This is a genomic window from Acinetobacter haemolyticus (genome assembly GCF_003323815.1).
Taxonomy (GTDB): Bacteria; Pseudomonadota; Gammaproteobacteria; order Pseudomonadales; family Moraxellaceae; genus Acinetobacter; species Acinetobacter haemolyticus.
The window spans coordinates 2,595,210-2,825,895 of sequence record NZ_CP030880.1 but is presented as its reverse complement, the minus strand read 5'-3'; the positions used below and the strand labels follow the sequence as shown (position 1 = coordinate 2,825,895).

The following is a 230,686-nucleotide window of genomic DNA, read 5'->3' as shown; positions in this document are numbered from 1 at the left end:
AAGAGAACCAAAGGTTCTCTTTTTTATAATCTATAAATAGATTATTGAGCAGCAGAAGCTGGAGCAGCTTCAGATGCAGCAACAGCAACTTCAGATGCAGCAGCAGCAACTTCAGATGCAGCAGCAGCAACTTCAGTTTGAGCTTCAGAAGCAGCAGCTACAGCTTCAGAAGCAGCAGCAGTTGCGTCAGTAGCAGGTGCTTCTTCTTTCTTAGAGCAACCAACGAAAGCTAAAGTAGTTGCAACAGCAGCAATAACAGCAAATTTTTTGAATAACATGGCATCACTCTCATAAAATTGTGAGATTAAAAAGAACCTGAGTTAGTCTGTTTGTGCTTTTATTTTTCCTAAAATTTTTAGGAAATAACGCAGGGAGCAGCCTAACTAGTCAGTTGCTATCCTATCAAAGCGCATCATGAATTACTACTATTCTGTCTGGCAAAACGTCAAAAATGGACAAAAATTGGTTATTTTTTGATAGAAAATAACTATGGATTAGTGTTTATAAATCGGAGATATTGAATAGAATGCTTTTGAGGGTATATTTATTTATATTTAAATCAATTGGATAGTGATTTTTGATAAAAACAAGGTGAATTGTAACCATTATGTAACCATGTCAACCAAATAACAACAGCCACCATAAAGGTGGCTGCTTTGGGTCGCACAGTAGATTAGTTTGCTGCTTTGCGTTTCATCTGATCAAAAAAGTCATCATTGGTTTTGGTTTCTTTCATGCGATCTAGTAAGAACTCCATTGCTGCTAACTCATCCATTGGGTGAAGCAGTTTACGGAGAATCCATACTTTACGAAGGTTATCTTCGTCCATGAGGCGTTCTTCACGACGTGTTCCTGATTTTTTGATATTCATCGCAGGGAAAACGCGTTTTTCAGCAATACGGCGATCAAGTGTGATCTCTTGGTTACCTGTACCTTTGAATTCCTCATAGATCACATCATCCATTTTACTGCCAGTTTCGATCAAAGCAGTAGAGATGATGGTGAGTGAACCGCCTTCTTCGATATTACGGGCTGCACCAAAGAAACGTTTTGGTCGTTCTAATGCGTGTGCATCTACACCACCCGTCAAGACTTTACCTGAAGATGGAATCACGGTGTTGTATGCACGAGCTAGACGTGTAATCGAGTCAAGCAGAATCACGACATCTTTTTTATGCTCGACTAAACGTTTTGCTTTTTCGATGACCATTTCTGCAACTTGTACGTGACGAGCAGGTGCTTCATCAAATGTAGATGCAACCACTTCACCACGGACAGTACGTTCCATTTCTGTTACTTCTTCAGGACGTTCGTCGATTAAAAGTACGATAAGAAAAACTTCTGGATTATTACGGACGATCGATTGAGCGATGTTCTGTAATAACATGGTTTTACCCGCTTTAGGCGGTGCAACAATGATTGAACGTTGACCTTTACCAATCGGCGCAACTAAATCCACAACACGTGCTGTTAAATCTTCAGTTGTACCATTCCCCAACTCCATAACAAGTTGTTCGGTTGGGAATAGAGGCGTTAAGTTTTCGAATAAAATTTTATTACGTGAGTTTTCAGGTGTGTCGTAATTAATTTGGTTGACTTTTAATAAGGCAAAGTAACGCTCACCTTCTTTTGGTGGGCGAATCGTACCAGTGATCGTGTCACCTGTACGTAAGTTAAAACGACGAATTTGGGATGGACTGACATAAATGTCATCTGGTCCAGCTAAATATGAACCAGCAGCGGAGCGTAAAAAACCAAAACCATCAGAAAGGATTTCGAGAACGCCATCACCAAAAATTTCTTCGCCATTCATCGCATGGCGTTTTAAAATAGCAAAAATAATATCTTGTTTGCGGTTACGTGCCATGCCTTCAAGGCCCATAAACTCCGCAATTTTAATGAGTTCGCCAATGGGTTTTTTCTTGAGTTCAGTTAAGTTCATAAGTGGTCAGACAGAATGGAATAAGTGGAGGACTACGTTAAGGGAAGAATAAAAAATCGACCGCGTACATACATGCTGAGGTAATTGTATTTAAACAACCACGATTCAGTAGTCTGGTTCATTGTTTCAGAGAGAAATGTGAAAACAATTGTTATTGCCGAGCGGCGATCTTATGTTTTGTGTCTTGTAAGAAGCGCAATGAAGTAGATTCCATTCAAAGCTTCTTGATCGAGAAATATAGACCTAATTGGCTGTGTTGTCAATGTTTACCGCGGACTACGCTGTTCAATAAAAACGTAGTTCCGCAGATAGACATAAAAACATCTATAAATTAGATGTTTTGATCGATAAATGCTGCAAGTTTAGAACGCGGTGCTGCACCAACTTGTTGAGCAACGACTTCACCGTTTTTAAACATAAGTAATGCTGGGATATTACGGATGTTGTATTTCACAGCTGTTTCTTCGCAAGCAGTAACATCAACTTTGACGATTTTGACTTTGCCTTCGTACTCATTTGATAGATCTTCAAGTACAGGTGCGATTGCTTTACAAGGCGCACACCAGCCAGCCCAGAAATCAACAAGAACGGGAGTTTCAGCATCTAAAACATCTGCTTGGAAGTTTTCATCAGATGTATTAACAATAGTCGCAGACATGGGATTGCTCCAAATTTTTTAAAAAAAGTATCAATTCAATTTCAGAGTGAATATTACATTGCTACGTGAGGGTCTGTCGATATTTCATGGATGCATGCGACAGTAGATATTTTTTAGCTGATACAAGGCAGGTTTTGCGAAGTTTAGTGATCTAAATAAGCAAGACATAACACAGTAGCAGCAAAAAATATCCTTGTCCCGAAGGGTTATGGCTAAAACTGCCACTAAAATCGTTATGAAAATTGACAAGGGGACGCCATTGTCTGCATTTCATGCCTCATTAGTGTTGTTTTAGCCTATAACGCAAAGCATACCTGAAGTATCAACAGACCCTATTTATGTAAGGGTTGATTACGATTATTCAAGTTTCGAAGTAAAAAGTCTAATGGTTGCTCACGATGCCGATCATCGACTTATACAATGATTTATGCAAGAAAAGTGAAATACCTGGTTTTTATTGATGAAAATGACTTTAAAATTCTAAGCGTGTGAATTACTCTAATGCGTGAATTGAGCATGGGTTTATATAAATAATGTCTGATTTTCTGATTGATGAGGAATTACTTGCTGCGATTGATATGGGATCAAATAGTTTCCATCTCGCAATAGCTCGTGTTGATCACGGTGAAGTGAAAAAAGTTGCTTCAATGTCAGAAAAAGTACAGTTAGCTGCTGGACTCGATGAAAATAAAAATTTAACTGAAGCTGCACAGCAAAGAGGCTTAGCTTGTTTGGCGCGTTTTGTTGGGCGTTTGAGTTCAGTTCAGCCGAATCGTTTGAGGATCGTAGCAACGAATGCACTTAGACAAGCGAAAAATGGACATGAATTTATCCAGAAGGCTGCTGAAATTTTACCTAAACCCATTGAAATCATTGCAGGTCGTGAAGAAGCGCGTCTGATCTATCTTGGGGTTTCCCATACCATGGCCAATGGTGGACGTCGTTTGGTGGTCGATATTGGTGGTGGTTCAACTGAGTTTATCATCGGTGAGAAATTTGAACCGCTACATACTGAGTCCTTGCAAATGGGCTGTGTGGCATATAGCAAAGCCTACTTCGCTGATGGTGAGATTTCAACCAAAGCTTTTGACAAGGCAGTAGTTGCTGCACGCAAAGAAATGTCAGGTATTGCCAATACTTATAAATCCGTCGGTTGGGATACCGTGGTCGGTTCGAGTGGTACCATTAAAGCTTGTCGCCAGATTTTAGTGCATCTTGGATGGAGTGATGAGCAAGAAAATCTCACCCGAGAAGGACTTTATAAATTAAAAGATCGTTTACTCAAATTTAAGCATACATCTGAAATTGACTTTGAAGGTCTACGCGAAGATCGTCGAGCAGTTTTGCCAGCTGGGGTGGCGATTTTGTATGCAATTTTTGATGTATTAGATATTGATAAACTTGCTTATTCGGATGGTGCATTACGCGAAGGTGTCATGTATGACTTACTGGGTCGTTTCCAACATGAAGATATTCGTGATCGTAGTGTTCAAGCATTGATGGGACGTTACAACGCTGATCCTAAGCAAGCAGAACGTGTCGTCAAAACTGCGCAACATTTATTTGATCGTGTTGCTGATGCCTTAAATTTAACGACTGAAGACAGTGACTTACTGCGTCGTGCCGCTTATTTACATGAAATTGGTTTAGCAATTAGTCATGGCGGATATCATCGACATGGAGCATATTTATTGCAACATTCGGATATTCCAGGCTTCTCTCAAATTGATCAAAATCATCTTTCACATCTCGTTTCGCATCATCGACGTAAGTTACGTGCTGATGCAAAAAATGATGTTTTTAAGGTGGGGGGAAAGCATTTAGTCTATCTTTGTCTATTACTTCGCCTAGCTGTTTTACTTAACCATAGTCGTAGCGATCAGATGCTTCCTGCCATTGAACTGAGTGTGGTAAATGATCAACAATGGCAATTGAGCGTATCTGGCGATGCTAAACAATGGCCTTTGTTAGTTGCTGACTTGCATGATGAGCAAGTGCAATTTAAAAATTGGGACATTGAGTTAAATATTCAGTCAGACAAATTTGTTGATTAACATAAGGATTGTTGACCTTTGAGTTAATTATACGCGGCTTATAAAGTGTCAATATACCTTATATCCTTGTTAGGGATTTTCTACGACGTATGAAAAATAAAGCGACTCAGTCCAAGGCTTGGACTACGGTTCAAATTGCACGCCATCCTGAGCGTCCGCAATTTCTTGATTATGTAAGTGAAATTTTTACCGAGTTTGATGCACTACATGGTGATCGTTTATTTGGTGATGATGGTGCAATGATTGGTGGCTTAGCTCGTTTTGACGGTCGTCCAGTCATGGTGGTTGGTCAACATCGTGGACGAAGTACTCGTGAAAAGTTACAGCACAACTTCGGTATGTGTAATCCTGAAGGATACCGTAAATCGCAACGTTTACTGGATATGGCTGAACGGTTTAATTTACCAGTATTTACCTTTGTTGATACTATGGGTGCTTATCCTGGCGTAGGTGCTGAGGAGCGTGGTCAAGCAGAAGCGATCGCGACCAGTTTGGCACAACTTTCTAGTTTAAAAGTTCCTGTAATTGCCACTGTATTGGGTGAAGGTGGTTCGGGTGGTGCGCTTGGTATTGGTGTTGCTGATCGTGTGATTATGTTGTCACATAGTATTTATTCAGTGATTTCTCCTGAAGGTTGTGCGTCTATTTTATGGAAGACAGCTGAAAAGGCAGCACAAGCTAGTGAAGCATTAGCATTAACTGCTGATAAATTAAAGGCTTTAGGTATTGTTGAATACGTTGTGGATGAAGGTGAAGGTGCTCATTTAAATCCTGAAAAAGTCATGCATGACCTAAAAGATGTGTTAAAACAAGCTTTAGATGAATTGCAACCAATGGATGCACAAGCACGATGCGACGCACGTTATCAACGTTTAATGAAGTTTGGCAGCAGCAATTTAGGCATCGCGTCTTAACTCAAGCACAGCATTTTACAGAAAAAACTCAATTCTTAATTGGGTGTAGCGGCGGCATGGATTCCATGCTGTTGCTGTATCTAATGTCTGAAATTTTCCCCAAGCAAATCCGTGCGATTTATATTGATCATCAGCTACAGCAGATGAGTGCTGAATGGGGAATACTTGTACAACAGCAGTCTGAAGCTTTGAATATCCCTTGTATTATTCAAAAAGTATCTGTTGATGCAGGCAATTTAGAACAACAAGCACGGCATGTCCGTTATCAAGCGTATCAACAACATTTAGATTGCCATGAAATTCTTGTGCTGGCACATCATCAACAGGATCAAGCTGAAACTTTATTACTTCGGTTATTTTCTGGGGCTGGTGTCAATGGGTTGGCTGCAATGCAGCAAATTGACAATCGAAAAGATTTTACCATTTGGCGACCTTTCTTAGATTTAAGCCGAGAACAGATTGAACAATGGTCAAATCAACTCGGCTTTGAATATGTGATTGATCCGACCAATTCGGATATTCATTATGATCGAGCGTGGTGTAGAGAGGAGTTATGGGGCGTTTTAGAGAAACGCTTTCCCAAGATGCAGTCGGCTGTGGCACGGACAAGTTATTTAATGCAGGATGCTGCTGAAATCTTGGATGATGTGTTAAAGGCAGATTATCAGCAATGTGTTGTAGATCATCAGCTTGATTTAGAGCAGTTAGCTCAGCTTTCCACTGCACGGCAACGTCAATTACTTTCAGCTTGGATTAAGGGTGATGAGCAATATCGTCCAAGTTATGAGATGGTCAAGCGTCTACAAAATGAAGTTATTTTTTCTAAGCCAGACGCACAGGCTAGTTTGCATATTCATCCATATTATTACCTGCGCTATCAGAAAAGATTATATCGACTTACGCATGATGAGCTTTATGCTGAAAAAGTATCGACGATCCCCAATATATCCCCCCTCTGTTTTTTTGCAGGGCAATCTATACAGGTTGCTGCTGGAAAATTTGAAATTATTTCTAAAACAGTTGGGCTTGCGCCAGAATTACTTGGACGAGAATTAAAGTTGCTCAAGCGACAAGGTGGGGAAAAAATTCATCTCTATGGTCGAGTGGGGCATTGGCCGCTAAAAAAAGCGATACAAGAAGCACAGATTTTGCCTTGGTTACGTCATACAATTCAAATATTAGTCGTAGATAATGTTATGCTTGGGGTTTTTAGCCCAAAGGGTTTTTGGTTGGCGCAATCTGAGTATGTGGTACAGGACGGTTGGCAACCAAGTTTAATTTCTGACTGTAATGATTTTTCTGATCAGTCTTTTTCATATCACGAGTAGGACATGGCGACTTCATTGAATCAAAATATCTGTTTTATTGGCGGCGGTAACATGGCGCAGGCCTTGATTGGTGGGCTACTTTCACGCGGTTTACCCGTAACACGCATTACAGTTTCAGATCCTGTTGAGCAGATTCGTCAAATATTAGAAGAAAAAGGTGTTCAGACCACCACAGATAATCTCGAAGCGATTAAAAATGCGGATGTGGTCGTTCTGGCAGTTAAACCACAAGTGTTGGCAACGGTATTACAACCATTAAAAGGGCTGTTGTCAGATAAACTTGTGATCTCAATTATTGCTGGTGCAGAGATTCAAACCATTTCAGACTTAATTGGTGGAAGTCAACGAGTTGTTCGGGTGATGCCAAATACACCAGCATTGGTTCAAACGGGTGCGCATGGGATCTATGCTCCAGCGGCAGTAGGGACGCAAGACCGTGAATTAACCAGTCAAATTTTAGCGGCGACTGGTTTGACGATTTGGGTGGATAATGAGGCCCAAATAGATGCAGTGACAGCGGTATCCGGTTCTGGCCCAGCTTACTTTTTCTATTTAATGGAAAGTATGATTCGCGCAGGAAAGAATCTTGGTTTGGATGAAAAAGTAGCAACAGCATTGACTTTGCAGACAGCTTTAGGCGCGGCGCAAATGGCAATAACCAGCTCTAATTCTCCAGCAGAGTTACGTAAAAATGTGACTTCTCCAAATGGTACGACGCAGGCAGCATTAGAGGTGTTTGATCGTGCCCAGATTTCACAGAATATTCAAGCAGCACTTGCAGCGGCTCAAAAGCGTAGCCAAGAGCTAGCGCAAGAGTTGAGTGACAAGACTAAATCGGTTTAAGTAGGATAAGACAATTATGGGTGCAAGTTCTGCGCTAATTTTTGGTGTTTTGATCAATGTTGCAATTTTATTGGTCTTTTTCCGTTTTTTAATGCAATTGGCGGCAGTCAGTCCTTATAATCCTGTGGTGCTTTCCACTGCGAAAGCAACCAAGATTGTAGATATATTTGGTCGTATTTTCCCAACCGTTGGCAAAGGGCGAGTAAATTTAGCAGCATTAATTTTGGTGGTTTTGCTTTATTTCTTGAAAATGTGGGGAGAAAAGCATTTATCGGGTATTGGCACAGGAAGCACCATTTACTTTATCGTTTCGACGATCAAAGAAATGTTATTGTCTTTGGTGACCTTACTTAAATATATGATTTTTGCTTTTATTATTTGTAGCTGGATTATGATGCTTTCACAATTCAGATCGCCATATATTGAGGTTATTCAGGAACTGGTTGAGCCAATTCTTGCGCCATTCCGTAAAGTAATGCCGAATATGGGGATGATTGATTTATCACCGATTCTTGCATTTTTGGTATTGTTTGTTGCTGAAACCATGCTCAGAGCGATTATCTAAGCTTGATTTTAGAATATGAGTCAATAAAAAAGAGATGCTGAGCATCTCTTTTTTATTACAAAGGATTAGTGTGCAGCGTCCCAATTTTGACCTTGGCCCACCTCTACCACGAAAGGAACTGAAATATCTAAGACAGATTGCATCACCTCCGCAATTTGTTTAGATAGCTCATCTGCAATCGTTTCATCTGCTTCAAATACCAATTCATCATGTACTTGAAGTAAAAGTTTTGCTTGGTCTTTTGGTAAAATTTTATCGACTGCGATCATGGCAAGTTTAATGATGTCGGCGGCACTACCTTGCAGTGGTGCATTAATCGCAGCACGTTCAGCAGCTTGTTTGATCATTTTATTGTTTGCCAAAATATCAGGTGTATACAGACGACGACCTAGAATGGTTTCTACAAAGCCTTGTTCACGAGCAATTTGACGGGTGCGTTCCATATAATCCAAAACGCCCGGATAACGCTGGAAATAACGTGCAATATAGCTACGAGATTCTTCCCGTGTAAACCCTAATTGGCGGGTTAAACCAAATTCAGACATCCCATAAAGCAAACCGAAATTGACGGCTTTCGCTTGACGGCGTTGGTCATTGGTAACATCTTCAATATCAATGCCAAGTACTTCAGCAGCAGTACGACGATGCACATCCTGACCTTGTTGGAACGCATGGACTAGCGCATCATCTTGAGAAAAATGCGCCATGAGACGAAGTTCAATTTGTGAATAATCGGCTGCCAACAAGACGCGACCTTCGGGTGCAATAAAAGCTCTGCGGATTTGACGACCAATCGGTGTACGAATTGGGATATTTTGTAGGTTTGGATCGGTTGAAGATAAGCGTCCAGTCGCTGTCAAAGCTTGATGATAGCTTGTGTGTACACGGTGTGTAGAATCATGCGATTGTTCAACCAAGCGATCTGTATAAGTATTTTTAAGTTTAGCTAAACCACGATGCTCTAAAATTACTTCTGCTAACGGATGCTCGATTTTTTCTAGAATACTTTCACTGGTGCTGTATTGACCAGTAGCTGTTTTTTTACCACCTTTGAGGCCTAAACGATCAAATAGCACCTCACCAACTTGTTTTGGAGAGGCAATGTTAAATGCTTCGCCTGCTAATTCGGTGGCTTGATTCTCTAAAGTTTGCATAGTTTCAGAGAATTCAACGCTGAGTTGATCTAGGAATGCGTGGTCAAGCTTAATCCCATCTTCTTCCATACCTGTTAGTACGCGTGCAACAGGCATTTCGATATTATGCAGAATATTGACAAGTTCAGGATGATGCTTAAGTTTAGCGGATAACACTTCATATAGACGGTAGGTTACATGAGCATCTTCAGCAGCATAGTGCGCAGCAACTTCGAGTTCAATTTGGTTAAAGGTTTTTTGTTTCGCACCTTTGCCTGCGATTTGTTCAAAAGTGGTTGTTAAATGGCTGAGATAAACACGTGCTACATCATCCATACCATGTCGTGTCGCTGCTGCATTCAATACATAAGAAGCGAGCATGGTGTCGAAGTACCAACCTTGGATCGTAATACCATGATTGGCAAAGATATGAGCATCATATTTTAAATGGTGTCCGATTTTCTTTACTTGTTCATTTTCGAGAATCGGTTTGATCTGTTCCAGAACATGTTCACGATTGAGTTGTTCAGGTGCTCCTTCATAATCATGAGCAACAGGAACATAATAGGCATCATGTGCATCAAATGCGACTGAGAAACCAACAAGTTCAGCAATACGATAATCTAAATTGGTTGTTTCTGTATCAATCGCAAAATGATCTGCTTGTTGCATGCGTTGCAACAATGTCGCCCAATCTGCTTGCGTGAGCACCGTATGATAAGTTGCATCACCTAATTGATCATCTTGACTAGAGAGATTGGCATGATCCTCAGCGATGACTTGCTCAGTTTTCTGTTCTGATTTGACAATACTTTGCGAGGTCTGTTGATATGCAGGCGTATTTGGGTTGTTAGGATGATCCAAAGACTGTAATTGATTACGAAATTCTAATTCAGTATAGAGATCACGTAATTGATTAATATTCGGATTGCTGAGTTTAAGATCATGCCAATCTAAGGCTAAATCAAGATCACAGACTATACTCGCAAGCTGATGGTCAATTTTAATATTGTCCAAATTATCTTTGATATTCTGGCTAATTTTGCCTTTGAGTTGATCTACATTGGCAATGATATTGTCGAGTGAACCATATTCGGTGAGTAGCTTTGCTGCTGTTTTAGCACCGACGCCAGGAACTCCCATGATGCCATCAGATGCATCACCCATCAAAGTAAGATAATCAATAATTTGATGTGGATGTACACCGAACTTTTCTAAAACACCTGCTTCATCAAGCACACGCTCTTTGAAACTATCCTCTAGCTTTACATGTGGATTTACAAGTTGCGCCATATCTTTATCTCCTGTTGAGATAAGAACATGGTGACCTTCTGAAAGCGCACGTTTGGTTAATGTGCCAATAATGTCATCGGCCTCAGCACCAGGAAGGCTGTAAAGGGGAATGCCTAGTGCTTTGATCAGTGCATGTAAATAAGGAATTTGTTGTGATAACTCCTCAGGCATGCTTGGGCGATCACCTTTATAAATTGGTGATAATTTATGCCTAAAGGTGGGCTCTGGTGTATCAAAAATAACTGCCATGTGCGTCGGTTGAGTGCGACGCATAAGTTTTTGAATCGCAGAACTTGCACCACGTATTGCATTGGTATGTAAGCCAGTAGATGTGGTTAATGGTGGTAATGCGTGAAAAGCACGAAATAAAAAATAAGACCCGTCAACCAAGACAAAAGGTGGCATTGTGCAAATCCTTATTATGAACTGACGGGTATTTTACGTGAAAAAGTCTGGGTTGTCCCTGTTGTGGTGTGATCAGGCGGCGGCTGGTGTCGTTTAAAAATTGCAGAATTTTGTATGTAAAAATAGCTGCTTACCCAGTGATCCAGTAAGATAGATTTAATAAATTTGTCATTATTGATCTAAGCCTATGTATAAAAAAGATAAACAGGGAATTATTATTGTTTTAATTGCATTGACTGTTTTGTTGGGTTTTGCTGTTGCTTTTCAGTGGCAAGCAACAATTGTTGCCACGGCAATTGGTCTAACTGTCGTTATTGTGCACATTCTTTCTGAGATCCATCTACGTTTGCGCCAATTGGAACAAGCTGCACCGAGTTATTTTGCGCAAACTTCGAGTATCACTGTACAACGAATCATTGTATATAGCGCTTCATTGATAGCGCTTTTTGCTTATGCCAATACGTGGATGTGGTTGGCTGGTGGGGCGCTATTGGTACTCATCCTGTGTCTGATTCAAACCATGAGTGCATTTCAAACGCGACTTTTACATTTAGAGCAATATCATCAGGATCTGTCTAAAACTGACAATCTTACGAAGGTGTCCCCACGACTCCAAAATCCAGATTCCTTGACTCAAGCCCCATTACCACAATCGTCATTATCCGCTTCCGGTTCACAATCAGAGCAGCCAGCATGGATGCGTGCTGATCAACCACCTGTGCATGATCAAACCACACCATCTTCTATAGATGAGATGAGTTCAAAACAAATCGAACAACCAACATGGTGGCGACCTGCTATTGATTGGATGATGCATGGCAATCCTATTTTGCGTGTTGCCGTGGCTGTACTTATGGTTGGGGTTGTCTTATTGCTTCGATTTGCAAGCGAACATTGGCAGTTAAGTTTGAGTGCTAAGCTTGGCTTTATTGCCGCTGCTGGAGGTATAACGACATTTGTAGGATATATATTACAAAAGAAAAATCAGTTATTTGCAGTTGCTTTACAAGGCCTAGGATTGGCAGTCGTTTTTCTGACATTGATCTTCTCACATCATTTTAGTGTGATTGCAAGTCTAACGAGTGCAAGCATTTTATTTGTGATTTTGCTCTCGCTGACTGTTTATCTCAGTCTAAAGCAACAAGCGTTGTATTTGGCATTGTTGGCATTGACCATGGCTTATCTTGCGCCGTTGGTGATTCCGCAACACCATCCAGATGTAATTTTTCTGTTTTCTTATTACTTCCTTATTAACCTAGCCGTTGCTGTTGTTAATTTTATTCAGCCTTGGAAAATTCTGCATCAAATTGCTTTTTTTGCCACGATGTTAATCGGCGGTGCTGTGATTGGCATTTATGCTGATCGTCAACAGTTTAATACGCTGGATATCATCCTCTGGTTGCATATTGCACTATTTATTTGGTTGAGTGTTCGCTATAGCCAGTTGATGTTACGTGCTCAAAAGCAGCATGATGATGTAAAACTAGATATGCCTCGTTTACAGCCGATTTTAGATATCGGATTGATTTTTAGTGTGCCCGTATTGGGTTTTTCTCTGCATGCTTATCTGATGCATAACTCGACTCAAGCATTGACTTGGGGAGCTGTTGCGCTTGCCTTAATTTATTTAGTTTTAAATATCTGGATTAAGCGCCAATATCCACAGCTTTCGATTTTGGCAAAAAGCTTTTTTATTCTTGCAGTCGTATTTTTGGCACTGATTTTTCCATTGGCCAAAGGTGCACATTGGACTTCAACGGGGTGGGTAATTCAAGGAACTGCTTTAATTGTTTGGGGGGTAACGGAACGTTATCGTCTTAGCCGTTATATTGGGGTTGCCTTAGTGTTGTTAAGCTCAGTGGCATTGATTTTTCAGGTTTGGTCAACTGAGCAATTTCCAATTTTGAGTACTATGATTTATGCATTGGCTCAATTCATTTCAGCATTTTATTTACTACATTATCAGGATGTGGAGAAATATTTCAGTGCACGTATGCTAAGTGGCATATTTGTCATTTTGGGTATGTATGCAGGAGCGATTGCAGGTGTGGAATTCATGCAATGGCAACAACATGGTTTGAGTCCATATTTAGCGATTGCAACTGGATTACTCGTAATTTATAGCTTGCTTGTTGATTACAAAGGCCAAGTCCGTTGGGATCGTATTCAGTTGATCTTATTGGCGGGTCTGTTATTTTTACTTTATGCAGCAAGTTTTGCAGCAAACGTATATGCAGTATGGCATTGGCCAAGTGCTTTAAGTCAGGCCACTTTTGCGCTGGCGGCAGTGCTTCTCAGTCTGATGCTACTTCGTCTTAAATTTTCTAATTCCAAAGTATATACAGATATTTGGTCAACCTTGTTGTGGTTAAGTCTGGCGATTATTGGTTTAGCTCTATTTCCAGCGATGCCGATTGTCGCACTTGCAATTGTTCCACTTCTCTATGGGATGTTGTCATTTAGCTCAAAACGAATGCAGTTACTTCAACAATTACCTGTTTGGTGCTTAACCTTGTTTTGGTTATTGTTGATTAGTTTAGATCCTTATTCTGCTGAGCAATATTACTTTTTCCCACTGTTAAATTTTACTGATATTTTCTCATTGTTGATGTTTGCTGGTCTGATTTGGATTATTTATCACCATGACTTCAGTACTGAACGTTCAATTGAATGGAGCTTCAAAGTCTCGACGATTTTGATGGGATTATTGGTTTTGAGTAGTGTGGTGGTGCGAGCAATGCATCATTATTTCAACACACCACTATGGAGTGTTGAAATTTGGTCGAATGGTGATGTGCAATTAAGCTTAACGTTGCTTTGGGTTATTTTGGCATTTATTTTGATGACTTTTTCTAGTCGCCGCCATCTTCGTCAGATTTGGTTTGTTGGGGCGGCATTATTGGCAATCGTAGTTGCTAAGCTGTTATTACTGGATTTATCTCAAAGTGGTACGTTGACGCGTGTTATTTCATTTATTGGTTCAGGGGCAATTATGTTGGTGATTGCTTATTTAGCGCCATTGCCACCTGCACTTGATCAGACTGAGAAAGAGAGCTGATTAACTCTCTTTCGGTTCTTTTTTGAGTGCTTTCTGGTTTGCGTATTGATCGATTTCATCATTTTCTAATGGTAGAGGTCGGTCAATTAAGCCCATTTTAGGCACTGGGATTTCGATTGAGTTTTCCAAGAATCCATTGCGGACACGTTCTTGCATTTCATCGCGTACTTTCAATGCATTTTCTTGACGACACCACACAGAAAATAAAAGTTCAATGGTTGATTCTCTAAATGCTGTAACAGCGACTGCGGGTTTTGGATCATCCATGACTAGTGGATATTTTGTAGCAACTTCCAATAGAACTTGTCTGACTTTAATAATATCTTCATGGAAATTAATCGCCAATGTGATGGGAATCCTTCGTATCGGATACTTTGATAAATTCATTACTGGAGTTCGAATCAGTTGTTCATTGGGGAGGCGAATATAGACATTATCCAAAGTCAGGAGTTTGACTGATAAGAGGTCGATTGAGATGACTTCACCTTCAATAGTCTGACCACGAATGAGCGTGATTTGAATGGTATCACCGACTTCAAATGAGCCTTCACCAATCAAGAATAGACCGCTAATCAAGTTGGTGGCAGAAGTCTGTGAAGCAAAACCCAAAGCTACAGTTAAGATACCCGCTGCACCTAAGAAGACACTAAGTTTAAAGCCAGCTTCTCTCAAGCTGGTCATAATGAATAACAAGAAAATAAAGTAAAAAATACCCCGACGCCACAGTAAGCGTTGGTGTGCATTGAAACGGCTGCCAATCGTGCGGATAAAAGCATTGGATACTAATCGAGCGATCACAAACCCGATAAAACACAAAATAATCGCGACTGCGATTTCACTGAGCCGTTCAAAATTAATATTGGTGAAAATACTGGTGAGGTTGCTAGCAACATCTTTTGGAATATTCGTATCTGGCATAGCAACCTCTTAAAAGAATGAATCAAACATATTTAAAAAAGTACTATTGGGTGAGCGTGGAGGATGAATATAAGTGACTTCACCTGCCTGATGTGGTGTTCGATTTTCAATTCGAATACGAACTAACTCTTCACCATCATAATAAACTTTAATTTTCGAGGTCCATAGTCGTCCAGTGCCTTCACTATAGAATAGCGGCAGTGCAGGAACGGGGACATTCATTCGATCAAAACGTAATTGGTGATGACTGGTGTTGTGAAATTCAATCGGTGTAACGGCTCGAAAGGCACGGGGTGGTAATAAGTTGAGATCAGTTCGACCATCAACAGAAGTGGCATAACAAACTTCACCTTGTTGAGGGCTTTTACCAAACCAAGTGTCTTTAGGTTGAATGACAGGAATGTCGAATAACGGTTCGGTTAAGCCATCCACCAAGCCTGCAATCCATAACGGTGTGCTGATATAGAGCGTACCACGTTGACCTGCGGGGATATAAATCGGATCGACGGGCTTAATTACCACAGATCGATCTGCTAAGCGAGGCATTAAATGAAAGCTATCATTGGTTTTGTGAAACATATAGCGTTCAATTTTTGCAGGGTGTGGCATTGCAAACTCTGTATCCAGCAACGCTTGCCATTGCTGCTCATAGTCATGCTGAGATTGAGGGCGATGATACTCTAGACGCCATTCTTTGATTCCACGGGTAAGGCGGAATAGCAATGAACCGAATTGCCAAGCTTTGGCTTGCTGAATATCGAATTTTTGTTCGCCCCACCACTTCAAACTGTTTGAATGTGGAGTTTCGTATTGATTATTTTGAGACAAGATGCAAAATTCCTTTGTGAGTATGCTAAACAGACTTCACGCTGTAATCTGCTTAGAGTACACTCAATACTTTCTCTTATCATTATTTGTGTGATGCAAATACTTAAACAAATACAAATTCCTTATAGTTTTGCCAAACGTCATGGTGTTTTGTTCCGTTACGAAGGCGATCAAGTTTTTATTGTGCGGCGTAAGGATACTGCGCGAATTGCTTTGCAGGAAGCTCGACGAATTTTGGGGAAGTCGGGGCATGATCAATTGTGTACCGATCAAGAGTTTCATGCCTTATTAAGTTCGAGCTATGCAGGCGATACAGGTGAGTCGCAGCAAGTTGCGGCGGGCTTGGAAGATCATCCTGATTTATTGAGTCTCGCTGATCAAGTACCTGAGGCTGAAGATTTAATGGATCAAGAAGATGATGCGCCAATCGTCAGGTTGATCAATGCCTTATTGTCCGAAGCGATTCGAGTAAGCGCATCTGATATTCATATCGAAGCTTTCGAGAAAAAACTTTCAGTACGTTTACGAGTGGATGGTCAGCTTCGAGAAATCGTACAACCACGCCGTGAATTAGCACCGTTATTGGTTTCACGTATCAAAGTCATGGCAAAATTGGATATTGCTGAAAAGCGTATCCCTCAGGATGGCCGTATTTCATTACGTCTTGCTGGGCGTGAAGTCGATGTGCGTGTTTCAACATTGCCATCATCGCATGGTGAACGTGTGGTGATGCGTTTGTTGGATAAGCAAGCTGGGCGTTTAAATATGACCCATTTAGGCTTAATGCAAAATGATTATGATCGTTTGACTCAGTTGGTGCATCGTCCTCATGGCATTATCTTGGTAACTGGACCAACAGGTTCGGGTAAAACCACTACTCTATATGCAGCCCTCTCTGATCTGAATGACAATACGCGCAATATTCTGACGGCTGAAGACCCAATCGAATATCAATTGGAAGGCATTGGGCAGACCCAAGTAAATACCAAGGTGGATATGACCTTTGCTCGTGCACTCAAAGCGATGTTGCGTCAAGATCCTGATGTGGTGATGGTGGGGGAGATCCGTGATTTAGAAACTGCGGAAATTGCAGTACAAGCCTCTTTAACGGGTCACTTGGTGCTATCAACACTGCATACCAATACCGCAATTGGTGCGGTGACACGCTTAAAAGATATGGGAATTGAACCCTTCTTGCTGGCAAGCTCATTGATTGGTGTGATTGCACAGCGTCTTGTGCGTACCTTATGTCCACATTGTGTGACTTGGCGTAAAGCAGATGCTTTTGAGCGGCAAGTCTTTCAACATCTAAAAGTAGATGAGCATATGGAGTTGCCAGAACCTCATGGTTGCGATAAATGCTCACATGTAGGTTTTAGTGGGCGAACCGCGATTTATGAAATTGTTCCTGTCGATGAGTCAATGCGCCGTTTGATTCATGGTAATGCTGCTGAATACGAGTTGGAAAATCATGCACGTCGTCAAGCTGCGTCTATTCGTGATGATGGCTTATTAAAGGTATTAGCAGGTAAGACCACTTTAGAGGAAGTCTTACGAGTTACCAATGAAGCTGCTGAAGAGTAAGCTTTAATTAAGATTATAAAAAAACAGCATGCTAATGCATGCTGTTTTTTTATTCATGTAGTTAAGCAGTTACGACATTAAAATTCACATCGATATTATTGCGTGTCGCATTTGAGTAAGGGCAAACGATATGCGCTGCTGCTACAAGTTGTTCAGCCTCAGCCTGTTCCAAGCCAATTAGATACACATTCAATGTGACTTCGATCCCAAAACCATTCGGAATGGGGCCAATCCCAACTTCACCTTCGACATAAGCATCTTGGGTAATTTTCAATTTATCTCGGTTTGCGACAAACTTCATAGCACCTAAGAAACATGCTGAATAACCAGCAGCGAAAAGCTGTTCAGGATTGGTCACTTCACCACCAGCACCGCCCATTTCTTTTGGTACACCTAATTTGACATCCAATACACCATCAGAAGAGGTGGCACGACCATCACGACCACCAGTCGCTTTTGCTTTTGCGCGATAAACAACTTGTTCAAGAGACATAATTCTTATTCCTAATAATACTATTCAATGCCATTTGATCGTACTTGATCTAAATTAAAATACAAGTCAGCAAACGTTGCTATACCCTTAAAATAAAAAAGCATAAGTGCTGAGACTTATGCGAAAACTGAAAGAAAGATTACAAGAAAAAATTACCATAAGTCTGCAATTTTTTTCATCAGGCGAGCACGATAGCGTGCTGTTGGATTGTTGGCATTATTCTGGACTTCGTTTTCATAATATTGTTGCCATGCACGAATCATTTCCAGTGTTGTGCCTTTTTGTTTAATAATCACCACATCTTCACGTTGAATATAATCTAGACGCTGTCTCGCACCTTCTGGACCTGTACCCCAGCCAATAACCCACTGACCAAATGCATTTAAAGATAAATTTTGTGGTGTCATTGAATGAGTGGATGTTGGTGTTGACTCGTGTGTATTTTCATCTACTGATGTTGCGTATAGCTGTGTAGTAGCCCCAAGAAGTAAAAATGCTGCAATCAATCTAAACATGAATTAAAGCTTAAAATAAAAATGGTCGTGAGTGGTGATTAAATCAAAGCACAATTTTGCTTTGGTTTTAAGTCATTTAATCATTTGTATTAAATCACGATTTAATCCCAGCATATAGCTGAAAATTGACCAGTTCAGTCAGATTTAAATTTTTCAATTATGCTGATCACAAGTATTTGGGATAAAAATTAATAGTTCAATAATCGACGATGTTGCATCAATGGCATTGAGAGACGAATGGTCTTTTGTTCTGTTAGATCAATTGCACTGGTAATTAAAGCATGACCTTCAGTGTTCAACATTTGCAGGAGCTGTCCACGGCTATCTGTTATAGCTGCATGTCCCCATGTTTGGCGTTGTTGCCCATGCCATCCTTGTTGTGCTGCACCAAGAACATAGCATTGGCTGTCCATCGCACGTGCTTGAAGCAGTAGTTGCCAATGCAACTGACCTGTCGTGTAAGTAAATGCTGCAGGTGCTGTTAAAATATTGGCTCCTTGTTGGCGCAGTGTTAGAGCCAGCTCAGGGAAGCGCAGATCATAGCAGACCATAAGACCAATATTGCCAAAAGGCGTTTTGGCAATAACGGTTTCATCGCCAGGTTCAAAAAACTTTGATTCTTGATAACCGCCTACAGCATCACCGACTTGAACATCAAATAAGTGAATTTTGTCATAACGTGCTTCAGTACCTTCAGGACTAATGCATAAACTTACCGTACGAACCCGACCGTCAGAAATGATTGAACCATTAGGGCGGTATGGACAAGGAAGTGTGCCAGCGATAATCCAGATCTGATGACGATGTGCTAAATCTTCTAAACGTTTTTTAATACTTTCAAATTGTTCTGCAGTCTGACGTTGTTTACCTGCGGCAAAACAAACAAAGTTTTCAGGAAAAACGATTAGCTCAGCAGCTTGATCCTTACTTTGTTGAATCAATGATTCGATAATAGAGAAATTTAATTCAATATCATCTTGGGAGTTCATTTGTACAACGGAAAGTAAGGTCATAAGCTAGCCGAAATATATAATTTAATGATTAAGCATTTTGCTTGTGATCATCATTACTCAAGCAGTCTTGTTCTTTTTGCAACTGTTTAACCAGTGGTTCAAACATATTCTGGTTGTTTTCATTTAAGCGCATCAGCGTTTTGTGCGCATCAAGTACAGTATTTAACATAGCACTATGTGTGACATGTTCTTCTGTAAGCTCTAAAGTGCATACATTTGGATCGCCACAATAATTTAAAATCACAAATACTTGCCCTAAGCCCATACTATTGGCCAAGGTTGTAATATCTGGATTCGTTGAAAGCATGACAGCTTGTATGTTGTGAGCTTGCTTAAGCTTTAAACCTAATTTTGCCAGTATGCCTAAAACAGTACTGTCAATAAATGTGGTTTGGGTTAAGTCAACGATTGCACCAACAACATTTTGCTGCTGTTCAATTCGGTTGAGTAGTTTGTCTAGACTTATACAAGAGTGAGCACGCACTTCGCCAATAAGCTTGAAAATATGCGTTCCGTTCAAACTTGCATATTCAACATGACCTGTTGACATATAAATGCCATTTTCAGAGAAAGGATATAAAATTATCCCATAGTGATATTCTAGACACAAGTACTTGGATGGTGTGACTTGGTTAAAATATTGATTTTAAAGTTAATTCAATCGACAGAGACTTAGGATTGCTATATCGTCAGCAACATGTTCAGGAGCTTGGAAAGCATTGTTCTGAAGATGTTCAACTAATTGGTTGAACTGATCATTGAGCCTGCCATCAAAAGGTTCTAATGCGCCATCTGAGCATAAAATAAACCGTGCTTGAGGGTTGAGGATGCAATGATGTTCTTCCACGTCTAGTTCTTCTGTAAGACCTAAAGGAAAACTACTTGTGGTTAAAATTTGTGGTGGTTGGTTTGGTTCGAAAATAATTGGAGGGGGGTAGTGCCCCGCACTAGACCAACGTACTTCATTGGTTTCTAAATTTAGAATAGCAGCAACCATTGTAATATGTTTTTCAATATTTTCTTGCATCAACATGGCATTCAGTTTTTTTATCAATTGACTTGGTGTTTTTGAACGACCATGAAAGGCAGCCATCCATGAAGTCAATAAACTACTCGTCACACCATGCCCAGAAACATCCGCAAGATAAAATAAGACTTCTTTATCATTCAAACGCCAATAATCATACCAGTCACCTGACAAATAGGCAGAGGGTTGGAAAAAAGATTCAAATTGATAATTTGGCAGTGTGATTGGGTTTGGCAATAAGCGTTTTTGTAGTTCAGCTGCTGAAGGCAAATCTCGACTATCTTGATTGCGTTTGTATTGGGCATCAATTTTAAATAAAGCGTGTTTAGGATTTTTAGGCAAATTGTCCCACATCCAACCAGCTAAAGCTCCCATTTCCCAAGCTTGAGCCAAGGCAGCGCCTTCATGCTCGAAAGCGAGCACAATTGTTGGGAGTTTCCACTGATATTTTAAAAAATCTTGTACATCAGCAATCGCAATAATCGTTTGATCGTATAAATCCAAATCATGAACTTGAATGATTTGTAGAGTCGGTAACTCTGTTAAAGCTTGATCTAAGAAAGGTATTGAGCGCGTAGGTTGGATGAAATACATAGACGAATAGTCAATCCTTTGGGTGATCATTTTTTAATTCATCATAGATGAAAGATGACCTAAAACATAGTGTTACTATAGTCGAAATGACATAGTAACACTGAAGTTTGTAAGACAATATTATTAATCAATTATTCAGTATCATTATCGAGTGAAGTATCGTCATCAAAATCATCTTCACCATTTACAAAGGAAATATCATTCGCATCGCCTCGTTTCTCAGCGATTTGGAATGCTTTACGCTGTAAATAAAAATCACGAATCATGGAATATTTATCGCCTCTAAGCGTTTCTTCAATATCTAGAATTTGTGATCGTGTATCAATGGCTTGTAATACATTAGTTGACCAATAAATGCCGTCTTGATCATCAAGTAGATATTTTTGGGGGCGACCAAAACTATCAGCTGCTAGGCCAGCGCCATCACGAAAAGTACTTGGACCAAAAAAAGGCAACATGACATAAGGACCAGAAGGGACTCCATAATAGCCTAATGTCACACCAAAACTTTCTTCTTCAGTTTGTAAACCTAAGCGGCGTGCCGGATCGGCAAAGCCTAAAGTTGTTAATGTGTTGATGGTAAAGCGACCTAATGTTTTTGCAGCACGACTAGGTTTGCCTTGAATAATTTGGTTTACAGCATTCCAAGGTTCGCCTAAATTTTTTCTAAATTGGCGATAAGGGCTGCGAACAGGTTCTGGAACTTTAGCTGCGTATTGTATAGCGACAGGTTTGAGTAAATTACGATCTAGAGCATCGTTAAAAGTAAAAATTTTTCGATTTAATCCCTGCAAAGGATCTTTTACCTCATCTGGTTGGGCTGCATTTGCATTTACTTTTAGATCATCTTTGGTTAAGTGTTTTAAATCTTTGATTGCTTGAATTGTGGTTATTCTTTGAGTTGTTGGGCTTGCAGTTGCTTCTGTAGCTGAGCTCGTTGCGTTTGCTACTTCATTTTGAGCAAATACGGATGAACATGCTCCAGCAGTTAACAACCCAAGCAAGATAAAATTGGAGTAATGCATATAAATCCTTAATCGCTTTGAGCGAAATACTGTCATAAAGTGATTGCGTCACTCAACGCAATAGCTATGTAAAAAGGAATACGATTTAATTATTCACTCTTTATTAAAGCAAATTCACTAACAAAATATAAGAAGAAATGTAAATTTGATCTAAAAACGTTCACTTGATAATAAAAATTAGAGAAGGGTGTTGCATTGGGTGGGAAATGCTGTAGAATGCACATCCATCGGCGGTGATGCAGATAAAAACTTGTTGATAAACAAGGATTTGGCTTTAGTGGTTAGATTTTTGGGTTGTTTGATAAGTTTTAAAAATATCTAAATTACCTGTTGACTTTTAAGAGATTGAGAGTAATATAGCCGACCTAGCTTGATGATGACGAATCATCGAGAAGATCATTAAGAGAATAGAAGAACAACTTGTGTGGATTTTTACTGGTTGATCAATCGAAAATATTTCATTGATTAGATGGTAGAAATTACTCGAAGTTTATTTGAGAAATTAATGTCAGAAAATTGATGAGCCAAGATTTGTAGCCATAAGCTACTAATGATTTTAAACTGAAGAGTTTGATCATGGCTCAGATTGAACGCTGGCGGCAGGCTTAACACATGCAAGTCGAGCGGGGAAGTGTAGCTTGCTACATTACCTAGCGGCGGACGGGTGAGTAATGCTTAGGAATCTGCCTATTAGTGGGGGACAACATTCCGAAAGGAATGCTAATACCGCATACGTCCTACGGGAGAAAGCAGGGGATCTTCGGACCTTGCGCTAATAGATGAGCCTAAGTCGGATTAGCTAGTTGGTGGGGTAAAGGCCTACCAAGGCGACGATCTGTAGCGGGTCTGAGAGGATGATCCGCCACACTGGGACTGAGACACGGCCCAGACTCCTACGGGAGGCAGCAGTGGGGAATATTGGACAATGGGCGGAAGCCTGATCCAGCCATGCCGCGTGTGTGAAGAAGGCCTTTTGGTTGTAAAGCACTTTAAGCGAGGAGGAGGCTACTCTAGTTAATACCTAGAGATAGTGGACGTTACTCGCAGAATAAGCACCGGCTAACTCTGTGCCAGCAGCCGCGGTAATACAGAGGGTGCGAGCGTTAATCGGATTTACTGGGCGTAAAGCGTGCGTAGGCGGCTGATTAAGTCGGATGTGAAATCCCTGAGCTTAACTTAGGAATTGCATTCGATACTGGTCAGCTAGAGTATGGGAGAGGATGGTAGAATTCCAGGTGTAGCGGTGAAATGCGTAGAGATCTGGAGGAATACCGATGGCGAAGGCAGCCATCTGGCCTAATACTGACGCTGAGGTACGAAAGCATGGGGAGCAAACAGGATTAGATACCCTGGTAGTCCATGCCGTAAACGATGTCTACTAGCCGTTGGGGCCTTTGAGGCTTTAGTGGCGCAGCTAACGCGATAAGTAGACCGCCTGGGGAGTACGGTCGCAAGACTAAAACTCAAATGAATTGACGGGGGCCCGCACAAGCGGTGGAGCATGTGGTTTAATTCGATGCAACGCGAAGAACCTTACCTGGTCTTGACATAGTAAGAACTTTCCAGAGATGGATTGGTGCCTTCGGGAACTTACATACAGGTGCTGCATGGCTGTCGTCAGCTCGTGTCGTGAGATGTTGGGTTAAGTCCCGCAACGAGCGCAACCCTTTTCCTTATTTGCCAGCGGGTTAAGCCGGGAACTTTAAGGATACTGCCAGTGACAAACTGGAGGAAGGCGGGGACGACGTCAAGTCATCATGGCCCTTACGACCAGGGCTACACACGTGCTACAATGGTCGGTACAAAGGGTTGCTACCTAGCGATAGGATGCTAATCTCAAAAAGCCGATCGTAGTCCGGATTGGAGTCTGCAACTCGACTCCATGAAGTCGGAATCGCTAGTAATCGCGGATCAGAATGCCGCGGTGAATACGTTCCCGGGCCTTGTACACACCGCCCGTCACACCATGGGAGTTTGTTGCACCAGAAGTAGGTAGTCTAACCGTAAGGAGGACGCTTACCACGGTGTGGCCGATGACTGGGGTGAAGTCGTAACAAGGTAGCCGTAGGGGAACCTGCGGCTGGATCACCTCCTTAACGAAAGATTGATGGCCGGTAAGAATCCACAACAAGTTGTTCTTCGAAGATGTATCTGAGGGTCTGTAGCTCAGTTGGTTAGAGCACACGCTTGATAAGCGTGGGGTCACAAGTTCAAGTCTTGTCAGACCCACCACTACTGACGAAGTGATGAATAATCACAAGCTGCTAGATGAGAAGATATATCGTTCATTATGATTAAAGCTGGGGACTTAGCTTAGTTGGTAGAGCGCCTGCTTTGCACGCAGGAGGTCAGGAGTTCGACTCTCCTAGTCTCCACCACGTACTTTACGAAGTACGAGCTAAAGTAAATTATAGAAATTAATAAATATCTAAATAAATCAAAAGAGATTTTGATTTGAGTTTATTAACTTCTGTGATTTATCACAGTTTACTGCAAGCTGACGAGGCTGTAGTTAATCATTAACAGATTAGTAGAATTGAGTCTGAAATAAATTGTTCACTCAATTCATTCGAAAGAATGAAATTGAGAACTAGCAAAAACACTGAATCAAGCGTTTTGGTATATGAATTTAGATTGAAGCTGTACGGTGCTTAAGTGCACGAGGCAACAAACTGGATGAGAGCGATGTGAGTTGAAAAACAAACATAGCAATCTGTCCTAACCTTACTTGTAAGGGTTAGCGACTGTTTGGGGTTGTATAGTCAAGTAATTAAGTGCATGTGGTGGATGCCTTGGCAGTCAGAGGCGATGAAAGACGTGATAGCCTGCGAAAAGCTCCGGGGAGGCGGCAAATATCCTTTGATCCGGAGATATCTGAATGGGGGAACCCACCCGCTATAAGGCGGGTATCATAAGCTGAATACATAGGCTTATGAAGCGAACGAGGGGAAGTGAAACATCTCAGTACCCTTAGGAAAAGAAATCAATTGAGATTCCCTTAGTAGCGGCGAGCGAACGGGGATCAGCCCATTAAGTTGTGTGTGTTCTAGTGGAACGCTCTGGGAAGTGCGAACGTAGAGGGTGATATTCCCGTACACGAAAGGGCACACACAATGATGACGAGTAGGGCGAGGCACGTGAAACCTTGTCTGAATATGGGGGGACCATCCTCCAAGGCTAAATACTCCTGACTGACCGATAGTGAACCAGTACCGTGAGGGAAAGGCGAAAAGAACCCCTGTGAGGGGAGTGAAATAGATCCTGAAACCGCATGCATACAAGCAGTGGGAGCACCTTCGTGGTGTGACTGCGTACCTTTTGTATAATGGGTCAGCGACTTATATTCAGTAGCGAGGTTAACCGCATAGGGGAGCCGTAGAGAAATCGAGTCTTAATAGGGCGTATAGTTGCTGGGTATAGACCCGAAACCAGGCGATCTATCCATGAGCAGGTTGAAGGTTGGGTAACACTAACTGGAGGACCGAACCCACTGTCGTTGAAAAGCCAGGGGATGACTTGTGGATAGGGGTGAAAGGCTAATCAAGCCTGGTGATAGCTGGTTCTCCCCGAAAGCTATTTAGGTAGCGCCTCGGACGAATACCATTGGGGGTAGAGCACTGTTTCGGCTAGGGGGTCATCCCGACTTACCAAACCGATGCAAACTCCGAATACCAATGAGTACTATCCGGGAGACAGACTGCGGGTGCTAACGTCCGTAGTCAAGAGGAAAACAATCCAGACCGCCAGCTAAGGCCCCAAAATCATAGTTAAGTGGGAAACGATGTGGGAAGGCATAGACAGCTAGGAGGTTGGCTTAGAAGCAGCCACCCTTTAAAGAAAGCGTAATAGCTCACTAGTCGAGTCGGCCTGCGCGGAAGATGTAACGGGGCTAAAACTATGTGCCGAAGCTGCGGATTTGACATTAGTCAAGTGGTAGGGGAGCGTTCTGTAAGCCGATGAAGGTGTATTGAGAAGTATGCTGGAGGTATCAGAAGTGCGAATGCTGACGTGAGTAACGACAAAACGGGTGAAAAACCCGTTCGCTGAAAGACCAAGGGTTCCAGTCCAACGTTAATCGGGGCTGGGTGAGTCGACCCCTAAGGCGAGGCCGAGAGGCGTAGTCGATGGGAAATTGGTTAATATTCCAATACTTCTGTGTAATGCGATGAGAGGACGGAGAAGGTTAAGTCAGCCTGGCGTTGGTTGTCCAGGTGGAAGACAGTAGGCATGCATCTTAGGCAAATCCGGGGTGCTCTATGCTGAGAGTCGATAGCAAGCTGTACTTGTACAGTGAAGTGGCTGATACCATGCTTCCAGGAAAAGTCTCTAAGCTTCAGTTACACAGGAATCGTACCCGAAACCGACACAGGTGGTCAGGTCGAGTAGACCAAAGCGCTTGAGAGAACTCTGCTGAAGGAACTAGGCAAAATGGTACCGTAACTTCGGGAGAAGGTACGCTGCTGACGGTGATGGGACTTGCTCCCTGAGCTATTGGCAGCCACAGAAACCAGGCCGCTGCAACTGTTTATTAAAAACATAGCACTCTGCAAACACGAAAGTGGACGTATAGGGTGTGATGCCTGCCCGGTGCTGGAAGGTTAATTGATGGGGTTAGCGTAAGCGAAGCTCTTGATCGAAGCCCCAGTAAACGGCGGCCGTAACTATAACGGTCCTAAGGTAGCGAAATTCCTTGTCGGGTAAGTTCCGACCTGCACGAATGGCATAATGATGGCGGCGCTGTCTCCAGCAGAGGCTCAGTGAAATCGAAATCGCTGTGAAGATGCAGTGTACCCGCGGCTAGACGGAAAGACCCCGTGAACCTTTACTGCAGCTTGACATTGAACTTTGACCTTACTTGTGTAGGATAGGTGGGAGGCTTTGAAGTTGGAACGCTAGTTCCAATGGAGCCGTCCTTGAAATACCACCCTGGTAATGTTGAGGTTCTAACTCTGTCCCGTTATCCGGGACGAGGACCATGTCTGGTGGGTAGTTTGACTGGGGCGGTCTCCTCCTAAAGAGTAACGGAGGAGTACGAAGGTGCGCTCAGCGTGGTCGGAAATCACGCGTAGAGTATAAAGGCAAAAGCGCGCTTAACTGCGAGACCCACAAGTCGAGCAGGTACGAAAGTAGGTCTTAGTGATCCGGTGGTTCTGTATGGAAGGGCCATCGCTCAACGGATAAAAGGTACTCTGGGGATAACAGGCTGATACCGCCCAAGAGTTCATATCGACGGCGGTGTTTGGCACCTCGATGTCGGCTCATCTCATCCTGGGGCTGAAGCAGGTCCCAAGGGTATGGCTGTTCGCCATTTAAAGAGGTACGCGAGCTGGGTTTAGAACGTCGTGAGACAGTTCGGTCCCTATCTACCGTGGGCGCTGGAAATTTGAGAGGATCTGCTCCTAGTACGAGAGGACCAGAGTGGACGAACCTCTGGTGTACCGGTTGTGACGCCAGTCGCATCGCCGGGTAGCTATGTTCGGAAGGGATAACCGCTGAAAGCATCTAAGCGGGAAGCCTACCTCAAGATAAGATTTCCCTAGGAATTTATTCCTCTAAAGAGCCGTTCGAGACTAGGACGTTGATAGGTTGGGTGTGGAAGCACGGTGACGTGTGAAGCTGACCAATACTAATTGCTCGTGAGGCTTGACTATACAACACCCAAACAGTTGTTGTATTCAAGATAAATTCAATACATAACTTGATTTAGTGTCAAAACTAGTTACAATACGACTCGATTAACTAATCCGTTAATAACTCTTTCGGTACTAAGTGGCATGAACTTAATAATAAGTTCAAAAGTAAGACCACCCAAAGCCAAAACAGTTTGCTGGCGACAATAGCAAGAGTGAACCACCTGATCCCTTCCCGAACTCAGAAGTGAAACCTCTTCGCGCTGATGGTAGTGTGGCACTTGCCATGTGAGAGTAAGTCATCGCCAGCTTTTAAATTCAAACACCCCTAACCTAACGGTTAGGGGTGTTTTTTATTGCAACGAGAAAAGGGAAATAAGAGATTCATGGTTAAAAAGTTAAGGCCCAATTGGTGTTATATAGTTAAAATAAGGTAAGGAATCTAATTGAATATATTATTTTTAAATTTTAATTATAGAATTATAGGCTGCTAAAATGATATCTATAGACAAAGTTCATGAATTATTGCCAAATTTCGGTATTACTCATCCGAGTGATCTTTACGAACGAAGAGTCAAAAGTGATGGGTTTGAGGAAGATGATGTAATAGAGCTTCTCGGAGAAAGTCCATTTTATTTTATTATAGATTGGCGATTTTGGTTGGAAGATGAGTTAGAGGTTATTTCAAGAGCGCTTTATAGACTTGATGTAAATCTTGAGTTTAATTTGAATGAGGATCGAACAAAAGGGATGTTGAAAGTTAATACAAATGAGGTTGAGATAAGCTGTGATTCAACTGAAAATGAAGGTGGTTTTGATTTAACAATGTTGGCTATATCTAAGATATTGCCTTCAAATATTGAAATTAGAGCTTCGGTATACAATCAAGGAAATGATACTTGTTGTTATATAATTCTTCCAAAGAATCATTGGGAGGAAGTAGATGATATCGCTGGTGATCTAATTTCATCAAATTTTTATAAGTTTGGTATATAAGACTATATTATTGAATAGTTTTTAGGTGCTACTACATTGATTGATTTTTGCTAAATATGAATGTTTAGTTGAAAAATTTATCTTTAAACTTGTTTAGTTTGATGTGTTTTGTATAACTAGATATTCTCAAATATTTATACTTTCGTTATTTTTTTGAACAAATCAGTCAGTAGAAAAGAATTTTCCGTGTATGCGTAAACATTACTTTATGTTATAAATATTTTTATGGGCATGTTTTTTGCTTGTTTAATTAAAAGGAAGGCTCTATGAAATTATCTGTTGGATTGAAAGTTGCGAATAGCTTGTCGTTAACTCCTCAATTACAGCAGGCGATTCGCCTTCTACAGTTATCAAGCTTAGAGTTGGAACAAGAAATTCAAATTCAGCTTGATAGTAACCCTTTACTGGAAAAAATAGAAGAATCAGGAACAATAGAAAGTCTTTCTACATTGGAAAGTAAAGAAAATGCTGATTTGACGACGGAGTTAAATGCTGATCATTTGCCAAATGATTTGCCTGTTGATACAGAGTGGGATGATGTTTATACACACCAATCAACAGCATTGGGATCTCCTGAATATGAAGAACGAGAAGATAATCGACAGGTTCAACATAATTTAAAGGAACATATTTTAGAACAAGTTAATTTATTGCATTTTTCCTCTATTGATAAGTTAATCGCTTATTGCATTGTTGACTCTCTTGATGAAAAAGGTTTTTTAGATGCTGAACTTGAAGATATTCAATTGGCAACTACACGCTTTTTAGAAGAGATGGACAGCGATGAAGAGGTTGAATTGGATGAAATTATCGTTGTTCTTAAACATATTCAACACTTAGATCCGATTGGGGTAGGTTCGAGAAATTTGGCCGAATGCTTAAGAATTCAACTTGAAGCATTGAATGAGCATGCGCCTTATGTGGGTGAGGCGAAGAATCTTCTTAAATATTACGAGTTACTTATTTCAAATGATTTGAATAAATTATTGAAACAAACTGGCTTGTCAAAAGAACAATTAAAGTCGGCAGTTGATTTATTAAGAACATTAAAGCCTTATCCAGGGCTGGAATTTAATCAACAAGAATCTGAGTATCAAGTTCCCGATGTGGTTGTTGCGAAAAAAGATCAACATTGGCAGGTGCAGCTCAATCCTGATGTTATGCCAAAACTGCGTATTAACTCCTTTTATTCTGGAATGATTCGTCGTGCGGATCAAAGTGATGATAATGTCTATTTGCGTAATCAAATGCTTGAGGCCAAGAATTTTATAAAAAGCATCGATGAGCGCCATAAAACGTTATTAAAGGTTGCGACCTGTATTGTTGAACATCAACGAGCATTTTTAGAGCAAGGTCCTGAAGCGATGAAACCTTTGGTGTTGCGTGATGTTGCTGAAGAAGTTGAGCTACATGAATCGACTGTATCTCGTGTGACAACCAATAAATATATGCTTACGCCACGTGGTCTATTCGAACTGAAATACTTTTTTTCTAGTCATGTGGGAACGACAACAGGTGGGGAAGCATCTTCTACTGCAATCCGCGCTATGATCAAAAAGCTAGTTTCAAATGAGAATCCATGTAAGCCGTTGTCAGATAACGCAATTGCTGAAATGTTGAAAGTGGAAGGGATTGAGGTCGCACGACGCACGGTCGCAAAATATCGTGAATCGTTACATATTCCATCATCTTCTGAAAGAAAAGTCTTGATCTGAATTTCAAGGTGTGACTATTCTAGGGGTTCATTATTACGAAATAATGAATCTTTTAATGATCACTAGAGGAGTCGCTGAAAATGATTTAATGGATATTGAACCACAAAATGTGCATTAAATTTGCTTAAGCGACGTTCTTGTATCCTGAGAAAAAGGTGAGGGATAGAATTATGCAAATAACAATTCGTGGACACCATTTAACCATTACACCAGCAATTGAAGAAAATATAAAAGAGAAGTTTAGTCAAATGACCAAGCATCTGGATCAGGTGAACAGTATGCAAATCAAGTTGGCTAAGGATCATCAAGTCGATAAACGGTCACATAAGGGGAGTGCAAACCATATTGCAGAGGCGATTATTCGTCTTCCAGGGGTAGAATTGTTTGCACAAGCAACAGCTGATGATATGTATACTTCGATTAAAAAATTAACAGAAAAATTAAAAAGACAACTTGCAAAACATAGAAAAATACAATGTTCTTATCAACATGAGCTGGCTCTTATAAGTTGATTTTTATTTTATAAAAGAGGCTTTTTGTTGAGCCTCTTTTTTTTATTGATAAAAAAGAAGCTGTATACTGAATTATGTGAAAAAGTTATAGTAAAATAACGCGTTTTACACCAATGGTTGTATAAGAGGTCTTGGTAATGAATAGTGAGCAGCTCACGCAAATTTTAAAAGAAGCTTTCCCTGAAGCAGAAGTAGCAGTGAGTGGACAAGCTGGAAAATTTGACCTACGTATTGTTGATGATCAGTTTGAAGGTAAACGTACCGTTAGTCGTCAACAAGCGGTTTATGCACCTTTAAATTCTTATATTGCGAGCGGTGCAGTCCATGCTGTAACGATTCGTGCAATGACAAAAGACGAATGGCGCAAAGCAAGCCTTTTCGGAGCTTAAATATTAATGGATAAATTTTTAATTACGGGCGGTGTTAAGCTCGAGGGTGAAGTGCGCATTTCTGGTGCTAAAAATGCAGCTTTACCTTTACTTGCAGCGATGATTCTAGCTGATTCTCCGATTACGCTTACCAATGTTCCAAATCTAAAAGATGTAAATACATTAGTAAAATTAATTGCTGGTCTCGGTGTGACCATGAGTTATGAAGGTGAAACGGTGTGTGCTGATGCTTCGACATTAGACAATCAGTTTGCACCTTATGAACTGGTAAAAACCATGCGTGCATCTATTTTGGTGCTTGGACCATTATTGGCGCGCTATGGAAATGCAAAAGTATCATTACCAGGTGGTTGTGCAATCGGCTCACGTCCAGTTGATCAGCATTTAAAAGCGTTAGAGGCTTTAGGTGCACAGATTGAAGTTGAAAATGGTTATGTGCATGCATCAGTTGATGGTCGCTTAAAAGGTGGTGAAGTCATTTTTGATATGGTGACTGTGGGTGGTACCGAAAATATCTTGATGGCAGCAGCATTAGCAGAGGGTGTAACCACGATTCGTAATGCAGCACGTGAGCCTGAAATTACTGATCTTGCGCAAATGTTGATTAAGATGGGTGCCAAGATTGAAGGTCTGGATACTGATACGCTTGTGGTAACGGGCGTCGAAAGCTTACATGGTTGTGAATATGCGGTAGTTGCTGATCGTATTGAAACGGGTTCATATTTGGCTGCAGCTGCGATTACGGGGGGGCGAGTCAAAACGACACATACTGATCCTAGCTTGCTTGAAGCAGTCTTGGATAAGTTTGAGGAAATGGGTGCAGAAGTCACACGTGGTGATGACTGGATCGAATTAGATATGCAGGGCAAGCGTCCTAAAGCTGTGAGTTTTAGAACCTTACCACACCCTGAATTTCCGACCGATATGCAAGCACAAATTATGGCTGTCAATGCGATTGGTCGCGGTTTTGCAACGATTTCAGAAACGATTTTCGAAAACCGTTTTATGCATGTCCCTGAACTTTCACGTATGGGTGCTAATATTCAAGTCGAAGGACATGATGCGGTTGTAACAGGCGTCGAAAAACTTCAAGCAGCACCTGTAATGGCAACTGATTTACGAGCTTCTTTCTCTTTAGTTCTTGCTGCATTGGTTGCAGAGGGGGAAACACTAGTTGATCGTATCTATCATATAGATCGTGGTTATGAACACGTGGAAGAAAAGTTGCAAAGTTTAGGTGCTCAGATTAAGCGAGTAAAAGGATGAATGACTTAAGAAACGATGATCCAAATTTTGATGTGATGGGCAATTTTGATCATGGTTTAACTTTAGCACTCAGTAAAGGTCGTATCTTAAAGGAAACATTACCGTTACTAGAAAATGCAGGTATCAATTTACTTGAAGATCCTGATAAATCTCGTAAATTAATTTTTCCAACCACCCATAAAAAAGTTCGTATTTTAATTTTACGTGCTTCTGATGTGCCGACTTATGTTGAAAATGGCGCAGCAGATTTTGGTGTGGCGGGCAAAGATGTATTGATGGAACATGGTGCACAACATGTTTATGAGTTGCTTGATCTAAAAATTGCAAACTGTAAGTTAATGACTGCAGGTAAAGTAGGTATGGAACGTCCGAAAGGTCGTTTAAAGATCGCGACTAAATATGTCAATCTAACCCGTCAATACTATGCAAGCTTAGGTGAGCAGGTTGATGTGATTAAACTTTACGGATCAATGGAGCTTGCACCTTTGGTTGGTTTAGGTGATTACATTGTTGACGTGGTAGATACAGGTAATACTTTACGTGCCAATGGTTTGGAGCCTTTGGAAGAAATTTGCAAAGTATCATCTCGCTTGATCGTCAACAAAGCAAGTTTTAAGCGTAAACAAGCTTTACTCAATCCGATTCTGACGCAACTTGAGCAGGCGATTAATAATCGCTAAAATCTCGAATAAATATTGAAGGTCAACTAAGGTTGGCCTTTTTTATTAGAGTTTTTCAGGGTTGCGCAAAACATAAATGTCGGAGATGTGCTGTTGATCAAAATGAAAAGTTAGTACGATCACACAATGATGTTGCTGATCAAATAGTTTGAAACCGATATTGCCATTCAAATAACACATTTCCCAAGATAACTCAGTCCATGCTTGAAAGAGTAAACGTTCAAAAAAGCGTAATACACTGTTCAGATCTGTAAAGGGTTGCCGAATTGCGGAAACTTTACCACCGCCATCGGCTGCAAATAAAATATCTTCACTTAAAAGTGCTTTAAGTTGCTCTAGATTGTGTGAATGAATCGCAACTTTGAATGCATTCAGCAAAGTTATCTGATGAGAAGTCGGTATGGTCGAAAGTACTTTGGGCTGCTCTGCAATCCGTTTCTTACTGCGAGTCACCAATTGGCGACAATAATTTTGCTGTTCTAAAAGTATGTCTGCAATTTCAGCGTAATCAAGATTGAATATCTCATGCAATATATAAGCGGCACGCTCTTTGACAGACAGTTTTTCTAAGATGAGCAGAAAGGCAGTGGAAAGGGTGTAATCTGATTCGACCAATAACTCTTCAGTATGATGATAGGGTTCAGGCAACCATGTTCCGATATAATCTGTCCGAGATTTGTGATGAGAGCGCAATAGATCAATACAATGTCTTGTGCATATGGTGGTAAGCCAAGCTTGTGGATGGATAATTTCATGTTTGGGTTGCTGTTGCCATTTGATAAAAACATCTTGTAAAGCATCTTCAGCATCACTTGTTGAACCTAAAAGTCGATAGGCAAGACCAAACAAAAATGTTCGGCTTGCCTGAAATAGGTTTAAGTCGTCTTGACTGATACTTGTTGGTCTATTCATTTAATTTTAGTGTTGCGAAATGCCGATACGATTCCACAAATTAATCATGCCAATCAATAAAGTTAAAGCAGATATTTGCTGTTCATTGAAGTATTTAAGTAACTCGACACGAAGTGGTTGGTAATCTGTTTGTGGTTGTAAATGGGTGAGTGCTTCTACCCAAGCAAATGCAGCTTTTTCTTGTGCACTAAAATCCGAACAGTGACGCCAAACAATCAAGCGATCTAAACGTGTTTGGGTTTCCCCGTCGGCTAGCGCTTCAGCAATGTGCATCTTGACACAGAAAGCACATTGGTTGATTTGCGAGGCTTGTAGCAGAACAAGATGATAGAGCGATCGTTCCAGTAAAGCAGAGTCGTCAATATTTTGATGTACTTGATAGAGAGACCGAATTGCTTCTGGTAAATGTGTTTTCGGATGAGTATTTAGCGTTGCCATTTTTAATGTTCCTCGTTTAAATCAATAGCGCTACTAAATTGACGATTCAGAAAGTGAAGTTGTGACAGAAAGTTAAAAAATATTTTATAAGATATTGTTTTTAATTAATAAATTCTATTATTGTTTATTGGGGTTTTGTCTTGATGAAGCGGTGTTTAAGGTTTATCGAAGAATTCGCTCTTTACTATTGATTTTTTAAGCAGATATTGCCCCCACAAATCTGATTAAAAAGAGTAAACTTAGCGTTCTCTTTTTCACCTTGTAGGTAAATTGATGCGACGTTTATCGACTCAGGATCAGAATTTTAAACAAACATTTGCTGAGCTTTTGGCATTTGAAACTGTGAATGATCCTCAACTAATTCAAACTGTAGACCAGATTATTGCCGATGTTCGTCAGCATGGCGATGATCATGTACTTAAGTTAACGCAGCAGTTCGATCGACATCCAGCGCATCAATTTTCTGATTTAGAACTGACACAAGCACAACTTAAGACTGCCTTTGACGGTTTAAGTACTGAAATCCGTGAAGCCTTAGAGTTGGCAGCAAAACGTATTCGTTCATTCCATCAGGCGCAGAAGCAAGAGGGTTGGACGTACGTAGATGAACTAGGTAATACCTTAGGACAGAAGGTTACTCCGCTTGATCGAGTGGGAATCTATGTGCCAGGTGGGTTAGCTTCTTACCCATCCTCTGTGCTGATGAATGCTTTACCTGCACATGTAGCGGGTGTACCTGAAATTATTATGGTGGTTCCTGCACCGAATGGTGAACTGAATCCATTGGTTTTAGCCGCAGCATATTTGGCTGGTGTTAGTCGAGTTTTTACCATTGGTGGTGCACAGGCTGTTGCTGCGTTGGCGTATGGCACACAGACCATTCCTCCTGTAGACAAAATTACTGGACCAGGCAATCGATTTGTAGCAGCAGCGAAACGTGCCGTATTTGGTCAAGTCGGTATTGATATGATCGCAGGGCCTTCTGAAATTTTGGTCTATGCTGAAGGTGAAAATAATGCCGATTGGTTAGCAATGGATGTGTTATCTCAAGCCGAACACGATACAGTTGCTCAAGCGATTTTCATTACACCTGATGAAGCGCTTCTCAATGCCGTTGAAGCTGCGATTGAAAAACATTTAAATGAATTGCCGAAAGCAGAAATTGCGCGAACTTCAATTCAAAATCGTGGTGCATTGGTACTGGTCAAAGACCGAGCAGAAGCGGTTGAGTTGATCAACCAAGTGGCCCCTGAGCATTTGGAACTTTGTTTGGATGATGCTGAATTGATGAGTCAAGACATTCGTCATGCTGGTGCGATCTTTATGGGACGTTATACACCAGAAGCAATCGGAGACTATTGTGCAGGACCAAACCACGTCTTGCCAACATCGGGCACTGCACGTTTCTCATCGCCATTAGGTGTATATGATTTTCAAAAGCGCTCAAGTTTGATTATGTGCTCAAAAGATGGGGTTAAAACCCTAGCGAAAACTGCTGATGTACTCGCAGTGCAAGAAAATCTTGATGCTCACGCACGTTCAGCACGTTACCGTTATGAAGTTTGAACTAGAAGTGAGTGCTGTAGCCTAGCACTATAAAAAATATAAACCTCTCCCTGACCCTCTCCTAAAATGAGAGGGGACTTGTCACGATACATGTGAAATAGGTTTGAAGACTCCTCTCCCTTGGGGCGAGGTTAGGAGGGGGTAACAAGAGAATAGAAAATGATGTTTACAACAGAACAAATGCGTTTTTGGAGTCCTGAGGTTCGTGAACTAGAGCCGTATGTGCCTGGCGAACAACCAAAAATTCAGAATTTACTTAAACTTAATACCAATGAAAATCCCTATCCGCCTTCACCAAAGGTGGTGGAAGCCGTGCAAGCTGTATTATCCAATCAAGCCGATGCGTTACGTCTATATCCTGATCCAGATGCAACTGCCTTAAAACAAGCGATTGCAAAACAGCAAAATGTGGATGTTGAGCAAGTTTTTGTTGGTAATGGTTCTGATGAAGTGTTGGCTCATATCTTTAAAGCCTTCTTTATTCAAAAAGAGCCGATTCTTTATCCTGATATCACCTATAGTTTTTATCCGGTTTATAGCCAGTTCTTTGGGATCGAAACGAAGCAAATTCCATTGAACGAAAATTTTGAAATTGAGATTTCAGACTATCAGCAAGAAAATGGTGGCATCATTATCACCAACCCGAACGCGCCAACCAGTATGGCTTTGGGATTAAATCAGATTGAAAGCATCTTAAAAGCGAATCCAAATCGTGTGGTTGTGATAGATGAAGCTTATGTTGACTTTGGTGCTGAGACAGCTGTTCAATTAGTCAGTCGTTATGACAATCTCGTTGTTTGCCAAACGACATCTAAGTCACGTTCGCTTGCAGGTCTGCGTGTGGGTTTTGCGATTGCACAAAGTCATTTAATTGCTGCACTTGAAGCGGTAAAAAATAGTTTTAACTCTTATCCAATTGATCGTTTCGCGATTGCAGCAGCAGTAGCCTCATTTGAAGATCAAGGTTATTTTGAAGCACAATGCCAAAAAGTGATTCAAAGTCGAGAGAAATTGGTCAGTGATTTAAATGCGCTTGGCTTCAATATTTTACCATCAAAGGCAAATTTTATTTTTGCTACGCACCCTCAACATGATGCAGCACAGCTTGCTCAGCAGCTTCGTGAACAGGGAATTATTGTTCGATATTTCAATAAACCAAGAATTAATCAATTCTTGCGTATCACGATCGGTGCGGATGAGCAAAATCAACGTTTGGTTGAGACGCTCAAAACAAAGATATTATAAACCGATATTTATTTTTCGTATTGCTGCCATGTATTGAGTAAATCAATCATGGCAGAAATTTTATCAAAACATTCTTGATACTCTGCTTCCGCATCTGATGCGATCGTAATACCGCCTCCAGCCCACATTGATAATTCATTTTGATATTTTTGAATACTGCGGATCAAAATATTCCAACGGCCCGTCCCATCAAAATTAAAATAACCGAGACTACCGCAATATGCACCACGTGGAGCGCCTTCTAACTGCTCAATGATTTGCATAGCACGGATTTTCGGTGCACCCGTAATTGATCCACCAGGAAGGGCGGACAACAACACTTGCATTGGGTTAATTTCCTCTTGTAGTGTTGCTGTAATTTCACTGACCATATGGTGAACTTGGTTAAAGCTTTCTATTTCAAACAGTTTTGTTGTTTCTACAGATCCTATTTCTGCATAAACGCTTAAATCATTTCGCAGCAAATCTACGATCATCACATTTTCAGCTTGATCTTTTTCAGATTGACTTAGCTTGTTCTTAGAAATTTGATCCTGTTCAGGATCATTAAAGCGCGGCATGGTGCCTTTGATTGGACGTGTTTTGATTTTTCGTTCGGCCTGAAACTCAATAAATAGTTCAGGAGAGCAGCTTAGTAACTCAAAATTACTAATATTAAGATACCCTGCATAAGGTGCATGTGTGAGATCCCACAAAGCTTGGGCCTGACTCAACAATGATCCCTCGACTTTCGCTTTAAATTCTTGCGTTAGATTGATTTGATAGCAGTCCCCAGCTTTAATATATTCTTGGACCTCATCAAAAGCATCCATATATTGTTGTTTTGACCAGCGCGGATGGCATTTTGAAACTAAGTTAAGTTTCACATTTTTTTTGGGCTGTTCTAATCGATGACAGATTTGATCATAAATGTATTGCGCTTCGTCTTCATCGCTATGGAAATACCAAGCATTATTTTGGAACTTTAAGAACGTTTGATATTTGCCTAAGAAAAAACAAGGTTGTGAGCGGATAGTATGGTCAATATTGAGTTGTGCTGCATAGTCATAACTAAAAAATCCAATATAGCCACCTTGGAAACTGACATTGTTTGCCTTTGGAGGCGAGGTTGGGTCTAAATTGGTGAATTCTAAAATTGATGTCGTGGTGCTCTTCTGATATTGATCAAATTCAATACGATCAAATTGTTGTAGTGTCGAACGCTCTATAATTAAGAATGCTTTAGGTGTAAATGCGATAATTGGATTGTTTTGATCATACAAATAGGTTAAACCAGTCAAACCATCTAATTGCAATAGCAGGTCAAATGCAGATGTGAGTTGCGTATTAAGCTTGCGATTAAAATAAGACATAAAACAACAATGACTTCATCTGTATTTGAGGTATCAAATTGTACTACAACCAATAAAAATCTACTGATACGTCAGATTAAAAAAACATCGAATATTTGTTTGAATGAATATCGAAAAATAAATTTTAATCAAACTGATTTTTTCTGCATATTGTTGATACTCATTTGTATTTTGTTACATCCCTGATATTGAGCTTCTGTTAGTTGAATAAAGCGGCATCTCTTTAAAATACACACTTAAAAACAAGCATATATTTCTTTAAATTATTATATATTTTATATGTTTACTGTTTGTCTGTGATTTTTAGCCAACTTTTTCATGATTCAGCCGTTTATCGGTTTGTTGGTAAAAAACATTTAACAGGAGTTGAACATAAAATAACAAACGAGTAATTTAGTACTTGCTAAGCGAACTACTCAAGGATTGGAAGTTCAGGTTGTCATTAAAGAAAAACGACAGTGGACAGTTTAGAGTAGTGAAAGTCAAAAAAATAAATGCTCTTGGGAGAGTGCTCAATGAAAATGTTTACTAAACTAGTTTTAGTTTCTTCAATGGCGATTAGCGCAAATGCAATGGCTATGCAGTCAATGGATGATGCTGCACTAAGCGCGACCACAGGTCAAGACGGCATTACGCTTAACATTAAAACAACTTCTGGTATTTCTATCGATAACTTATATATCCATGATAATGATGGTTATAATAGTAGTAATAAAGCCGGTGCGATTGTAATTAGTGGTAATGGCGTAGCTGGTCATGTAAATGAGACAGCGGGTGTGGTGTTATCTGATGTAAATCTTGATTTGGTTATTGATTCTGATGGTGGTGCATCAGCTGGTGGGGCTTTCTTAAATGTTCTAGCTACTGTTGGGGCGATGGATATTGATATCGGTTCAATTGGTGTGGGTACATCAGGTACATTGAATACTACAACGGCAGTGCGTGGTGCGACTGATGTAAACGAAATCTTAACTGGTTTAAGTTTGTCTTTAGGTGAAGTGACTGCAAATGTTCAGTTAGGTGCAACACCTCAGGGCGCAATGATTAAAATCGATTCTGAATTACAAGGCGGTTTAACGATTTCTAATCTTGGCCTTAAAGATAATGGTGCTAATGGCGGCGGTGTGATTCATTTAGATAATATCTATGTTCGTGGTACAGGTGGCTCTAGTGCAGGTGACTTGGTTATTGATGCAGATATTAACGTCACAACGAATGGTTTAGAGATTACAAACAACGATAATAATGCAATGAATGTTTATATTCAGGGTGTTCGTTTAGGCTCTAATAGTGCTGCTTCAATTGGTGATGTTGAGGTAAATGGTTTGAGAACAGGTGGTTCGACCATTACCATTTCTGGTCACTAATCAGTTTTTAAACAAAAAAAGCGCATTTTGCGCTTTTTTTGTTTATGAAGAACTAAATTCTATGCGCTAATAGTGTGTCAAAGATGTTGTTGTAGATACATAAAGTTAGTCTTATTAAAAAAAATATACATTTCGTCAAAAAAATTAAAAAAAAGCTGTATTTTTTCATAAAAAAAGGTATCTTCAACATGCAGGGACGTAGTGTTTTAATGATTGAAACACTAAAAATAAAATGAATAAGGCAAGTGCTGCCACGGTTAGAAAAAGAGACTTATGTTAGAGATCGCTTTAGGCTCGGCATTGATGTATTACTTTACAACGCAAGCCTTTGAAATAGAAAAAAAACCGGATGGGGCTGTGTATTACACAGAAACTTTGGATTCTCGTAACCCTTCGTTTACACGGAATCACCGTGAAGCCGTCACCATTAAACCAGCTGTGGAAGATCAATTTCGTGGTATTGTACGTCAAGCTTACGACTACAGCTGTGGTTCAGCAGCATTAACTACATTATTGAATGGTTACGCTGGTTTGAGTTTAACAGAACAGCAAACAATGTCTGGTTTACTACAATATGGTGAATATCAGCGAATTATTGAGCGTCGTAGCTTTTCTCTATTAGATATGAAGCGTTTCGTGACTGCGTTAGGGTTAAACAGCGGGGGGTATCGAGGGCAGTTCTCAGATCTTATCGCATTAAAGCAACCTGCAATTGTCCCAATTACTTATGCCGGTTTTAAGCACTTTGTGGTTTATAAGGCATATAAAGATGGACGTGTATATGTCGCTGATCCTGCTTTAGGTAATATTAGTTTTGATGAAACACGCTTCAAAGAGGTGTGGGACAACAATACGCTTTTCTTAATTGATGTGCCTGAGCCGTATCGTAAAGATCTTTTAGCCTTGCAGGATGCCGATATGCGACATGTTGAGGATGCGACAATTAATAAATATGCACTTGCTGATGTTCAATTTCAAACACCGCGTTTTGAACGTTTAGCAGATCGCGCTTCCACAATGCGTCGTGTTTTAGACAGAAACTCGAATTCAATGAACTATAACCAACCAGTTACAACTTATATGCGGATGTACTATAAACGCAAATAGTTCTTAAGTTTTAGTAAATTAAATGCATAAGTAGGATGTTAGAATGAATAATCAATGGATGAATATGAGTGTGCTTGCCTTAAGTTTAAGTGCAATCACAACAACTCTTTATGCGGAAGAACAACCTCAAGTAGATTATGCTGAGCAAGTGCAAGCTGAGCAAGAAACTTCAGCGGGTGATGTGGTTGAGTCGGTTGCGGTTCAAGATAATAGTGCAAATCAAGCTGCAACCGCATTGCAACAACAAGAAGGTGATGCATCACAAGAGACCAATTTACAGGAAGTTTTTACTTCTAGTGAGCGTCAGTATTCGTTGATTAAAAAAGGTGTCATTTCTTCATATTATGATATTGATTATACCTACTATCGAGATAGTCGTATTGATGCAGCGATGGAGAATGGAGACTTAAAAAATCTCCGTGTTGAAGAGGATGCAAACCATACACTCACCAATACATTTACCTTACAATATGGTCTATTAGACAATCTTACCTTATCGGCATCCTTACCCTTTATGGCGAAGAAACAGCTGCTAGATGATAAAACTGCAGCGGGTTTAGGGGATATTTCATTTGGAGCGCGTTGGGAACCATTTCCTCTTAAACAGGGGCGCCTTCCTTTGATTATTTTTGGTAGTGCATCAACCAAAACAGGCGATAGTCCATATGAAATTGCAATCGATGAATTATCTACAGGTAAAGGCTACTACTCTGTTGGTGGTGGTGTTAGTACTCGAAAATATATTGATCCAGTGGTTTTATTTAGCTCTGTTTCTGCCAGTTATGGTTTTAAAGAAAGTGGCTTAAATCAATTACGTGGTGGTGGAGTAAATGGGCCACGTATATTAGAGAGTTTTGATCCTGGTTTAAGTGGTGGTTTTGCTTTTGGTTTTGCCTATTCATTTAACTATGATGTTTCACTGACGATGTCCTATCAACAGAGTTTTAATACAGGTGCAAAGTTTTATTTTAAAAATGGGGAAAGTTATAAGTCTGCAGACCAAAGTAGCTCGATGTTATCATTTGCTTTAGGTGTCCGAATTTCCCCAGCAACCATTGTTAATGGGACAGTTGGTATTGGATTAACAGAAGATGCACCAGATGTTTCATTGGGTTTATCATTCCCTCTTGATATTATAGGTTTCGGCAAGAAATTACGTTAAGGAGACTTGAAGGTGAAATATCCTAAATTATGTCCCTTAACGATTAGTGTTTTAATTGCGGGACTATCCAATATTACTCATGCCCAACTAGGGCAAGATTTGTCGGTCGATTTAAGATCTTTAGCTTTGGGGAATGCTGTAACTGCTGATCCTCCAGGGATTAGTGCGGTACATTTCAATCCAGCGGCATTAGCAAAATTAGATGGTTTACAAACTGATGTCCAAGGGATTTTAGCCAATTTTTCGATAAAAAGGGACTATACAGCACCTGCAGGTTATAACGTTTTTGGCTATTCTGATGACCCCTTGGTTTGTAATGATGGTCCTGAAGTCAGTTCTCGGATATGTACTGATTTTAAGGGGACCGTGTCGGGGGATGTCGAGTATGCCAGTATTTATATTCCGATCCTAAAAAAAATTGTTGATTTAGGTCCTAATATGCCCATAGCAGCTCCAACTGCTGGGATATCTTATAAGCCACCAGGTTCAAAAGTTACTTATGCGACAGCCGTGTATGCACCGTTGGTTGCTGGTTTCGGTGCGGAAGATGGTAATCCAAGTAACTATATGGGACAACAAGTAGCATTAGAGCGTATAACCTATTTGTCCCCTTCTTTTGGCTATCAAGTCAATGATCATCTAGCGATTGGTGCCTCGTTTGGAATGTCTTATCAAGCGATTGCATTGAAAACAGATTTGCGGTTCCCCAATGAAATGATTGGTGTGCTGCGGATGGTTGATGAAGTTGTTTGTGCTCCTTTTAAAGGTAAGGGCGATATTATCACCGATTTACTGCTTTTTGGTATGTGTAATGCTAAAGAGGGAATGGATCCGTTTAATAAAATGGGTGCATTAGATATTGCCATGGAGCAATCACTAAGTCCGAGTTATAACCTAGGTGTTCTTTGGGAACCAACAGATGATTTTAGTTTTGGCATGGTTTATCAAAGCGAAGCAAAAATGCGTTTGCGAGGTAAATATTTAATTAATAATGCGACTGCCCCACAGCAATTGGTTGCTGGTCTTAATTCTTCAGCTACAGGACAAATTTTAGCAGCAATTTTGGGATTACCAGGCTATGTGCCTGATATTGAATCTGGCTTAGTGGCGATGGATTTTAAATATCCGCAGCATTTTAAAGCTGGGATTAAATATAAAATATTCCCAGATTTACAAATGAACTTCGATGTTGGCTGGACGGACTTCTCGGCATGGGATAAATTCAAATTTGAATTTGATCGACAAATTTCTTTGTTAAAAGTTGCAAAGTTATTGTCAGCTGATGTAACAGATCGATCACTTGCATTACCATTACGCTTCCAGTCTGCTTGGCGATGGGGGATAGGTTTTGAGTATTCTGCAACGGATCGTTTAAAGTTGCGTATGGGGTATGAACCTCGAACAAGTTCTATTCCAGATGATAAGCGGAATACAATGGTTCCGATTAATAATGCTCAATTATTCGGTTTGGGTTTAGGGTATCGATTTGATCAGGACACGGATCTAGATTTATCGATTGGTTTCTTACGTAGTCGTGATGATATTCCTGCGAATACGAGTAGTCTAGCCAACAAAACGGGGGTTGATAATATCTTACTCAATCCATATGCAGGGCTTGATATTAAAACCAATACTAAAGTGACTCTACTTGGTATTAACTATAGAACAAGATGGTAATGCAAAAGATAATCAATCAAGGGTCTAAATTTGCGATTTTAATATTGACTATCGCATGTGCAAATGGCTCAAATAGTTACGCTGATGGTTTTTATACAATCATTGGGCCAGATGGTCGTCCAATGATTGTTCCTACACGTAATGCAAAACAGAGTGTTGTTGAAAAAAAACAAGTAGATAAAGAGGTTTCTAGTCAAACAAAAGTAAAAAGTATTGATACAGTACAATCATTACCATCTCAATCAATAGAAATAAACCCAAGTACAATTAAACAGATGAGATTCCCACAAACTTTTTCTGTAGAGCCTCCCTTATCTAAGATTGATAATATTAGCTCAAAGCCACTAGAAACCTCGAATCAGATTGAGCGAATAAATCCTGTTATACAGCAAAAAGATACTTCGCCTTCAAAAGTTGAAAAAGAAGTTAAAGCTTCTATCGTACAAGAAAATAAAACGTCTTCTGCATTAGGTGCAGCAAATGCTGCCATAGTGCAAAATAAATCAACTTCTCAAGAAAAGCCTTCTCGTAATTTTGAGAAAATTGATGGTGTTGAATATGTAAACAGTGATTATTTAGAAGATCAAGAGTTTAATTTAGACGGGAAAAAACGATTTTATATGATGCCAGACGGAAGTGGTCGTCTAGAAACGGTCGAACGTAAAAAAGGTGTGAGCCGTTCGGTTTTAGATAAATTATTGAATCGTTCTGTACAATCTACCGCGCCTATTGTGTTGTCTGAAAATTATATACGTTTATCAGCACAAGATCTTGCGCTTGCTTTTGAAGATGATCAATGCTTTTTAAAAGATTATTCAAAATCAATTAAAACGGTGAGTTCTCAAAAAGATATTGGATTATGGCCACGAAAGCCACTAAAAGAAAAATTTGAATATGATTTAGTAAAACTAGATCAGCCAGCCCAATATTTACAAATTGATTCTTATGCCTCAAGTGCTGAAAAACCAGCATATTATTGGCCTTTAGTCGTTTTTTTAGATGAGAAAGGATGTATCAAAGAAGGTGTTAGTGGTTTTAAAAGTGGAAACACTAACGCAAACTTTTCACGACACGCTGCAATATATGGAGTGATTAGGGTTCCGATAGATGCTCAATATGTCATGATGACACCTTTAGCATCTGCTGTAGATGTTCCTGAACAAGAACTTTCTAATCAAGGTCAAATCAAGATATCAGTAATACAGTAATAATTTAGGATAGAGGAATTATGAAAAGAAGGATTTTTGTACCATTTGCACTTTCTGCTTTAACTTTATTGTTGACTGGATGTGGTGGTGAAAGTGCTAAAATTAACGAAGATCCCAATAAAGGGGTGTCTGGCATTACATCAAATACCAGTTGTGATGTTAAAGCAGAAAATTGTTTACAGTTTGCTTTTGATTATCCTATTGCTGGAGTTAATTTTGATTGTAGCACTGAGCTAGTTCATCGTTTCGCTACGAAATTAGTAAGTAATGCTGTAACAGGTGCATGTAAAATAGGTGATACAGCAACTTTTTATATTCAGGGGGAGGAGTCTCCTAAAATTAATCTAGGTGCTGTGAATCTAGATAATATTAGTAAAACAAAATTGCCAGGCATCGCTCGTATTCGTGTTATTGATTTAGCAACAGGATTAACAGGCAAATCACCAACAACTTTGGACATGAGCGATGAAACTATCCGAGTGGCAGTAGCACTAATTAGAATTTTCCAAAGTTTAGGTGCAGAGAACAATCATAATGTGATTGGTGATATCCAGCCAACTGAGATAACACAACAAAAGAAAAATAAACTTTCTGATCTTAGTCAAAATATAGATGTGTCTGAATTGATAAGTGGTAAATATGTAGAGCTTATAAAGCCTTGGACCAATGTTGATTTAATGACAGATATTGAAGCATTAACTGTATTAAAGCAGTTGTTGAATATGTCAAATACTGCAATATGGGAAGCAAACTTGCCAATTTATAAGCAGCTAGGAGACGGTTCAAAAACTGTAGCACCTCAGGGTTTTTTTGCTTGTAATAATGAATATGCTAAATGTTTTGATTCAGGATCTGAGAATTTAGTACACTCGATGGGGCGTTTTTTATTATTAACGGATCGACAGGGCTATATTTTGGGTTATGGGCAGCAATGGATTGGTTCTGCAGTAAAAATAGGTGATAAGGTTCAGCTTCCTTTTATTTTGGTTAATAAGGTGAAACCACGCAAAATCCAATTAAATACCCAGAGTGATTGGATTAATCCTTTTTCATATTATTTAAATACAGAGAAACCTTTAACCTTCTCTTCAGCTATTGGAGGTGGTGGAGATTTAGTTATTCGACAGGGGCGATTTATAAATCAAACAGCTCTAGCTGGTACTGAGGGATACTATCGTGTTACATCGGCTAAGAAAGAAAGTGATCCTATTGATAATCAAGACCTAGGAAAATGGAGACAACAGGTCTCAGGTCAGATTTTTGATGGGACTATTGATATTACAAAATTAAATCCTGCAACTTTCTTATCAAAAGATGTTTTTAAAACTGAATTAAATGTAGCATCAGGACAGACATATCTATTTCCTCTTTATGCAACTTTAACCTTTAGATTCGATGCGGAAGCAAACCTACTACCAGTTGATTTGGGTGTTGTGATTGATGAGCATGGTGATATTCGCACAGATATACGGAAAAATGCGACAGCAACAGATATGTCAGGTGAATGTGCCAATGCTACTGCAAATCCCGATGGTACATATACTGATGAATATGGAGAAACACAATATCGTATTGGTACAACAGGAACCACTAATTTTTCAGAGAAGGATAAATCCATCTCGGTTCGTTTTATGTTATCAAATCCGAAGTTCGATAAGTTAAACGGCGCGACTTTTGGACTAAACTTTAGTACAGTGTCTGGTGCTAAAATCAATATTCATGGTCTTCTTGATGGGCAATCACAGGGGATTAATTTAACCAACTTTGACAATCAGCAACTCTCCTGGTCAAATTTTGATGCTTCTGCTCATGCCTCATATGTCTTCATATATGACAACTTAGAAGGTAATAAGAATGAATACATCCCACCAACAGAAGAAGAGCGAGAGTTAGCAAAACGTTGGACAGGTACAGTAACGATCAAAATTGCAGATCAAAATAATCCTGCATGTAAAGCAATAAAAACTAAAGCTTAAATACTATAAAAAAGACCGCAATTTGCGGTCTTTTTTATTTAGCCTGTATGGTCTAAACGTGTGCCTAGTGTTTCTAGGTGAGTTGGAAATAAACCTTGCTTTCGATCCGAAAAATAATGTTTTAATGTTTGTTCTACACTTGGAAACGCGAGTTCGGTCCAAGGTATTTCATGTTCTTCAAATAAACGACATTCGAGGCTTTCTTCGCCTGCACCAAATAAACCTTGTTTTAATTGTGCTTTGAACAGTACGTAGATTTGTCCAATACGTGGAATATTGTACATACAATAGAGTTGTTCAATTTCGACTTCTGCTTCAGCTTCTTCACGTGTTTCTCTGGCGGCACCTTGTTCCATGGTCTCAAAAAGTTCCATATAACCCGCTGGTAATGTCCACAATCCATAGCGCGGTTCAATCGCTCTGCGGCATAATAAAACCTTGTCATCCCAAATGGCTAAAGCCCCACAAATCACTTTGGGATTTTCGTAATGAATATTGCCACAATTTGTGCAGACCCATCTTAATTTATGATCACCTACAGGAATTTTTTGTTCGGTTTGATGCCCACACGCAACGCAAAAGCTCATAATTATCATCAGCGGTAGAGATAGCTCAGCATAACTGAATTTTGATGACTTCGCATCATCATCTATGATTGCAGTCAAAAATTCAGCTATGATGATGAACAATCAAAAATGAAAAAAAGAGATGAGTCCTATGGAAGAGGCATCGTTAATACAGCTTTTAGAACAACGGTTGCGTTTTTCCAAACGAATACAACAAGCAGATGCAGCTGTATTGATCGCAATTACACAGGAGCTACAACCTCGTGTGTTGTTGACACGCCGTTCTATGCAGTTATCACAACATGCGGGTGAGGTATCGTTTCCTGGTGGTAAGCGTGATCCGAGTGATACCAGTAACATTGTGGTTGCACTACGTGAAGCACAAGAAGAAACGGCTTTGAATCCATTTGATGTAAAACTTTTAGGTGATCTTCCGATTCAGCGCGCACGGAGCGGCCTATCTGTGAAGCCGATTGTTGGTTTGATTCCTGCACATGTGGATCTAATAGCTCAGCCTTCTGAAATTGATCGTATTTTCTTTGCGGATCTGAAAGCATTGATCGAAGCACCACCACTACCTTATGAGGTGCGTTTAGCTCGACAATCGATTTATTTTCCGAGTATGCAAGTGGAAAGTGAAATTGTATGGGGACTGACCGCTCGGATGTTGATTTCTTTATTTCAATATGGATTGGGATATCAAAAGAATTGGCCTTTTCTTGTTAATCCACCAGATTTTGGTTTATCTAAGTTCTAACTTTTCTATTTAAACGAGTTTTTATTATGATGTATAAATATCAGGGATTGAGTCCAAAAGCATTATATGAACCTTGGGATGGTTGGGCTGCGCCTAATGCAACTGTAATTGGACAGGTTGAGCTCGGGCGACAAGTCAGTATTTGGTTTGGCGCTGTTGTACGCGCAGATAATAGTGTGATCCGTATTGGTCATTTTTCTAATATTCAAGAGAATGCTGTTTTACATACCGATGCAGGTATTGAACTCAATATCGGTGAATACGTGACAGTTGGGCATCAGGCAATGTTACACGGTTGTACGATCGGGGATAATTCACTGATTGGTATAAATGCAGTTGTTTTAAATAATGCCGTTATTGGTAAGAATTGTATTATCGGGGCAAATGCATTGATCCCAGAAGGCAAAGTCATTCCTGATAATTCTGTCGTAATGGGGTCACCTGGGAAAGTGGTAAAGACCATAGATGAACAAGGCGCAGCTCGTTTACGGTTGAGTGCATTGCATTATGCAGAGCATTATAAAAACTTTTTAGATTTGGAGCCATTTAGCTTTTAATTGATATTTTTCTTCAATGAAAATGTGCCAAACAGAAGTTTGGCTTTTTTGTATCTATAGAGAGAACAACTCGAATATGAGAATGGAGTGAGTTATGATATCGCTCGTTTTTCATCATACTTCTCTTAAGGTTTTGCATGAAGTTGCTTGCGTTGGAAACTGCAAATGAGCAGTGTTCCGTATCATTGGTTGATATGACTCAAGAACTCTATTTTCAATTAGATGGGCGTGCCAAAGCACAAACCCAAACGATCTTACCGTTAATTGAAGATGCGTTATTACAAACAAATACACAGTTAAAAGATATTACAGCAATTGCATTTAGCCGTGGGCCAGGTTCTTTTAGCGGAGTAAGAATTAATGCTGCCGTGACACAAGCTTTGGCATGGTCACAAGACTTACCTGTAATTCCTGTTTCTAGTTTACAGGCTTTAGCACAAGCAGCTTTTCGTCATACGGGGCTTCAGCAAGTTACGGCTGTACTCGATGCGCGTATGCAAGAAGTTTATATTGCCAATTTTAGCCTTGATGAACATGGTGTCATGCAGGCAATCGATGATGAGAAACTATTAAATTACGAGCAAGCGACGGCGTATTGTAAATTTATAGCGGTTGGTTCTGGTGCTGCACTTATCCAAACTGGTCAGGAAAGTTTGCAAACAATTGTGGCAACCGCACAAGAGATCGCCAGTATTGCAAAAGTTTATGCAACACAGCAGAAATGGGTCGATGCAGAATACGCACTCCCTGTTTATTTACGTGATGATGCATGGAAAAAGATTCCAGAACAAGGTAAAGCGGGTTAGGTATGGATTTGTTACTGCTGCTTAAAGCAGCGATCATGGGTATTGTCGAAGGTATTACTGAGTTCTTACCAATTTCAAGTACAGGTCACTTGATTTTGGCATCGGAATTGATGGATTTCTGGACAACTGAGAAAAGTGCGGTTTTCGTTGTCGCAATTCAGATTGGTGCAATTGCAGCCGTGATTTATGAATACTGGTCACGTTTGTGGAATGCCGCGACAGGGATGGTGACTGGTGAGGAAAAAGGTCGTCGTTTAGGGCTGAGTCTTATTTTTGCGTCGATTCCAATTGTGTTGGTTGGTTTAACCTTCGGGCAATTCATTAAAGAAGTACTTTTTAATGATGTTATTGTCGCTTTAGGCTTAATTATTGGTGGTTTAATTATTATTTGGGTTGAGAAGAATCCACCTAAAATTAATGCAGTAGAAGTTGAGAATATTACCTTTAAGCAAGCTGTTTGGATTGGTCTTATTCAAGTGCTCGCTTTAATTCCGGGAACTTCACGTTCTGGTGCAACGATTATCGGTGCAATGTATTTAGGGGTGTCTCGTAAAGCGGCAACAGAGTTTTCATTCTTCTTGGGTATTCCTGTGATTATTGGTGCAGGTTTATTAGATTTATATCAGAGTTATCATGTCTTTGATGGTCTAGAGGATTGGACTGTCATTGCGGTAGGTCTGGTTGTTTCCTTTATCTCTGCTTTACTTCTGATCCGTGCATTGGTTGCCTATGTGGCTAAGCGTGACTTTATGATTTTCGCGTGGTACCGCATTGCTTCAGGTTTATTGATTTTATTATTGTTCTTTACTGGTTGGAAATTATGGTAAGCGGGTTTCGCTTATTTTACCAAGCCACAGATATTGAAAAAGCACAGCATTATCATGCTGTGCTTTCTTTACGTGGCGTTCAGGTCGAACTTTGTGTGACTGAGCAATTAAATGCTCGTTTTTTACGTTTGAATCCTGAATTAGGTCTGTGTGTTGATGCATCTGGATTATGGTTATGTGCCAATGGCATGAAAATGCGACCAGATTGGCAGGCAGAAATTCCTCGTTTAAAGCGTGCTAGTTTGAAGTCGGAAATGCTTGCACGAGCATGTCAGTTGTCTGAAAAACCAAGTTTGCTTGATGCAACAGCTGGGTTAGGGCATGACAGTTTGTTGATGGCGCACTTAGGTGCGACGGTGCAACTGGTCGAACGAAATCCAATTTTATTTAGTTTGTTGGAAGATGCGCATCGTCAGGCGCAGCAAGATACATATTTGCAAGCAACAGCGTCAAGGATTCAACTGGTATTTTCAGATTCAGCTTGTTATTTACAACAGCTCAAACAGCAGGATCAATCTATTGATGTTGTGTATTTAGATCCAATGTTTCCACAACGAGATCAAAACCAACAGGCAATCAAAAAACAAGCCCAAGTTAAAAAGCAAATGCAGCTTTTACATTTATTGTTACCTGAAGACGGAGAAATGGATTTAGGTGATGAGTTACTTGCTTTGGCTCGCCAAGTCGCTAAACGTGTTGTTGTGAAGCGTCCGCGACATGCAATTTTTCTAGCTGACCAAATGCCAGATCATCAATGGTTAGGTGATGCTTGTCGTTTTGATGCTTATTTTTCAAAAGATTAGTTTTAAATTTTGTTCAAATGATTGTGTGGCTTACGTCAATGCTCCGTAAAGATTTGTGATATAGTGCCAAAGCATAATTGCTAAAAAAATCTGCCCCAGCATACACTAGCATTGCACATTATATCTTTCTGAAAAATGAGATTCATTCTATAAAAAGAATGACATATTTTGAGTTTAGTCCCGAAGAATTCTATGATAGACCTCAAACCATCAATAAATATCTGGCATGATTTTAAAAGTAACCAAATTGCTGGAATGTGGTTATTTCTAGGTTCGCGCCGTTCTTTACAAGTGGTTCATCCATCCATTGCTCAGTTGATTCTATGGGGAATATTGGGGGCTTGTACCAACTCACTCTATAGCTGGTTAGTGGCAGGACAGGTTGGAGACTTTAATTCTCAAGGTTTAATTGGTTACGCGCTTTGGCCTTTTATTGCATTGATCGTTGGGATTTTCTTATCTCAACGGATGAATCAACCTCGTTTAATGTTGGTGCCTGCATTGTTGTGGTTAGTGCTTGATACCAATATTTTACTTTTACAGTGCCTCGTTCAGTATCTTGGTTCAAACGGCTATCTCAACTTTATTCCAGATAGTATATATAACGGCTTTTTACCTCCGTTATTTGCCGCTCTTTTTGTTTGGCAAAGTTTAGCCGTGATTTGGGTGATTTCTCGGGCATTGAATTGGCCATGGTGGGAACGCGCCTTAGTTTTTGTGGCAACGATTGCAACCTTGGTTGTTTGGCAGCTTTCCGTAAAAGACCAACCGATTTGGAAAGTTGAAGAGAGACCAGCAAGTTTTGCTGAAGATGCTTTTTACGCTCAAAGCCATTTGTTAAATAATGCATTGGACCAAATTCAGTTTAGTGATCTTGCGACAAGCCATTGGTATTTTTTAGGCGTAGCAGGGGATAGTTATGCTGATGTTTTCCGTTCTGAAATTGAACGAATAAAAGAACAGTTTGATACTCGTTTTGGGACTTTTGGTCGTTCGATTATGCTGGTGAATAATCCAGCGACACGCTTAGATATCCCGATTGCTTCAAAAACCAGTATTGAGTTGGCCTTGCGCCGTATTGGTCAGCAGATGAATCGTGATAGTGATGTTTTATTTTTATATATGACGTCACATGGGGAACGTAACCATTTTGAGCTTGAAAATGCACCATTGGATTTAGGGCAGATCGATCCGAAATGGTTGCGTGAGACGCTAGATAAGGCTGGTATTCGCTGGCGTGTTATTGTGATCTCGGCTTGTTATTCTGGCAGTTTTATTCCTGCGTTACAGTCACCTGATACCTTAATCATTACCGCATCTGCTGCGGACAAGACTTCTTTTGGTTGTAATAGCGAAGCGGATTATACTTATTTTGGTCGTGCATTTTTTGATTTAGCCATGCGTGAACAAGACTCAATGAAAATGGCATTTGAGCAAGCTAAGCAAACAGTGACTAAATGGGAAATCGCACAGGGCGTTGAACCTTCTGAGCCACAATGGTCAATTGGTCGGAATATGGAGTTAATGTTACCGCAATTAGAGCCATATTTATTTCCTAACCAGCGGTTAGCATCTGAACCAGTAAAAACACAGGATAATGAACATGCAACTACTGCAAAAAAATCGTTGTTTTGAGGGTGAACAACAAATTTATCAGCTTCAGTCCCAATACCTTAAAGGTTTGACAAAAGTTGGGGTTTACCTACCGCCAGCAGCGTTGGAAGGGAAACCATGTTCAGCAATATTTTATCTTGCGGGGTTGACCTGTACTGAAGAAACTTTTGCAATTAAAGCTCATGCGCAACGTATGGCAGCTCGCTTAAGTTTGATTTTGATCATGCCTGATACCTCTCCTAGAGGTGACCAAGTTGCACAAGGCGATCATTGGGATATTGGCCAGGGGGCTGGCTTTTATATCAATGCAACACAACAACCTTGGGCGGAACATTACCAAATGGAGTCCTATTTGGTGGATGAGTTATATGCACAGGTATTGCAAAAGTTTCCAATTATCGAAAATCAAGTGGGAATTTTCGGGCATTCGATGGGTGGTCATGGCGCATTGACTTTAGCATTTAAGTATCCTGAAAAATTTAAATCCGTGTCTGCTTTTGCACCGATTTGTGCTCCAAGCGTATGTGCTTGGGGAGAAAAGGCTTTTAGTCAATATTTAGGTGATGATCGAAACTCTTGGTTGGCACATGATGCGACGGCATTAGTACAGCAAAAAGGGAAATTGTTTGATGAAATATTAATTGATCAGGGTAAAGATGATCAGTTCTATGCTCAACTCAACCCTGAAAAATTTAAACAAACATGTTTGGATGTAGGGCAACCGCTGACTTTACGGTTACACCAAGGTTATGATCACGGTTATTACTTTATCCAAAGTTTTATTGATGATCATTTGCAGTTTCATGCAATACAGCTAGAAAAAGCGTAGGGTTAAAAGGAACGTTTTGGGCGTTCCTTTTTAGTTATGTTTCCATTCAACAATAAATTCTTGTTGAGCCATGCGGTTTAAATGGTCAATCACCACTTGCTCTAAATGTGTAACATCATCTTGTTGATTTTCAATCAGTACATCTAAATGCTGTTCTTGAGGTGTTAATGTCACCGTTGCAGTTGGCATAAATATTTTCGAATATGCTTCGGTTTCAGATACCTCAAATTTATGTTTCCAATGATTTATTAAACGTTTGCTGATACGTTTACCTTCGTTTGTTGTCAATTGTGTTGAACTATTCATGATCTAAAATCTTTTGATGACAGACAAATAAAAATAACAAATCGATTTCGCTTTAGAAATAGTATTCCTGCAACGGGATGTTGCATCTTTGCAATGCTATCTTGATCACTTTATAACAGACTTCACTGTGTTGAATTTGTTATACTTGATCAATCATTTTTTCAGAGTTTGCCAGGTCATCCATGTCCAAGCCTTATTTAATTGCACCTTCGATTTTATCTGCTGATTTCGCACGTTTAGGAGAAGATGTAGAAAAAGTGCTAGCTGCAGGTGCAGACGTTGTACATTTTGATGTAATGGACAATCATTATGTGCCAAACCTGACTTTTGGTGCACATATTTGTAAGGCACTGAAGAGTTATGGAATCAAAGCACCGATTGATGTTCATCTTATGGTGTCACCTGTTGATCGAATGATTGGTGATTTTTTAGAAGCAGGTGCAGATATTATTACTTTCCATCCAGAGGCTACTGAGCATATTGATCGTTCTTTGCAATTGATCAAATCTGGTGGAGCAAAAGCGGGATTGGTATTTAATCCAGCAACACCATTGCATTATCTTGATTATGTTTTAGATAAAGTCGATCAAATCTTGTTGATGAGTGTAAACCCTGGTTTTGGTGGGCAAAAATTCATTCCAATGACTTTAGATAAACTGCGTCAAGCTCGTAAAATTATTGATGCGAGTGGTCGTGATATTCGTTTAGAAGTCGATGGTGGCGTTGGTCCTGCAAATATTCGCGAAGTGGCAGAAGCTGGTGCAGATATGTTTGTTGCGGGCTCTGCAATTTTTGGTCAACCTGACTACAAAACGGTGATTGACCAGATGCGTGCAGAGTTAGCCAAAGTGAATCAGATCGAAATTTGACACTATTTTAAACGCTGGTCGAGCAAAGTTCTCGTCTTAAGCATGAGGAAATATTCCGCAAGAGGGTGCTTTTTTGACTCGCCATTCGAGCGTATGAGGAGCATGTTTCGCAAGCTCTTGCATGTGGATAACTTTGTTTATAACTCGGTGGATAACCGTGTTGATAACCACGTGGATAAGATGTTGTTAAAATAAACAAAATGATTTCAGTTGTTTATATATACATCGAATTGATGAAAAAAAGGACAAGTTTTTGTCCTTTTTTTGTGCGCTAAATTATTTATTTTGCTCTATTTTTATTCATGACCTTGTTTGAGTGCTGTTGTTGAATAAATCAGCATTCATATCTATAAGGTCACTCTATATTGCAGAATCAGAACATAAGGAGGATTGTGTATAAGTAATAAAGAATTTATGCTACCTTGATCTAAAATTTTAATCTTCCTAAAGGATCTCTCAGTGCAACTACTGAAAAAATGCAAACATGTATGGTTTGTATTCCTGATGATATTTTTCATCGGGGGAAGTAGTGTGGCTGTTGCTGCAGCGCAAGCATTGCATTCTGATCAAGCATCCTCAGTTTCAACTATGGCAACCATGCCATGTCATAACCAAAAAATGATTGATCAACATCATCATTTGCAAAAGCATGACATGGGTAATTTATTTGAATGCCATGATGAAAAAATGCAGAGTCAACAGCATTGTCAGGACTGTAATCATCCCTCCCATTGTCAATCTGTCAGTTTCGCTTTAGATCAACAGCTTCCAGATTTATCGTTATTGGTGTCTTTTGAGTTAAGTATAGATAAGAAAACGGACTATCAAGCTCGCCACCTTGCGGGCTACTGGCAGGAAATTCTACGCCCACCCAAAGCCTAATCTGTTGAATTTTTCCCTTTCATAGAAAGGAGAAGCATTTTTTTAACAGATTAGGAAAAGATCATGTCTACCAAAATTTATGCGAGCGTTATCGCAAGCGTCAGCTTATTGTTTGCACCCTATAGTTTGGCTGCAATTAAAGAATATCATCTGAATATCAATCAAGAGATGGTCAATATCACAGGTAAACCTGTCAAAAGAATCACGGTAAATGGCAAATTTGTAGCGCCTCTTTTAGAGTTTGAAGAAGGGGATGAGGCGGTTATTCATGTACATAATCAACTAAAAAATCAAGATACGTCATTGCATTGGCATGGCTTACTTTTACCGGGGTTGATGGATGGTGTACCAGGGTTTAATGGCTTCCAAGGGATAAAACCTAATGGGAGTTTTGAGTATCGTTTTAAGGTTCGTCAGAACGGCACTTATTGGTATCACGCCCATAGCAAAGGACAAGAACAAGATGGTTTGTATGGTGCATTGGTTATTTATCCTAAAGGTAAAAAACCTGTTGCAGCTCATGAGAACGCAGAGCGTGATTATGTGGTGATGCTTTCGGACTTCCATGAAACAGGAAGTGATCAGATCATGGCAAATCTTAAAAAGTCTGCTGAGTATTATCAAAATCAACGTGAAACAGTTGGAGATGTTTGGAAACAGATCAAGCAACAAGGCTTAAAAGCGACATGGCAAGACCGTTCGATGTGGAATCAGATGCGGATGCTTAAAACAGATTTATCGGACGTCACTGGTTATACCTTCTTGGTAAATGGTAAAACGCCGCAACAGAATTGGACTGGTGCATTTAAGACAGGTGAAAAAGTTCGTTTACGTTTTATTAATGCATCAGCAATGTCATTTTTTGATGTTCGGATTCCAAATTTAAAAATGACCGTCGTTAGTGCGGATGGTCAGCCTGTGCAACCTGTACCTGTAGATGAGTTTCGTATTGGCGCTGCGGAGACTTATGACGTAATTGTTGAGCCACAACAAGCACATTATCAAATTGAAGCTGAGTCGATCGATCGATCTGGTTTTGCAATCGCATCTTTACACAACGAAATGCATCCTCAATCACAGCACAAGGTGCATATACCCACAGCTCGTCCACGTGCTTTGTTGACCATGGAAGATATGGGGCATGGATCACATGATCAAATAGATCATAGTGCACATCAGTCGCATCAATCATCAACTGAGAATCAAAAGGCAAAATCTAAAACGGTTTATGGTTGGGCAAATGCAGCAACGCCAATGGGACACAAAGCTCTACAGTATGCTGATCTAAAATCTTTAACGTCTCAACCCGATACGCGTCCAGCAGAAAGAGAGTTAGTTATTCGTCTTGGCGGCACGATGGAGCGATATATTTGGACCATTGATGGTAAGAAATTTAGCGATAAAGATTTTGAACCCTTGAAAGTGAAATATGGTGAGCGTATTCGTTTGAAGTTTGTGAACGAAAGCATGATGGCTCACCCTATGCATTTACATGGCATGTTTATGCAATTGGAAAATGGGCAAACAGCGGCCAACATGCCCAATAAACATACTATCGTTGTTCCACCGGGACAAACTGTCACAGCGATGTTGACTGCAGATGAATTGGGAGAGTGGGCGATACATTGTCATTTACTGTTTCATATGTCAGCGGGCATGATGAGTAAATTGATTGTTGCAAATGTCGATGATTCAAATGCAGCACCACAGAAAACATCTATTCAATCTTCTCAAGGAGCAAGCCATGTACATCATTAAGCGAGCTTCTGAGATGAAACGTTATTCCCAATTATTGGCAATAGGAGGGATCGTCTCTACTTTCAGTGTATTGAGTTATGCACATGAAGGACATCATCACTCGATGCAAATGGATCTATCGACACAACAAAACGTGGCGATGAATGCATCAGAGACGAAGGATCACTCACCGCTTCAAAGCCCAAACATTTCCGCTCAGATGCAGAAGAAAGCTGAGCATGCTGACCATTTCAAGGAACATGGCGGACAGATTTATCAAGCGACGCAGTTAGATACTCAATGGCTGCTTGATGAGGATGGGCAGGGCACCCTCAAATCCAAGTTGAAAACTTGGGTGGGAACGGATGAGAATAAATTATTTGTCATTGCAGATTATGCCAAGGCTGAGTCAGAAAAATCAGAGCAAAGTTTGGCGGCCTTATACAGTCGGAATATTGCAGATTTTTGGGATATACAAGCAGGGGTAAATTACCGATATAACCCTGATCGTAAGGTTGATAAGGAACAATTTGAGGGTGTCATCGGTTTGCATGGTATGGCTCAGTATTTTTTTGAAACCGATGCACATATGTATATTGGACAAGATCAACAATGGCGTTTTGTATTAGAAACAGAACGAGATTTGTTGCTGACTCAAAAGTTAATCCTACAGCCTTATCTAGAAATTGAATGGGTACTGCGAGATGAATCTAAATATGCCTCCAAAACGGGTCTTGCAGATGCAGAAGTGGGGATTAAAACCCGCTATGAAATTGTTAAGAATCGAGTGATGCCTTTCATCGATGTCGGTTATGGTTATAGCAAAGGACGTAAAGAAACCAATTGGCAAACAGTCAGTGATTCTAAAACGGGTTGGTTCTATGGTGCAGGTCTGTCGCTAAAGTTCTGATATTTTTATCTAAAATATCTTAAGAAATGTCATTTTTTCGAGATACTGTTGGTTTATACTAATAGTATCTTTTTGAGTCATTTATGGTGCATCAATGGCTTTAGAACAACAAGATGATCAAATAACAGCGAAAACAAAACGACCTAATTTGCAAAAAGAACATATCCAGCATTTGAATCGTTCCCAACTGGAGTTGATTCCTACTGATGGTCGCATGAGTGTTAGTTTTTATCATATTCCCCACATGTCGAGTCCAGTTGAGGCACAACGAGTAAGATCAGCTTTAGTTCCATTTGCCGATTTGTTATTGGAACATAGTATCGATTATGAGGCGCGACATTTGTCTCTTTATCATCACTATCCGATCGATGTGGTCACAGTTGCATTACAACGTTTAAGTTTAGGTGCTGAACTACAACAAACAACAACGCATTATGAGCCGCTGGAGGTTGTTATACCGAAAGCAGACCCAGAATGGTCTAGTCAGACTCAGTCTGAAGAAAATGATCTACATATCTTTCAAAAAGTTATACGTACTATTGTTGTCAGATTTAAACAATGGTTGGATATATTACTCAGAAAAAACAAGGATAAGTAAGCATGCCTAGATGGATCTACGGCTTAATGGGGATTGCTTTAATATGGTTGGTTTGGACCAATTGGCTCAAACCCGTCCCAAATCTTACTCAAGTCACTGCACAGGGAGTACAGATTGTAGAATTGGAAACTTATGAGGGAGATTTTCGGGTACTTGCTCGTAAGGATTATCATGTTGGTCGTGAGTCAGAGTTTTCCCCAATTGATTTAGCTGTAGGTTGGGGCGATATGGCAAAGCCAGAAATTTATAAGCAAGTTGAAATTTCACAGCGGAATCGTTGGTATTACTGGCGAGTCGATTCTGAGCCACCGATAGCACTTCGGCAAATCGCTGTGCAGAGTGCCAATATGCATTTGGTACCTGCAACTGAAGAGGTTGCTAAGCAACTTAAGCAGATTAAACAAGATGATTTGGTTTACCTAAAAGGTGCATTAATTGAGATTCAGGCACCAGATGGTTGGCGATGGCGGAGTTCCTTGTCTCGTGAGGACACGGGCAGTGGCGCCTGTGAGTTAATGCGAGTAGATCGTGTAGTTTGGCATTGAGAGTGTGAAAATTCTTGAACATCACCTGTTTTAGATACATAACAATTCACATAATCATCGTATTTTGAATTACACTAATTTACCGAGTAGGACGACCTCTCTTTAAAGAATCATGTTGGGACGACCCAACCCTTGCTATGTATGAGAGAAAAAATGGCGTGGGCAATTTTAATTTTGGCAGGTATTTTCGAAATTATTTGGGCGTATTCAATGAAACTGTCAGAGGGATTTACCCGTTTAACACCGACAGTCATCACCCTTGTTTTTATGATTTTGAGCTTTGGCTTACTTGCAACTGCAATGAGAACTTTGCCCCTAGGTACAGCTTATACGGTTTGGACGGGTATTGGTGCAATTGGTTCGTTTGTGATAGGAATTGTGGTACTGAATGAACCAATGACGGCAATGCGGATGATTGCAGCCGTGTTGATTGTTTCTGGTCTGGTATTGATGAAACTCTCCTCAAATTAAAATACGCTCTCTTCAAGAGAGGCGGAATAGCTCAAAGGAAATCGTTGATGCAACTGGTTTATATGTATATGGAATCTCCAGTAGGTGCATTAAAGCTGGTTGCTCATGATCAGGCCTTAGTAGCTGTCATGTGGGACAATGAAGATCATAAGCGTGTACGTTTAGCTCAGTTGACTGAAAATAATCAACATCCCATTCTCCTTAAAGTTAAGCAACAATTAGATGAATATTTTGCAGGGCAACGTCAGCAATTTGACTTGCCTTTAGATTTTCAAGGGACTGCATTTCAACAACAAGTTTGGCAAGCGTTACTGACAATTCCTTTTGGGCAAACGCGAAGCTATAAGGATATTGCGCTTCAGATTGGTAATGTAAAAGCTGTTCGTGCCGTTGGGGCTGCCAATGGGAAAAATCCAATTTCGATTATTGTGCCGTGTCATCGGGTGATTGGTTCGAGTGGGACATTGGTGGGTTTTGCAGGTGGTCTAGATAAGAAGCAGATTTTACTGAGTTTAGAGCAAAACCAAATTCCATAATCTGTATTGTTAATACTCGATTTTCATTTCTTTTTGGAATAAGCTACCAAAGCAGATATGAATCAACATATTTTATGACTTGAACCGTAACTCAGTTATTAGCGAGGCGGTGTCTTGCTTAGCGTAATCCAATGTTAGGAATAACCTTCGGTTCGAGTTACTTTGGTTTCGCCCAAAGTAACCAAAGGCATTGTCATCTACAAAACCTGTTCACTTATTGCATTTGTTTTATCTATCGCAGAAACGGGATATTATAAACACCACGCAGGTTGTAGATGACCTTTCCGAGTCTCATATATAGGGTATGTATTCATTTACTTTTTCATAACAAATTGAATGGAAGTTTAAAAATGGCTGTTGGTGACGTAACAATGCCACTTATGCATGTGGTGCAGGGTGTAAAAATTGGCTCAACTGAGGCGTATGTACGTTATCCAAATCGACGAGACCTAGTCATTTTTGAACTGGCAGAAGGCTCAAATGTTGCGGGTGTATTTACCCAGAATGCATTTTGTGCTGCACCTGTCCATGTTTCCAAAGCTCATCTCGCGCAAGGAAATCCTCGTTATTTAGTGATTAATACTGGTAACGCCAATGCAGGTACCGGACCAACGGGCTTGAAAAATGCTCAAGATACGTGTGCGCAGTTGGCTGAACTGACTGGGGTAAACAGTTTTGAGGTTTTACCTTTTTCTACAGGTGTTATTGGTGAGCAGCTTCCGATGGAGCGCTTGTTGGCTGGACTTCAACCCGCACTAAATACATTACAACCGTCTGCTTGGGCGGATGCTGCTTCTGGCATTATGACCACAGATACTGTGCCAAAGGGTGCATCTGAACAATTTGAAATTGATGGGATCACCTATACTATGACGGGGATCAGTAAAGGCGCTGGGATGATCCGTCCAAATATGGCCACCATGTTGAGTTTCGTTGCGACAGATGCGCCGATTAGTCGTGATTTGGTACAAAGCTTATTAAAGACCACAGTTGAACATTCATTTAATCGAATTACGATTGACGGTGATACCTCAACCAATGACTCTTGTATTCTTGTAGCAACGGGTCAAGCAGGTGGAACTGAAATTAGCTCAAAAGATGATGCACGATATGCCAAAGTGTTAGAGGTACTGGCACGTGTCATGAACCGTTTAGCACAGTTGATTGTCCGTGATGGTGAGGGAGCAACCAAGTTTATTACCGTTGCTGTAGAAGGTGGTGCAAATACCCAAGAGTGTTGTGATATTGCCTATAGTATTGCCCATTCACCCTTAGTGAAAACTGCGCTTTTTGCATCAGACCCGAATTGGGGGCGTATTCTGGCTGCGATTGGTTATGCGGGCGTCCAAGATTTAGATGTCTCAAAAATTCAAGTATGGCTAGATGATGTACAAATCTGTAAAGATGGTGGTGCAGCCGAAGACTATACCGAAGAAGCTGGTGCACGGGTTATGGCACAAACCGAAATTACAATTGGTGTTGATTTAGGTCGAGGTCAGGCCAAAGACACGGTGTATACCTGTGACTTATCTTATGACTATGTGAAAATTAATGCCGATTATCGTTCGTAAATTTGCGTTATAATGCAGCCTCCACAGTGAGGCTTTTTTTATATCGCTTGTTTGTGGACGATGTGATTTATCCCAAATGATCACCAGATACCCACGTTATAAGTTTGCAGTGATGCAAGCACGCAGGATAGAGAAGACGTTTTATGAATGATGCGAATTTAATTGCGAACGAAGCCAAAAACATTGTGCAGGCGCATTTAGATCGTTTGGGTGAGCCAAAGGACCATAGCCTCAGCCCAGAAGTGAAACAAGAAAAATTTGCTCAAATCGCAGCTGAGCTGAAAAAGCGAGATGCAGTGCTTGTCGCGCATTATTACTGTGATCCTGACGTACAGGAGCTTGCAGAGCTAACTGGTGGTTGTGTTTCAGACTCTCTGGAAATGGCTCGTTTTGGTCGTGACCATCCAGCAACAACACTTGTGGTTGCTGGAGTGAAATTTATGGGTGAAACTTCAAAAATTTTATCGCCTGAAAAAACGGTTCTCATGCCAACCTTAGAAGCAACCTGTTCACTAGATATTGGTTGTCCTGTAGATGAGTTTTCTGCGTTCTGTGATCAGCATCCTGATCATACTGTGGTTGTTTATGCGAATACTTCAGCCGCAGTAAAAGCACGTGCAGATTGGGTGGTGACATCAAGCTGTGCAGTTGAAATCATTGAGCATTTGGATAGCTTGGGTGAAAAAATCATTTGGGCACCTGATCAGCATCTAGGGCGTTATATTCAAAAGAAAACAGGCGCTGAGATGTTGTTGTGGGATGGTGCTTGTATCGTACACGAAGAATTTCGTGCGCGTGGTATTGCTCAAATGAAAGCGCTTTATCCTGATGCTGCTGTGTTAGTGCATCCAGAATCTCCTGAGTCTGTAGTTGATATTGCTGACGCAGTGGGTAGTACTTCGCAACTGATCAAAGCAGCACAGACTTTGCCTCATAAACAAATGATCGTGGCAACAGATCGCGGTATTTTTTATAAAATGCAACAAGCGGCGCCAGATAAAGAGTTATTTGAAGCTCCGACAGCAGGCGAAGGTGCAACCTGCCGTTCATGCGCGCATTGTCCTTGGATGGCAATGAACGAACTAGATGGAATTTTGCATGTATTACAACATGCTGATCAAGAAATACACGTTGATCCTGCTTTGTCTGAACGTGCCAAATTACCATTAGATCGTATGTTGAACTTTAGTGCTTCATTGAAGCGTTAAAAACAACCAAAATGCTTGTTAAATATACATTTGATAAGGGTTTTTAATATTTTTGAAAAATAGGTGTTGACGTTCTAGGGCGTCAAGCCTAGAATGCACACCGTACCGCACGATGTGCGATACAATAAAAGCTGAGAGAAATCGGAGCATAGCACAGCCTGGTAGTGCACCTGGTTTGGGACCAGGGGGTCGTAGGTTCGAATCCTACTGCTCCGACCATTTAAATAATGTTGTAAAACATTGGTTTAAGATCGGCGAAGTATCGCTTGATAGTATTATCATCGTTATGCGCCTGTAGCTCAGTTGGATAGAGCATCCGCCTTCTAAGCGGATGGTCACAGGTTCGAATCCTGTCAGGCGCGCCATTTATGGGTAGCTTGGTACATAGAATCAAACGTTATGGTGGATGTAGCTCAGTTGGTAGAGCCCCGGATTGTGATTCCGGTTGTCGCGGGTTCGAATCCCGTCATTCACCCCACAAACGGAGCATAGCACAGCCTGGTAGTGCACCTGGTTTGGGACCAGGGGGTCGTAGGTTCGAATCCTACTGCTCCGACCATCATCTTAAAGATGAGATAAAATTCCGCTAGTTTAGCGGTTTTTTTATGTCTGGGTTTTTATCATAAGTTTTCTATTTTTATTTTATTTATTAATATATTAATCATTTTTTAAATTCGTATCCCATTTTTCATCTTAAACATCTATCTATATTGTTTGCATAAATAAAATCATGAATCTACTATTCAACTGTTTATAACACTAAATATTTATCGAACAACCAATATCAAATTTCTTGATTGGCTCATTATAAATTTGCATTGAAAGCAATAGAAGAGAGTTGGTACGTGCAAAATATTCACTATGTTTTTGTTAGTCTTTTAGGTGGGTTAATTGTGCCATTACAATTGGCCATGATTCATGCTTTTCGTAATACAAGTGGAGCGAGTCAAATACAATCAACCTTCTTTCTCTATGTGGGAGGAGCGATTGCTTCGTTGATTATCGCATTATTGATTGATGGTAGTATTAAGCCACCCATGTATCAGCAAACAGCGTGGTGGATGTGGTTATCAGGATTATTAGGATCATTTTATATACTTTGTATGTTTATTGCTGCTCCGCATATTGGTGTCACTAATACTTTGTTGTGGATCTTTTTAGGTCAAATGATTTTCGCTACGTTTATGGATAGTAGTGGTTTTCTTGGTATGCAAATTAAGAAACTAGACGGATTAAAATTATTAGGCTTAGCATTTATTTTTATTGGTGGTTTAATCATGATTTATAGTGAAAATAGAAATTCTATTTCATAAAAAAGAGTATATATCTTTTAAATTAGATGATTAAACTAAGGAAATATCGTACTTTAAGATTGGATATTGATGAAGCAAGTATGGTCATGATGACTCAAAAGCTTTTTGAAAATTGGCAATTTATTGCAAAAAACTTGCATATTTTAGCGCTTGTACTTGAGTGACTATCCCGTTATTTTTACCTATAAGAATGTAAGTCTGTTTAGACAAATACAACAGTATTTCAATGCCATGGTTGGCATAATGCGAACACTTTTTAAAAAGAAAAATTGAGTATAGTAATGACACAAATAGCATTTGATTTTGTAGTGATAGGTGGTGGTTCTGCGGGTTCAGTACTGGCTGGAAGATTATCTGAAAATCCAAATATTTCCGTATGTTTATTAGAAGCAGGTGGGGATGGCAACAGTTGGTTGGTGAATACACCAGCAGCAGCCGTTATCAGTATTCCAACGAAGCTCAATAACTGGGCATTGGAAACTATTCCGCAAAAAGGTTTGAATGGACGCAAAGGTTATCAGCCTCGTGGCAAATGCTTAGGTGGCAGTTCTGCAATTAATGCGATGGTGTATATTCGTGGACATCGGGATGATTATGATCACTGGGCTGCTTTAGGGAATACGGGTTGGTCGTACGATGAGGTGCTACCGTATTTTAAAAAGTCAGAACATAACGAAAGAATTAAGAATGAGTATCATGGACAGCATGGTCCGTTAAATGTAAGTGAATTACGTTCAGATAATCCTTATCAAAAAACCTTTATTGAAGCAGCTAAACAAGTGGGCTATCCACTGAATGATGACTTTAACGGGGCAGAGCAAGAAGGTCTGGGTGTTTATCAAGTCACGCAAAAAAATGGTGAACGTTGGAGTGCCGCGAAAGGCTACTTATTTCCTTATTTGGGGAAACGTCCAAATTTGCATGTGATTACACACGCGATGGTCTCGCGCATTGTCATTGAAAATGGTCGCGCTGTAGGTGTTGAATTTAAGCATAAAGGTCAAACCACAGTTATTGGTGCGAATAAAGAAGTTTTGCTGTCTGCTGGTGCCTTTCAATCGCCTCAAGTACTGATGCTTTCTGGTATTGGACCACGCCAAGAATTAGAAAAACATGGTATTCCTGTGGTTAAAGATTTAGCGGGAGTTGGTGAGAATTTACATGACCATCCTGATTTTATCTTTGCTTATAAAACCAAACAAATAGATGGAACTTTCGGGGTTTCAGTTGGTGGTAGTTTAGATTTAATCAAACAAATTGGGCGTTATCGTAAGGAGCGTCGAGGTCTAATTACGACCAATTATGCAGAGTGTGGTGGTTTCTTAAAGAGCCGTCCTGAGTTAGATAAACCGAATTTACAACTGCATTTTGTCATTGCTGTAGTAGATAACCATGCTCGAACTATGCATGCAGGACATGGTATTTCTTGTCATGTGTGTTTGCTCAATCCGCGTGCACGTGGTTCGGTCAAATTGAGTGGTAAAAATGTAGATGATCCATTATTGATTGATTTTAAATTCCTTGAGGATGAGCAAGATCTTCAAGATATGGTGGATGGTTTTAAAGTCACGCAAAAGTTGATGCAAGCACCAGCTTTGAGTGAAAAAATTAAAGAAGATATGTTTACTGCCAATGTTCAATCTGATGATCAGATTCGAGAGATTTTGCGTCAGCGCGTCGATACGGTATATCACCCAGTGGGCAGCTGCAAAATGGGTGTAGATGAGATGGCCGTGGTTGATCCAGAGCTTAAAGTATATGGTATAGAAGGACTTCGAGTCATTGATGCGTCGATTATGCCAACAGTAGTGAATGGTAATACCAATGCACCCGCGATTATGATTGCTGAAAAAGCTGTTGATATGATCCGTGAAACTTGGAAGTAAGTTATATGGAGCTAAGGTTTTGCCTTAGCTCTTTTTTAATCATGCAGCACAATATTACGATTGATGAGGCTTTAACACAAAAGTACGTTTAGGCTTTAAAATATAAATATTCTTATTTTGATCTAATAACCATACCGATTCATTTTATTTGTTTATTATTTGCTCGGTGAGTTGAGCTGCTGAGCAAGAGCTGACCTCATTTGATAAAGATATTGATATTTGGGTCATGGATTCTGACAATACAGTTTGTCAAAATTAGGATGAAATATGTTAGTCAGATGATTTCAATCGAAAAAAATTGAAGGGCTAACAAATGCAATAAAACAATAAGGAAAGCATCCTATGAAATCGCTAGTTTGTCATAACACTGAGTTGAAGTTGGAAGATAGCCTTCAATTAGTTCCGGCTAAAGGACAAGTATTACTTGAAGTAGTACGTTGTGGAATTTGTGGCTCGGATTTACATATGCAACATCACTGTGATCATATGCATGATTTGGCAGCACGTGTCGGTTTTAATGGGGTGGCTAAATCTTCTGATAAACTTGTTTTCGGTCATGAGTTTTGTGGAAAAGTTTTAGATTATGGGCCAAAAACACGTCGTAAATTAAAAGCCGACACTTTGGTTTGTGCGATGCCATTGTTAAATGTTGAACCACAAGGTTATGTGCCAACAGGGCTTTCACCGAGTGCATCAGGTGGTTATGCTGAACAAATTTTAGTTCAATCCAGCCTAATGTTTGAAGTTCCAAATGGCTTGGATGCCGATCGTGCTGCACTGACAGAACCTATGGCCGTTGCTTTACATGCAGTCCGTCGCAGCAGAATTAAGAAAAATGAGCCTGCAATCGTGGTGGGTTGTGGTCCTGTTGGTTTAGGCGTAATTATTATGCTCAAAGCGATGGGTGTTAAAACTGTCGTTGCCAGCGATTTTTCACCAAATCGTCGTCGGTTGGCTGAGCAGTGTGGTGCAGATGTATTGGTTGATCCTAAACAGCAATCTCCATTTAGTAATTGGAAAGAGCTGGGTTTGTTGGGGAATGTTTCTGAAGCGATTAATATGGGAATGGGGATTTTTGATAAAGTGCAGACCTTCTCATTGCCGTGGGTCAATGCGATGCGAGTGGGAGACAAGCTCGGACTATTACCGAAGCGCCCCGTGATTTTTGAGTGTGTTGGTGTGGCAGGCATTATGCAGCAAATTTTGGAAGGTGCACCACTGTTTTCAAGAATTGTAGGGGTGGGGGTTTGTATGCAAAGTGATAAGATCGAACCTGCATTGGCAATCAACAAAGAGCTCGAGATCCAGTATGTATTGGGTTATACGCCACTTGAGTTCCGTGACACCTTACATATGATTGCGGAAGGTAAAATTGATGTTTCACCACTGATTACAGGTGTAGTGGGCTTGGAAGGGGTGAGCAATGCCTTTGAAGCCTTACGTGATCCAGAACAACATGCAAAAATTTTGATTGATCCGAAACGAGCAGGATCGGATATCCAATTGATTAAAGCCTAATTTAAAGGTAATAAAAAAGCTGCATTGAGCAGCTTTTTTATTGCTTTTGACCCGTCCTAAATAAGGTTGACACTTTTCTATCAAAGAAAAGGAGAGTGTCATGAAAACAATCGTTAAGCGAACCCAAAAAGATTATTCTCTCGCTTTTAAATTAGCTGTTGTAGATCAAGTCGAAAAAGGCGAAATGACCTATAAGCAAGCACAAGATAGATATGGCATCCAAGGTTGTTCTACTGTTCTAGTTTGGCTTCGCAAGCATGGTCGCTTAGACTGGAGTAAAGGTCGGCCACTGCCCCATGCTAGAGGTATATCCATGTCAGAATCATCGATACCACTCACCCCAGAGCAAAGAATTAAAGAACTCGAACAACAATTGGCTGCAACGCAACAAAAGGCAGAGCTTTTTGAGGAAATTGTGAATATCTTAGAGCGAGACTATGGAGTCAGTATCGTAAAAAAGCCACGAGGCAAGCTATCCAAAGCAAGAAAGCGACAGGGCTAAGTATCAGACAAAGCTGTCATTATTTAGGTATAAGCTGACAAGCCTATTACAAACAATGTCAGCATGAGGTGCATAAAAACGAGCAAAACCATACAGTTTTAAAACAAGTGCAGCTGGAACGGATGTGGCATCCTCGCTTAGGGACGAGGAAATTGCAGCATTTGTTACTCACCTTAAATTCGATTCGTATTGGTAGGGATAGATTATTTGATTTACTCAGAGTCCACCGCCTATTGGTTCGACCTAAACGAGCTTATCACAAGACGACAAATAGTCACCATCGGTTTCGGTGTCATCCAAATCTGTTGAAGCAGGGTACTCTGAATCAAGTCATTCCAACACGCCCTGAGCAGTTATGGGTTGCTGATATTACTTATTTGCCAACTAAAACAGGAGAAGCGTATTTAAGTCTGGTGACGGATGCATGGTCAAGAAAGATCGTTGGTTATTATGTTGATAACAATCTGAAAACTGATTTGGTATTAAAGGCTTATCAGCAGGCATTAAGACAACGGAAATCTAAAGATACTCAATTGGTTCATCACTCGGATCGAGGCATACAATACTGTTCTGCGAAATATCAACAAATGCACCAGCGGCACGGTGTCCGCTGTTCAATGACGGATGGCTATGATTGCTACCAAAATGCATTAGCAGAGCGCGTGAATGGAATACTGAAGAATGAGTACCTGTTAGAGAAACCTAACAATTTGGAAGAGGCAGCTCAAATGGTTGCAGAGTCTGTGAAAATTTACAATACACGTAGACCGCACTTAGCATTAAAATACAAAACGCCCGATGCGGTGCATCGGGCGTTTTAATGAAAATAGGTGTCAACCTATTTCAGGACGAGACATTTAATTAAAAGCTCTTGGTAATGGAGAATGTTACTGTGGAATCAATTGGATTTGAGACTTTAGCATTTGGATTGCCATTACTATACTGTTGGTAAAAGCCCTCTTTATCCCATGCTTTGCTATAGATCAAGCTGCTGGATAGGTTATAAGGCAGTTCCTTATTAATTGCGAAACTTGCATCCTGAAAGCTTGCGGCCGAAAAGTTTTTAATACGTTGGTTACCATAATGTGCATCTGCAGACCAACCTTGCCCCAATGGTTGATGCCAATTGACATCTAGGTAGCCTGATCCACGAGAATGCTTGTTATCACCTATAGCGAGTGTATCCGAGTTATTGCCAAAATAGTCTTGGGTATAGGTCACAGCATATTTGACTGTGAGCGGCCCATAACTAATTTCTGGAATAATTTCTCCATAGTCAAAACGAGTGTGTCCTGTATCTGCTGTGGTTTTTGCACCAGGATAGAAATAATAGGCTGCTGTTATACCTAGAGACAAATCACCAATACTGTGGCTATAACCTGTATAAACATCCCATTCGATCGAAGCGTCACGAATAAAATCATCACTGACATTTGAAGCCCATGTCCCAGCAAAAAAGCCATCTGGATGATTGTAATCTACACCACCTTGTAATGCGGGTTTGCCCCAAGTTTGTTGGAAACCGCGTGATACATACTGGCTTGCGAGTGTGAGATTGGCACTGAATGGAGATGCTGTTTCAGTTGTTTCGGTTGCATGCGCCGTATGAATCAAAGCGATGAAAGGAAGTGTAAATAAAATTCTTTTCATTTGAATTTTCCTAATGGTTGGCAGCACCTTAAAACTTAAGGTGCTGAACATAACTGGACTAGGTTATGCAAATGGACGTAAAGGTGTTTGACGAGCAGGACTTGATCCTGCTTTGTAATAAGGTGCTTGTGAACGTGGTAATTTTTTCCCACGAATTTGATCTGCAATTTTTTCTGCCATCATAATGGTGGTGGCATTTAAATTACCTGTAATGATCAGTGGCATGATGGATGCATCGACCACACGTAAACCTTGTACACCATGGACGCGACCCTGACCATCCACTACTGCCATATCATCTTCACCCATCTTACAACTACATGACGGGTGGAATGCAGTTTCGGCATGATTACGTACAAACTCATCCAATTCTGCATCGGTTTGAATGTGTTTACCTGGGCTGATTTCTTCACCACGATATGGATCTAGTGCAGGTTGTGCCATGATTTCACGAGTAATGCGGATCGCATCACGGAATTCTCGCCAGTCCTGTTCGGTTGACATGTAGTTGAACAGGATACTTGGATGCTCAAATGGGTCTTTTGATTTGAGTTTGACTCGACCGCGAGAAGGTGAGCGCATTGAGCCGACATGGGCTTGGAAACCATGTTCTTTTACTGCATTACTGCCATTGTAGTTAATAGCCACTGGTAAGAAATGATATTGAATATTTGGCCAGTCGAATTCTTCCGAACTACGGATAAAACCGCCTGCTTCAAATTGGTTACTTGCACCAATACCTTTGCCCAAAAATAACCATTCAGCACCAATTGCAGGTTGGTTATACCATTGCAGAGCCGGGTACAGTGACACAGGTTTTTTACATTGGTATTGCAAATACATTTCCAAATGGTCTTGCAGGTTTTCACCCACGCCTGGCAGGTCATGCACCACATCAATATCCATTGATTTTAAGAAGGTGCTTTCACCGATACCTGAGCGTTGCAAGATTTGTGGTGATGCAATTGCACCTGCACAGAGTAATACTTCACGTTTCGAGTGTGCTTGTTTCATATTGGCTTGATCAGTACCAATGATGTACTCAACACCCACTGCTTGTTTATTGTTAAACAAGATTTTATTGGTCATTGCATGGGTTACGATGGTGAGATTTGGACGACCTTTCGCCATATCCAAGTAACCACGAGCGGTACTTGAACGACGACCTTGCGGTGTCACAGTACGATCCATCGGACCAAAGCCTTCCTGCTGATAACCATTTAAATCATCAGTACGTGGATAACCTGCTTGTACGCCAGCTTCAATCATGGCGTGAAACAGTTCATTATTGCCTTGTTTTGGGGTGGTGACTGAAACGGGGCCATCACCACCATGATAGTCATTCTCCCCAATATCGCGGGTTTCAGCTTTTTTGTAATACGGTAAGCAGTCTGCGTAGGTCCAATCCTCAAGACCTTTCATGTTTGCCCATTGTTCTAGATCCATCGCATTACCACGGATATAACACATGCCGTTGATCAGAGATGAGCCGCCAAGTCCTTTGCCGCGACCGCACTCCATACGACGATTATTCATATGTGGTTCAGGATCAGTTTCATAAGCCCAATTATAACGACGACCTTGGAGGGGAAAGGCCAATGCGGCTGGCATTTGTGTACGAAAATCTAAACGATAATCTGGACCACCTGCTTCTAATAATAATACTGAGATATCTGCATCTTCAGTTAAACGTGCGGCAAGGACATTACCTGCTGAACCTGCACCAATAATAATATAATCGTATTCTTGCTTATTCATAATTAGCCTTTATTTGTTTGCATGATCAACTGAAAGCATGGTGTTTCAGTTGATCAAGTGAAGATAAAGCGCGATGCTTTTTAGAAAATGCTTTGGTAATCACCAAGCTCAACTTGAATGGATTTAATGCGGGTGTAATGCCCTAAAGTGGTGAGACCATTTTCACGACCAACACCAGACTGCTTATAGCCACCAACTGGCATTTCAGCAGGAGATTCTCCCCACGTATTGATCCAGCAGATCCCAGCTTCGATTTGATGAATAATACGGTGCGCTCGACTAATATCTTGCGTGACGACACCCGCAGCAAGACCAAAGTTAGTATTGTTGGCACGGCGAATCACTTCTTCCTCAGTTTGATAACTGAGGATACTCATGACAGGCCCGAAGATTTCGTCTTGAACAATACGCATATCATCGGTGCAATCACTAAAAACAGTAGGTAGCACATAAGCGCCTTGGGAAAATTGTCCCGTTGCACGTTCTCCGCCTATCAACAATTTAGCGCCCTGCTGTTTGCCTGCATTGATATAGGAAAGCACTTTGTCCATGTGTGGGAAGCTTGCTAGTGGACCGAAATTTGTTTCAGCATCCATCGGGTCACCGAGGCGGATACGCTGTACACGTTCTACAATCGCTGCTTCGAATTCGGCTAAACGTGATTTTGGAACAAAAACGCGCGTGCCATTGGTACAAACTTGGCCTGAGCTAAAGAAATTAGCCATGATTGCAATATCTGCGGCACGGTTAAGATCGGCATCTTCACAAATAATCAGGGGTGATTTACCACCGAGTTCCATCGTGACTTCTTTAAGTGTAGAACCTGCGGCACTGGCCATTACTTTTTTGCCTGTTTCAACACCACCGGTGAAAGAGATTTTCTCGATTACAGGGTGTTCAGTGAGCCATTGTCCGATGTCACGACCTGCACCTTGTACGACATTAAATACGCCATCTGGAAGTCCTGCTTCGGTATAGATTTCAGCAAGTTTAAATGCAGTCAATGGAGTGGTTTCGCTTGGTTTGAAAATCATCGCATTTCCCGCAGCAAGGGCAGGAGCAGATTTCCATAAAGCGATTTGAATTGGATAGTTCCAAGCACCAATCCCAGCAACCACACCGAGTGGTTCACGGCGTGTATAAAAGAAACTTGATTCACGCAACGGAACTTGTTCACCTTGAATTGCCGTTGCAAGACCTGCGTAATATTCAAGTACATCAGCACCCGTGACAATATCAACAGTTGATGTTTCGCTATAGGCTTTACCAGTATCAAGCGTTTCAAGCTGCGCCAGTTCGTCATTACGTTCACGAAGAATATCAACAGCACGGCGTAAAATACGAGAACGTTCCATCGCAGTCATCACAGCCCAAACTTTTTGTCCTTGTTGGGCGCTTTGAACAGCGGTTTCAATATCTTGTTGTGAGGCTTGCTGAAGTGTTGCGATCACTTCACCGTTGGCAGGGTTAATACTATCAAATGTTTGGCCGCTAGTTGCTTCAACATAGCGTCCATGGATATATAGTTGATGGACTTGTGCATCACTCATTCTGTTTCTCCTGCAAAGGCTTGTTGGCAAATTGCAATTGCGTTTTTACATAATCGTAAGCAATGGAACGGGCGAGTTGACTGTCAAATTCGTCATGACTGCTTAAACTACCGCGTAACCATAATCCGTCAATCAATGCTGCTAAACCACGAGCAGCAATACTTGCCTGTTCTTTATCCAATAACTTGAGGAAATAGAATTTCAAGTTTGAATACAGGCGTTGATCATTAATTCGTTGCAAACGCCCTAACTCGGGAAGATGCATACTGGCTGACCAAAAATCTAACCAAACACGCATCGCTTGCTTGTTGACCTGACTGATATCAAAGTTGGAATCAATAATTGCCTTGATTTGGCTTTCTGGATGCGTATCTGCTTCCGCTTTGTATTGGTCAGTTTTTTGACGCAAAACGTTGAGCATTTCTTGCATACAGGTATTGATTAATCCCTGTTTATCACCGAAATAGTGACTCACAATACCAGTTGATAATTCGGCCTTTTTTGCAATTTGTGCAATGGTGGTATTGGATAACCCCACTTCAGAAATTACATGGAATGCGGCGTTGATAATTTCTTCGCGTCGCACATGCTCTGGTTTGACTCTACGTTTTGTCATGTTGATCCACTGAAAGCCCTGTGACGGTACTTTTTATTTAACATTTCTCAATGTAGAACATCATAGCATTTTTTATCATACTTTTTATTGATTGAACGTTCAATCAATAAAAAGTATAATCTGTAAAAATCAAACAATTTTTGATTGCTTGGTCAAAAGATACCGTAATAAAAATACACCGATTGCAAGGAGCAAGATGATGGTGTCAAAAAGTAAGGATGGATTTTCTTCCGAACGTATTCGATTAAATTTATTTGTTTTTTGGAGCTCCGCAATCAGTATCGGTGTTTTTGGCCTATTGTTTGTTGGTTTTCCAGAGCAAAGCCAGTTTTGGTTGACTTATGTTCAAGAGCAAGTCAACCAGTTATTTGGCTGGTATTACATGTTAGTCATAATTTTATGTCTTGGTTTTGTTGCATGGTTGGCTTTTTCTCGGGTTGGACAGATTCCATTAGGTAAAAATCAAGATAAGCCAGAGTTCGGTTATCTGGCATGGGTATCTATGCTTTTTTCAGCGGGTATCGGTATTGCTTTACTCTATTATGGCGTTGCTGAACCTGTTGATCATTTCCTTCGTCCACCTGAAGGTGAGGGAGGGACGGTACAAGCGGCGCGTGATGCCATGATGTATAGCTTCCTGCATTGGGGGATTCATGGTTGGGTGCTGTATGCGCTGATCGGCGTAACCTTGGGTTATTTTGCGTTTCGATTAGATTTACCGTTGGCTTTGCGTTCTGCGCTTTATCCAATTTTCGGTCCTCGAATTTATGGTTGGATTGGCGATTTCGTTGATGGTTTTGGTATTTTGGCGACGGTCATTTCACTGGTGACGAATTTGGGGATTGGTGCACTGGTGTTGGTGTCAGGAATTACCTATTTGTTGCCAGAAATCCCCAATACACATGGTACTTTGATTGCTGTGGTGTTAGTGATGATGGCGGTTGCTACGATCACGACTGTGGTTGGCATTGAAAAAGGTTTGGCATGGTTATCTCGCATTAATTTACGTCTGTTATATGCGCTGCTACTTTTTGTTTTCCTCACAGGGCCAACCAATCATTTGCTCAATGGTTTGGTGCAAAACATGGGCGATTATCTCAATAACTTTATTGCCAAAAGTTTTGACATGTATTTATACGATCAATCGGCAAATTCATGGTTAGGTTCGTGGACGGTATTCTATTGGGCATGGTGGATTGCTTGGGCGCCTTTTGTTGGGATGTTCATTGCACGTATTTCCAAAGGTCGTACCATTCGAGAAGTCGTCTTAGGTGTGTGCTTGATACCGCTGGGTTTTACCTTGGCATGGATTTCGATTTTTGGTAATACTGCGATTCATTTAATCTTGAATCAAAAACAGCAAGCACTGGGAGAAATGGTCTTAGCTGATCCTGCATTATCCTTATTTAAGTTCCTTGAATTTTTGCCATTCAATCCTGTTATTGCTGGGATTGTTGTTATGATTTGTTTCGTATTGTTTTTGACCCCAGTGGGTTCGGGTACACTCATGATCGCGAATCTTTCCTCGAAAGGGGGAAGTAATGAAAGTGATTCACCGATTTGGTTACGTATCTTTTGGTCTGTGGTCATCACGATCGTCAGTATTGGTCTACTTTTAGCTGGTAGTTTTGATGCAATGCAAAGTGCGGTGGTACTTTGTGGATTACCATTCTCCGTTATTCTTTTGCTTTATATGTTTAGTTTAGCCAAAGCGCTAAAACAGGATCAATATCATCCTCAACAGCCCCGAGTGGTAACGGAGGAAGTTCAGCCATTACATCAGCCTGCTAAAGAACCAGAAGTTATGTAATTTCGGTTGATGCACTTTATTTTTCATTTTTTATTCGGATGGGTCTTTTCGTTTATGCCTTAAATAACGAAAAGATCAGGATGAATATTTTTCTTTTTTTCTCATTCCTTGAGGATTGTATGGTGACAGATAATCCAAGAGCAGTTGATGATTCATCTATTCAAACAAAAGATCAGTTAAATCGTGTGGTCTTTTATGTTTCAGCGCTCATAATTTTAATATTTTCATTAACTACGATTTTGTTTAATGATTTTGCCAATCACGTATTAAATACGGTTTTGGACTGGGTCAGTTCCACATTTAGTTGGTATTACCTGCTTGCTGCAACTTTATATTTAATCTTTGTGGTGTTTATTGCTTGTTCTCGTTATGGGGATATCAAGCTGGGGCCTAAGCATTCCAAACCAGAGTTTAGCTTATTGAGCTGGTCAGCGATGTTGTTTGCGGCAGGGATCGGAACGGATTTAATGTTCTTCTCTGTGGCTGAGCCACTTTCTCATTATATGAATCCACCTGTCGGTGAAGGGCAGACCTATGAAGCTGCACGACAAGGCATGGTGTGGACATTATTTCACTATGGCTTAACAGGTTGGGGGATGTATGCCTTGGTAGGAATGGCATTGGGCTATTTCAGCTATCGCTATAATTTGCCTTTGACCATTCGTTCAGCGTTGTACCCTATTTTCGGCAACAAAATTGACGGCCCGATTGGGCATAGTGTCGATACTGCAGCCGTTATTGGTACCATTTTTGGTATTGCGACCACCTGTGGTATCGCGGTTGTTCAGATCAATTATGGTCTGCATGTTTTATTTGGCTGGCCAGAAGGTTTATGGATTCAATCCAGTTTGATCTTGGTTGCGGTGATTGTCACCATTATTTCAGTGACAGCAGGGGTGAATAAGGGAATTAAAGTCCTGTCTGAGATCAACATTTATGCCGCCATTGGTTTGATGCTATTTGTGTTGTTCTTGGGGAATACGGAGTTTCTACTCAATGCGCTGGTACAGAACTTTGGTGACTACATTAGCCGTTTTCCAAGCTTGGCTTTAGATAGCTTTGCATTTGAACAACCAAAAGAATGGATGAATAGTTGGACTTTGTTCTTTTGGGCATGGTGGGTGGCTTGGTCGCCATTTGTAGGGCTGTTCTTGGCGCGTATTTCACGTGGTCGTACTATTCGTGAGTTTGTCTGCGGTACTTTAATTATCCCGTTACTCTTTACCATTACGTGGTTATCTATATTTGGGAATAGCGCTTTATACAATGTTATTTTTGATGGTAATAACGCTTTGGCGCAAACGGTGTTGACCGATCCTGCACATGGCTTCTATGATTTGTTGGCTCAATATCCCGGCTTTGCCTTTATTGCGGGAATCGCTACGATTACAGGACTATTATTCTATGTGACTTCTGCCGATTCAGGCGCTTTAGTACTGGGTAACTTCACCACCAAGTTTTCAAATGTAGACAATGATGCACCGCGCTGGTTACGTGTGTTTTGGGCAATTGCGATTGGATTGTTGACGATTGCCATGTTGATGGCAAATGGAATCACGGCCTTACAAAGTGCCACGGTGATTATGGGGCTGCCATTCAGTTTTGTGATGCTATTGGTAATGGCTGGATTGTATAAATCTTTACGTTTAGAGGATTATCGTAAAGCCAGTCGCAGTTTAAATGCTGCTCCTGTGGTGGGGAATGTCGATATTCTGAATTGGAAACAGCGACTATCGCGTGTGATGCATCATCCCGGTAGCCATGAAACGCAACGTATGCTGGACAGTGTATGTAAACCTGCGGTACAGACGGTTGCGGATGAGTTAATGAAACGCGGAATGAATGTTGAAGTTACTCAGACCGAAATCGAAGATAGCGATACGCTTTACCATCTAGATTTGACGATTTATATCGAAGAAGAGCATAACTTTGTTTATCAGATCTGGCCAGTACGTTATATCGCCCCAACATTTAGTGAGCGTGGAAAACGTGGTAAGCAGCATTATTATCGTTTAGAGACTTTCTTGTATGAAGGTTCTCAGGATAATGATTTGGTTGGTTATACCAAAGAGCAAGTGATTAATGACATTCTGGATAAGTATGAGCGTCATATGACGTTCCTACATATCAATCGAATTAGTCCCGGAAATCGTCCGTTGTATCCTGACTCACAAGACTAATTTTATAAAACCCTGCTGTAATCAGCGGGGTTTTTTATCATTCTTTTAAAGAGCGCCGTATTGCTGCCAAGTTTCACCTGTTTCATGAAGTGCATATTTTTCTTTTAATTCATGTAGAGATTGAGTTTGGTAGAGTGCAAAGACAATCATAATCACGAATAATCCACCGAGTTTGATTAGTTTTTTATAACGATATGGACCAGAGTAGAGGTAGAAAATGCAGTAAAACGCGAGCATGAGATAAGTGCAGAACAATGAGTGCAGCGCTAAATAAATGAGGAGCAAAGTTGTTAATAATAAAATGATACGATTTTTTAAAGTGCTAGGGTGAATGCTGAAGATATATAAAAATAGGAAGCCAGTTGACGTCCAAAACAGATAGCTAGGCCCACCAATAATGACGATATAGCTCGATTGCAGGCACAGTAAAATGAGCCACACAAAAATGGAAAAATTAATAAATTTAGAAGAGCCAGATGACGCAGGCAATGAGTCTTTCATATGGATTAGCGTTTAAAATCAAAGTCGTTAAGGGCTAAAACGAAAATTCAGTAAATCTTTAGTTTTGAGCTTGGTAAAAACAACGCAGACAAATGCCAGTGACCCTCCGATATACATCGCGGGAATTACGCTAACAAAACGTGTCACTACACTGGATTGTAATGCACCAAGTTCATTGCTTGAGCTAACAAAGATGCCATTCATCGCAGCAACACGTCCTAGCATATTTTTCGGCGGGGTGAGTTGCAGTATCGTCTGGCGAATTACAATGTTAACACTGTCACAAGCACCCATAATAATGAGAACTAACATAGAAAAATAGAGTTGTCTGGTAACTGCAAAAATTAAAGTGCAGCACGCAAATCCGGTAACCGCAATGAGCATGATTCGCCAAGGTTGTGATCGTGGTGGAAAGCGAACCAAAATCACCATCATCATTAGTCCACCAATTGCGGGTGCTGCGCGCAGTAGTCCATAACCATCGGCACCGACGTGTAAAACATCCTGAGCAAAAATGGGTAATAAGGCGATTATGCCACCAAAAAATACAGAGCTAAGATCAAGAAACATTGCCCAAAAAATTATTTTAGTTTTAAAAATAAATCGTATTGCTTCTTTTAAACTATTTGAAATCGATTCGGGATGTAAAGCTGGAAATTGTCGGGTTTGCAAGCACCATAACGCAAGACTTCCTAGCGCAAACAGAACAATGATGACAGCAAAACTCAGATCTAAATTTAGGTGGGCCAGTAGAAAACCTCCGATGACAGGCGCAATGATTCCACCTGCCTGCCAGCACATACTGGTCCACGTAGCAGCATTGGTATATAGATGCTCAGGTACGACAAATGGACGCAGTGAGTTGAAGCAAGGACTATAAATTCCTCGGATACAGCCGAATAAGAATAAAATACTGAAACTAAGAATTAACAAGTGTCTTGTTGGAATAAGTTGGCTATGAAATAAATCAAAACAAAGCCATAAAGCAGCGGAAAGTGGAATCGTGAAGCTAAAACAGATTTGCAAAATACGCTGACGATTAAATCGATCTGCAATATAACCGCCCCATAACGACAGCATTAAAAAGGGTAATAGATCCATGATGCCAATTAACCCGAGTATTAAAGGATTTTTGGTGATTTGATAGAGTTGAAAAGCAATCACGACTTCCTGAATCAGTACAGCAAAAGTTAAGCAGCATTGATTTAGTGTCAGTAAACTAAAGTCACGACAACGAAAAGCAGCAAAAGCCGAAGTAGGGGCAGGGCGAGATGACATCAGATCGGTTGAGATTTCAAAATCAAGATAAATAAAAAAGAGGAGTCGAAACTCCTCCATTTATAGTATGTGTTACAGCAGGACTTATTGCGCCACAGCGACAGCGTTACTTTGTTGCTTTGCAGGAACAAGTTGAGCTGGCGTTGTATAATTTAAGCCGAGTGTCGAGCTTGTATATTGGCGAATTTGATCGAGTAATACAGGGTCTGTTGCAAGGTCTTGACCATAAGAACGAACGATCTCATGCAACTTCCCATCCCATTCACCTTTGGTTTTTTCTGGGAATGCTTTTTCAAGTAAATTCAGCATGATGTAAGGTGATGTTGAAGCACCGGGAGAAGCGCCAAGTAAAGCAGTTACGGTTTTGTCTTCAGATGCAAAGATTTCTGTACCAAACTGCAACTTCGCTGGTTTACCAGGTTCCTTTTTAATGATCTGAACACGTTGACCGCCTTGGCGTAAATGCCAGTCTTTTGGATCAGCTTCTGGGTAGTATTTTCTCAACTCATTGAAACGATCTTCATCAGACATCAATACTTGGCTAATCAAGTATTGAACAAGGTCTGCATTTTGTAAGCCAATTGCAGTCATTGGCAAGATGTTGTTTTTGTTGGTCGATGCTAATAAGTCGAGTTGAGAACCATATTTCAGGAACTTGTTCGAATAGGTCGCAAAAGGTCCAAACAATACATATTTTTTACCATCAATATAACGGGTATCAATATGTGGCACTGACATTGGAGGTGCGCCAAGATCAGCACGGCCATAGACTTTAGCAGTGTGCTTTTCAGTGATTGCAGGATTATCTGTCACAAGGAACTCACCGCCCACAGGGAAGCCAGCATATTGTTTTGCTTCAGGTAAGCCAGTCATTTGTAATAATTTAATCGCTGCACCACCTGCACCAATAAATACAAAGCGGGTTTTGACATGGCTAACTTCACCTGATTTCAGGTCTTTAAATGCGACAGACCATGTGTTGTCATCATTTTTACTGATACCTGTGACTTCAGTAGAGGTTCTCAGCTTGAAGTTTGGATTTTTTTCGAGGTGGTTGATCAATTGTGTTGTAATCGCACCATAGTTCACATCTGAACCTACATCCATACGTGTTGCTGCGATTTTTTGTTGTGGATCACGACCATCCATCACCAAAGGTGCCCATTGCTGTACTTCTGCTGGATCTTCAGTGATTTTCATGCCCGCAAACAACGGCTCTTGGATCATCGCTGCATAACGCTTTTCCATGAATTGCACATTATCACCCCAAACGAAGGCAATATGTGGTACTGGATTGATAAAGCTATTTGGTGTACCCAATACACCTTGTTTCACTTGATGCGCCCAGAATTGTTTTGCAATTTCGAATTGGCTTGCAACATTCACGGCTTTAGAAACGTCCATTTTACCGTCTTTTTCTTCGGTATAGTTCATTTCCATAAAGCCTGAGTGACCAGTACCCGCATTGTTGAAACCGTTTGAACTTTCTTGTGCAACTGCATCAAGACGTTCATACATGCGAACATTCCAGTCAGGTTGTAACTCATTTAGATAAGCACCCAATGTGGCACTCATAATACCGCCACCGATCAATACGACATCGACAACAGGTTCGTCACTTTTAGTTTTAATTGCCTTTGACGTAATCGGTCTAAAAAGAAAGGCAACTGCGATAACAATTAGCACAAGCAGTAGTGCTAATAAGTATTTCCAAAATTTTTTCATTCAATTTACCTTAAAAATTAAATGACGCTCTATATAAAAGCCATATATAGAGAGAAAAGATTTAAATGATGATGCATGCACTCAAGGCACATCAGGATAGGCGGGTGCCTGAATTGGGATTGGAGACAATTTTGTGAATTTTACTTTAATTTGAGTGCTTTTTTATAGTTTTAATGTTTAAAAATGTACAAATCAAGTCTGATCTAGTGTTTGTTTGCTGCTTTATTGTTTTATTGACTGGTAATTAATAATTTTAGAAATGGTGAAGTCAGTCACTTTTTTATTTGTCCTTCTCTACAATTTTTTTGAAGTGATAGATTTTACCCTTTATCTCGACCGCAATGCGGCTTAGGATTTAAATATAGTGGATTTATACGGCAAAGCTAGCGTTAAAAGCAGGGCAAAACAACGGAGCTGAAGATCAGAAGAGTAAGAATTTAATTACACATAGTATAATTAAATTATGTATTGCATAAATTCATAGTTTCTTGTAGCATGAATTTATGTTGAGAGCCAATGATTACATTTGGCTGACTTATGGACGGAGGAAAAGGTTTCAACACGGATGCTTTTGACCTATTTATAAAAACATCGGAAACCTTTTCTAATCATGCTTACGGTTGTTGATGGCATTTAAATGACATGTTTTAAGCATTTAGATCAATCACAAGAAAACCGAGCGTGAAACGGATGAATTTATCTAAATAAGGGAAACTAGATGGACATTTTAGATAACCCATTAGAATTATGTGGATTTGCTTTTATTGAGTTTGTATCGACGGAAAATGGATTAGATCAAATTTTTGAGACCATTGGTTTTACCAAAGTCGCAAAGCATAAGTCTAAAAAAGTTTATTTATGGCGCCAAGGCAATATCAATATCATTTTGAATTACCAGCCTGAATCTTATGCTTCTTTCTTCTTTAAAGAACATGGGCCATCAGCGTGTGCGATGGGCTTTAGAACCCGTGATGCAGCAAAAGCATTCAAGAAAGCAGTTGAGCTTGGTGCTGAGCCAATGTACTCGCAAGCGGGTCCAATGGAGCTGAATATCCCTGCGATTAAAGGCATTGGTGGCATGCCAATCTTCCTTGTGGATCGTGACATTTATGAAAATGATTTCATCTTCTTCGATGATGTCGAGAAGAATCCAAAAGGCGCTGGCTTAAATGAGATCGATCATTTGACTCACAATGTTTATAAAGGTCGTATGGAATATTGGGCGAATTTCTATGAGAAGATTTTCAACTTCCAAGAAATCCGTTACTTTGACATCAAAGGTGAATATACCGGCTTAACTTCTAAAGCATTGACGGCTCCAGATGGCATGATCCGTATTCCTTTGAATGAAGATTCAGACAAGGGTAACGGCCAGATCGCAGAATTCCTGTCCGATTTCAACGGTGAAGGTATCCAACACATTGCCTTTATTACTGATGATTTGATTTCAACTTGGGATAAGTTAAAAGGCTTAGGGCTTGAGTTTATGACGCCACCGCCTGAAACTTATTACGAGATGTTGAAAGAGCGTCTGCCAGAGCATGGTGAGCCAACCGAAGAACTGCAAAAGCGTGGTATCTTGTTGGATGGAAATACCAAAGATGGTCAGAAGAAATTGTTATTACAAATCTTCTCTCAAAATATGCTCGGACCTGTATTCTTTGAGTTTATTCAACGTAAAGATGACGACGGTTTTGGTGAAGGTAACTTCAAAGCATTGTTTGAGTCGATTGAACGTGACCAGATCCGCCGTGGTGTATTAGAAGCCAAATAATTCGTTTAAAGATCCAAAGCAAAAAGCCAAGAAATCAATTTCTTGGCTTTTTTTATTGCTATAGGTTTGAATCAACGCGTTTTGATATATTGATTGATTGCTGCCACTTCTCGTTTGAAAAGTTCGAGCTTTTCACTGCCTTCATGGACTGGGAAAAACATTTCACTATCCAATGCAACAATACAAAATTCCATCGCTTGATGCGCATTGAAGATCGGTAGTCCTACGGCATTGATTCCCACCAGTAAGTCACCTTGAGCGACTGCCATCCCGTTTTGCAAGATATTTTCTTTGAGGTTTTTGAACTCATCCCAGTTCGCAGGTTTGATGGGGTAGTGATGATGGGCAGCTCTTTCCCATTCAGCGTGTATCAATGGCTGAATCACCGCTTCTGGTAAATAAGAAGCAAAAATACGACCTGCCGCAGAGTTGACCAAAGGCATGATCGAGCCAACTTTGGTCACGATCGAAATTGGATGATTCGACTCAATTGACTGAACCACCAACGGACCTTTTGGCGACCATTTGCTGATTTGAATACCACAACCAATTTTGCTTTGTAGCTCATAAATTAAATGTTGAACCAGCTGTAATACATCGGTGTGTTGAATGCAATTTAGACCTAATCGCCACGCTTGATCGCCGAGTGCATATTGACCATCATCAAGCTGTTTGGCGTAATTCATCCGAATCAAGCTGACTAAATAGCGGTGAACCTTAGCCGGATGCATATCCAGTTTACTGGAGAGCTCTTTTAATATAATGGGTTTATTGTGTTCTAAAAGGGCATTGAGTACAGATAAACCCACCTCTAGTGATTGAACTCCACCAGATAACTTTTCTTCAATCATTCAATAAACCCTTTATACCCATGATATCTAGCCGTATTCGTTTGATTTGAATAGATGGTTCAATGTTCAACACATCATGCCTGAGCATGTTACAAAATAGAAATCACCTTTTTTAATGACTTAAATAGGTGAATTGCATAAGCATACAATGCTTTGTGTTGAGATAGTATTGTGTTTGTCGCAAAACAGACGACCAGATTTCTGTCTCAGCACAGCCAACATTCGACCATAAAAAATCGACATTGAAGCAAATCTACTCCAATGTCGATCAATCTTACATTTATGCTGTGAATCGATGCATTGTTAAGACTTTTGTGATGAGATCTTTCAATGACATTCTATTCACAGTGATCATACTTAGACGCCTAACTCTTCTTCATGCAGAAAATGAGTATGTTGAGGGGCACGTTTGGTTCGGCTCCATTCCTCTAACATTTCAGTTTTCATTTCTTCAGTAATACGCGCAATCTTGGCATCGGCATGAATATCGTTATAGGTGAGTTCTAAACGATGACCATTTGGATCAAAGAAGTAAATTGAATGGAAAATGCCATGATTGGTCACGCCAAGGACTTTTACACCATTTGCTTCAAGATGTTCTTTGGCTCTTAACAATGTAGCCTGATCTTCGACTTCAAAGGCAATATGTTGTACCCATTGAGGGGTGTTTTCATCACGTCCCATTTCAGGCTGTGTTGGTAACTCAAAGAAGGCTAAAACATTTCCTTGACCTGCATCGAGGAATAAATGCATATAAGGATCAAAGGCTTTGGTTGAAGGGACATGATCTTCGGCAAATGCCAAAATAAAATCCATATTCAACATGGTTTTGTACCATTCCACTGTTTCTTTGGCATCTTTGCAGCGGTAGGCAACGTGGTGAATCTTTTTAATTGCAAATGTCATGATAAAGCTCCTTTTTATCTTTATTCCCAATCGGGTTGTTGTTCAGGGGCAGCTTGATGAAATGCTGGAAGCGCCATACAGTGTTGATAAATCGATTCAATTTTTGGAAATCCGCTCAAATCTACTTTAAAACGTTTGGCGTTATAGACTTGTGGGATCAAACAGCAATCGGCAAAAGTTGCTTGTGTACCAAAACAAAACTGACCATTGGATTGGCCAAGTTGTGCCTCTAAGCTACGGAAACCTTCAATAATCCAATGCTGATACCAGTGATTTTTTTGAGTATCATCGAGCGCAAGTTCATGTTGTAAGTATTTCAACACTCTTAGGTTGTTGAGTGGATGGATATCACAAGCGATGGCTTGAGCAAATGCACGTACTTGAGCGCGAGCAATAAGATCCGTTGGTAATAAGGCAATCGCTGGATAGGCTTCTTCCAGATATTCCAAGATACTGATGGACTGAAGTAACGGTTGATCTGCATCCATGAGGGTAGGTACCAACTGGCTTGGATTCAGTGCTTGATAATCTGCCAGTTGTTGCTCATTTTTAACCAAATGCACTGCCTGCGTGTCATAGGCAAGTGCTTTTAGGTTGAGTGCAATTCGTACCCGAAAGGCGGCTGAACTACGGAAATAGCTATACAGTTTCATAGCTCACTTCCTCAGTTTCCTGAAAGTCAAAGCGGTGTGCTGCAAGAATGGTATTTTCGACTTGGCCAAAACCAATACGAATACCATCTTTTTCACAGTGACCCTTCATAATGACGCGATCACCATCTTCCAAGAAGCCACGCTGCTCACCATTGGCAAGGGTAAGTGGTTTGGTTGTATTCCATGTTAGCTCAAGCAAACTCCCATAAGAATCTTCCGTTGGTCCGGAGATCGTACCTGAACCCATTAGATCACCAACTTGGACATTACAACCTGCAATGGTGTGGTGAGTGAGTTGTTGTGCCATCGACCAGTACATATATTTAAAGTTGGTCTGACAGATCACATCGGCGGTTTGTGATTTCGGGCTTTGAATTTCGACACTGAGTTGAATATCGTAACTGTTGGCGATATTTTCTTGTAAATAGCTGAGAGGCTGCGGTTGTTGTACTGGACCTCTGACTTTGAAAGGTTCCAATGCATCCATAGTCACTACCCATGGTGAAATCGCGCTAGCAAAAGTTTTGGCATTAAATGGTCCTAGCGGCACGTATTCCCATTGTTGGATATCACGCGCAGACCAGTCATTTAATAACACCATACCAAAAATATGATCCCAAGCATCTTCAATCGCTATGGGCTGACCTAAGCTTGTTGGTTTACCCACGATAAATGCAGTTTCTAACTCAAAATCGAGTTTACGTGTTGCAGAGAAAACTGGACGCTCGCTATTCGGTAATTTGATTTGTCCAGATGGACGGACAATATCAGTACCACTCACAATCACAGAACTGGCACGACCGTTATAACCGACTGGCAATTCACTCCAGTTAGGTAATAGGGCATTCTTAGGATCTCTGAACATGGTACCGACATTGGTGGCATGTTCTTTAGATGAATAAAAATCGGTATAGCCTGGGACATGGATCGGTAAGTGTAAAGTTACCGCATTTTGTGGACGTAAAACTAAAGTACGTAGTTCCGCATTGTCACGCAGGGTTGGATTGTTGGCAGACAACAAGCTTTGTAAGGTCTGACGCACGTATTGCCAGTTTTGTTTACCTGATTCGATAAAAGCGTTCAATGTTGGCTGATTGAAATAATCTTGATTTCCTTCAATTTTTAATAAGCCATGTGCTGTTAAGGCTGCAAGGTCAAGTACCCAGTCACCAATTGCCACACCCACACGTTTATGTGCTGGGTTGCTTTCACTAAAAATTCCATAAGGCAAATTATGAATTGTGAAATCAGATTGTGAGTCAATCTCAAGAAAAGAGGTTAAATGCTGTGTCATGAGTTTGCCTTCCTTGTCTTAATTTTGTCTGGATTTACCATAAATATTTTTGAGTCTTGATTAGATATATGAAAAACAAGGCTAAATTTAAAAAACACCACGCTTGTTATGCTTCATCAAGGCTCTGAACCGTAGCTGATCATTTCTATCATACTGAAAATAATTAATTACGCAATACATAATTTAATTACATATTTCATAATTGTTGTTATTTGTTGAATTTTCTGTTTATATGCGCGGTTATGAGAAAAGTGAATCAATTATTTTTTGATCAACACTAGGCATTTCTGATTAATTTATGATATACGTAATTTTGGATAAGAAAATTACGTGACAAGGATGAGAATAATCATATGTCAAATCAACAGCAAGGAAACCTGAAACACGGTTTGAGCAATCGGCACATCCAGCTTATCGCGCTAGGTGGGGCAATTGGTACAGGGTTATTTCTCGGTATCTCACAGTCGATTAAGCTCGCAGGTCCGTCCGTCATCTTGGGTTATGCAATCGCAGGATTTATTGCATTCATGATGATGCGACAGTTAGGTGAAATGGTGGTTCAAGAGCCAGTGAGTGGTTCTTTTAGTCATTTTGCACACAAATATTGGGGTTCATTTGCTGGCTTTATGTCAGGCTGGAATTATTGGGTACTCAATATTCTGGTCTGTATGGCAGAGCTGACTGCAATTGGACTCTATATTCAATATTGGTGGCCCGAGATTCCAACATGGGCATCCGCATTGGCGTTTTTCCTGTTAATTAACGGTATCAACTTATTACATGTCAAACTCTTTGGCGAAATGGAGTTTTGGTTCTCTATCGTCAAAATTTTAGCCATTTTAGCCATGATTGGCTTCGGTTCTTATTTGTTGGCAACAGGTACAGCTGGTCCACAAGCGGGGATTAGTAATCTTTGGGCATTGGGTGGTTTCTTCCCATTTGGTGTTGAAGGACTAATCATGGCGATGGCGGTGATTATCTTTGCTTTCGGTGGAATTGAATTGTTTGGTATTACGGCAGCAGAAGCGCGTGATCCAGATAAAACTTTACCTAAAGCCGTTAACCAAATTATTTACCGTATTCTGATTTTTTATATCGCTACGTTATTTATTCTGTTTGCATTGTTCCCTTGGAACCAAATGGCAGAAGGCGGTAGTCCTTTTGTGATGGTATTTGCTTCTTTGGACAGCCACGGTGTAGCGACGATGCTGAACTTCGTCATTTTGACGGCTGCTGTTTCGGTATATAACGGTACAAGTTATTGCAGTAGCCGTATGTTGTTAGGTTTGGCTCAGCAGGGCAATGCTCCAAAATTCTTAAAGCAGATCAATAAACGTGGTATTCCAACCAATGCAGTATTGGTTTCTGCTTTTGTGACAGTGTTATGTGTAGTGATCAACTACCTGTTTCCTCAGAAAGCTTTTGCGTTATTGATGATGTTGGTTGTCGCTGCGATTGTCATTAACTGGATCGTGATTTCATGGACCCATCTCAAGTTCCGTAAAGCGATGCAGGCACAAAGACAGACCACTAAATTCCCAAGCATTGCTTATCCATTTAGTAACTATCTGTGCATTGTCTTTATGCTGGGTATTCTAGTCGTGATGTCACTTTCACCAGATATGCGTATTGCTGTGATGATGATTCCTGCATGGATTCTCTGTCTCATGTTGGCCTATGCAGTGAAATTACGAAAATTGAAAAATGCTCAACCTAGCGTTGCTTTAGGTACGGATTAATTTCTAATATTTTTGAAAGTCTTTCTCAATAGGGCTGAGTCATACTCAGTCCTATATTTTTATTGATCAATTGAATGAAGAACCTCATGTGCATGAGTGTGATTCAATAAAAGGATGAATTGTTTAATGTTTCAATATATCCCACCTTATGCAGGCGATCCAATCCTCTCGTTAATGGAACAGTTTAATGCTGATTCACGCGCTGAAAAGGTTAATTTAAGTATTGGTTTGTATTACAACGAGGACAGTATCGTTCCACAGCTCGATACCATTATCGAAGCGCAAAAACGTATTGCACCTAAAAATGATAAAACCAAACTTTATCTTCCAATGGAAGGTTTCAAACCTTACCGTGATGCGATTCAAGCGTTATTGTTTGGTGCAAATAGCCCTGCAATTCAACAAGGTCGTGTTGCAACCATTCAGACGCTGGGTGGTTCAGGTGCATTAAAAGTGGGTGCAGACTTTTTAAAAACCTATTTCCCAAATTCAGAAGTTTGGGTGAGCCAACCAACGTGGGATAACCATGTTGCGATCTTCAACGGTGCGGGTATCAAGAGCAACTACTATCCTTACTTCGATGCAGAAACTCGTGGTGTTGATTTTGACGGCATGTTATCAACACTAAAAACTTTGCCAGAACAAAGCATCGTGTTATTACACCCGTGCTGCCACAACCCGACAGGTGCGGATCTAAATCCAGCGCAGTGGGATCAAGTGATTGCGGTATTAAAAGAGCGTAATCTGATTCCATTCCTCGACATCGCTTACCAAGGCTTTGGCGATGGTATGGAGCAAGATGCTTATGCAATTCGTGCTTTAGACCAAGCAGGTTTGAACTTCATCGTCAGCAACTCATTCTCTAAAATCTTCTCACTTTATGGTGAGCGTGTTGGCGGTTTAACCTTCGTATGTGACGATGCTGAAGCAGCACAATGCACATTCGGTCAGTTAAAAGCAACGGTACGTCGTATCTACTCTAGCCCACCAACAACAGGTGCATGGTTGGTTGATCAAGTGCTCAATGACGCTGATCTAAATCAACAATGGCAAGGTGAAGTCAAAGAGATGCATGAGCGTATTATCAAAATGCGTAGCATCTTAAAAGATGAGTTGACGAAAGCACTTCCTGACCGTGATTTTAGCTACCTTGTAAACCAAAAAGGCATGTTCAGCTACACAGGTTTGACAGGCGAGCAAGTCGACACCTTACGTGAAGAATATGCAATTTACCTTGTGCGCAGTGGTCGTATCTGCGTTGCAGGTCTCAACATGAACAATGTGTATAAAGTTGCAAAAGCAATGGCAGAAGTTCTAGCGAAATCGGCTATAACAGCTTGAATAGATCAAAAATAGAGCCTGATGGCTCTATTTTTTTATGGGTTAATGTCGTGGAACCTATGCGTAAAAAAGAGAACCATTAAGAAAACAATAAAACATTTGAGATGAACATTTTTATATCAAGCATTCAATTTCTGTATTAACAGAATCAAATTTTATGTTATAAATCCACCAAGTGTTATGTTATAATGTATCATTTAGTCTTCTATCTCATTGTTTCGATAAAGTGATCGTTCTGGAATTACAAGATCATTGAAACTGTTTAAGCCTATAGGGTTGTGTGCTTTAGATATTGATATTGTTGATATTTTATGCATTTGAGTTATACAAGCGCAGATAAAACAGTGATTCAGACAGCGTATCGAGATCAATTCGAAGATATGAACCACTTTGAACAAATGAACAATAGGTTAAAAGACCAGTATTGATAATAAATCGAACAATAAAGCATCGCATTATTTTGCTGAAAATCTAAAAGCTGAGCTTTATGCCATAACCGCAAAAAGCAGGACACAAGTTTTTATGGAGCGGCAATAGATTTTGAAATGGGGTTGAATGATCAGTTTTAAAACGAAATATGGATCATAAAGAGATTGATCAATCCTTTATGCCATTGGTCCGTAACTAATCCAGTGTGAGTTTCGCACTTTTGATTGAAAAAAGGGTTCCGTGTGAATATAGATAAACTTAAGCGACCTTCTACAATCACTGCTGCCAGTGATTATGTGTTAGAGGCTAGTGCGGTTGTTGCTGGTTATGGCAACAAAACGATTCTGCAACAACTAGATTTACATATCTTACCTGGTGAAATTTATGCATTGCTTGGTGCTAATGGTGCTGGTAAGACCACAACACTAAGCCTCTTTCTTGGTTTCTTAGCACCTCAAGCGGGACGAGTACGTGTACAGGGGGTTGATCCGATTGCACAAGCGGCTGAAGCTCGACGCAATATTGCCTATATTCCAGAAAATGTTGCACTGTATGAGCATTTGAGTGCACGCGAAAATGTTGCTTATTTACTTGATTTAGCGGATCAAAATGTAAGTCAGGATACTATTGACCAAGCATTGGCGGCAGCAGGATTGGCTCAAGATGCTTTTGATCGCCGTGTTGGTGGATTTTCTAAAGGCATGCGTCAAAAAGTTGCGATTGCTTTAGCTTTAGCGCGTAAGGTACCAGCATTGCTATTGGATGAGCCGACTTCTGGACTTGATCCGCAGGCAACGACTGAATTTAACCGATTATTAGGTGTGTTAAGGGAACAAGGCGTTGCTATTTTAATGGTTACGCACGACTTGCTCAGTGCGGCTGATGTTGCGGATCGTATTGGCTTCTTGGATGCAGGGCGTTTGGTTGAGGAGGTGGCTGCAACAGGTGTTGATCGCTTTGATGTACGTGCATTGCACCGTCGTTATGCAGGATATGAGCTATGAGTGTTGTGAAGCGAATCGCCCGCGAAGAATGGCGTTATTTGTTTCGAAACCGAGTTGCTGTTTTTGGTTTGTTATTACTCTTGGTCTTAATGTTGGTCGCAACATTTAATGCTTGGGAACATCAAAATCAAACCAATGCTGAGCGAGCGCATTATCAGGCACAGGTTAATCATGAGTTTGAAGCCCAACCTGATCGCCATCCCCACCGAATGGTTCATTATGGACATTTCGTATTTCGACCACTCAATCCATTGGCCGCATTTGATACTGGTATTGATGCTTATACCGGTAATACGTTGTTTTTAGAAGGGCATCGGCAGAATAGTGCAAACTTTGGTGATGTACGCCAATCCTCTTTGTTATTACGTTTTGGTCAGTTGACTCCTGCTTTTGTTCTACAAGTGTTGGCACCACTGCTATTAATTTTTGTTGGGCATTCAGGGGTGGTACGTGAACGTGAATCGGGCACCTTGCGGGTTTTATTGGCACAAGGGGTGAGTGGTCGGCAACTGGTTATGGGTAAGTTGCTGGCACTTACTGGTTTTGCTGGACTGATCATTTTACCTGCACTTTTAGCATTAGGCTGGATGGCGATGAGTGGGCAGACATTATGGTCATTTGTGTTGTGGCTTTCGGCAGGTTATATCATCTGGTTGCTGATATGGACTTTCGCAGTTGTATTGATGTCTAGCTTATTTGCACGTACCCGTGATGTGCTTTTAGCGATGCTAGCAGTTTGGGCGGTAATGGTCATTTTATTACCACGCTGGATACCCGATATTGTCAATACAACCATCGAGCTACCAACCCGTATGGAAAATGAAATTAATGCACAACGTGAATATCGAGCATTAGGTGATGCACATAATCCAGATGATCCGAAGTTCACTGAGTTTCGGGATAAAGTGTTAAAAGAATATGGTGTTACACGTATTGAGGATTTGCCAGTCAATTTTAAAGGCTTAGTCGGTATGGAGGGTGAACGTCAATCTACAGAATTGTTTAACCGCTATGCAACAGCAACGCTTGACTTACAAGCACAACAAAACCAAATCGTTGATCGGTTTGGATGGCTCAGCCCAACATTGGCATTACGTCGTCTTTCGATGACAGCCTCAGGCACAGATTTAGATAATTTCCGTCGTTTCTTAGAGCAAGGAGAGCATTACCGTTACGACTTGATTCAAGGGTTGAATCGGCTTCAAGCAGAAGCGTTAAGTTATGCGGATGATACGGATAAAAATAAGGAAAATCGTATTGACCACAAGCATTGGCAGTCTTTCCCAACATTTGAGTTTAAACCTAGAACAGTCTCTGAAACTGGGCAACAAATTGTACCTGCTGGCAGTATTTTATTGTTGTGGTTAGTCGCTCTCGCTATTGCCACATGGGTCCAAGCTAGCCGACTCGGGAGAATTGTACGATGAAATGGTTAATACATGAATGGCGTTTGTTTCAACGATCAACTCTCTCTGTCGTGGCCATTCTCTTACTATTGGCTCTGACAACCATGTCGGTATGGTCTGGCTTAAAAGAAGTTGAACGGCAACACCAGACAATTGAACATTTAGCTTCTATTCATGAACAAGATGTAGCGGCCATAGCTGATCAATATGCCGATGCAGGCAATGTTGGTTATCCAGCGTATTATACTTTTCATAATACTTGGGATGCACCGTCTGATGCTGCTTTTTTAGCGTTGGGATTACGCGATGCAGCACCTTATGTATTGCGAGTGCGGGCTTTGGGTTTACAGGCACAGCTATATGAAGGAGAAGTATTCAATCCTGAATTGGCATTGTCGGGTCGATTTGATTTTGCATTTGTACTGATTTATCTGGTTCCTTTATTTGTGATCGCACTGTTACATGATCTGATCTCTGTAGAACGTCAGTCTGGTCGCTTAGGTTTATTGCTCTCACTACCTGATGGAACACGTATTTGGCGACGTCGTGTTGCATTGCGATATGGTCTGCTTTTAACTTGCTTGGTTGTACCCGTGTTAATTGGTGCCGTTGTTGCGGGTACTGCATGGACGACGGTGAGTATGGTTGTATTCATCGTGGCAAGTTATTTGGCTTTTTGGGTTGGACTTGCGTTACTTGTTGCTACACGGGGGTGGCGCTCAGTAACCAATGCTACTGCATTGATGGGAACTTGGGTGATGTTGACGTTAGTGCTCCCAACATTAGCAAATGTTGCTTTGGTTCGTACTATTCCTGTCCATCAAGGGGTAGATTTAATGCTAGCACAACGTCAGATCGTGCATGGCGCTTGGGAAGTTCCAAGAGAACAAACCATGCAACGCTTTTTCGAGAGTCATCCTGAGTTGAAAGATACTGCGCCGTTGGCAAAAGGCTTTCAATGGAAATGGTATTTTGCTTTTCATCAAGTAGGGGATGAGAGTGTGGCTGGACAAGCACAGCAATATCGTGAAGGATTGTTGAAACGTCAGGCATGGACTGATCGTATTGGATGGTTCTTGCCGGGTGTTGGTGCGCAAGTTGCCTTACATCAATTTGCAAATACCGATCTACCTGCGCAATTGCACTATCAGGATCAGATTGCAAATTACCATAAACAGATTCGAACGTATTATTACCCTTATTTGTTCCATGATTTGGAATTTAATTCTGCTAAGTTTGATGCACGACCTATGTTTAAACCTGAGTCGCATGATGCTGGATCAATCCATATGCATACTTGGATGATGTTAATGCTTTGTTGGTTGATCGCAGGGCTGGGGATAAGAAGTATCTACAATTGATAATTTGTAGGATAGATAGTGTAGTAGGTCATGTCGTGATCTTGCAAACTTCGAATCCAATTGTTGACGTAAAAAAATAGAGCCTGATGGCTCTATTTTTATAACGAAAAACGACAATTGAAATTTCTCTGGCTATATATATAAATCAATAGGTTATGCTTTTGTGCGACAATTGAAAACTGCATAAAACGACAGTTGAAATTTCCTTTTTCCTTTAAAACGACAATTGAAATTTCCTTTTTTAAGCTCTTACAATTAAGAAATATATATTATTTATCTCAGGTTGAAGTTCTTTTCATTATTAGCTTTTAGAGTCATAGAGAATTAAAGCCTTGTAATGGGATGAGGATTTTCAATTTTTGGGCGCAAAAAATTAAAACTAACTATTGAATTCATTCATATTTTTTAATAAATTATTAGTGCCTTTGGGGTAGGTTTCCTAGCAATAGGTTTCTTAGGTCGCAAAGGGGGGCGGTTTGAACTGTCAAGCAGTTTGTTAAGCAGTATTGTAGTAAGGAACCTAGCGAGTAAGGCACTCCATGGTTTCAGCACTAACAATATCATTATCAAGTGGTTTGTGATCATACTCTCTCCAGTAGTATTATAGCATGTTAAGTTTAATGCGTTGGTCAAAGCGGTTTTTTGACTAAATCTAGTGCTGGGTTTAAGAAGTTTTTAAACCAAAGTTTGAAGACTCCGCAGGGCGTAAGTAACGTGAGACGCGCCACAAGCCCTTGCGGATCTGCTAAATGGAATTATTTTGTTGAATTTCGATCAATATAAAGAAGAAATATACGATAAAAAGCATCGGTTAAAAGGTTCTACTGCCAGTAGAGGAAAATCGAGAATACATTTCGATACTCCTTTAGATATTCACTCTGCCTATTCATTAGTTTCAGATCCAGATAAAGTATCCAAACACTGGTTTTTGCCATTTATTGGTTTTGATCAAAGTATTAGAAAAATTAGAAAACATAACGGGCTGACTCGTAGGATATCTAAAATTCGTCCATTGAGGTATGCAGCAAATAGAGATGGTTATATTTATGCTTACTACTCATATCTTCTTGATAAAAAATATGAAAGTTTGATTAAGGATATATCCTTAAATAGTTCAGTATTGGCATATCGTTCATTAGAAAAATCAAATATTGATTTCGCTAAAGAAGTTTTTGATTGGATTTCTCAAACTCAAGGATGTAATGTTCTAACAATTGATTTATCAAGTTTTTTCGACACGCTGGATCATGACATATTAAAAAAACAGTGGCAAAGAGTTAATAATGTAGAGCGTCTATCTGAAGATCACTACATGGTTTTTAAGTCTTTAACGAATTATTCATTTATGAATATAGAAGATGCATTACTTGCTTTGGGATGGCCAGATAAATCTAATAGAAAACGTTTAGGTGAAAAAATTCCTAATCCATTGAGGAAAAAAACAAGTGGATATCATGGGGCTCTAAATGATTTTAGAAATATTCGAAAATATAAGTTCCCTGAGCCAGACGGGTCATTTAGATACTTAATCCAGTTTCCTGAAAGGATAGATGGCAAGCGCTATGGTATTCCTCAAGGATCTCCAATGTCGGCCATACTTTCTAATATTTATATGTTTGATTTTGATCAATATTGCTGTGATTTGATAGAAAAAAAAGGTGGAATATATCGACGTTATTGTGATGATATTATTGTCTTATTTCCCCAAGAATTCGCAATTGATGATATCTACAACGCTTTAGAGGAAGCTTTATATGAGTATGGCGGTTCACAACTCAAAATAAACCCAACTAAAGTTGAGAAAATTCAATTCATCAATAATTCTGGAAACTTAATTGCTATTGATGCGGTATCTAAAGCTTACAGGCCATTGCAATATTTGGGTTTTATTTACGATGGTAAAAAAGTTCTAATTCGTTCATCTAGCTTATCTAACTATTATAGAAGATTAGTTTCGAAGGTGAGGTCTTCGAAAAATAAGGCAAATCAAAATGGAACGAGACCTTATCGTAGAAAGATTTATCGTATGTATAGTCATTTAGCTAAAAAACAGCGCAATTTTATAACTTATGCATATAGAGCTTCAGCAAAAATAGGTGATGAATCAATTAAGAGACAAGTATCAAATCATTGGCAGCGAATTCATGATGAATTAGACAAATAATAGACAATTTTAAGGCTATTTTTTCGACATGATGTTTATACATATTGAAACTATTTTTAAGCCATGAGGTGTATCAAGTTGTTGTAATGGAACACCTTTTGTCATGCTATTTGGGGTATTCATGAAATGATGAATTATTTGGGGGTCACCACCCGCTAAGTTATTCAAATTTTTAACCATTTGGATCAGTAATAGCGCCTGCTTTCCTTGTTTTGATTTTGGGTCTAATAGCTGTTTATTCTTTAAACTAATTAATGCTGAATAATTTATATCTAGAATAGCTGCTAACTTTGCTTCATCAATGCCAAGTTGTGTTGCTGCATTGAACACAGCTTTACCTAAAATTGCTTTTTTCTCTAGCATAGTTTTTTCCAAAAAAACCTCTATAAGTTAGTCTATGCTCTTGTATTGTGATTGAGAGTATAACCATTAAAAATTTTAAACTTTTTAGAAGTATTTTTTCTATCTAGAAATGTTCATTCCTATTCATTGTGCCACTGAATATAGGATTAATAGATATTATATAAGTTAGCTATATAGCTAACTTTAGCAAATTTTTATATGATGTTAGCTATATGGCTAATATTTATGGTGGGAAACGATGGCAAATAGAGTTGAAATCGGAAAAAAAGTAAAAGAAGCAAGAAAATCCAAAGGCTACACTCAGAAAAAACTATCCGAATTGACAAGGATCAATAAGACTACAATTTCTGAAATTGAGAATGGTCGTTTCACAGGAGCTTTTGATATCTTTGAACGTATTCTAGATGAGGTTGAATTACAGTTTGGAATTGAACAAAAGAAACACGTTCTCCCTGATTGGGATGAAATAGAAGAGTTGTTCACAGAGAAAGACTAATAAGTATCACCATAAACTAATTGAAAATTATAAATAAATTCAATATTTACTATATTAAAAATCTGGTAGAAACTCTTTAGCATTAGTCTCTAAAACATTAGATATTTCATATAGTTTTAGAATAGTAATATTGACTTCACCTCTTTCAATACGACCTAAGTAACTCCTATCAATATTGCAAAGTAGGGCAAGTTTTTCCTGACTGATACTTTTTTCTTTACGTTTTTTTCGAATTGAATTTCCAATTTTTTCTGATAAGTCCTGCATAAATTCTATTCCCACAAAGAATAGAACTATTATTTTTTGCGGATTAATAGTCCACGGATTATAATCCTCATTTTGACATGTAAGAGGGTTACAAATGAAAAAGATGGCATTAACGATAAGTTGCATTTTGGTAGTTACTTTAGCTGGTTGCCAGCAGATGCAACAAGCTACAAACTCAACGATAACGTCTATTTCAAAAGGTGTTCAAGCATATGATGGATGGATCGGTAAGGGGAATGTGAAAGCTTGGGAACAAATGCATGACGAAAATATTAGAAATAAGTTTTTAGTACTTTCATCTGAAAGCGAAAATAATTCCATTACTTTAAATAAAGTATTATTGAATGATAAGTATAAATTAGAGAAAAGAACGTTTGATGCGATTTTCTTAGAGAAATATATAACTCATCAAGCTAATTTTTCCGAAGCTAATCGCCGAATTGATAATGGTATGTATATTTCTGAGAAGGATCTTGCTGCTAAATTATTTATCGAACAAGCACTTGCTAGAGGTAATGAGGTTCGAATGTATAAGAAAAGTGTGAATGCTGCGATTAACAATAACTTAAGACAAGCAATTACTAACTTTAATGGAGCATCTAATCGATATGATGCTGATCCTGCATTTGTTGAGTTTGATAAAAATGGTAGTCCAGTCTCGATCATGACACGTTCTTGGCAGACAATATCTGCGATAGGAGTCGATAGTCGTATATACACTAATATATATTTTGGAAAAGATATGATGCGTTGGTTCGAGAATAATTATTCTAATCGCTATCTAGAGAATAACTTCATCAGAACCTATCGTTGACTTATATCCTTATAAATTTTCTAAAGAATAGAAAAGATATAACCCTTTTCTATTCTCTTCTATAGTCCGAATAAAGTTGAACATACTGTCGTGCTGGATATAGTATATAACCATTCTGGCTTAAGATATTTTTTGAAAATCTGATGTATGAATTTTTAAGAGTATAGAAGGAATGGACATGAAGGTTTATATTTATTAAATTAATTCTAAATGATATAGAAGTTTTATAATTAGATTTTTAAGTTGTTACTTCATATCTGACGCTTTAAGATGTAAAGTTGAACATAACTTATGTTTTTAAAAATATGAAAACTAGACGTATTGGGACGATAGAAATTATTCTTAGCTAATATCAATTGTGTATTCATGAAAAAAATAGGGTAACGCATGAATAAAGGCCTTACAAAAAATGCAGCATTGACCACAGCTTTAGCATTTCATTATCAATTTTTAATTGGAATCAATAAATGTTTTTCTTTAGAAAGTGATCAGTCTATTTTTTTTGAAAGAGATGGAGATGTAAGTGTGTCGGGTGAAAAACCCGAAAATTCCGTCCAAATTGAGGTAAAAAACTATGCAGATACTCTTGGTGATCATCATGAAAATTTTTGGAAAACTTTAAAAAACTGGTTAGACCCAAAATTTGAACATGAAAAATATGGAGCTTTAGTTCTTCATACAACACAGCCATTTGGTGTTACAACCCGATTTAAGGATTGGAATACCTTAGATGCTCAACAGCGTTTTAATGTACTTCAAGATATATACAGTGAACGTACTAAAGATGAGTTAGAGGCAAAAGAACCTAAAGCAGTAGTTACATTCCAAAAAAAAGTGATGGAGACGGACTCTAATAAGCTAATTCAAGTCATCGCGAAAGTTAACCTTTATATAGAGGCGGATGATCATGAAGCAATAAAGAGAACTATCTTAGAACGTCCTATAGGTATTCCAAAGAATAATCAAGAACGTTATTTAGATGGTCTAATCGGCTTTGTTTATAATTTGGCGGGTAAAACATCTTGGGAAGTGAAAAAAAAGGATTTTGATGCAAAATGTGAAGAACTTACCGCAACTTACTGTAAAAAGGATTTTACATTTCCCCCATTTGTTGGATATGAAGCTACCGATACTGAACTAGAAATTCATCAAAAAAAATTATTCGTTCAGAAGATACATGATATTGATCATCACTCTTGTATTGATGAAGCGATTAGTAATTATATTGAATTACAGAACTCTTTAACTGAGGAGTTACATGAATTCCCATTATATGCTGCTAAAACAAAAGATTATCAAAAAAGAATTATTAAAATTTTAAAAACAAATTACTCAACTGCACAGTTAGAAGCTGTTGATTATTTAAAATCTTCTAAGCTTTTTTATAATAAAACAATAGTAGAAAATTCACTACCTATTGATGGTCACTTACCTCCAAGAGAATATAAAAATGGTCTTATTCATGATGCTATGGATGATGAGAAACAAGTTTTGAAATGGAAAGTTGAACCATGAGTAGTATTATTGATGATATCTACACCATTCATTATAATCCCTTTAAGTATGGTGATTATATTGCTAGCTTTTATAATAGTTTAGAGCCTATAGAAAATAATCTCTTACTTTCGCAATTAGTTATACCGTTATGTAGTCACCCTATATTCTCTCAAAGATTAAAAAATATTAAAAAAAATAGTACTCTTTGGACTATTTTTAGAAAAAGAGAGGAATTTTTTGATCTACAAGAACGAATTGATGAATTCAAAAATCTTACCGAGCAATCGATATATTATTGTTTAGCCAATGAATGGTTGGATTTTAATAGTGAAAATTTGATGCTTATTCTAAATGCTAATAATAATCAACCATTTGTTGTTCATAAGAATGCAACTCTTTTAGCTCGTTTATTGAGCGATTATTCAGTTGTCGAAATTTATGATTTTTTAGGGGTTCAGCCACGATGAAAACTTTTATTCATGAACTAGGGGTTTTGGACAAATTAGGTCGGAAGCATGTTGTTAGATTCAAACAAGGTCTAAATGTTGTAACAGGGAAGTCTTCAACAGGTAAAAGCGCTCTGATTGAAATTTTTGATTATTGCTTCGGAAGTAGTGAATATACTGTACCGAAAGGTGTAATTACTGAAAGTGCCGATACATATTATGTTTATTTACAAATTGAAGAGCAGAATATTGTTATTGCTCGACGACCAGAAATGAACAATAAAGCTTTCCTAAGAAAAGTAGATGGTTACGAACCAGAAGTTATTAAAAAAAGTTATTTTGATGACTCTTATTTTAGACCGATTGAAGATTTTAAGAAGAGCCTCCGTAGTTATTTCATAATAATTAATGATGTTGATGAATCATTATTTGGGAGAGAAAGACGTTCTAATCGTAAATCACCTACACCTACAATACGTAGCTTTACCTCATTTATGCTTCAACATCAGAATTTGATTGCAAATAAGCATGCTCTATTTTATCGATTTGATGAGAAAGAAAAACGTGATCAGATTATTGATCACATCAAAATGTTTCTAGGATTTGTTGATCAAGATTTCTTCATCTTTTCTCAAGAGCGTGAACAATTATTATCTCAATTAAATGGCTTGAAGCGTGAACAAGATGTGAAGAAAAGGGTAGTTGAAAAGCATAAAGAACACATCGCTCCGATGCTAGATTATTTATACTCATTGATGGGAAGCCGTGAGGAACTGATCCCAATTAACCAAGTTTTATGGAATCCTCAACAAGCAATAAATACTTTAGAGCATCTAATTGTACCTGAACGTATTGTTCACAGTTCTAATGCATCTACCGAGTATTATATTGATCTCAAAAAACATTTGAATGCGAAGACAGCCGAATTAAGAGCACTACAAAGGCAGGCCGCCTCAATAAATCATCATATAAGAGAAGAAGATAGATTTATTGAGAATAGTCAGAAATTTACTGCACCTAATAAAGTTCATATCGCTACAATTACATGCCCTTTTTGTCAAACAGAGCAACATCAATTAAGCGATAGTGCTAAGAAACTACAGAATGCTATTACCAAAATTTCTCATAATGTAACTTCACTACGACCAATGAGAGCTAAATTTCAAACTTCATTGGCAGACGTTAATCGCAAGATTGAAGAAATGTCCGAGAAGGTGAATTATTTAAGTAGTCAGGTTAAAAAAATTGAAATTACAGAAAAGCAAATTGAAAAAGAAAAAAGCTTATATGAAAATATTTTAAAAACTAAAGCCAATTTAATTGTAATGTTGGAAACTCTGAATTCTACAAACGAAAGTGAGCTCGACGAACAAGCTAAAGACTTACGTAAAAGGCTTAATGAAGTTGAGGGAAAGTTAGAGAAATACAATGTAAAAAATGATTTAGAGGCTGCATCAGCTAAAGTAAATCAATATATGAAAGAAATTGGTGAATATTTCGAGTTTGAGGATAGTTATAGACCAATTAACTTGCACTTTTCGTTGGCTTTGTTGCATAAATAAATTTCATCCCCATACATGTTAGATGAATACAGAATCAAAAAGCCGATACAAAACAACGAACTGGTCTGAGTACAATCAGGCTTTACGTCAACGGGGTGCTTTCACCATTTGGTTTGATCCCCAAATGCAATGGTCTGCAACACCTACTGGAAAAAAAGGACGTCAACCTACCTACACTGATATAGCAATTCAATTTGCCCTCACGATACGAAACCTGTTCCAACTGGCTTTACGCCAAACACAAGGTTTCATTCAAAGCCTTTTTCAAATGGCTCACCTCGACTGGAATGTTCCAGACTTCTCAACATTGAGTCGGCGAGCAGATAAGCTCCAGCCACTTCTACATAAATCAGCAAAAAATCCACAGGAAGACTTGCATATTTTAGTTGATAGCACAGGGATCAAAGTTACAGGTGATGGGGAATGGGTGCGTAAAAAACATGGCGTAAACCAACATCGTCAATGGCTGAAATTACATCTTGCGACAGATGCAAACAGTGGAGAAATACAAGCGGTTGAAGTCACGACCTGCCAATATGGTGATGCTGAAATCCTCCAACCTCTTTTAGATCAAATTGATGAACCCATTGCATCTGTCACGGCTGATGGTGCTTATGACACAGTGAATTGTTATGATGCGATTTTAAAACGGCAAGCAAATGTAATTATCCCTCCTCGTTCCAATGCTGCTTTATGGGCAGAAAATGAAATTGGTAAAGCAAGGAATCATGCAGTACAAGGCTGTTGGGACAAGGGTCAAAAGCAGTGGAAACGAGATATTGGTTATCATCGACGATCCCGAATAGAGGCTAAAATGTTTGCCTTGAAACGACTTGGACAAGGTGTATCTAGTCGATGCTTTAATCGTCAGGTGGTTGACTTGCAAATAAGAGTCGATATTTTGAATAAATTTACTCAACTTGGTACAGCTAAAACGGTGGCTGTTGCATAAATATCTGAAGATTAGAACAACTCTATCTTTCGTCTATTTGTGCAACAAAGCCCTTTTCGTTTGAGACTTTTGATCTTTACCATGAAACTGATAATGAAAAGATTTATTTGAGATCAATGGGGAGTGGGGCGAATTGGCTTTACAGCCATGTGACACTGTTTTTAGCATTACATAAATATTTCGCAGAGTTAGGCCATGGGTGTGCTATTCCAACTATCCTATTTTTAGATCAGCCAACACAAGTATATTTCCCAAACTTTAAACGCGATAATTCAGAATCATTCGATCAACAAAAAGCTCTAGATAAGCAAAATCGTTCTGCGAGTGAACGTGAGATAGATGAAGATATCAAAGCAGTAGAGAATCTGTTTAGTAGATTATCAATTTACTGTCAAGAAATTGAGGAAAAAGAAGGTTTCTCACCACAGATTATTGTTTCTGATCATGCGGATGATCTTACTCTGTCAAATGGAGTGTCATTTGATAGTTTAGTAAATGGGAATAGATGGAGAAAGAGGGGCTTAATACATCCCGTCCCTCCATATGCACTACTCTAAATTAAAGATTCAGATGATCTGGTAAAGATTTAAGTCTTTGCCAGATCATCTAGATAATTAGTTTTAGAATACTCATCTTTAAGAGCAAAGATATCTTCTTTTTTAAAAAGCCTAATTTTAGGATCTTTACCAAGATAAACTGGGGTAATGATTTTTTGAGATACTAAATTTGTGACATGCGAGCTTTGCATACCAAGAAATTTACTTGCTTCGGTACCTGTAAAATAGTTTTGCTTAATTTTTAGAATCTCTTCTACTTGTTGTTTTGACACGAGTCGCCATAAGCAAAGATCAATTACTTCAATGAAACCAGTTATAACCCAATATTTGAAAAACCAGTTTTTAGAGACTTGTAAAACTTCCCTAGCCTCATCAATAGTTAAATGATCATTGCTATTTGTAAGTCTAAAAATATCATTTACTTTGCATCGATTAAAGAAGCACTTATGTTCTTTATAGTCCCAATTTTCGATTAATTTAAATTTCACTAATTTGTTAAACTGCATTTTATTGATTTTAAGTCTATCGCAAATATATTGAATTTCAAGTTGTATTTGGAATTTCATAAAATTTTTATTCACTATTCTTCTTTCATAACTAGTGATATGTAAAATTTTCTCTTTAGTAATGCTTTCTAAATCTTTTCTTAAATAAATATTTATAGGGATCTTGTTTATTTCTGGGCCATATACAGGAAGAATGCTAAGAAACTTTAACCGCTTATAAATAATAGCTGGATTGATACCTAGTGACTCTGCAAAGCAACTTGCTAAAATATATTTCTTATCAAATTTCAAGAAATCCTTAAATTTTATAACTTTAATTGTTTTAGAACCAAGTTTTAGTGATTCAACTTGAAAGATATTTGAATGATAAAATAGTTTATTCGCCAGATCATAGTTGATAGCTAAAAGCTTAGATAATTGCTTTATATCACAATATTTATCATGTTCAATTTCAATGGGGGTTATCTTTTTTTTCTTTCCTGTGAGTATATCTTCAATAACCTTTGATGATATTTTTGATGAGGAACTCAAGTCTGGTAGATAGTTTCTATGTAAAGTAGATGCAGATATATTTAAAGCAATACAAGCAAAGCGTTTAGAGAAAAAATATTCAGCAGTGTTTTTAGCACAATCAATATTCTGCAACCCTAAAAGGATATTGCAGAGACTTTCGGATTTTTTCTTTTCAAATGCAATAAAATAAATTAAAAGGAGGCGAGGGTGGATAATATTAGTATTGTCTTGAGCTATCTTTAAAATTGAATTCTGGTATTCAATTTTATTATTAAAATAATAATAAGCTATAACAATATCAGAAAGGTAAATTTGAATATTTGGATATAAAATTCTGGTTGAGTTGATTAGGTTGAATAATTTATTGATTTTATTTAAATTAATTAATGAATTCGCTTCTAAGCAACTTATAAACCATTGATTAGCTTTTAATTCGGTAGAGTTAATTAATTCATGGTCTTTCTGTTCTCTAAAATCATATTCACAGTGATAACACAAATGTATAGCACGTCTATTAGCTGTCATGAGTGTGCCGCAGTTCGGACACTCTGATATGAGTTTTGTTTTATGCCATATGCATATTGTTATGTGTTTAAATAACCAAATTTTTCTAAGATAATGTTTCTCAGCTATACAGACAGGGCAGAGCTTTGTTGCATCTGCGCTAAGAAAGTTTTCTGGAAACAGTTGATTAGTAAGTTCTTTTAAATGTCTTTTTGTTGGGCCAACACTCAACGGAGCAAGTTTTTCATATTCGTAATCTAATTCCAGATGGTTAAGCAGAACTCGGAACTTTTCTCGATTTGCAAAGAAAGCATTTAAACTTTTAGTATGTACTTTTAAGTTATAAGCATAGATAAAGCTTGTAGAACTTCTATAACCATTTTTTTCTGTTGCGCGTAAAATTAAGCTTGCAGCCGACTCTTCTTCGATTGCTTTCGGGATAAAAATTAAAGACATTTCAAATTTTTCTCAGTGATTCATAAATTCATTTAGTTCTTTGATTGGCATTTCGAAAGGGTTTCGCTCACATAGCCGCACATAAGCAGTGATGTTTGTTTCCCACGCCATTGAAAAATTTTGGATTTTTAATGTGTTATTGCCTTCTTCAAGAGCAAATTTTATTGCTTCTTTGACTAAACTCATCACATAATCATGATAACCAGCAGTGGCTATATATATTCTTAAAACCATTGCATCTTCTGATAGTTTTAAAGAATTAAGCTCGAGCTTTTTATGAATGAATCCATCAACTTCTGCTAAAAAAGGTTTCATATGAACTTTTTTTGAATTAATTTTTATTGATAACGGATTAATGAAATATTTATTTTTGAATCTACGACTTTGTTGACTATCTCTTTCAAAGATTTCGACATAATCAGGTAATGAGACAAGACAAATACATATCTTATTTTCGTCACTTAGAGTCTTGATCCAGTTTGCGATATTTTCATTTGACTTACTAAATTTCATTTTTGAACTTTGAGTCGAATATATATGATGAAATTCATCAAAAATTATTAATTCAGTACAACTCTCACTTAATTTTGTTTTTAGTCGAAAAGCTCGGTCACTCCGTGTACCGCTGCTTGGATTGATGTCATTGAGCTTATGCAGCATTAATGTTGTAAGGGAATCGATCGTACTTCCCGATGGGATTTGTATATAAAATGCAGGATTCTTACGTATAGAATAATCACTATATTCGACTAAACTAGATGAAAAATTCTGTAGAACTTTTTTGCAAATCGTAGTTTTACCCAAACCACCTTCGGCGATTAGCATACAGCTCGTTGCTTTGTACGGTGAAGCAATTGTCCTTTGCCAACAATCGAGGATTCCCGTCACAGCATTCCTATATTGATTATGCTGAATTATACAATTATCGAGTTTTGCTAACTTTTCATATACATCAGACTTCATGATCAACCTCCAATTCTTCATATCCGAATCTTTCAAAATCCCCAAAACTTATAACTTCATTATTTTTTAATGAACTATCTTTAATACTTATTTTTTCTTCATGATTTAACTGAATATTTGATTCTTTTATGAGTTTAGCTAGATTTCTTTTCTTTTTACTTGATTTGTTTAGTTCTATATCGCTTTGAATAAGTTGTCTTAATTTAATTCGTGCATATATATTATTCTTTTCTGGATATTCATCTAAGTCATTAAGTTTTAATTTATTTTTTATTTCACGTACAGCCTTATGTTCACTAAGAGATAAAAATTCAGTATATTCTTTTTGAGTTGATTCTGCTTTTATGCAAATATCATTATTTATAAGTACATATACATAGCTTAAATCGGATTCATCTACTAGAATTTTAGCCTGTTTAACACCCTTTAATTCATGAGTTTTTAGGGCATGTGAATAATAATGGATGTATTCGAATAGAACTCTTCCATTATTAATATCTCTTAAATGAAGAGTGCGGCATAATATATCTGCTTCATCTTGCGTTATACCTTTTGGTGTATATTTTTTTACTTCTTGGTTCCATAATGCTTGAGGAACTCTATTAATGCCTCTATGGAGTTCTTTATGATATATATTGATCCAATTTGGAATATAATTCTTTAGCTGCTCTAATGTTACACTTGCATATTTTTTTGATTTATATTCTTCTCTTTCCTTTGAATTAGATAAAGTTGTTCCTGAAATTTTTTTTATCAAACTGTTTGTCATGTTTTTAAAGAAATTTTCAACATATGGTTTATTGTTACCAGTTTTAAATTGTGCAGGTAGAATAGTAATGTTGAGTGATGAACATAATCTCAAAAAAGAATTATTAATATTTTCTGAGCCGTTATCGGGGATTATGGCGGCAGGAATTCCACCCATCTCATGCTTTGCTGGGCGTGTAATCATATCTTTAAGTGTTTGAAGAGAGCTAAAAGCTGACGGTTGAAAATATGAAATATAGAAGCCAACAATTACTCTTGAGAACCTATCTATTGCGAGTGTTATCCATGCCCGACCAATAGCCTCGAAAGACTCATTATCTAAAATAATTATGTCGAGTTCATGAGAGTCAATCTCTACTATGTGTAATAAGCCATCGCTTATTTGACTCATTGCTGAGGCACGAACATATAGTTGTGCATATCGATTGCCATTCTTTTTTAATTTTTGTAAAAATGGATCGCTAAATTTTTTCATATATCTTTGAATTGATCGAATTGAATAATGATCATCTTCATGATGAATTATATTTTTTTCATCAAGTTGCTCATAGATATAGCTTTCTAAATCTTTGGCAGTATTAATTAATGCAGCATTATTTTCATTTTTTAATACATGATATAAAGCTTCAATAATATAAATTGGTTTTCGTTTTGCTGAGTTACCTTTTCTATTGTCAATTAAACATTTTATATCATATGAATCTGATCTATATACTTTAATCCATTTTGATAAAGTTCGAGTTGAAGGCGGGCTAGGATCATTAATCTTTTTTGAAATTACTTTTATTGTTCTTTCTAAGTTTTCCTTCGCTTGACATCTATTTCCTTTTTTTAAAGATTCATGAATATATGAAAGCCTTCTTTTTATTGTATGAATATCTTTTGGGTTTTTAAGAATAGAGTTGTTTTCATAAATTATTTTAATGTCTCCTTTGTGATAAAGAGAATTGATTTTATCTATCGACCAATAGCTGTTTACACCCCCATGTGCTGTTGTAACTCGAAATTTATCTATTAAAAGAAAAGTAACTTCATATTCTCTATTTTTATAAATAAAACGCATGCCAATTGTTGGAGATATAAATAAACTATCCATTAGATTTCTCCAAGATATTTATTTCTCTAACATTATTTTTGCCGATATGGTTGTAAAAAAGGAGATAGTTTAGATCTTCATATGAGTAATCATAATTTTCAAAATAAGAATACAGATGGTCTAACGGCATACGGTTAGGAAAAGGGATTTCTTTTGCTACCTCAATTCTTTCTTTTGATAGTTGATGCATTCTTATTGATTGATACATTGCTAGCAATCTTTGTCGTTGTCGCTGTGTCGGAATATTTCTGTGATCAAAGAGCTTATATTCAATATCCAATCGGTTAAGATATTTTTTAATTTGATTAAATTTTTCTATTTGTTCATCTGATAGAGAATCAAGGCACTCTTTGACTTCATGTAGTTCATATTGCTTAAGATTATTCAAGATTAAAAAGTCTGGGAAAGCATAAGTATTATTTCCCAGCTCAATTTTTGTGGCTTGTGCACGGTATGCGATAATCGAGTTAAGTCTTTCCAGCTCTATTGCATGCCCAAGCTCGAGTTGGCTTTCAAGTGATAACGCTCCATTATTTTTTATACTCGTGAAGTATGCTGTTCGTTTGCCAAAGCTGCCGTGATATACGTTTCGAACAGCAAAAAATTGATTTGAGAGCGATCGAGAAGGCAGAAATGCCTGTCTAATTTGTTCAAATAGATTTTTTTCAATCTTGATATTTCTACGAACATTCGGTTTAAAACCCATTTTGTATCTCCTTAATTCATCTTTTTGATAGATGTGTTAAATACGCTCAATAAATTTAAGCGAAGACTTGACTATTTAGCCGCATCTAGAGATACTAAAAATCCTACTTAGCAGTATCTATTTAGATGCCAGCTAGGCAAAACGGACTTTTATAGTCCGTTTTGTTTTTTATAAATATAATTATTCATTAACTTCACCTTCTTTTAAACCTAGTTTTACTGCGATTTCATGACTTTTACCACGTCGCGGAATGCGGTTTGAAAGTAGAACTTGATATACTGTATGTGCAGAAAAATTATTTTCTCTTGCCCATTCCGCGATAGTTTTGCCTCGTGCATCAAAATCTTCTCGAACTTGCTTTGCTGTTTTCATCTCTTACAGTTCTGTAAATTTATAGAGATAATATTAAATTAGTTTAATATTGCATCAAAGTCAATTAAGTTGTTGAAATTATTAATATTAAATTAATGTTTTAATTTTGATATCTAATGTTTTTTTAATGTTTTATTTTGGTTTTTAATTTCTAATAGTTTTCATAATCAAATTTTTTGTGAAATTTTTATTTTAAATTCTTGATTTTATATAAAATTAGTAGAGATAACCTAGGAGTTGGAATTAATTTGGAATTTAATTTTATCCAATTTATGTTTTTAACACCTCTATGGAATAAGTTAATACTGATTTTAATTTTAAATAAGACAATATTTTTTATGAATTTAATGGTAATTTTGAGTAAGAAACTATAGTGAGCTAAATACAATGAAAAGAGATTGGGATGTAATTCGTAGTCTGCTTATAGAGATAGAAGCGTTAACTTATTCAGATAGCTTTGATATAGATACTCATGCAATTGATAATCCGCAAGAACAAATAAAATTAGAAATGGCGGATTTGTTACTCGCTAAAGGTTTCTTTACTGGAGAACGGGTATCATATCTTGATGGTGGATTGGGTCTATATAGCTTAAAGCTTACTTGGGATGGACATGAATTATTAGATACGCTTAGGGATCAGAATGTTTGGAATCGTATTCAAGAGATTTCTAAAGAAAAAGGTGTAGATATAACTTTTGAGTCTATTAAGATCATGCTTGGTTTGGCTTTGACCAGTTTGTTAACTTAGAGCGTTTTGGGATGGTTTATATGGATTTGCATATATATGATAATTCATATATAAAGGTCTTATAAAATCTTAAAAGAGCTTAATTCGATGACAACCTCATCAACTGTGAAGATTTATCACAACCCAGCTTGTGGAACATCTAGGAATACTTTGGCTTTGATCCGTAATACAGGTATCGAGCCAATTGTGATTGAATATCTCATTACACCACCTAGTCATGACGAATTAGTTAAATTGATTCAGGACGCAAAATTAACAGTAAGAGAGGCCATTCGCCAGAATGTAGATCCTTATCGGGATTTAGACCTTGACCGTAGTGATTTGAGTGATGAGCAGTTACTTGGTTTTATGCTTGATCATCCAATATTGATTAATCGACCATTTGTTGTTACTGAATTAGGCACTCGCTTAAGCCGTCCTTCTGAAGTTGTCTTAGATATTCTACCATTACCTCAGAAGGGTGCCTTTACGAAAGAGGATGGTGAAAAAGTGATTGATGAAAATGGTCAACGAGTGAATTAAAAATTTTACTTTTTGCATATGATTATCCGTATATCCAAATAAGTGAATAGGAATTAAGAATGGACCAAGTTAATTTTTTTAAATGCTTATCAGATGAAACTCGACTCAATATCGTGACTTTAGTCGCTGAGAATAAAGAATTATGTGTTTGTGATTTGACTGAAAAGTTGCAACTGAGTCAGCCAAAGATTTCTAGGCATTTAGCGTTATTGCGTTCCTCTGGTCTCTTACAGGACAGAAGACAAAGCCAATGGGTGTATTACAGCATTAATCCGCAGTTACCAACGTGGTGTCATGACGTTCTGAATCTTTTGGTAAGCAGTCAAACCATAGCGAATAAAGCTTCCCAAAATATCCAAATAAATAGTTATTGTGAGTAACAGAGTATGAAATTTCTTTTTTTGTGTACTGGAAATAGTTGCCGTAGCATCCTGTCAGAAGTTCTTTTTAACAGCCGCGCGCCTGAAGGGTGGATAGCTTACAGTGCTGGTAGTAAGCCATCAGGGCAAGTACATCCATTGACCATAGAAACTTTAGAGAATCTTGGTCTTTCAACAGATGGTTTGTGGAGCAAAACCATTGATGACTGTGAACAATATCAACCTGACGTGGTGATTACTGTTTGCGATTCAGCAGCTCAGGAAGCGTGTCCACTATATTTGGGTGGAGCGATCAAGGCCCATTGGGGCTTGGCTGATCCTTCACATTTAGATTTGCCGAAAGAAGAAAAATTAAAAGCATTCCAAGTTACGGTTGATCATATCAACCGCCGCTTAGACGCTTTATTGGTACTAGATACAACTCATATGTCTCGCCCAGATTTGATTGCAGCAATCAATCAAATCTCAAATATAGAATGAGAACATCATGGCTCAGCAAAGATTGTCATTTCTAGATCGTAACCTCACGCTATGGATTTTCATTGCGATGGGGTTGGGGATAGCGATTGGAGTTTTTCTTCCCCAAGCATCAATTGCATTGGATAAAATGAGTGTTGATTCCGTCAATATTCCAATTGCGATTGGTTTGATTCTAATGATGTATCCACCATTAGCCAAAGTGGATTATGCAGCTCTACCACAAGTGTTTAAAGACAAAAAAACCTTAACTTTGTCTTTGGTACAGAACTGGGTAATTGCACCAGTATTGATGTTTGCATTAGCCATTATCTTTTTGCATAGCTATCCAGAATATATGACAGGCTTAATCCTAATAGGTTTGGCTCGCTGTATTGCAATGGTCTTAGTGTGGAATGGTTTAGCCTGTGGTGATAACCAATATGTAGCTGCATTGGTGGCTTTTAATAGTATCTTCCAAATTCTATTTTTTAGTACCTATGCTTGGTTATTCTTGACTTTCTTGCCGCCTTATTTTGGTGTTGCAGGGCAAGTGATTAATGTCGATTTCTGGACGATTACTCATGCGGTATTAGTATATTTGGGTATTCCGTTTTTCCTTGGCTTTATAACACGATTCACTTTAGTGAAAGCTAAAGGTCTAGATTGGTATCAAAATGTCTTCTTACCTAAGATCAGTCCACTGAGTTTGTTGGCTTTATTATTCACGATTGTGGCGATGTTTAGCCTCAAAGGGAACGATGTGGTGAGCTTACCACTAGATGTCTTGCGTATTGCCATTCCATTGACGATTTACTTTATCGTGATGTTCTTCATTAGCTTCTTTATGAGCAAATGGATGGGGAATGACTATCCTAAAACAACAGCAATTTCGTTTACTGCTGCTGGTAATAATTTTGAACTGGCATTAGCGGTTGCAATTGCAACCTTTGGTTTAGCTTCACCTGTGGCGTTTACCACAGTGATTGGTCCATTGGTTGAAGTGCCTGTGTTGATTGCTTTAGTCAGTGTGTCTTTGTGGCTTAGAAAAAAGTTTTTTAAAGAAGAGGTGTAATTTTTATGACTCTCCCAAATGTAGATATGAATCTTCTCGATCAACCTACTTTAGATAAAGTACAGGCAAAGGAGTTGGATCATCCACCTCGTATTTTGCTGCTGTATGGTTCTAATCGTGAGCGTTCATACAGCCGATTGGCAGTAATGGAAGCAGGACGTATCTTGGAGCAGTTTGGTGCAGAAGTAAAAATCTTTCATCCTAAAGGTTTGCCCTTGCCTGAAGATGCGGACACTGAGCATCCAAAGGTGAAAGAGTTACATGATTTACTCGCTTGGGCTGAAGGAATGGTGTGGTGCTCACCTGAACGTCATGGCTCAATGAGTTCGATTTTTAAATCACAAATTGATTGGATACCATTAGCAGGTGGTGCAATTCGTGCGACGCAAGGCAAGACTTTAGCATTGATGCAGGTTAGTGGCGGTTCGCAGTCCTTTAACAGTTTAAACCAGATGCGTATTTTAGGCCGTTGGATGCGTATGATCACTATTCCTAACCAATCATCTATTCCAAAAGCTTTTTTAGAGTTTGAAGAAGATGGAAGAATGAAACCGTCATCCTTCTATGATCGAATAGTTGATGTAATGGAAGAACTATATAAGTTCACCTTGCTCACTCGCGGGCAAAGTCAGTACCTCACAGATCGTTATTCAGAGCGAAAAGAGTCGGCAGAAGAATTATCTAAGCGTGTAAATCAACGGAGTCTATAGCTCGAAAATAAGGTTGTGTATACAGATATACTTACTTTTCTATTTTAAAGAATCTGCTTATCAATCGAGTAATGATAATACTTCTCTTAACTATGAGAAATTCATTCAAGTTTGAAATAAATAAAAGCCATCCACTATGGGATGGCTTTTTATCCAAGGCAATTTCAATTGTCGCTAAGGAAATTTCAATTGTCGTTTTTCGTATAAATATTAATTTAGCTTACCAGCTCAACGCACCACCAGTTTGGTAGTCAGTTACGCGCGTCTCGAAGAAATTCTTCTCTTTACGCAAGTCCATCATTTCTGACATCCACTGGAATGGATTGGTCACACCAGCAAACTGCTCAGGCAAACCAAGTTGTGCTAAACGACGGTTACAGATGAACTTCAAATATTCTTCCATCATGCTCGCATTCATACCCAATACACCACGTGGCATCGTGTCACGCGCATATTCGATCTCAAGCATCGTACCTTCAAGAATCATTTGAATCACTTCTTGTTGGAAAGTCGCTGTCCACAAGTGCGGGTTCTCGATCTTGATCTGGTTGATCATGTCGATACCAAAGTTCAAGTGCATTGATTCATCACGTAAGATGTATTGGAATTGCTCAGCAACACCATTCATCTTGTTACGACGACCCATACTCAAGATTTGTGTAAAACCACAGTAGAAGAAGATGCCTTCAAGTACACAATAGAACGCGATCAAGTTACGAAGTAAAATCTGATCGTTTTCAGGCGTGCCTGTATGGAAAGTAGGGTCACTCAAAGACTGTGTATATTTCAAGCCCCAAGCTGCTTTACGCGCAACAGATGGAACTTCACGATACATGTTAAAGACTTCACCTTCATCCATGCCCAATGATTCAATACAGTATTGATATGCATGGGTATGAATTGCTTCTTCAAATGCTTGACGCAAAATGTATTGGCGGCATTCAGGGTTCGTGATATGACGGTAGATCGCCAATACTAAGTTGTTTGCAACCAATGAATCTGCGGTCGAGAAGAAACCTAAAGAACGCATGATGATGGTACGCTCATCTTCAGTTAAGCCATTTTCAGACTTCCAAAGCGCGATATCGTGGTTCATGTTGACTTCTTGCGGCATCCAGTGGTTTGCACACCCGTCAAGATACTTCTGCCAAGCCCACTCATATTTAAATGGAACAAGTTGGTTTAAGTCCGCACGACAGTTGATCATCGCTTTATCATCAACTTGTACGCGTTGTGCACCCATTTCCAACTCTTCTAAACCAGGCGCAACATCCAAATGTTCTAAGGCTTCAGATGCTCGAGCCAACGAATCGGTTGGATTTGTTGATCTGCTGGTATTGGTTCCAGCGGGTTGTGGAGCTGCCACGCGCGGCGATGATGGCTCTGTAGGAGGTACCATCTGCGTATTAACCGTTTTTTGCGAGTCGAGGGACGCAGACTTGTGTTCAGGTGTAGTCGGTTTTTGCGTATCATCTTCAAAATCGTCCCAACTTAGGATAGACATTTTCGTTCTCTCTTCGTTGTATATAGCTGTTATCGATATCTCTCAACAAAGATATCTGTAATATACGTTTATATTGTGTAAGCAAAATTAAGTTTTACTGATTGAGCTTCAATTTCTTGATGATCGAAATTCACAACCCTTAAGACTTATTTTGCTTACGCTGTTGTTTACGAATGGCTAAAAATGCATAGACCATTGGTATATAAAAGAAAATAAAGGCAAAGATCAGAACAGCTAATCCCAACATATAGTTATGAGTCATATTCATCCCACTCTTTGCCTCAATATATTTTAATCTTTGAACCCTTCTTATTATAAAGAAGGGTTCATTATTAGATTAAATTACTGACAAGCCTCACAGTCTGGATTGTCAATTGAACATGCCATTGGTACTGGAGCTGCAGTAGTAAAACCATCCTCTTCAACTTGAGCTTCTGGTTTCTTGTCTTCAACTGCTTGTGCTGCAACCACAGGAGCTTCAACTGATGCAGGTTTTACTGCATTGAGCGCGCCTGTATTGATGGTTGACTTCTCAGCAGAAGTTGCACCTAATGCTCGGAGGTAATAAGTGGTTTTAAGACCACGTAACCATGCCATCTTATAAGTGATATCAAGCTTCTTACCATTTGCACCAGCGATGTAAAGGTTAAGTGACTGTGCTTGATCAATCCATTTTTGACGACGTGATGCAGCATCGACGATCCAGCGTGTATCAACTTCAAATGCTGTCGCGAAGATCGCTTTTAATTCTTCAGGAATACGTGCAATCTTCTGAACTGAACCTTCAAAGTGTTTCAGGTCGTTTACCATCACTGTATCCCATAGACCACGTTCTTTTAATGCACGCACAAGGTATGGGTTAATCACAGTGAATTCACCAGAAAGGTTAGATTTCACATACAAGTTTTGGAATGTCGGCTCAATCGACTGAGACACACCGCAAATGTTTGAAATGGTTGCAGTTGGAGCAATCGCCATCACATTTGAGTTACGCATACCGTCTTTTTGAACTTTGGCACGTAAAGTGTCCCAGTCTAAACGTTGTGTACGGTCAACTTCGAACATACGTTCTGGACGTGATTTTGCAACGATTTCTAAAGAGTCGATTGGCAGAATCCCTTGATCCCACAATGAACCTTCAAATGTTGAGTAAGCACCACGCTCAAGCGCAAGATCGCTTGATGTTTGAATCGCATAGTAGCTGATTACTTCCATTGATTCGTCAGCAAAATCAACCGCTGCATCAGAACCGTAAGCAATACCCATTTCATAGAGTGCGTCTTGGAAGCCCATGATGCCCATACCGACAGGGCGGTGCTTCAAGTTTGAGTTTTTCGCTTGTGGTACAGCGTAATAGTTAATGTCGATCACGTTGTCGAGCATACGAACTGCTGTTTTAATCGTACGTGCTAACTTTTCACGATCTAACACACCACCTTGAACGTGTTGTACAAGGTTGATTGAACCTAAGTTACATACCGCAATTTCATCTTGGTTAGTATTTAACGTGATTTCTGTACATAAGTTCGATGAGTGCACCACGCCCACATGTTGTTGTGGTGAACGTAAGTTACATACGTCTTTGAATGTGATCCACGGGTGACCTGTTTCAAACAACATCGAAAGCATCTTGCGCCATAAGTCTTTGGCACGCACTTTCTTGTGGAGCATGTTTTGTTCTTTTGCGACCGCTTCGTAGTGCGCATAACGCTCAGCAAATTCAGCGCCTGTTAAGTCATGCAAGTCTGGTGTTTCAGAAGGCGTGAATAGTGTCCATTCAGCATCTTCAAATACACGCTGCATGAATAAATCAGGAACCCAGTTTGCTGTGTTCATGTCGTGGGTACGACGACGGTCATCACCTGTGTTCTTACGTAGCTCTAGGAATTCTTCAACGTCCAAGTGCCAAGTTTCTAAGTACGCACAAACCGCACCTTTACGTTTACCACCTTGGTTAACAGCAACTGCGGTATCATTCGCTACTTTAAGGAATGGTACAACACCTTGAGACTTACCGTTGGTGCCTTTGATATAAGAGTTCAAAGCACGTACTGGTGTCCAGTCATTACCTAAACCACCCGCCCATTTAGAAAGCATTGCGTTGTCACGCATCGCACCATAAATGTCATACAGGTCATCACCAATTGTTGTTAAATAACAGCTTGATAATTGTGGACGTAATGTACCTGAGTTAAATAGGGTAGGCGTAGATGCCATGTAATCGAAGCTAGATAATAAGTTATAGAACTCGATTGCGCGCTCTTCTTTATTTTCTTCGTTGAGTGCAAGACCCATCGACACACGCATAAAGAAAAGTTGTGGCAATTCAAAACGTACGCCATTTGAGTGAATGAAGTAACGATCGAATAAAGTTTGAAGACCTAAATAGGTAAATTGGTTTGAGCGTTCTGGTTGGATTGCTGCTGCCAATTTTGCAAGATCAAAATTCAGAAGGTCAGGAGATAGAAGGTCGAGTTCGATCCCTTTTTTCAAGAAGGTTTCTAATGCGTCGCCTTCTAAAGTGTCTGTTGGTAGACCCAAGAACTCTAATCCAGTGCTAACCAGTTCATTACATAATAAACGTGCAGTCACATAAGTATAGTTTGGTTCTTGCTCAATACGGGTACGCGTTGCCATCATCATGGTGGTTGCAACATCGCTTTCTTTTACGCCGTTATATAAGTTTTTAACGGTTTCATCCACGATCGCTTGAACATCAATCCCTTCTAAACCTGCACTTGCGGTTTCAATTGTCGCAGTAAGTGCATCGAGATCCAAAGGTTGGAGCTGTCCTTTGGCATCCGTGATTTGTAGGGTCGGGTGATGATTTGCACCAGTTTGCTGACGAGCAGTTGCACGTTGTTCACGATAAATCACATAGGCACGAGCAACTTTTTGTTCGCCAGTGCGCATCAAAGCCAATTCAACTTGGTCTTGGATTTCTTCGATATGAATTGTGCCGCCCGAAGGTAAACGACGGTTAAATGTGTTCATTACCATTTCGGTCAATTGCGTAATACGGTCATGGATGCGACTAGAGTCTGCACCTTGTTGACCTTCAACTGCCAGAAATGCTTTCCCTATCGCAACAGAAATTTTCTCGGCATTAAATGTCGCAATCTCTCCGGTGCGTTTAATGACCTGAAGTTGGCCAGGAGTAGAAGTGATGATGCTCATGTCAGCATAGCTCCATTATCATCTATTTTTATGTTCATAGACCGTTTGAATCGAGCAAAAAGTATGCCACGATATTTGAGGGATAAACACAATACTTAGTGGTTAAAGTTTGTTTTAAACACAAGATACGGGATTTTTACCAGCAGATCAATCCTTGACATTTTACTAAATTTTTTTTCATGTCTTAACTGCTGATTTCACAGGGACATAGCATAACAAAGCGATTTAAAAACACGTATAGATAACTCTGTGGATAACTCAAAAAACAAACACTTAAATTTTGTTTGATGAAGGAAGAAACAAATTGTTTAACATTGGCACAAAAAATATACTTAATTTTCATTTTGCTGAAAAAACCCAGATAAAACTGAAAAAGGTATTAAAATTCATAATTTTAATAAAAAGATAACAAAACTGGCTAGGCGTGTATCAGTTTGGTGAAGGCCACTTGTTTACAATGTAAACGTGTGTATATTGCAAAACATAAACCAATGTATCTGTAAGATTATTAGGGGCAAATAAATGAGCCAAGAAGAAAAGTTACCGAAGATTCTAATCGTAGAAGATGACGAGCGTTTAGCACGATTAACACAAGAGTATTTGATCCGTAACGGTTTGGAAGTTGGGGTTGAAACAGATGGTAATCGCGCAATCCGTCGAATCATTAGTGAGCAACCAGATTTAGTAGTATTAGATGTGATGTTACCTGGTGCGGATGGTTTGACTGTTTGCCGTGAAGTGCGTCCACACTATCACCAACCGATTCTGATGCTTACTGCACGTACCGAAGATATGGATCAAGTGCTTGGCTTGGAAATGGGGGCAGATGACTATGTTGCTAAACCTGTTCAACCGCGTGTGTTATTGGCGCGTATCCGTGCTTTGTTACGTCGTACTGACAAAACCGTTGAAGATGAAGTGGCACAACGTATCGAATTTGATGATCTTGTGATTGATAATGGCGGTCGTTCAGTCACTTTGCATGGTGAGCTGGTTGACTTTACCAGTGCAGAATATGACTTGTTATGGCTATTAGCATCAAATGCGGGTCGTATCTTGTCTCGTGAAGATATTTTTGAGCGTTTACGTGGTATTGAATATGACGGTCAAGACCGTTCGATCGATGTTCGTATTTCTCGTATTCGTCCAAAAATTGGTGATGATCCAGAAAACCCGAAACGTATTAAAACAGTACGTAGTAAAGGTTACTTATTCGTTAAAGAAACCAATGGGATGTAAAATTCAGCCCCTCCTTCTTACAAGGAGGGTTTCTTCTTTTGGAAAGGAGAAGCTGTTGAATAATTTGGAATCATATCCCTTATGGTGAGTCGAGTACTGAAGAACAGCATATTCTTGCGAATTTATGCTGGATTGGTTGTATTGGTGGTTGTGGTTGCCGCATTTTGTTATTTGCTGGTCCAAATCATTAACTATCAGCGTGCGCAAGAATATCGAGAGTCTCTTACAGATGGTATTTCCTACGTTATTAGTGAGGGGGTATCTCGCCAACCAGAGAAACAGCAGAAATTAGATTGGATTTCTGATGCTTCTGATCTGTTGGAATTGCCGATTTATTATGTAGATGCGGCACGAGTTGAATTGTCTCGGACTGAAAAAAAGCGAATTGCTGAACAAAAGTCAGTGGTTCGATATGATGCGAATCATGGCGTGGGCTATATCATCATCGGTTTGAAAGATGATCCGCAGCATTTTCTCTATATCAAAGTCGATAAGATAGGTGAACGCCAGATGAAGGCGTTGCCAATTTTTGTCTTGGATTATTTGATGTTTTATCCGGGACAAGAAAGTGAGTATTTGGAACGAATCAAACAACATTTTTATTATCCTATTGAAATCATGGATATCCGAGATGTGAATTTAGATTCAGAACAAATAGGACGTCTACGCCAAGACCAAAGCGTGTTGCTATATAAAGATAGCGCGACCATACGCGGCACCACGATTTCGATTGTTTCCCCGATGCCGAACTATCCTGCACGAGTCTTGATCTTGGGTCCTGTGCCGATGTTTAACTGGATGCCTTTCCAGCTTTCCGCAGGCATTACCTTATTTAGCTTGTTCTTGTTGAGTTTAGGTGTCTATGGGCTGATCTTGCCATTAGAACGAAAAATCCGTCAGGTTCGTTATGCTTTAAATAAAATGAAGTCTGGTGATTTGTCACTGCGTGTACCGATCGAAGGTAGCGATGAAATGGCAAATCTAGCTTCAAGCTATAACAATATGTCGGATCATATTCAACGTTTGATCGAGGCGCAGCGAGAGTTGATGCGTGCTGTTTCGCATGAACTCAGAACGCCAGTGGCACGAATCCGTTTTGGCATGGAAATGTTGGCTGAAGAAGATGATTATAATTATCGTATTCAGCAGGTCGATATGATTGATAAGGATATTGAGGCGTTGAATACCTTGATTGATGAAATCATGACTTATGCCAAGTTGGAGCAGGGAACCCCTTCGTTAGATTTTGAAGAAGTTGTATTGGTTGAAGTGCTTGATCAAGTGGCGATGGAAACGGAGGCGCTAAAAACACAAAAAGAAATAGAATTGATTGCACCTTCGTTGGTATTGAAAGTTGATGCAGAACGTCGCTATTTACATCGTGTAGTACAAAACCTTGTGGGTAATGCAGTACGTTATTGCGATAACAAGGTACGTGTCAGCGGTGGTGTTCGTGCAGATGGTCAAGCTTATGTCTGTGTTGAGGATGATGGTCCAGGGATTCCAGAAGAAGATCGCTCTCGAATTTTTGAAGCCTTTGCTCGTCTCGATGACAGTCGTACTCGTGCTTCAGGTGGCTATGGTTTGGGTTTATCTATTGTGAGTCGTATTGCATATTGGTTTGGTGGGACAATTCAGGTCGATCAAAGTCCAAACTTGGGTGGAGCGCGTTTTATTATGACTTGGCCAGCGAAGCGTTATAAGCAAACCACCAAAAAATGATAGCAACCTAGGGGGCTTAATTCGGTGCAGCCTCCTAGATATGATCAATGTGTAAAAGAGTTTAAAAATCATAACAAAAGCCAAAGCGTAGTTGAGCTTTGGCGAAAGAATATTTAAAGCGATGCAACAAAGGTTGATTATTCTTGTAGCGAAGAATCAGGTTCGATTAATGGGCGACCAGATCTCAAACTTTGTAATGCATCTGCATTGAAATCAATCAATAAAGAGTTGTTTTTGACATCAATTTTATAGCTTTGAATCAGTCGTTCATCTCCATTCAATGTCTCAACTCGATAGGCATCAGCAATATTTAGAATACCTTCAAGATTGGTTGTTGTTGATGCAAAGTCTTCTCGAAATACGTCATAAATATCTCTTAAATCAAAAATCGCATTATCCGCATCTGGATGCTTTCGAACATAATTTTCAATATGGCGCATGAGGAGTTGTGAAAAAAAGAAATAATCTGAGTCGTGTGCGAATTTTAGCTGCATATTTATTCTCCTTCTTGTCTATCTTTAGAATACCGATCTATTGCTAAAGCTGTGTATAAAGATAATTAAAGTATTTAGCTGAATTGCAACAGATTATGTCGAAATGACCACTTGGTTTCGTCCTTGCCGCTTGGCACGATAAAGTGCATCATCGGCATGTTTGAATAATTGTTCAGTCGAGTAGTTTTTTTCTGGTGTGTTGATGCAGATACCAATGCTAGTTTGAATTGAGAAAATTTGTGCGTGTTCTAGTTGAATTGGAGATTCACTTACATGTTGGCGGATTTTTTCGGCACATTGATAGGCTACACTTTCATTGGTGTTGGCAATGAAAATTGCAAACTCTTCACCTCCCAAGCGTCCAAACAAGTCTTGAGGGTTTAAGAGCGTTTGAGTGGTTTTAACAAAGTGTTGTAAGGCACGGTCACCGATTTGATGGCCGTAGCTGTCGTTAATGTGTTTAAAGTGGTCAATATCAAGCATCAAGAAAGCACTTGTATGGCCTGCATTTTGGGCTTGTTCTTGGAGAATTTGCAGTGATTGAAGAAATTGACGACGTGTTAGGCTGGAGGTCAACTCATCGTGAGCAATAGTATGTTGTAGTTCTTCAATGAGTTTGGATCGAACTTTATTAATACTGGAAACGGTGAGTGGGGCAATTGTCATCATGATCAGCCCAAGACGCGTTGAGATCGTGTTGTTTAAATAATTGTCGGGATAAAGCAGTAAATAGTTTTGAGACACATGATAAATAATAAAGGCACAACTGATCGAGCTAATGATGGTCACGGAAAAATGTTGATATCGCAGTGCGCACCAAATTAAGGGGGCAATTGGGTAAAGTAAAGAACCGGGACCCGCATCATAGTAAGCGATCACAATCGAAACGACTACGGCAACCAAAGGCAAAACGGTTTGAATAGCGGTATCTTTTAGCTCTTTCAAACACTGTTTGAAGGCGGTTAGATTCGGCATGCTGATGAGTGCAGGTAGTAATAGTAAGGCATTTTGAATTTCGGATGTAAACCAATAGCCGAAGTCCTCCCAAAATGAACCTAAAGCAAACGGCGTGTCTAAATAAGGCAGTAAAATTGCTGCAAATAAGGCACTAGCCAGTCCTCCAATACAACAAAAACTAAATAAAAATAAATAAAAATAGCCATGATGCATTGAGCGAATAATTTGACTAAAACGGACATACAAGGCTAGTGTTGTGATGACATAAAGTAGATTTGCGGTTGTTAAACAAATATTTAATATAAAAGGAGTATCTTGAGTGGTATCGGCAATCAGGTAGCCAACAATTGCCCCTATAAAACTGATTGGGTGGCGTGTTTGTGGAAAGCGAATTAATAAGCCAAGTAGCACCGAATTTGCAGGCCAAAAAGAAGCAAGAAATGTAAGGTGTCGTGTGGCAATCCCAAGTAGGCAACACAGAAAAATAACCCCAGCAAAAAGTAGAAAGAGTTGGAAGAGCGAGTGGGGTTTTAATGCTGCTTTGGGGTGAGGCATTCTGACGCGTTTCCATAAGGGGGAATTGGGTCGCGCTATTATATAAATTTTGTTTAAATTTTCATCATAAATTTATCGCAATGCAATGATTTAGTTCATGCTGCAATATTTTTGCGCATAGGGTGCGAAAGGCGGATGTTTTTGGCGCACGAGTAAAGAAAAAAATGATTAACTTTTGGTGTTTGATTAGTTAATTCGATTTTTGAGGGTGAATTAACCATGTTATTGGATATATTTGTAAATTTAAGGACAAAATCATCCGAAAGACTAAAGCGCTTCAACTAGCATGAGAAATTAGAAATCAGGTACAATTGGCGGAATTAATTTTGTGTTTGGTGTATTTGAAGGCCAATACATACATTCTTTGTTAAAAATAGGCCTGCCAGGAGTTATCCCCGCATGAGTGCCATTACTCCATACGATTGGGCGATTATTGCCTTCGTGATCGGCGTTACATTTCTTTGCGTTTTTATGCTGACCGTTCCTTTACTCCTTGGGGGTAAAGCATGGGGACGTGCCAAGCAAGAACAGTTTGAATCAGGTGTAGTGAGTGCGGGTGGTGCCCGTATTCGCTTGTCAGCCAAATTCTATTTAGTTGCAATTTTCTTTGTCGTTTTTGATTTAGAAGCACTTTACCTCTACGCGTGGGCAACTTCTGTGCGTGAAGTAGGTTGGGTTGGCTTTGCAGCTGCTGCAATTTTTATTTTGATTTTATTGATTGGTTTGATTTACGAACTTTCAACTGGTGGACTGAATTGGGCACCTTCGGATCGTCGTAAAGCAGCAGGGATCAAAACAAAAATTGGTTCACCAAATATGAATATCGCTGACATTACTCGATTCAATAATATCGAAGAACTCGTTGTCGATCCTACTGGTCAAATTCCAGCACAGTCTTCTGGTCGTGTTAAATCTAAAACACCGACTACATCATCATTTGAACAGGAGTAAGTCGGGATGAAATATACTTTAACCCGTGCGAATCCAGATGCCGATCAATATCCATTGCAAGATCGTCAAATCGTCACTGATCCACTTGAGGAAGAAGTGAATAAAAGTGTGATGATGACACGTCTTGAAGATGTGTTGCATACCGCAGTCAACTGGGGACGTAAAAACTCATTATGGCCATTTAACTTTGGTACATCATGCTGCTACGTTGAATATGCAACGACATTGACAGGCGTACATGACTTGTCACGCTTTGGTGCTGAGGTTATTCGTGCTTCACCACGTCAGGCTGACTTGATGATTGTTGCAGGGACTTGCTTCGTTAAAATGGCACCTGTTATTCAGCGTTTGTACGAACAAATGTTGGAACCAAAATGGGTGATCTCAATGGGTGCTTGTGCTAACTCAGGTGGTATGTACGACATCTATTCAGTGGTTCAAGGTGTAGACAAAATTATTCCTGTTGATGTGTACATCCCAGGTTGCCCACCACGTCCAGAAGCATTGATTCAAGCATTGATGTTACTTCAAGACCAAATTCAACTAGAGCGCCGTCCACTTTCAGCGGTTATTGGTGATGATCTTCAGCCTGTGTATAAGCCAAAGATGATGCCAGAACGTGACCGTAAAAATGCTGAACGTATTGCGGTAAAAAACTTACGCTCTATGGATGAAATTAAATAATTTTAACGATGAGTTTTTGACATATCCCTGATGGATATGGTCATCGGAAAGAATTGCCAGAATTTGTATTAAATAGGAAGCCAAGCCAATGGCTGAAACTGACATTGCTATGCCAGAATCGACTCAAGTCGATTCACGCCCAGCATTTGCAATTGTAGAAGAGCTCAAAACCAAATTTGGTGAGAACTTTTACGTGCAGACGACTTGTGAAGAGTTTCCAACAGTCTGGGTTGAGCGCGCACGCGTGCAAGAAGTCCTTATGTTCCTCCGTAAAGTGGAACGTCCTTATGTGATGTTGTTTGACTTATCTGCGGTAGATGAGCGTTTGCGTGTTCACCGTGATGGGTTGCCAGCATCTGACTTCACTGTGTTCTATCACTTATTATCGCTGGAGCGTAATAGTGATATTCGTATCAAAGTTGCGTTGAATGAAAATGATTTAAGCATTCCAACGGCAACCAATATTTGGCCAAATGCCAACTGGTACGAGCGTGAAGCTTACGATATGTTTGGAATTGATTTCGCCGGGCATCCAATGCTTCGTCGTATCTTATTGCCAACTTATTGGGAAGGTCATCCATTACGTAAAGAATATTCTGCCCGTGCGACAGAATATACGCCGTATATGCAAGATCAAGCCAAGCAAGATTTCGAGCAAGAGCATTTGCGTTTTGTACCAGAAGATTGGGGTCTAACACGCGGCAATGATGACGAAGACTTCATGTTCTTGAACTTGGGTCCTAACCATCCATCTGCGCATGGTGCTTTCCGTGTGGTTTTACAGTTGGACGGTGAAGAAGTCAAAGACTGTGTGCCAGATATCGGTTATCACCACCGTGGTGTGGAAAAGATGGCTGAACGTCAAACGTGGCATTCATTCATCCCTTATACGGATCGTGTTGACTACTTAGGTGGTTGTGCGCAAAACATGCCATATGTGATGGCGGTTGAGCAGCTTGCAGGGATTAAAGTTCCTGAGCGCGCACAAGTCATTCGTGTCATGTTGAACGAATTATTCCGTATCAATAACCACTTACTTTACTGTGGTACAGCGATTCAGGATGCGGGTGGTATGACGCCAGTATTTTATATGTTCGCTGACCGTCAAAAAGTTTACGACATCGTTGAGGCGATTACGGGTTACCGTATGCACCCAGCATGGTTCCGCATCGGCGGTACAGCACACGACCTTCCAAACAATTGGCAAAAGCTAGTTAAGGAATTGTTGGAGTGGATGCCGAAACGTTTGAACGAGTACTACACAGCTGCACTTAAAAACTCAGTATTTATCGGTCGTACGCGTAACGTTGCGCAATATGATGCTAAATCTGCGTTGGCTTGGGGTGTGACAGGTACAGGTTTACGTGCGACGGGTATTGATTTTGACGTTCGTAAATATCGTCCATACAGTGGTTATGAAAACTTCGACTTTGATATTCCAGTGGAATATGAAGGCGATGCATATGCACGTGTATTGGTACATTTCCGTGAAATCACTGAGTCTTTGAAAATCATTCAACAGTGCTTGGATAACATGCCTTCTGGTCCATATAAAGCGGATCATCCATTGGCTGTTCCACCACCGAAAGATAAGACATTACAAGATATTGAAACCTTGATTACGCACTTCTTGAGCGTGTCATGGGGTCCTGTAATGCCTGCAGGTGAAGCATCCTTTATGACTGAAGTGGTGAAAGGTGCGAGTACCTATTACCTCACTTCGGATAAGTCGACGATGAGTTACCGTACCCGTATTCGTACACCAACGTTCACGCACTTACAGCAAATTCCTTCCGTGATTAACGGCAGCTTGGTATCTGATTTGATCATTTATTTGGCGACCATTGACGTGGTTATGGCTGACGTGGATCGCTAGGGGTAAACGATTATGATGATTTTGACTGATAAAAAACCTCGTGTGAATGTTGAAGGGATTTTGACTGCTGAAGAAATCCATGACATTGAACATCACATTGATCACTATCCGTACCCACGTGCAGCATCACTAGATGCGCTCAAGTGTGTACAACGCCGTAATGGTTGGGTAGATGATGCACAAATGAATGCAATTGCACAATTGCTTAGCATGAGCGTGGCAGATTTGGAAGGTGTAGCAACATTCTATAACCGTATCTACCGCCAACCTGTGGGACGTCATGTAATTTTATTGTGTGACTCAATTGCTTGTTTCTTGATGGGTGCGGAAACGCTTGCAGAAGCGTTCCAACGTGAGTTGGGTATCCAGTATGGGCAAACTACAGTTGATGGTCGTTTTACCTTGCTCCCAATTTGCTGTTTAGGTAATTGTGACAAAGGTCCAACGTTAATGATTGATGAAGATACCCACGGTTTAGTGGACGTATCATCAGTTAAACAGTTATTGGAGAAGTATGTATGAATACTGAACCAAAACCAATTTATGGCGACGGTAATCCAGAAACTCATCCGCTGACTTGGCGTTTGAGTAAGCAAGATGCAGTACGCAATGCTGATGACTACGAAGCACTTGAAGGTTATGCAGGCTTTAAAAAAGCACTCAGCATGCCGCCAAAAGATGTACTTGAAGTCATTAAAGCTGCGACGGTTAAAGGCCGTGGTGGTGCAGGTTTCCCTGCGGGTATTAAATGGTCATTGATGGCGCCAAATGATAATTCTGGTCCTCGCTATTTGATCTGTAATGCCGACGAAATGGAGCCAGGTACCTTCAAAGACCGTTTGTTGATGGAAAAACTTCCTCATCAATTGATCGAAGGGATGTTGATTGCAGGTTATACCTTAGAAGCAACGCATGGTTATATCTTCATTCGTGGTGAATATATCGAAGCTGCTCAATACTTAAATGAAGCATTAGAGCAAATCCGTGCCAAAGGTTACTTAGGTGAAAATATCCTCGGTACCGGCTGGAACTTTGAAATGCATGTTCACACAGGCGCAGGTCGTTATATCTGTGGTGAAGAAACCGCATTGATTAATTCACTTGAAGGTCGCCGTGCCAATCCACGTACTAAACCACCATTCCCACAAGTTGCGGGTGCATGGGGTCGTCCGACGATTGTCAACAACGTTGAAACCTACAATAACTTGCCTGCGATTATGTTGCGTGGACCTGAATGGTACATCAACTTGTCTGCACACAAGTCTAAAGATCCTGGAACTAAAATTTACGGTGCATCAGGTAAGGTGAAGTTCCCTGGGCTTTGGGAATTGCCATTTGGTACAACAGCGCGTGAAGTAATTGAAGATCATGCGGGTGGTATGCGTGATGGTTTAACACTGAAAGCATGGTTACCGGGCGGCGCATCAACAGATTTCTTGGCTGCTGAACATATTGACTTGCCAATGGATGCTGAAAGCATCATGAAGGCAGGTTCTCGTTTAGGAACATGTTTGTTGATGGTGGTAGATGAAACGCAATGTATGGTTTCAGCGACCCGTAATCTAGAAGAATTCTTTGCGCGTGAGTCTTGTGGTTTCTGCACACCATGTCGTGATGGTTTACCGTGGGCTGTTAAAGCACTGAAAGCACTCGAAAATGGTGAAGGGAAGATGGAGGATATTCAACATCTCTCTGAACTTACTAAAAAGTTGTGGATTGGTAAGACTTTCTGTGCCCACGCACCTGGTGCGATGGAGCCACTGATGGGCGCATTAAAATATTTCCGTCATGAGTTTGAGGCAAAGGTAAGTACCCATGCAGCAACTCGTGATGTAGAACAGGTTTAAGGAATTCGACTATGGCTACAATTCATGTCGATGGAAAATCGTATGAAGTCAACGGCTCAGAAAACTTGCTACAAGCATGTCTTAGCCTTGGCATCGATATCCCGTATTTTTGTTGGCACCCATCCTTAGGTTCTGTTGGTTCTTGTCGTCAATGTGCGGTAACTCAATACGCGAATCCTGAGGACACACGTGGGCGTTTGGTGATGTCTTGTATGACACCAGCCGCTGACAATACTTATATTTCGATTGAAGATAAAGAAGCAACAGAGTTTCGTGCATCGATTGTTGAATTCTTGATGACGAACCACCCACATGACTGTCCAGTTTGTGAAGAAGGTGGTCACTGTCATTTACAAGATATGACAGTGATGACACAGCATGATCGTCGTCGCTATCGCTTTACTAAACGTACCCATCATAACCAAGAGTTAGGTTCGTTTATTGCGCATGAGATGAACCGTTGTATCGCATGTTATCGTTGTGTGCGTTACTACAAAGACTATGCAGGCGGTACAGACTTTGGTGTGTATGCCAATGCTTCACGTGTTTACTTTGGTCGTCCAGAGTCGGGTACTTTAGAATCAGAATTCTCTGGTAACTTGACAGAAGTCTGTCCAACAGGTGTGTTTACTGATAAGACACATTCAGCACGTTATAACCGTAAGTGGGACATGCAGTATGCGCCAAGTGTCTGCTTTGGTTGCTCTTCTGGCTGTAACATTTCTCCGGGTGAGCGTTATGGCGAAATCCGTCGTGTTGAAAACCGTTTTAATGGTTCAGTCAATCAATACTTCCTTTGTGATAAAGGTCGTTTTGGTACGGGTTATGTCAATCGTGAAGATCGTCCACGTCAACCTCAATTCCGTAATGGTGAAACTGTAGCAACCGTGAGTGTTGATCAAGCTCTTGATCAAGTGATTGCGCAGCTTAAAGGTAAGAAAGTTTTAGGTATTGGTTCTCCTCGCGCAAGCTTGGAATCAAACTACGCACTTCGCCAACTTGTTGGTCAAGATAACTATTCAACAGGTATGTCTCAAAAAGAGCAGAACTTGGTTGAGTTAGCTGCATCTATCATGCAAACACAGGGTATCTATAACCCAAACATGCGTGAAATTGAAAGCTATGATGCCGTGTTGATCTTGGGTGAAGACTTAACGCAAACAGCACCACGTATGGCTTTGTCGGTTCGCCAAGCTGCGAAAAATAAAGCGAAAGAAATGGCTGCTAAAACGCGTACACCTGACTGGTTGGCAGAACCTGTACAACGTATTGGTCAAGAAGCGAAGTCACCGATTTATATCCTTGCTGCAACGCAAACGCGTTTAGCGGATGTGGCAACAGGTGAAGTCGTTGCATCTCCAAATGATATTGCACGTTTAGGTTTTGCGGTTGCTGCTGCTGTAAATGGTGAAACAGTATCTGGTCTTGACGATGACGCAAAAGCATTTGCACAAACCATTGCTGATACCTTAAAAGCTGCGAAAAAACCATTGATTATCTCTGGTACCAGCTTACAAGATCCAGCAATCATGGAAGCTGCTGCACAAGTTGCGCAGAATCTAGGTGAAAATGCTGGCTTATCATTGACAGTTCCTGAAGTGAACTCAATGGGCTTAGCATTATTCGGTGGCTTAAGCTTAGAACAAGCGTTTGCACAAGATTATGATGCAGTGGTTGTAGTTGAAAATGACTTAACTCGTCGTATCCCCGTTGCTCAAGTCAAAGCTGCATTGGATAAAGCTGAAACTGTGATTGTATTGGATCACAGTGAAACTGAAACCTTGAAACTTGCAGATATTGTTCTTTCTGCTGCAAGTTTTGCAGAGGGTGACGGAACTGTAGTCAGTCAAGAAGGGCGTGCACAACGCTTCTATCAAGTGTATGACCCAAGCTACTACAAGCCTGAATATGCAATCAAAGAATCTTGGCGTTGGTTACATGCCGTTGAGACAGGTCTCAAAGGTAAAGCTGTAGATTGGACACTTCTTGATGATGTGATTGATGACATCGTGAAAAATGTTCCTGTGCTTGAAGCGATTCAAGATGTTGCACCAGATGCTGGCTATCGTATTCATGGTTTAAAAATTGCGCGTGAACCACGACGTTATTCTGGTCGTACCGCAATGCGTGCGCCATTATCTGTTCATGAGCCTAAACAGCCAACTGATCCTGACTCAGCATTAACTTTCTCGATGGAAGGTTATGTGGGTAATCAAACAGCATCTTCACTGGTACCATTTGCATGGTCAGCAGGTTGGAACTCACCTCAAGCTTGGAACAAATACCAAGATGAAGTGGGTGGTCACTTAAAAGGTGGTGATTCTGGTGTTCGTCTTTTTGATCGTTTAGCAAAACGTCCTGCACGTAGCTATGTTGCACCAACTGCTGTTGTGGTGAACCCTGAAAGCTTCCGTCTTGTACCTATGCACCATATCTTTGGTTCTGGTGAATTCACCATTAAAACACCTGCAATGGAATCTCGTATTCCTGAAGCAATGTTTGCAGTCGGTGAGCAAGATGCGACACGTTTAAATGTTCAAGATGGTCAACGTATTACGGTAAAAGCAGGCGAAACCAGCATTAGCTTACCTGTACAAGTGATTGAATATTTACCAACAGGTTATATTGGTTATCCAATTGGCTTAGCACCAACAGTTTCATTGGCAGAGCCTGTTTCTGTGGCGGTAGGAGTGTAATTCATGAATCAAGAAATTATACGTCAAACGCCACTTTGGGCTGAGAACTGGCCGATTGCCTACTCAGTGATTCAAGCCATTGTGATCTTGCTTGTGGTGGTATTGGTTGCTGCGTTGATGTCGTTTATTGAGCGTCGTCTGTTGGCATTATGGCAAGACCGTTATGGTCCAAACCGTGTTGGTCCTGGGGGTATGTTCCAGATTGTTGCCGACATGCTCAAGATCATGTTCAAAGAGGACTGGACACCAAAGTTTGCTGATAAGTTGACTTTCCGTTTAGCACCAGCAGTTGCGATGGCAACTGCGGTACTTTCCTTTATGGTCATTCCTGTGAGCCCAATGTTGGGTGTTGCAGATATGAGTATCGGTCTATTGTTCTTTATGGCAATGGCGGGTATTGCAGTCTACGCAGTGCTATTTGGTGGTTGGGCATCGAATAACAAATACTCATTGCTTGGTGGTCTTCGTTCAGCGGCACAAACCATTTCTTACGAAGTGTTCTTGGGTATTTCGTTGATGGGTGTGGTGGCGATTGCAGGTTCATTCAACCTACGTGAGATTGTTGAAGCACAACGTGATATGTGGTTCATCATCCCACAATTCTTAGGTTTCTTGATCTTTGTGGTTGCTGGTGTTGCGGTAACGCACCGTCATCCATTTGACCAACCTGAAGCTGAGCAAGAGTTGGCAGAAGGTTACCATGTTGAATATGGTGGTATGAAGTGGGGGATGTTCTTCGTTGCAGAATATGTCAACGTGGTATTGATCTCAGCATTAATCGTGACTTTATTCTTCGGCGGATGGCTTGCACCATTTAACTTAGAAATTCCATTTGTTCCACCAGTTTTTTGGTTCGTAATTAAAACAGCATTCTTTGTAATGATGTTTGTCTTGGCACGTGGTTCATTAATGCGTCCACGTTATGACCAAGTGATGAATTTTGGTTGGAAAGTTTGTTTGCCATTGGCGTTGGTCAACTTGTTAGTGACTGGTGCTGTGATTCTGATGAATCAGGCCTAGGACAGCAGGGAGTACAAAATGTATAAAATTCTAGCTGGATTTGGATCGATTGTACGTTCGTTGTGGATGGTGTTTAGCCATGTCACACGTAAACGTGACACGATTTTATATCCAGAAGTACCAGCTGAACAAATTGTGCCTCCACGCTTTCGTGGTCGTATCATCTTAACGCGTGATCCAGATGGTGAAGAGCGTTGTGTGGCGTGTAACCTATGTGCGGTTGCATGTCCAGTTGGCTGTATTTCATTACAAAAAGCGGAAAAAGAAGATGGACGTTGGTATCCAGAGTTTTTCCGTATTAACTTCTCACGTTGCATTTTCTGCGGTATGTGCGAAGAAGCATGTCCAACGACTGCGATCCAGATGACACCTGATTTTGAACTTGCAGAATATGTACGTCAGGACTTGGTGTATGAGAAAGAAAACTTGCTCATTTCTGGTACTGGTAAATATCCAGACTATAACTTTTACCGTGTGACTGGTATGGCTGTGACAGGTAAAGACAAAGGTCAAGCGCAAAAAGAAAGTGCGCCAGTTGATGTACGGAGCTTACTACCATGATGTGGCCATTTTATTTGATGGCTCTAGTGGCCATTGTTTCAACCATTCGTGTTGTGACGAATACAAATCCTGTGCATGCACTGTTGAGCTTAATCGTATCCTTACTTGCTGTGGCGGGTATTTTCATGATCGTAGGTGCGCCATTTGCTGGCGCACTAGAGATCATCGTTTATGCCGGTGCGATCATGGTGTTGTTCGTATTCGTGGTCATGATGTTGAATCTCGGACAGGATACTGTTGAGCAAGAAAGTAAATGGCTGACATCTGATGCATGGGCATTCCCAGCACTCATGAGCTTTCTTATGGGCTTGATTCTCGTCTGGATGCTTGGCAGTGATTACACCACTTCAGGTGCAGTGATGGGGCGTGAAGTTGTGGGTCCAAAAGCTGTAGGTCAGGCATTATTTACGCATTATCTATTACTGGTTGAAATTGCCGCGATGTTATTGCTTGCAGCATTGGTTGCAGCATTCCATTTGGGTAAACGTGAACCAAGTGCAGAAGAGGAAAAAGAATAATGGGACACATCCCTTTAGAACATGGTTTGATTGTCGCAACCATTCTTTTTGCACTGGGTTTTTACGGTGTAATGGTGCGACGCAACCTATTATTTATGTTAATGAGTCTTGAAGTCATGATGAATGCTGCTGCGTTAGCATTTGTTTTGGCAGGTAGTGTCTGGGCGCAACCAGATGGTCAAGTCATGTTTATCTTGATTTTGACTCTCGCTGCGGCAGAGGCATGTATCGGTCTAGCGATCGTCCTTCAGTTCTATCATCGCTTCCATCATTTGGATGTAGATGCTGCTAGTGAGATGCGCGGATGAGTACTTTATATTTAACCATTTTATTTCCGCTCATTGGTTTTATCCTTTTAGCAGCGGGTCGTAACAAACTTTCTGAAAATGTTGCAGCAATTATTGGTGTTGGTTCAGTTGGTTTATCTGCTGTATTTGCTTTAATTGCAGGATTGGCATTTACCAATAGCGGTGATACCGTTTTCGTTCAGCATTTATGGACATGGTTTAATGTCGGTGGTTTCGCACCGGGTATTAGCTTACAGCTAGATGGTCTTTCTCTCATTATGATGGGAATGGTGACTGGGGTAGGCTTTCTGATTCATATCTTCGCATCTTGGTATATGCGTGGTGAAGAAGATTACGCACGTTTCTTCTCATACTTTAACCTATTTGTTGCCAGCATGTTGTTGTTGGTATTGGGCGATAACTTGGCGTTATTGTTCTTGGGTTGGGAAGGCGTAGGTCTGTGCTCTTACTTACTGATTGGTTTCTACTACTCAAATCCTGCAAATGGTTGGGCAGCAATCAAGGCATTTACAGTAACACGTGTAGGTGATGTATTTTTACTCATCGCATTGTTCTTGCTCTATCAACAATTTGGTACTTTGAATACTCAGTACATTGTTGAAAATGCAGCAACTGTAATGACACAAAGCTCATCATTGTCGATCTGGACAGCATTGATGTTGTTCTTGGGCGCGGCAGGTAAATCAGCACAAATTCCATTACAAACTTGGTTAGCAGATGCGATGGCTGGTCCGACACCAGTATCGGCATTGATCCACGCTGCAACGATGGTTACAGCGGGTGTGTACTTATGTTGCCGTATGTTCTCTGTAATGGAGATGGCACCAGAAGTAATGCAATTCATTTCAATTACAGGTGCTGTGACATTATTAGTGGCTGGTTTTGCTGCATTAGTTCAAACCGATATCAAACGTATCTTGGCTTACTCAACCATGAGTCAGCTCGGTTATATGTTTATGGCAGTGGGTGCTGAAGCGTACCAAGCTGGTTTGTTCCATATGTTGACTCACGCATTCTTCAAAGCGTTATTGTTCTTGTCTTCAGGTGCTGTCATTTTGGCGTACCATCATGAACAAAACATTTTCAAGATGGGTGGCCTGTTCAAGCATAACAAATTCTTATTTGCTTGCTTCGCGATTGGTGGCGGTGCCTTAGCTGCGATTCCATTCTTGACCGTTGGCTTCTTCTCGAAAGATGCGATCTTGTGGCAAGTTTGGGCGCATGGTCATACTACAGGTATTGAAACCTTCGGTACGTTGTTCTGGGTTGGTGTTGCTGGTGCTTTCTTAACATCTATCTATACTTTCCGTTTAATTTGGATCGTATTCTTTGGTGAAGAAAAGACGGCATACCATCCAATCAAAGGTGCAACTTATTGGGCTCCACTTGCGATTCTTGCTGTACTTTCAACAGGTGTGGGTGCGTTATTACAAGCGCCAGTTATCGGTATTTTAAATCAAGCTGGTATTCCTGCGTTTGTTATGACTGATGCTTTAGCACATTTACAACATGGTGTTGAATTAAAAGCAGTTGGTATTGCATTGGCTGGCTTGGCCGTTGGTATTTTCCTGTTTGCTTTTGCTTATGGTGCTGTCAAGTCGTTTGCTCAAAGTTCTTTGGGTGCAGGCTTAGCGCATATTTGCCGTACAGCATTCGGTTTTGATGCTTTGTATGACATCGTGTTTGTAAAACCATATTTGTTTATTGCAAAAATCTTAGGTCGTGATCCTGTTGATGGTTTATGGCTGGTATTGCCTGCGATTGTGAAGGGTGGTAATAGCTTTACAAGCGCACGTCAAACAGGTTCATTGCGTGAATACGCATCAAGCATGTCACTCGGTATCGTGGTGTTGTTGATGATCTTGATCGTGATTCAGGTTGTGGGGAAATAAAATGGAAAACAATTTAATTTTACCCGCACTGATTTTAGTTCCTTTCATTGCTGGTTTCATTTGTTGGTTGGTTGATAAATTCGACCAACAATTACCGCGTTGGATTGCCTTAATTGGTATGCTCATCACCTTTGGTTTGGGTATAGCTCTCTGGCAAAATGGTACTTTCAGCTACAGTATGGGTGGTCAAACGCCATCATGGGCTGCAGAGTTTTATCTTCCTTGGATTCAAACCTTAGGTATTAGCATTCACCTTGCAGTAGATGGTTTATCACTACTGATGGTGTTATTAACAGCATTACTTGGTGTGCTTGCTGTGGGTTGTTCTTGGGGCGAGATTCAAAAGAATGTTGGTTTCTTCCACTTAAATCTCCTTTGGAGTTTAGGTGGGGTGATCGGTGTATTCTTAGCGATTGACTTATTCTTGTTCTTCTTCTTCTGGGAGATGATGCTCGTACCAATCTATTTCTTGATTGCGTTATGGGGTCATAAAGGTTCGAATGGTCGTTCACGTGTTTATGCTGCAACCAAGTTCTTCTTATATACCCAAATTGCTGGTTTGATTATGTTGATCGGTATCCTAGGCCTTGTGGTTTATGGATACATGATGACAGGCATGATTGGTTTTGATTACAACTATCTTATGGCTGTAGCACATCGTTTACCGCCTGAAGTTGCATATGCCTTCATGTTGTGTTTCTTCATTGGTTTTGCTGTGAAATTACCAGTATTCCCATTACACGGTTGGTTACCTGATGCGCATGCGCAAGCACCAACTGCGGGTTCTGTGGATTTAGCGGGTATTTTGATTAAAACCGCGGCTTATGGTTTGCTTCGTTTTGTCATTCCATTCTTTCCAGCAGCATCAGCACAATTTGCAGATATTGCGATCATTCTCGGTTTGATTGGTATTTTCTACGGGGCATTCCTCGCATACCAGCAAACTGACATGAAACGTCTACTTGCGTATACCTCTATTTCGCACATGGGTTTCATTTTACTTGCAATTTATGCAGGTAATATTCTGACTTTCCAAGGCCTCATGATCATGATGTTAGCGCATGGTTTATCATCTGCTGCATTGTTCATTATGTCTGGTCAGGTTTATGAGCGTTTACATACCCGTGATTTACGTTTGATGGGTGGCCTACGTGGTCAACTGCAATACTTACCATTTTTCTTAATGTTCTTTGTTGCGGCCCTTGTTGGTGTACCGGGTCTAGGTAACTTTATTGGTGAATTCCTGATTCTTATGGGTTCTTTCAATACTTATCCGACTTTCACTATCATTGCCGCTGTGAGTTTGGTATTTGCTGGTCTATACGGATTGATTCTGATTCATAAAGCACTGTTTGGTGTACCGAATCCTGAACAGCAGCAGCACTATACCAGCCCTCTCAAAGATCTATCTGCTCGTGAAGTTAGTATTTTAATGCTATGTGCAGTTGGTTTGGTTTGGTTAGGTATTTACCCACAAACATTCTTGGATGTTTCACAATCAAGTATGCAGTGGATTGTAAATAGTTATATGCCAGTACAAGAAGTTGTTGAAGTCGTTCAACAGACAGCAACTCAACTTGAACATGTGGAGATGCAATAAATCATGAACTTCACACTTTCTTTTTCTGAGCTTATGCCACTGGCACCCGTAATGATTGTAGCGTTGACTGCAATCGTTGTGATGTTGTTGATTGCGATCAAGCGTAACCACAATTTAATTGCGACAACTTCGGTTGTCGGTTTAAACCTTGCTGCAATTTTAATTGCATATACCATGTTTACTGGAAGTGTTGCTCCAGTAAACGTGATGGGCATGTTTATGGTTGATCCATTTACCATGCTCTATCAATTCTTGATTTTGATTGCTGCTTTAGCGTGTTGCACGTTGTCTCATGCTTATATCGAGACTTATAAAGACAATCGTGAAGAGCTTTATATCTTGTTACTGTGTTCCGTAGCAGGTGCAATGTTGTTGGTTGCAAGCTCTCATTATGCAGCGTTCTTTATCAGCCTTGAACTCATGTCAATTCCGATTTATGGCATGTTGGCATATACTTATCAACGTAGCCATTCGTTGGAAGCAGGGATTAAATATCTTGTGCTTTCAGCAACAGCATCGGCAATGTTGTTGATGGGCATGGCATATATCTATGCTTATACTGGCTCCTTATCATTCTATGATTCAGTACAGAATTTATTTGCTGTGATTGATCAACCAATGGTGTTATTGGGTCTAGCGTTAATTATCTTTGCTGTGGCATTTAAACTCTCTCTTGCACCTTTCCATAAATGGACGCCAGATGTGTATGCAGGTGCGCCAGCACCAATGGCAACTTTCTTGGCAACGGCTGCCAAGGTGGCAACGGTTGGTTTATTTGTTCGTTACTTGTTGACTTCAGGCGCAATTTTAGAGCAATCACTGGTTACGATTTTGACGATTCTTGCAGTATTGTCGATTGTGGTAGGTAACTTACTCGCTGTACGTCAAGTGAACTTGAAGCGTATCTTGGGTTATTCATCCATTGCACACTTTGGTTATTTGTTGATTGCTTTAATTAGCATGACTTATGCAAGTTTAGGCAGCGTAACGGTATATGTGATTACGTATGTATTGACAACAATCGGTGCATTTGGTGCAGTTGCATTGATGTCGAGTCCTTATAACAATGTGGATGAAGCACAAAGTCTTGCCGACTATCGTGGTTTGTTCTGGCGTCGTCCAATTTTGACTGCAACATTAACCGTAATGATGTTGTCTCTTGCTGGTATTCCATTAACTGCTGGCTTTATCGGTAAGTTCTTGGTGGTGTTGGCAGCAGTTACAACTCAACATTGGTTCCTTGCAGCGATGATCGTTGTAGGTAGTGGTATCGGTTTATATTATTACCTTCGTGTGATGGTTGTCATGTATATGACACCACCAGATGTACCTCGTATTGATGCTGATGCACATTGGGGAACTAAAGTCGGTGGTATCATGGTACTTGGTGCTGCATTATTAGTCTTGTTCTTGGGTGTGTACCCAGATCCGATGATTAACTTAGCATTGAAAGCAGAAATTCTGTCTCCATTGCATTTTATGATGTCACAACAACACTAATGGTCTGATTTGTACAAAAAAGCCTCCAAAATTGGGGGCTTTTTTATTGAATAGTAAAAAAACACTTTATAATAGCCGAAGATTTATATTAGCTAGGTACTTACTCGTGTCGATCCAAGAAATTCGTCATCCGCTTATTCGCCATAAACTTGGTTTATTACGTCGTTCCGACATCAGTACCAAGAACTTTCGTGAATTGGCACAAGAGGTCACAATGTTATTGACCTATGAGGCGACAAAGGATTTACCCGTTGTTGATCATGAAATTGATGGGTGGGCAGGGAAAGTTGCTACACAGCGCATTGCTGGAAAGAAAATTACCATTGTTCCAATTTTGCGTGCAGGCATTGGTATGCTTGAAGGTGTTTTGAATCTGATTCCAAGTGCTAAAGTTAGTGTTTTGGGTTTAGAACGTGACGAGGCAACGCTAGAGGTGCGTACCTATTATAAAAAACTCGTACCTGATGTGGCGAATCGTTTGGCCATGATTATCGATCCTATGCTTGCAACTGGAAATTCATTGATTGCTGCGATTGATGTTTTGAAAGCAAGTGGCTGTAAAGATATTCGTGTGATGGTTTTGGTTGCAGCACCTGAGGGTATTGCTAAAGTTGAAGCAGCGCATCCTGATGTACGTCTTTATACCGCTTCAATTGATCAAGGGCTGAATGAGGAAGGCTATATCGTCCCAGGTTTAGGAGATGCTGGCGATAAGATTTTTGGTAGTGTCCAAAAAGATTAAGCATTAAAATTATTATAAAAAGGGACTGGATGACATCATAAATTTTATGAGAGGTCTAAAGTCTCTTTTTATTTTCTATATACTATGGGCTATGGCTTGGTACAGTAGGGGTAAATGTGATGAAACAAGATTTCTATCAAGGAAAAGTGAAGCAATATAATCCTGATAAAGGATTCGGTTTTATTGGTACAACTGAAGGTGATGTCTTTTTTCATATTTCAGATTTCCCGTCAGCAGAAGGTGAACCGAAACGAAATGAAAAAGTGAAGTTTGCTGTGGTCGAAAACCAAGGCAAATTTAAAGCGGTACAAATTGAGCGTGTTGATCCAAATCCTGCAAAAACCAAGAAAACAAAAATAGCGAATCATAATAAAGCAATTACAAGCGAACTATTATCAAATTTTCGACGTTAAATAATTCGGTGTATAGAGTAAGGGTAAGCTATGCTTAACCCTTATTCTTAGTAGAAAAGAATAAGAGTAAAGGAAGTTTTTATGTTTCTTACGGGGAAAATTAAAAATTATAATTCAGATCGTGGTTTTGGTTTTATCGAAGTAGAACATGATCGATCAGATATTTTTTTTCATATAACAGATTTTCCTAAAATAGGCGGTGAGCCAAAAACTGGGGAATTAGTTAAGTTTTTAATTGTTGAGGATAAAGGTAAATTTAAAGCAACCAATATCGTGCGGCTAGACCTGAAAGCTGTTAGTCCAGTTCATGAAGCGATTCAAACTGACATGTCTATAAAAAATATTGCTCAAAGTAACTCAAAAACAAAAGGTAAAAAGGGACTGACTTACACAATAGTTGCGATGATTATCATCGCAATTTTACTAGGACTGGTGTTTAAAAAATATCAAGCTTATCAGCAATCTCAACAACTCAAGGTCGGGCAATTGATTGAAGAGCAAAAAAGGATTATAGATGCTCAACGTCAAGCTATAGGAGATCTGCCTGATGTAAAGCTCTCTGAAAAAACAGAGAATGCATTAAAATCTACTCATAACTCCGGAGTATCAATTCAACAGCAGGTTGCTTCAGAAAATCAATTTAGTTGTGATGGGCGAACTCATTGCTCGCAAATGAGGTCTTATGGTGAGGCTGTATTCTTTTTAAGAAATTGTCCCAATACCCAAATGGATGGGGATGGAGATGGAATTCCGTGCGAACGACAATTTGCACGCCATTAAGAAGATCAGGCTTAAACCTGATCTTCACAGAATTGTAAAAAGGCTTTTAAACCTGGTCCCTGATACTTTTGACGATGCACGAGCATGTAAAGAGGACGTGTTAACGCCCAGTAAGGTGTGTCTAGAATGACTAATTGTCCTTTTTCCTGCAAAGGTTCAATGGCCAATCGAGAAACACAGGTCATACCTAAACCACCTGCAACAATTTTTAAAATTGCTTCATTGTGGCCCAATGTTAAGCGAATATTTGCATCAGGTAGGTCTTGTAAAATTGCATTGTCGAATACTTCACGGGTACCAGAACCCTCTTCACGTAAGATCCATTCAACATCTAGAAAATCGGTTGCTGTGATAGGACGATTTAACTGTGCAAGAGGGTGATCGGGCGCACAACAAACTGCAAGTTCATCATTGCGCCAATGGATACATTGGAGTTGCGGGAGGTGACAAGAACCTTCAATTAAGGCTAAATCAAGTTGAAATTGATTGACGGCTTCGATCATCTGGCGTGTGTTACCAACTTGTAGTTGTAGATGAGCTTGAGGATGAAGCTGTAAAAAATCAGCCATCAGATCAGGCATCAAATAGTCACTAATCGTTAAGGTTGCACCTAAACGTAAATCAATACTTTGCAATTCACCTTTCGCCGCTTGTTCAAAAGATTCACAACGACCTAAAATTTCTAGTGCTTGGGGAAGTAAGAATCTACCCAAATCATTGAGTTGTAGACGTTTACCCAAGCGATCAAATAATGGTGCTCCAAGACCATCTTCTAAATCAGCTAAAGCCATACTTGCCGCACTTTGCGTGAGTCTGACAGCATCGCTCGCTTTGGTAACAGTTCCTTCTTGAGCGACCGCCACGAAAACAGCCAATTGGCGTAATGTCATGCGCATGTTAAAAGCCTTAACGTATTGAGAGTCTATATTTAGCAGACTCTAGAGTATTTATAAATAATCAGATCATGCTACCATGAGCACACTGTTTCGTGCCACGTTCAAATCATGTCAATTGAAAAATTTAGCGTAGAAAAAGTTTTATCGGTTCATCGTTGGACCAATACTCTATTTAGTTTTACTATGACTCGTCCAGCCCATTTTAAGTTTACCGCAGGTCAGTTTGCGCGTATTGGTTTAATGGTGGATGGTGAATTGGTGGTTCGTGCTTATTCAGTTGTGTCATCGCCATTTGATGAAACTTTGGAGTTCTTTTCAATTGTTGTCCCTGATGGGGCATTTACCTCAAACTTACAGCATCTAAAAGTAGGTGATGAGCTCTATCTTGAAAAGATATCTTATGGTTATTTAACACTTGCACGTTATCAGCAGCCATTACCAAAAGATTTGTGGTTATTGGCTACGGGTACAGGATTAGCACCATTTTTATCGATGTTGCAAGATTTTGAAACGTGGAATAAATATCAGCATATCAATCTCGTTTATAGTGTTCGTACCGCTTCAGAATTGGCGTATGTTGAACGTATTCAGGAGATTGCAGCAACCTTTGGTGAAGGGCATTTGGGTTTTCAGTTTGTACCTATTATTACCCGTGATCCAAACGCCAAATTGCATGATCGATTACCGATTTTAATTGCCAATGGTCAGCTCGAAAAAGTTGTTGGATTGGAATTTAATCCAGAAACTAGCCATGTCATGTTGTGTGGCAATCCGCAAATGGTGGATGATACCAAAGAAGCATTAAAACAGCGTGGGCTAACCATGAATCGTCGTGGAGAGGGGAATATTGCGGTTGAGAATTATTGGTAACCAACCGAGAAAAATAAGTTGAATAGGATATGTGTTAATGAACAAGCATATCCATAAATTCACGAATTTCTTGAATTGCGGTATCGATGTCAGTGCTTAACCATGTCGGTTCAAACACACCTGTATAATGGGCTAAACGTTCTTGCGGTACCACAAGCCTGATTGGGCAGTCTTCTTCAAGTAAGCGCCAAGGTACAATTGGAACTTCATTATCTAAAAAAGGTTGCACATTGCGAATATCAATAATCATGGCATTGATACAGTCAGGTAAAGGCATGACTGAAAATTCATCGGTACGACGACGGAAATATTCAAGATCACCCCATTTTAAAATGTAGCTCGGCTTATTAAATTCAATAATACCAATCAAATGTTCATCACGAGTGTGATGCAAAAAACATTGATGGCTAACATCAGTGTCCAATTCAAGAGAAACGCTTTGTTGACTGTAGGACATAAAGCAGAACAGTGTGGAAATGAGGGCAAGTATTATAGCTTATTTTATAGTATTGCTAAAGCGCCTATATTTTATACAAAGTATATTGAAATATAAAGTAGAGTTATGCAACTAGGGCAACGATAGTCCGAATCTTCTTCACACAATGCAACATTGCGTATTGTTAATATAAAGTTGAACAGTAAAAAGGATGAGGGCTGCTATCATGCATGATTTTAGTAAGCCACAGCCTCATGTGGCGAGTAAAGAAGAAATTACCAAGAAGAGAAGATTACCCGTTTATATTTTGATTATTGTGGGAATCTTTTTAATCGCACTGCTTGTATTTATGGTTGCTGATCATTCGGCGAAACCCACTGCCCAAGTGATTATGTCACATTTGCAGTCGGTAATTTTAAATGCATAAGCAGTTTCTTATAGACCAAGTTTGATAATGGGAAAAGCCTGTTGATGTGAATCAATAGGCTTTTTTGCAATATTTTGCGGATTTTTTGTTGTATTAGTGATGCGATTCATTGATTGGAAAATAGACAAAAACTAAGGTGAAAGCATCCATAAATTATTTGCTTACTCACTGAGTGATCATGAGTGGATCGTACAACATGTAAAAACATGACATAAGGATAACAACATGAATGATTTTTTTAGAGACCCCTCCCAACGAGGAGGATTCGATGCCATGTACTACTGGGATCAGTTTCAGCCTATTTTAGCTGCAATCGTCATTTTACTAGTCGGTTGGATTGTGGCGTTGGTCATTGCTGCTGGCGTAAAGAAGTTACTACAAAAGCTGGATACCAATAATCGACTCTCTTCCGCGACAGGACAGAACTCAAATATTGAAAGTCTAATATCCAAGCTTGTTTTCTGGTTTGTGATGATCCTTGCGGTTGTCGGGGCCTTGAATATCCTCAACATTAGTGGTGTGAGTGATCCATTTAGTAATATGGTGGGGCGTGTACTCGCTTATTTACCAAATCTATTGGCTGCAGTTGCTGTAGGTTTCATCGGCTGGATCGTAGCTCGTTTAGTGCAAGCAGGTTTAACCAAAGTACTTGCGAAAACAGAATGGGATGAAAAGCTGAGCAGTGAGGTGGGTGTGAGCTCACTGAGTAGTAATATAGGTGAGATCTTTTACTGGCTTGTATTATTACTATTCTTACCGATTGTGCTTTCGATTCTGGGCTTAACTGGCTTGTTGATCCCTGTACAGAATATGGTAAATGATGCGATTTCATATTTACCTAATCTATTTATTGCAGGTGTAATCATCTTTATTGGTTATATTCTGGCAAAAATTGTACGCGGTATCGTGGAAGGTTTGAGCAATAGTCTTGGCTTACAAGCACAAGCACAAAAAGTTGGATTGTTTAAAAATTCAAATGTTTCTAGATTCTTAGGTTCATTTGTTTTTGCCATCATTATCATTACTAGTTTGATTGTTGCTTTTGAAGCGTTGGGCATAGAAGCTATTTCACAACCTGCAACTGCAATGTTGAATGACATTATGCTTGCTATACCACAAATCATTGCTGCAGCATTGATTTTAATCGTAGCTTATGTCGTTTCTCGCTTTGTTGGACGATTAGTCGCTGAACTGATTTCTGGGGCTGGTGTTGATGAAGTTCCAATGAAGCTGGATTTACAGCGCTTCCTTGGTCAAACACGTGTGTCTGATATTATTGGATATTTGATCGTATTCTTCACAATGCTATTTGCAGTTTCTGAAGCTGCAAATCGACTTGGTCTGGAGCAAGTGAGCGTTCTGATTGCGATGTTCATCCAATTCGGTGCAAGTATTTTGTTAGGTGCTGTGATCCTTGTGATCGGTTTCTGGCTTGCAAATGTGGTTGCGAACGTTGTACAACGTGGTGAATACAACAGCTCTCGTTGGTTAGGTAATTTAGTTCGTATCCTCATTATGGGCTTAGTGATCGCAATGGGGTTAAAAGCAATGGGTATTGCTGACTCGATTGTAAACTTGGCATTTGGTTTAACTTTAGGTTCAGTTGCAGTTGCATTTGCTTTGGCGTTTGGTCTAGGCGGTCGTCAACCTGCTGAACGTTTGCTGACGGATTTGCTTGATAAGGCAAAAAATGAAGCAAAACAACCAAATCCTTTACATCAAGAGCAACAAAAGCCCGTGAATCCGGTGAATCCAACACCGCCAACTTCACCAAATTCTGATGAATAGAAAAAATAATCTTTGATTTTTTCAGTCAATTCGACCACTCTAACAGGGTGGTCGTTTTGTTTATATCTGTGCTATTGATCTTTATCATAGAGAGGAAACAGAACATTTCTACACTATGATGAATGCTTTCAATCAAAAAAATGACCTAAAAAGCAATTCATTTATATATAAGGTCTGTTTATATTTCACCTTACGAGAGATAGTTCTCATTGAAAGATAGGATGAAAATAGCAACAAACCCCTAATATCAATCGTCTCTAAATAAAAAATCGATAGGAGAATGAAGTGAAGAGGCCAAATCGAGTATTCGCACCTATTATCATTGCTGGGATTACTGTTGGGTTCTTAGCGAGTGCTTATAAATTTGTATTTGCAAAAGCAAATAATGAAAAGCAACAGTCACAGTCAAATACTCATAAAAAATCAAATTTAGATGATGCCAAACGGGATGAACGCTGATAAAGCGGTTGCTTTGAGCTAAAGTATTGGTATTTGGCTCATCCATGCTTTGCACAAATGAGGATTATACAAATTGCGCTGCGGCTTGTGCTGACGACCATGCCCATTGAAAGTTATATCCTCCTAGATGTCCTGTAACATCCAAGACTTCACCAATAAAATATAAGCCTTTTTGTTTTTTACTCTCCATGGTTTTAGAGGAGATTTCGGTTGTGTCTACACCACCGAGCGTGACCTCTGCGGTGCGGTAACCTTCAGTGCCTGAGGGTTTGACTGTAAATGCATGTAGTTGGGTGGCGATGTATTCGAGTTGAGCGTCGCTGATATTTCCAATTGCAATTTCACTATGTTCGGCCCAAATGAGTTGCTGTAATTCGAGAACAATGCTTTTGGCTGTGAACTCACTGAGCAACGTTCTGAGTAGAACTTTCGGTTGTGCTTTTTTCTTATCTTTGAAAAATTGACTAAAATCTTGGTTTGGAAAGAAATCAATTTTAAAACTTTCACCGACATGCCAATAGTTAGAAAGTTGTAATGAACTTGGCCCACTTAAGCCACGATGGGTAAATAACAAGGCCTCAGTAAATTGATGACGATCATTTATGAGTGTGGCATCTAAAGCATTGCCACTCAGACGGGTTGTGACTTCTTTGAATTGATCAGAAAAGGTAAATGGAACGAGGCCTGCACGGGCCGGGAACACATGATGTCCAAATTGTTTGGCAAGCTCATAACCAAAACCTGAACCGCCTAAGGTTGGAATCGATAAGCCGCCTGTGGCAACCACCAAAGATTCACAGTGATATGTGCCTTGATTGGTTTCAATGATAAAACCTGTATCTGCTTTTGATTGAACGTGCTCAACTTCACAATGGGTTTGGATCTGAACATGCTTTGCTTTATCACATTCTGAAAGTAATAACTCAAGAATTTCTTTAGAGCCTTTCAGCGTGAAGAGCTGACCATGTTTACGCTCTTCGTATTCAATTCCGTATTCACAGACTAAACCAATAAAGTCCCAGTTGGTGTAGCGGGTGAGTGCTGAAATCACGAAATGCGGGTTTTCTGAAAGATAATTGGATGGCTCTACATCAAGATTGGTAAAGTTACATTTACCGCCACCAGACATTAAAATCTTTTTGCCTACCTTATTGGCTTTTTCGAGAACCACAACTGAACGTCCACGTTTACCTGCTTCAGCAGCCAACATCAAGCCAGATGCGCCAGCACCTAAAACAACAACATCAACTTGATGAACCATGGACATTACTCGATCGACGAAAAGCGGGCAATTATAAAAGATTTATGCAGTATTTAATATGTTTTCAGTTTTCCTTGTAGTCCGCCAGTATGAATCGCCAAAATACGGGTATCAGTAGGAAAATGATATTGCCGTATTAAATCAAACAATCCCATCATCATTTTAGCGGTATAGACCTGCTCTAAAGGGATTGCATATTTCTGCTCAAAGTCCTGCATAAATTGCAGCAATTCAGGTGTGGTTTTGGCATAGCCACCGCAACAATAAGCGTCGGTTAAAGACCAATTTTGCTTATCCGTCCATTGTTGAATTTCTGATTTGAGGAAATCACCTTTGAGTGCAGAAAATCCTAAAACCTGTTGCTGATCTGAACTGCTTTCAATCAGTCCTGCGATTGTGCCACCAGTCCCCACAGCACAACAAATGACATCATAATTTTCTCTATCCCCCGCAGACAATATTTCTTTTGTTCCTTGTATTGCAAGTTCATTTGTTCCGCCTTCAGGGATGATAAAAGCCTGTGGATAATGTTGTCTTAATTGTTGTAAATACTCAGCTTCATGGCGTAGGCGATATTCAGCTCGACTAACAAAATGCAGTTGCATACCAAAATCTTGTGCTGTTTGTAGCGTTGAATTTAATATTTGAGACGCGAGTTCTTCACCTCGAATGATGCCTATACTTTGAAAGCCAAAACATTGGGCCGCATACGCCGTTGCTGCGATATGATTGGAGTAAGCTCCACCAAAAGTGAGCACTTGCTTATAGCCTTGTTGATGGGCTGCACGTAAGTTGTATTTCAGTTTAAAAAATTTATTGCCTGAAATTTGAGGATGAATCAGGTCAAGTCGTTTTACCGTCAGTTGAACTGGATAAGGCAGATCCAATGTTTGATAGGGTGTAGGAAAAGCAATGTGATCAAACATTTTGGTAAGTTAAAAATGGATTTGATCACATTGTAAATGGATTTGATTGAGAATGTCAGTATGGCTTAAGAATCGGTATCCACTGATGTCACCACGGACATGCCAGGACGTAAATTTTCGATACCTTCTTGATCAGGATCAATCGCAATACGAACGGCAATTCGTTGAACCACTTTGGTGAAATTACCTGTTGCATTATCAGGTTTCAATACACTGAATTCTGATCCAGCTGCAGGAGAGATTTGTTCAACACGCCCTGTAAATTTTTGATGTTTCATGGCATCAACAGTGAAAGAAGCTTTCTGACCTATTTTCATATTGGCAATCTGTGTTTCTTTAAAGTTAGCGATCACCCATGTTTGTTGTGGGATCAAGTAAAGTAATTGTGAACCTGCGGCAACATATTGACCGACACGAGGATTCACTTCACCGAGTTGACCGTCCAGTGGTGCGACTATGGTGCTGTAATCTTTGGTGGTATTGGCTTGATCCAGTTGTGCTTGCGCGCTGTTGACCTGTGCTTTTAAACCTGCTTCTGCCACTTGTGCTGTTTTTAAAGCCTCTTGTGCCACTAGAATATTGGCTTGGGCTTGTTTGAGTAACGCAAGATTGTTTTGTGCATCGGCTGCGGCCTTATCTTGCTCAGATTTGGATGCTGCGCCACTATTGCCTAATTGTTGATAACGTTTCAGTTGTGCCAGTGATAAATCATATTGCGCTTTGACCTGATCAAGCTTGGCTTGTGCCGCTACAACATCGGCTTGGCGCTGTGCGATGGCTTGAGTTTGATTGGCAAGGCTATTTTGAGCTTGTTCTACACCTGAAACCGCTTGTGTAACTTTTTGATCATAGGTTGTTGCATCGATATGCATCAACACTTGACCTCGTTTCACATGATCAAAATCTTTGACCAATACATCTTTGATATAACCATTGATTTGAGAGGACAATATCGTGGTTTTCCCTTTGATATAACTGTTGTCAGTCTGCTCAATCGCTGTATGAAAGGGGCCAATTTTCCATGCCCATAAGATGATGGTAATACCTACTAATAAAACCAACAGCATCCACCATAAGGTTGAACGCTTGGTTTTGATCAACTTACTTGCTGGCGGAGGAGGCGGTGGCATCTCAGCAGCTTGAGTTGTATTGCTAGACTGAGGAGGGGTTTCAGCATTTATCGCTGGACTTTCCTGAGTCTGCTTTTCGATATTATCTTTGGTTTCTTCTGCCATAATATTTTCTCAATCAAATGTTTAACTCGAAGTGCTTGGTAGGGATCTATTTTTTATCGTTTTATATTTCTCGCGGGCATATTTAAATAAGCCCCATATCAAGAGAATAATCGCGAAAATACCATTGAGTACAATCACATCGTTATAGGCGCGAACTTGTGCTTCGCGGGTCACAACTTGATTCAAGTTTTGCATCGCTTGTTTATTTTGCAAAACAGGATCGGTTGTATTTAACATGGCACTATGTTCATAACTTTGTATGCGTTGGGCAACAGCTGGGTCAGTTGGGTTTAAATGACTATTAATTTCGACTTTATAATCATAGGTATGCTGTTGTTGGTAAGTGTTGAAAAAGGATGAACCCACTAAACCTCCAAAATTCTGGGTGGCTGTGAATAGCACAACAAAGGTAACAACATATTGTGGACCACGTTGTAAAGTACGTACAAAGCCCATCAACAACAAAGGACCAATAAACACGCCACCAGCAAAACTAACAAGAAACTGACTTCGATAGAAGTTCGCAGGACGTACATCACTGGTTAGGTGATAATCCAAGATACATGCGACTGAGATTAGAAACTCTGCCAAAAACAAATTCAAAATCAGGCGATCTTTATGAAAGGTCAATGCACTAAAGACTGAGCCTGCAATGGTCCCACAAAAGATGACGCTATAAAGCGGAACAAATTGGTCAGGTCCCATTCCCATAGTTTTTAGAAAATTAACAGCCGCATAGCTTTGTTCTGACATCAACAGACGTAAGGCAAATGCACTAAAGATAAACGTAAGCAGGTCGCTTGTTGCAAGCCAGCGCGTCATAATCAGAGGATTGGCACGATAATGCTCATAAGTTAAGCCTAAGACAATCAGGCAAAAGCCGATAATTAACACATAAGCCAGCCAAGGACTATCAAACCACCAAAGAATAGGGCCTTGCGTGAGAACAATACATAAGCAAGCAAAACCTGGCGCTAGTAAGGCAAAGGTAAAGAAATCTTGCTTTTCAAAAACAGCAAGACGCAGACTTCGAGGTAATTTGAGTGCAACCACCATGGCAAAGCAGCAAATGGCCAATCCCAGTTCAAAGGTATAAATTACATCCCATTGATTAGCACTTAAGAGAAAGGGGGAAATCATCCATGCCAGCGGCAGACCGAGCTGCTGAAAACCAAAAGCCAGATAAATGCCTTTCGCTAAATCAGCTTTACCAAATGCCTGCATGGTGTAATACATCCCAAGCGAACTTAATGGTGCAGCTGCAAGACCTGCAATAAAACGGACAATCAATGCCATTTCATAAGTCTGTACGATGAGATGGAGAATCAACACACCAATAAAAACCAGCAGACCGATCTCAGAAAATAGGCGTAGACCGTATTGTTGACGTGCTTTAAATAAAATTAAATTGGCGCTGACATTTGCCATCACATAGGCCGCAGGGAGCCATGCCGCTTGAGAAGGGGTTAAACCATATTCACCTTGGAAAATAGATAAGTTCGCAATCACAAAACCGTTACTTAAGCTGGCAGCAATACAGATAAACAAGCCAATAAAAAAATAAGCGAAACGTTTCGGTGTGGCATGAGCAATTGCTGCGGGCGAACCCGGGAGTGTGGGACGCTCTTCAGCAGACCAATCTGGTGGAGTTTCAAGGTAGCGAGGGCTTTTATCCATATGATCCTCGAACTAAATTTTAATGCCGTTTAATAATAATTCTATTGCTCGTTTGGCTAGCTGAACTTGATCAGCGGCATTATGTCCCTGAAATGAGGAACCTAAGATTCCCACAATCATAGAAAAATCTTGTGGTGTAAGATCAGGACGGCACAGTTTATGTTCTATGGCTTGGTTAATTAGTGGTTGTAGTGCTTTATCACGCCGTGCATAAATGTTTAACATGATTGGGTCATGACGATCAACAATACGCCAGTAATCAATAAGGACAATGAGATGGGGAACTTGTTCAACATAGCTTTCGATTAAGCGAAGAAAGCCATCATCAAAAGCCTGTAAAGCTTGCACATGATCTTCGAGTCTGGTCATGGCTTGTTCGAGTAATGCCACAATCAATGCTTTACGGTCAGCAAAATTACGATAAAACGTTGCACGTCCCACACCTGCGTGGTCAATGATGATTTGTAAAGGAACATGCACGCCATGGATTCGAAAAATCTCTTCTGCGGCATGGAGCAATTCATCACGATTTTGAATCGCACGTTGCTGACGTTTGATCATTTTGGGGATTCATAGATAATTTAGCTAAATTTAACGGACATTATTGTCCGTTGTAAATTTAAGTCATTTTAATTTTTGTTTTAGTTCGGTAAAAGCATGCATTGACGGGCAACACATGCTGATGGTTATTAATCTTTAAAATGTACGGGAATCCATTGATAGCTTTTCTGATCTGCTGAGTAAATATGCCCAATACCCGGAAATGGTAAATGTGGTGCAGCAATGGTTTGGCCATTTTTTGCAAAATTCGCAAATTGTTTTAAACGGGTTTGTATTGCTTTTTTCGGATCAATATCATATTCGATCGCCGTTTCAGGTTTATCAAATTGCACAGTATGAGAATGAACAATATCGCCGATGAATACTACGCTTTGGTCTTTAGTTTTTAACTCATAACTGTAGTGCCCCGGTGTATGTCCTGCCGTGTTGATGACTTTAAAACCTTGGATTTCATCACCGAGCTTGAAGGTCTTGAAACGTTGCTTGGCTTGATAGGGTGCAATAGCTTCTTTGATCTTTTCGACTGTACCTAAGTAGTTGGCTTGTTTGTCTTTTGGTAGTTTTGCTACTTGTTTTGGATCTAACCAATAATTGGCTTCATCATTTGATACGTATACGGTTGCATTAGGAAAATTGGCAGTGCCTTTTTGACTAATGCCACAAACATGATCTGGGTGTAAATGAGTGAGTAAAATCGTATCGACCTGTTCAGGTTTATATCCTGAAGCAACTAGGTTTTTCAAAATAGAACCAAGATGCGCACCGAAACAACTTTCTGCACCGCTATCGACTAAAACCATTGATTTGCCAGTATTGACGAGAAAAGCATTAATCGAGGTTTGCACGCCTTTGTCTTGATCAGCATAGTATTTTTTTAAGATTTCTTGGACTTGTTGTGGCGATATATCTTTAAACAAGCTTGGTGACATAAAGTTAGTGCCATCGAGTAGGGCAGTGATTTGTATGTCACCTGCTTGATATTGGTAGTAACCAGCGACTTGTTTTTGTGCTTGGATTGAAGTTTGGGGAGGGATAGCGGCAAATGTTGTAAGACTAAGAAGACTTGTACTGATCAAAGCTGATAGGAGGATTTTATTCATTGGTAAAACTTCTCAAATTTAGTTGAATTGTCTATTTTTTAGCATAAGAGAAAGGTTTTTTCATTAGTTGTATATAGCTTCAATATTTTATATAGTATAGTGGGGTTTGTTGGTAATATTTTTATATAAAAATTATATATTTAATTTAAATTATAATTTTTTGAAATTTTGTGTTTTTATTTATTGAGGTTGGGTGTGAGTAATAGTATTAATAAAAAGATATTGGAGCTTTGGGCTAAGCTAAATGAAGATGGAGGTGATGATTTAACTATACGTTGTCCACTTTTTTATACTTCAAATTTAGGAGTGAAAAAGAATACAATTTTATTTGTTGGTTTGAACCCTTCTTATAATGAATCATTTTTAAAATTAAATGCTAGTCAATTGATCCCACTATTTAATGACTGGAGAAAAATAGATGATGATAATATAAAGCAGATCATAGAATTTGATGATTCTTTAAAAAAAACTGATAAAATAACTTTAAAAACGAAATATTCATATTTTCAAAAATTTCAAGATATTGTGGAATATTTAAAACGTAATCGAAAACATGATGAGTTATTAGAATGGGAACATCTAGATTTATTTCTGATAAGAATAACATCTCAAGCTAAATTTAAGGATTTAATTTATGAAAAAAATGATCAAAAGATATTAAATTCATTTGCAAAAGAACAAATAGAACTGTTTAAAGCATTGATTAATTTAATAAAACCAAAATTAATAGTTGTTGCAAATGCATATGCCTCTAAAATTTTTAAAGAAGAAATATATAAAGATAGCATTAGTTTTGATGATGAAAAAGGTTATCACGTAATGAGGTTGGAAGAGTATAGAGAAATACCAGTTTTTTTTAGTTCGATGTTAACAGGACAACGAGCTTTAGATAATCATTCATTTGAGAGATTATGTTGGCATATTGATAAAGCCTTAAATAATCATAATATATAAAAACAGGCTTCAAAAGAAGCCCGTTCTTTATTGAATTAAATTAAGAAACTTTATCACCAGCTTTAGCGCCCGATTCAGGTGAAATCACCCAAACACCTTCGCCATTACCTGCGGCAAGGACCATACCGTTAGAAATACCAAAACGCATCTTACGCGGTGCAAGGTTTGCGACCATCACTACCAATTTGCCTTTTAAGTCTTCTGGCTGATAAAACTCACGAATACCACTAAATACATTACGTGGCTCAGCTTCACCTACATTTAAAGTGAGTTGAAGCAACTTATCCGAACCTTCGACAGTTGAAGCTTCTAAAACTTCAGCTACACGTAGGTCAACTTTCATAAAGTCTTCAATACCAATAATTTCAGCTTCACCTACTTTAGGTTCAGGCTTTTTCTCGGCTTTCTTCTCTTTTTTCTTTTCCACTTTTGGCGCTTCTGCCGCAGCAGCTAATGAGTCTTTAGATGCATCTACCATCGCAGCAACAGCTTTGGCATCAACACGCTGCATAAGCGGTTGGAATTGAGCAATTTCATGTGCAACGAGGATTTTCTGACGAGATGCAAAGTCAAAACTTTCAAGTTGTAAGAAAGTTTGTACTTGAGTCGCAAGTGTTGGAAGAACAGGGGCCAAGTAAATCGCAAGCTGACGGAATAAGTTAATACCCACTGAGCAAACGTCATGAACTTGTTGTTCTTGACCTTCTTGCTTGGCAAGTGCCCACGGTTTTTTCTCATCAATATATTGATTCGCTTTGTCCGCAAGCGCCATGATTTCACGGATAGCAGCAGAGAATTCACGTGCCTCATAGGCTTGCGCAATTGAATCGCCTGCATCAATAAAGCTTTGAACCAATTCAGGCTCAGCGCATGTATTCGACAAAGTATTATTGAAATTGCTATTAATGAATTTTGCACAACGGCTGGCAATATTCACCACTTTACCCACAAGGTCAGAATTCACTTTCTGAACGAAGTCATCCAAGTTCAAATCTGAATCTTCAACTTTGTCAGACAGCTTAGACGCAAAGTAGTAGCGTAAATATTCAGGATTCAAGTGCTGTAAATAAGTTTCAGCTTTGATGAATGTACCGCGAGATTTCGACATTTTTTGACCGTTCACGGTCAAGAAACCATTCACGAACAAACCTGATGGCGTGCGGTAGTTTGCACCTTCAAGCATTGCAGGCCAGAACAGTGCGTGAAAGTAAACGATGTCTTTACCGATGAAGTGATAGACTTCTTTGTCGCTGTCTTTTTTCCAAAAGTCATCAAAACTTAGATCTGGGCGTTTGGTTTTGATGTAGTTTTCAAAACTCGACATATAACCAATCGGTGCATCGACCCAAACATAGAAATATTTGTTTGGTGCATCTGGAATTTCAAAACCGAAATAAGGCGCATCACGCGAAATATCCCAATCTGATAAACCTGCTTCAAACCACTCATCTAGTTTGTTGGCAATCGAAACAGGTAGACGACCTTGGTCACGCGTCCATTTCTGTAAGTATTCTGAGAAATTTGGAAGTTTAAAGAAGTAATGGTCTGATGATTTCTCGACAGGCGTTGCACCGCTCAAAGTTGAGCGTGGGTTCAATAATTCAGTTGCATTGTAAGTTGTGCCACAAACTTCACACGCATCGCCGTATTGATCTTCCGATTTACATTTTGGGCACGTGCCTTTAATGAAACGGTCAGAAAGGAACATGCCTTTTTCAGGATCAAATAATTGTGTGACAGGGCGAACAGCGATATTGCCTGCTTCACGGTTTTTGATGTAAATCTCAGATGCACGTGCTTTGTTTGCATCACTATGTGTTGAATCATAATGATCAAAATGCACACCAAAACCGTCGAAATCACGAATGTGTTCTTTTTGAACATTGGCAATTTGCGCTTCAGGACTGATGCCGTTTGCTTCAGCACGTAACATGATCGCTGTACCATGAGCATCATCCGCACATACGTAAGTCACGTCATGACCCATTGCACGCATCGCACGAACCCAAATATCTGCTTGGATATAACCGAGTAAGTGACCCATATGGATAGGACCATTGGCATAAGGAAGGGCATTGGTGACTAAAATTTTACGCACGGATATTGTTCTCTCATTCGTATTTACAAGGTGGATGATTTTACATGACTTGACCCCGACTTGCACAAGGGATTCAGTGAAATATTCAAAGATCACATACTCTGCATCTGCTTAACGGTTACGTTGTGCTTTGAGTTCTTTCTCAGCGAAATAATTTTGCCTTTAGACAAGAAATGGATGTAGTAGCTCTTGAGACCATCTGTTTTTGGATCAAGCGTAATTTCAGCGCACATTGGAGTTTGCCAAAGCTCATCACTGCCTAGAGTCCCTAACCATGCCTGTGCTTTTAACGTCACAGTAAATTGATCCCTAATTTCAAGGTCAGTAATGCTGAGTTCGCTACACCAATGTTCAGTTTTCGGAAACTCGGCTTTAGAAAATTTCCAGCAAATCGTCAGCGCTAAACTGCTTTCAACTGGCGCTTTATCATCACTGATTTGATCAATAACAGGAATTAATTGTTCAGCCAGATCCTGTTCAAAAGAAAGAATCATATGCTGGATTCTTCTTTTACTTGAAAGAATATAATTCAGACGTTTTTCTTGAGCTTGAAGTTCATGTTGAATTTCTAAAAGTTCATTTTCATTCATAACTTTATAAATAAGTTTAAGATATCGTTAACGCGAAAGTATATCTGATCTATTTCGCTATATTGTGAATAGTTTTTAATTGAAATTTGATGGTTGTAAAAATGATCGAAACATCAAGACTGATTTTGCGCCAATGGCGAGATAGTGATTATCCATGTTTTGCCGAAATGGGAACCAATCCTCAAGTGATGCAGTACTTTCCGAATCTGCTGTCACGAGCAGAAAGTGATGCCTTGATTGATCGTATGAAGTTAATTATCGAGACGAAAGGCTGGGGTTTTTGGGCAGTAGAATTAAAAGAAACCCAACAATTCATAGGATTTGTTGGATTGCATGATCAACCCATACAATTTTCATTTTCGCCTTGTGTTGAAATTGGTTGGCGACTTGATCAGGCATATTGGGGGCAAGGCTACGCATCAGAAGCTGCGAATGCCGCTTTGGATTTTGCGTTTGAACAGTTGCAACTGAATAAAGTTGTATCTTTTACAACTTTGGAAAATGAAAAATCACAAGCCGTAATGAAAAAGTTAAAAATGAGAAAAATCACAGAATTCCAACATCCTGCATTGGCATCCGATCATCCATTGAGCAGGCATGTTTTATATGAAATCTCTAGGAAAGAGTTTCATAATCAAGGTTGATGTTGTTCATTTATATGATTTTTATATCTAAAAAATTCAAAAGGTTATCAGTCGGATATGAAATGAATCTTCCTGTATCCCAATTGTTTCAATTTGCAGCAATCACTAAAAAAATCATCTAAATGCGCTATAAATAAATCTAGCTCCAACAATATGTACTTTGCTTATTCGTTAGTGAGGAAATACCATGACAAATGACAAAATTGATGAATTAAAAACTCAAGCAGCTGAATTGGGTGATGATCTTAAACACAAAGCAAAAGAAGCTCAGCTACAAGGTGAAAAAGCGGTTGATGACTTAAAACACTCTGCTGAAGAGTTGAAATTAAAGGGTGAAAAAGCACTCGATGATTTAAAGAGAGATGTATCGGAGCAAGGCTCTGAAACTAAAGATGCTTTTTCAAGCAAAGTGGATGAGGCGAAAGCAAAACTAGAAGACACACAGCATAGTCTTCAGGAAAAGTTTGATCATTTAAAAGAAGAAGCAAGTCATAAATTGGACGATGCGAAAGCAAAAGCGGCTGAGTTAAAAGATGATGCTGCTGCCAAGTTTGATGATTTGAAAGCTCAAGCGAGTCACAAATTAGATGATTTGAAGAAAGCTGCAACTGATACCATTAATAAGTTCAAAGGTTGATGCTTAGCACTTTTTGAATAAATCTAGACGCTGATATTGACTGAAGAAAGTGCATTTAAAAAATGCGCAACAATCTTCTAAGATATGAGCGTCTATTTTTTATATTTGTAGCTTAAGTAATGAATTTTAGTCTGCAACGTGATTCATTTATAAAGTGGCAACCGCTATTAATACTGCTAAACTAACCAAACTCAGTGATATGTTGACCTGTTTTTGGAGTAAACAAAATGTCGTGGCTTTCTTCCTTAAAATCTGTTTTTTCACCAGCTCAAGAGGTGAAGGAAGACGAAATTCAAGCAGTGCTACAGAATTATGTTTTGCCAAACTCTGAAAATGCTTTAAAAGATCGAATTAGCCAAGTCAATGTACAAGGTCGTATCTTACAACTGACCATCAATACATACCCGCAAGAAAAAGATCATTTGCAACAAATTCATGACGAGTTGGCTGATGCTTTGGAAAAATGTGGAATCCAAGAACTGAATCTTCATATTATTCAACAAAAACATGCCGCACATGGAGAGGCGGGGCATAGCTGTTCATCTCAACCTAAAGCTGAAAATAGTAATAAGTTACCGCCTGTGATGGATGCTTCTCCAAAAGCTGAGGAAGATCCAAATAATCCTCCAATCCAGAAAGCCGCACCACAGCAACGAGATGTGGCACCACATCCACGTATTCAAAATGTGATTTTGGTGTCTTCGGGGAAAGGTGGTGTAGGTAAATCAACAACCACTGTAAATTTAGCTTTGGCACTACAAAAACTTGGTTTGAAAGTTGGTGTCCTTGATGCGGATATTTATGGCCCAAGTATTCCAACCATGTTAGGAAATGCAGGCCGTACGCCACAAATTGAAAATGAACATTTTGTTCCTTTAGATGCCTATGGCATGGCGGTTATTTCGATTGGTCATCTTATTGGGGCGAACAATACGCCTGTGGCTTGGCGTGGGCCTAAGGCAACGGGTGCATTGATGCAGTTATTCAATCAAACATTGTGGCCAGATTTGGATGTATTAGTGATTGATATGCCGCCAGGCACAGGTGATATTCAACTTACTTTAGCGCAGCGTATCCCTGTAACTGGGGCTGTAATTGTCACCACACCACAAAATGTCGCGCTCATGGATGCCGTGAAAGGGATTGAATTATTCAATAAAGTGAATATTCCTGTACTGGGTGTGATTGAAAATATGTCAACGCATATTTGTTCGAACTGTGGACATGAAGAACAGATTTTTGGTATCGGTGGTGGCGATCAGCTTTCTGAACAATATGATATTCCATTGTTGGGGCGTTTACCCTTAGACGCAAAAATCCGTGAACATGCTGACAATGGTCAACCGAGTGTCGTAGTTGAAGATGATGCAGCAGAAAGTTATATGAATATTGCAGCAGTAGTGCTGGAACAAATGAATAAATTACCTCAGCGTCAGCGGGACGATAAGCGTATTTTCTAACAACGCCTAGCCCAACAAAATTGTTGGGCTTTTAATTCTGTGCTTGTAAAAATATAACGTTTAGTAAAAATTGGCATGTCGATTGCTTCATCTCAATTTTAATTTGAGATGAGTTTTATGAAGCGGTTGAAATATGCTGTCGGTATTGTAGGTGTTTGTGCTGCCTTTTTATTCAGTGCATGCAATAGTGATGAATCTAAAAAAGACAATGAACCCCAGCAGCAAATGAAATTACAACCTATCGTGATCCAAGGTGCATTACCCGTAGAATCTGAACGCATGGCTGCAAAGTTAGATCATGTAACTGTTGAAACCATTGGTGGTTGGAAATTTTGGAAAGGTACCTACAACGGCTATCCAATGATTATTTCTAAAACACGTATGGGGATGAGTAACTCAGCAGCAGCGACTGCGATCGCCATTCAAAAGTACCAGCCGATAGCTATTATTAACCAAGGGACATCTGGTGGTCATGATCCTGAATTAAACGTTTTTGATATTGTTCTCGGAAAATATACGACCAATATTGGTGCATTCAGAACACCACAACAACCGATTGGTGGTGGATCTGATGCATTAACATGGCATGAAGCGTTTGATGTGTTGCCGGAAGATGAGTCTGATCCTGAACCAATTGCTATACGCAAGTTCGAAGGTGATCAAGCATTATTAGTTGCGGCTTATAAAGCTAAAGTGAATTATACAAAAGGGAGAGTAGTGGAAGGAACGATTGGTTCTGCAGATGTTTGGAATAATGAATTGGATCGAATTAAATTTTTCCATAACACATATGGAACTTCAGTTGAAGAAATGGAAGCTGCATCAGTTGCGCAAATTGCTCATCAATTCAATGTACCATTTCTTGGGATTCGGATTTTATCTAATAATATAACCAATAACGGTGCTTATGATCCTGCGACAGGTGAAGCATGTCAGGACTATGTATTAGATGTTGCAGAACAATACATGAAAGCAAAAAGCGAGTCGAAATAAAGCTTTGTATATTTCATATGGAAAGAAAGGCGGTCTTGACGACCGCCTTTCTGAAATTTGCTTAAACTTCGAGTTTAAATGTTCGAAGATGATGGACTTTCTTTCTTGGCTTGTAAAATATTCATTGCAATTGAAAGACCGACCATCACTATTCCGATCAGATCAGTTCTGCCCTCAGGCATAATCATCAGCAACGCACCGATCCCTAAAATTAAACGCCAAACTAGATTCATTGAGGTTTTAAAATAACCCTCTACCGCAGCACCTAAAGCCAAAATACCGACAATTGATGTAACCGTAATACTGACAATACTCCAGATTGGTGGAAGCGCAAACTCGCGTGCATTCAATGCAATATTGGTCGTATCAATCATTAGCATTGCAGGATTATAGACAAACAAGAAGGGTACGATAAAGCCTGCTAGAGACAATTTGAGTGCCTGAAAACCAGTCTTCATCGGATCACCACCCGAAATACCTGCACCAGCAAAAGCTGCTAAAGCAACAGGTGGGGTAATATTGGCAAATAATCCAAAATAGAAAACGAACATATGAGCAACGAGGATAGGCACATCAAAATGGGCCAAAGCAGGAGCAGCCATTGTTGCAGTGATAATATAAGCTGGAATAGAAGGTAGCCCCATACCTAAAATCATGGAAGCGACCATAGTAAATAATAAGGTCAGGAACAGATTTCCTGCGCCAACACTCATGATATAAGAGGTCATGACCGATCCGAAGCTGGTTAAGCTCACTACACCAATAATCAAACCAACCACCGCACAGGCAGACATCACTGATAAGGATTGTTTTGCACCATCAGCAAGCGCCTCTAAAATCTGTTTGAATCCCATACGCGTGGTTTTGCGGAGATTGGCAACTACGATTGTTAAAAGAATCGTGTAGACGGCTGCATAACTGACAGGCATAGATTGAAATAAGAAAAAAACTAAAGCCACGATTGGAATCAGTAAATGTCCGCGTTCTTTTAATACTTCTTTAACGCGAGGAAGGTCAGCTTTAGGCAAGCCTTTTAAATTATCCCGACCTGCACGGAAGTGCACTTGGGAGATTACCCCAAGATAATAGAGCAATGCAGGGAGTACAGCAGCAAGAGCAATAGTGCCATAGCTGACTCCTGTTGTTTCAGCCATAATGAACGCACTCGCGCCCATAATTGGTGGGAGAATTTGTCCACCAACCGAGGCACTGGCTTCCACCGCACCCGCAAAATTCTTTTGATAGCCAATTTTCTTCATTAACGGAATGGTGAAGGAGCCTGTTCCCACCACATTTGCGACCGCTGTACCGTTAATACTGCCCATAAATCCACTAGAAATCACAGCAACCTTTGCAGGGCCACCTTGTTTATGACCTGCTAAAGCCATTGCGAGATCATTGAACAGTTTGCCCATACCAGATTTGGCAAGAAATGATCCAAATAGGATAAATAAGAAAATGAACGTGACCGATGCACCGATGGCTGATGAATACAAGCCCTCAGTTTTTAAATACATTTGACCAAAAATATCGCTCACACTATATGGTCGAGTGAGTAAACGGTCAGGCATCCAATTAAAATGACTAATAAATGGATAGGCGAGAAAAACCAAACCTAAAATCGGGAGCATCCAGCCCATGATTCGTCGTGCCGCTTCAATGACTAACACAACTGTCATGATTGCAAAAACGATATCTAACGTATTGGGAATACCTCCACGAGAGGTCATGATATTTTGATATTCAATCCATAAATAGCCCAGTGAGGCAAAGGAGGCTAACATTAAAATCCAGTCATACCATGCAATATGCTGTCGATCACTACTTTGTCGTGCAGGATAGAGTAAGAAAATTAGTGCTAAACCAATAGACACGTGTGCTGAACGTTGGATCAGTTCAGGTAACGGGTTATAGGTAATAAATAAATGAAAGAGTGAATAACAAATTGCTAAAACGGTAATAAAGAGGGCAACAGATTTCTGTTTGGGTGTGCGAGTAACCGATTCCTTATCAAACTTTTCTAATAATTCTCTTTGTTTGGCTTGATCACTCTGTTCTGGTGTTGCACTGTTATCGGGTTTATTCATCTACATTCTCCTAACCACCAGATCTTCCATAATGGTGTGTACGTACTCTTAAACTGCACAAGGCTATAATCAGGCAGTTCATTTGCAATTGCCCATGTCGTATTGTTCCAGGACAGTTGACCTTGCATATTTCGTGAAACAGTCCAATTAATCTCTTTCAGTTTTTGATTTACAGCCATTCTGATCACGCCATCTTTTTGAGAAATAATGGGGTAATCGCTTGGTGTACCAGCGCCAAAAGAAATTAGATCGGTATAGACCAAACGGAATGCATTTTTTTCACGATGATAACTTTCCCGCCATATTGTTTTTTCGACAGAATGTCGCCATTGCAAGTTAAAGTCAGCTTCACGAATGATGCAATTATGTTTTTCACTCATCACATGTGTATTTGCAATTGGATAACTGACCAATAAAACAATACCAAAGGCTAAACAGAAAAGTGCAGCCGAAGCTGCACTTATAATTTTCATTGAGCTGTCGCGACCTCGTCGTAGTATTTTTTAGCACCTGGATGGAGTGGTGCGACTAAACCATTTTGAGCACCTTGCAAAGTGATGTCTTTTGCTGCTTGGTGAGTATTGGCTAAAGCATCTAGGCTTTCGAAGAAGGTTTTAGTCAATTTGTAGACATCATCTTCAGATAAATCAGAGCGAACGACTAAAGCATTCATGATTGCTGCAGTTGGAATATCCTCAGCATTGTCATAGGTTCCTTTCGGAATAATCATTGGTAAGAAATAGGCCTGATCTTTGGCAATTTCTTTAATCTTATCAGGATTGATACTGACCAACTGTAGATCATAACCACGTTGCAATTCCATCAGTGACGAGTTTGGAATACCACTGGTAAGGAAGGCTGCATCTAGTTTTCCACCTTTCAATGCATCCGCCGCTTCGGCATAGCCTAAATAATCTACTTTTACATCCTTGTAGGTAATACCAAAACCATTCAACAAAGTACGAGCATTGACTTCAACACCTGAGTTCTGAGCACCAACTGCGATACGTTTACCTTTCAAATCCTCAATATTTTTAATTCCAGATTTCTTTGAGGTTACGATTTGCACATAGTTCGGATAGAGCGCTGCGATTTGCTGAACATTGGTGATTTTATCTTTAAAGCTGCCTTGTCCATTGATTGCTTCGGTGAGACTGTCGCTCATCACAAAAGCCATTTCTACTTTGTTTTGCTTTAATAAATTTAGATTTTCTACAGAAGCACCTGTGGTCTGCGTCTTAGAATTAACGCCATACGTTTTATGGTAAATTTCAGCCAAATTTGTTGCGATGACATTATATGGACCTGAAGCTCCACCAGTTGCAATATTAACAAATCGTGTTTCCAGTTTATTGGTGCTTGTCGTTGCGGTACTGCCTTCTTGGCTTGCATTTTTATTGCCAGTATTGTCAGAACAAGCAGATAAACCTGTTATTGCTAAACCGAGTAAAATGAGTTGGGGCCATTTTTTCATTACTATCTCCTGTTTATATGCACACCATAAATCCATCATTTGGCTGCTTTATTTAATATTCAGTACATTTTTACGCAATTAAATATGTTCTACTCTTACCGTATTCTCAGGGGGATGGCAACTTTTTTTACAGGTTTTTAGACTAAAGAATTTATCTTGCTGAATGGCGTGATTTCCATTTGCGGATCACCATCCAACGCCAGATTAAATGTGTAGCAATATAAAATAATAGTGCGAACAGAACGGCTTCGATGATGAGCCCTGTAATTAAGATTTTGGCTAAATGCAGATCAATATGTCCATGACCGAAATTTTGTAACCAGTTAAGGATCTGATGTAAGACGCCAAGTAGCATGTCTTTATTAATCATATTGACGTGGAAAATTTTTGCACCAAACCAAAAACCTAAATATAAAATTGGGACGATGGTCAATGGATTGGTTAGCCAAGCCATACATAGTCCAAGCGGCAAATTTACTTCAAAATATAAAACCGTGAGAATTATGAAAAGGCTGTGGAAAGGAACTGGTAAAATTCCCCAAAATGCCCCAAGACCTATCGCTTTTGCAATCGAGTGTCGATTCACATACCAAAGCAATGGATTCAAGGTGCGAGTGCCGAATATTTTCATAAGTTTTAAATCGGCAATTTTTTCAGAGGAAGGAAGCCACTTTTGGAAGAATAGCTTAGGCATAAAATGGGTAAAGTGATGAGAAAATATCATCTTTATCTTAACAGTCGTTTCTTAGCTCAAACTTAAATTATGTACAATAAATGTTTGATTTTTCATGTTGTAAAAGCCAAAGTGCAGAGTGGGGTGGTGAATAAATCTACGATAATGAGATGGTGACTTACAAGTTGCTAAACATTGACTCTTTAAAAAGATAGTAAATATAAAAGCTTAGCTGAAAGGTAGACATGACTCCTTACAGATATTTTTTGCTATCATAGTATTGTTTAGATTAATCTAAAAACCTCTCTTAGTGAGGTCATTCAATGATTTCATGGTTTTTTATCGGTTTGGTTGCCACGATCTTGTTCACACCAGGTCCAACCAATACTTTGCTAGCATCTTCAGGTATCCAAGTCGGCGTACGCAAATCTTTATTGCTCATACCCGCAGAAGCGATGGGTTATATCATAGCGATTAGTGCGTGGGGTGTGTTGATTGGTACTGTCTCTGCTACCTTGCCATTGCTCCCAACATTCTTAAAATTATTGAGTGCGAGCTATATTCTTTTTCTAGCTATAAAATTATGGCGTACAGCAGACCAACAAGTTGCATTGAATCAGCCAACGATCAGACCACGAGAGCTTTTATGTGCGACATTGCTGAACCCTAAAGCATTATTGTTTGCGTCAGCAATTTTCCCTGCAAGTGCTTGGACGAGCCAAGAAATATATTTGACTCATATGAGTACTTTCGTTGGGCTAATTGTTCCGATTGCCATGTTTTGGATTGCCGTTGGGGCAGCTTTAGCAACGAATAAAGTTGGATGGTTATCTCAAGCCAAATTACAAAGGACCGCATCTATTGTGCTCGTGAGTTTTGCGATCCCGATCAGTTATTCTGCACTTTCTAAACTCTAGTCGTCATATCAGATTGCTGATAGATCAGCATTGTTTTCATTGGCAGCATTTTACGTTAAAGTAGCCACCAATCATCAACTTCGTTTTTGGATATAAAGACATGGCAATAAAATCTGATCGTTGGATTCGTGAAATGAGCGAAAAACACGGCATGATTGAACCTTATGCAGAAAATCAAGTTCGTTTCGATGAAAACGGAGAAAAGTTGATTTCCTATGGGGTATCAAGCTATGGCTATGATGTCCGTTGTGCGCGTGAATTCAAAGTATTTACCAATGTACACTCTGCAATTGTCGATCCAAAAAACTTTGATGATAAAAGCTTTATTGATATCGAATCTGATGTTTGTATTATTCCACCAAACTCGTTTGCTCTAGCACGTACGATTGAATATTTCCGTATTCCACGTAATGTACTTACTGTATGTTTAGGGAAGTCAACCTATGCGCGTTGCGGTATCATTGTAAACGTTACGCCGTTAGAGCCTGAGTGGGAAGGTCACGTTACCCTTGAGTTTTCAAATACCACAAATTTACCTGCACGTATTTATGCGGGTGAGGGTGTTGCTCAGATGCTGTTTTTTGAAAGTGATGAAGTATGTGAAACATCATACAAAGATCGTGGCGGGAAATATCAAGGTCAAACAGGCGTGACACTGCCGAAGACTTAAATTTTCAGGGCGTTTATTATTATAAAAAAATTTAACCATTGATCATTCGGTCAATGGTTAAACTATCAGAGTAAAGTATTGGTTTTGAAGCAGTTGCTTATATTGTTTTTTAAGAGATCCTTTTTACATATAAAATTTTCCTTTTTATAAAGCTAAAGAAAGAATTGTTTTATTAACTTAATTGATACTCTATTTATATTGGTATTTGGAAAAAGTCTTTTATCTCACATAGAAGAATAGTTGATGTCTAGTGTGATGCAGCTAATTAGACCTAAGTTCAATTTTCGATTGGATGGAGATTTTAATTTTGTTCTGATCTTCATTTGTTCGTTGATAAATTCGCTTATCGGAAAAATGTAACATTTGACCACTTTATTTTGCATTTGTGTAAATATTCGGCATAATGAAAAATGAGAATGGTTAGGCAAAAAATAGCCTAATAAGTTTGAGTGTGGCTCGGAAGCTGAAAAATCTTAATTGATTTGGTCACTCAATAGGACGAAAGAAAAATAAAGATGGTGCGGAGCATCAGTTGATAGGATAGTCATTATGGTTAAAGGTACTTCTACGGTAGTTTTTAAACAAACTTTGTTGGCAAGTTTTATCGGTTTATGTATGAGTCAAACCGCTTTTGCGCTACAAGAAATTTCCGATGAAGGACTTAGCCAAACAACAGGCGAAGGCATTGCTTTTTTACCTGAGAATTTTTCTATGGTAATGCAAAAAGCAGAAAACGATGCAGCTAAATGGGATCATACGGATAGAAGCTTAGATACAGGTTATATTCGTTATATTCCTGTTGGACCATTATCAAATATGGCTCCGACTACAGCTGGTAAAGCTGACTTATATTTATATGGATTAGCGATTTCCAAAGGCGATAACGATTTAAACAATCGTCTAGGTGGCGTGATAGGGAGCTGGGGGACAGCAGAAAACCCTTGGTTATTTAAAGTTCAAACCGATTCTAATATTCCAAATTTTGGTAGCGTATCGACACCCTCTAACAACTGTAATACGACACCTGATGCTTGTAAGGTAACTTATTTGGCTTTGGAAGCACCACGTTATCATATCACTAAACCAACAACAGTAGCTTCTGGTGCAGATGCATATGACCTAAAGCTTGCTTTTTGGGCGGATGCATTTGTACGTGACCCGAGACAGCCTGAGAAAACGTTGGACACTGGTGCAAGTGCTGCTGATGTTGCTGCATCTACTCAGTTCAATTTAAATGGTGCAGATCGGGCTAATCGTTTACGTTTACAAGCAGTTTGGGATGGTTTTAGCATTAATGGCAGCCAAATTCAGATGTTTCAAACCCTAGGTGGGGCCGTTGGAAATGCATCAGGTGGTTACATTAAGGATACGTCTTATAATAATACCTTGGGTATGGCAGGTGTATTACGCTTTAATAGTGGGGATACAAGAAATCTAAAAGCCACAATAGTTGACAGTACTGTGGAAAATACTGGAACAATATCTAATTGGCAGCAAATTCATCAGGGTACAGATCCTATGTTTGGTTCAGTAGGCGGGGGGTGCAATAATGGAGGAGCAACAAATACAAGTTTTAATACCTCAGCTGGTTGTCAATTTGTTATAGAAAGCCAATCTAGAACTGATTCTAAGACACGAACTCGTTCGTGGGAACTACCGACATCAGGTGTTTTGCGATTCAGTACTAGAGAAACTGGAATGGTTCAAAATAAGCTTGACTCACCTGCTATAAATGGCGTAACAGCTCCAAACTTTGATGAGACAGAGGGGTTATATTTATATGGCGCGAATATTAATCTTGTTTTAGGTACGTTATACCAACCTCTAATGGTCAACAAAGATGTAAATAGTAATAACCTAGTATTAGAAATAGCTGCTATACCAAATAAACCTGATTTATATAAGCGAATTTATACTGCTTATGATGGTTTCTTGGGAGGAGCTAATAAAGCTGATTATCAGGGGTCAACCTGTAGTGTCTATGCATGTGGTAAAAATTCAACAGCAACTTATCAGGGTACAAATGCGACACATAGTAGTATTAGCATTGGTTCTACTGAATATAATGCTACAACAGGTTTAATGACAGCATATAAAGGTGAAGGCGCTGTAGGGGTTTCTTTTGGGGCACTGCAGAACAAAACATTATCTGCTTCTACAACTTTTACTGGAACTCAAGTGCGTTATCAACAACGTCAAGTAGTGAATGACAGTTGGCGATCTGCATATTGGTGTTCTAGTACTTTTATTGTTTGTACTGGATATAGTAGTGGGAATGCAAACTTATATCAATGGGAGTACTGGACCGGTAATGGATTTGTGAAAGGTGGAACTGCAGTTAATAAACCAAATGATGCAACATGTAGCGGAACTGGCTGTAATCAATCTTCATCAATTACTGGTAGCTATGATGGTTATACATATCCTACATGCCCTACAAAAGCTAACTGTGGTGACTTTTATGGTACTACATCAAATCGTAACTGGAGCACTTCGGGGGCAGTGTGGAGAACTGGAACAAATGCTGCTTTAGATAGCCTTATGGGTAAAACTACTGGTTCAAGTGGCTCAAGTGGTTATGTGATTTCAGGAGCGAATATGGCTCCAATACCCGTAGTGGCTAATCCTGAACCTCTCCATAATTTAGGCTCAGCTGTGATTGATGGTATGTTGATCCAACACATGAAGATTACTACTAAAGGGCTATAATACAGGAGAATATTGTGAAAAAAATAATAATGGTTTCTGCTTTATTGTACAGTGGTATGGGCTACGCAGGTTTAGAGGCATTAGATAATGATGCTCTGCAAAAAGTGCAAGGTCAAGGGGGGGCAGATCTTTCACTAAGTTTAAGTCTTAATCATGGTATGAGTGATAATGGAGCAAGTACAAATCTGCTTTCTAATTTTTGTAAAACAAATGTGGAGCAGTGTCGTCTAGCAATTTCTTTCAATAACCGCTATGACAATGGTGATTATATAGATCGTGTAACAGGTAAAGCTTATAATAAAAATGGTATTGAAATAACAAATGGTGTGCCAACAGGTAATAAACTTTGGTTAGTATTTAAAGGTATACAAGGTACTATTGATATTCAAAAAGTTGGTTTAGATGGCGCTGATTTGACATATAATAATGGCAATACAACCATTGTAAAACCAGCGATTCAGCTCAGTTATGATCCTGAATTACCTATCTTAATTAGGAATTTTGGTTTTGATGCACTTTCTATTGAAACGGATAAAGATGATACTCCAGGCTACTGGTTGGCTAATAATTATAATGGTGGAAGTGGATTAAACAAATTTACAAATGGTAAATATGACTATAGCTCAGGAGCTCCTTCGGGTTATGGTCCAACTTCATTTGATCATGGGCGTGAAATTGGCTTTACAGGTATGCAAATGAATGGCAACTTGTCATTAACTGGCACTGTTAAGATTTTTGGTTGCGATGGTTCTCACCCTCGTTGTTGATCAGTTATGTGAATATAACAAATAAGGATAAAGGACTAGAAAATGAAAAGGAATGTTCAGCCACATAAACAACGCTATTTTGCACTTAGCGCACTTTCTGCCAGTCTAATGATACTTTCTCAGTCCATTGATGCTTTACAAGTTTTGGATGATCATGATTTACGTACTGTTAATGGTCAGGATGGTTTAAGTATTCACACAACATATGGTAATGCTGCTGGTACGACGGGTATAGATATAAAAGAATTGTATTGGGAAGATAAAACAGGAAATCCATCCACAATAGTAGGTCAACAAACTTTGCGTGCCTCTGCAAATAACGTGCAGATAAGAGATAGCAATATAAATGATGGTATACCTTTGGGTACAAAATATGAAATTAATGTAGGTGGAGAGGGCTCAAGCACAGGCATTGATTTAAATATTCAGACAAATCACTCATTAATCACAGTAGATAGTTTCACAATTTGCTCAAATCTTGGGTGTACAGCTAATGACAAATCCTTGGGAAAACTGGGTATTCATTCGACGACCCCGATAGATTTGCATTTTAAAACGACTGATGGTTTATTTAGTAAAGATGGTATGGCAGAAATGTCTTTGGGGCTAAAGAATACGAATATTTATTTGGGACAAACTCAAACTGGTATTTCAGGGCTAAATCAACTGGTTCTAAAGAATTTTAATTTCAATTTTAATGCCAAGGGCAAAATGTATGTCGATCCTGTTAAAGGTTTATATCTAGAAACGGGTTCTCAAGGCTACGTAGATTTTAATCGAGTAGTAGATTCAGGAGCATTTAGTGCTTCAGGAGTAACATTAGGAAGTTATCCAGTGCTTGGTAAGCCAAGCAATGCTGGTGTAAATTTAGAACTGATGCTCAAGTCCAATACAGCTGTAGATAATCTTTATGGATTAGATAGTAATAATAATCCAGCAGGCGCTACTGGTCTGATTCGTGTTGGCGCAAGTGGTCGTATGGTTAATGGATTTCTTCAATTAAGAGGGATAAAAGCGGACGAAACTGTTAACGATAATATCTTAGGATTAGCAAACTCTTCATCAGTCAATACAAATCTTAAAAATACAGTAATAGGCGATACAGGTATTGGCTTCCGTATGCGTGGGGAGTTTACCAATTCAAACGATGGTTCGGGTGGCGATCCCACTAAATTAGAAATTGGTGGTGCTGGTTTAAACACTTATGGTTTTGAATTTGGCAATTTATCTGCTTTACAGTCTGGTTCTACTAATCGTGCTTATTTTGATAGTGGCAATATCTATGTCAATTTAGTTGATACGAAAACCTTGACGTTGCCTACGAATTATACTTTTCAAAATAGCCGTTTTGGTGGATTAAATAATGAAAAACTTACTAGTAATGCTGATTATCAACAGGATATACATAAGTTCACAGGTGCAAACCCATACAGCATCGTGATGGCGATACGCGGAGCAGAGTTTCAAGCTGTTTCTAGACAGGGCCGTTTTACGAATAGTGCTACGGATGGCTCTATTGTTGTTCCACAAATTACTGGTGCCAATGCAGGTGTTAATAATTCTTGGGGTTTAGCGTTACCATTTTATAATATGAATGCAAATATTGGTATGTATGGAACGGAAGTAGCAGCAGACAATGCCTATTATTTTACTATAGAAAATGATCCAATCACCGAGCTTAAATTTCAATCTAAACGTAATGTTGTTGCAAGCGCAGGAACTACTCAGCGTCTAGGATTTTCTCTTGCAATGAGCACAGAGGGGATTGATAAAACTGCTACTGGCGTAAATATTGGCAATAAAACGACATCTATTTTAGTAATTGACGGTGCAAATAACCCTCGAGTAAATAAGCCAACAGATTATTACATGGGAATTCGTAATATAGACATGTTGCTAAAAGGTGCTGGTTCTGTCGGTTTGGAAAATGGTAGCTTTAACATGAGCCTAAAAGACATGTTAATTGTTATGGCTGGTGAGATCGCAGCTGGTTACTTACCAGGCGCGGATTATAGAACTTGTCCCGCAGGTGCCTTATGTACTGCTCCATTAGATAATTTCGCTAGGTCTGAAGATGTATTAATGGGGGTGAAACTGCGCTTGGGGGGAGAAATGAACCTTTCATTGATTCCAAATAGTCAATATAAATCAAATGGATTAGGCAATCGTTTAAGTATTGTTGGTGATCTTAAATTAAATGCAAATAGCAAAAACACGATTCAAATTAGTGATCCTGCAGATGGTTCTATTTTAGGGCTAGATAATATATCGGGAAGTTTGCAGTTTAATAATGCGATTGTAATTGCCCCTAATAGTATGGGGGAAGGTATGGTCGGTTTTAATACTGGCTTGAGAATTAATCCAGAAGGAATGAAAGAAAACGTTTTACAAATAAAAGATGTAAATTTTTACCCTGCAACAGGTACTGCTCAGCGTTTGGGTGAAATGGTATTTACAGGCGGTACTCTGAATAGTCGTTTTAATATTGTGCCACGCTAGGAAAATGGAGTAACAAGATGAAATATTTAGCAATATTAGTTTCAGCTACTATGTGTGGATTCATCACTACGGCTGTGGCGGCAAAAACGATATCCCATGACAAGATGATTAAATCTGATACAGGCTTAATAAAGCTCCCAGAGCATTCGAATCTAGTTAGTTTAAATGATGAGGAGCTTTCACAGACACAAGGTCAAGCGTTGTTCAATCTACAATACCTTAGACCTGGTGACTCAACCAACTATTATAATAGTAGCAACGGTAATATCGGTTTCTATACATTGGGGATGGAGGCTGAAGTCAGTTTGAATGCTAATATTAGAAATTTACAATTAGGTTGTGGTGGAGTAAATGGTGCAAATGGTTGTGATGTTGAAATCCAGAATTTTTCTCTAGGTTGTATTGCGAATGCAAGTGGAACTTGTATTTCTTTACCTACAACAACTGTTGGTAGTGCATCTAATACCGCGAGACATACAACGAGCAGTAGCACAGTAGCTGATGTACTTAGTAATCAACAGCAATTAAAAGATTTTGTACTTACCAACCCTTTTTATCAGTTTGCCATACGTAATCCTGAAAGCGCTTCAACACGGGAAGTAGTCGGGTTGCGTATCGGTGCTGCTCATGCAAAAGGACCGATGAGTTTTAATGATATTATAACTTTCTCTGGTTATCTGTCTGGAACTGCTGATATTACAATGCAGAAAAAGAATAATTTAGCTTTTACGAAAGATTCGGATTATATTGATAGCGCTGGAGAGCGAAGTACAGCATTTCCGATTTATCCAGATCCAAATTGGCCTGGACCTGGACCTGGCACCTGTACAGGAGGTGGAACTTCTGGCAGCGGACTTAGATGTGCAACAGGAACGCTTGGGTTAAGTAACTGGGACATTGTAAATATTTTAGGTATTAAAGTGCAAGGTAAGGAAGTACTCGCAAATTTATCGAGCGATGTAGAGCGGCAATGGGCGGTATCAGGCGCTGGTAATCGTTTTGGTTCTGCTTTTATTCGTAATGCTAATTTGGCTAGTGTGGTTGATGAAGTTGTTGATTCTGTTAACAATATTACAACTTCTACGTGGATTCCTGATTTCATTACTGAAGCTTTGTTCCCAGCTCTAAAGAATGATGTGAAAGCAAAAGTCAAAGAACAGTTAGCGAGTGGTTTGGGTATTTCAACCTCTCAATTATCAAATTTTGATTTAAAATATAACCTTAGTAATGTAGGTTCATTAGATATTGATTCCCCTGCATTTGGTATTACCTTGCAAAAGGAAGCTTTATTCTATCCTGGTTATGTAGAATATAATGCAAACAAACAAGCAACTACTACGCCTGTTGCTATGCCTCGAGGTTGGGCTATGTATTTGCCAGCGGCATTTACACTAGATATTAAACAACCACTAGATATGTTTACTTCAACTATTTTAGGTGGTTCTGCTGCTGCAGGAAACATTGTTGGCTTGCCAGCACCTTATCGTAACTGTTATGGTGATTTAACATTCTGTTAAACTTCAGTTGGTTTAATTGATCGGAATTAGGCAATATTATTGGCCCGATCAATTAAACTGTGTTATTTTTATGTTTGTATTTTAACCATTTGTCTATGGATTAGGGCAATGAATAAAAATAAAAATCTAGGATGTATTTCGCTGTTATTGTTAAGTCCGTTAACAATGGCAATGCAGCCTATGGATGACCAAAGCTTATCAACTACAACGGGTCAAGATGGCTTAAGTATCGGCGCTCAAATACCTAAAATACAATTTAACCAATTGGCTGTAATTGATACAGACGGACTTGCGAAGTTTGGCGAACCTCAAAAACCACGAGGTGCTTTAGTTATTGCTGGTGTGGCTGGACAAACAACAGTAACGCCTGTTGAGGTTAGTGGTTTAAGCACACCAACTAGTACAACAAATTTGCAAATGATGGCTCGCATAGATAGTGATGCTGGTAACATAGCAAATGGTGGTGCATTTGCGAATATCGCTGTGTCATTCGGCTCTCTAAGAGGAATTCGCATTTCTCCTTTATCTATTTATATGGCATCGGATACGAATAATGCGCTATCAACGGTCAATCCACTCACAAATACATATACACCCAATTCAATTTTTTCTTCTGGGACTTTAGCAAAGGGTGGAGTAAAAGAGCTATTACGTATTCCAATGAAAAAAAATGATGGAATAACAGATAATAATATAGATATTATTTTTACAGAAAATCAAACCCCAACTATGAATATTCAATTAGGTGCTGCGCCACAAGGTAATATGATTCGGTTTGGTGGTGCAATTGATTCGATTTGTGGTACAGGTGATGGCTGTAACTTTTTATTGGTCTCTGATTATACAATATCAGGAAATTCAGCAACCGCACCAATAGGTTTAGGTGGAGATTTTCAGCTTAAAGCAAGTAATGCAACAGGTTTCGGATTAAATAATTTCTATGCAAATATCAATGATAGTAGTTTAGTTTTTGGGAATGTAGGCGTTACAGATCCTATTGATTTAACTATTAAAAATGTCAAAATGGGAAATAATATTCCTGTTGGTAGTTTTGATGCAAACATTTTTAATGGATTACAAAATGGTTCGATAGGAAATATTGGTATGAGAGAAGCAACAATTGATAACTTTAAAATGACTGTAAAAGGCTTATAACTTAACATTATTTTAAATATATTTTTCTTATTCATAAATTATATTTTTTTTAAAGGAGTTAATAATATTAGCTCCTTTTTTTTGAGAAAAACTAGGTTGTTAGATACTTTAAAATGGCTTTGTTGCACAAATAGACGAAAGATAGAGTTGTTCTAATCTTCAGATATTTATGCAACAGCCACCGTTTTAGCTGTACCAAGTTGAGTAAATTTATTCAAAATATCGACTCTTATTTGCAAGTCAACCACCTGACGATTAAAGCATCGACTAGATACACCTTGTCCAAGTCGTTTCAAGGCAAACATTTTAGCCTCTATTCGGGATCGTCGATGATAACCAATATCTCGTTTCCACTGCTTTTGACCCTTGTCCCAACAGCCTTGTACTGCATGATTCCTTGCTTTACCAATTTCATTTTCTGCCCATAAAGCAGCATTGGAACGAGGAGGGATAATTACATTTGCTTGCCGTTTTAAAATCGCATCATAACAATTCACTGTGTCATAAGCACCATCAGCCGTGACAGATGCAATGGGTTCATCAATTTGATCTAAAAGAGGTTGGAGGATTTCAGCATCACCATATTGGCAGGTCGTGACTTCAACCGCTTGTATTTCTCCACTGTTTGCATCTGTCGCAAGATGTAATTTCAGCCATTGACGATGTTGGTTTACGCCATGTTTTTTACGCACCCATTCCCCATCACCTGTAACTTTGATCCCTGTGCTATCAACTAAAATATGCAAGTCTTCCTGTGGATTTTTTGCTGATTTATGTAGAAGTGGCTGGAGCTTATCTGCTCGCCGACTCAATGTTGAGAAGTCTGGAACATTCCAGTCGAGGTGAGCCATTTGAAAAAGGCTTTGAATGAAACCTTGTGTTTGGCGTAAAGCCAGTTGGAACAGGTTTCGTATCGTGAGGGCAAATTGAATTGCTATATCAGTGTAGGTAGGTTGACGTCCTTTTTTTCCAGTAGGTGTTGCAGACCATTGCATTTGGGGATCAAACCAAATGGTGAAAGCACCCCGTTGACGTAAAGCCTGATTGTACTCAGACCAGTTCGTTGTTTTGTATCGGCTTTTTGATTCTGTATTCATCTAACATGTATGGGGATGAAATTTATTTATGCAACAAAGCCCTTTAAAATTTCTTCCAGTTGTTTCATTCGCTTCACTTGTCCCCAAAGTTCTTGTGCCTCAGGGTATGCCTTGGTCATCATACCTAACCATTGTTTATAACGACCAATCATGCCAATTTCAGTTTTAAATTGACCACTTAAAAAACGATGTTGTAATTCAACCAAATCTTGCCAACTTAATAAAGCATGATCAACATTTTGGCGGATACACTGGGTTAAATCTGGGGTGGTCACAGCACCACGACCAATCATAAGATCTGTACAGTGAGATTGGGTCAGACATGCCTTAGCATCAGTATTGTTCCAAATTTCACCATTGGCAATCACATTGATTTTTAATGCTTCAGTGATCGGTTGGATTTTTTCCCAATATGCGGGCGGAGTATAACCATCGGCTTTGGTTCTTGCATGTACGGTTAACCAACTAGCACCTGCATCTTCAATGGCATGAGCATTTTCCATCGTATGATTTTCATCCAGATAACCTAAACGCATTTTGGCTGAAACAGGGATGTGAGAAGGTACAGCATCACGTACTGCTTTCACTAATAAATGAACAGTTTCAGGTTCATCGAGTAGCACTGAACCACCACGATGACGGTTGACCGTTTTGGCTGGACAACCAAAATTGAGATCAATTGCTGGCGCGCCAAGTTCAACAACTTTAGCTGCATTCGCTGCCAGCATATCGGGATTATTTCCTAGAAACTGAACGTGGACAGGTGTACCCGCAGCAGTTTTGCCATCCGTTCGTAGTTCAGGACAAAAGTTATAATAAATATGGTCTGGTAGAATACTGTCAGTAATACGAATAAACTCGGTCACGCACCAATCAAAGCTGCCCACATGAGTGAGAACATCACGCATGATTGGATCAGTTAGACCTTCCATTGGGGCAAGTACAAGTTTCACGGTGGTTACCTAGTTAAGCGAAAACAGCGTTATACGCATTTTAAGAAACGCTGTCTAGTGTTTATTCACATATGGAATACTTAGCGTCCTAAGATCATTTCGAGTACAAATTTACTGCCAATAAAACCAATCGCGAGCAAGATAAAACCTGTAATTGTAAAACGAATCGCTTTGCGTCCACGCCAACCAAATTTGTAATGTCCAATCAACAAAGCACCATATAAAAACCACGAAATTATGCTAAACGCAGTTTTATGCGCAAGGTGTTGGGCAAAGAAATTATCAATGGTAAAGAAGCCAAATAATAAGGCGGCAGTGAGTAGAGCAAATCCTGTAATAATTAAATCAAAGAGTAATGATTCCATCACTTGAAAGGGAGGGAGTAAATTGACCCAAATCCGTTTTTTTTGCTTTTTTTTCAGTTCTCTGTCTTGGAACCACAAGAGAACGGCATGAATGGTTGCCATTAAAAGTACAGCATAGGCTGAAAGCGATAAGATAATATGTAGATCTAATCCAAGACTATGCAACTCAATAAATTGATTTGGCTTGCTATATACAAATCCTAGAATTAAACCAAATGCAGCAACGGGCGTACCGATCAGATTTAAAGGTAAAACGGGGCGAATCAGGCTAAGGATTAAACTCAAGGTGAGCATAAGCCCTGAGGTGAACGAGATAAGGTTAAACACATCATAGTTGATGCCCATTGGTGTCATCATGTCTTGATAGAGAACTACACCGTGTAATAACAGTCCTAAACCAACGAGAAGACCGTAACACCAAAGATTTGGTGTACGTTTTGACATTAGACGAATAAACAAATACCAAAAAGAACTGGTATAAGCCACAAGTGCCAAAATTGTGTAAACCAAGGGGAGACTGATCATGTCAAACCTTTTTTAGGGGGATGAATAATATTCACCATATAAGATATAAATTCGCTGCGAACTACAGTATCCTATAGCATCTTATGCATAAATTTTCTATTTTAAGAAAGATTTTTTTGCAACTAGCCATTTTAAGCGGATTTCGCAATGTTTGATACCTTAACAGAACGACTCACACAGAGTTTAAGAAATGTTACTGGCTCAGGGCAGCTGACCGAAGACAATATTAAAGATACCCTACGTGAAGTACGTATGGCACTTCTTGAAGCCGATGTGGCGTTACCTGTAACTCGTGAATTTATCGCGAAGGTGAAGGAAGAAGCACTCGGTCAAGAGGTCATGACACAGCTTTCTCCAGGTCAGGCATTTGTAAAAATTGTCTATGATGAACTCACCAAGATGATGGGTGAGGCAAATGAAACTTTAGATTTAAGTGCTAAGCCACCTGTCGTTGTTCTCCTTGCAGGTTTGCAAGGTGCGGGTAAAACCACAACCGCAGCAAAATTGGCACGCTTCTTAAAAGAACGCCAAAAGAAAAAAGTAATGACGGTTTCTGCTGACGTATATCGTCCAGCAGCGATCAAGCAGTTAGAAACCGTATCGAACGAAGTCGGTGTTGGTTTTATTCCATCGCAAGCATCTGAAAGACCAATTGATATTGTAAATCGCGCGATTGAACAAGCGAAGATTCAATTTGCGGATGTCTTGATTGTCGATACGGCGGGTCGTCTCCATGTCGATGATGACATGATGGATGAGATCAAAGAATTACATGCTGCGGTCAAGCCAACAGAAACTTTGTTTGTTGTTGATGCGATGACAGGTCAGGATGCTGCCAATACAGCAAAAGCGTTTAACGATGCTTTGGCTTTAACGGGTGTGATCTTGACCAAAACTGATGGTGACGCGCGTGGTGGTGCGGCACTTTCTGTTCGTGCTATCACAGGCAAGCCAATCAAGTTCTTGGGGATTGGTGAGAAACTAGATGCGCTTGAACCATTCCATCCAGACCGTGTTGCACAACGTATCTTGGGGATGGGTGACGTCCTTTCTTTGGTCGAAGAAGTTGAACGTAAAATCGACAAAGAAAAAGCCGAAAAAATGGCGAAGAAATTGCAAAAGGGCGGTACCTTCAACTTTGAAGATATGCTGATGCAATTTGAGCAAATGAGTAAAATGGGCGGCATGATGGGCTTCTTGGATAAGCTCCCAGGTATGAGTAACTCTGGCATTCAGGATGCGATTGAAAAAGCAAATCCTGAAAAACAAGTGAAACGTATGGAAGCAATCATCCAGTCGATGACGATTAAAGAACGTCGTAATCCTGACTTGATGAACCCGAGTCGTAAAAAGCGTATTGCTGCGGGTTGTGGTATGGATGTCGCTGAAGTGAATAAACTCATTAAGCAACAAGCGCAGATGGCGAAAATGATGAAGAAGTTCGCCAATCCATCTGGTATGAGCAAGATGCTTAAATCACTAGGCAATATGCAAAAACAATTTGGTGGTGGCGGTGGTATGGGACCATTATTTGGAAATAATGATTCCAAAAAATAATTGAACCATGATTTCTAAAAGGCGCGTTATGCGCCTTTTTTATTAATCTATATCTATTAGAGTTGTATAAAATTAATACAAAAAATCGATATTCAATCTGGTTTTAAAGGAGCAAAATTAATTTTAAGTCTATGTTTTATATTGAATAATAATGTCAAATATGTCTCAAAATATAATGAATACGGTGTATATTGCACATTGTATGAACGCTGATCCAGATCAGCACTGGTATGTTTGGTTGGAACAACAGCTCAAACTGCTAAATGTTACTGTTGAGCGGATTTTTTTAGCTGATGCGAGTCATCCAGATCCTGAGATTTGGCAAACCTGTTTGGAAGCACAGTTAAAAAAAATGGATGAACAAAGTATAGTTGTGGCGCATGGGCTTTCTTGTGTAGCGGTTGCTCGATATCTGACGAAAAAACTGCAACAAAAAACGATAAAGGCAGGCATATTTATTGCTGGTTTTAATGAGTCAATTCCAAATTATCCAGCATTAGATTCATTTATAAATCACTGTAAAATCGATGCTGGAATATTGCGGTTAAATATCCAGCGTAGAGTCGTTATTTTTTCGAGTAACAATCCAATAGTACCTGTTCCATTTAGTTTTAAGTTTTCACATTTACTCAATGCGCAGTTGATCGAAGTGGCACAAGCTGGACATTTTCGTGCAGAAGATGGTTATTCAGAATTTCCTCAACTTTTACCCATTATTCAAGCCTTACTCAAAGTTGAACTAAGTTGAACATATTGTCGTAAGCCTTTTAGAAGTAAATCTGGTTCAACTTGTGGTTGATAATGATTCAGGAACTTTGCAAATAAATTTGCATCTCCACCCGTTAAAATAAGTTTCTTTGGAGATTGCTGCATAATTTGATCAATGCTACTGATCAGTCCCAATAAAATGCCATGATGGACAGCATCGACAGTGTTGTGTCCGGGTTTTAAATTATCAAAAGCAGAATCAGGAATTTTAATGCCTTTGGTATTTTGGATGAGTGCATCTCGTTGTAAATATAAGTTCGGTAAGATATATCCACCCAGATGCTGCATACCTTCTACTAGGTCGATTGTTAGAGCAGTTCCACAACCAATTACACAATAGTTTTCATTTACATGCGCAACTGCCAAAACTTGTAACCAACGATCAATCCCGAGTTGGTTTGGTACATCATAACCACATTGCAGACCTGCATAATCTGCATGCACTTTTGCAAAAATGACGGGTATATCAAGGATATCAAGGATACTTTGAATACGTTGATTATTCTCACTGTCCAATACCGAAGAAATTCCGACACGACTGAGGTTTTGGTAGCGAAAATGTTGGATCAAACCTAAGAGTAGATCTGCTGGGGATTGTAAATGTAGTTCAGCGGCATGCTCAATGACATGCTCACCTTCAGTTATCCAATATTTAAGACGTGTATTGCCGATATCTAGCCATAAACTTTTCATAAGTGGTTTTATTCCTTAATGCGATGCAAGTCTTAACCGACCTTGATAAAAAGTTTGCGTGTGATCTGTACGGATAAGGACAGCACCATCATTTGAAATCCCTTGAAAAATCCCTTGAACTTTGCCTTGAGTATGTTCAAATTCAACGGGTTGGTTGATCCAAATCGCATGATGATTGAAGCGTTCAGCTAAGTTATAAGAGCCATGTTCAAACCATTGAGCTGCTTGTTGAATCGCTGTATACAATTCTGCAATCAATGTAAGTCGATCAATTTGATGTAAGCCAAGCATATGCAGTGACGTGATCGCTTGATCTGCATTTTCGACGGGCGGTGTGTTGAGGTTAATGCCTACACCGACAATTGCTTGATTGCTTGATAAAGGTTCAACCAAGATTCCGCCCCATTTACCTTGAGGACTATATAAATCATTGGGCCATTTTACTTGTAGATTTAAACTGTGCAGACTTGGCATTTGTAAAATATTTAATGCAACTTCAAGCGCAAGACGACCATCCAAGGTCGTTTGGCTTTGAATCAATGTGCTTAAATAAATATTGCCTTCTGGTGATGACCACGCTCTTTGGTGTTGACCGCGACCTTGTGTTTGTTGTTCACTGCACACCAATCCTGTGCTTATACCTTTTTGAGCAATTTCACGCATATCATCGTTGGTAGATGTGGTTGTAGTTTTGAGTAAAACCACTTCGGGAAATTGGCCTTTGGCGCTAAGCAATTGCTGTAGTTGACGTGTTACGAAATCATCCATCATTTTTAAGTAGAGTGGTCATGTATTTATGGAGTTAATCATATATTTGCTGATTGGTGCAATTGCTGGATTTACCGCAGGGCTATTTGGCGTGGGCGGTGGATTAATTATTGTTCCAATTTTATATATTGTTTTCACTCAACTAAATTATGACCCTAACGTCATCATGCATATTGCCGTAGGAACATCTTTGGCGACGATTATTGTGACTTCGATCAGTTCAGTGATGGCTCATCATAAAAAAGGGGCAGTCTTGTGGTCGGTTTTTCGTAATTTGGCACCAGGTTTGGTTCTAGGTTCATTTTTAGGAGCTGCTATTGCAGATCTTATGTCTGGTCAGCATTTGCAATTGGTGATCGGTATATTTGCAATTTGGATGGCATTTAAAATGTTTAGAGGTGCACATGGTGTAGTAGACCCAAATCGCCATTTACCATCCGCTCCGATTCAATTGGCTGCTGGAGGCGGAATTGGGGTCGCATCTGCAATTTTTGGTATCGGTGGTGGCAGTTTAACGGTTCCTTTCCTAAATCGATATGGTGTGGTAATGCAAAAAGCAGTCGCAACTTCTGCGGCATGTGGTTTACCGATCGCGGTTGCTGGTGCAGTGGGGTTTATGTGGTTTGGCACAAAGCAACAGGTTGAGGTACCAAACACCATTGGTTATGTTCATATTTATGCTTTTATAGGCATTAGCATAATGAGTTTTATTACAGCGAAAGTCGGTGCGCGAGTGGCACATCGCTTGTCTCCAGCGATGTTAAAAAAATGTTTTGCAGGACTGCTAGTCACAGTAGGCTGTTATTTTGTATATAAAGGGCTTTTTTAAGCCCTTTGGTTAAAAAAATGCAGCTTTTGTTAACTTATTGGAAATTACCAAGATGAATATGGGTTTTACGTGACTTGTTTAGATTAAATTTTATTTAATGTGATTTGCATCAATAATTTCTTTATTGGTTTTATGTTTCAGATATATGGTTGATCGCTAAAATTTATACATAAATATTTGATATTAAAAGTAGAAAAGTTAAGGTTTTTATTGAAAACAGGGGGCTGCGTGGTTTTTTTCCATATGATTGGCTTAAAAAGCAATAAAATTGTCAGACAATGATATAGAATTTATAGCGCGAGATCAGTTAAAACAAAAAAGCGCAAATAGCATTGGACAATGCGTATAACAAAGATAGCGAGGGGCCCATGAATCTTGAAGAGGCTGATAGTCTTTCTGAACAGATTGCAAAATATATTAGTGAACAAATCATTAGCGGTGAGTTGGTTGAGGGTGAACGCATCCAAGAATTACGTATCGCTAAAGAATTGGATGTCAGTCGGGGTTCTGTCCGTGAAGCATTATTATTACTAGAACGTACTTATCTGATCGAAATTTTCCCACGTCGTGGTGCGATTGTTTCTGAAATGTCCGCTCAACAGGTTAAAGCCTTGTTTGATACCAACGTCATGGTACTTGGGCATATTGTGCAGCGGATTAGTGAGACATGGCGTGTCAACGAAGCTGAACAATTGCAAGTTATGTTGGATCAGTTGGTTGAATTTGTAAGAGCTGGAGATATTGAGAAATTTTATGATGCGATTTTTAATTATCTAGCTGAACAGCATGACATGGTGGCGAATCCTTATTTAATGCAATTCTATAAAGAACTGTTGCCATCTCTACGTCGTAGTTATTTTTTGACCTTAAATACCTCACGTCGTGAGCTGCAAGAATCATTTACGCTATTTAAGCTCGTGATTGATGCTATTTTGATCCGAAAATCACAACAAGCTGCTTTATTTATGGAAGATTTTTGTCGACACTTGCGTAACCTTGTGTTGGAATCTCTGACACGTATGAAACAGATTGAATTGGCTTGGGCGAGACGCTCACGCCGTTAGTTAGGGCAGTATGCGTTTAAGCAGTTTAAAACTTTCAGGCTTTAAATCTTTTGCCGATAGTACCACTTTACATTTTAAGGCCAACCGTACTGCGGTTGTTGGGCCGAACGGTTGTGGAAAGTCGAATGTCATTGATGCGATTCGTTGGGTTATGGGCGAGTCCAACGCACGTCAATTGCGTGGTGGCAGTATGCAGGATGTTATTTTCACAGGGACATCCAAGCGTAAGCCTGTCGGTGTGGCCAGTGTAGAGCTTCGTTTTGATAATACCTATGGCAAATTAGGTGGCGCTTATAATGCCTATAATGAGCTTGCTGTTCGTCGCCAAGTGACGCGTGAAGGTAAGTCGGAATACTTCTTAAATGGTACACGGTGCCGTCGTCGTGATATTACCGATATTTTCTTGGGTACAGGCTTAGGACCGCGTTCTTATGCGGTGATTGAGCAGGGCATGATTAGCCGTCTAGTCGAAGCTAAACCTGAAGAAATGCGTGTGTTTATTGAAGAAGCGGCAGGTGTTTCCCGCTATCAGGCACGCCGTCGTGAGACGCTACAGCATTTAGAACATACCGAACAGAATCTAGCACGTTTAGAAGATATCGCTGTCGAGTTAAAATCACAGCTAAGAACGCTAAAACGTCAGTCTGAAGCCGCAATTCAATATAAAACGCTAGAAAGCCAAATTCGTCATTTAAAAATTGAAATCCTTTCTTTTCAAGCCAATCAAAGTCACAAGTTACAACAAGAATATACAGTTGAAATGACAGATCTTGGTGAGCGTTTCAAACTGGTTCGTTCTGAGTCAAATACGATTGAGCATGACCTTGAAGCGACCAGTGCATTATTCCAGCGTTTAATTCAACAATCATCGCCTTTGCAGCAGGAATGGCAGCAGGCAGAGAAAAAACTTGCTGAACTGAAAATGACACTGGAGCAGAAACAAAGTCTATTTCAGCAAAATAGTAGTAGTTTGGCTCAACTTGAGCAGCAAAAGCTTCAAACCAAAGAGCGCTTACAATTATCAGAGTTACAGGTAGAAACGCTTAGCACTCAGTTTGATGAGCAAAATGAAACATTGCTGGCATTAGAACAGCAAACGCAATCATCTGAGCAAAACTTTACGGATGTTCAAGCCCAGCAAAAACAAGCCCAACAGCAATTTGAGCAACTCAAAACTCAAGTTGAGCAGCAACAGCAAAAAAAATTGCAAATGGCAGCGCAAATTGAGCAATTGACGAAAAATGTTTTAAGGCTTGAACAACAAAAGCAGACCTTACAAGCACAAACCAGTCAGATTCGTGCACAAGTTCAGAATGATGAACAAGCTCAGCTCGAACAATTACAGCAACAATTGCAGCAGGAAATTGTTCTGTTAGAAGCTGCAATTGACCAGTTACAGTACGAGGTACAGACACAGCAAGATCAGCAACAGTCAAATAAGACGGATTTACAAAGCCTAAAAACAGAGATTCAGGTTTTATTGGCTGAACAAAAAAACTTAAATCAATTCGTTGCAAAGCAAAGTCCAAAGCATGATCAGAATGCAGTACGGTTGATGCAAAGCTTGCGTTTAACTGCTCAAGGCAAAGCTCATGCTGTGATCATTGAGAAATTTTTAGCTAAATGGTTGCAAGCACAACTGATTGAGAGTGGACAAACATTCCAAGAAGATGTGGCGCGTCAGTTAAAATCATTTACGCAGCAAAAGATTCAAATACAACAACTGCGGTGTTTAAGTGATTTTATTGAAGCTCCCCAATCTTCGCTCTGGGCAAATGTTGCTGTTGCAGATGATTTAACGACAGCATTGGGTTATCAGTCTGATCTTAATCATGCACAATCAATTCTGACGCTTGATGGTTATCATATTGGTGCGGATTGGATGATTGGCCTGCATTATGATGAAGATAGTCAAAGTGCACAGGGCGTGCTAAGCCATCAAGTGCGTTTAGAGGAAATTGAACAACAACTTGCAGAAAAGCAGCCACAGTTACTTGATTTGGAAAATCAATTTTCGCAACAACAGCAAAGCTTGCAGCAGCAACAGCAGACCTTAGAGCAACAACAGCAAAGTCTGAAGCAAAAGCAAAAAGAGTTACAACAACTCGATGTGCAAATTGCCAAGCTACAAAGTACGGCACAGGCATTTGTGGTACAGCAACAACAGTTAGCAGATCAACTTAAACAGTTGGATGTGCAACTCGAAGAAGATGCAATGCAGCGTGATGATTTAGAGATTGATCTACATGCTCTTGCACTCAAATTAGAAGCGGTTTTACCGAACTATAAAACCTTGCAGTTTCAGGTTGAAAGTCTGAATGAACAGTTAGATGAGCAGCAACAGCAACTCACACAACAACAGCAACAACGTGAGACACTACGCCGTCAGACCTCGCAGGCTAATCAGCAAATTGAATTATTAGAGAAAGATATTTCTTTCTTAAAAACACAATATCGACAGATCATCGAGCAAATAGAGCAGGCAAAGAAATTTGTTGATCCGATTCAATTGGAGCTTCCAAATTTAGAGTCACAGTTTCAAGAGCAGTTTCAACAAACAGAAAAATTGCAAAAAAACTGGAGTGAATGGCAGCTTGAGCTGAATCAGGTTCAAGAAAAACAGCAACATTTGACTGAGCAACGTCATCAAGCCCAACAAAAAGATGAACAAGTGCGTGAGCAGTTGGAGCAAAAGCGTTTAGCTTGGCAAGCAGCTAAGTCTGATCGGGAGCACTATCTCGATCAGCTAAAAGAATTAAATGCTGCGGTTCTACAAGATGTATCGATTGAAATTAAAGAACATCAGCAAAAACTTGAAAAAGCACAGCAACAATTTGAAAAAATTGGTGCGGTGAATTTGGCAGCTTCACAAGAATATGAGGAAGTCTCTCAGCGTTTTGATGAGCTTAATCATCAAATGCAGGATTTACAAAATACTGTAGACCAACTCAAAGACGCGATGAAGAGCATTGATCAGGAAACACGTAAGTTATTTATGACAACATTTGATCAGGTCAATCAAGAGTTACAAACGTTGTTTCCGAAAGTGTTTGGTGGTGGTGAAGCGACTCTAAGCCTCGAAGATGATTGGCAATCAGGTGTAAAGTTGATGGCGCGCCCACCTGGTAAGCGGAATAGTTCCTTGGCCCTACTTTCAGGTGGAGAAAAGACTTTAACTGCTTTAGCTTTGGTTTTTGCGATCTTTAGATTAAATCCAGCACCATTTTGTGTTTTGGATGAGGTCGATGCGCCATTGGATGATGCAAATGTGCAGCGGTATTGTAATTTGGTAAAAGAGCTTTCTGAACAAGTGCAATTCATTTACATTACACATAATAAATTGGCAATGACAATGGCGACAGATTTGTTGGGTGTAACCATGCCAGAGCCAGGTACATCAAAATTAGTGACTGTTGATTTAGAACAGGCAAAAGAATACGGGTTAGTTGCGGAGTCCTAGTATGGAAGTGAATACAATAATAGGCATTGTTGTCGCCGTTGTGATTATGCTTGTTGGTTTGACCATGATTTTAAGAAAACCAAAACCAGTTGAACCTTCATTAGAAGCAGAATTACATATTAATCCTGAAAGTAATCAGCCTGTAATTCCTCGTCATGTACGGGACCAACTGCTACAAAATGACGTAGTGAGTCCAAGCGCACGTGTTGAACCTCGTTTAAATGATGAAGAGGTTGAGGTCGAACCGCACAATGAATCACCAAAACAAGAGGTGATTGTTGAAGAAAAAGTCGAACAACAGCTAGATGAGAAAGCCGAAGACACCAGCAGTGAGGTTGCAGTTACTTCGGAAACAGGTACTGAAGAAGAGAAATTGACACAGGAAACGACAGAAACTGACCCATCGCTCACCGAACAAGTTGTGACGGTTGAGGAATCTGATAAAACCATTGAGGAAACTCAGTCAGAGCAAGTTAAAGCTGAACCAGAGCTGAGTTTAAATCCTAATATTGAAACGGTTGAAATCGCTGAATTTGATGGAGAAAGCAATATTCTGGATGTACATTTGCATGAACAACAACGTTATGATGATGAAAGTGCATTAGCTACAGCTGAACAGATTATTGCATTAAATGTTTATCCAAATCCTCGCCGTGCCTTGTCTGGTGATAAAGCGTTAAAAGTTTTACTCAAATATGGTTTACGCTATGGAGAAATGTCTTGCTTCCATCGTTATGAAAATACCGATGAGCCAAGTGCTTTAATGTTCTCTGTCTTACGTATTACCGATCATGGGCCTGCAGGTTTCGATTTGGAAACATTGTCAGGTGAACAAGTTCAAGGCTTAGCATTTTTCTTGGCTTTACCGAATAGCAAAGCTGTTACGGGTTATGACATGATGACCAGTATTGCAGGTTTAATAGCGCGTGAAGTTGATGGTAAAGTCTATGATGAAAATAACTTAGAATTTACACCGCAATTGAAAGAACATTGGCGTCATCATGTGATTGACTATCGTTCAAATCAAGCAGCGACCTAATTAATCTTTTATAATGAATTGAGTGAAAAGTTATAGGGCGGTTTTTCCGCCCTTTTATATGGTGAAAAGTAAATGGAACATAATTCAGTGATTGAGCAAATGCGTCAATTGATTCAGCTCATTGCAAAACACAATCATGCTTACTATGTGATGGATCAACCTTCAATTTCAGATAGTGAATATGACCATTTATTTCATCAGCTTAAAGCATTAGAACAACAATATCCTGAATGCATCCAAGCGGATACCCCAACCAATAAAGTGGGTGGTCAAGCACTGTCGAAATTTGAAAGTGTGACCCATGTAGTGCCGATGTTGTCATTGGGCAATGTCTTTAATCAAGAAGAGTTATTTGCTTTTGCCCGTCGCATAGATGAACGTTTACCCAATCAGAAAGTGCAATATGAAGTCGAGCTGAAACTAGATGGTTTAGCGATCTCACTTTGGTATGAAAATGCTGTGTTGGTGCGTGGCGTGACGCGTGGCGATGGTGAAACTGGTGAAGATATTACTCAGAACGTGAAGACCATTCGCAATTTGCCGAAAGTTCTATCAGGTCAATCTCAAGCTATACCACAGCTTTTAGAAGTGCGTGGTGAAGTATTAATGCCAAAACAAGGGTTTGAAAAGCTTAATGCTGATCAAGCGGCCAAAGGTGAAAAAACTTTTGCGAACCCCCGAAACGCTGCAGCTGGTAGTTTAAGACAACTTGATCCTAATATCGCAGCATCACGTCCTTTAGCATTCTATGCTTATGGGATCGCACAGTGTCAACCACATCATGGTTTAGCAACGATGCATGACAGTTTGCATTGGCTTACCAAATTTGGTTTTGAAATCGCCGAAAGACAATATCTTTGCGAGTCGATTGAAGAAGTTCAGCAACGTTATGAGCAGATTCAACAAGAACGCCCAGATTTAAATGTTGAAATTGATGGTATGGTGGTAAAGGTCGATGACCTGAAACAGCAACAACAATTGGGCTTCTTAAGTCGTGAACCACGCTGGGCAACTGCTTATAAATTTCCAGCACAAGCAGCTTTAACCAAAGTCGAAAATATAGATTGGCAAGTCGGACGTACCGGAACACTGACACCGGTTGCTCGTCTTGCACCTGTATTTGTCGGTGGCGTAACTGTTTCGAATGTGACTTTACACAATATCGGGGAAATTCATCGTTTAGATGTACGTGTTGGTGACACGGTGAGTGTATATCGTACTGGTGATGTGATTCCAAAGGTTGAGAAAGTTTGGGCTGAGTTCCGGCCTACCGATGCGGAGATTGTTCATCTCCCTACGAATTGTCCAGTATGTGATTCGCCAGTGGTCATGCCAGAAGGCGAAGCTTTAGCACGTTGTTCAGGTGGTTTGTATTGTGCTGCGCAACGTATTGAAGCCATTCGACACTTTGTTTCACGTAAGGCCTTAGATATTGAGGGTTTGGGTGATCGTTGGGTGGAGTCATTGTTACATCTCGATTTACTGAAAGACGTTGCAGATATTTATCACCTGCATGAACATCGGGCGACGTTACTGACCATTGAGAAAATGGGTGAGAAATCTGTTCAGAACTTGATTGATGCCATTGAAGCAAGTAAGAAAACCACATTAGCGCGTTTTATTTATGGTTTGGGTATTCGTGGTGTTGGTGAAACGACTGCACGTATGCTCGCCAATACCTTTCAGACCTTGGATGCTTTGAAAGCAGCTGATGTTGAGTCCCTTAAGAAAACGCCTGATGTCGGTGATATTACCGCTGAATGGATCGCTGACTTTTTCCAAGCACCGCATAACATCGAAGTGTTAGATCGTTTAATGGCAGCTGGCATTCATTGGGATGCACCGACAGCACCGACTCGTCAGCCACTCAATGGTGAGAGTTGGGTCGTCACAGGAACATTGGAAAGTATGGGGCGTGATGAGGCAACACAACGTCTTCAAGCGCTGGGTGCTCGAGTAAGTGGCAGTGTTTCCAGTAAAACCAAATGTGTAGTTGCGGGTGAGAAAGCGGGCAGTAAATTAGAAAAAGCGCAAAAATTAGAAATTCGAGTAATGAATGAGCAAGAATTTTTAGACTTTTTGGCTCAATATCAAACCTAATTGACTTGAAGATTTGAACAAATAAAAGCCGCTTTAAAAGCGGCTTTTTGATGAGTTAAAGATATTTTTTAACGACACCATCATCGAGTAATTGTTGAAAGTGTTCAACGACGCTAGATTCAATATCTCGGTATTGTATTCCCAGCTCTTGTTGACTCTTTTGCGCATTAAAATAAATTGGATAACCCATATTGAGTTCAACGAATGATCTCGAAAATCCAGCGAATGGTCCAAATAATTTAAATGCTGATTTTGGGAGTTGATTACGGGGGAAAGGAAAACGATTGCCAAAATTCTGACGTAAGATTTTCCCCATTTCCAATAAACTTAAAGTTCCACCACTGATAATATAGCGTCCTTTTGCATTGGTGTTACTTGCAGCTTGAATATGCGCATCAGCTACATCACGGACATCAACGATGCCATTCCACATGGGCGGTACACCGAGTAAAGTCATACCATTGGCAAATTGCTGTAAAACTTCAACACTACCTGATTGTGTATTGGCAGTTAATGATGGTCCCATCACCAATGCTGGATTAATGCAGACTAAATCCCAACGATTTTGTTGTTCAGCCATTTCCCAGGCTTTACGTTCTGCTGCAACTTTTGAAAATGGATAAGGTTGATGAGTTTCACTGCTGGTATTGTTCCAGTGGCTTTCATCAAATTCATTGTTTTTAGTATCAAGAATCTCAATCGCATCGCCATAAGTTGATGCAATACTTGATGTCAGTACCACACGTTTGACTGATTCAGTTCGATTGACGCTGTTTAGTACATTCTCAGTACCGATTACAGCTGGTTCAATAATATCTTTGACCGCATCTTTATAGTTGGTCACAACGAAAGGTGAGGCGGTATGAATAACGATTTCACATCCTTTCATAGACTCATCAAAAGCGCCAGCTTGTAGTAGGTCTGCTTTAAAAAAATGAATTTGCCCTGTAGATTTTTCTGCGATGTCGTACAGATGTTGGATTTTATCCTTTTTTGATGGATCACGAACCGTTGCATGAACGATGTATCCCTGATTTAAGAGTCGTTCAATAATCCAACCTGCAATATAGCCGGTCGCCCCAGTAACTAAAATCGGTTTGCTTTTATCCATTTTGTATATCCGCATAATGCTTTTTGTAAATGATTCTATTTAGCGAATTTTACCTAAATACACAATGGTTGAAAGAATTTCTTACCTTTTTTACTTGAAAAATGAGTTAAATAAGAAGCATTGCTAACCGTTACAAAAATTAAAATAAAGCGGTTTTTGATCTTTCATAGCTATTTGAATACATGAGTTGATTGCAAGCGCTTATTTTATTTCAATAAATTGGATTAATTAGAACTGTAAATGCGTATGTTTCTCATTTTAATTTTATAAAAATCATGGGTTTACGTGTTTTTGATTTTTGCAATTTTATTCAAACTTACGCATAATAACGTTAATCGATAGGAGTAAATATTATGCGTGGCAATCCAGAAGTCGTCGACTATTTAAATATGCTCATTGGCGGTGAATTGGCTGCTCGTGATCAATATTTAATTCATTCAAGAATGTATGAAGATTGGGGTTTAACCAAGATTTATGAGCGTATTGACCATGAAATGCAAGAAGAAGCATCTCATGCTGATGCGATTATTCGCCGTGTTCTTTTTTTAGAAGCAAAACCAAATATGAACCGCGAAGACATCAATGTTGGTACGGATGTTGTAAGTTGTTTAAAAGCAGATTTAGCACTTGAATATCATGTTCGTGAGAAACTAGCGATAGGTATTAAGTTGTGTGAAGAGAAAGGTGATTTTATTAGCCGAGATATGTTGCGTCAGCAACTTTCAGATACGGAAGAAGATCACACCTATTGGTTAGAAAAACAGTTGCGATTAATTGAGTTAATTGGTTTACAAAATTATATTCAATCTCAAATGTAAGATATTTTAAAAAACTCAGCCTTGGCTGAGTTTTTTGTACAATCATGATTTATTTTTTTGCAAGGTTTTTAGGTCTTTTAGAACCTGATCAGCATGAGTTTGTGTATTAACACTTGTATAGTGATATATCACCGCACCTTTTGGATCAATTAGAAAGCTCTCTCGTTTAGCGATTTTAGTAATACCTAGATTTCTCACGATGCCAAATTTTCCAGCAAGCGTTCCTTTTTCATCTGCCAGAATTGGAAAGGGTAAGCCTAGCTTTTCTGAAAATTTTTGATGTGAAGCAACATCGTCTAAACTCGCGCCTAGTACAACAGCGTTTGATTGTAAAAACTCAGGGTAGAGTGCTTTGAATTGATTGGCTTCTTGAGTACATCCAGCTGTGTCATCTTTGGGATAAAAATAAAGTACGATCCACTTACCTTTATATTGATCTAGGGTATGCCATTTGCCATTTTGATCTTGTAATTTGAAATCTGGTGCTGAGTGTCCAACCCATTCTTTTTGTGCTGTACTCTGCTTAGAAAACAAAGTACTTTGTGCAGTACTTAAACTCGGTGTAGTCAATAAAAACAGTGAACTACACACTATAAGAACTTTGGACTTTATTGTGTTCATCATCATGATCTCAACGTATGATAGATACTTACTTTAGCAAATTTAGAAATTTGATGTGTTAGTAAATTTTTTACAGAGGTTTTACGCTATATCAGTGTAAAAGTAGAGGGTAATAAATAAAGGAAAAGAAATGGACGTTGGCGCAGTTTTGATCAAATTAAAGCAAGATAGCTTAATAAATGTAGAAGCATGGAAAAGAGAAATTGAACAACGGAAAGATGAAGCCATTCAAACCTTACAAGCAGAAGGTGTGACAATTGAATCTTGGTTTCATTTAGAATTGGATGGAAATGATTATTTAATCGCATATATGCGAGCGAATGACATTGCTCATGCTCAGCAAGTTGCACGAAATAGTCCTTTTGAAATTGATAAGGTTCATAAACAGTTCAAACAAAATTGGGAGAGAGTAATTCCCGCAAATCTATTGGTAGATTTGGAAAATATTGATTAGAAAGAGATATAATTTTTTTAAGTTTGAATGATTGGGTCATAAGTTGAAGTATAAAATTTTACTCATCACTGGATGGGGTGGTGGATCTGAATTATTAAAACCTTTACATGACGGATTGGAGCAAAAAGGACATATCGTTGAACGAATTAATATCTTTAATGCGCTAGATAATGAAATCCTACAACAGCATGTTGAGCTCGCAGTAAAATTTGATGTCATTGTGGGATGGTCACTGGGGGGGCAATTAGCAACAATATTAGTCGATCATATCCAGCAACAATATGCAGAACAGAAGATGTTAATCACTTTGGCATCGAATCCACGTTTTGTCGCTCAAGCGGATTGGACGACAGCCATGCCAGTAGAAACTTTTATACAGTTCAAACAATCGTTTGAACATGATGCAATTATGACTTTAAAGCGTTTTGGTTTGTTAGTCTGTCAGGGTGCAAGTTCAGCAAAAAAAGATTTCTTGGCCATGCAGAAATTGATTCTTCCTCAACCAATTGCATTGCTTCGGGATGGGTTGCAGTTGTTGGAACAATTAAATCTAGTTAAAGTCTATGAAAACTACCTAGGTAGACAGTTACATGTCTTCGCAGAGCATGATGTTTTAGTTCCTTACCAAGTTGCTCAAAATATCCAGAATTTAGCTGCAAAAAATCTATCTGTTATTTCTATTGAAGGGGCTTCGCATGGTTTTACATGTTTTATGGTGGAGAGGACTGTGCAAGTAATTGAAGATTTTATTCAAATGACGGTTTAATCTTACTTGAATTGAAAGTTCTCGCAATATATTTTAGATTTTGACAAGTTTAAGATTAAGAGCGATTGAAACTTATTGAACGTTTTTATCATTGTTGAAATTTACTTTGAGTATTCGCTATCGTGGAGGCGACATGGATGTCGCCGTTAGGCTGTGGCATCAAGGACGTGCCATCAGCCTAACAAAAGATTTTTGCTTACTTTTCATCTTTGAAAAGTAAGTCCAGCTGAAGGCTTATCCTGAAATTGGGTGAGTACTCGGAATAACACCATGCAGTACATTGTTAAATATTGGATTTATAGAGGTGTAGGATGACTGACCTATTTGATTTAGAACATATATGGCATCCCTATACTTCGATGTTAAATCCATTACCATCCTTTAAAGTCAAACGTGCTTATGGTGCAACGATTGAATTAGAAGATGGTCGAACTTTGGTTGATGGTATGTCGTCATGGTGGTGTGCTATTCACGGTTATAACCACCCTGAACTTAACAAAGCCATTACTGATCAATTGCAAAATATGGCGCATATCATGTTTGGTGGTTTGACGCATGAACCTGCAATTGAATTGGGTAAACTCTTATTAAAAATTACACCTCCGAGTTTAGATAAAATTTTCTATGCTGACTCAGGTTCAGTTTCAGTTGAAGTGGCTTTAAAAATGGCAGTGCAATATTGGGCTGCATTGAATCAACCTGAGAAAACCAATTTTATTACTACACGTTCTGGCTATCATGGTGATACTTGGAATGCGATGTCTGTATGTGATCCTGTCACGGGAATGCATCAGATTTTTGGCTCAAGTTTACCGAATCGAATCTTTGTACCCGCGCCGCAAAGTTGCTTTGATGGTGAGTGGAATCCACAAGATATTCAAGAACTCAAACAACAGATCGAACAGCATCATCACAGTATTGCTGCCCTCATTATCGAGCCAATTGTACAAGGTGCAGGAGGGATGCGTTTTTATCATCCTGAGTATTTGCGTCAGGCCAAAGAATTATGTGAGCAATACAATTTGTTGTTGATCTTTGATGAGATCGCAACAGGTTTTGGGCGCACAGGTAAAATGTTTGCTTGGGAGCATGCGCAAGTTGAGCCTGATATCATGTGTATTGGTAAGGGCTTAACAGGGGGTTATATGACCTTGTCCGCGACTCTAACCACTAAACAAGTGGCTGAAACCATAAGTCGTGGTGAAGCGGGCGTGTTTATGCATGGTCCAACTTTTATGGCAAATCCATTAGCTTGTGCGGTTGCTTTGAGAAGCACTCAATTATTGGTTGAACAAGACTGGCAGAGCAATATTCAACGGATTGAAAAGATCCTTGTTGAGCAATTAAGTGATTTAGTACAGCTTGATCACGTTGCCGATGTACGGGTTCTAGGTGCGATTGGAGTGGTTGAATTAACATCTAATGTCGACATGAAAAGCTTACAGCAGCAGTTTGTTGAACGTGGTATTTGGGTACGACCATTTGGAAAATTGGTTTACGTGATGCCACCGTATGTAATTACCAATGACGAGCTAAATTACTTATTAGCACAGATGAGTGAAGTGGTGAAAAATATGCAAGGAGCAAATGCCAATGTCCTTGCTTAATCATTATGTCGAGCAGCTTGAGCAACTTAAACAGCAAGGTAATTTCCGCCAATTTACTGCAAATCAACAACAGGGAAAATGGATCACCATTCAAGATCGAACCATGTTGAATCTGGCATCCAATGATTATCTAGGTTTGGCTGCTGATTTGCATTTAAGAGAAGAATTTCTTGATACGCTGAAAATCGAACGAGCACTCTTTAGTTCATCTTCTTCACGCTTACTGACGGGTAATTTTGCAGAGTACGAGCAATTTGAAAATAGCCTAAGCAAAGCTTTTGGTCGTGCTGCCTTGCTTTTCAATAGTGGCTATCACATGAATATCGGTATTTTGCCTGCATTAGCTGATAGTAAAACCGTGATTTTGGCGGATAAACTAGTTCATGCCAGTATGATTGATGGTATTCGTCTATCAAATGCTCAATATGTGCGTTATCGTCATAATGATTTGCAGCATTTGGAACAGTTATTGCAAAAGTATCAACAAGATGAGCAAGTTGAACGTATTATTGTGGTGACTGAAAGTATTTTTAGTATGGATGGTGATGAAACGGATTTAGCTGCATTGGCTCAGTTAAAGCAACGTTTTGTCAAAACCATGCTATATGTTGATGAAGCTCATGCCATCGGCGTGAGAGGTGAGCAAGGACTAGGTTGTGCTGAGCAATATGGCGTATTGCATCAGATTGATTTCCTTGTTGGGACTTTTGGCAAAGCGATTGCTTCAATTGGCGGTTATATTATTTGTGATCCTCTCATCCGTGATTATCTTATTAATAAAATGCGTCCTTTGATTTTCAGCACAGCGTTACCACCAATCTCGATGGCATGGTCTGACTTTATCTTTAATAAAGTTTTAAATATGCAGCAGCAGCGTCAGCACTTGGCTGAGATCAGTCAGTTTTTACAGAAGGCGGTGATTGCAAAAGGTTTTTCAAGTCCATCGAGTAGCCATATTATTCCAATTATTGTCGGCGAAAGTAATGCAGCGATTGAAAAAGCACGTTATGTTCAGCAACAAGGTTTTTATGCCATGCCTGTGCGACCGCCAACAGTACCGCAAAATAGTTCACGTTTACGTATCTCATTAACGTCTATGGTTCAAAAAGCTGAATTAGAAAAATTGGTGGAATGTTTGTGAGTGTCGATAAAGCTTTAGTCGCTCAACGTTTTGCCAAAGCTGGGCAAAGTTACGTTGAGCATGCTGTAGTACAAAAGCAGATCAGTGCACAGTTATTTGAATATCTGAAAGCGTATTGTCCAAAGACTTTTGATTCTGTACTTGAGATCGGTTGTGGGTCGGGTAATTTAACGCATTTATTTCAGACTCATTTTCAGTTTGATCAATTATTTTTAAATGATCTTTATGAGGATGTTGATCAGCATTTTTCAACGATTCAAAATATAGCTTGGTTGATCGGAGATATAGAGCAGCTTGAATTACCATCAGAATTGGATGCGATAATTTCAAGTTCAGCTTTGCAATGGATGACTGATCTACCTGCGTTATTACAACGAATTCATGATGCTTTAAAACCGAAAGGCTACTTGGGTTTCTCTACATTTGGTGAAAACAATTTAATTGAAATCAAAAAGCTGACTGGGCAAGGTTTAAATTATTATTCCAGTGAAGTATTGAAACAGAAACTTGAAGAAAATGGCTTTGAGATTGTGTTTATACAAGAAGAACAAAAACATCTATATTTTGATGATCCTAAATTAGTTCTGCACCATCTAAAAGCGACAGGGGTGACTGCAACAGCAAAGTCACATCGTTGGACCAAGCAATCTTTACTGCAGTTTTATTCTGATTATCAACAGTTTCATGATGAGCATGGTTTTCGCCTAACTTATCATCCGATTTACGTGATTGCGCGGAGAAAAGCATGAGTGCAGCAATTTATTTTGTCAGCGGTATTGATACAGAAATTGGTAAAACTTATGCCACAGGTTATCTCGCCAAACTGTGGACTGAACAAGGGCAGCGTGTTATCACCCAGAAGTTGGTGCAAACAGGGAATATCGATGTGTCCGAAGACATCGAAAAACACCGTGAAATTATGGGGAGTGGTTGGTTTCAGGAAGATCATGACAAATTGACCATGCCTGAAATTTTCACTTATCCCGCTTCACCGCATTTGGCAACGCGTTTAGATGGGCGTGAGTTAGATTTTGCCAAGATTGAAGCTGCAACTAAAGAACTTGCCCAGCGTTTTGAGGTGGTGCTGTTAGAGGGTGCGGGCGGTTTAATGGTGCCTTTAACCACAGAGTTATTGACCATTGATTATATTGCTCAACATCAATTTCCTGTGATTTTGGTGACTTCTGGACGTTTGGGGAGCATTAATCACACATTGTTGAGTTTAGAAGCTTTAAAACATCGTGGTTTGAGTTTGCATGCTTTGGTATATAACTTAAAAGATGAATCGAAAGATCCCCTCATTTCTAAAGATACCGCAGATTATTTAAAGGCTTATTTGACAAAGCATTTTCCTGAAGCAAAATGGATTGAGTTGGAAAAATTTAACTAACTTTGGGTATTTATTGTCTAGTAAATATCTGTGATCGTGGAGGGCGGCAAGGATGCCGCCAAGTTAGACTGCGGTAGCAAGGACGTACCGTCAGTCTGACAAAAGATTTTTGTTACTTTTCATCTTTGAAAAGTAAGAAGATTTGCTATGAGTGGGTGGGCTTGGGAAGACTAAGTCACGATAGCTAATGGATTTTATAAGCGATTTAATTCATAAACTTAAGGTGAATAACAATGAATAAGAAGAATTTTGTTTTTATAACACTATGCTTGTCAGGTTTGATCTCGACTACTCAAGCTGCTGTACCCGCAGATAAAACCATCATTAGTTGGATCACTAACTTACAGGATTCAAATGCGAATCCTCAGCAAGCCATTCAGATTGATCACACGGAAAAAGTAAAATTAATTTCAGGCGAAGAAGCTTATTTGTCTGGTGTTAGTTTTGAAAATGCAGGGCGTAACTTTTGGGCGGGTTATGTGCTAAGCCGTCCAAAGCTCAAACAAGCAAAAATTTTAAAAGAGTTTGGTGGTCAATCGAATACATTTAAAGTTCATCCAACGATGTATAAAGGTAAATCGATAGAACTGGTTGAAATCGAAAGTGCTGGGTCGGGACAAGGAACTGTTGAAGCTACTAAAAGTTTAGTTTATCTAAGCCAATGGAATGCCAAGTTGATTACTGAAGTTCAGGAGTCTTCGAATGCTGGTCGTTATGACGAAAAACTTTATGCAGAAAATTGTCGTACTGGATCAGATAATACGGGTTATTTAAATATAATGCCGTATTCGCCTTACGTTGTGAAAACGACGGTGACAGGAAATGCTTGTAATGACAAGCCTAAAGGATACAAAGTAAATAGTTTGGTTCTCCCAATCGTCAGAAGTGAAATTAAATAAAAAAAGCTAACAAGCGGACTTGTTAGCTTAGATGATTCTTTAGGATTTTTAAAACTTCTTAAAGCCTTTATTAAAGCCAATCGTTTTACGACCATTGTTATTATGGTTGCCACCATTGCTGTTTGGACGTTGTTCAGGTTGTTCATCATCACGACGTTGTTGACGTAAATAACCCCCACGACGTGCGGCCATTGGTTTATCTGTCATACGTTCAGTACGACGTTTAGCCATACCGAATAAACCTGTACCTTGGCGTGGTTTTAATTCAACAGATTTTGCTAAGTTATCGATATCCATCTTGTCGAGTTCCATCCAGCGACCTGTACGTAACTCACGAGGTAAAATTACGGTTCCGTAGCGAGTACGTAATAAGCGGCTGACTTTTAAATTCTGTGATTCAAAGATACGACGAACTTCACGATTACGACCTTCTTTCACGACTACTTGATACCAACGGTTGATCCCATCACCACCAATTTCAGAGAAGGATTCAAATTTCGCAGGACCATCTTCAAGTTCAACGCCCTTGAGCATGTTATTACGGATTTGAGGTGTCACTTCACCCATAACGCGTACTGCATATTCACGTTCTACTTCGTTTGATGGGTGCATTAAACGGTTTGCTAGCTCACCATCATTGGTAAACAACAATAAGCCTGTACTGTTGATATCGAGGCGACCGACCATGACCCAACGATCATTGGCGATTTGAGGCAAATGATCAAATACGGTTGGACGTTTTTCAGGATCATTGCGTGAGCAAATTTCACCCTCTGGCTTATAGTAAATTAAAACACGACGACGAATTTCATCTTCTACTTGGAATTGTACTTTACGACCATCAATACGAAGTTCATCACCTGGCTCAATGCGTTCACCCACTTGGGCAATACGACCATTGATGCTGACACGACCAGCAGCAATGACTTCCTCCATATAGCGACGTGAGCCAAGCCCAACTCTCGCTAAAACCTTTTGTAATTTTTCACTCATGACAGCACAACCTTAGACATAATGATCAACAGTTCACCTTCTCAAGACTTCGGTGCTTGCGCATCGAGTGTCATGAAAGCTTCCTTGGCGTTCTGCAGGGGAGGCAGTTGACCTAGCGAAGCTAGACCAAATGCATTTAAAAATTGGGGCGTTGTCACTAACAACGCAGGTCTTCCAGGTAAATTTCTGAAACCAGACTCTTTGATCCAGTTCCAGTCAAACAGTGTTCTTAAAATTTGACTGTTATTTGATACACCACGAATTTGCTCAATATCTGCACGTGTTACAGGTTGATGATACGCAATAACAGCGACGGTTTCGAGTAAAGACGGCGATAATTTAGTTGGGCGTTCAGGCCAAACTTGCGCAATGATATTACGATACTTGGCACGGACCTGAAAACGGAAACCTTGAGCTGTTTCGATTAATTCAATAGAACGGCCATGTTGTAACATTGCGAGTTGTTGCAAAAACTGACGTAATTGTTGCTTATTATATTGGTTTTGAAAGGCTTCTTTTAGTCGTGCAAGTGAAACTGGTGAGTCACTGGCGAATAATATCGCTTCAATTTGCAGTAGAACATCATGATGAATATCTTCCAATGACATGCCTTCATTGGAATCAAACTGATCTAAACTCATGCTGAAATTCCTTGAATTGTCAGAGGTGCTTCGATCCCTGTATGAATAATTTGAATCTTTTGTTGACGAGTCAATTCAAGTACTGCCATAAATGTTACGACCATGCCCATACGACCTTGCTTAGGATTGAGTAAAGTTATAAAACTTAAACTTTCACCAGAAGCCAGTTGGCTTTCAATATAAGCAATTCGCTCTTCAAGTAAAACAGGCTCTTGAGCAATAACGTGTGTAATCGGTTCAGGGCGATTGAATACGCAAAATAACGCATCCCTTAAAGCATCAGCATCATAACCCTCATAGATTGGGGCAATATGTCCGATACTCACATTTGTACTAAAGGTATCTCGTTCAAAGATGGGCATTTGACCAAGTTTTTCAGCAGCTTGCTTAATGCGGAGGTAAGTTTCTAAACGATCGATGAGTTCTTGTTTAGGATCCTTTTCAAAAGGATCGACAGCAACAGGTTTGGGAAGTAGTAAACGTGACTTTAGATCAGCCAGTAATGCAGCCATCACCATATAATCCGCAGTCAGTTCGATATTCAACGATTTCATACTATCCATATATGATAGATATTGCGTTGCAATCGGAGAAATATCTAACTGTAAAAGATCGAAGCCATTCTTTTGAATCAGGTAAATCAAGAAGTCCAAAGGACCTTCAAATTGTTCCAATAAAATTTCAAATGCGGCTGGCGGGATATACAAATCTTCAGGTATGGCTTCTTGCCACTCGTCAAGCACACGAATGGAAGGAGTTAACTCCAACGAAGTAGGAAGAATTTGATTCATTACCGTTATAAGCCACGCGAATTTTCAAAAGCATGAAAGATCATTTTTGTGTTCAAGGGATGACACACGCCACAAGGAGCTTGGCTATTCTAATCGAAATACTCGATTTAATAAATTACTTGCTTACAAAAACCTTAATCTTCTCAGGGTATTTTGAGTTTTTATATCAAAGCATATTCGACATAGAAAAACTTTATGATTAAATATGTGATTAGAGTCATATTTTTACAGCATAACAAATTACGATGAAAAACTATTTAAAAACACAACACAATGATCTTGGTCAGACCGTTGGCCTAGCTATTGAAAATTTCAAAACTAGTCAGCCAATTAAAGAAAGTATCTTTGGACAGAATATTCAATTGATCTCTATCGCTGGAACAATAGCTGATTCAGCCTTAGCACAAATTTGGGCATGTGTAAGTTCTGAACCCAATGCAGCATGCTGGACTTATTTACCTTATTCGGCACCAACCAGTGCGATAGTATTAAGCGATGCCTTGCATAACTTATTTGGTTTTTATGGATCAACACATTTTCTTATTGAGGTAGATGGAGAAGTTCAAGGCTGGATTGCATTACTTAATCCTCGGCTTGAACATGGTGCGATAGAGATTGGTAATGTTTATTTTTCGCATAAAATGAAAAAATCCAAAGCTTCAACAGAAACCATATTTCTACTGTTACAACAATGTTTTAAACACGGTTTTAGACGCGTTGAGTGGAAATGTGATGATTGTAATGCCCCCTCTAAAGCCGCAGCCTTACGTTTTGGATTTCAATTTGAAGGCTTGTTCCGTCAGGATCGGATCGTAAAAGGACGTAATCGCAACACCGCTTGGTTTTCAATTATTGATGAAGAATGGCCTGATTTAGAAAAAATCTATCAACAATGGCTCAGTCCAGATAATTTTGATGAGCAAGGTTTTCAGAAACGTCGGTTAACTGATTTTTTAAATTTTTAATTCGCCATATCATTAAAAATAGTTAAATATATATTTTAATTTTTTTACAGCTATATGGGTGAGCTTACTATCTATCAGAAAATGGCTAATTTAATGTTTATTTTTAATTTTTTTGTTGATTTTTAATGGTTTTTATAAATAATGTGCTGGCAGATAAACAAAAAAAATATTAATTATTGAATGAAATATTATGGGGTAATATGAACATTAAATTTGTTGTGAGCGGGGTAGCAGTCATTGCTGCATTATATTTTGGAACTGAAAAATATTGGCAACATGAGTTTGAGGAGCAAGAGCGAAATATCTTAAAGAATCTAGCATTTACTCCTGAAATGCTGAATGCTTCCAAAGGATTGCCAATTAAAGGTGATATTTTGAATCAATATCCTAATATTTTCTTTTATATTAGTTTTACTAAGGACTTTCCTCAAGGAACAGAAGCTACTATTAAACCTAAATTATTAGAAAATATTCAAAAATTTGCTTGCGGTCCATTTTCCAAATTATATCAACAAGATAATAAATATAATGATAGGGCTAAAGCTATTATAAGCGTCATAGAGAAAGATAACGTTGTGATGACGCATATTGTTAAAAATCGTTTGGGAAGTGTTTTAATGGAACATAAGCAAGTTCTTTCCGAATGTCCTGAATTTCAGCTTTTAAAAACCAGTATTTCTTAAAAAATTTTCTACCTTTTTTTAGAATTTTTATATGTGTTCTTGTTTGAGTTTATAGGGCAAAAATTAAATGAAAAACATCCTTATTGTTTCTGTAGTTCTGCTAGTTTTTTGGCAATTAATTTTTCCAAAATATCAATCATATAAGTATGAAAAAGAAGCAAGGAGGTATTTACAAACAACTTGGGCAGATGAGACGCAAAAAGAAATTGCATCTAGTCAATCTAAAGATTTTAAAGTTGATCTTTTAAATCAATACCCTAATATGCGTATTTATCAAACCTTTCTAGTTGATGTTACTTTTGTTCCTGGGTCGTTAAATAAAGATACCTTTCAAAAGCTTTGGTGTAGTAAATTAAATCAACTTACTAGACTTGAAATAAAACCACGTTCAGCAATGTTAAACGTTTTTGAGCAAGATAAAGTCACTTTCTATTTAATTGTGAAAGATAAGTTTGGTAAGGAACTTTTTTCTTTTAAGCAGCAAGTTTCAGAATGTTCGAATTTTGGTCAACTTCGTGCTGCAAAAAAAGGTGAAGTGATTGAAGAAACTAGACAAGTGACTTTTGTGCCTAGTGCAGCACCAGCTCTAAGGATTTCTCCGAGTGAGCCAGCGGCATCTGTGCAGTAATGTAAATGAGCTTATTCAAACGCGCTGACGTCACCAACCCCGCGACGAATAATCTCTGGGTTTTCACCTGACAAATCGACAATACTAGTCGTGGATAAGGTACCGAAACCACTATCGATAAATACATCAATACGTTTACCGAGCTGATTTTCAATATCATAAGGATCATCAAGTGGATCTTTTTGATCGGGAAGAATCAAAGTACTGGTCAGCAAAGGCTCACCTAATTCTTTCAACAGAGCCTGAGCAACCGGATTACTTGGAATACGCAAACCAATGGTTTTTTTCTTTGGATGCATCAAGCGTTTTGGTACTTCACTGGTCGCGGGCAAAATAAAAGTAGTGACAGCAGGTGTATTATTCTTAAGTAATCGATACATTGCATTATCAACTTTAGCATAAGTTGCAATATCGGATAAATCACAGCACATAATCGCATATTGATGTTTTGGACCTAAACCACGAATTTGAGCAATTCGTTCCATCGCACTTTTATTACCAATCTGACAACCAATCGCATAGGCTGCATCAGTTGGATAAACTACGACATCACCAGCGCGAATGCGATCTACAGCTTGAGTGATTAAGCGAGCCTGAGGATTTTCAGGATGAATATGTAAATGCAACATTATTATAACTCCCTGATCTTTATGGCTGAATTTAGTATGAAACGTGTATAGGGGAGGATGCAAGTCTCAGATGTGATAATTTTGTCATTTAATCAAGCTGTTCGCGTTTAAATTCATCGCGTTGTAACGCTAAGCCATTACGTGTACATAGACAGATGTAATAAATAAAATGAGCTGCATCATCTGGTAATTTTGCTTCGCCAGAAAAGTAACGTTGGACCTGAGAGAACACATTGTCTTTAAATTGTTGTCCGTTACCACTGTCACCCGTCAAATTATCTAAAGATACTCGGAACTTTCGACCAAAGGCAGTCGCAAATAACCATTCAATCGCTTGTGGCTTGATTTCAACCTGTTCAAAAAGCGCCTGTTGTTCAGCTGTTCGACCATCTGGCGCATACCAATAACCCAAATCAGGTAATAGACGACGTTGTGCGCCAGAAATCGTCCAATGACTAATTTCATGCAGGGCACTATTAAAAAAACCATGCGCAAATTGGATTCTTGCAGGTTGTCCATTTTCCGCAGGGAAATATTCTGGTTCAAATTCACCTTTAACTAGTGTCACATTATGGTGGGAAAACCAGTGATTAAAGTGTAAAATAAGCCAATCAACCTGTTCTGGTTCTGTTGTTAACTTTTGCCAAGATGAACGTTGCACTTGATCTGGTGTTAAAACAGGAGCAGTGGTTGAATGGGTGCTAACAAGTAATGAAGTTGTTACTTCAAGTTGCGGCTGCAACAGGTGCATTGCTTAATTTACCCCGAGTTCTGTCTAAAGAAGTGCAAAATTGTATCTTAATCTTTGACAGAGTACCGATGAATTTGTAGAATTGCCGCCTTAATTATGTCAGCAAATACCTTTCCGGCACAGATTGAGCCGTTTAAATGGGCTGAACAGGGCTTTACATGGTCAGGAACACTGCCATTGTCTCGCTTTGCTCGTATCGCCCGTGAAGCTGTTGGATCAATTAATGATCAATTGATCAACATAGACTGTAAGCTATCAATGGATGCCTATCATCGCATTGTATGGTTAGATGGACATATTGATACAAGAGTTCCAATGGAATGCCAACGTTGTTTGGATACTGTTGAAACTGAACTTGTTTCAGATTTCCATTTGGCTTTAATCGATGATGAGTCACTGATAGAGCGCTTGGATGAGGATGCTGATTTCATCGTTTTAGGTGAAAGTGAATTTTCGAAAAAAGGTGATTTTGATACGCCTGCTTCGATTGATTTACTCGCATTGCTAGAAGATGAACTGTTATTGTTGGTGCCTTTATCTCCTAAGCATGATGCTTGTGAGCATAAACATCGACCTACCATTCAGGACGTTGTCGAAGAAAAACGGGATAATCCGTTTGATGTTTTGGCAGGTTTGAAGGGTAAACTTAACTCATAATTTATGTTATAATGTTGAGTTAAGACAACTGAATTTGTTCTGATCCATTTTTTCGATCTTTGTAAGGAGCCATCATGGCCGTTCAGCAAAACCGTAAAAGTCGCTCTCGCCGTGACATGCGCCGTTCACATGACGCTTTAACCGAGAATGCATTATCTGTAGACCAAACTACTGGTGAAACTCACCGTCGTCACCACGTGACTAAAGATGGTATTTACCGTGGTCGTCAATTATTCGCTAAAGCAGCTGATGCTGAATAATTGAATCATATGCATTAAGCGTTAGCTTAAAGTATAGAAAAAATGGGAGCGAAAGCTCCCTTTTTTGTTGTTTTTCGCAATTATAAAAAGATTAAATCAATGTTAAATTGCCGCATCGCTAAAGAGTCTATTGCTATTCTCATGTAGAATTATGGGTGTTGATCAAATTGGCGATAGACTAATTTAAGGATTTTTATATGTCGACTAAACGACTTGAGCAGGCAGCTCAAGCAACAAAAACTGCATTTGTTTTTCCAGGTCAAGGTTCACAAAAAGTAGGTATGCTTGCTGAACTTGCAGAGCAATTCAGTGTTGTTAGAGAGACTTTTGCTGAGGCGTCTGAAGCACTCGGTTTTGATCTTTGGCATATTGCTCAAAGTGGTGAAGGCTTAGACCAAACTGAAAATACACAGCCAGTGTTATTGACTGCCAGTATTGCCTTATGGCGTGTATGGTTAGAGTTAGGTGGTATTACACCGAAATACTTGGCTGGACACTCTTTAGGGGAATATAGCGTGCTGGTTGCTGCGGAAGCGATGACATTGGCTGATGCTGTAAAACTGGTTCATTTACGTGGCAAACTGATGCAGAGTGCTGTACCTCAAGGTGAGGGGGCAATGGCTGCTATTCTTGGTTTAGCGGATGAAAAAGTTGTTGAGCTTTGTCAGCAAGTATCTGCGGCAGGTCAAGGCTCAGTGGAAGCTGCAAATTATAATGCACAAGGTCAAGTCGTGATTGCGGGTAGTGCAGCATTGGTTCAACAAGTGATGGCTGAAGCGAAGGAGCAATCTGGTAAAGCGATTGCCCTACCAGTATCTGTGCCGTCTCATTGTTCATTAATGAAGCCAGCCGCAGAAAAGTTTGCTGAAGCTTTGGAACAAACTGCCATTGAGCTACCATGCCTTCCTGTAATACAAAATGTCAACGCGGAAATCGCGACAGATGTTGCTCAATTGCGTCAGGCTTTAACAGCTCAATTGTACCAATCGGTACAATGGACACGCACCATGCAATATCTACAGGATCAAGGTATTCAGTACGTGGTCGAATGTGGACCTGGTACTGTACTTAGCAATCTTGCAAAGCGATTACCGAACATAGAAAAAGCATTTGCCATTGATAGCAAAGCACGTATGGAAGATGCCCTAAACGCAGTGTTAGTGGCAGAAGGAAAAATTGCATGACACAACAACGAAAAGTTGCGTTAGTGACAGGAGCAAGCCGTGGTATTGGCGCAGCTATTGCACAGCAACTCATTCAAGACGGTTTTTTTGTAGTTGGAACCGCGACCTCTGAATCAGGCGCGCAAAAACTGACAGAAAGCTTTGCTGAACATGGAGCTGGTGCTGTACTCGATGTTCGTAACGGTGAAGCAATAGATGCACTTGTTTCAGATATTGAACAGAAATACGGTTCAGTTCTTGTATTGGTAAACAATGCGGGTATTACCAAAGATAACTTGTTATTGCGTATGTCTGAAGATGATTGGGATGATATTCTCAATATCCATCTGAAAGCCGTTTACCGCTTATCTAAGCGTGTATTGAAAGGCATGACCAAAGCTCGCTTTGGGCGCATTATTAACATCAGTTCTGTTGTAGCGCATTTTGCCAATCCAGGACAAGCAAACTACTCAGCAGCAAAAGCAGGGATTGAAGCATTTAGTCGTAGCTTAGCGAAAGAGATGGGCAGCCGTCAGATTACAGTGAACAGTGTTGCGCCAGGCTTCATTGCGACTGAAATGACGGATCAGTTAAGCGAAGAAATTCGTAAAAAAATGACTGATCAAGTCGCTTTAAATCGTTTAGGTGAGCCTCAAGATGTTGCAAATGCAGTGAGTTTCCTTGCCAGCGACAAGGCGAGTTACATTACTGGTACAGTTTTACACGTAAATGGTGGTTTATACATGGCCTAACTGGCGATGTATAAACTTTTAAAAATTTTTATATTCAATTAAACTAGTGGCAAATTAAAACGCCACAAGCAATGAGGAGAATTCCTGTGAGCGATATCGAACAACGCATCAAACAAGCAGTAGCTGAACAATTAGGTATGCGTGCTGAAGAGATTAAGAACGAAGCATCTTTCATGGATGATTTGGGTGCTGACTCTTTAGATTTGGTTGAACTTGTAATGTCTTTTGAAAATGATTTCGACATCACGATTCCTGATGAAGATTCAAATGAAATCACTACGGTTCAATCAGCAATTGATTATGTAACCAAAAAACTTGGTTAATCATATTGCATGATTGAAAAGCCACCGAAAGGTGGCTTTTTTATGTGCTCAATTTTTTACTTGAGAGGATTTATACATATTTTTACAAGAAAAAAATAAACACTGAATATGAAATGAGTTTATTTAAGTGTATAAAATCTATGCTATTTAAAATAAATTATTAAATCATAACAACAAAAGGAAATATTATGAGTATCGAAATGCGAGTTAAACAAATTATCGTTGAACAACTCGGCGTAGATGAGGAAGAGGTCGTACCTAGCGCAATTTTTGTCGATGATTTAGGCGCTGATTCTTTGGATATCGTTGAATTGGTTATGGCTTTTGAAGAAGAGTTTGGCTTTGAAATCCCAGATGAAGATGCAGAGAAAATTACGACAGTCCAAGCTGCAATTGACTATATAAGGACTAATGTGGAAGGCGACATGTAATCGTATCATCCATTTTAGCGATCAAAGGCTACCGTAAGGTGGCTTTTCATTTTTGAATCTAAGAATCAAAAAAGTAAAAAATGTTGCAGCAGATCACTGTACATTTATTTACAAGACCGCTTTAAATTGAAACCTGTAACATTTATTTTTTAGGTATAACTAGAAATTAGGTCGATTGAGGCCAATCTTCATAAATAATTACAGAGGAAATAACAATGGGTCTTTTTGATTTTGTAAAAGGTATTGGTAAGAAAAATACAGCACCAGCGGAACCACAAGCTGCGCCAGCAACACCAGCTGAGCCATCAGCTCAAGAGATTGCAAATAAATTATTAGGTTTAATTAAGAGTTTAGGATTAGGGGTGGAAGGTCTGTCCGTGACATATAACGGTACAACTGATACTGCTGTGATTAAAGGGCAGGTAAAAAGTCAGGCGGATAAAGAAAAAATCATTCTTGCTGTGGGTAATATCGATCATGTGGCACAGGTTGATGATCAAATGACAGTTGAAACCGCTGAGCCAGAAAGTAAATTCTATACAGTGAAATCAGGAGACAATCTGTCAAAGATTTCTAAAGAGTATTACGGTGATCCAAACCAATACAATAAAATTTTTGAAGCAAATCGACCTTTATTGAAAAATGCAGATGATATTTTTCCAGGTCAAGTATTACGTATCCCACAATAATCTGTGAATGTGAAAAAGGCGCTGGATGCGCCTTTTGTTTATTCTGATTCTAAAAATATTTGCTGAAATGCGATTTAAAATGAATAGGTGACGCCAAGTTTGGCAGTACGAGGCTGGCCAGGATAAACATAACGGTTGAATGCGCTATCATCATATCTCTTATTAAAGATGTTTTTGATATCGAAACTTAAACGTATATCAGATGAGAGATTGTAATAAGAAATAAAGTCTGTAGTGGCATAGGCACCCATGGTATAGGTGTTATTTGCTGTTTGTCCTTTTCGACTTCCTATATAGCGCTGATTTAGTCCTATTGCTAAACCTTCCAGTGGTTCTGAGTGGAACTCATATATTGTCAAAAAATTGAATGAATCTTTAGGAATATTCGCGAGGCGGGTTCCTTTCGCTAAGCTATTGTCCTTGCTCACTGCCGCATCTGTATAGGCATAATTACCAATGATTTTCCATTCAGGGGTGAGGTTACCAACGAGACTGAGCTCAAAACCTTTGCTGGTGACCTCACCTGCAGCAACGCTTTTAGTGCTATCGAGTGGATCTAAGGTGAGAACATTGTCTTTTTTTACATAATATAGGGCATTTTCAAAGGAAAGCTTGTCATCAAACAATGCGAGTTTAGATCCGATTTCATATGAAATACCTTCTTCTGGATCAAAGCCTTGATTGTTTCGATCGGCACCAGAGTTGGGTTTAAATGATTTGCTAATATTACTATAGACAGTAAGTTGTTCATTTAAATCATACGTTAAGCCAACACGAGGAATTAGTGTATTGTGTTTGGTTGACCATGAAGTGTTATTCATAAAATTCGTATAATCATGTTGGTATTGTTCAAAACGTAGGCCAATCACGGTGTTAAGTCGGTCTGTAAAACGAATTTGATCTTGGATATAGAACGCTTTGCTGGTGAGCTGCTCATGATCATGTGTCGTGACGTTCTCTAATGCGGGTAATGGTTGTGTACGGTAGGGATGATGGATATTTAAGTCAAATGGGGCAGTAGAACGGATGATGTACGAGCGATAATCATAATCTTCAAACTCTAGTCCAGTGATTAACGTATGTTTTAGATTAAATAAATCAAACTCGCCAACTAAACTTGCTTGGATATTTTTATCATTCCAATCCAAATTACGCCAATTATAATTTCGAGTAATGATCTCACCATGACTATCAGCTTTTATCCCATTCGCTTCAACGGCATAGCCATGTAAATTTCCATCTAAATATTGAGTGCCTACATTCAACGTCCATGTGTCATTGAGATGATGTTCGACCCGTAGTTGGAACATATCATTATCGTTATATAAACGGTTTCGATTTTTCCCTGATTCCCACCAATATTCTTTAGGGTTAAAGGATTGTTTTTGTTGACCGTCATAGCGAGTAAAGCCTCGATCAAGTGCATGCTGATTTCTTAAAAAGTCGGCCTCTAAAATAACTTTGGTTTGATCTGAAGGTGCCCATTGAATCACGGGTGCGATGTTCCATCGTTTTGAGTCCACATGCTCGCGATAAGTGTCTCCATTTTCACCCATTAAGTTCAAACGGTAGGTGATACGATCATCTCCCGTGAAAGAGCCTGTTGTATCGATGCTGCTGCGATAGAGTCCTTCGTTATCGATACTCAAGCCAAGTGTTGTTTTCCGATCCGCCTGTGGGGTCTTACTTACGACATTAAATGTCCCTCCTGGATCACCACGGCCATATAAACTCGATGATGCACCTCTTAAAACTTCTACACGCTCGATAGTTGAGCTATCAGGTGCATTAGGATAACCGCGATTGATCGGGAAGCCATTCCGATAATATTCACCACTGGTAAAACCACGAGAGGTGAAAGTGGTGAGACCTTGTCCACCAAAATTATTTGCTCGTCCCAGTCCTGCTACATCGAGTGCTTCTGATAAGCGAGTTGCTTGAATATCTTCAAGTATCGCTTTATTAATTACAGTAACGGCTTGAGGGGTGTCTTTCAGCAAGGTATTACTACGCATTGCTGCACTTGCAGAAGTCACTTTATAGTCATGTTCTGCATTCTCAGAGGATGCCTGAAAAGTAAGGGTGGGTAGGGTACTGATTTGGTCATTACCAAATACAGTCATGGCACAACTCAGGGGTAACAAACTAGGTAAGATGCGGCGCTTCAGCATGAGGATTATGATGAAAATTAAAATGATAATTATTATATTTTATTCGTGTGTTTGAATTGATGAATATTTTGCATAAGTGCTCATCAATGAATGACATATTTTCATATAAAATTTAAATTGATTCAAAGCCTTCGGTGAAACTAAGATCAAAAAGTATTTAATGAGCTTTAAGCAAAGCGGTTTAAAACCGCTTTGGAATTTTTTGCCCATGGGGTACTGGTGTTTCAGCGTGTTTTAATACGCCGAATAGCCATGTTTCTGCATGTTGTACGGCGATTTTTAGTGAATCACCGAGGGCTAAGCGCCCTGCAATAAAACTTGCCAAAGAGCAACCCGAGCCATGATATTCACCATCTAGGCGAGGGCATTGACTTTCAGCAATCATTTTCCCATCAGCATAGAGTACATTACGGATATGATCAGGGGTATCTTCATGCCCACCTTTAACAAGGACTGCTTTTGCACCCATTTCAAATAATGTTTGTGTGGCTTGCTCGATGTCATCAACTCCTGTCAATGCTCTGAGTTCAACTGTATTGGGGGTAATGACTGTTGCTAGGGGAATTAACTCAACAAATGCTTTTACCAAAGTCGCTTGATCGCCTAGTGAACCACCGCTATTTGCAACCAGAACAGGATCTAGTACATATAAATACTCTGGGTGTGCACGTAAAAACTCAGCTAATGCAGCAATATTATCGGTTGTGCCTAACATACCTGATTTTACGCACTTAAGCGGTAAATCACCGACCACAGCATTTGCTTGAGCCAATAATAGTTCTTTTGAGGTTGCTTCAAAACCAAATACTTGCTGTGAGTTTTGAATGGTTAAAGCAGTACAAGCAATTGCAGCATGTGCACCACTTTGTCCAATCGCTTCAATATCTGCCTGTAGACCTGCACCGCCTGATGGATCTAAACCTGAAAAACAAAGTACGGTCGGACGCACTGCAATTTCCTTTTATGTTTTCATTTACGTTAGTATAGGGAAGTTTCGAGAAACTCTCGACTTTGTTGTGTAAGGCTTTAAGAGATTGAACGAATGACGATCAAAAACATACTGATTGATTTAGATGGGACATTAACCGATCCTAAAACAGGAATTCATGGTTCGATTCGTTATGCATTAGAAAAGCTCAATAAACCTTTGGTGGATGAAGTTGATTTAGATTGGACGATTGGCCCACCTTTGAAAGCCTCATTAGCAAAATTATTAGATACTCAAGATGATGATTTGGCAGAACAAGCTTTAGCTGCTTACCGCGAGCGTTTTTCAGTGACAGGCTTATTTGAAAATGAAGTCTATCCAACAGTAGAAGGAACTTTACGGCATCTACAAACACAAGGATATCAATTATTTCTTGCAACAGCGAAGCCCACAGTTTATGCAAAGCAAATTTTGGCTCATTTCCAGTTAGATCAGTATTTTACTGAAATGTATGGTAGTGAGTTAACAGGGGAACGTACCAATAAAGCAGATTTAATTGCTTATATTCTTGAGCAAGAACAGTTGAATGCTCAGCACTGCATTATGGTGGGAGATCGTCAATATGATGTCATTGGTGCACGCGCAAACGGGATCGAAACTATTGCTGTGAATTATGGTTATGGAACAACGCAAGAGTTAGCTCAGGTACAACCTGTTGCATATATTTCTGAATTTGGCCAATTGATTGAGGTGGTTGATCAATTAAATATTGAGCGAAAGGTTTCATAACTATATTGATCAAAAAGCCTCGAATGATCGAGGCTTTTTTAATGTTTAATTAATTAATAATTAAACATTATGTTTTAAGCGGTATTGGACTAACTCTTCAATACTGATCACCGTCAGACCATGGGTTTGCGCATAAGCGAGAACTTGAATACCAGAGGCCATTGAGCCATCTGGATTGGTTAATTCGCACAACACACCTGAAGGTTTTAAGCCTGCTAAACGGGCGAGGTCAATCGTTCCCTCAGTATGACCTCGACGAGTGAGTACACCACCATCACGTGCGCGTAATGGAAATACATGTCCTGGGCGACTGAGGTCACTTGCTACAGCACCGTCTTGAGTCGCGGCGAAAACAGTCGTCACGCGATCTTTGGCCGAGACACCTGTGGTTACACCTTGAGCGGCTTCAATTGTTACCGTAAATGCAGTTTTGAATTGACTTGAGTTATCCACGACCATAGGCGGAAGAGCTAAATGATCAGCCAATGCTTCTGTTAGGCATAAACAGACAATACCTGAACCATCACGAATCATTTGCGCCATAACTTCGACTGTTAAAGTTTCAGCAGCAATAATTAAATCGGCCTCATTTTCACGGTCAAAATCATCCATCACCAACACGGGTTTGCCTTGGCGAATGTCTTCTAAAGCTTGTTGAATACGTTGTTCAGCTGGGGAAAGGGCTGAAAAGAAAAGTTCGGGTTGAATTAAACTCGACATAATGAAACGCTCTCGTAAATAAGCTACGGTTGAACATTTCAGGACTGATGTAAAAATAAGCGCATACCAAAACAAACCAAAAGATTGTTTCGGTGGTTTCGTCTTCTTTCATCCGGACTATACCGTCGGCTTTGGCATCTCACCAAATCTGCGAGTATATAAACATATATACTAGCTCGTGGGCTGATTAGGTCATTCATGTTTAATGCCTAACTTACCACCGGTGGGGAATTTCACCCCGCCCTGAAGCGATGTAATTTGATTATAGCCAAAGTTGCTTTGAAAAAGAGAACTTTTTATAGAATGAATCGTTCTATAAAAATGAAAAAATATGATGATGGGCTCAATGTTTTTATTTTTTGCAAAGTTACCAATATTTTTTAATTCAGCTTACACTGAACAGATAAAACAACAATAACACGGAAGAATGGATGATGAGCAAAGAACCAACAAAAGAACAAACAGTAGCCTTAGAGCAGCTTGCACAGCAACTTAGGCGTCCTGTGATGAGCTTTCAAGATTTTTCACAATTATCTGAGCAGCATCTTGCTTGGCTCAATCAGCAATTACAGCAAACCATTGAAGATGAAAATCGAAAAATCAATCAGCACTTGTTTCAAATGCCTTTTTTTCTTCGAGCCTTGTTTCGATCAAGAAATGACAATCGGTGATGTATATGACTCGATTAGCTGTACATGCAGAAATTATAAAGCTTGCTCATATCTTGAAAGTATCAGAGCAGCAATTGGATTTTTTACAGTCACTTGCACCAGAGAGTTTAAGACAATTTCGTTTTGCAATTATTGAGTTGCTGCAAGATCAACAAAAAACACGTTTTCGTTATTTGGCATCGTGGGTGAGTTGGTTACCCAATCGATTTAGTGTTTTCTTAGTAAAAAGATTTTTAGATCCTCTGATTGTGGCGCAAATCGCCGTACATTTATCGACGGAAAATTTATATCAGATTGCGAAGCATCTACCTGTAGATACGCTTGCTGCTATTTCAGTGTATTTAGATCCGAGATTGGCGAGAGAGTTGTTGGTCTATTTTACGACGCATCAAATTAAGGACATTGCCAATATTCTGTTGCAACAGCGTGATTTTGTCACCATGGGGCGCTTTGTTGGGATGTTATCAGATGATGTTGTTCAAGATGTTGCGCAGATGATTGAGCAAGAAAGTGATCTGCTTGAGATTGCATTTTATATTGAATCTAGGGAGCGCATAGATCATCTTGTTCATGTCTTACCCAAAGTACGAATTGAGAAAGCACTTTTGATCATTTGTGATCCTGCACAACGGTTGGTTTGGCCCAAGTTATTGGCGTTGATGAGTCATATTGGTTATGAGTTAAAGCGTGATCTAGGTGATTTAGCTGTAAAACAAGGGGAAAAAGTCATCAATGCTATTATTCAGGCAGCGCAAGAAGATCAGTTGTGGGAGGATATGTTACCAGTGGTGGCATGTTTATCTGATCACGCTCAACGTTATGTTGCGAATCTACCCGCACTAAGACAGGCAGATATTATTCAAAGTATTGTGGCTGCAGCGGATTATTGTGACTTATGGCCAGATATGTTGGTTGTTGTAAATTATATGCAAGATGAGGCAAGAGAAGCAGTTGCAAAAGCAATTGCACAGATTGATGAGGAGGTGTTACAACACATTGCATATGCTTCTTTGGTTCGTTCTCAATGGAATGTCACTTTTGATGTTGTACGACGGATGCCACTGGAAAAACAACAGCAGTGTCAAAGGATCTTAGATGCATATATGCAAGAGTTGGATTTAGAAACTTATCAATATTTAGATCAATTGATGGACCATTATCAGATACAAGCACCAAGAATAAATAACATTTAGACATGAGGGAGTGTGTCTCGAATCGGGAGTAGTGTTGCTATTGCATGTTGATATCCTCGTTCGACCAGTTCATCGAGTTTATTCCAGTCAAACATACCAATGCCTTCGATGGGCATACGAATATGTAAATGAGCGCGTTCAATTGCGGCTGTTTGAATCATGGTGTCGCTCGCCAGAGTTGCAGTACGCATCAAAATTTCAGCGAGTTTAGGTGCAGGTAATAGTTTATCTTTAATTAGTTTATTCCAGTTGAGTAAAGCACTTTGATCAGGTTCATCTAAACCAATTCCTGGGACTCGAATATCATCAATTAAACTGACATTGCTTGCGATAATTGTTCCTCTCTCGAGGTTTTGCATTACATCGGTAGGCAGATTGTTGATCACGCCACCATCACATAATAAATTTTCATGCCATGCGACAGGTGGAGCAACACCTGGAACGCTCATACTTGTGCCCACCCACGTTGCAAGCTCCCCTTGATCATGGATGACGGCTTGGCCAGTAGATAAGTTAGTTGAAATACAATAATAACTTTGCCTGAGTTCTTCGATCCGACGTTGCCCAAAAATAGCTTGGAGCCGACTATGGAACCTTTGACCACGGATTAGCGACACTCTAGGCATGGTATAGTCATTTAAATAATTTCGGGCTACAAAAGTCTCATAGGCAATATGGGTCATTTCGACACTATCAAAACCGCATGCCACTAAGGCTGCTACAAATGCGCCCATACTTGTTCCACCGACGATATCAATCGGAATATGCAGTTGTTCCAATGCGCGTATGAGACCAATATGTGCAAAGCCGCGTGCACCACCTCCACCCAGAACCAGTCCGAGTCCTTGGCTTGAAATCTGTCGAGCCACAGCACTGATATCAGCCCGTGCCCATGGATGGATAAAATAATGAGCACGGGCTCGATAGAGCCGTTTCCATTCTAGTGTATGTGGAGAGGGATCACCCTCCGAACGTAATAAAACCAATTCAATTGGACTTTGCCATTGATGTTGATTTAATACATCCACTAAGGGAGTGTGTATTGGCGTTAAATTTGCTTCGGCGAGAATTAAAATACGGTCTGCTTGATGTAAACAACGCTTTGCCCATTCATCAGAATGACTGTGGGCTGCGTATAACACATAACAATGCTTTTCTTCTAAACTGGCTAACCATAAACGTAATTTTAAATCATCAGCACTGTAATCCAAGGGTGTTTGGCTAAAGCCACTGCCAAATAATGCATCTACATGCGCTGCTGTAATAAGACGAACATGTGGCCAACGTTGCAGATGTTCAGTTAGTTTTTCGGCAAGATGAATTGCGGGTATCTGCGGTGCTGCGGGAACAATTGATAATGTGCGGCTATGGCTCATTGCATGAGTATGTTGTAACTCTGGTTGTGAGCGAGTAATGATTAATCGAGATAGCGCCAATAACACATTTGGATGCTTGTAGATAAAATCAATAAACTGCTGTTGAGGTATAGCCAGTAGAGCGGTATCTCGTATTGCATGCACTGTACCGTGATGGGGATGTTCGGAAATGACACCCATTTCTCCGATGATTTCGTGATGTCCTAAGTAGGTTGACAATCCAGTTGTGGATGTGAGTTTGAGACGTCCATAGACAATAATATACACATGATGTGCTGGATCATCTGCTTGATAAAGTCGCTGACCTGTATGTAAATATTTGATTCTACATTCACTTGCTAGGCCTTGCAGTACTGCATCATCAAGCTCTGCAAGTATAGTGACCTTACGTAGTGTTTTAATAATATCCATATATTTAAAATTATCGTTATTTTCTATTTATTTAATAAATACTGATCGCGTATTGCAAGTCTGGTTGAGTAAATTAGCAGGGCATTTGTAGGTGTTTTTGTATGTTGGTCGGGTGATTGAATAAAATCCAATAAAAAAGCCAGTTCATTTTTGACTGGCTCTTTGGGAATCTTTAAAGCTTATGCGATTTGGACAGGAATACAGTTTGCTGTGTGATTTACTGTATTGTCTGGGTTTGCATAAACTAAACGTGGTTTATGTGCATTTGCTTCAACTTCAGTAAAGTCACCAAAAGTTGCAATAATGACTAAGTCGCCTACATCCGCTTGATGCGCTGCGCCACCGTTGACTGAAATGATACCTGAGTCATCTTCACCACGAATCGCATACGTAGTAAAGCGTTTGCCGTTAGTTACGTTCCATACGTGAATCTCTTCGTATTCACGAATCCCTGCTAAATCCATCAACACACCATCAATTGCGCAAGAACCTTCATAATGAAGTTCAGCATGTGTCACAACTGCACGGTGAATTTTACATTTTAATAAACGAGATAGCATGGCTAGCGTCTCCTGAGTAAGACCTAAGATGAATATCTTATGGTTGACTTGTCACGTTTTCCGCAGGCTATAGGCGGTTTGATGCGCATTTTGCGCCTAAATGAGCAATATGGCAAGCGTGATTGTTCAACAATTCAGTTCAAGGTTAAGCGGGTTTGTAAGCATTAATTTGATTCATGGCGAGTGAAACTTGTCCATCAACAAGTAGTTTCACCTTGGAAAGTGCATGATCAATAGCTGCATCCATTAAGTGTTGTTCGCTGCTAGGTGCTTTATTCAGCACATGGCCTGAAACACGCTCTTTGGAGCCAGGGTGTCCAATTCCAATTCGTAAACGATGAAAATTAGCACCAATATGAGGAACGATATCACGTAGACCATTGTGTCCGCCGTGTCCACCGCCTGATTTCAAACGAATAACGCCAGGATCCATATCGAGTTCATCATGAGCAACGAGAATTGATTCAGGAGAAATTTGATAAAATTTAGCGAAAGGGGCAACACTTTGACCAGAACGGTTCATAAACGTTGTTGGTAATAATAAGCGTACGTCATGACCTTCAATCTGACCACGACCGCTGAATCCGTGAAACTTTGGATCTGCTTTTAAGGAAATACCATAACGATCTGCAAGTTGTTCGACGAACCAAAAACCTGCATTGTGACGTGTCTGGGCATATTCCTTTCCAGGATTGCCCAAACCAACAATTAGCGAAATATTTGACACTAATTTACGCCTTTAACACTTATGCGCGTTTGAAGTCAGCGTGCATAGGTGTGTTTTTAGCTGGGTGACGTTGTAACGCTTGGATTTTAACGTTTTCAACTTTGTCACCGATTTTGATTTCGATAACTTCTTCAAAAAATGCATTGTTTTCTAAAGCTTTAACGATTTCACGAAGTTCTAAAGTAATTGCTACAGGCTCAGCGCTACCACCATAGATGATTGCTGGGATTTGAGCTGCGTGACGAAGGCGGCGGCTCGAACCTTTCCCTTGTTGTGCAGCTTCACGTGCTTGAGCATTTAATACGAAGTTTGCCATGGGCATATCCTCATTGGAGTTTAATGAACTAAACTTGCGACCAGTTTAGTGATAGAAAACCCTGCCAAAGGGCAGGGCTTGAAAAAAGCTGGGCTATTATAGATAACTATCGAACATTGCGCTAATAGATTCTTCGTTATTAATACGACGAATTGTTTCAGCAACCATGCTAGCAACAGAAACTTGGCGAATTTTACCTAAGTTCATTGCTTCATCTGAAAGAGGAATGGTATCAGTGACAACCAATTCATCAATGACAGAATTTTGTAGGTTTTCAATCGCTTTACCTGATAAAACAGGATGAGTTGCATAAGCAATAACGCGGCGTGCACCAAATTGTTTAAGTGCATCAGCAGCTTTGCAAAGCGTTCCTGCGGTATCTACCATATCATCAACGATGACGCAGTCACGATCTTTAACATCACCGATCAAATGCATCACTTGTGACTCATTTGCTTTTTGGCGACGCTTATCAATAATCGCTAAATCGATATCACCTAATTGTTTGGCAACAGCACGCGCACGAACAACACCACCAACGTCAGGTGAAACCACCATCAAGTTATCATGTTGTTGTTGACGTAAGTCAGCAAGTAATGCTGGTGTACCGTAGATGTTATCAACAGGGATATCAAAGAAACCTTGAATTTGGTCTGCGTGTAAGTCAATCATTACCACACGGTCAATCCCAACAGTTGTTAGCATGTCAGCTACAACTTTAGCTGTGATTGGTACACGAGCAGAACGTGGACGACGATCTTGGCGTGCATATCCGAAGTAAGGAATAACCGCCGTAATACGACCCGCACTTGCACGACGCAAAGCATCAGCCATGACCAAGATTTCCATCAGGTTATCATTGGTTGGCGCACAAGTAGATTGAACGATAAAAACGTCTTTACCACGTACATTTTCAGTGATTTCAACTGAAATTTCGCCATCAGAGAACTTGCTAACTGAAGCAGCACCTAAAGGGATATGTAAATGACTTACGACTTTTTGAGCAAATTGTGGATGAGCACTTCCACTAAAAACGACAAGATTGGGCATGAAGCACCTGAGCGAGGATTACGTGAAGCAACGCTTCACCCGAGCGCAAGAGAAAAATCGATGATTTTCCAAAGAGGGCTATATGAAGAATACTTCACCCAAGCGCTAAAGAAAAATTAAAAAATTTTCCAACGGGTAGTTTAAAAAGCAATCTATTATATGGCAGGGGCGGCTGGATTCGAACCAACGGATGGCGAGATCAAAACCCGCTGCCTTACCACTTGGCGACGCCCCTAATGCGGCAGAACTTTAATCGTTTTACTTGATATTGTCAATATATTTGATCAAACATCGATATAAAACAAGTCTGTCTAAAGATATGGCAGGGGCGGCTGGATTCGAACCAACGGATGGCGAGATCAAAACCCGCTGCCTTACCACTTGGCGACGCCCCTAAATTTGATGATCTGTAATGGCAGGGGCGGCTGGATTCGAACCAACGGATGGCGAGATCAAAACCCGCTGCCTTACCACTTGGCGACGCCCCTATTACATACATCATTTACAGGTGAAAATTGGCAGGGGCGGCTGGATTCGAACCAACGGATGGCGAGATCAAAACCCGCTGCCTTACCACTTGGCGACGCCCCTAACGTGCAACTTTGAAATGTCTTAACGGTGATTCTGTCAAACTGCTTACCAAGTAAGATTTACAAGGTGCATTTTTCAAGATTAACTCGATATTCATTTCATCAGTTACTTCAGTAAAAACACAAGCACCTGTACCTGTAAGCTTTGCTAGACCAAACTGATCTAAATATTGCATTGCTTCTTCAACTTCGGGATATAACGATCGAGCCAAAGGTTCAAAGTTATTTCCAAAACTGGAAGGTTCTAACTGATAGGCGCAAAATTTAGTGATCTTAGAGTCTCTTGTCAATGTTTTTTGTGAAAATAACAATTGAGTGCTGATAAAACAGTCAGGTTTTAGGATTATGAATTTTTTTTGAGCTAAGTCTATGAATGATAAATGTTCACCGATACCTTCAGCCCATGCATTACGTCCAAAAACAAAGATCGGTACATCAGCACCAAGTTGCACTCCATAGTCGGCAAGTTGCTGCTCATTTAAGTCACATTGCCATAGTTGATTCAGTACGATGAGTGTTGTCGCAGCATTGGAAGATCCTCCGCCTAAACCGGCACCCATTGGAATATTTTTTTCGATATGAATCTTCAAGCCACAAGGTTTTTTGGCATGTGGGCGTAATAGTTGTGCTGCACGATAGATTAAGTTTTGCTCAAGTTGTACGTCTGCCAAGCCTTCAATTTGAATTGTTTCACTTACACAGGGTTCAAAACTCATCCAATCATATAAATCAATCAGTTGGAAAATAGTTTGTAGTTCATGGTAGCCATTTTTACGGCGACCTGTGATGTGCAGAAACAAATTCAGCTTGGCAGGAGACGGAACTTTAATCATATAAACATCTAGGTTATCGATTTTGAATCACCATTGTAATACGGTTTTCTTTATTTTCCTCAAGCGCTTGTTTGAGTAGTAGCTTGTTTGGCAATGTTTGACCATCATTGTAGCTAAAATCTACAGTCCAACCATCTTCGATGAGTTGTTTTAGGCGATTGCTTTCATCTCGTGTCATTTGAGCATGTAGGGTAGCGGGTTTGGCTTGTATCCAATGCGTGAGGTGCATAATTGGTGCTTGCCAACCCGTTGCTTTTTCCAAAAGTTCTTCAGGTGAACTTGCTGTGATTAAGCCTGTTTTAGAACTATTCAACGTGACTTCACCAGATTTTCCTTGAATTTGGGTCTTGCCGACACCTAGAATTCCTGTCAGTTCAATATCAAATTGATCTTGTTGTTGTATCCATGTGAAGAATGCGCTACCTGATTGTTGTGGTGTGCGAACCCCTATTTTCCCCTGTAAGCTAAAATTATTTTCATCTTGAACTTGTGGAGAAATGATCGTTTTTTTGGGTTGGCTCAGGTGTTGACAACCTGTTAATAGCAACACACTACTGCTACATAATGCGACGCATAATTTTGGAAAAAAACGCATGGATTTAACTCTTTTTTACAGTGACAGGTAAGATTAAGCTATCAAGTTGTTGTAATTGTGGGGCATTCGCATGTTTTTGTTTCAGTTGCTGTAACACATCGCTAAATTCGGTGAGTGAACCTTGCATATAGAGTGCTTTGGCATATCGAACACCGATATTGATGTTTTGACTGAGTGAGTATGCTTGTTCGAGTACATTAACTGCTGTATCAAAATCATTTTGTAGAAATGCAATATAGCCCAGTGTATCTAAAATAGAAGCTTGTTCAGGGGCGTACTCTAGTGCGAGTTCGGCATATTTTCGTGCTTCTTTGAGACGACGATTTTGCAGTGCCAAAGTATAAGCATAAGCATTTAGGTAAGTAGGGCTATTGGGTTCTATGCGCAAAAGTTGTTTAAGGGCTTTATCCAATTTATCACGATCGGTATAAGGATCGAGTAGTAAAACCTCTGCGTAAATGAGTTCCGGGTCATCAGGAATATTTTTAATCGCCTCATCAAGTAGCGCTAATGCCGCTTCTTTATTATCCATTTTCTTTAAGATATCAGCCTGTGCTTGATATAAGAAACTGGCATGTTGCGGATAGTTAACGCGCTCTTGGGTCAAAAATCTTAAAGCGTCATTGAGTTGCTGCTGCTGTTCAAAAATCGCAATCATATTGCGTCTGGAGACGATATATAAGTTGCCATCGACCAAGCGATAATAAGCTTTGGCTGTTTCATAATGCTGTTTACGCTGCGCGTTGATGGCGAGATAGTAATAGGCTTCGTTTTGATACTTTTCAGACGTGCGTAACTCAACCAAATATTGCTCAGCAAGTTCGTATTGCTTTAAATCGATACTGGTTAAACCTGCAATAAATAAAGCTTCTTCAGCATGAGGATGGTCTTTAATTATTGCTTGAAGCTTATCAAAGGCTTGCTGCTGTTGATTGATTTGAATGTAATAACGTGCTTCTGCTAAACGAACATCCAAATTATTTTTATTTTTACGGCTAGCGCGTGCTAACCACTTTTGTGTGGCGTCTTGGTCTTTTAAAGCCATTAACAAATTGGCTTTCATTAAAATAAAACTTGTTGATTTAGAACGTTTACGTAGGGCACGGTTGATATTTTTCAGTGCTTGTTCGTACAAGCCATCTTGAGCTTCCAGACCTGCAATCAGTGCCAGAATAGAGGGATTATTTTTTTCTTTACTTGCGCGTAATGCATTAAGCAGAATTTCACGATCTTCTGCTTGCTCTGGTGCAATCCCTGCAAGTATTTGTTCTAAATCAGCCGTAGGGTCAATATTTAAAATTTTATCAAGGGTTTTTGCCGCGAGTTCGTATTCATGGGTTTTTAAAGCGATGTGTGACAAGTAAAATAAAGCGGGAACGTCTTTAGGTTCTTGTTCAACCCAATGCGTTGCAATGTCTAAAGCTGCTTGCAAATCATCATATTCAAGTGCGATATCTAGCGCACGCTGTTTGATCGTGGTTGAATTGCTGCGAATCGCAAGTACAGTGTAGTTATGTAGTGCTGTTGGAATATCATCATAGGCGAGCGAAAACTCAGCAACCATGCTCTGTTTGAGGGCATATTCAAAGCTCTGATCGGCATACATGTCGTGTATTGCCTGTGCAGAGACGTACGCGCTCATACTACCTAACAATAAGATTGTGGTAGAATACCGTCTAATCGTCTTGCCGCTAAACTGGATACGGCGATATAGCTGACGCAATTTTTATTGATCCAAAGTAATGCTTTTTATGACACCGATGTTGCACAATAACATAAATTTAGCGAAATGATGATCTGATATGTCTTTCTTTGCATTGGGTGTCAACCATCAAACAGCTTCTGTCGAACTCCGTGAGCAAATCGCTTTCAATGCAGAGCGATTGGAAGCGTTGTTGCTTGAACAAAACCAACATCCTGCATTGAAGGATATGGTGGTGGTCTCGACATGCAATCGTACAGAAGTTTATGCCATGACGGAGGATGCAGATAGCATCCTAAATTGGCTCGCCCAAGTGAATAATATTGATGTTAAACAGTTGATTCATCATGTTTATCGTTACGAGAATGCTCAAGCCGTTACGCATTTAATGCGTGTTGCAAGTGGTTTAGACTCACTGATGTTAGGAGAGCCGCAAATTTTAGGGCAGGTCAAAAGCGCTTTGGCTTTATCTAAAGATGCAGAGACAGTTTCTCCTGAATTGAATGGGATTTTTGAATACGCATTTTATGCAGCAAAACGAGTCCGTTCTGAAACTTCAGTGGGTAGTCATGCCGTATCTATGGGCTATGCAGTGGCGCAGTTAGCAACACAAGTGTTTAGTCATCCAGAAAAGCTGACGGTTATGGTGGTTGCTGCTGGAGAGATGAATAGCCTTGTTGCTAAACATTTGGCTGAAATGGGGGTTGCAAGGATCATCATTTGTAATCGTAGCCGTGAACGAGCAGATCAGCTGGCACAAGAAATCGCGCATCAAGTTGAAGTCGAAATCATTCCTTTTGTAGAGCTGGCGCAAAATTTGCACAGGGCAGATGTGATTTCGAGTTGTACAGGCAGTTTGCATCAAGTGATTGAATATAAACATGTTAAAAGTGCGCTAAAGAGTCGTCGCTATCAACAAATGTTAATGGTAGATTTGGCAGTTCCTCGTGATATTGATCCCAAAGTAGAATCTTTGGATAATGTTTATTTGTATGGTGTTGATGATTTACAGAGCGTGATTGATGAAAACTTAGCGCAACGTCGTCAAGCAGCTGTTGAGGCTGAATTTATGGTCAATCAATTGGCGACCCAATTGATGACCCAGCAAAAAGTGAAAGAGGCGAGTGGTACGATTCAGGCTTATCGTCAACATAGCGAAGAGATTAGTCAAAAAGAATTAACCCATGCTTTGGACGCTTTACAGCATGGACATGCAGCTCAGCAAGTATTACAAGAGTTTGCGCATCGTTTAACCCAAAAACTTATGCACCCGACTTCGATTTTATTAAGAGAAGCTGCTAAAGCAGAAAATCCTGATTATTTTGAATGGCTACAGCAGCATCTACAAGATGTGTTTGAGCATGAACGAAAACCTAAGAATTAAGTCTAACGCTAAGACAACAACTTCAAACTAATTTGCTTCGTTAACTCATTTAATTGTTGGCGTAAATTGCGTGATTCTATCAGAGAGATAGGTGATTTAAGTTTGAGCCTTAAATATTTTTCTTGTAAATTTAAAGAGAAGTCTCTCGCTAATTTGTCGGCCACTTCTGGTGCTTCAGTCAAAGACTCAATGTTGGTACGCTGCATAATATCTGCAAGCTCATGGCTATAATGACTACATGCACCGAGTACATAATAAGTTGCCAATTCCTGATCATCGGGTAGATCGTCAAATACAATATTTAATACAGCTAAGATCTTCGCCAATAGCTCATTTTGATCGATGACTGCACGCAGCTCTTCAAAGTGGATATAAAGAAATGGGTGGTGCATCAAGATTGCTATTGCAAAATCTTCATCTTTAGTATGGATATTAAAAGATAAAGATGCATCATGGCTAATTTGTGGGGTAAAGCGTTTGCCTAGACCCAGTTTTTCGCGGAACGATTGAGTGAGCAAATAACGAAATGAGCCTTGCTTAGGGAGTAGCTCGGTCAATTCACGGAGTTCACCCATGACTAAGCTTTTACCTTCAGGGGTGCTAATATCATGTTGCCCCGTTAAATGAGCAAATACAAAATCAGATAATAATGGCGCTTGTTGTAGCAATTTTTGGAAATTTTCCAAACCCTCTCGACGAATCAGCGAGTCCGGGTCGTGTTCATTGGGGAGTACAAAGAATTTTAACTCACGCCCATCATTAAGTAAGGGCAGTGCAATTTCTAAAGTTCGTCGAGCTGCTTTTTGTCCCGCCGCATCACCATCAAAAGCGATGGTAATACGAGAGTTTTGTTTAAACAAGGTATTCAAATGGTCTGCATTACTTGCTGTTCCAAGCGTTGCGACAGCGCCATTGATGCCGTATTGCTGTAGGGCAATTACGTCCATATAGCCTTCAACCATCAACCAATCATTGGCTTTGAGTTTACGCCCCTCATATAAACCATAAAGCAGTTGGTTTTTATGGAAGACTTCTGAATCAGGGGAGTTAATGTATTTAGGCTTAATGTCATCATTCAACGCACGTCCACCAAAACCGACCACACGACCTTTATGGTCACGAATCGGAAAAATTACACGATCCCGTAATAAATCAAAATCTCGACCACTGTCACTAGAGCGAATCAATCCAATTTGTTTTAAGCCTTCTATATCCTGAGGAAAGGCTTTTTCTAAGTGTTGCCAATCCTCTGGTGCATAACCTAAACGCCAGAATTGAATGGTTTGAGCCGATAAGCCACGGTGTTTGAAATAATTTTGCGCTTTTTGGCTATGGGGAAGTTGACGCTCATAGAATTGTGCCACATTTTCCAAGAGGTCATACAGGTTGCCTTCTTGCACTTGTTCATCCATGCCGAAGCCTGGATCGAATTGTGCAAAGGGATCGTCCATAAACCGATCCATATCAACAAAATGCTCATCCATGGGTTCATGAATAGCGTGATCTGTTGTTGATGAGGGAGATATCTTTTCAGGCGGAGAAGGTGGCGTCTGAGGGCTACGTTTATAAGAGAGTTTTTTGTTGTCGTGATTATCTTTGGGTAATTCTATTCCAGTCTGATTAGACAGATCCTTCATCACGTCGATAAAGTTACGACTGTCAATGTCCATTAAGAAACGAATCGCATTTCCATTGGCTTGGCAGCCAAAGCAGTGATAATACTGTTTATCACGATAGACATGGAAGGATGGTGTTTTTTCTTGGTGAAAAGGGCAACAGCCAGAATATGTTCGTCCAGTTTTTTTCAATTTCACACGTTGACCAATCAAATCGACGATGTCGGTTCGATCTAGGATTTGATCAATTGTATGCTGTGGAATTGCCATGAGAGGTTACCATTTAAAACTGGGTAGAGCATTTGGAAGAATGCAAAAATGTTCTTTATCATTGTTGCATAAAATGAAAAACAGGCAAGGATTAACTTGCCTGTTCGCATAATGAGATCAGGTGGCGTTGACATTTTAACCATGCGTTACGTTATAGACTAAAACTACACACCCGAACACTTAGAAATTAATTTGCTGCATCTTCTTCGCTGCTTTGTTCAGTTTCTGGTTTATCAAATAATCCGAAACTTAAACGGTTGGTTAAGCTACGACGAGGTGGTTCGATTTGAGTCTCGTTATTTTCAACTTCAATGTGTTGAGATTCACGCCCCAATAAACCTAAGGTTGCACGGTTAACCCAGCTGCCTTCTTTACGTGCAGCACGAAGATTAACTTCACCATTTGATTTGACTAGATTTGGATAATTGAGCTTAAGAATCTCAATATATTGTTGGGATGTTGCCTTATCCCCAAGTTGTTGATAGCTATAAGCTAAAGTTGCTAATGCTTCAGGTGTTTGTGGGGTTTGAGGATAATACTCAAGAACCCAACGAGCACGTTCAGCCGCTGCTAACCATGCTTTACGTTGAATATTGAAGCGCGCAGCATTCATTTCACTTTCAGCAAGTTCTTGACCGATATATTTCATGCGTTGCGCAGCATCAACAGAATATTGGCTGCTAGGGAAGCGACGAATCAAATCAACGAAATTTTGATAAGCAACTTTAATATAGCTTACGTCACGATGCGCCTGTTTCAATGAAGTATAACGAATTAAGCTATCGTAGTTCATTTCCATATTCGCAACACCACGAACATAGTAGGCATAGTCTACATTAGGATGCTGTGGATTTAAACGAATGAATCGATCCGCAAGTGCAATCGTGCCTTCATAATCTTTCTGTTTAAATTTTGCGTAGAGAAGTTCAAGTTGTGCTTGCTGGGTATATTGTCCAGTTGGGAAGTAAGTATCTAACGCTTCTAATGATTTCACTGCGTCAGTATATTGATTGCGTTCAAGAGATTTGAGTGCTTTTTCAAAATAAACTTGTTCACTTGATTGTGGTCCTTTATCAACCACTTCTTTCTTACTCGGATTGCTGCTACAGCCCACAAATGCAGATGCTACACCTAAAGAAAGTGCGAGCACTGTAATTTTATAACGTGGTAGCGACATAAAAACTCCTCTGTTATTCTGGGCAATAAGCTACAATGGTACTATTAAACCATTTTTGTACCGATCATCAAATGACTTCAGCACAATCTTCCAATTCAAACTTCTCTGAAACAGATTTCTTACTCGAAGATTCTGTCGATGCAGATAATCATAATTCTGACTCAACTGCAACACGTTTATCGTTGCAAGTTCAACTCGATGAAAACTATTTAGGTCAACGCATTGATCAAGTCGCTGCGCTGGTGTGGAATGAGTTTTCTCGTGAAAAACTTAAGCAATGGATGAAAGATGGGCATCTATTAGTAAATGGCAATATTGTAAAACCCAAATACCGTTGTGAAGGTAATGAATTATTAACGCTTGAAGTTGAACTCGAGGCACAAACATCCAGTCAGCCTGAAAACATTCCCTTAAATATTGTCTATGAAGATGACGATATTATTGTGATCAACAAAGACGTGGGAATGGTGGTTCATCCAGGTGCTGGTAATCCGACAGGGACTTTGGTGAATGCTTTACTTTATCATGTACCAAAACTTGCTGAGCTAGCACGTGCTGGTTTGGTTCATCGTATTGATAAAGATACCAGTGGACTATTGGTCGTTGCTAAAAATTTAGAAGCCCAGTTTTCATTGAGTAAACAATTAGCCAAAAAGACAGTTTACCGTGTCTATGACCTTGTGGTGTATGGAAATATTATTGCAGGTGGCACCATTGATGAACCGATCAAAAGGCACCCTGTAGACCGCGTCAAAATGGCAATCCTGCCTGGTGGTCGTGATGCGGTAACACACTACAATGTGAAAGAGCGTTTCCGTGATTTCACTCGTGTTCAAGCGCAATTGGAAACAGGGCGTACCCATCAAATCCGTGTGCACTTTAGCTATTTAGGACATGGGTTAGTGGGAGATCCTGTGTATGTCAATCGTGTGCGCTTTCCAGCAGGGGCTTCAGCTACGTTAACTGATATGCTTCGTGGCTTTAAGCGTCAAGCGTTACATGCTGCAAAATTGGGCTTAGTCCATCCACGTACAGGTGAGGACATGATGTTTGAAGCACCTTGGCCAGAAGATTTTACTCAGTTGGTTGAAGTTCTTCGTAGTGAAAATGAAGCCTATTAAGTAAAGCTCCCTTTTAATCAGAGGGGGCTTTGCCTCCCTTTCAAAAGGTGAGCAATATATTTTGCAAGGGGAGGGATTTTATGGAATTTGTACAGGGTTTGCCCAAAGGTATTTTTGTTGGCCAAACGCGTATTGGAAATGACCAAGCGATTGCAACATCCAATATAAATTTAGCTGGATTTAATTTGGCTTTACATGTCAATGATGATGCACAGCGTGTGCAACAACACCGTATGTTTTTGTTAAATCAATTTTCAGAATTTGGTGTCAATAAGCTGACATGGTTGACTCAAACCCATAGTACGATTTGTCATACTGTAAATGAACAAATTTCATTTATCGCACTTGAAGGTGATGGTCTCGTCACGCAACGCAAAGGTCATGCACTTATGATGATGACTGCCGACTGTCTACCTATAGTTTTAGGCAATGCTGAGGGGACAGAAGTTGCCAATTTACATGCGGGTTGGCGTGGTTTGGCGAATGGTATTGTTGAAAATACGGTTACTCAAATGCAATCTTCGCCAACATGGGCATGGTTAGGAGCGGCTATCAGTCAACCTTGTTTCGAGATTGGAGCTGAAGTAAAAGCTGCTTTTTGTGATAAATATCCTGAATTAGAGTCTGCATTTATGGTGGGGCAAGTCGAGGATAAATATCAGGCAGACCTCTATGCGATTGCTCGATTTATTTTAAATCGCTTAGGTGTTGAAACCGTTTTCGGCGGGGGACAGTGCTCTTATCAACAGGCGGATGAGTTCTTTTCATATCGCCGTAATAGTAAAACAGGACGAATGGCAACTTTTGTATTTATGCAATAAATTGCATTGTTTTCAATTGTGATTCGCCTTGCTTGTGCGAAAAATGTTAAACTTGACTCAATTCATTGGTTTTAAAAGTTTCCATGTTTGTTCTTGATTCTGCTACTCCCAAAGTTAAAGTTTGTGTGGTTTATCATAGCCCCTATGGTCATACTGCTAAAGTTGCACAATACATCGCTCAAGGCGCTGAACAAGCTGGCGCAGAAGTTCATGTGTTATCTGTGGCCGCTGTTCAGTGGGAGTTTTTAGATCAAGCGGACGTAATTGTGATGGGTTGTCCAACCTATATGGGTAGTCTGACGTCAGCTTTAAAACAGTTTATGGAAGATTCTTCGAAACGATGGTTAGCACGAACATGGCAGGGTAAACTAGCAGCTGGCTTTACCAATGGTGGTGGTCTAAGTGGCGATAAACTTGCAGTGTTGCAGCAAATTAACTTATTTGCCATGCAACATGGCATGTTATGGGCTGGTTTACCTTTTATGCCGACTGGACGTAGCCCTTTAGATATTAATCGTATGTCGAGTTTCTTGGGTTTAATGACGCAATCAGATAATGCGAGTGTTGAAGTAACTCCACCTGAAGGGGATCTGGAAACTGCAAGAAAGTTTGGAAAATACTTAGCCGAATTGAAGCTGAAACATTTTACTGTTTAATAGTGCAATAAAAAAAACCTCCAATAGGAGGTTTTTACTATTTATGCAACATCCGTGCTTTATCACGTTGCCAGTCACGGTCTTTTTCTGTTGCGCGCTTGTCATGCAATTGCTTACCTTTTACTAAAGCAATTTCAAGCTTTACTAAAGGTCCTTTCCAATAACATGCTAAAGGTACACAAGAATACCCTTTTTGATTCACTGCACCTAAAAGCTTTTCTAACTCGCGGCGAGATAAGAGCAATTTACGTGTACGTGTTGCTTCAGGTACTACATGTGTTGAAGCAGATAATAAAGGCTGAATTTGTGAGCCAAATAAAAAAGCCTCGCCATTTTTAAAAATGACATAACTTTCAGTCAAGCTCATACGACCAGCTCGAAGTGATTTTACT

General features: G+C 39.6%; 209 protein-coding genes, 10 tRNA genes, 3 rRNA genes, 1 pseudogene and 1 riboswitch (1 of these 224 running past the window's edge). Of the genes and pseudogenes, 139 read left to right on the top strand and 84 right to left on the bottom strand.

Annotation, left to right across the window (positions count from 1 at the left end):
* Nucleotides 1-41: 41 nt before the first annotated feature.
* The 3 genes from DS737_RS12975 to trxA all read right to left on the bottom strand — a co-directional run bounded on the left by DS737_RS12975 (nt 42) and on the right by trxA (nt 2,600).
* Nucleotides 42-278: a hypothetical protein gene (locus DS737_RS12975; protein ID WP_005085282.1), complete on the bottom strand. Its 237-nt coding sequence runs from the start codon at nt 276-278 to the stop codon at nt 42-44.
* 395 nt (nt 279-673) lie between these two features.
* Nucleotides 674-1,942: a transcription termination factor Rho gene (rho, locus tag DS737_RS12970; RefSeq protein WP_005085280.1), complete on the bottom strand. Its 1,269-nt coding sequence runs from the start codon at nt 1,940-1,942 to the stop codon at nt 674-676.
* Between the two features lie 331 nt (nt 1,943-2,273).
* Nucleotides 2,274-2,600, bottom strand: coding sequence for a thioredoxin (gene trxA, locus DS737_RS12965; RefSeq protein ID WP_004637976.1), 327 nt, complete (start codon nt 2,598-2,600; stop codon nt 2,274-2,276).
* 533 nt (nt 2,601-3,133) lie between these two features.
* Between trxA and ppx the strand changes: the two genes are divergently transcribed.
* The 5 genes from ppx (at nt 3,134) to DS737_RS12940 (ending at nt 8,304) form a co-directional block, all read left to right on the top strand.
* Nucleotides 3,134-4,654, top strand: coding sequence for an exopolyphosphatase (gene ppx / locus DS737_RS12960; RefSeq protein ID WP_004637977.1), 1,521 nt, complete (start codon nt 3,134-3,136; stop codon nt 4,652-4,654).
* An 89-nt stretch (nt 4,655-4,743) separates the two neighbouring features.
* Nucleotides 4,744-5,568, top strand: a complete 825-nt coding sequence (locus tag DS737_RS12955; RefSeq protein ID WP_004637978.1) for an acetyl-CoA carboxylase carboxyltransferase subunit alpha — start codon at nt 4,744-4,746, stop codon at nt 5,566-5,568.
* A gap of 56 nt (nt 5,569-5,624) precedes the next feature.
* Nucleotides 5,625-6,896, top strand: coding sequence for a tRNA lysidine(34) synthetase TilS (tilS, locus tag DS737_RS12950; protein WP_265735953.1), 1,272 nt, complete (start codon nt 5,625-5,627; stop codon nt 6,894-6,896).
* A gap of 3 nt (nt 6,897-6,899) precedes the next feature.
* The gene (proC, locus tag DS737_RS12945) at nt 6,900-7,739 is read left to right on the top strand and encodes a pyrroline-5-carboxylate reductase (RefSeq protein WP_005085274.1); all 840 of its coding nucleotides are present in this window, start codon (nt 6,900-6,902) and stop codon (nt 7,737-7,739) included.
* Between the two features lie 16 nt (nt 7,740-7,755).
* Nucleotides 7,756-8,304 carry a YggT family protein gene (locus DS737_RS12940; protein ID WP_004637981.1) on the top strand — a complete coding sequence of 183 codons (549 nt, stop codon included), beginning with the start codon at nt 7,756-7,758 and terminating at the stop codon, nt 8,302-8,304.
* A 65-nt stretch (nt 8,305-8,369) separates the two neighbouring features.
* On the opposite strand, the gene polA is transcribed toward DS737_RS12940, so the two are convergent.
* A complete protein-coding gene (gene polA, locus DS737_RS12935; RefSeq protein ID WP_005085272.1) occupies nt 8,370-11,135 on the bottom strand; it encodes a DNA polymerase I in 2,766 nt (921 codons plus the stop codon).
* A gap of 187 nt (nt 11,136-11,322) precedes the next feature.
* Between polA and DS737_RS12930 the strand changes: the two genes are divergently transcribed.
* Entirely contained in the window at nt 11,323-14,193 is a 2,871-nt protein-coding gene (locus tag DS737_RS12930) for a DUF2339 domain-containing protein (protein ID WP_113997714.1), read from the top strand.
* Here the strand turns inward: DS737_RS12930 and DS737_RS12925 are convergent, their stop codons facing one another.
* On the bottom strand, nt 14,194-15,111 hold the full coding sequence (locus tag DS737_RS12925) for a mechanosensitive ion channel family protein (RefSeq protein WP_005085267.1): 918 nt from the start codon (nt 15,109-15,111) through the stop codon (nt 14,194-14,196). It abuts the gene before it with no gap.
* Nucleotides 15,112-15,120: 9 nt separating this feature from the next.
* Nucleotides 15,121-15,939 (bottom strand): hypothetical protein, encoded by an 819-nt coding sequence (locus DS737_RS12920; RefSeq protein WP_004637985.1) that lies wholly within the window; start codon nt 15,937-15,939, stop codon nt 15,121-15,123.
* 93 nt (nt 15,940-16,032) lie between these two features.
* Between DS737_RS12920 and gspE the strand changes: the two genes are divergently transcribed.
* The gene (gspE, locus tag DS737_RS12915; protein WP_005085264.1) at nt 16,033-17,523 is read left to right on the top strand and encodes a type II secretion system ATPase GspE; all 1,491 of its coding nucleotides are present in this window, start codon (nt 16,033-16,035) and stop codon (nt 17,521-17,523) included.
* Between the two features lie 61 nt (nt 17,524-17,584).
* On the opposite strand, the gene DS737_RS12910 is transcribed toward gspE, so the two are convergent.
* From DS737_RS12910 to DS737_RS12885, 6 genes are all read right to left on the bottom strand, one after another.
* Nucleotides 17,585-18,016 carry an organic hydroperoxide resistance protein gene (locus tag DS737_RS12910; protein WP_005092369.1) on the bottom strand — a complete coding sequence of 144 codons (432 nt, stop codon included), beginning with the start codon at nt 18,014-18,016 and terminating at the stop codon, nt 17,585-17,587.
* A 152-nt stretch (nt 18,017-18,168) separates the two neighbouring features.
* Complete coding sequence (locus tag DS737_RS12905) at nt 18,169-18,531, bottom strand: DUF4951 domain-containing protein (RefSeq protein WP_004637988.1); 363 nt, start codon at nt 18,529-18,531, stop codon at nt 18,169-18,171.
* Between the two features lie 188 nt (nt 18,532-18,719).
* Nucleotides 18,720-19,544 carry a carbon-nitrogen hydrolase family protein gene (locus tag DS737_RS12900; protein ID WP_113997713.1) on the bottom strand — a complete coding sequence of 275 codons (825 nt, stop codon included), beginning with the start codon at nt 19,542-19,544 and terminating at the stop codon, nt 18,720-18,722.
* A gap of 28 nt (nt 19,545-19,572) precedes the next feature.
* A complete protein-coding gene (gene gigB, locus DS737_RS12895; RefSeq protein WP_004637990.1) occupies nt 19,573-20,094 on the bottom strand; it encodes an anti-anti-sigma factor GigB in 522 nt (173 codons plus the stop codon).
* 102 nt (nt 20,095-20,196) lie between these two features.
* Nucleotides 20,197-21,165, bottom strand: a complete 969-nt coding sequence (gene gigA, locus DS737_RS12890; RefSeq protein ID WP_004637991.1) for an RsbU family protein phosphatase GigA — start codon at nt 21,163-21,165, stop codon at nt 20,197-20,199.
* A gap of 131 nt (nt 21,166-21,296) precedes the next feature.
* Nucleotides 21,297-22,190 (bottom strand): MlaA family lipoprotein, encoded by an 894-nt coding sequence (locus tag DS737_RS12885; protein ID WP_113997712.1) that lies wholly within the window; start codon nt 22,188-22,190, stop codon nt 21,297-21,299.
* 558 nt (nt 22,191-22,748) lie between these two features.
* Here DS737_RS12885 and DS737_RS12880 point away from each other — a divergent pair.
* From DS737_RS12880 to hisG, 11 genes are all read left to right on the top strand, one after another.
* Nucleotides 22,749-24,286 (top strand): 16S ribosomal RNA (locus DS737_RS12880).
* A gap of 59 nt (nt 24,287-24,345) precedes the next feature.
* Nucleotides 24,346-24,422, top strand: a tRNA-Ile gene (locus DS737_RS12875).
* Between the two features lie 70 nt (nt 24,423-24,492).
* A tRNA-Ala gene (locus DS737_RS12870) sits at nt 24,493-24,568 on the top strand.
* A 382-nt stretch (nt 24,569-24,950) separates the two neighbouring features.
* Nucleotides 24,951-27,841 (top strand): 23S ribosomal RNA (locus DS737_RS12865).
* Between the two features lie 175 nt (nt 27,842-28,016).
* Nucleotides 28,017-28,131: ribosomal RNA gene (gene rrf / locus DS737_RS12860) — 5S ribosomal RNA — on the top strand.
* The 16S, 23S and 5S rRNA genes sit together here with 2 tRNA genes alongside, the layout of an rRNA operon.
* Before the next feature lie 184 nt (nt 28,132-28,315).
* Complete coding sequence (locus DS737_RS12855; protein WP_113997711.1) at nt 28,316-28,816, top strand: hypothetical protein; 501 nt, start codon at nt 28,316-28,318, stop codon at nt 28,814-28,816.
* Nucleotides 28,817-29,082: 266 nt separating this feature from the next.
* Complete coding sequence (locus DS737_RS12850) at nt 29,083-30,531, top strand: RNA polymerase factor sigma-54 (protein ID WP_113997710.1); 1,449 nt, start codon at nt 29,083-29,085, stop codon at nt 30,529-30,531.
* Nucleotides 30,532-30,701: 170 nt separating this feature from the next.
* Entirely contained in the window at nt 30,702-31,043 is a 342-nt protein-coding gene (gene hpf, locus DS737_RS12845) for a ribosome hibernation-promoting factor, HPF/YfiA family (RefSeq protein WP_004637996.1), read from the top strand.
* A 137-nt stretch (nt 31,044-31,180) separates the two neighbouring features.
* Nucleotides 31,181-31,432 (top strand): BolA family iron metabolism protein IbaG, encoded by a 252-nt coding sequence (ibaG, locus tag DS737_RS12840; protein WP_004637997.1) that lies wholly within the window; start codon nt 31,181-31,183, stop codon nt 31,430-31,432.
* Nucleotides 31,433-31,438: 6 nt separating this feature from the next.
* On the top strand, nt 31,439-32,698 hold the full coding sequence (murA, locus tag DS737_RS12835; RefSeq protein ID WP_004637998.1) for a UDP-N-acetylglucosamine 1-carboxyvinyltransferase: 1,260 nt from the start codon (nt 31,439-31,441) through the stop codon (nt 32,696-32,698).
* The gene (gene hisG / locus DS737_RS12830; RefSeq protein WP_004799890.1) at nt 32,695-33,378 is read left to right on the top strand and encodes an ATP phosphoribosyltransferase; all 684 of its coding nucleotides are present in this window, start codon (nt 32,695-32,697) and stop codon (nt 33,376-33,378) included. Before murA ends, hisG begins: the two co-directional genes overlap by 4 nt.
* A 45-nt stretch (nt 33,379-33,423) precedes the next feature.
* On the opposite strand, the gene DS737_RS12825 is transcribed toward hisG, so the two are convergent.
* Together DS737_RS12825 and DS737_RS12820 are read right to left on the bottom strand one after the other, a co-directional pair.
* Nucleotides 33,424-34,290: a sigma-70 family RNA polymerase sigma factor gene (locus tag DS737_RS12825; protein ID WP_113997709.1), complete on the bottom strand. Its 867-nt coding sequence runs from the start codon at nt 34,288-34,290 to the stop codon at nt 33,424-33,426.
* A 6-nt stretch (nt 34,291-34,296) separates the two neighbouring features.
* A complete protein-coding gene (locus DS737_RS12820; RefSeq protein WP_113997708.1) occupies nt 34,297-34,728 on the bottom strand; it encodes a carboxymuconolactone decarboxylase family protein in 432 nt (143 codons plus the stop codon).
* Between the two features lie 273 nt (nt 34,729-35,001).
* On the opposite strand from DS737_RS12820, the gene hisD reads away from it, so the two are divergent.
* Nucleotides 35,002-36,294, top strand: a complete 1,293-nt coding sequence (gene hisD / locus DS737_RS12815) for a histidinol dehydrogenase (protein WP_109441603.1) — start codon at nt 35,002-35,004, stop codon at nt 36,292-36,294.
* A 159-nt stretch (nt 36,295-36,453) separates the two neighbouring features.
* On the top strand, nt 36,454-37,539 hold the full coding sequence (hisC, locus tag DS737_RS12810) for a histidinol-phosphate transaminase (protein WP_113997707.1): 1,086 nt from the start codon (nt 36,454-36,456) through the stop codon (nt 37,537-37,539).
* An 8-nt stretch (nt 37,540-37,547) separates the two neighbouring features.
* On the opposite strand, the gene DS737_RS12805 is transcribed toward hisC, so the two are convergent.
* On the bottom strand, nt 37,548-38,891 hold the full coding sequence (locus DS737_RS12805; protein ID WP_113997706.1) for an anthranilate synthase component I family protein: 1,344 nt from the start codon (nt 38,889-38,891) through the stop codon (nt 37,548-37,550).
* Between the two features lie 515 nt (nt 38,892-39,406).
* On the opposite strand from DS737_RS12805, the gene filA reads away from it, so the two are divergent.
* The 6 genes from filA to filF all read left to right on the top strand — a co-directional run bounded on the left by filA (nt 39,407) and on the right by filF (nt 47,388).
* Nucleotides 39,407-40,258, top strand: coding sequence for a putative pilus system protein FilA (gene filA / locus DS737_RS12800; RefSeq protein WP_017396405.1), 852 nt, complete (start codon nt 39,407-39,409; stop codon nt 40,256-40,258).
* A gap of 273 nt (nt 40,259-40,531) precedes the next feature.
* On the top strand, nt 40,532-41,365 hold the full coding sequence (gene filB / locus DS737_RS12795) for a putative pilus system C39 family peptidase FilB (protein ID WP_017396404.1): 834 nt from the start codon (nt 40,532-40,534) through the stop codon (nt 41,363-41,365).
* Between the two features lie 43 nt (nt 41,366-41,408).
* Entirely contained in the window at nt 41,409-42,527 is a 1,119-nt protein-coding gene (filC, locus tag DS737_RS12790; protein WP_113997705.1) for a putative pilus system protein FilC, read from the top strand.
* A 12-nt stretch (nt 42,528-42,539) separates the two neighbouring features.
* Nucleotides 42,540-44,204 (top strand): putative pilus system OmpP1/FadL family transporter FilD, encoded by a 1,665-nt coding sequence (gene filD, locus DS737_RS12785; RefSeq protein WP_113997704.1) that lies wholly within the window; start codon nt 42,540-42,542, stop codon nt 44,202-44,204.
* Nucleotides 44,204-45,412 carry a putative pilus assembly protein FilE gene (gene filE / locus DS737_RS12780; protein WP_113997703.1) on the top strand — a complete coding sequence of 403 codons (1,209 nt, stop codon included), beginning with the start codon at nt 44,204-44,206 and terminating at the stop codon, nt 45,410-45,412. The genes filD and filE overlap by 1 nt, the downstream gene beginning before the upstream one ends.
* Before the next feature lie 20 nt (nt 45,413-45,432).
* The gene (gene filF / locus DS737_RS12775; RefSeq protein ID WP_113997702.1) at nt 45,433-47,388 is read left to right on the top strand and encodes a putative pilus system protein FilF; all 1,956 of its coding nucleotides are present in this window, start codon (nt 45,433-45,435) and stop codon (nt 47,386-47,388) included.
* A 38-nt stretch (nt 47,389-47,426) separates the two neighbouring features.
* Here filF and DS737_RS12770 read toward each other — a convergent pair whose 3' ends face one another.
* Nucleotides 47,427-47,975 carry an NUDIX hydrolase gene (locus tag DS737_RS12770; protein ID WP_005081281.1) on the bottom strand — a complete coding sequence of 183 codons (549 nt, stop codon included), beginning with the start codon at nt 47,973-47,975 and terminating at the stop codon, nt 47,427-47,429.
* 121 nt (nt 47,976-48,096) lie between these two features.
* Here DS737_RS12770 and DS737_RS12765 point away from each other — a divergent pair, with 121 nt between their 5' ends.
* From DS737_RS12765 to fghA, 7 genes are all read left to right on the top strand, one after another.
* Nucleotides 48,097-48,711 carry an NUDIX hydrolase gene (locus DS737_RS12765; protein ID WP_004638012.1) on the top strand — a complete coding sequence of 205 codons (615 nt, stop codon included), beginning with the start codon at nt 48,097-48,099 and terminating at the stop codon, nt 48,709-48,711.
* Between the two features lie 29 nt (nt 48,712-48,740).
* A complete protein-coding gene (locus DS737_RS12760) occupies nt 48,741-49,268 on the top strand; it encodes a gamma carbonic anhydrase family protein (protein WP_162784545.1) in 528 nt (175 codons plus the stop codon).
* Between the two features lie 137 nt (nt 49,269-49,405).
* A complete protein-coding gene (tsaB, locus tag DS737_RS12755; RefSeq protein ID WP_004638014.1) occupies nt 49,406-50,074 on the top strand; it encodes a tRNA (adenosine(37)-N6)-threonylcarbamoyltransferase complex dimerization subunit type 1 TsaB in 669 nt (222 codons plus the stop codon).
* A gap of 2 nt (nt 50,075-50,076) precedes the next feature.
* On the top strand, nt 50,077-50,901 hold the full coding sequence (locus tag DS737_RS12750; protein ID WP_005081292.1) for an undecaprenyl-diphosphate phosphatase: 825 nt from the start codon (nt 50,077-50,079) through the stop codon (nt 50,899-50,901).
* Entirely contained in the window at nt 50,895-51,704 is an 810-nt protein-coding gene (locus DS737_RS12745) for a class I SAM-dependent methyltransferase (RefSeq protein WP_005081294.1), read from the top strand. The genes DS737_RS12750 and DS737_RS12745 overlap by 7 nt, the downstream gene beginning before the upstream one ends.
* A gap of 192 nt (nt 51,705-51,896) precedes the next feature.
* Entirely contained in the window at nt 51,897-53,339 is a 1,443-nt protein-coding gene (locus DS737_RS12740; protein ID WP_005091593.1) for a C13 family peptidase, read from the top strand.
* On the top strand, nt 53,308-54,147 hold the full coding sequence (gene fghA, locus DS737_RS12735) for an S-formylglutathione hydrolase (RefSeq protein WP_042874169.1): 840 nt from the start codon (nt 53,308-53,310) through the stop codon (nt 54,145-54,147). The genes DS737_RS12740 and fghA overlap by 32 nt, the downstream gene beginning before the upstream one ends.
* A 30-nt stretch (nt 54,148-54,177) precedes the next feature.
* On the opposite strand, the gene DS737_RS12730 is transcribed toward fghA, so the two are convergent.
* Nucleotides 54,178-54,453, bottom strand: coding sequence for a DUF2218 domain-containing protein (locus DS737_RS12730; protein WP_004638019.1), 276 nt, complete (start codon nt 54,451-54,453; stop codon nt 54,178-54,180).
* A 182-nt stretch (nt 54,454-54,635) separates the two neighbouring features.
* Between DS737_RS12730 and rpe the strand changes: the two genes are divergently transcribed.
* The 18 genes and pseudogenes from rpe to DS737_RS12640 all read left to right on the top strand — a co-directional run bounded on the left by rpe (nt 54,636) and on the right by DS737_RS12640 (nt 69,820).
* Nucleotides 54,636-55,322, top strand: a complete 687-nt coding sequence (gene rpe / locus DS737_RS12725) for a ribulose-phosphate 3-epimerase (RefSeq protein ID WP_004638020.1) — start codon at nt 54,636-54,638, stop codon at nt 55,320-55,322.
* Between the two features lie 459 nt (nt 55,323-55,781).
* Nucleotides 55,782-56,204 (top strand): hypothetical protein, encoded by a 423-nt coding sequence (locus tag DS737_RS12720; protein WP_004638021.1) that lies wholly within the window; start codon nt 55,782-55,784, stop codon nt 56,202-56,204.
* 63 nt (nt 56,205-56,267) lie between these two features.
* Nucleotides 56,268-57,962, top strand: coding sequence for a multicopper oxidase domain-containing protein (locus DS737_RS12715; RefSeq protein WP_113997700.1), 1,695 nt, complete (start codon nt 56,268-56,270; stop codon nt 57,960-57,962).
* A complete protein-coding gene (locus tag DS737_RS12710) occupies nt 57,949-58,851 on the top strand; it encodes a copper resistance protein B (protein WP_113997699.1) in 903 nt (300 codons plus the stop codon). The genes DS737_RS12715 and DS737_RS12710 overlap by 14 nt, the downstream gene beginning before the upstream one ends.
* Before the next feature lie 94 nt (nt 58,852-58,945).
* Nucleotides 58,946-59,449 (top strand): cobalt transporter, encoded by a 504-nt coding sequence (locus DS737_RS12705; protein WP_113997698.1) that lies wholly within the window; start codon nt 58,946-58,948, stop codon nt 59,447-59,449.
* 2 nt (nt 59,450-59,451) lie between these two features.
* A complete protein-coding gene (locus tag DS737_RS12700; RefSeq protein WP_113997697.1) occupies nt 59,452-59,994 on the top strand; it encodes a hypothetical protein in 543 nt (180 codons plus the stop codon).
* A gap of 153 nt (nt 59,995-60,147) precedes the next feature.
* A complete protein-coding gene (locus DS737_RS12695; RefSeq protein WP_005081305.1) occupies nt 60,148-60,465 on the top strand; it encodes a DMT family transporter in 318 nt (105 codons plus the stop codon).
* 47 nt (nt 60,466-60,512) lie between these two features.
* Nucleotides 60,513-61,001 carry a methylated-DNA--[protein]-cysteine S-methyltransferase gene (locus tag DS737_RS12690; protein WP_113997696.1) on the top strand — a complete coding sequence of 163 codons (489 nt, stop codon included), beginning with the start codon at nt 60,513-60,515 and terminating at the stop codon, nt 60,999-61,001.
* 350 nt (nt 61,002-61,351) lie between these two features.
* Complete coding sequence (argJ, locus tag DS737_RS12685) at nt 61,352-62,572, top strand: bifunctional glutamate N-acetyltransferase/amino-acid acetyltransferase ArgJ (RefSeq protein WP_113997695.1); 1,221 nt, start codon at nt 61,352-61,354, stop codon at nt 62,570-62,572.
* A gap of 143 nt (nt 62,573-62,715) precedes the next feature.
* Entirely contained in the window at nt 62,716-63,780 is a 1,065-nt protein-coding gene (gene nadA, locus DS737_RS12680; protein ID WP_004638029.1) for a quinolinate synthase NadA, read from the top strand.
* A gap of 142 nt (nt 63,781-63,922) precedes the next feature.
* Nucleotides 63,923-63,999: transfer RNA gene (locus DS737_RS12675), tRNA-Pro, on the top strand.
* 69 nt (nt 64,000-64,068) lie between these two features.
* Nucleotides 64,069-64,145, top strand: a tRNA-Arg gene (locus DS737_RS12670).
* 37 nt (nt 64,146-64,182) lie between these two features.
* Nucleotides 64,183-64,258 (top strand) — tRNA-His (locus DS737_RS12665).
* 4 nt (nt 64,259-64,262) lie between these two features.
* Nucleotides 64,263-64,339 (top strand) — tRNA-Pro (locus DS737_RS12660).
* Nucleotides 64,340-64,625: 286 nt separating this feature from the next.
* Nucleotides 64,626-65,093: a DMT family transporter gene (locus DS737_RS12655; RefSeq protein WP_075316101.1), complete on the top strand. Its 468-nt coding sequence runs from the start codon at nt 64,626-64,628 to the stop codon at nt 65,091-65,093.
* A 281-nt stretch (nt 65,094-65,374) separates the two neighbouring features.
* On the top strand, nt 65,375-66,979 hold the full coding sequence (locus tag DS737_RS12650) for a GMC family oxidoreductase (RefSeq protein WP_113997694.1): 1,605 nt from the start codon (nt 65,375-65,377) through the stop codon (nt 66,977-66,979).
* 342 nt (nt 66,980-67,321) lie between these two features.
* The gene (locus tag DS737_RS12645; protein WP_113997693.1) at nt 67,322-68,497 is read left to right on the top strand and encodes a zinc-binding dehydrogenase; all 1,176 of its coding nucleotides are present in this window, start codon (nt 67,322-67,324) and stop codon (nt 68,495-68,497) included.
* A gap of 100 nt (nt 68,498-68,597) precedes the next feature.
* Nucleotides 68,598-69,820: pseudogene (locus DS737_RS12640) on the top strand (IS3 family transposase).
* Between the two features lie 40 nt (nt 69,821-69,860).
* On the opposite strand, the gene DS737_RS12635 reads toward DS737_RS12640, so the two are convergent.
* The 4 genes from DS737_RS12635 to betI form a co-directional block, all read right to left on the bottom strand.
* A complete protein-coding gene (locus DS737_RS12635; protein WP_113997692.1) occupies nt 69,861-70,649 on the bottom strand; it encodes a TorF family putative porin in 789 nt (262 codons plus the stop codon).
* Between the two features lie 63 nt (nt 70,650-70,712).
* Complete coding sequence (gene betA, locus DS737_RS12630) at nt 70,713-72,407, bottom strand: choline dehydrogenase (protein WP_113997691.1); 1,695 nt, start codon at nt 72,405-72,407, stop codon at nt 70,713-70,715.
* 80 nt (nt 72,408-72,487) lie between these two features.
* Nucleotides 72,488-73,957, bottom strand: coding sequence for a betaine-aldehyde dehydrogenase (betB, locus tag DS737_RS12625; RefSeq protein WP_113997690.1), 1,470 nt, complete (start codon nt 73,955-73,957; stop codon nt 72,488-72,490).
* Complete coding sequence (gene betI, locus DS737_RS12620) at nt 73,950-74,573, bottom strand: transcriptional regulator BetI (protein WP_100833301.1); 624 nt, start codon at nt 74,571-74,573, stop codon at nt 73,950-73,952. Before betI ends, betB begins: the two co-directional genes overlap by 8 nt.
* A 199-nt stretch (nt 74,574-74,772) precedes the next feature.
* Here betI and DS737_RS12615 point away from each other — a divergent pair, with 199 nt between their 5' ends.
* Complete coding sequence (locus DS737_RS12615; RefSeq protein ID WP_100833302.1) at nt 74,773-76,383, top strand: BCCT family transporter; 1,611 nt, start codon at nt 74,773-74,775, stop codon at nt 76,381-76,383.
* Between the two features lie 119 nt (nt 76,384-76,502).
* The gene (locus DS737_RS12610; protein ID WP_100833303.1) at nt 76,503-78,563 is read left to right on the top strand and encodes a choline transporter; all 2,061 of its coding nucleotides are present in this window, start codon (nt 76,503-76,505) and stop codon (nt 78,561-78,563) included.
* Nucleotides 78,564-78,608: 45 nt separating this feature from the next.
* Here DS737_RS12610 and DS737_RS12605 read toward each other — a convergent pair whose 3' ends face one another.
* The 3 genes from DS737_RS12605 to mqo all read right to left on the bottom strand — a co-directional run bounded on the left by DS737_RS12605 (nt 78,609) and on the right by mqo (nt 82,067).
* Nucleotides 78,609-79,064 (bottom strand): hypothetical protein, encoded by a 456-nt coding sequence (locus DS737_RS12605; protein ID WP_113997689.1) that lies wholly within the window; start codon nt 79,062-79,064, stop codon nt 78,609-78,611.
* A gap of 27 nt (nt 79,065-79,091) precedes the next feature.
* Nucleotides 79,092-80,342: an MFS transporter gene (locus tag DS737_RS12600; RefSeq protein ID WP_113997999.1), complete on the bottom strand. Its 1,251-nt coding sequence runs from the start codon at nt 80,340-80,342 to the stop codon at nt 79,092-79,094.
* 84 nt (nt 80,343-80,426) lie between these two features.
* Complete coding sequence (gene mqo, locus DS737_RS12595) at nt 80,427-82,067, bottom strand: malate dehydrogenase (quinone) (RefSeq protein WP_075316092.1); 1,641 nt, start codon at nt 82,065-82,067, stop codon at nt 80,427-80,429.
* 718 nt (nt 82,068-82,785) lie between these two features.
* Between mqo and hppD the strand changes: the two genes are divergently transcribed.
* A complete protein-coding gene (gene hppD / locus DS737_RS12590; RefSeq protein ID WP_075316091.1) occupies nt 82,786-83,841 on the top strand; it encodes a 4-hydroxyphenylpyruvate dioxygenase in 1,056 nt (351 codons plus the stop codon).
* Nucleotides 83,842-83,912: 71 nt separating this feature from the next.
* On the opposite strand, the gene DS737_RS12585 is transcribed toward hppD, so the two are convergent.
* From DS737_RS12585 to fahA, 4 genes are all read right to left on the bottom strand, one after another.
* Nucleotides 83,913-84,692: an IclR family transcriptional regulator gene (locus DS737_RS12585; protein WP_109441647.1), complete on the bottom strand. Its 780-nt coding sequence runs from the start codon at nt 84,690-84,692 to the stop codon at nt 83,913-83,915.
* Between the two features lie 357 nt (nt 84,693-85,049).
* Complete coding sequence (locus DS737_RS12580; RefSeq protein WP_075316089.1) at nt 85,050-85,598, bottom strand: VOC family protein; 549 nt, start codon at nt 85,596-85,598, stop codon at nt 85,050-85,052.
* 20 nt (nt 85,599-85,618) lie between these two features.
* Nucleotides 85,619-86,251: a maleylacetoacetate isomerase gene (maiA, locus tag DS737_RS12575; protein WP_113997688.1), complete on the bottom strand. Its 633-nt coding sequence runs from the start codon at nt 86,249-86,251 to the stop codon at nt 85,619-85,621.
* Nucleotides 86,238-87,545: a fumarylacetoacetase gene (fahA, locus tag DS737_RS12570; RefSeq protein WP_113997687.1), complete on the bottom strand. Its 1,308-nt coding sequence runs from the start codon at nt 87,543-87,545 to the stop codon at nt 86,238-86,240. Before fahA ends, maiA begins: the two co-directional genes overlap by 14 nt.
* A 353-nt stretch (nt 87,546-87,898) precedes the next feature.
* On the opposite strand from fahA, the gene DS737_RS12565 reads away from it, so the two are divergent.
* From DS737_RS12565 to drt2, 6 genes are all read left to right on the top strand, one after another.
* Nucleotides 87,899-89,284: an amino acid permease gene (locus DS737_RS12565; RefSeq protein ID WP_113997686.1), complete on the top strand. Its 1,386-nt coding sequence runs from the start codon at nt 87,899-87,901 to the stop codon at nt 89,282-89,284.
* A 126-nt stretch (nt 89,285-89,410) separates the two neighbouring features.
* Nucleotides 89,411-90,625, top strand: coding sequence for an amino acid aminotransferase (locus DS737_RS12560; RefSeq protein ID WP_113997685.1), 1,215 nt, complete (start codon nt 89,411-89,413; stop codon nt 90,623-90,625).
* A gap of 671 nt (nt 90,626-91,296) precedes the next feature.
* Nucleotides 91,297-92,058 (top strand): ABC transporter ATP-binding protein, encoded by a 762-nt coding sequence (locus DS737_RS12555; RefSeq protein WP_213068176.1) that lies wholly within the window; start codon nt 91,297-91,299, stop codon nt 92,056-92,058.
* Nucleotides 92,055-93,485 carry an ABC transporter permease gene (locus DS737_RS12550; protein WP_113997684.1) on the top strand — a complete coding sequence of 477 codons (1,431 nt, stop codon included), beginning with the start codon at nt 92,055-92,057 and terminating at the stop codon, nt 93,483-93,485. Before DS737_RS12555 ends, DS737_RS12550 begins: the two co-directional genes overlap by 4 nt.
* Nucleotides 93,482-94,825, top strand: coding sequence for a DUF3526 domain-containing protein (locus tag DS737_RS12545; RefSeq protein ID WP_113997683.1), 1,344 nt, complete (start codon nt 93,482-93,484; stop codon nt 94,823-94,825). Before DS737_RS12550 ends, DS737_RS12545 begins: the two co-directional genes overlap by 4 nt.
* A 763-nt stretch (nt 94,826-95,588) precedes the next feature.
* Nucleotides 95,589-96,989: an antiviral reverse transcriptase Drt2 gene (drt2, locus tag DS737_RS12540; protein ID WP_113997682.1), complete on the top strand. Its 1,401-nt coding sequence runs from the start codon at nt 95,589-95,591 to the stop codon at nt 96,987-96,989.
* A 15-nt stretch (nt 96,990-97,004) separates the two neighbouring features.
* Here drt2 and DS737_RS12535 read toward each other — a convergent pair whose 3' ends face one another.
* A complete protein-coding gene (locus tag DS737_RS12535; protein WP_113997681.1) occupies nt 97,005-97,352 on the bottom strand; it encodes an antitoxin Xre-like helix-turn-helix domain-containing protein in 348 nt (115 codons plus the stop codon).
* A 238-nt stretch (nt 97,353-97,590) separates the two neighbouring features.
* Between DS737_RS12535 and DS737_RS12530 the strand changes: the two genes are divergently transcribed.
* Entirely contained in the window at nt 97,591-97,848 is a 258-nt protein-coding gene (locus tag DS737_RS12530) for a helix-turn-helix domain-containing protein (RefSeq protein ID WP_113997680.1), read from the top strand.
* Between the two features lie 54 nt (nt 97,849-97,902).
* On the opposite strand, the gene DS737_RS12525 is transcribed toward DS737_RS12530, so the two are convergent.
* Nucleotides 97,903-98,115 carry a helix-turn-helix domain-containing protein gene (locus DS737_RS12525; RefSeq protein WP_113997997.1) on the bottom strand — a complete coding sequence of 71 codons (213 nt, stop codon included), beginning with the start codon at nt 98,113-98,115 and terminating at the stop codon, nt 97,903-97,905.
* Between the two features lie 157 nt (nt 98,116-98,272).
* On the opposite strand from DS737_RS12525, the gene DS737_RS12520 reads away from it, so the two are divergent.
* The 6 genes from DS737_RS12520 to DS737_RS12495 all read left to right on the top strand — a co-directional run bounded on the left by DS737_RS12520 (nt 98,273) and on the right by DS737_RS12495 (nt 103,943).
* Entirely contained in the window at nt 98,273-98,929 is a 657-nt protein-coding gene (locus tag DS737_RS12520; protein WP_228206828.1) for a hypothetical protein, read from the top strand.
* Between the two features lie 387 nt (nt 98,930-99,316).
* Nucleotides 99,317-100,444: a hypothetical protein gene (locus DS737_RS12515; protein WP_113997678.1), complete on the top strand. Its 1,128-nt coding sequence runs from the start codon at nt 99,317-99,319 to the stop codon at nt 100,442-100,444.
* A complete protein-coding gene (locus DS737_RS12510; protein ID WP_113997677.1) occupies nt 100,441-100,893 on the top strand; it encodes a three component ABC system middle component in 453 nt (150 codons plus the stop codon). Before DS737_RS12515 ends, DS737_RS12510 begins: the two co-directional genes overlap by 4 nt.
* The gene (locus tag DS737_RS12505; protein WP_113997676.1) at nt 100,890-102,434 is read left to right on the top strand and encodes a DUF3732 domain-containing protein; all 1,545 of its coding nucleotides are present in this window, start codon (nt 100,890-100,892) and stop codon (nt 102,432-102,434) included. Before DS737_RS12510 ends, DS737_RS12505 begins: the two co-directional genes overlap by 4 nt.
* Before the next feature lie 22 nt (nt 102,435-102,456).
* Complete coding sequence (locus tag DS737_RS12500; protein ID WP_005274609.1) at nt 102,457-103,386, top strand: IS5-like element ISAba10 family transposase; 930 nt, start codon at nt 102,457-102,459, stop codon at nt 103,384-103,386.
* A gap of 107 nt (nt 103,387-103,493) precedes the next feature.
* Complete coding sequence (locus DS737_RS12495) at nt 103,494-103,943, top strand: DUF3732 domain-containing protein (RefSeq protein ID WP_265735949.1); 450 nt, start codon at nt 103,494-103,496, stop codon at nt 103,941-103,943.
* 29 nt (nt 103,944-103,972) lie between these two features.
* Here DS737_RS12495 and DS737_RS12490 read toward each other — a convergent pair whose 3' ends face one another.
* The 5 genes from DS737_RS12490 to DS737_RS12470 all read right to left on the bottom strand — a co-directional run bounded on the left by DS737_RS12490 (nt 103,973) and on the right by DS737_RS12470 (nt 109,827).
* A complete protein-coding gene (locus DS737_RS12490) occupies nt 103,973-105,922 on the bottom strand; it encodes a TniQ family protein (RefSeq protein ID WP_113997674.1) in 1,950 nt (649 codons plus the stop codon).
* A gap of 12 nt (nt 105,923-105,934) precedes the next feature.
* Entirely contained in the window at nt 105,935-106,885 is a 951-nt protein-coding gene (locus tag DS737_RS12485) for a TniB family NTP-binding protein (RefSeq protein WP_113997673.1), read from the bottom strand.
* Nucleotides 106,875-108,749 (bottom strand): DDE-type integrase/transposase/recombinase, encoded by a 1,875-nt coding sequence (locus DS737_RS12480; RefSeq protein ID WP_113997672.1) that lies wholly within the window; start codon nt 108,747-108,749, stop codon nt 106,875-106,877. The genes DS737_RS12485 and DS737_RS12480 overlap by 11 nt, the downstream gene beginning before the upstream one ends.
* Complete coding sequence (locus tag DS737_RS12475) at nt 108,742-109,455, bottom strand: hypothetical protein (protein WP_113997671.1); 714 nt, start codon at nt 109,453-109,455, stop codon at nt 108,742-108,744. The genes DS737_RS12480 and DS737_RS12475 overlap by 8 nt, the downstream gene beginning before the upstream one ends.
* Before the next feature lie 180 nt (nt 109,456-109,635).
* The gene (locus tag DS737_RS12470) at nt 109,636-109,827 is read right to left on the bottom strand and encodes a DNA-binding protein (RefSeq protein WP_113997670.1); all 192 of its coding nucleotides are present in this window, start codon (nt 109,825-109,827) and stop codon (nt 109,636-109,638) included.
* Nucleotides 109,828-110,214: 387 nt separating this feature from the next.
* Here DS737_RS12470 and DS737_RS12465 point away from each other — a divergent pair, with 387 nt between their 5' ends.
* From DS737_RS12465 to arsH, 6 genes are all read left to right on the top strand, one after another.
* Entirely contained in the window at nt 110,215-110,577 is a 363-nt protein-coding gene (locus DS737_RS12465) for a DUF2513 domain-containing protein (protein WP_113997669.1), read from the top strand.
* 87 nt (nt 110,578-110,664) lie between these two features.
* Nucleotides 110,665-111,099, top strand: coding sequence for an arsenate reductase (glutaredoxin) (arsC, locus tag DS737_RS12460; protein WP_113997668.1), 435 nt, complete (start codon nt 110,665-110,667; stop codon nt 111,097-111,099).
* A gap of 59 nt (nt 111,100-111,158) precedes the next feature.
* The gene (locus tag DS737_RS12455) at nt 111,159-111,479 is read left to right on the top strand and encodes a metalloregulator ArsR/SmtB family transcription factor (RefSeq protein ID WP_113997667.1); all 321 of its coding nucleotides are present in this window, start codon (nt 111,159-111,161) and stop codon (nt 111,477-111,479) included.
* 6 nt (nt 111,480-111,485) lie between these two features.
* Complete coding sequence (locus tag DS737_RS12450; protein WP_113997666.1) at nt 111,486-111,959, top strand: arsenate reductase ArsC; 474 nt, start codon at nt 111,486-111,488, stop codon at nt 111,957-111,959.
* A gap of 7 nt (nt 111,960-111,966) precedes the next feature.
* Nucleotides 111,967-113,010, top strand: a complete 1,044-nt coding sequence (gene arsB / locus DS737_RS12445; RefSeq protein ID WP_113997665.1) for an ACR3 family arsenite efflux transporter — start codon at nt 111,967-111,969, stop codon at nt 113,008-113,010.
* Nucleotides 113,011-113,015: 5 nt separating this feature from the next.
* Nucleotides 113,016-113,720 carry an arsenical resistance protein ArsH gene (gene arsH / locus DS737_RS12440; RefSeq protein ID WP_113997664.1) on the top strand — a complete coding sequence of 235 codons (705 nt, stop codon included), beginning with the start codon at nt 113,016-113,018 and terminating at the stop codon, nt 113,718-113,720.
* A 220-nt stretch (nt 113,721-113,940) separates the two neighbouring features.
* Here the strand turns inward: arsH and DS737_RS12435 are convergent, their stop codons facing one another.
* The 3 genes from DS737_RS12435 to DS737_RS12425 form a co-directional block, all read right to left on the bottom strand.
* Complete coding sequence (locus DS737_RS12435) at nt 113,941-115,224, bottom strand: ribonucleotide-diphosphate reductase subunit beta (RefSeq protein WP_004638040.1); 1,284 nt, start codon at nt 115,222-115,224, stop codon at nt 113,941-113,943.
* A 139-nt stretch (nt 115,225-115,363) separates the two neighbouring features.
* A complete protein-coding gene (locus tag DS737_RS12430; RefSeq protein ID WP_005081321.1) occupies nt 115,364-115,492 on the bottom strand; it encodes a hypothetical protein in 129 nt (42 codons plus the stop codon).
* Between the two features lie 74 nt (nt 115,493-115,566).
* Nucleotides 115,567-118,401 (bottom strand): ribonucleoside-diphosphate reductase subunit alpha, encoded by a 2,835-nt coding sequence (locus tag DS737_RS12425; protein ID WP_113997663.1) that lies wholly within the window; start codon nt 118,399-118,401, stop codon nt 115,567-115,569.
* A gap of 522 nt (nt 118,402-118,923) precedes the next feature.
* On the opposite strand from DS737_RS12425, the gene bfmR reads away from it, so the two are divergent.
* Together bfmR and bfmS are read left to right on the top strand one after the other, a co-directional pair.
* A complete protein-coding gene (gene bfmR, locus DS737_RS12420) occupies nt 118,924-119,640 on the top strand; it encodes a response regulator transcription factor BfmR (protein ID WP_005081325.1) in 717 nt (238 codons plus the stop codon).
* Between the two features lie 81 nt (nt 119,641-119,721).
* Complete coding sequence (bfmS, locus tag DS737_RS12415; RefSeq protein WP_005081329.1) at nt 119,722-121,362, top strand: sensor histidine kinase BfmS; 1,641 nt, start codon at nt 119,722-119,724, stop codon at nt 121,360-121,362.
* Between the two features lie 137 nt (nt 121,363-121,499).
* Here bfmS and DS737_RS12410 read toward each other — a convergent pair whose 3' ends face one another.
* Together DS737_RS12410 and DS737_RS12405 are read right to left on the bottom strand one after the other, a co-directional pair.
* Nucleotides 121,500-121,856, bottom strand: a complete 357-nt coding sequence (locus DS737_RS12410) for a hypothetical protein (RefSeq protein ID WP_004638046.1) — start codon at nt 121,854-121,856, stop codon at nt 121,500-121,502.
* Between the two features lie 93 nt (nt 121,857-121,949).
* Nucleotides 121,950-123,368 carry a sensor domain-containing diguanylate cyclase gene (locus DS737_RS12405; protein ID WP_113997662.1) on the bottom strand — a complete coding sequence of 473 codons (1,419 nt, stop codon included), beginning with the start codon at nt 123,366-123,368 and terminating at the stop codon, nt 121,950-121,952.
* Between the two features lie 399 nt (nt 123,369-123,767).
* Between DS737_RS12405 and ndhC the strand changes: the two genes are divergently transcribed.
* The 16 genes from ndhC to DS737_RS12325 all read left to right on the top strand — a co-directional run bounded on the left by ndhC (nt 123,768) and on the right by DS737_RS12325 (nt 140,756).
* A complete protein-coding gene (gene ndhC / locus DS737_RS12400) occupies nt 123,768-124,319 on the top strand; it encodes an NADH-quinone oxidoreductase subunit A (protein ID WP_004638048.1) in 552 nt (183 codons plus the stop codon).
* Between the two features lie 6 nt (nt 124,320-124,325).
* Complete coding sequence (locus tag DS737_RS12395) at nt 124,326-125,003, top strand: NuoB/complex I 20 kDa subunit family protein (protein WP_004638049.1); 678 nt, start codon at nt 124,326-124,328, stop codon at nt 125,001-125,003.
* A gap of 88 nt (nt 125,004-125,091) precedes the next feature.
* Nucleotides 125,092-126,879, top strand: coding sequence for an NADH-quinone oxidoreductase subunit C/D (nuoC, locus tag DS737_RS12390; protein WP_113997661.1), 1,788 nt, complete (start codon nt 125,092-125,094; stop codon nt 126,877-126,879).
* 12 nt (nt 126,880-126,891) lie between these two features.
* Entirely contained in the window at nt 126,892-127,401 is a 510-nt protein-coding gene (gene nuoE / locus DS737_RS12385) for an NADH-quinone oxidoreductase subunit NuoE (RefSeq protein WP_113997660.1), read from the top strand.
* A complete protein-coding gene (gene nuoF / locus DS737_RS12380) occupies nt 127,398-128,726 on the top strand; it encodes an NADH-quinone oxidoreductase subunit NuoF (RefSeq protein ID WP_008941874.1) in 1,329 nt (442 codons plus the stop codon). The genes nuoE and nuoF overlap by 4 nt, the downstream gene beginning before the upstream one ends.
* 11 nt (nt 128,727-128,737) lie before the next feature.
* Nucleotides 128,738-131,422 carry an NADH-quinone oxidoreductase subunit NuoG gene (gene nuoG, locus DS737_RS12375; protein WP_113997659.1) on the top strand — a complete coding sequence of 895 codons (2,685 nt, stop codon included), beginning with the start codon at nt 128,738-128,740 and terminating at the stop codon, nt 131,420-131,422.
* 3 nt (nt 131,423-131,425) lie between these two features.
* Complete coding sequence (gene nuoH, locus DS737_RS12370) at nt 131,426-132,442, top strand: NADH-quinone oxidoreductase subunit NuoH (protein ID WP_004638054.1); 1,017 nt, start codon at nt 131,426-131,428, stop codon at nt 132,440-132,442.
* A gap of 18 nt (nt 132,443-132,460) precedes the next feature.
* Entirely contained in the window at nt 132,461-133,003 is a 543-nt protein-coding gene (gene nuoI, locus DS737_RS12365) for an NADH-quinone oxidoreductase subunit NuoI (protein WP_004638055.1), read from the top strand.
* Complete coding sequence (gene nuoJ, locus DS737_RS12360; RefSeq protein WP_171055772.1) at nt 133,003-133,521, top strand: NADH-quinone oxidoreductase subunit J; 519 nt, start codon at nt 133,003-133,005, stop codon at nt 133,519-133,521. Before nuoI ends, nuoJ begins: the two co-directional genes overlap by 1 nt.
* On the top strand, nt 133,521-133,829 hold the full coding sequence (gene nuoK, locus DS737_RS12355; RefSeq protein WP_004638057.1) for an NADH-quinone oxidoreductase subunit NuoK: 309 nt from the start codon (nt 133,521-133,523) through the stop codon (nt 133,827-133,829). The genes nuoJ and nuoK overlap by 1 nt, the downstream gene beginning before the upstream one ends.
* Nucleotides 133,826-135,721, top strand: a complete 1,896-nt coding sequence (gene nuoL / locus DS737_RS12350) for an NADH-quinone oxidoreductase subunit L (protein ID WP_008941871.1) — start codon at nt 133,826-133,828, stop codon at nt 135,719-135,721. Before nuoK ends, nuoL begins: the two co-directional genes overlap by 4 nt.
* Before the next feature lies 1 nt (nt 135,722).
* Nucleotides 135,723-137,321 (top strand): NADH-quinone oxidoreductase subunit M, encoded by a 1,599-nt coding sequence (gene nuoM, locus DS737_RS12345; protein ID WP_004638059.1) that lies wholly within the window; start codon nt 135,723-135,725, stop codon nt 137,319-137,321.
* A 3-nt stretch (nt 137,322-137,324) separates the two neighbouring features.
* Nucleotides 137,325-138,821, top strand: coding sequence for an NADH-quinone oxidoreductase subunit NuoN (gene nuoN / locus DS737_RS12340; RefSeq protein WP_113997658.1), 1,497 nt, complete (start codon nt 137,325-137,327; stop codon nt 138,819-138,821).
* 106 nt (nt 138,822-138,927) lie between these two features.
* Nucleotides 138,928-139,563: a uracil phosphoribosyltransferase gene (upp, locus tag DS737_RS12335; RefSeq protein ID WP_004638061.1), complete on the top strand. Its 636-nt coding sequence runs from the start codon at nt 138,928-138,930 to the stop codon at nt 139,561-139,563.
* 119 nt (nt 139,564-139,682) lie between these two features.
* Nucleotides 139,683-139,976 carry a cold shock domain-containing protein gene (locus tag DS737_RS12330; RefSeq protein WP_004638062.1) on the top strand — a complete coding sequence of 98 codons (294 nt, stop codon included), beginning with the start codon at nt 139,683-139,685 and terminating at the stop codon, nt 139,974-139,976.
* Between the two features lie 81 nt (nt 139,977-140,057).
* On the top strand, nt 140,058-140,756 hold the full coding sequence (locus DS737_RS12325) for a cold shock domain-containing protein (RefSeq protein WP_113997657.1): 699 nt from the start codon (nt 140,058-140,060) through the stop codon (nt 140,754-140,756).
* Nucleotides 140,757-140,767: 11 nt separating this feature from the next.
* On the opposite strand, the gene gigC is transcribed toward DS737_RS12325, so the two are convergent.
* Nucleotides 140,768-141,652 (bottom strand): LysR family transcriptional regulator GigC, encoded by an 885-nt coding sequence (gigC, locus tag DS737_RS12320; RefSeq protein WP_004638064.1) that lies wholly within the window; start codon nt 141,650-141,652, stop codon nt 140,768-140,770.
* A 108-nt stretch (nt 141,653-141,760) separates the two neighbouring features.
* On the opposite strand from gigC, the gene DS737_RS12315 reads away from it, so the two are divergent.
* Nucleotides 141,761-142,522 (top strand): ferredoxin--NADP reductase, encoded by a 762-nt coding sequence (locus DS737_RS12315; protein ID WP_113997656.1) that lies wholly within the window; start codon nt 141,761-141,763, stop codon nt 142,520-142,522.
* Nucleotides 142,523-142,556: 34 nt separating this feature from the next.
* On the opposite strand, the gene DS737_RS12310 is transcribed toward DS737_RS12315, so the two are convergent.
* On the bottom strand, nt 142,557-142,979 hold the full coding sequence (locus DS737_RS12310) for a hypothetical protein (RefSeq protein WP_004638066.1): 423 nt from the start codon (nt 142,977-142,979) through the stop codon (nt 142,557-142,559).
* 205 nt (nt 142,980-143,184) lie between these two features.
* Between DS737_RS12310 and DS737_RS12305 the strand changes: the two genes are divergently transcribed.
* From DS737_RS12305 to DS737_RS16195, 3 genes are all read left to right on the top strand, one after another.
* On the top strand, nt 143,185-143,385 hold the full coding sequence (locus DS737_RS12305) for a hypothetical protein (protein WP_005081354.1): 201 nt from the start codon (nt 143,185-143,187) through the stop codon (nt 143,383-143,385).
* A gap of 225 nt (nt 143,386-143,610) precedes the next feature.
* Complete coding sequence (locus DS737_RS12300) at nt 143,611-145,173, top strand: mechanosensitive ion channel (protein WP_113997655.1); 1,563 nt, start codon at nt 143,611-143,613, stop codon at nt 145,171-145,173.
* 285 nt (nt 145,174-145,458) lie between these two features.
* Nucleotides 145,459-145,632, top strand: coding sequence for a hypothetical protein (locus tag DS737_RS16195; RefSeq protein ID WP_004638069.1), 174 nt, complete (start codon nt 145,459-145,461; stop codon nt 145,630-145,632).
* Between the two features lie 64 nt (nt 145,633-145,696).
* Here DS737_RS16195 and DS737_RS12295 read toward each other — a convergent pair whose 3' ends face one another.
* From DS737_RS12295 to DS737_RS12270, 6 genes are all read right to left on the bottom strand, one after another.
* Nucleotides 145,697-146,899 carry a BaiN/RdsA family NAD(P)/FAD-dependent oxidoreductase gene (locus DS737_RS12295; RefSeq protein ID WP_171287593.1) on the bottom strand — a complete coding sequence of 401 codons (1,203 nt, stop codon included), beginning with the start codon at nt 146,897-146,899 and terminating at the stop codon, nt 145,697-145,699.
* A gap of 47 nt (nt 146,900-146,946) precedes the next feature.
* A complete protein-coding gene (locus tag DS737_RS12290; protein WP_113997653.1) occupies nt 146,947-147,819 on the bottom strand; it encodes a 1-aminocyclopropane-1-carboxylate deaminase/D-cysteine desulfhydrase in 873 nt (290 codons plus the stop codon).
* Between the two features lie 65 nt (nt 147,820-147,884).
* Nucleotides 147,885-148,949, bottom strand: a complete 1,065-nt coding sequence (locus DS737_RS12285) for an HlyD family secretion protein (protein ID WP_227553791.1) — start codon at nt 148,947-148,949, stop codon at nt 147,885-147,887.
* 126 nt (nt 148,950-149,075) lie between these two features.
* Nucleotides 149,076-150,731 carry an MFS transporter gene (locus tag DS737_RS12280; RefSeq protein WP_113997651.1) on the bottom strand — a complete coding sequence of 552 codons (1,656 nt, stop codon included), beginning with the start codon at nt 150,729-150,731 and terminating at the stop codon, nt 149,076-149,078.
* A gap of 12 nt (nt 150,732-150,743) precedes the next feature.
* Nucleotides 150,744-151,292: a TetR/AcrR family transcriptional regulator gene (locus DS737_RS12275; RefSeq protein ID WP_113997650.1), complete on the bottom strand. Its 549-nt coding sequence runs from the start codon at nt 151,290-151,292 to the stop codon at nt 150,744-150,746.
* A gap of 128 nt (nt 151,293-151,420) precedes the next feature.
* Nucleotides 151,421-152,392: an MBL fold metallo-hydrolase gene (locus tag DS737_RS12270; RefSeq protein ID WP_113997649.1), complete on the bottom strand. Its 972-nt coding sequence runs from the start codon at nt 152,390-152,392 to the stop codon at nt 151,421-151,423.
* 195 nt (nt 152,393-152,587) lie between these two features.
* Between DS737_RS12270 and DS737_RS12265 the strand changes: the two genes are divergently transcribed.
* Entirely contained in the window at nt 152,588-153,346 is a 759-nt protein-coding gene (locus DS737_RS12265) for a hypothetical protein (RefSeq protein ID WP_113997648.1), read from the top strand.
* Between the two features lie 40 nt (nt 153,347-153,386).
* Here DS737_RS12265 and metG read toward each other — a convergent pair whose 3' ends face one another.
* Together metG and DS737_RS12255 are read right to left on the bottom strand one after the other, a co-directional pair.
* The gene (gene metG, locus DS737_RS12260) at nt 153,387-155,444 is read right to left on the bottom strand and encodes a methionine--tRNA ligase (RefSeq protein WP_113997647.1); all 2,058 of its coding nucleotides are present in this window, start codon (nt 155,442-155,444) and stop codon (nt 153,387-153,389) included.
* Between the two features lie 92 nt (nt 155,445-155,536).
* On the bottom strand, nt 155,537-156,034 hold the full coding sequence (locus DS737_RS12255; RefSeq protein WP_113997646.1) for a hypothetical protein: 498 nt from the start codon (nt 156,032-156,034) through the stop codon (nt 155,537-155,539).
* A 101-nt stretch (nt 156,035-156,135) separates the two neighbouring features.
* Between DS737_RS12255 and DS737_RS12250 the strand changes: the two genes are divergently transcribed.
* From DS737_RS12250 to DS737_RS12235, 4 genes are all read left to right on the top strand, one after another.
* Nucleotides 156,136-156,678, top strand: coding sequence for a GNAT family N-acetyltransferase (locus tag DS737_RS12250; RefSeq protein ID WP_171287592.1), 543 nt, complete (start codon nt 156,136-156,138; stop codon nt 156,676-156,678).
* 187 nt (nt 156,679-156,865) lie between these two features.
* Nucleotides 156,866-157,315 (top strand): hypothetical protein, encoded by a 450-nt coding sequence (locus tag DS737_RS12245; protein WP_004638076.1) that lies wholly within the window; start codon nt 156,866-156,868, stop codon nt 157,313-157,315.
* Between the two features lie 227 nt (nt 157,316-157,542).
* Complete coding sequence (gene apbC / locus DS737_RS12240) at nt 157,543-158,775, top strand: iron-sulfur cluster carrier protein ApbC (protein ID WP_004638077.1); 1,233 nt, start codon at nt 157,543-157,545, stop codon at nt 158,773-158,775.
* Nucleotides 158,776-158,892: 117 nt separating this feature from the next.
* A complete protein-coding gene (locus tag DS737_RS12235) occupies nt 158,893-159,768 on the top strand; it encodes a 5'-methylthioadenosine/S-adenosylhomocysteine nucleosidase (protein WP_113997644.1) in 876 nt (291 codons plus the stop codon).
* A gap of 74 nt (nt 159,769-159,842) precedes the next feature.
* Here the strand turns inward: DS737_RS12235 and DS737_RS12230 are convergent, their stop codons facing one another.
* From DS737_RS12230 to DS737_RS12215, 4 genes are all read right to left on the bottom strand, one after another.
* Nucleotides 159,843-161,855 carry a TRAP transporter permease gene (locus DS737_RS12230; RefSeq protein WP_113997643.1) on the bottom strand — a complete coding sequence of 671 codons (2,013 nt, stop codon included), beginning with the start codon at nt 161,853-161,855 and terminating at the stop codon, nt 159,843-159,845.
* Complete coding sequence (locus DS737_RS12225; protein ID WP_113997642.1) at nt 161,852-162,328, bottom strand: DUF1850 domain-containing protein; 477 nt, start codon at nt 162,326-162,328, stop codon at nt 161,852-161,854. Before DS737_RS12225 ends, DS737_RS12230 begins: the two co-directional genes overlap by 4 nt.
* Nucleotides 162,325-163,329: a TAXI family TRAP transporter solute-binding subunit gene (locus DS737_RS12220; RefSeq protein ID WP_113997641.1), complete on the bottom strand. Its 1,005-nt coding sequence runs from the start codon at nt 163,327-163,329 to the stop codon at nt 162,325-162,327. Before DS737_RS12220 ends, DS737_RS12225 begins: the two co-directional genes overlap by 4 nt.
* Nucleotides 163,330-163,480: 151 nt before the next feature.
* A complete protein-coding gene (locus DS737_RS12215; protein WP_004638082.1) occupies nt 163,481-164,023 on the bottom strand; it encodes a DUF2062 domain-containing protein in 543 nt (180 codons plus the stop codon).
* A 302-nt stretch (nt 164,024-164,325) separates the two neighbouring features.
* Here DS737_RS12215 and DS737_RS12210 point away from each other — a divergent pair, with 302 nt between their 5' ends.
* From DS737_RS12210 to DS737_RS12180, 7 genes are all read left to right on the top strand, one after another.
* Nucleotides 164,326-164,919, top strand: a complete 594-nt coding sequence (locus DS737_RS12210) for a LysE family translocator (RefSeq protein WP_004638083.1) — start codon at nt 164,326-164,328, stop codon at nt 164,917-164,919.
* 100 nt (nt 164,920-165,019) lie between these two features.
* Nucleotides 165,020-165,589: a dCTP deaminase gene (dcd, locus tag DS737_RS12205; protein WP_003653416.1), complete on the top strand. Its 570-nt coding sequence runs from the start codon at nt 165,020-165,022 to the stop codon at nt 165,587-165,589.
* 549 nt (nt 165,590-166,138) lie between these two features.
* A complete protein-coding gene (locus tag DS737_RS12200; protein WP_017394971.1) occupies nt 166,139-168,298 on the top strand; it encodes a hypothetical protein in 2,160 nt (719 codons plus the stop codon).
* 14 nt (nt 168,299-168,312) lie between these two features.
* Entirely contained in the window at nt 168,313-169,065 is a 753-nt protein-coding gene (locus DS737_RS12195) for a hypothetical protein (RefSeq protein ID WP_026070326.1), read from the top strand.
* A 42-nt stretch (nt 169,066-169,107) separates the two neighbouring features.
* Nucleotides 169,108-171,564: a hypothetical protein gene (locus DS737_RS12190; protein WP_017394973.1), complete on the top strand. Its 2,457-nt coding sequence runs from the start codon at nt 169,108-169,110 to the stop codon at nt 171,562-171,564.
* A gap of 104 nt (nt 171,565-171,668) precedes the next feature.
* Nucleotides 171,669-173,081, top strand: coding sequence for a hypothetical protein (locus tag DS737_RS12185; protein WP_157786582.1), 1,413 nt, complete (start codon nt 171,669-171,671; stop codon nt 173,079-173,081).
* Between the two features lie 108 nt (nt 173,082-173,189).
* Nucleotides 173,190-174,236: a DUF6160 family protein gene (locus tag DS737_RS12180; protein ID WP_113997640.1), complete on the top strand. Its 1,047-nt coding sequence runs from the start codon at nt 173,190-173,192 to the stop codon at nt 174,234-174,236.
* Between the two features lie 167 nt (nt 174,237-174,403).
* Here DS737_RS12180 and DS737_RS12175 read toward each other — a convergent pair whose 3' ends face one another.
* From DS737_RS12175 to DS737_RS12165, 3 genes are all read right to left on the bottom strand, one after another.
* Nucleotides 174,404-175,333 (bottom strand): IS5-like element ISAba10 family transposase, encoded by a 930-nt coding sequence (locus tag DS737_RS12175; protein WP_005274609.1) that lies wholly within the window; start codon nt 175,331-175,333, stop codon nt 174,404-174,406.
* Nucleotides 175,334-175,359: 26 nt separating this feature from the next.
* Nucleotides 175,360-176,286 carry a tRNA dihydrouridine synthase gene (locus DS737_RS12170; protein WP_113997639.1) on the bottom strand — a complete coding sequence of 309 codons (927 nt, stop codon included), beginning with the start codon at nt 176,284-176,286 and terminating at the stop codon, nt 175,360-175,362.
* Nucleotides 176,287-176,366: 80 nt separating this feature from the next.
* Nucleotides 176,367-177,176 carry a cytochrome C assembly family protein gene (locus DS737_RS12165; protein WP_004761875.1) on the bottom strand — a complete coding sequence of 270 codons (810 nt, stop codon included), beginning with the start codon at nt 177,174-177,176 and terminating at the stop codon, nt 176,367-176,369.
* A gap of 147 nt (nt 177,177-177,323) precedes the next feature.
* Here DS737_RS12165 and ffh point away from each other — a divergent pair, with 147 nt between their 5' ends.
* Nucleotides 177,324-178,733, top strand: a complete 1,410-nt coding sequence (gene ffh, locus DS737_RS12160; RefSeq protein ID WP_004638090.1) for a signal recognition particle protein — start codon at nt 177,324-177,326, stop codon at nt 178,731-178,733.
* A 160-nt stretch (nt 178,734-178,893) separates the two neighbouring features.
* Nucleotides 178,894-179,481 carry an RBBP9/YdeN family alpha/beta hydrolase gene (locus tag DS737_RS12155; protein WP_004638091.1) on the top strand — a complete coding sequence of 196 codons (588 nt, stop codon included), beginning with the start codon at nt 178,894-178,896 and terminating at the stop codon, nt 179,479-179,481.
* Here DS737_RS12155 and DS737_RS12150 read toward each other — a convergent pair.
* Nucleotides 179,451-180,194, bottom strand: coding sequence for a pantothenate kinase (locus tag DS737_RS12150; RefSeq protein WP_075316050.1), 744 nt, complete (start codon nt 180,192-180,194; stop codon nt 179,451-179,453). The two genes, DS737_RS12155 and DS737_RS12150, sit on opposite strands and share 31 nt — an antisense overlap.
* Nucleotides 180,195-180,209: 15 nt before the next feature.
* Nucleotides 180,210-180,965 carry a biotin--[acetyl-CoA-carboxylase] ligase gene (locus tag DS737_RS12145; RefSeq protein WP_113997638.1) on the bottom strand — a complete coding sequence of 252 codons (756 nt, stop codon included), beginning with the start codon at nt 180,963-180,965 and terminating at the stop codon, nt 180,210-180,212.
* Between the two features lie 25 nt (nt 180,966-180,990).
* Between DS737_RS12145 and DS737_RS12140 the strand changes: the two genes are divergently transcribed.
* The 5 genes from DS737_RS12140 to ligA all read left to right on the top strand — a co-directional run bounded on the left by DS737_RS12140 (nt 180,991) and on the right by ligA (nt 189,454).
* Entirely contained in the window at nt 180,991-181,791 is an 801-nt protein-coding gene (locus DS737_RS12140; RefSeq protein WP_113997637.1) for a sulfite exporter TauE/SafE family protein, read from the top strand.
* A gap of 368 nt (nt 181,792-182,159) precedes the next feature.
* A complete protein-coding gene (locus DS737_RS12135; RefSeq protein WP_005081419.1) occupies nt 182,160-182,855 on the top strand; it encodes a GntR family transcriptional regulator in 696 nt (231 codons plus the stop codon).
* A 10-nt stretch (nt 182,856-182,865) separates the two neighbouring features.
* Nucleotides 182,866-186,315 carry a chromosome segregation protein SMC gene (gene smc / locus DS737_RS12130; RefSeq protein ID WP_113997636.1) on the top strand — a complete coding sequence of 1,150 codons (3,450 nt, stop codon included), beginning with the start codon at nt 182,866-182,868 and terminating at the stop codon, nt 186,313-186,315.
* Between the two features lies 1 nt (nt 186,316).
* Entirely contained in the window at nt 186,317-187,354 is a 1,038-nt protein-coding gene (locus tag DS737_RS12125; protein ID WP_113997635.1) for a cell division protein ZipA C-terminal FtsZ-binding domain-containing protein, read from the top strand.
* Nucleotides 187,355-187,426: 72 nt separating this feature from the next.
* Nucleotides 187,427-189,454: an NAD-dependent DNA ligase LigA gene (gene ligA, locus DS737_RS12120; RefSeq protein WP_113997634.1), complete on the top strand. Its 2,028-nt coding sequence runs from the start codon at nt 187,427-187,429 to the stop codon at nt 189,452-189,454.
* A gap of 55 nt (nt 189,455-189,509) precedes the next feature.
* On the opposite strand, the gene DS737_RS12115 is transcribed toward ligA, so the two are convergent.
* Nucleotides 189,510-190,565, bottom strand: coding sequence for an SDR family oxidoreductase (locus DS737_RS12115; RefSeq protein ID WP_113997633.1), 1,056 nt, complete (start codon nt 190,563-190,565; stop codon nt 189,510-189,512).
* Nucleotides 190,566-190,918: 353 nt separating this feature from the next.
* Between DS737_RS12115 and ftn the strand changes: the two genes are divergently transcribed.
* On the top strand, nt 190,919-191,383 hold the full coding sequence (ftn, locus tag DS737_RS12110; protein WP_004638102.1) for a heteropolymeric bacterioferritin subunit Ftn: 465 nt from the start codon (nt 190,919-190,921) through the stop codon (nt 191,381-191,383).
* A gap of 42 nt (nt 191,384-191,425) precedes the next feature.
* Here the strand turns inward: ftn and DS737_RS12105 are convergent, their stop codons facing one another.
* The gene (locus DS737_RS12105) at nt 191,426-192,007 is read right to left on the bottom strand and encodes a peroxiredoxin (protein WP_005091507.1); all 582 of its coding nucleotides are present in this window, start codon (nt 192,005-192,007) and stop codon (nt 191,426-191,428) included.
* Nucleotides 192,008-192,134: 127 nt separating this feature from the next.
* Here DS737_RS12105 and DS737_RS12100 point away from each other — a divergent pair, with 127 nt between their 5' ends.
* The 7 genes from DS737_RS12100 to DS737_RS12070 all read left to right on the top strand — a co-directional run bounded on the left by DS737_RS12100 (nt 192,135) and on the right by DS737_RS12070 (nt 198,261).
* A complete protein-coding gene (locus DS737_RS12100) occupies nt 192,135-192,458 on the top strand; it encodes a DUF6176 family protein (protein ID WP_005091506.1) in 324 nt (107 codons plus the stop codon).
* 31 nt (nt 192,459-192,489) lie between these two features.
* Nucleotides 192,490-193,224 carry an alpha/beta hydrolase family protein gene (locus tag DS737_RS12095; RefSeq protein ID WP_113997632.1) on the top strand — a complete coding sequence of 245 codons (735 nt, stop codon included), beginning with the start codon at nt 192,490-192,492 and terminating at the stop codon, nt 193,222-193,224.
* Between the two features lie 311 nt (nt 193,225-193,535).
* The gene (gene bioA / locus DS737_RS12090; RefSeq protein WP_113997631.1) at nt 193,536-194,831 is read left to right on the top strand and encodes an adenosylmethionine--8-amino-7-oxononanoate transaminase; all 1,296 of its coding nucleotides are present in this window, start codon (nt 193,536-193,538) and stop codon (nt 194,829-194,831) included.
* On the top strand, nt 194,818-195,972 hold the full coding sequence (locus tag DS737_RS12085; RefSeq protein ID WP_113997630.1) for an 8-amino-7-oxononanoate synthase: 1,155 nt from the start codon (nt 194,818-194,820) through the stop codon (nt 195,970-195,972). The genes bioA and DS737_RS12085 overlap by 14 nt, the downstream gene beginning before the upstream one ends.
* Nucleotides 195,963-196,721 (top strand): malonyl-ACP O-methyltransferase BioC, encoded by a 759-nt coding sequence (bioC, locus tag DS737_RS12080; RefSeq protein ID WP_113997629.1) that lies wholly within the window; start codon nt 195,963-195,965, stop codon nt 196,719-196,721. Before DS737_RS12085 ends, bioC begins: the two co-directional genes overlap by 10 nt.
* The gene (bioD, locus tag DS737_RS12075; RefSeq protein ID WP_113997628.1) at nt 196,718-197,362 is read left to right on the top strand and encodes a dethiobiotin synthase; all 645 of its coding nucleotides are present in this window, start codon (nt 196,718-196,720) and stop codon (nt 197,360-197,362) included. The genes bioC and bioD overlap by 4 nt, the downstream gene beginning before the upstream one ends.
* 233 nt (nt 197,363-197,595) lie before the next feature.
* Nucleotides 197,596-198,261 carry a hypothetical protein gene (locus tag DS737_RS12070; protein WP_113997627.1) on the top strand — a complete coding sequence of 222 codons (666 nt, stop codon included), beginning with the start codon at nt 197,596-197,598 and terminating at the stop codon, nt 198,259-198,261.
* Between the two features lie 48 nt (nt 198,262-198,309).
* Here DS737_RS12070 and rluB read toward each other — a convergent pair whose 3' ends face one another.
* Genes rluB through DS737_RS12055 form a run of 3 tightly spaced genes read right to left on the bottom strand, consistent with a single transcriptional unit; the run spans nt 198,310 to nt 200,686 of the window.
* A complete protein-coding gene (rluB, locus tag DS737_RS12065; protein ID WP_005081469.1) occupies nt 198,310-199,254 on the bottom strand; it encodes a 23S rRNA pseudouridine(2605) synthase RluB in 945 nt (314 codons plus the stop codon).
* A 41-nt stretch (nt 199,255-199,295) separates the two neighbouring features.
* Nucleotides 199,296-199,895, bottom strand: a complete 600-nt coding sequence (gene scpB / locus DS737_RS12060; protein WP_004638126.1) for an SMC-Scp complex subunit ScpB — start codon at nt 199,893-199,895, stop codon at nt 199,296-199,298.
* Nucleotides 199,892-200,686, bottom strand: coding sequence for a segregation and condensation protein A (locus tag DS737_RS12055; protein WP_004638127.1), 795 nt, complete (start codon nt 200,684-200,686; stop codon nt 199,892-199,894). Before DS737_RS12055 ends, scpB begins: the two co-directional genes overlap by 4 nt.
* 245 nt (nt 200,687-200,931) lie before the next feature.
* Here DS737_RS12055 and DS737_RS12050 point away from each other — a divergent pair, with 245 nt between their 5' ends.
* The 3 genes from DS737_RS12050 (at nt 200,932) to DS737_RS12040 (ending at nt 202,962) form a co-directional block, all read left to right on the top strand.
* Nucleotides 200,932-201,651, top strand: a complete 720-nt coding sequence (locus DS737_RS12050) for a GNAT family N-acetyltransferase (protein ID WP_113997626.1) — start codon at nt 200,932-200,934, stop codon at nt 201,649-201,651.
* A 200-nt stretch (nt 201,652-201,851) separates the two neighbouring features.
* Nucleotides 201,852-202,334, top strand: a complete 483-nt coding sequence (locus DS737_RS12045; protein ID WP_005091478.1) for a hypothetical protein — start codon at nt 201,852-201,854, stop codon at nt 202,332-202,334.
* 67 nt (nt 202,335-202,401) lie between these two features.
* Nucleotides 202,402-202,962, top strand: coding sequence for a hypothetical protein (locus tag DS737_RS12040; protein WP_113997625.1), 561 nt, complete (start codon nt 202,402-202,404; stop codon nt 202,960-202,962).
* A gap of 11 nt (nt 202,963-202,973) precedes the next feature.
* Here DS737_RS12040 and DS737_RS12035 read toward each other — a convergent pair whose 3' ends face one another.
* Together DS737_RS12035 and DS737_RS12030 are read right to left on the bottom strand one after the other, a co-directional pair.
* On the bottom strand, nt 202,974-203,591 hold the full coding sequence (locus DS737_RS12035; protein WP_005081475.1) for an L-threonylcarbamoyladenylate synthase: 618 nt from the start codon (nt 203,589-203,591) through the stop codon (nt 202,974-202,976).
* Nucleotides 203,592-203,679: 88 nt separating this feature from the next.
* Nucleotides 203,680-204,342, bottom strand: coding sequence for an elongation factor P hydroxylase (locus DS737_RS12030; protein ID WP_005091475.1), 663 nt, complete (start codon nt 204,340-204,342; stop codon nt 203,680-203,682).
* Between the two features lie 96 nt (nt 204,343-204,438).
* On the opposite strand from DS737_RS12030, the gene DS737_RS12025 reads away from it, so the two are divergent.
* The 7 genes from DS737_RS12025 to lysM all read left to right on the top strand — a co-directional run bounded on the left by DS737_RS12025 (nt 204,439) and on the right by lysM (nt 208,617).
* Entirely contained in the window at nt 204,439-204,999 is a 561-nt protein-coding gene (locus DS737_RS12025) for a YceD family protein (RefSeq protein WP_005081479.1), read from the top strand.
* A gap of 74 nt (nt 205,000-205,073) precedes the next feature.
* Entirely contained in the window at nt 205,074-205,259 is a 186-nt protein-coding gene (gene rpmF / locus DS737_RS12020; RefSeq protein ID WP_004638135.1) for a 50S ribosomal protein L32, read from the top strand.
* A gap of 197 nt (nt 205,260-205,456) precedes the next feature.
* On the top strand, nt 205,457-206,443 hold the full coding sequence (gene fabD / locus DS737_RS12015) for an ACP S-malonyltransferase (protein WP_113997624.1): 987 nt from the start codon (nt 205,457-205,459) through the stop codon (nt 206,441-206,443).
* Entirely contained in the window at nt 206,440-207,174 is a 735-nt protein-coding gene (fabG, locus tag DS737_RS12010; RefSeq protein ID WP_113997623.1) for a 3-oxoacyl-ACP reductase FabG, read from the top strand. Before fabD ends, fabG begins: the two co-directional genes overlap by 4 nt.
* Nucleotides 207,175-207,260: 86 nt before the next feature.
* Nucleotides 207,261-207,497: an acyl carrier protein gene (acpP, locus tag DS737_RS12005; protein ID WP_004655272.1), complete on the top strand. Its 237-nt coding sequence runs from the start codon at nt 207,261-207,263 to the stop codon at nt 207,495-207,497.
* Between the two features lie 188 nt (nt 207,498-207,685).
* Complete coding sequence (gene acpP, locus DS737_RS12000) at nt 207,686-207,928, top strand: acyl carrier protein (protein ID WP_004638139.1); 243 nt, start codon at nt 207,686-207,688, stop codon at nt 207,926-207,928.
* 215 nt (nt 207,929-208,143) lie between these two features.
* A complete protein-coding gene (gene lysM, locus DS737_RS11995) occupies nt 208,144-208,617 on the top strand; it encodes a peptidoglycan-binding protein LysM (protein WP_005081486.1) in 474 nt (157 codons plus the stop codon).
* 74 nt (nt 208,618-208,691) lie between these two features.
* Here lysM and DS737_RS11990 read toward each other — a convergent pair whose 3' ends face one another.
* Nucleotides 208,692-210,740, bottom strand: a complete 2,049-nt coding sequence (locus tag DS737_RS11990; protein WP_171287617.1) for a TonB-dependent siderophore receptor — start codon at nt 210,738-210,740, stop codon at nt 208,692-208,694.
* 229 nt (nt 210,741-210,969) lie between these two features.
* Nucleotides 210,970-211,737, bottom strand: coding sequence for a hydroxymethylpyrimidine/phosphomethylpyrimidine kinase (locus DS737_RS11985; RefSeq protein ID WP_113997621.1), 768 nt, complete (start codon nt 211,735-211,737; stop codon nt 210,970-210,972).
* A gap of 93 nt (nt 211,738-211,830) precedes the next feature.
* Here DS737_RS11985 and DS737_RS11980 point away from each other — a divergent pair, with 93 nt between their 5' ends.
* Complete coding sequence (locus tag DS737_RS11980) at nt 211,831-212,505, top strand: HAD-IA family hydrolase (RefSeq protein WP_113997620.1); 675 nt, start codon at nt 211,831-211,833, stop codon at nt 212,503-212,505.
* A gap of 60 nt (nt 212,506-212,565) precedes the next feature.
* Here DS737_RS11980 and ribB read toward each other — a convergent pair whose 3' ends face one another.
* On the bottom strand, nt 212,566-213,225 hold the full coding sequence (gene ribB, locus DS737_RS11975) for a 3,4-dihydroxy-2-butanone-4-phosphate synthase (protein ID WP_005081497.1): 660 nt from the start codon (nt 213,223-213,225) through the stop codon (nt 212,566-212,568).
* A 96-nt stretch (nt 213,226-213,321) separates the two neighbouring features.
* Nucleotides 213,322-213,479: riboswitch (FMN riboswitch) on the bottom strand.
* Nucleotides 213,480-213,656: 177 nt separating this feature from the next.
* On the opposite strand from ribB, the gene DS737_RS11970 reads away from it, so the two are divergent.
* Together DS737_RS11970 and DS737_RS11965 are read left to right on the top strand one after the other, a co-directional pair.
* Complete coding sequence (locus tag DS737_RS11970) at nt 213,657-213,896, top strand: hypothetical protein (RefSeq protein WP_005091467.1); 240 nt, start codon at nt 213,657-213,659, stop codon at nt 213,894-213,896.
* Between the two features lie 5 nt (nt 213,897-213,901).
* The gene (locus tag DS737_RS11965) at nt 213,902-215,089 is read left to right on the top strand and encodes a hypothetical protein (RefSeq protein ID WP_171287591.1); all 1,188 of its coding nucleotides are present in this window, start codon (nt 213,902-213,904) and stop codon (nt 215,087-215,089) included.
* Here the strand turns inward: DS737_RS11965 and DS737_RS11960 are convergent.
* The 12 genes from DS737_RS11960 to DS737_RS11905 all read right to left on the bottom strand — a co-directional run bounded on the left by DS737_RS11960 (nt 215,086) and on the right by DS737_RS11905 (nt 223,270).
* Nucleotides 215,086-216,876 (bottom strand): patatin-like phospholipase family protein, encoded by a 1,791-nt coding sequence (locus tag DS737_RS11960; RefSeq protein ID WP_113997618.1) that lies wholly within the window; start codon nt 216,874-216,876, stop codon nt 215,086-215,088. The two genes, DS737_RS11965 and DS737_RS11960, sit on opposite strands and share 4 nt — an antisense overlap.
* Before the next feature lie 179 nt (nt 216,877-217,055).
* A complete protein-coding gene (panD, locus tag DS737_RS11955) occupies nt 217,056-217,436 on the bottom strand; it encodes an aspartate 1-decarboxylase (protein ID WP_004638150.1) in 381 nt (126 codons plus the stop codon).
* Between the two features lie 145 nt (nt 217,437-217,581).
* Nucleotides 217,582-218,163 (bottom strand): aminoacyl-tRNA hydrolase, encoded by a 582-nt coding sequence (pth, locus tag DS737_RS11950; protein WP_004638152.1) that lies wholly within the window; start codon nt 218,161-218,163, stop codon nt 217,582-217,584.
* A gap of 19 nt (nt 218,164-218,182) precedes the next feature.
* Complete coding sequence (rplY, locus tag DS737_RS11945) at nt 218,183-218,479, bottom strand: 50S ribosomal protein L25 (RefSeq protein ID WP_005081504.1); 297 nt, start codon at nt 218,477-218,479, stop codon at nt 218,183-218,185.
* 96 nt (nt 218,480-218,575) lie between these two features.
* Nucleotides 218,576-219,529 (bottom strand): ribose-phosphate pyrophosphokinase, encoded by a 954-nt coding sequence (locus DS737_RS11940; RefSeq protein WP_004638154.1) that lies wholly within the window; start codon nt 219,527-219,529, stop codon nt 218,576-218,578.
* Between the two features lie 160 nt (nt 219,530-219,689).
* Nucleotides 219,690-219,764, bottom strand: a tRNA-Gln gene (locus tag DS737_RS11935).
* 85 nt (nt 219,765-219,849) lie between these two features.
* Nucleotides 219,850-219,924: transfer RNA gene (locus tag DS737_RS11930), tRNA-Gln, on the bottom strand.
* 18 nt (nt 219,925-219,942) lie between these two features.
* A tRNA-Gln gene (locus DS737_RS11925) sits at nt 219,943-220,017 on the bottom strand.
* Nucleotides 220,018-220,045: 28 nt separating this feature from the next.
* A tRNA-Gln gene (locus DS737_RS11920) sits at nt 220,046-220,120 on the bottom strand.
* Nucleotides 220,119-220,952 (bottom strand): 4-(cytidine 5'-diphospho)-2-C-methyl-D-erythritol kinase, encoded by an 834-nt coding sequence (ispE, locus tag DS737_RS11915; protein ID WP_113997617.1) that lies wholly within the window; start codon nt 220,950-220,952, stop codon nt 220,119-220,121. Before ispE ends, DS737_RS11920 begins: the two co-directional genes overlap by 2 nt.
* A gap of 13 nt (nt 220,953-220,965) precedes the next feature.
* Complete coding sequence (gene lolB, locus DS737_RS11910) at nt 220,966-221,547, bottom strand: lipoprotein insertase outer membrane protein LolB (protein ID WP_005081509.1); 582 nt, start codon at nt 221,545-221,547, stop codon at nt 220,966-220,968.
* A 4-nt stretch (nt 221,548-221,551) separates the two neighbouring features.
* Nucleotides 221,552-223,270 carry a tetratricopeptide repeat protein gene (locus tag DS737_RS11905; RefSeq protein ID WP_113997616.1) on the bottom strand — a complete coding sequence of 573 codons (1,719 nt, stop codon included), beginning with the start codon at nt 223,268-223,270 and terminating at the stop codon, nt 221,552-221,554.
* Nucleotides 223,271-223,349: 79 nt separating this feature from the next.
* Between DS737_RS11905 and hemA the strand changes: the two genes are divergently transcribed.
* Nucleotides 223,350-224,633, top strand: a complete 1,284-nt coding sequence (hemA, locus tag DS737_RS11900; protein WP_113997615.1) for a glutamyl-tRNA reductase — start codon at nt 223,350-223,352, stop codon at nt 224,631-224,633.
* Between the two features lie 8 nt (nt 224,634-224,641).
* On the opposite strand, the gene DS737_RS11895 is transcribed toward hemA, so the two are convergent.
* Nucleotides 224,642-226,519, bottom strand: a complete 1,878-nt coding sequence (locus DS737_RS11895) for a DNA primase (RefSeq protein WP_113997614.1) — start codon at nt 226,517-226,519, stop codon at nt 224,642-224,644.
* A gap of 187 nt (nt 226,520-226,706) precedes the next feature.
* Nucleotides 226,707-227,696: an outer membrane protein assembly factor BamD gene (locus DS737_RS11890; RefSeq protein WP_004638161.1), complete on the bottom strand. Its 990-nt coding sequence runs from the start codon at nt 227,694-227,696 to the stop codon at nt 226,707-226,709.
* A gap of 71 nt (nt 227,697-227,767) precedes the next feature.
* Here DS737_RS11890 and rluD point away from each other — a divergent pair, with 71 nt between their 5' ends.
* The 3 genes from rluD (at nt 227,768) to DS737_RS11875 (ending at nt 230,294) form a co-directional block, all read left to right on the top strand.
* On the top strand, nt 227,768-228,817 hold the full coding sequence (rluD, locus tag DS737_RS11885; RefSeq protein WP_113997613.1) for a 23S rRNA pseudouridine(1911/1915/1917) synthase RluD: 1,050 nt from the start codon (nt 227,768-227,770) through the stop codon (nt 228,815-228,817).
* An 80-nt stretch (nt 228,818-228,897) separates the two neighbouring features.
* Nucleotides 228,898-229,638 (top strand): peptidoglycan editing factor PgeF, encoded by a 741-nt coding sequence (gene pgeF / locus DS737_RS11880; protein WP_113997612.1) that lies wholly within the window; start codon nt 228,898-228,900, stop codon nt 229,636-229,638.
* Between the two features lie 83 nt (nt 229,639-229,721).
* A complete protein-coding gene (locus DS737_RS11875) occupies nt 229,722-230,294 on the top strand; it encodes a flavodoxin family protein (RefSeq protein WP_113997611.1) in 573 nt (190 codons plus the stop codon).
* Between the two features lie 37 nt (nt 230,295-230,331).
* Here DS737_RS11875 and smpB read toward each other — a convergent pair whose 3' ends face one another.
* On the bottom strand, nt 230,332-230,686 hold the 3' portion of the coding sequence (gene smpB / locus DS737_RS11870) for an SsrA-binding protein SmpB (RefSeq protein ID WP_004638165.1). The gene runs 122 nt beyond the window's last position; the window shows 355 of its 477 coding nt (coding positions 123-477); its start codon lies off the right edge, out of view; its stop codon occupies nt 230,332-230,334.

Excerpts from the sequence above, each read along its gene's own strand:
- DS737_RS12975 (WP_005085282.1), bottom strand. The coding sequence starts at position 278 with ATGTTATTCAAAAAATTTGCTGTTATTGCTGCTGTTGCAACTACTTTA.
- rho (WP_005085280.1), bottom strand. The coding sequence starts at position 1,942 with ATGAACTTAACTGAACTCAAGAAAAAACCCATTGGCGAACTCATTAAA.
- trxA (WP_004637976.1), bottom strand. The coding sequence starts at position 2,600 with ATGTCTGCGACTATTGTTAATACATCTGATGAAAACTTCCAAGCAGAT.
- ppx (WP_004637977.1), top strand. The coding sequence starts at position 3,134 with ATGTCTGATTTTCTGATTGATGAGGAATTACTTGCTGCGATTGATATG.
- DS737_RS12955 (WP_004637978.1), top strand. The coding sequence starts at position 4,744 with ATGAAAAATAAAGCGACTCAGTCCAAGGCTTGGACTACGGTTCAAATT.
- tilS (WP_265735953.1), top strand. The coding sequence starts at position 5,625 with ATGGATTCCATGCTGTTGCTGTATCTAATGTCTGAAATTTTCCCCAAG.
- proC (WP_005085274.1), top strand. The coding sequence starts at position 6,900 with ATGGCGACTTCATTGAATCAAAATATCTGTTTTATTGGCGGCGGTAAC.
- DS737_RS12940 (WP_004637981.1), top strand. The coding sequence starts at position 7,756 with ATGGGTGCAAGTTCTGCGCTAATTTTTGGTGTTTTGATCAATGTTGCA.
- polA (WP_005085272.1), bottom strand. The coding sequence starts at position 11,135 with ATGCCACCTTTTGTCTTGGTTGACGGGTCTTATTTTTTATTTCGTGCT.
- DS737_RS12930 (WP_113997714.1), top strand. The coding sequence starts at position 11,323 with ATGTATAAAAAAGATAAACAGGGAATTATTATTGTTTTAATTGCATTG.
- DS737_RS12925 (WP_005085267.1), bottom strand. The coding sequence starts at position 15,111 with ATGCCAGATACGAATATTCCAAAAGATGTTGCTAGCAACCTCACCAGT.
- gspE (WP_005085264.1), top strand. The coding sequence starts at position 16,033 with ATGCAAATACTTAAACAAATACAAATTCCTTATAGTTTTGCCAAACGT.
- DS737_RS12910 (WP_005092369.1), bottom strand. The coding sequence starts at position 18,016 with ATGTCTCTTGAACAAGTTGTTTATCGCGCAAAAGCAAAAGCGACTGGT.
- DS737_RS12905 (WP_004637988.1), bottom strand. The coding sequence starts at position 18,531 with ATGTTTAGATTGATTGCAGCATTTTTACTTCTTGGGGCTACTACACAG.
- DS737_RS12900 (WP_113997713.1), bottom strand. The coding sequence starts at position 19,544 with ATGACCTTACTTTCCGTTGTACAAATGAACTCCCAAGATGATATTGAA.
- gigB (WP_004637990.1), bottom strand. The coding sequence starts at position 20,094 with ATGTCAACAGGTCATGTTGAATATGCAAGTTTGAACGGAACGCATATT.
- gigA (WP_004637991.1), bottom strand. The coding sequence starts at position 21,165 with ATGTATTTCATCCAACCTACGCGCTCAATACCTTTCTTAGATCAAGCT.
- DS737_RS12885 (WP_113997712.1), bottom strand. The coding sequence starts at position 22,190 with ATGCATTACTCCAATTTTATCTTGCTTGGGTTGTTAACTGCTGGAGCA.
- DS737_RS12855 (WP_113997711.1), top strand. The coding sequence starts at position 28,316 with ATGATATCTATAGACAAAGTTCATGAATTATTGCCAAATTTCGGTATT.
- DS737_RS12850 (WP_113997710.1), top strand. The coding sequence starts at position 29,083 with ATGAAATTATCTGTTGGATTGAAAGTTGCGAATAGCTTGTCGTTAACT.
- hpf (WP_004637996.1), top strand. The coding sequence starts at position 30,702 with ATGCAAATAACAATTCGTGGACACCATTTAACCATTACACCAGCAATT.
- ibaG (WP_004637997.1), top strand. The coding sequence starts at position 31,181 with ATGAATAGTGAGCAGCTCACGCAAATTTTAAAAGAAGCTTTCCCTGAA.
- murA (WP_004637998.1), top strand. The coding sequence starts at position 31,439 with ATGGATAAATTTTTAATTACGGGCGGTGTTAAGCTCGAGGGTGAAGTG.
- hisG (WP_004799890.1), top strand. The coding sequence starts at position 32,695 with ATGAATGACTTAAGAAACGATGATCCAAATTTTGATGTGATGGGCAAT.
- DS737_RS12825 (WP_113997709.1), bottom strand. The coding sequence starts at position 34,290 with ATGAATAGACCAACAAGTATCAGTCAAGACGACTTAAACCTATTTCAG.
- DS737_RS12820 (WP_113997708.1), bottom strand. The coding sequence starts at position 34,728 with ATGGCAACGCTAAATACTCATCCGAAAACACATTTACCAGAAGCAATT.
- hisD (WP_109441603.1), top strand. The coding sequence starts at position 35,002 with ATGCGACGTTTATCGACTCAGGATCAGAATTTTAAACAAACATTTGCT.
- hisC (WP_113997707.1), top strand. The coding sequence starts at position 36,454 with ATGATGTTTACAACAGAACAAATGCGTTTTTGGAGTCCTGAGGTTCGT.
- DS737_RS12805 (WP_113997706.1), bottom strand. The coding sequence starts at position 38,891 with ATGTCTTATTTTAATCGCAAGCTTAATACGCAACTCACATCTGCATTT.
- filA (WP_017396405.1), top strand. The coding sequence starts at position 39,407 with ATGAAAATGTTTACTAAACTAGTTTTAGTTTCTTCAATGGCGATTAGC.
- filB (WP_017396404.1), top strand. The coding sequence starts at position 40,532 with ATGTTAGAGATCGCTTTAGGCTCGGCATTGATGTATTACTTTACAACG.
- filC (WP_113997705.1), top strand. The coding sequence starts at position 41,409 with ATGAATAATCAATGGATGAATATGAGTGTGCTTGCCTTAAGTTTAAGT.
- filE (WP_113997703.1), top strand. The coding sequence starts at position 44,204 with ATGCAAAAGATAATCAATCAAGGGTCTAAATTTGCGATTTTAATATTG.
- filF (WP_113997702.1), top strand. The coding sequence starts at position 45,433 with ATGAAAAGAAGGATTTTTGTACCATTTGCACTTTCTGCTTTAACTTTA.
- DS737_RS12770 (WP_005081281.1), bottom strand. The coding sequence starts at position 47,975 with ATGAGCTTTTGCGTTGCGTGTGGGCATCAAACCGAACAAAAAATTCCT.
- DS737_RS12765 (WP_004638012.1), top strand. The coding sequence starts at position 48,097 with ATGAGTCCTATGGAAGAGGCATCGTTAATACAGCTTTTAGAACAACGG.
- DS737_RS12760 (WP_162784545.1), top strand. The coding sequence starts at position 48,741 with ATGTATAAATATCAGGGATTGAGTCCAAAAGCATTATATGAACCTTGG.
- tsaB (WP_004638014.1), top strand. The coding sequence starts at position 49,406 with ATGAAGTTGCTTGCGTTGGAAACTGCAAATGAGCAGTGTTCCGTATCA.
- DS737_RS12750 (WP_005081292.1), top strand. The coding sequence starts at position 50,077 with ATGGATTTGTTACTGCTGCTTAAAGCAGCGATCATGGGTATTGTCGAA.
- DS737_RS12745 (WP_005081294.1), top strand. The coding sequence starts at position 50,895 with ATGGTAAGCGGGTTTCGCTTATTTTACCAAGCCACAGATATTGAAAAA.
- DS737_RS12740 (WP_005091593.1), top strand. The coding sequence starts at position 51,897 with ATGATAGACCTCAAACCATCAATAAATATCTGGCATGATTTTAAAAGT.
- fghA (WP_042874169.1), top strand. The coding sequence starts at position 53,308 with ATGCAACTACTGCAAAAAAATCGTTGTTTTGAGGGTGAACAACAAATT.
- DS737_RS12730 (WP_004638019.1), bottom strand. The coding sequence starts at position 54,453 with ATGAATAGTTCAACACAATTGACAACAAACGAAGGTAAACGTATCAGC.
- rpe (WP_004638020.1), top strand. The coding sequence starts at position 54,636 with ATGTCCAAGCCTTATTTAATTGCACCTTCGATTTTATCTGCTGATTTC.
- DS737_RS12715 (WP_113997700.1), top strand. The coding sequence starts at position 56,268 with ATGTCTACCAAAATTTATGCGAGCGTTATCGCAAGCGTCAGCTTATTG.
- DS737_RS12710 (WP_113997699.1), top strand. The coding sequence starts at position 57,949 with ATGTACATCATTAAGCGAGCTTCTGAGATGAAACGTTATTCCCAATTA.
- DS737_RS12705 (WP_113997698.1), top strand. The coding sequence starts at position 58,946 with ATGGCTTTAGAACAACAAGATGATCAAATAACAGCGAAAACAAAACGA.
- DS737_RS12700 (WP_113997697.1), top strand. The coding sequence starts at position 59,452 with ATGCCTAGATGGATCTACGGCTTAATGGGGATTGCTTTAATATGGTTG.
- DS737_RS12695 (WP_005081305.1), top strand. The coding sequence starts at position 60,148 with ATGGCGTGGGCAATTTTAATTTTGGCAGGTATTTTCGAAATTATTTGG.
- DS737_RS12690 (WP_113997696.1), top strand. The coding sequence starts at position 60,513 with ATGCAACTGGTTTATATGTATATGGAATCTCCAGTAGGTGCATTAAAG.
- argJ (WP_113997695.1), top strand. The coding sequence starts at position 61,352 with ATGGCTGTTGGTGACGTAACAATGCCACTTATGCATGTGGTGCAGGGT.
- nadA (WP_004638029.1), top strand. The coding sequence starts at position 62,716 with ATGAATGATGCGAATTTAATTGCGAACGAAGCCAAAAACATTGTGCAG.
- DS737_RS12650 (WP_113997694.1), top strand. The coding sequence starts at position 65,375 with ATGACACAAATAGCATTTGATTTTGTAGTGATAGGTGGTGGTTCTGCG.
- DS737_RS12645 (WP_113997693.1), top strand. The coding sequence starts at position 67,322 with ATGAAATCGCTAGTTTGTCATAACACTGAGTTGAAGTTGGAAGATAGC.
- DS737_RS12635 (WP_113997692.1), bottom strand. The coding sequence starts at position 70,649 with ATGAAAAGAATTTTATTTACACTTCCTTTCATCGCTTTGATTCATACG.
- betA (WP_113997691.1), bottom strand. The coding sequence starts at position 72,407 with ATGAATAAGCAAGAATACGATTATATTATTATTGGTGCAGGTTCAGCA.
- betB (WP_113997690.1), bottom strand. The coding sequence starts at position 73,957 with ATGAGTGATGCACAAGTCCATCAACTATATATCCATGGACGCTATGTT.
- betI (WP_100833301.1), bottom strand. The coding sequence starts at position 74,573 with ATGACAAAACGTAGAGTCAAACCAGAGCATGTGCGACGCGAAGAAATT.
- DS737_RS12615 (WP_100833302.1), top strand. The coding sequence starts at position 74,773 with ATGGTGTCAAAAAGTAAGGATGGATTTTCTTCCGAACGTATTCGATTA.
- DS737_RS12610 (WP_100833303.1), top strand. The coding sequence starts at position 76,503 with ATGGTGACAGATAATCCAAGAGCAGTTGATGATTCATCTATTCAAACA.
- DS737_RS12605 (WP_113997689.1), bottom strand. The coding sequence starts at position 79,064 with ATGAAAGACTCATTGCCTGCGTCATCTGGCTCTTCTAAATTTATTAAT.
- DS737_RS12600 (WP_113997999.1), bottom strand. The coding sequence starts at position 80,342 with ATGTCATCTCGCCCTGCCCCTACTTCGGCTTTTGCTGCTTTTCGTTGT.
- mqo (WP_075316092.1), bottom strand. The coding sequence starts at position 82,067 with ATGAAAAAATTTTGGAAATACTTATTAGCACTACTGCTTGTGCTAATT.
- hppD (WP_075316091.1), top strand. The coding sequence starts at position 82,786 with ATGGACATTTTAGATAACCCATTAGAATTATGTGGATTTGCTTTTATT.
- DS737_RS12585 (WP_109441647.1), bottom strand. The coding sequence starts at position 84,692 with ATGATTGAAGAAAAGTTATCTGGTGGAGTTCAATCACTAGAGGTGGGT.
- DS737_RS12580 (WP_075316089.1), bottom strand. The coding sequence starts at position 85,598 with ATGACATTTGCAATTAAAAAGATTCACCACGTTGCCTACCGCTGCAAA.
- maiA (WP_113997688.1), bottom strand. The coding sequence starts at position 86,251 with ATGAAACTGTATAGCTATTTCCGTAGTTCAGCCGCCTTTCGGGTACGA.
- fahA (WP_113997687.1), bottom strand. The coding sequence starts at position 87,545 with ATGACACAGCATTTAACCTCTTTTCTTGAGATTGACTCACAATCTGAT.
- DS737_RS12565 (WP_113997686.1), top strand. The coding sequence starts at position 87,899 with ATGTCAAATCAACAGCAAGGAAACCTGAAACACGGTTTGAGCAATCGG.
- DS737_RS12560 (WP_113997685.1), top strand. The coding sequence starts at position 89,411 with ATGTTTCAATATATCCCACCTTATGCAGGCGATCCAATCCTCTCGTTA.
- DS737_RS12550 (WP_113997684.1), top strand. The coding sequence starts at position 92,055 with ATGAGTGTTGTGAAGCGAATCGCCCGCGAAGAATGGCGTTATTTGTTT.
- DS737_RS12545 (WP_113997683.1), top strand. The coding sequence starts at position 93,482 with ATGAAATGGTTAATACATGAATGGCGTTTGTTTCAACGATCAACTCTC.
- DS737_RS12535 (WP_113997681.1), bottom strand. The coding sequence starts at position 97,352 with ATGCTAGAGAAAAAAGCAATTTTAGGTAAAGCTGTGTTCAATGCAGCA.
- DS737_RS12530 (WP_113997680.1), top strand. The coding sequence starts at position 97,591 with ATGGCAAATAGAGTTGAAATCGGAAAAAAAGTAAAAGAAGCAAGAAAA.
- DS737_RS12525 (WP_113997997.1), bottom strand. The coding sequence starts at position 98,115 with ATGCAGGACTTATCAGAAAAAATTGGAAATTCAATTCGAAAAAAACGT.
- DS737_RS12520 (WP_228206828.1), top strand. The coding sequence starts at position 98,273 with ATGCAACAAGCTACAAACTCAACGATAACGTCTATTTCAAAAGGTGTT.
- DS737_RS12515 (WP_113997678.1), top strand. The coding sequence starts at position 99,317 with ATGAATAAAGGCCTTACAAAAAATGCAGCATTGACCACAGCTTTAGCA.
- DS737_RS12510 (WP_113997677.1), top strand. The coding sequence starts at position 100,441 with ATGAGTAGTATTATTGATGATATCTACACCATTCATTATAATCCCTTT.
- DS737_RS12505 (WP_113997676.1), top strand. The coding sequence starts at position 100,890 with ATGAAAACTTTTATTCATGAACTAGGGGTTTTGGACAAATTAGGTCGG.
- DS737_RS12500 (WP_005274609.1), top strand. The coding sequence starts at position 102,457 with ATGAATACAGAATCAAAAAGCCGATACAAAACAACGAACTGGTCTGAG.
- DS737_RS12490 (WP_113997674.1), bottom strand. The coding sequence starts at position 105,922 with ATGTCTTTAATTTTTATCCCGAAAGCAATCGAAGAAGAGTCGGCTGCA.
- DS737_RS12485 (WP_113997673.1), bottom strand. The coding sequence starts at position 106,885 with ATGAAGTCTGATGTATATGAAAAGTTAGCAAAACTCGATAATTGTATA.
- DS737_RS12480 (WP_113997672.1), bottom strand. The coding sequence starts at position 108,749 with ATGGATAGTTTATTTATATCTCCAACAATTGGCATGCGTTTTATTTAT.
- DS737_RS12475 (WP_113997671.1), bottom strand. The coding sequence starts at position 109,455 with ATGGGTTTTAAACCGAATGTTCGTAGAAATATCAAGATTGAAAAAAAT.
- DS737_RS12470 (WP_113997670.1), bottom strand. The coding sequence starts at position 109,827 with ATGAAAACAGCAAAGCAAGTTCGAGAAGATTTTGATGCACGAGGCAAA.
- DS737_RS12465 (WP_113997669.1), top strand. The coding sequence starts at position 110,215 with ATGAAAAGAGATTGGGATGTAATTCGTAGTCTGCTTATAGAGATAGAA.
- arsC (WP_113997668.1), top strand. The coding sequence starts at position 110,665 with ATGACAACCTCATCAACTGTGAAGATTTATCACAACCCAGCTTGTGGA.
- DS737_RS12455 (WP_113997667.1), top strand. The coding sequence starts at position 111,159 with ATGGACCAAGTTAATTTTTTTAAATGCTTATCAGATGAAACTCGACTC.
- DS737_RS12450 (WP_113997666.1), top strand. The coding sequence starts at position 111,486 with ATGAAATTTCTTTTTTTGTGTACTGGAAATAGTTGCCGTAGCATCCTG.
- arsB (WP_113997665.1), top strand. The coding sequence starts at position 111,967 with ATGGCTCAGCAAAGATTGTCATTTCTAGATCGTAACCTCACGCTATGG.
- arsH (WP_113997664.1), top strand. The coding sequence starts at position 113,016 with ATGACTCTCCCAAATGTAGATATGAATCTTCTCGATCAACCTACTTTA.
- DS737_RS12435 (WP_004638040.1), bottom strand. The coding sequence starts at position 115,224 with ATGTCTATCCTAAGTTGGGACGATTTTGAAGATGATACGCAAAAACCG.
- DS737_RS12430 (WP_005081321.1), bottom strand. The coding sequence starts at position 115,492 with ATGAATATGACTCATAACTATATGTTGGGATTAGCTGTTCTGATCTTT.
- DS737_RS12425 (WP_113997663.1), bottom strand. The coding sequence starts at position 118,401 with ATGAGCATCATCACTTCTACTCCTGGCCAACTTCAGGTCATTAAACGC.
- bfmR (WP_005081325.1), top strand. The coding sequence starts at position 118,924 with ATGAGCCAAGAAGAAAAGTTACCGAAGATTCTAATCGTAGAAGATGAC.
- bfmS (WP_005081329.1), top strand. The coding sequence starts at position 119,722 with ATGGTGAGTCGAGTACTGAAGAACAGCATATTCTTGCGAATTTATGCT.
- DS737_RS12410 (WP_004638046.1), bottom strand. The coding sequence starts at position 121,856 with ATGCAGCTAAAATTCGCACACGACTCAGATTATTTCTTTTTTTCACAA.
- DS737_RS12405 (WP_113997662.1), bottom strand. The coding sequence starts at position 123,368 with ATGCCTCACCCCAAAGCAGCATTAAAACCCCACTCGCTCTTCCAACTC.
- ndhC (WP_004638048.1), top strand. The coding sequence starts at position 123,768 with ATGAGTGCCATTACTCCATACGATTGGGCGATTATTGCCTTCGTGATC.
- DS737_RS12395 (WP_004638049.1), top strand. The coding sequence starts at position 124,326 with ATGAAATATACTTTAACCCGTGCGAATCCAGATGCCGATCAATATCCA.
- nuoC (WP_113997661.1), top strand. The coding sequence starts at position 125,092 with ATGGCTGAAACTGACATTGCTATGCCAGAATCGACTCAAGTCGATTCA.
- nuoE (WP_113997660.1), top strand. The coding sequence starts at position 126,892 with ATGATGATTTTGACTGATAAAAAACCTCGTGTGAATGTTGAAGGGATT.
- nuoF (WP_008941874.1), top strand. The coding sequence starts at position 127,398 with ATGAATACTGAACCAAAACCAATTTATGGCGACGGTAATCCAGAAACT.
- nuoG (WP_113997659.1), top strand. The coding sequence starts at position 128,738 with ATGGCTACAATTCATGTCGATGGAAAATCGTATGAAGTCAACGGCTCA.
- nuoH (WP_004638054.1), top strand. The coding sequence starts at position 131,426 with ATGAATCAAGAAATTATACGTCAAACGCCACTTTGGGCTGAGAACTGG.
- nuoI (WP_004638055.1), top strand. The coding sequence starts at position 132,461 with ATGTATAAAATTCTAGCTGGATTTGGATCGATTGTACGTTCGTTGTGG.
- nuoJ (WP_171055772.1), top strand. The coding sequence starts at position 133,003 with ATGTGGCCATTTTATTTGATGGCTCTAGTGGCCATTGTTTCAACCATT.
- nuoK (WP_004638057.1), top strand. The coding sequence starts at position 133,521 with ATGGGACACATCCCTTTAGAACATGGTTTGATTGTCGCAACCATTCTT.
- nuoL (WP_008941871.1), top strand. The coding sequence starts at position 133,826 with ATGAGTACTTTATATTTAACCATTTTATTTCCGCTCATTGGTTTTATC.
- nuoM (WP_004638059.1), top strand. The coding sequence starts at position 135,723 with ATGGAAAACAATTTAATTTTACCCGCACTGATTTTAGTTCCTTTCATT.
- nuoN (WP_113997658.1), top strand. The coding sequence starts at position 137,325 with ATGAACTTCACACTTTCTTTTTCTGAGCTTATGCCACTGGCACCCGTA.
- DS737_RS12330 (WP_004638062.1), top strand. The coding sequence starts at position 139,683 with ATGAAACAAGATTTCTATCAAGGAAAAGTGAAGCAATATAATCCTGAT.
- DS737_RS12325 (WP_113997657.1), top strand. The coding sequence starts at position 140,058 with ATGTTTCTTACGGGGAAAATTAAAAATTATAATTCAGATCGTGGTTTT.
- gigC (WP_004638064.1), bottom strand. The coding sequence starts at position 141,652 with ATGCGCATGACATTACGCCAATTGGCTGTTTTCGTGGCGGTCGCTCAA.
- DS737_RS12315 (WP_113997656.1), top strand. The coding sequence starts at position 141,761 with ATGTCAATTGAAAAATTTAGCGTAGAAAAAGTTTTATCGGTTCATCGT.
- DS737_RS12310 (WP_004638066.1), bottom strand. The coding sequence starts at position 142,979 with ATGTCCTACAGTCAACAAAGCGTTTCTCTTGAATTGGACACTGATGTT.
- DS737_RS12305 (WP_005081354.1), top strand. The coding sequence starts at position 143,185 with ATGCATGATTTTAGTAAGCCACAGCCTCATGTGGCGAGTAAAGAAGAA.
- DS737_RS12300 (WP_113997655.1), top strand. The coding sequence starts at position 143,611 with ATGAATGATTTTTTTAGAGACCCCTCCCAACGAGGAGGATTCGATGCC.
- DS737_RS12295 (WP_171287593.1), bottom strand. The coding sequence starts at position 146,899 with ATGTCCATGGTTCATCAAGTTGATGTTGTTGTTTTAGGTGCTGGCGCA.
- DS737_RS12290 (WP_113997653.1), bottom strand. The coding sequence starts at position 147,819 with ATGTTTGATCACATTGCTTTTCCTACACCCTATCAAACATTGGATCTG.
- DS737_RS12285 (WP_227553791.1), bottom strand. The coding sequence starts at position 148,949 with ATGCCACCGCCTCCTCCGCCAGCAAGTAAGTTGATCAAAACCAAGCGT.
- DS737_RS12280 (WP_113997651.1), bottom strand. The coding sequence starts at position 150,731 with ATGGATAAAAGCCCTCGCTACCTTGAAACTCCACCAGATTGGTCTGCT.
- DS737_RS12275 (WP_113997650.1), bottom strand. The coding sequence starts at position 151,292 with ATGATCAAACGTCAGCAACGTGCGATTCAAAATCGTGATGAATTGCTC.
- DS737_RS12270 (WP_113997649.1), bottom strand. The coding sequence starts at position 152,392 with ATGAATAAAATCCTCCTATCAGCTTTGATCAGTACAAGTCTTCTTAGT.
- DS737_RS12255 (WP_113997646.1), bottom strand. The coding sequence starts at position 156,034 with ATGAATGAAAATGAACTTTTAGAAATTCAACATGAACTTCAAGCTCAA.
- DS737_RS12250 (WP_171287592.1), top strand. The coding sequence starts at position 156,136 with ATGATCGAAACATCAAGACTGATTTTGCGCCAATGGCGAGATAGTGAT.
- DS737_RS12245 (WP_004638076.1), top strand. The coding sequence starts at position 156,866 with ATGACAAATGACAAAATTGATGAATTAAAAACTCAAGCAGCTGAATTG.
- apbC (WP_004638077.1), top strand. The coding sequence starts at position 157,543 with ATGTCGTGGCTTTCTTCCTTAAAATCTGTTTTTTCACCAGCTCAAGAG.
- DS737_RS12235 (WP_113997644.1), top strand. The coding sequence starts at position 158,893 with ATGAAGCGGTTGAAATATGCTGTCGGTATTGTAGGTGTTTGTGCTGCC.
- DS737_RS12230 (WP_113997643.1), bottom strand. The coding sequence starts at position 161,855 with ATGAATAAACCCGATAACAGTGCAACACCAGAACAGAGTGATCAAGCC.
- DS737_RS12225 (WP_113997642.1), bottom strand. The coding sequence starts at position 162,328 with ATGAAAATTATAAGTGCAGCTTCGGCTGCACTTTTCTGTTTAGCCTTT.
- DS737_RS12220 (WP_113997641.1), bottom strand. The coding sequence starts at position 163,329 with ATGAAAAAATGGCCCCAACTCATTTTACTCGGTTTAGCAATAACAGGT.
- DS737_RS12215 (WP_004638082.1), bottom strand. The coding sequence starts at position 164,023 with ATGCCTAAGCTATTCTTCCAAAAGTGGCTTCCTTCCTCTGAAAAAATT.
- DS737_RS12210 (WP_004638083.1), top strand. The coding sequence starts at position 164,326 with ATGATTTCATGGTTTTTTATCGGTTTGGTTGCCACGATCTTGTTCACA.
- dcd (WP_003653416.1), top strand. The coding sequence starts at position 165,020 with ATGGCAATAAAATCTGATCGTTGGATTCGTGAAATGAGCGAAAAACAC.
- DS737_RS12200 (WP_017394971.1), top strand. The coding sequence starts at position 166,139 with ATGGTTAAAGGTACTTCTACGGTAGTTTTTAAACAAACTTTGTTGGCA.
- DS737_RS12190 (WP_017394973.1), top strand. The coding sequence starts at position 169,108 with ATGAAAAGGAATGTTCAGCCACATAAACAACGCTATTTTGCACTTAGC.
- DS737_RS12185 (WP_157786582.1), top strand. The coding sequence starts at position 171,669 with ATGATTAAATCTGATACAGGCTTAATAAAGCTCCCAGAGCATTCGAAT.
- DS737_RS12180 (WP_113997640.1), top strand. The coding sequence starts at position 173,190 with ATGAATAAAAATAAAAATCTAGGATGTATTTCGCTGTTATTGTTAAGT.
- DS737_RS12175 (WP_005274609.1), bottom strand. The coding sequence starts at position 175,333 with ATGAATACAGAATCAAAAAGCCGATACAAAACAACGAACTGGTCTGAG.
- DS737_RS12165 (WP_004761875.1), bottom strand. The coding sequence starts at position 177,176 with ATGATCAGTCTCCCCTTGGTTTACACAATTTTGGCACTTGTGGCTTAT.
- ffh (WP_004638090.1), top strand. The coding sequence starts at position 177,324 with ATGTTTGATACCTTAACAGAACGACTCACACAGAGTTTAAGAAATGTT.
- DS737_RS12155 (WP_004638091.1), top strand. The coding sequence starts at position 178,894 with ATGTCTCAAAATATAATGAATACGGTGTATATTGCACATTGTATGAAC.
- DS737_RS12150 (WP_075316050.1), bottom strand. The coding sequence starts at position 180,194 with ATGAAAAGTTTATGGCTAGATATCGGCAATACACGTCTTAAATATTGG.
- DS737_RS12145 (WP_113997638.1), bottom strand. The coding sequence starts at position 180,965 with ATGATGGATGATTTCGTAACACGTCAACTACAGCAATTGCTTAGCGCC.
- DS737_RS12140 (WP_113997637.1), top strand. The coding sequence starts at position 180,991 with ATGGAGTTAATCATATATTTGCTGATTGGTGCAATTGCTGGATTTACC.
- DS737_RS12135 (WP_005081419.1), top strand. The coding sequence starts at position 182,160 with ATGAATCTTGAAGAGGCTGATAGTCTTTCTGAACAGATTGCAAAATAT.
- smc (WP_113997636.1), top strand. The coding sequence starts at position 182,866 with ATGCGTTTAAGCAGTTTAAAACTTTCAGGCTTTAAATCTTTTGCCGAT.
- DS737_RS12125 (WP_113997635.1), top strand. The coding sequence starts at position 186,317 with ATGGAAGTGAATACAATAATAGGCATTGTTGTCGCCGTTGTGATTATG.
- ligA (WP_113997634.1), top strand. The coding sequence starts at position 187,427 with ATGGAACATAATTCAGTGATTGAGCAAATGCGTCAATTGATTCAGCTC.
- DS737_RS12115 (WP_113997633.1), bottom strand. The coding sequence starts at position 190,565 with ATGGATAAAAGCAAACCGATTTTAGTTACTGGGGCGACCGGCTATATT.
- ftn (WP_004638102.1), top strand. The coding sequence starts at position 190,919 with ATGCGTGGCAATCCAGAAGTCGTCGACTATTTAAATATGCTCATTGGC.
- DS737_RS12105 (WP_005091507.1), bottom strand. The coding sequence starts at position 192,007 with ATGATGAACACAATAAAGTCCAAAGTTCTTATAGTGTGTAGTTCACTG.
- DS737_RS12100 (WP_005091506.1), top strand. The coding sequence starts at position 192,135 with ATGGACGTTGGCGCAGTTTTGATCAAATTAAAGCAAGATAGCTTAATA.
- bioA (WP_113997631.1), top strand. The coding sequence starts at position 193,536 with ATGACTGACCTATTTGATTTAGAACATATATGGCATCCCTATACTTCG.
- DS737_RS12085 (WP_113997630.1), top strand. The coding sequence starts at position 194,818 with ATGTCCTTGCTTAATCATTATGTCGAGCAGCTTGAGCAACTTAAACAG.
- bioC (WP_113997629.1), top strand. The coding sequence starts at position 195,963 with ATGTTTGTGAGTGTCGATAAAGCTTTAGTCGCTCAACGTTTTGCCAAA.
- bioD (WP_113997628.1), top strand. The coding sequence starts at position 196,718 with ATGAGTGCAGCAATTTATTTTGTCAGCGGTATTGATACAGAAATTGGT.
- DS737_RS12070 (WP_113997627.1), top strand. The coding sequence starts at position 197,596 with ATGAATAAGAAGAATTTTGTTTTTATAACACTATGCTTGTCAGGTTTG.
- rluB (WP_005081469.1), bottom strand. The coding sequence starts at position 199,254 with ATGAGTGAAAAATTACAAAAGGTTTTAGCGAGAGTTGGGCTTGGCTCA.
- scpB (WP_004638126.1), bottom strand. The coding sequence starts at position 199,895 with ATGAGTTTAGATCAGTTTGATTCCAATGAAGGCATGTCATTGGAAGAT.
- DS737_RS12055 (WP_004638127.1), bottom strand. The coding sequence starts at position 200,686 with ATGAATCAAATTCTTCCTACTTCGTTGGAGTTAACTCCTTCCATTCGT.
- DS737_RS12050 (WP_113997626.1), top strand. The coding sequence starts at position 200,932 with ATGAAAAACTATTTAAAAACACAACACAATGATCTTGGTCAGACCGTT.
- DS737_RS12045 (WP_005091478.1), top strand. The coding sequence starts at position 201,852 with ATGAACATTAAATTTGTTGTGAGCGGGGTAGCAGTCATTGCTGCATTA.
- DS737_RS12040 (WP_113997625.1), top strand. The coding sequence starts at position 202,402 with ATGAAAAACATCCTTATTGTTTCTGTAGTTCTGCTAGTTTTTTGGCAA.
- DS737_RS12035 (WP_005081475.1), bottom strand. The coding sequence starts at position 203,591 with ATGTTGCATTTACATATTCATCCTGAAAATCCTCAGGCTCGCTTAATC.
- DS737_RS12030 (WP_005091475.1), bottom strand. The coding sequence starts at position 204,342 with ATGCACCTGTTGCAGCCGCAACTTGAAGTAACAACTTCATTACTTGTT.
- DS737_RS12025 (WP_005081479.1), top strand. The coding sequence starts at position 204,439 with ATGTCAGCAAATACCTTTCCGGCACAGATTGAGCCGTTTAAATGGGCT.
- rpmF (WP_004638135.1), top strand. The coding sequence starts at position 205,074 with ATGGCCGTTCAGCAAAACCGTAAAAGTCGCTCTCGCCGTGACATGCGC.
- fabD (WP_113997624.1), top strand. The coding sequence starts at position 205,457 with ATGTCGACTAAACGACTTGAGCAGGCAGCTCAAGCAACAAAAACTGCA.
- fabG (WP_113997623.1), top strand. The coding sequence starts at position 206,440 with ATGACACAACAACGAAAAGTTGCGTTAGTGACAGGAGCAAGCCGTGGT.
- acpP (WP_004638139.1), top strand. The coding sequence starts at position 207,686 with ATGAGTATCGAAATGCGAGTTAAACAAATTATCGTTGAACAACTCGGC.
- lysM (WP_005081486.1), top strand. The coding sequence starts at position 208,144 with ATGGGTCTTTTTGATTTTGTAAAAGGTATTGGTAAGAAAAATACAGCA.
- DS737_RS11990 (WP_171287617.1), bottom strand. The coding sequence starts at position 210,740 with ATGACTGTATTTGGTAATGACCAAATCAGTACCCTACCCACCCTTACT.
- DS737_RS11980 (WP_113997620.1), top strand. The coding sequence starts at position 211,831 with ATGACGATCAAAAACATACTGATTGATTTAGATGGGACATTAACCGAT.
- ribB (WP_005081497.1), bottom strand. The coding sequence starts at position 213,225 with ATGTCGAGTTTAATTCAACCCGAACTTTTCTTTTCAGCCCTTTCCCCA.
- DS737_RS11970 (WP_005091467.1), top strand. The coding sequence starts at position 213,657 with ATGATGAGCAAAGAACCAACAAAAGAACAAACAGTAGCCTTAGAGCAG.
- DS737_RS11965 (WP_171287591.1), top strand. The coding sequence starts at position 213,902 with ATGACTCGATTAGCTGTACATGCAGAAATTATAAAGCTTGCTCATATC.
- DS737_RS11960 (WP_113997618.1), bottom strand. The coding sequence starts at position 216,876 with ATGGATATTATTAAAACACTACGTAAGGTCACTATACTTGCAGAGCTT.
- panD (WP_004638150.1), bottom strand. The coding sequence starts at position 217,436 with ATGCTATCTCGTTTATTAAAATGTAAAATTCACCGTGCAGTTGTGACA.
- rplY (WP_005081504.1), bottom strand. The coding sequence starts at position 218,479 with ATGGCAAACTTCGTATTAAATGCTCAAGCACGTGAAGCTGCACAACAA.
- DS737_RS11940 (WP_004638154.1), bottom strand. The coding sequence starts at position 219,529 with ATGCCCAATCTTGTCGTTTTTAGTGGAAGTGCTCATCCACAATTTGCT.
- ispE (WP_113997617.1), bottom strand. The coding sequence starts at position 220,952 with ATGATTAAAGTTCCGTCTCCTGCCAAGCTGAATTTGTTTCTGCACATC.
- lolB (WP_005081509.1), bottom strand. The coding sequence starts at position 221,547 with ATGCGTTTTTTTCCAAAATTATGCGTCGCATTATGTAGCAGTAGTGTG.
- hemA (WP_113997615.1), top strand. The coding sequence starts at position 223,350 with ATGTCTTTCTTTGCATTGGGTGTCAACCATCAAACAGCTTCTGTCGAA.
- DS737_RS11895 (WP_113997614.1), bottom strand. The coding sequence starts at position 226,519 with ATGGCAATTCCACAGCATACAATTGATCAAATCCTAGATCGAACCGAC.
- DS737_RS11890 (WP_004638161.1), bottom strand. The coding sequence starts at position 227,696 with ATGTCGCTACCACGTTATAAAATTACAGTGCTCGCACTTTCTTTAGGT.
- rluD (WP_113997613.1), top strand. The coding sequence starts at position 227,768 with ATGACTTCAGCACAATCTTCCAATTCAAACTTCTCTGAAACAGATTTC.
- pgeF (WP_113997612.1), top strand. The coding sequence starts at position 228,898 with ATGGAATTTGTACAGGGTTTGCCCAAAGGTATTTTTGTTGGCCAAACG.
- DS737_RS11875 (WP_113997611.1), top strand. The coding sequence starts at position 229,722 with ATGTTTGTTCTTGATTCTGCTACTCCCAAAGTTAAAGTTTGTGTGGTT.